199 protein-coding genes, 2 tRNA genes and 3 pseudogenes (1 of these 204 cut by a window edge) are annotated in these 230,686 nt (G+C 54.2%); 67 read left to right on the forward strand and 137 right to left on the reverse strand.

Going from position 1 to position 230,686, the window contains the following annotated elements:
• Positions 1-479 (forward strand): integrase core domain-containing protein (locus AYK82_RS12895; protein WP_156453362.1); only part of this gene is annotated, 479 nt, incomplete at its 5' end.
• A gap of 347 nt (positions 480-826) precedes the next feature.
• Here the strand turns inward: AYK82_RS12895 and AYK82_RS12900 are convergent.
• Genes AYK82_RS12900 through AYK82_RS12910 form a run of 3 tightly spaced genes read right to left on the reverse strand, consistent with a single transcriptional unit; the run spans position 827 to position 3,101 of the window.
• A complete protein-coding gene (locus AYK82_RS12900; RefSeq protein ID WP_156453363.1) occupies positions 827-1,405 on the reverse strand; it encodes a hypothetical protein in 579 nt (192 codons plus the stop codon).
• Between the two features lie 23 nt (positions 1,406-1,428).
• Positions 1,429-2,034: a hypothetical protein gene (locus AYK82_RS12905; protein ID WP_156453364.1), complete on the reverse strand. Its 606-nt coding sequence runs from the start codon at positions 2,032-2,034 to the stop codon at positions 1,429-1,431.
• Between the two features lie 59 nt (positions 2,035-2,093).
• A complete protein-coding gene (locus tag AYK82_RS12910) occupies positions 2,094-3,101 on the reverse strand; it encodes a helix-turn-helix domain-containing protein (RefSeq protein ID WP_068316505.1) in 1,008 nt (335 codons plus the stop codon).
• Between the two features lie 422 nt (positions 3,102-3,523).
• Between AYK82_RS12910 and AYK82_RS18020 the strand changes: the two genes are divergently transcribed.
• The 8 genes from AYK82_RS18020 to AYK82_RS12960 all read left to right on the forward strand — a co-directional run bounded on the left by AYK82_RS18020 (position 3,524) and on the right by AYK82_RS12960 (position 7,766).
• Positions 3,524-4,018, forward strand: coding sequence for a helix-turn-helix transcriptional regulator (locus tag AYK82_RS18020; protein ID WP_156453365.1), 495 nt, complete (start codon positions 3,524-3,526; stop codon positions 4,016-4,018).
• A gap of 279 nt (positions 4,019-4,297) precedes the next feature.
• Positions 4,298-4,519: a hypothetical protein gene (locus tag AYK82_RS12930; RefSeq protein ID WP_068316520.1), complete on the forward strand. Its 222-nt coding sequence runs from the start codon at positions 4,298-4,300 to the stop codon at positions 4,517-4,519.
• A 13-nt stretch (positions 4,520-4,532) separates the two neighbouring features.
• Positions 4,533-4,790 carry a hypothetical protein gene (locus tag AYK82_RS12935; protein WP_068316522.1) on the forward strand — a complete coding sequence of 86 codons (258 nt, stop codon included), beginning with the start codon at positions 4,533-4,535 and terminating at the stop codon, positions 4,788-4,790.
• Positions 4,787-5,233 (forward strand): GapR family DNA-binding domain-containing protein, encoded by a 447-nt coding sequence (locus tag AYK82_RS18540; protein ID WP_082733922.1) that lies wholly within the window; start codon positions 4,787-4,789, stop codon positions 5,231-5,233. Before AYK82_RS12935 ends, AYK82_RS18540 begins: the two co-directional genes overlap by 4 nt.
• A 155-nt stretch (positions 5,234-5,388) precedes the next feature.
• Entirely contained in the window at positions 5,389-5,640 is a 252-nt protein-coding gene (locus tag AYK82_RS12945; RefSeq protein WP_068316525.1) for a hypothetical protein, read from the forward strand.
• Entirely contained in the window at positions 5,624-6,694 is a 1,071-nt protein-coding gene (locus tag AYK82_RS12950; protein ID WP_068316526.1) for a tyrosine-type recombinase/integrase, read from the forward strand. Before AYK82_RS12945 ends, AYK82_RS12950 begins: the two co-directional genes overlap by 17 nt.
• A gap of 128 nt (positions 6,695-6,822) precedes the next feature.
• Positions 6,823-6,896: transfer RNA gene (locus tag AYK82_RS12955), tRNA-Gln, on the forward strand.
• 141 nt (positions 6,897-7,037) lie between these two features.
• Positions 7,038-7,766 (forward strand): HAD family hydrolase, encoded by a 729-nt coding sequence (locus tag AYK82_RS12960; protein ID WP_068316527.1) that lies wholly within the window; start codon positions 7,038-7,040, stop codon positions 7,764-7,766.
• 75 nt (positions 7,767-7,841) lie between these two features.
• Here the strand turns inward: AYK82_RS12960 and AYK82_RS12965 are convergent, their stop codons facing one another.
• The 5 genes and pseudogenes from AYK82_RS12965 to puuE all read right to left on the reverse strand — a co-directional run.
• Entirely contained in the window at positions 7,842-8,183 is a 342-nt protein-coding gene (locus AYK82_RS12965) for a hypothetical protein (protein WP_208976495.1), read from the reverse strand.
• Between the two features lie 246 nt (positions 8,184-8,429).
• The gene (locus tag AYK82_RS12970; protein ID WP_082733923.1) at positions 8,430-11,636 is read right to left on the reverse strand and encodes an efflux RND transporter permease subunit; all 3,207 of its coding nucleotides are present in this window, start codon (positions 11,634-11,636) and stop codon (positions 8,430-8,432) included.
• Between the two features lie 12 nt (positions 11,637-11,648).
• Positions 11,649-12,824 (reverse strand): efflux RND transporter periplasmic adaptor subunit, encoded by a 1,176-nt coding sequence (locus tag AYK82_RS12975; protein ID WP_068316528.1) that lies wholly within the window; start codon positions 12,822-12,824, stop codon positions 11,649-11,651.
• A gap of 246 nt (positions 12,825-13,070) precedes the next feature.
• Complete coding sequence (locus AYK82_RS12980; RefSeq protein WP_068316531.1) at positions 13,071-13,799, reverse strand: L,D-transpeptidase; 729 nt, start codon at positions 13,797-13,799, stop codon at positions 13,071-13,073.
• 452 nt (positions 13,800-14,251) lie between these two features.
• Positions 14,252-15,133, reverse strand: a pseudogene (puuE, locus tag AYK82_RS12990) (allantoinase PuuE); the annotation flags it as partial.
• A 525-nt stretch (positions 15,134-15,658) separates the two neighbouring features.
• Here puuE and AYK82_RS12995 point away from each other — a divergent pair.
• The 3 genes from AYK82_RS12995 to AYK82_RS13005 are packed head-to-tail and all read left to right on the forward strand — an operon-like array spanning position 15,659 to position 20,782.
• Complete coding sequence (locus tag AYK82_RS12995) at positions 15,659-16,219, forward strand: PadR family transcriptional regulator (RefSeq protein ID WP_208976496.1); 561 nt, start codon at positions 15,659-15,661, stop codon at positions 16,217-16,219.
• Positions 16,220-16,232: 13 nt separating this feature from the next.
• Positions 16,233-17,336: an efflux RND transporter periplasmic adaptor subunit gene (locus tag AYK82_RS13000; RefSeq protein WP_068316539.1), complete on the forward strand. Its 1,104-nt coding sequence runs from the start codon at positions 16,233-16,235 to the stop codon at positions 17,334-17,336.
• The gene (locus tag AYK82_RS13005; protein WP_068316540.1) at positions 17,333-20,782 is read left to right on the forward strand and encodes an efflux RND transporter permease subunit; all 3,450 of its coding nucleotides are present in this window, start codon (positions 17,333-17,335) and stop codon (positions 20,780-20,782) included. Before AYK82_RS13000 ends, AYK82_RS13005 begins: the two co-directional genes overlap by 4 nt.
• A 338-nt stretch (positions 20,783-21,120) precedes the next feature.
• On the opposite strand, the gene pssA is transcribed toward AYK82_RS13005, so the two are convergent.
• The 5 genes from pssA to AYK82_RS13030 all read right to left on the reverse strand — a co-directional run bounded on the left by pssA (position 21,121) and on the right by AYK82_RS13030 (position 26,808).
• Entirely contained in the window at positions 21,121-22,038 is a 918-nt protein-coding gene (pssA, locus tag AYK82_RS13010) for a CDP-diacylglycerol--serine O-phosphatidyltransferase (protein ID WP_082733926.1), read from the reverse strand.
• Between the two features lie 42 nt (positions 22,039-22,080).
• Positions 22,081-22,782, reverse strand: coding sequence for a phosphatidylserine decarboxylase (locus AYK82_RS13015; protein WP_068316542.1), 702 nt, complete (start codon positions 22,780-22,782; stop codon positions 22,081-22,083).
• A gap of 146 nt (positions 22,783-22,928) precedes the next feature.
• Positions 22,929-24,824 (reverse strand): ABCB family ABC transporter ATP-binding protein/permease, encoded by a 1,896-nt coding sequence (locus AYK82_RS13020; RefSeq protein ID WP_068316543.1) that lies wholly within the window; start codon positions 24,822-24,824, stop codon positions 22,929-22,931.
• A gap of 72 nt (positions 24,825-24,896) precedes the next feature.
• Positions 24,897-25,274: an ArsR/SmtB family transcription factor gene (locus AYK82_RS13025; protein ID WP_068316545.1), complete on the reverse strand. Its 378-nt coding sequence runs from the start codon at positions 25,272-25,274 to the stop codon at positions 24,897-24,899.
• Between the two features lie 244 nt (positions 25,275-25,518).
• Complete coding sequence (locus AYK82_RS13030) at positions 25,519-26,808, reverse strand: Ig-like domain-containing protein (RefSeq protein WP_068316548.1); 1,290 nt, start codon at positions 26,806-26,808, stop codon at positions 25,519-25,521.
• A gap of 284 nt (positions 26,809-27,092) precedes the next feature.
• On the opposite strand from AYK82_RS13030, the gene AYK82_RS13035 reads away from it, so the two are divergent.
• On the forward strand, positions 27,093-27,668 hold the full coding sequence (locus AYK82_RS13035) for an LOG family protein (RefSeq protein ID WP_068316551.1): 576 nt from the start codon (positions 27,093-27,095) through the stop codon (positions 27,666-27,668).
• An 80-nt stretch (positions 27,669-27,748) separates the two neighbouring features.
• Here AYK82_RS13035 and rarD read toward each other — a convergent pair whose 3' ends face one another.
• From rarD to cysS, 3 genes are all read right to left on the reverse strand, one after another.
• Entirely contained in the window at positions 27,749-28,684 is a 936-nt protein-coding gene (gene rarD / locus AYK82_RS13040; protein ID WP_068316555.1) for an EamA family transporter RarD, read from the reverse strand.
• A 244-nt stretch (positions 28,685-28,928) separates the two neighbouring features.
• Positions 28,929-30,524 carry a citramalate synthase gene (cimA, locus tag AYK82_RS13045; protein WP_068316558.1) on the reverse strand — a complete coding sequence of 532 codons (1,596 nt, stop codon included), beginning with the start codon at positions 30,522-30,524 and terminating at the stop codon, positions 28,929-28,931.
• Positions 30,525-30,641: 117 nt separating this feature from the next.
• Positions 30,642-32,096 carry a cysteine--tRNA ligase gene (cysS, locus tag AYK82_RS13050; protein ID WP_068316560.1) on the reverse strand — a complete coding sequence of 485 codons (1,455 nt, stop codon included), beginning with the start codon at positions 32,094-32,096 and terminating at the stop codon, positions 30,642-30,644.
• Positions 32,097-32,362: 266 nt separating this feature from the next.
• Here cysS and AYK82_RS13055 point away from each other — a divergent pair, with 266 nt between their 5' ends.
• Entirely contained in the window at positions 32,363-34,558 is a 2,196-nt protein-coding gene (locus AYK82_RS13055) for a L,D-transpeptidase family protein (RefSeq protein ID WP_208976497.1), read from the forward strand.
• 576 nt (positions 34,559-35,134) lie between these two features.
• Here the strand turns inward: AYK82_RS13055 and AYK82_RS13060 are convergent.
• The 3 genes from AYK82_RS13060 to AYK82_RS13070 all read right to left on the reverse strand — a co-directional run bounded on the left by AYK82_RS13060 (position 35,135) and on the right by AYK82_RS13070 (position 37,823).
• Positions 35,135-35,671: a CreA family protein gene (locus tag AYK82_RS13060; protein ID WP_068316566.1), complete on the reverse strand. Its 537-nt coding sequence runs from the start codon at positions 35,669-35,671 to the stop codon at positions 35,135-35,137.
• Positions 35,672-35,860: 189 nt separating this feature from the next.
• Complete coding sequence (locus AYK82_RS13065) at positions 35,861-37,063, reverse strand: MFS transporter (protein WP_068316573.1); 1,203 nt, start codon at positions 37,061-37,063, stop codon at positions 35,861-35,863.
• The gene (locus AYK82_RS13070) at positions 37,056-37,823 is read right to left on the reverse strand and encodes a DeoR/GlpR family DNA-binding transcription regulator (protein WP_068316578.1); all 768 of its coding nucleotides are present in this window, start codon (positions 37,821-37,823) and stop codon (positions 37,056-37,058) included. The genes AYK82_RS13065 and AYK82_RS13070 overlap by 8 nt, the downstream gene beginning before the upstream one ends.
• 282 nt (positions 37,824-38,105) lie before the next feature.
• On the opposite strand from AYK82_RS13070, the gene AYK82_RS13075 reads away from it, so the two are divergent.
• Positions 38,106-39,329, forward strand: coding sequence for a DUF2865 domain-containing protein (locus tag AYK82_RS13075; protein WP_156453366.1), 1,224 nt, complete (start codon positions 38,106-38,108; stop codon positions 39,327-39,329).
• Here the strand turns inward: AYK82_RS13075 and gltX are convergent.
• The 9 genes from gltX to rpiA form a co-directional block, all read right to left on the reverse strand.
• Complete coding sequence (gene gltX, locus AYK82_RS13080; protein ID WP_068316588.1) at positions 39,292-40,656, reverse strand: glutamate--tRNA ligase; 1,365 nt, start codon at positions 40,654-40,656, stop codon at positions 39,292-39,294. The two genes, AYK82_RS13075 and gltX, sit on opposite strands and share 38 nt — an antisense overlap.
• A 90-nt stretch (positions 40,657-40,746) precedes the next feature.
• Positions 40,747-42,012 carry an MFS transporter gene (locus AYK82_RS13085; RefSeq protein WP_068316592.1) on the reverse strand — a complete coding sequence of 422 codons (1,266 nt, stop codon included), beginning with the start codon at positions 42,010-42,012 and terminating at the stop codon, positions 40,747-40,749.
• 407 nt (positions 42,013-42,419) lie between these two features.
• The gene (locus tag AYK82_RS13090) at positions 42,420-44,123 is read right to left on the reverse strand and encodes an NAD+ synthase (protein ID WP_068316605.1); all 1,704 of its coding nucleotides are present in this window, start codon (positions 44,121-44,123) and stop codon (positions 42,420-42,422) included.
• Between the two features lie 182 nt (positions 44,124-44,305).
• Positions 44,306-44,887 carry a response regulator gene (locus tag AYK82_RS13095; protein WP_208976498.1) on the reverse strand — a complete coding sequence of 194 codons (582 nt, stop codon included), beginning with the start codon at positions 44,885-44,887 and terminating at the stop codon, positions 44,306-44,308.
• A gap of 177 nt (positions 44,888-45,064) precedes the next feature.
• Positions 45,065-46,426, reverse strand: a complete 1,362-nt coding sequence (locus tag AYK82_RS13100; protein ID WP_068316608.1) for a class II 3-deoxy-7-phosphoheptulonate synthase — start codon at positions 46,424-46,426, stop codon at positions 45,065-45,067.
• 253 nt (positions 46,427-46,679) lie between these two features.
• On the reverse strand, positions 46,680-47,333 hold the full coding sequence (locus tag AYK82_RS13105) for a gamma-glutamylcyclotransferase family protein (RefSeq protein ID WP_068316611.1): 654 nt from the start codon (positions 47,331-47,333) through the stop codon (positions 46,680-46,682).
• Positions 47,334-47,521: 188 nt separating this feature from the next.
• Positions 47,522-48,901 (reverse strand): glutathione-disulfide reductase, encoded by a 1,380-nt coding sequence (gene gor, locus AYK82_RS13110; protein WP_068316619.1) that lies wholly within the window; start codon positions 48,899-48,901, stop codon positions 47,522-47,524.
• Between the two features lie 196 nt (positions 48,902-49,097).
• Positions 49,098-49,607: a DUF2059 domain-containing protein gene (locus AYK82_RS13115; protein ID WP_068316622.1), complete on the reverse strand. Its 510-nt coding sequence runs from the start codon at positions 49,605-49,607 to the stop codon at positions 49,098-49,100.
• Positions 49,608-49,678: 71 nt separating this feature from the next.
• Positions 49,679-50,368 (reverse strand): ribose-5-phosphate isomerase RpiA, encoded by a 690-nt coding sequence (rpiA, locus tag AYK82_RS13120; RefSeq protein WP_068316626.1) that lies wholly within the window; start codon positions 50,366-50,368, stop codon positions 49,679-49,681.
• A 196-nt stretch (positions 50,369-50,564) separates the two neighbouring features.
• On the opposite strand from rpiA, the gene AYK82_RS13125 reads away from it, so the two are divergent.
• The 3 genes from AYK82_RS13125 to AYK82_RS13135 all read left to right on the forward strand — a co-directional run bounded on the left by AYK82_RS13125 (position 50,565) and on the right by AYK82_RS13135 (position 52,425).
• Positions 50,565-51,242, forward strand: coding sequence for an HAD family hydrolase (locus AYK82_RS13125; protein ID WP_068316634.1), 678 nt, complete (start codon positions 50,565-50,567; stop codon positions 51,240-51,242).
• Positions 51,243-51,325: 83 nt separating this feature from the next.
• Complete coding sequence (locus tag AYK82_RS13130) at positions 51,326-52,018, forward strand: formylglycine-generating enzyme family protein (RefSeq protein WP_068316637.1); 693 nt, start codon at positions 51,326-51,328, stop codon at positions 52,016-52,018.
• A 332-nt stretch (positions 52,019-52,350) separates the two neighbouring features.
• Positions 52,351-52,425 (forward strand) — tRNA-Val (locus AYK82_RS13135).
• 79 nt (positions 52,426-52,504) lie between these two features.
• Here AYK82_RS13135 and trpB read toward each other — a convergent pair.
• The 8 genes from trpB to AYK82_RS13175 form a co-directional block, all read right to left on the reverse strand.
• A complete protein-coding gene (gene trpB, locus AYK82_RS13140; protein WP_068316640.1) occupies positions 52,505-53,755 on the reverse strand; it encodes a tryptophan synthase subunit beta in 1,251 nt (416 codons plus the stop codon).
• Between the two features lie 170 nt (positions 53,756-53,925).
• The gene (locus AYK82_RS13145; RefSeq protein WP_068317308.1) at positions 53,926-55,509 is read right to left on the reverse strand and encodes an ABC transporter substrate-binding protein; all 1,584 of its coding nucleotides are present in this window, start codon (positions 55,507-55,509) and stop codon (positions 53,926-53,928) included.
• Between the two features lie 552 nt (positions 55,510-56,061).
• Positions 56,062-56,892 carry a dipeptide ABC transporter ATP-binding protein gene (locus tag AYK82_RS13150; RefSeq protein ID WP_068316642.1) on the reverse strand — a complete coding sequence of 277 codons (831 nt, stop codon included), beginning with the start codon at positions 56,890-56,892 and terminating at the stop codon, positions 56,062-56,064.
• Positions 56,892-57,734, reverse strand: coding sequence for an ABC transporter ATP-binding protein (locus AYK82_RS13155; RefSeq protein WP_068316644.1), 843 nt, complete (start codon positions 57,732-57,734; stop codon positions 56,892-56,894). Before AYK82_RS13155 ends, AYK82_RS13150 begins: the two co-directional genes overlap by 1 nt.
• 3 nt (positions 57,735-57,737) lie before the next feature.
• Positions 57,738-58,637, reverse strand: a complete 900-nt coding sequence (locus tag AYK82_RS13160) for an ABC transporter permease subunit (RefSeq protein ID WP_068316646.1) — start codon at positions 58,635-58,637, stop codon at positions 57,738-57,740.
• Between the two features lie 3 nt (positions 58,638-58,640).
• Complete coding sequence (locus AYK82_RS13165; RefSeq protein ID WP_068316648.1) at positions 58,641-59,654, reverse strand: ABC transporter permease subunit; 1,014 nt, start codon at positions 59,652-59,654, stop codon at positions 58,641-58,643.
• A 124-nt stretch (positions 59,655-59,778) separates the two neighbouring features.
• Positions 59,779-61,371 (reverse strand): ABC transporter substrate-binding protein, encoded by a 1,593-nt coding sequence (locus AYK82_RS13170; RefSeq protein ID WP_068316651.1) that lies wholly within the window; start codon positions 61,369-61,371, stop codon positions 59,779-59,781.
• Positions 61,372-62,001: 630 nt separating this feature from the next.
• Positions 62,002-62,478, reverse strand: coding sequence for a MerR family transcriptional regulator (locus AYK82_RS13175; RefSeq protein WP_068316653.1), 477 nt, complete (start codon positions 62,476-62,478; stop codon positions 62,002-62,004).
• Positions 62,479-62,777: 299 nt separating this feature from the next.
• On the opposite strand from AYK82_RS13175, the gene AYK82_RS13180 reads away from it, so the two are divergent.
• The 3 genes from AYK82_RS13180 (at position 62,778) to AYK82_RS13190 (ending at position 65,187) form a co-directional block, all read left to right on the forward strand.
• Positions 62,778-62,990, forward strand: a complete 213-nt coding sequence (locus tag AYK82_RS13180; protein WP_068316655.1) for a SlyX family protein — start codon at positions 62,778-62,780, stop codon at positions 62,988-62,990.
• 99 nt (positions 62,991-63,089) lie between these two features.
• A complete protein-coding gene (locus AYK82_RS13185) occupies positions 63,090-64,160 on the forward strand; it encodes a succinylglutamate desuccinylase/aspartoacylase family protein (protein ID WP_068316658.1) in 1,071 nt (356 codons plus the stop codon).
• Positions 64,161-64,518: 358 nt separating this feature from the next.
• Positions 64,519-65,187, forward strand: a complete 669-nt coding sequence (locus AYK82_RS13190; protein ID WP_068316663.1) for a GntR family transcriptional regulator — start codon at positions 64,519-64,521, stop codon at positions 65,185-65,187.
• A 119-nt stretch (positions 65,188-65,306) separates the two neighbouring features.
• Here the strand turns inward: AYK82_RS13190 and AYK82_RS13195 are convergent, their stop codons facing one another.
• The 42 genes and pseudogenes from AYK82_RS13195 to motA form a co-directional block, all read right to left on the reverse strand.
• Positions 65,307-65,624, reverse strand: coding sequence for a hypothetical protein (locus tag AYK82_RS13195; RefSeq protein ID WP_068316665.1), 318 nt, complete (start codon positions 65,622-65,624; stop codon positions 65,307-65,309).
• 90 nt (positions 65,625-65,714) lie between these two features.
• Entirely contained in the window at positions 65,715-66,248 is a 534-nt protein-coding gene (locus tag AYK82_RS13200) for a hypothetical protein (RefSeq protein WP_068316668.1), read from the reverse strand.
• Between the two features lie 6 nt (positions 66,249-66,254).
• Positions 66,255-66,752: a hypothetical protein gene (locus AYK82_RS13205; RefSeq protein WP_068316674.1), complete on the reverse strand. Its 498-nt coding sequence runs from the start codon at positions 66,750-66,752 to the stop codon at positions 66,255-66,257.
• Complete coding sequence (locus tag AYK82_RS13210) at positions 66,753-67,313, reverse strand: rod-binding protein (RefSeq protein WP_068316677.1); 561 nt, start codon at positions 67,311-67,313, stop codon at positions 66,753-66,755.
• A gap of 148 nt (positions 67,314-67,461) precedes the next feature.
• Positions 67,462-67,860, reverse strand: a complete 399-nt coding sequence (locus tag AYK82_RS13215; protein WP_068316680.1) for a hypothetical protein — start codon at positions 67,858-67,860, stop codon at positions 67,462-67,464.
• An 11-nt stretch (positions 67,861-67,871) separates the two neighbouring features.
• The gene (locus tag AYK82_RS13220) at positions 67,872-68,642 is read right to left on the reverse strand and encodes a flagellar biosynthetic protein FliR (protein ID WP_208976499.1); all 771 of its coding nucleotides are present in this window, start codon (positions 68,640-68,642) and stop codon (positions 67,872-67,874) included.
• The gene (flhA, locus tag AYK82_RS13225; RefSeq protein ID WP_068316683.1) at positions 68,639-70,720 is read right to left on the reverse strand and encodes a flagellar biosynthesis protein FlhA; all 2,082 of its coding nucleotides are present in this window, start codon (positions 70,718-70,720) and stop codon (positions 68,639-68,641) included. The genes AYK82_RS13220 and flhA overlap by 4 nt, the downstream gene beginning before the upstream one ends.
• A gap of 181 nt (positions 70,721-70,901) precedes the next feature.
• Positions 70,902-71,168, reverse strand: coding sequence for a flagellar biosynthesis protein FliQ (gene fliQ / locus AYK82_RS13230; RefSeq protein ID WP_068316686.1), 267 nt, complete (start codon positions 71,166-71,168; stop codon positions 70,902-70,904).
• 96 nt (positions 71,169-71,264) lie between these two features.
• The gene (flgD, locus tag AYK82_RS13235) at positions 71,265-71,747 is read right to left on the reverse strand and encodes a flagellar hook assembly protein FlgD (protein ID WP_082733927.1); all 483 of its coding nucleotides are present in this window, start codon (positions 71,745-71,747) and stop codon (positions 71,265-71,267) included.
• 21 nt (positions 71,748-71,768) lie between these two features.
• Positions 71,769-72,206: a flagellar biosynthesis repressor FlbT gene (gene flbT, locus AYK82_RS13240; protein ID WP_082733928.1), complete on the reverse strand. Its 438-nt coding sequence runs from the start codon at positions 72,204-72,206 to the stop codon at positions 71,769-71,771.
• Between the two features lie 13 nt (positions 72,207-72,219).
• Positions 72,220-72,567 (reverse strand): flagellar biosynthesis regulator FlaF, encoded by a 348-nt coding sequence (flaF, locus tag AYK82_RS13245; protein ID WP_068316689.1) that lies wholly within the window; start codon positions 72,565-72,567, stop codon positions 72,220-72,222.
• A gap of 27 nt (positions 72,568-72,594) precedes the next feature.
• Positions 72,595-73,644, reverse strand: coding sequence for a flagellar hook-associated family protein (locus AYK82_RS13250; protein ID WP_082733929.1), 1,050 nt, complete (start codon positions 73,642-73,644; stop codon positions 72,595-72,597).
• Between the two features lie 3 nt (positions 73,645-73,647).
• Entirely contained in the window at positions 73,648-75,099 is a 1,452-nt protein-coding gene (gene flgK / locus AYK82_RS13255; RefSeq protein WP_068316695.1) for a flagellar hook-associated protein FlgK, read from the reverse strand.
• Positions 75,100-75,113: 14 nt separating this feature from the next.
• The gene (locus AYK82_RS13260) at positions 75,114-76,301 is read right to left on the reverse strand and encodes a flagellar hook protein FlgE (protein ID WP_068316704.1); all 1,188 of its coding nucleotides are present in this window, start codon (positions 76,299-76,301) and stop codon (positions 75,114-75,116) included.
• 116 nt (positions 76,302-76,417) lie between these two features.
• Positions 76,418-77,002 (reverse strand): transglycosylase SLT domain-containing protein, encoded by a 585-nt coding sequence (locus AYK82_RS13265; protein ID WP_068316711.1) that lies wholly within the window; start codon positions 77,000-77,002, stop codon positions 76,418-76,420.
• Between the two features lie 9 nt (positions 77,003-77,011).
• A complete protein-coding gene (locus AYK82_RS13270; RefSeq protein WP_068316717.1) occupies positions 77,012-78,583 on the reverse strand; it encodes a flagellar hook-length control protein FliK in 1,572 nt (523 codons plus the stop codon).
• Positions 78,580-79,797 carry a hypothetical protein gene (locus AYK82_RS13275; RefSeq protein WP_068316720.1) on the reverse strand — a complete coding sequence of 406 codons (1,218 nt, stop codon included), beginning with the start codon at positions 79,795-79,797 and terminating at the stop codon, positions 78,580-78,582. Before AYK82_RS13275 ends, AYK82_RS13270 begins: the two co-directional genes overlap by 4 nt.
• Positions 79,797-81,953, reverse strand: a complete 2,157-nt coding sequence (locus AYK82_RS18545) for a flagellar motor protein MotB (RefSeq protein ID WP_068316723.1) — start codon at positions 81,951-81,953, stop codon at positions 79,797-79,799. The genes AYK82_RS13275 and AYK82_RS18545 overlap by 1 nt, the downstream gene beginning before the upstream one ends.
• The gene (locus tag AYK82_RS13285; protein ID WP_068316725.1) at positions 81,953-82,591 is read right to left on the reverse strand and encodes a hypothetical protein; all 639 of its coding nucleotides are present in this window, start codon (positions 82,589-82,591) and stop codon (positions 81,953-81,955) included. The genes AYK82_RS18545 and AYK82_RS13285 overlap by 1 nt, the downstream gene beginning before the upstream one ends.
• A complete protein-coding gene (fliF, locus tag AYK82_RS13290) occupies positions 82,591-84,321 on the reverse strand; it encodes a flagellar basal-body MS-ring/collar protein FliF (RefSeq protein ID WP_068316728.1) in 1,731 nt (576 codons plus the stop codon). Before fliF ends, AYK82_RS13285 begins: the two co-directional genes overlap by 1 nt.
• Positions 84,322-84,506: 185 nt before the next feature.
• Complete coding sequence (locus AYK82_RS13295) at positions 84,507-85,370, reverse strand: hypothetical protein (RefSeq protein WP_156453368.1); 864 nt, start codon at positions 85,368-85,370, stop codon at positions 84,507-84,509.
• 196 nt (positions 85,371-85,566) lie between these two features.
• Positions 85,567-86,757, reverse strand: a complete 1,191-nt coding sequence (locus AYK82_RS18505; protein WP_068316736.1) for a flagellin N-terminal helical domain-containing protein — start codon at positions 86,755-86,757, stop codon at positions 85,567-85,569.
• 211 nt (positions 86,758-86,968) lie between these two features.
• On the reverse strand, positions 86,969-88,105 hold the full coding sequence (locus AYK82_RS13305) for a flagellin N-terminal helical domain-containing protein (protein ID WP_068316741.1): 1,137 nt from the start codon (positions 88,103-88,105) through the stop codon (positions 86,969-86,971).
• Between the two features lie 223 nt (positions 88,106-88,328).
• Positions 88,329-89,351, reverse strand: a pseudogene (locus AYK82_RS18675) (flagellin N-terminal helical domain-containing protein).
• Positions 89,352-89,568: 217 nt separating this feature from the next.
• Positions 89,569-90,606 carry a flagellin N-terminal helical domain-containing protein gene (locus AYK82_RS13320; RefSeq protein ID WP_068316758.1) on the reverse strand — a complete coding sequence of 346 codons (1,038 nt, stop codon included), beginning with the start codon at positions 90,604-90,606 and terminating at the stop codon, positions 89,569-89,571.
• Between the two features lie 360 nt (positions 90,607-90,966).
• Entirely contained in the window at positions 90,967-91,713 is a 747-nt protein-coding gene (fliP, locus tag AYK82_RS13325; RefSeq protein ID WP_068316761.1) for a flagellar type III secretion system pore protein FliP, read from the reverse strand.
• On the reverse strand, positions 91,713-92,198 hold the full coding sequence (locus AYK82_RS13330) for a flagellar basal body-associated FliL family protein (protein ID WP_068316764.1): 486 nt from the start codon (positions 92,196-92,198) through the stop codon (positions 91,713-91,715). Before AYK82_RS13330 ends, fliP begins: the two co-directional genes overlap by 1 nt.
• Before the next feature lie 9 nt (positions 92,199-92,207).
• Positions 92,208-92,918 carry a flagellar basal body L-ring protein FlgH gene (flgH, locus tag AYK82_RS13335; RefSeq protein WP_156453369.1) on the reverse strand — a complete coding sequence of 237 codons (711 nt, stop codon included), beginning with the start codon at positions 92,916-92,918 and terminating at the stop codon, positions 92,208-92,210.
• The gene (locus AYK82_RS13340; protein WP_068316767.1) at positions 92,915-93,466 is read right to left on the reverse strand and encodes a MotE family protein; all 552 of its coding nucleotides are present in this window, start codon (positions 93,464-93,466) and stop codon (positions 92,915-92,917) included. Before AYK82_RS13340 ends, flgH begins: the two co-directional genes overlap by 4 nt.
• A gap of 92 nt (positions 93,467-93,558) precedes the next feature.
• Complete coding sequence (locus tag AYK82_RS13345) at positions 93,559-94,698, reverse strand: flagellar basal body P-ring protein FlgI (RefSeq protein WP_068316775.1); 1,140 nt, start codon at positions 94,696-94,698, stop codon at positions 93,559-93,561.
• A gap of 3 nt (positions 94,699-94,701) precedes the next feature.
• On the reverse strand, positions 94,702-95,178 hold the full coding sequence (flgA, locus tag AYK82_RS13350) for a flagellar basal body P-ring formation chaperone FlgA (protein ID WP_068316785.1): 477 nt from the start codon (positions 95,176-95,178) through the stop codon (positions 94,702-94,704).
• A 23-nt stretch (positions 95,179-95,201) separates the two neighbouring features.
• Positions 95,202-95,990 (reverse strand): flagellar basal-body rod protein FlgG, encoded by a 789-nt coding sequence (flgG, locus tag AYK82_RS13355; RefSeq protein WP_068316788.1) that lies wholly within the window; start codon positions 95,988-95,990, stop codon positions 95,202-95,204.
• A 13-nt stretch (positions 95,991-96,003) separates the two neighbouring features.
• On the reverse strand, positions 96,004-96,345 hold the full coding sequence (gene fliE, locus AYK82_RS13360; protein WP_082733931.1) for a flagellar hook-basal body complex protein FliE: 342 nt from the start codon (positions 96,343-96,345) through the stop codon (positions 96,004-96,006).
• Positions 96,345-96,764 (reverse strand): flagellar basal body rod protein FlgC, encoded by a 420-nt coding sequence (gene flgC, locus AYK82_RS13365; protein WP_068316790.1) that lies wholly within the window; start codon positions 96,762-96,764, stop codon positions 96,345-96,347. Before flgC ends, fliE begins: the two co-directional genes overlap by 1 nt.
• A 61-nt stretch (positions 96,765-96,825) precedes the next feature.
• Positions 96,826-97,209 carry a flagellar basal body rod protein FlgB gene (gene flgB, locus AYK82_RS13370; RefSeq protein WP_156453370.1) on the reverse strand — a complete coding sequence of 128 codons (384 nt, stop codon included), beginning with the start codon at positions 97,207-97,209 and terminating at the stop codon, positions 96,826-96,828.
• 121 nt (positions 97,210-97,330) lie between these two features.
• Positions 97,331-97,765: a hypothetical protein gene (locus tag AYK82_RS13375; protein WP_068316798.1), complete on the reverse strand. Its 435-nt coding sequence runs from the start codon at positions 97,763-97,765 to the stop codon at positions 97,331-97,333.
• A gap of 27 nt (positions 97,766-97,792) precedes the next feature.
• Positions 97,793-98,857: a flagellar biosynthesis protein FlhB gene (flhB, locus tag AYK82_RS13380; protein ID WP_068316801.1), complete on the reverse strand. Its 1,065-nt coding sequence runs from the start codon at positions 98,855-98,857 to the stop codon at positions 97,793-97,795.
• Between the two features lie 94 nt (positions 98,858-98,951).
• Positions 98,952-99,983 carry a flagellar motor switch protein FliG gene (locus AYK82_RS13385; RefSeq protein ID WP_068316803.1) on the reverse strand — a complete coding sequence of 344 codons (1,032 nt, stop codon included), beginning with the start codon at positions 99,981-99,983 and terminating at the stop codon, positions 98,952-98,954.
• A gap of 22 nt (positions 99,984-100,005) precedes the next feature.
• The gene (fliN, locus tag AYK82_RS13390) at positions 100,006-100,431 is read right to left on the reverse strand and encodes a flagellar motor switch protein FliN (protein WP_068316806.1); all 426 of its coding nucleotides are present in this window, start codon (positions 100,429-100,431) and stop codon (positions 100,006-100,008) included.
• Positions 100,432-100,465: 34 nt separating this feature from the next.
• Complete coding sequence (locus AYK82_RS13395) at positions 100,466-101,122, reverse strand: hypothetical protein (RefSeq protein ID WP_068316808.1); 657 nt, start codon at positions 101,120-101,122, stop codon at positions 100,466-100,468.
• A complete protein-coding gene (locus AYK82_RS13400) occupies positions 101,103-102,068 on the reverse strand; it encodes a flagellar motor switch protein FliM (protein WP_156453371.1) in 966 nt (321 codons plus the stop codon). Before AYK82_RS13400 ends, AYK82_RS13395 begins: the two co-directional genes overlap by 20 nt.
• On the reverse strand, positions 102,068-102,934 hold the full coding sequence (gene motA / locus AYK82_RS13405; RefSeq protein WP_068317319.1) for a flagellar motor stator protein MotA: 867 nt from the start codon (positions 102,932-102,934) through the stop codon (positions 102,068-102,070). Before motA ends, AYK82_RS13400 begins: the two co-directional genes overlap by 1 nt.
• A gap of 461 nt (positions 102,935-103,395) precedes the next feature.
• Here motA and AYK82_RS13415 point away from each other — a divergent pair, with 461 nt between their 5' ends.
• Genes AYK82_RS13415 through fliI form a run of 4 tightly spaced genes read left to right on the forward strand, consistent with a single transcriptional unit; the run spans position 103,396 to position 107,800 of the window.
• The gene (locus AYK82_RS13415; protein WP_068316814.1) at positions 103,396-104,583 is read left to right on the forward strand and encodes a DUF1217 domain-containing protein; all 1,188 of its coding nucleotides are present in this window, start codon (positions 103,396-103,398) and stop codon (positions 104,581-104,583) included.
• 4 nt (positions 104,584-104,587) lie between these two features.
• Positions 104,588-105,310, forward strand: a complete 723-nt coding sequence (gene flgF / locus AYK82_RS13420) for a flagellar basal-body rod protein FlgF (RefSeq protein ID WP_068316816.1) — start codon at positions 104,588-104,590, stop codon at positions 105,308-105,310.
• Positions 105,310-106,494: a hypothetical protein gene (locus AYK82_RS18225; RefSeq protein ID WP_068316819.1), complete on the forward strand. Its 1,185-nt coding sequence runs from the start codon at positions 105,310-105,312 to the stop codon at positions 106,492-106,494. Before flgF ends, AYK82_RS18225 begins: the two co-directional genes overlap by 1 nt.
• Positions 106,481-107,800 carry a flagellar protein export ATPase FliI gene (gene fliI, locus AYK82_RS13430; protein ID WP_068316821.1) on the forward strand — a complete coding sequence of 440 codons (1,320 nt, stop codon included), beginning with the start codon at positions 106,481-106,483 and terminating at the stop codon, positions 107,798-107,800. Before AYK82_RS18225 ends, fliI begins: the two co-directional genes overlap by 14 nt.
• Positions 107,801-107,946: 146 nt before the next feature.
• Here fliI and AYK82_RS13435 read toward each other — a convergent pair whose 3' ends face one another.
• A complete protein-coding gene (locus AYK82_RS13435; RefSeq protein WP_068317322.1) occupies positions 107,947-108,621 on the reverse strand; it encodes a response regulator transcription factor in 675 nt (224 codons plus the stop codon).
• 806 nt (positions 108,622-109,427) lie between these two features.
• Entirely contained in the window at positions 109,428-111,659 is a 2,232-nt protein-coding gene (locus AYK82_RS13440; RefSeq protein ID WP_068316824.1) for an esterase-like activity of phytase family protein, read from the reverse strand.
• 407 nt (positions 111,660-112,066) lie between these two features.
• Between AYK82_RS13440 and AYK82_RS13445 the strand changes: the two genes are divergently transcribed.
• Positions 112,067-113,386, forward strand: a complete 1,320-nt coding sequence (locus AYK82_RS13445) for a UDP-glucose dehydrogenase family protein (protein WP_068316827.1) — start codon at positions 112,067-112,069, stop codon at positions 113,384-113,386.
• Between the two features lie 86 nt (positions 113,387-113,472).
• On the opposite strand, the gene AYK82_RS13450 is transcribed toward AYK82_RS13445, so the two are convergent.
• From AYK82_RS13450 to AYK82_RS13465, 4 genes are all read right to left on the reverse strand, one after another.
• Positions 113,473-114,627 carry a YeiH family protein gene (locus tag AYK82_RS13450; RefSeq protein WP_244265763.1) on the reverse strand — a complete coding sequence of 385 codons (1,155 nt, stop codon included), beginning with the start codon at positions 114,625-114,627 and terminating at the stop codon, positions 113,473-113,475.
• Between the two features lie 126 nt (positions 114,628-114,753).
• Entirely contained in the window at positions 114,754-115,995 is a 1,242-nt protein-coding gene (locus tag AYK82_RS13455) for an insulinase family protein (RefSeq protein ID WP_068316829.1), read from the reverse strand.
• 45 nt (positions 115,996-116,040) lie between these two features.
• Complete coding sequence (locus AYK82_RS13460) at positions 116,041-116,223, reverse strand: hypothetical protein (RefSeq protein WP_208976500.1); 183 nt, start codon at positions 116,221-116,223, stop codon at positions 116,041-116,043.
• Positions 116,224-116,244: 21 nt separating this feature from the next.
• Complete coding sequence (locus AYK82_RS13465; RefSeq protein ID WP_068316835.1) at positions 116,245-117,498, reverse strand: peptidase M16 family protein; 1,254 nt, start codon at positions 117,496-117,498, stop codon at positions 116,245-116,247.
• Positions 117,499-117,796: 298 nt separating this feature from the next.
• Here AYK82_RS13465 and AYK82_RS13470 point away from each other — a divergent pair, with 298 nt between their 5' ends.
• From AYK82_RS13470 to AYK82_RS13500, 7 genes are all read left to right on the forward strand, one after another.
• A complete protein-coding gene (locus AYK82_RS13470) occupies positions 117,797-118,300 on the forward strand; it encodes a GNAT family N-acetyltransferase (protein WP_208976501.1) in 504 nt (167 codons plus the stop codon).
• A 67-nt stretch (positions 118,301-118,367) separates the two neighbouring features.
• Positions 118,368-118,874 carry a class I SAM-dependent methyltransferase gene (locus tag AYK82_RS13475; RefSeq protein ID WP_068316841.1) on the forward strand — a complete coding sequence of 169 codons (507 nt, stop codon included), beginning with the start codon at positions 118,368-118,370 and terminating at the stop codon, positions 118,872-118,874.
• 381 nt (positions 118,875-119,255) lie between these two features.
• Positions 119,256-119,831: a YceI family protein gene (locus AYK82_RS13480; protein WP_068316844.1), complete on the forward strand. Its 576-nt coding sequence runs from the start codon at positions 119,256-119,258 to the stop codon at positions 119,829-119,831.
• Between the two features lie 91 nt (positions 119,832-119,922).
• The gene (locus AYK82_RS13485; RefSeq protein WP_068317327.1) at positions 119,923-120,492 is read left to right on the forward strand and encodes a cytochrome b; all 570 of its coding nucleotides are present in this window, start codon (positions 119,923-119,925) and stop codon (positions 120,490-120,492) included.
• Positions 120,493-120,533: 41 nt separating this feature from the next.
• A complete protein-coding gene (locus tag AYK82_RS13490; RefSeq protein WP_068316851.1) occupies positions 120,534-121,100 on the forward strand; it encodes a YceI family protein in 567 nt (188 codons plus the stop codon).
• 220 nt (positions 121,101-121,320) lie between these two features.
• Positions 121,321-122,955, forward strand: a complete 1,635-nt coding sequence (locus AYK82_RS13495; RefSeq protein ID WP_068316858.1) for a fumarate hydratase — start codon at positions 121,321-121,323, stop codon at positions 122,953-122,955.
• 295 nt (positions 122,956-123,250) lie between these two features.
• Positions 123,251-123,844 (forward strand): L,D-transpeptidase, encoded by a 594-nt coding sequence (locus AYK82_RS13500; protein ID WP_068316865.1) that lies wholly within the window; start codon positions 123,251-123,253, stop codon positions 123,842-123,844.
• An 82-nt stretch (positions 123,845-123,926) separates the two neighbouring features.
• On the opposite strand, the gene AYK82_RS13505 is transcribed toward AYK82_RS13500, so the two are convergent.
• Positions 123,927-124,289 (reverse strand): gamma-butyrobetaine hydroxylase family protein, encoded by a 363-nt coding sequence (locus AYK82_RS13505; RefSeq protein ID WP_068316869.1) that lies wholly within the window; start codon positions 124,287-124,289, stop codon positions 123,927-123,929.
• Between the two features lie 300 nt (positions 124,290-124,589).
• On the opposite strand from AYK82_RS13505, the gene moaA reads away from it, so the two are divergent.
• Positions 124,590-125,627, forward strand: a complete 1,038-nt coding sequence (gene moaA, locus AYK82_RS13510) for a GTP 3',8-cyclase MoaA (RefSeq protein WP_082733952.1) — start codon at positions 124,590-124,592, stop codon at positions 125,625-125,627.
• An 89-nt stretch (positions 125,628-125,716) separates the two neighbouring features.
• On the opposite strand, the pseudogene tnpA reads toward moaA, so the two are convergent.
• From tnpA to AYK82_RS13540, 7 genes and pseudogenes are all read right to left on the reverse strand, one after another.
• Positions 125,717-126,150 (reverse strand): annotated as a pseudogene (gene tnpA / locus AYK82_RS18630) (IS200/IS605 family transposase).
• 170 nt (positions 126,151-126,320) lie between these two features.
• Positions 126,321-126,512, reverse strand: a complete 192-nt coding sequence (locus AYK82_RS13520) for a Flp family type IVb pilin (RefSeq protein WP_068316877.1) — start codon at positions 126,510-126,512, stop codon at positions 126,321-126,323.
• Between the two features lie 342 nt (positions 126,513-126,854).
• A complete protein-coding gene (locus AYK82_RS18510; protein WP_279626431.1) occupies positions 126,855-126,989 on the reverse strand; it encodes a hypothetical protein in 135 nt (44 codons plus the stop codon).
• Between the two features lie 49 nt (positions 126,990-127,038).
• Positions 127,039-127,983 carry a DMT family transporter gene (locus AYK82_RS13525; protein WP_068316880.1) on the reverse strand — a complete coding sequence of 315 codons (945 nt, stop codon included), beginning with the start codon at positions 127,981-127,983 and terminating at the stop codon, positions 127,039-127,041.
• Between the two features lie 225 nt (positions 127,984-128,208).
• Complete coding sequence (locus AYK82_RS13530; protein ID WP_068316883.1) at positions 128,209-129,384, reverse strand: Mrp/NBP35 family ATP-binding protein; 1,176 nt, start codon at positions 129,382-129,384, stop codon at positions 128,209-128,211.
• Positions 129,385-129,572: 188 nt separating this feature from the next.
• Positions 129,573-130,292: a hypothetical protein gene (locus AYK82_RS13535; protein ID WP_068316886.1), complete on the reverse strand. Its 720-nt coding sequence runs from the start codon at positions 130,290-130,292 to the stop codon at positions 129,573-129,575.
• A gap of 136 nt (positions 130,293-130,428) precedes the next feature.
• Positions 130,429-130,986: a hypothetical protein gene (locus AYK82_RS13540; RefSeq protein WP_068316888.1), complete on the reverse strand. Its 558-nt coding sequence runs from the start codon at positions 130,984-130,986 to the stop codon at positions 130,429-130,431.
• Positions 130,987-131,481: 495 nt separating this feature from the next.
• Here AYK82_RS13540 and AYK82_RS13545 point away from each other — a divergent pair, with 495 nt between their 5' ends.
• The 10 genes from AYK82_RS13545 to AYK82_RS13590 all read left to right on the forward strand — a co-directional run bounded on the left by AYK82_RS13545 (position 131,482) and on the right by AYK82_RS13590 (position 141,409).
• Entirely contained in the window at positions 131,482-133,458 is a 1,977-nt protein-coding gene (locus AYK82_RS13545) for a bifunctional 2',3'-cyclic-nucleotide 2'-phosphodiesterase/3'-nucleotidase (protein ID WP_068316891.1), read from the forward strand.
• 261 nt (positions 133,459-133,719) lie between these two features.
• A complete protein-coding gene (locus tag AYK82_RS13550) occupies positions 133,720-134,178 on the forward strand; it encodes a BLUF domain-containing protein (RefSeq protein WP_068316894.1) in 459 nt (152 codons plus the stop codon).
• A 155-nt stretch (positions 134,179-134,333) separates the two neighbouring features.
• A complete protein-coding gene (mobA, locus tag AYK82_RS13555; protein WP_068316897.1) occupies positions 134,334-135,026 on the forward strand; it encodes a molybdenum cofactor guanylyltransferase MobA in 693 nt (230 codons plus the stop codon).
• Complete coding sequence (locus AYK82_RS13560; RefSeq protein ID WP_082733935.1) at positions 135,023-136,252, forward strand: molybdopterin molybdotransferase MoeA; 1,230 nt, start codon at positions 135,023-135,025, stop codon at positions 136,250-136,252. The genes mobA and AYK82_RS13560 overlap by 4 nt, the downstream gene beginning before the upstream one ends.
• Before the next feature lie 42 nt (positions 136,253-136,294).
• Positions 136,295-136,534: a hypothetical protein gene (locus AYK82_RS13565; RefSeq protein WP_068316900.1), complete on the forward strand. Its 240-nt coding sequence runs from the start codon at positions 136,295-136,297 to the stop codon at positions 136,532-136,534.
• Positions 136,535-136,723: 189 nt separating this feature from the next.
• The gene (locus tag AYK82_RS13570; RefSeq protein ID WP_068317336.1) at positions 136,724-137,500 is read left to right on the forward strand and encodes a transporter substrate-binding domain-containing protein; all 777 of its coding nucleotides are present in this window, start codon (positions 136,724-136,726) and stop codon (positions 137,498-137,500) included.
• Between the two features lie 364 nt (positions 137,501-137,864).
• Positions 137,865-138,647: an ABC transporter substrate-binding protein gene (locus AYK82_RS13575; RefSeq protein WP_068316907.1), complete on the forward strand. Its 783-nt coding sequence runs from the start codon at positions 137,865-137,867 to the stop codon at positions 138,645-138,647.
• Between the two features lie 91 nt (positions 138,648-138,738).
• On the forward strand, positions 138,739-139,449 hold the full coding sequence (locus AYK82_RS13580) for an ABC transporter permease (protein WP_068316914.1): 711 nt from the start codon (positions 138,739-138,741) through the stop codon (positions 139,447-139,449).
• Positions 139,446-140,375, forward strand: coding sequence for an ABC transporter permease (locus tag AYK82_RS13585; RefSeq protein ID WP_244265765.1), 930 nt, complete (start codon positions 139,446-139,448; stop codon positions 140,373-140,375). Before AYK82_RS13580 ends, AYK82_RS13585 begins: the two co-directional genes overlap by 4 nt.
• A 152-nt stretch (positions 140,376-140,527) precedes the next feature.
• On the forward strand, positions 140,528-141,409 hold the full coding sequence (locus AYK82_RS13590) for an NAD(P)-dependent oxidoreductase (RefSeq protein WP_068316920.1): 882 nt from the start codon (positions 140,528-140,530) through the stop codon (positions 141,407-141,409).
• Between the two features lie 135 nt (positions 141,410-141,544).
• Here AYK82_RS13590 and AYK82_RS13595 read toward each other — a convergent pair whose 3' ends face one another.
• Both AYK82_RS13595 and AYK82_RS13600 read right to left on the reverse strand, forming a co-directional pair.
• Positions 141,545-142,033, reverse strand: a complete 489-nt coding sequence (locus tag AYK82_RS13595) for an Lrp/AsnC family transcriptional regulator (protein ID WP_068316929.1) — start codon at positions 142,031-142,033, stop codon at positions 141,545-141,547.
• Positions 142,034-142,238: 205 nt separating this feature from the next.
• Positions 142,239-142,907 (reverse strand): glutathione S-transferase family protein, encoded by a 669-nt coding sequence (locus AYK82_RS13600; RefSeq protein ID WP_082733936.1) that lies wholly within the window; start codon positions 142,905-142,907, stop codon positions 142,239-142,241.
• 203 nt (positions 142,908-143,110) lie between these two features.
• On the opposite strand from AYK82_RS13600, the gene AYK82_RS13605 reads away from it, so the two are divergent.
• Positions 143,111-144,667, forward strand: coding sequence for a sensor histidine kinase (locus AYK82_RS13605; RefSeq protein WP_082733937.1), 1,557 nt, complete (start codon positions 143,111-143,113; stop codon positions 144,665-144,667).
• A 128-nt stretch (positions 144,668-144,795) separates the two neighbouring features.
• Here AYK82_RS13605 and cobT read toward each other — a convergent pair whose 3' ends face one another.
• Positions 144,796-145,830, reverse strand: coding sequence for a nicotinate-nucleotide--dimethylbenzimidazole phosphoribosyltransferase (gene cobT, locus AYK82_RS13610; RefSeq protein ID WP_068316935.1), 1,035 nt, complete (start codon positions 145,828-145,830; stop codon positions 144,796-144,798).
• A 158-nt stretch (positions 145,831-145,988) separates the two neighbouring features.
• Between cobT and AYK82_RS13615 the strand changes: the two genes are divergently transcribed.
• From AYK82_RS13615 to AYK82_RS13625, 3 genes are all read left to right on the forward strand, one after another.
• On the forward strand, positions 145,989-146,867 hold the full coding sequence (locus AYK82_RS13615) for an adenosylcobinamide-GDP ribazoletransferase (RefSeq protein ID WP_244265766.1): 879 nt from the start codon (positions 145,989-145,991) through the stop codon (positions 146,865-146,867).
• Positions 146,868-146,879: 12 nt separating this feature from the next.
• The gene (locus tag AYK82_RS18230; protein WP_068316939.1) at positions 146,880-147,077 is read left to right on the forward strand and encodes a DUF1289 domain-containing protein; all 198 of its coding nucleotides are present in this window, start codon (positions 146,880-146,882) and stop codon (positions 147,075-147,077) included.
• Positions 147,078-147,194: 117 nt separating this feature from the next.
• A complete protein-coding gene (locus AYK82_RS13625) occupies positions 147,195-147,905 on the forward strand; it encodes a retropepsin-like aspartic protease family protein (RefSeq protein ID WP_068316942.1) in 711 nt (236 codons plus the stop codon).
• Positions 147,906-147,917: 12 nt separating this feature from the next.
• Here AYK82_RS13625 and AYK82_RS13630 read toward each other — a convergent pair whose 3' ends face one another.
• On the reverse strand, positions 147,918-148,742 hold the full coding sequence (locus tag AYK82_RS13630; protein WP_068316945.1) for a sulfite exporter TauE/SafE family protein: 825 nt from the start codon (positions 148,740-148,742) through the stop codon (positions 147,918-147,920).
• Positions 148,743-148,880: 138 nt separating this feature from the next.
• Complete coding sequence (locus tag AYK82_RS13635) at positions 148,881-149,333, reverse strand: MarR family winged helix-turn-helix transcriptional regulator (protein WP_068316952.1); 453 nt, start codon at positions 149,331-149,333, stop codon at positions 148,881-148,883.
• Positions 149,334-149,554: 221 nt separating this feature from the next.
• On the opposite strand from AYK82_RS13635, the gene AYK82_RS13640 reads away from it, so the two are divergent.
• Positions 149,555-150,781, forward strand: a complete 1,227-nt coding sequence (locus AYK82_RS13640) for an alpha/beta fold hydrolase (RefSeq protein WP_172795241.1) — start codon at positions 149,555-149,557, stop codon at positions 150,779-150,781.
• Positions 150,782-150,907: 126 nt separating this feature from the next.
• Here AYK82_RS13640 and dusA read toward each other — a convergent pair whose 3' ends face one another.
• Together dusA and AYK82_RS13650 are read right to left on the reverse strand one after the other, a co-directional pair.
• Positions 150,908-151,954, reverse strand: a complete 1,047-nt coding sequence (dusA, locus tag AYK82_RS13645) for a tRNA dihydrouridine(20/20a) synthase DusA (RefSeq protein ID WP_068316964.1) — start codon at positions 151,952-151,954, stop codon at positions 150,908-150,910.
• Positions 151,955-152,278: 324 nt separating this feature from the next.
• Positions 152,279-153,541 carry a zinc ABC transporter substrate-binding protein gene (locus AYK82_RS13650; RefSeq protein ID WP_068316973.1) on the reverse strand — a complete coding sequence of 421 codons (1,263 nt, stop codon included), beginning with the start codon at positions 153,539-153,541 and terminating at the stop codon, positions 152,279-152,281.
• A gap of 212 nt (positions 153,542-153,753) precedes the next feature.
• Here AYK82_RS13650 and AYK82_RS13655 point away from each other — a divergent pair, with 212 nt between their 5' ends.
• Both AYK82_RS13655 and AYK82_RS13660 read left to right on the forward strand, forming a co-directional pair.
• Positions 153,754-154,218, forward strand: coding sequence for an Lrp/AsnC family transcriptional regulator (locus AYK82_RS13655; RefSeq protein WP_068316979.1), 465 nt, complete (start codon positions 153,754-153,756; stop codon positions 154,216-154,218).
• 193 nt (positions 154,219-154,411) lie between these two features.
• Positions 154,412-155,524 carry a saccharopine dehydrogenase family protein gene (locus AYK82_RS13660; RefSeq protein WP_068316982.1) on the forward strand — a complete coding sequence of 371 codons (1,113 nt, stop codon included), beginning with the start codon at positions 154,412-154,414 and terminating at the stop codon, positions 155,522-155,524.
• A gap of 150 nt (positions 155,525-155,674) precedes the next feature.
• On the opposite strand, the gene cydC is transcribed toward AYK82_RS13660, so the two are convergent.
• The 3 genes from cydC to AYK82_RS13675 all read right to left on the reverse strand — a co-directional run bounded on the left by cydC (position 155,675) and on the right by AYK82_RS13675 (position 161,097).
• Positions 155,675-157,411 (reverse strand): thiol reductant ABC exporter subunit CydC, encoded by a 1,737-nt coding sequence (gene cydC / locus AYK82_RS13665; RefSeq protein WP_068316991.1) that lies wholly within the window; start codon positions 157,409-157,411, stop codon positions 155,675-155,677.
• Positions 157,408-159,264: a thiol reductant ABC exporter subunit CydD gene (cydD, locus tag AYK82_RS13670; RefSeq protein ID WP_068316994.1), complete on the reverse strand. Its 1,857-nt coding sequence runs from the start codon at positions 159,262-159,264 to the stop codon at positions 157,408-157,410. The genes cydC and cydD overlap by 4 nt, the downstream gene beginning before the upstream one ends.
• 336 nt (positions 159,265-159,600) lie before the next feature.
• Positions 159,601-161,097 (reverse strand): CoA-acylating methylmalonate-semialdehyde dehydrogenase, encoded by a 1,497-nt coding sequence (locus AYK82_RS13675; protein ID WP_068316998.1) that lies wholly within the window; start codon positions 161,095-161,097, stop codon positions 159,601-159,603.
• Between the two features lie 135 nt (positions 161,098-161,232).
• Here AYK82_RS13675 and AYK82_RS13680 point away from each other — a divergent pair, with 135 nt between their 5' ends.
• Positions 161,233-162,111 carry a LysR family transcriptional regulator gene (locus AYK82_RS13680; protein WP_068317003.1) on the forward strand — a complete coding sequence of 293 codons (879 nt, stop codon included), beginning with the start codon at positions 161,233-161,235 and terminating at the stop codon, positions 162,109-162,111.
• A gap of 21 nt (positions 162,112-162,132) precedes the next feature.
• On the opposite strand, the gene AYK82_RS13685 is transcribed toward AYK82_RS13680, so the two are convergent.
• Positions 162,133-162,711: an NUDIX domain-containing protein gene (locus AYK82_RS13685; RefSeq protein ID WP_068317009.1), complete on the reverse strand. Its 579-nt coding sequence runs from the start codon at positions 162,709-162,711 to the stop codon at positions 162,133-162,135.
• Positions 162,712-162,815: 104 nt separating this feature from the next.
• Between AYK82_RS13685 and AYK82_RS18030 the strand changes: the two genes are divergently transcribed.
• Complete coding sequence (locus tag AYK82_RS18030; protein ID WP_156453372.1) at positions 162,816-163,004, forward strand: hypothetical protein; 189 nt, start codon at positions 162,816-162,818, stop codon at positions 163,002-163,004.
• Between the two features lie 18 nt (positions 163,005-163,022).
• Here AYK82_RS18030 and AYK82_RS13690 read toward each other — a convergent pair whose 3' ends face one another.
• A complete protein-coding gene (locus AYK82_RS13690) occupies positions 163,023-164,540 on the reverse strand; it encodes a phosphomannomutase/phosphoglucomutase (RefSeq protein ID WP_068317012.1) in 1,518 nt (505 codons plus the stop codon).
• A 132-nt stretch (positions 164,541-164,672) separates the two neighbouring features.
• Positions 164,673-166,127: a mannose-1-phosphate guanylyltransferase/mannose-6-phosphate isomerase gene (locus AYK82_RS13695; protein ID WP_068317014.1), complete on the reverse strand. Its 1,455-nt coding sequence runs from the start codon at positions 166,125-166,127 to the stop codon at positions 164,673-164,675.
• Between the two features lie 329 nt (positions 166,128-166,456).
• Here AYK82_RS13695 and AYK82_RS13700 point away from each other — a divergent pair, with 329 nt between their 5' ends.
• The 7 genes from AYK82_RS13700 to AYK82_RS13735 all read left to right on the forward strand — a co-directional run bounded on the left by AYK82_RS13700 (position 166,457) and on the right by AYK82_RS13735 (position 176,535).
• On the forward strand, positions 166,457-167,962 hold the full coding sequence (locus AYK82_RS13700) for an ABC transporter substrate-binding protein (RefSeq protein WP_068317016.1): 1,506 nt from the start codon (positions 166,457-166,459) through the stop codon (positions 167,960-167,962).
• 280 nt (positions 167,963-168,242) lie between these two features.
• Positions 168,243-169,193, forward strand: a complete 951-nt coding sequence (locus tag AYK82_RS13705) for an ABC transporter permease (RefSeq protein WP_068317019.1) — start codon at positions 168,243-168,245, stop codon at positions 169,191-169,193.
• Positions 169,190-170,050, forward strand: coding sequence for an ABC transporter permease (locus AYK82_RS13710; RefSeq protein ID WP_068317023.1), 861 nt, complete (start codon positions 169,190-169,192; stop codon positions 170,048-170,050). Before AYK82_RS13705 ends, AYK82_RS13710 begins: the two co-directional genes overlap by 4 nt.
• On the forward strand, positions 170,050-171,672 hold the full coding sequence (locus AYK82_RS13715) for an ABC transporter ATP-binding protein (protein WP_068317026.1): 1,623 nt from the start codon (positions 170,050-170,052) through the stop codon (positions 171,670-171,672). Before AYK82_RS13710 ends, AYK82_RS13715 begins: the two co-directional genes overlap by 1 nt.
• A gap of 224 nt (positions 171,673-171,896) precedes the next feature.
• On the forward strand, positions 171,897-172,793 hold the full coding sequence (locus AYK82_RS13720) for an ROK family protein (RefSeq protein ID WP_068317029.1): 897 nt from the start codon (positions 171,897-171,899) through the stop codon (positions 172,791-172,793).
• 105 nt (positions 172,794-172,898) lie between these two features.
• A complete protein-coding gene (gene argE, locus AYK82_RS13725) occupies positions 172,899-174,059 on the forward strand; it encodes an acetylornithine deacetylase (RefSeq protein ID WP_068317032.1) in 1,161 nt (386 codons plus the stop codon).
• Positions 174,060-174,381: 322 nt separating this feature from the next.
• Positions 174,382-176,535, forward strand: coding sequence for an anthranilate synthase (locus tag AYK82_RS13735; RefSeq protein WP_068317037.1), 2,154 nt, complete (start codon positions 174,382-174,384; stop codon positions 176,533-176,535).
• 394 nt (positions 176,536-176,929) lie between these two features.
• Here AYK82_RS13735 and AYK82_RS13740 read toward each other — a convergent pair whose 3' ends face one another.
• From AYK82_RS13740 to AYK82_RS13780, 9 genes are all read right to left on the reverse strand, one after another.
• A complete protein-coding gene (locus AYK82_RS13740; protein WP_068317039.1) occupies positions 176,930-177,664 on the reverse strand; it encodes a hypothetical protein in 735 nt (244 codons plus the stop codon).
• 37 nt (positions 177,665-177,701) lie between these two features.
• Positions 177,702-177,902: a hypothetical protein gene (locus AYK82_RS13745; RefSeq protein ID WP_068317041.1), complete on the reverse strand. Its 201-nt coding sequence runs from the start codon at positions 177,900-177,902 to the stop codon at positions 177,702-177,704.
• 238 nt (positions 177,903-178,140) lie between these two features.
• Complete coding sequence (gene ilvD, locus AYK82_RS13750; protein ID WP_068317044.1) at positions 178,141-179,988, reverse strand: dihydroxy-acid dehydratase; 1,848 nt, start codon at positions 179,986-179,988, stop codon at positions 178,141-178,143.
• Positions 179,989-180,289: 301 nt separating this feature from the next.
• Positions 180,290-181,030 carry an SDR family oxidoreductase gene (locus tag AYK82_RS13755; protein WP_068317046.1) on the reverse strand — a complete coding sequence of 247 codons (741 nt, stop codon included), beginning with the start codon at positions 181,028-181,030 and terminating at the stop codon, positions 180,290-180,292.
• A gap of 211 nt (positions 181,031-181,241) precedes the next feature.
• Positions 181,242-182,009, reverse strand: a complete 768-nt coding sequence (locus AYK82_RS13760; RefSeq protein WP_068317049.1) for an SDR family NAD(P)-dependent oxidoreductase — start codon at positions 182,007-182,009, stop codon at positions 181,242-181,244.
• A gap of 61 nt (positions 182,010-182,070) precedes the next feature.
• Positions 182,071-183,522, reverse strand: a complete 1,452-nt coding sequence (locus AYK82_RS13765; RefSeq protein ID WP_156453373.1) for an adenylate/guanylate cyclase domain-containing protein — start codon at positions 183,520-183,522, stop codon at positions 182,071-182,073.
• A 168-nt stretch (positions 183,523-183,690) separates the two neighbouring features.
• Positions 183,691-184,512, reverse strand: a complete 822-nt coding sequence (locus AYK82_RS13770; protein ID WP_068317052.1) for an MBL fold metallo-hydrolase — start codon at positions 184,510-184,512, stop codon at positions 183,691-183,693.
• 61 nt (positions 184,513-184,573) lie between these two features.
• Positions 184,574-185,032 (reverse strand): cyclic nucleotide-binding domain-containing protein, encoded by a 459-nt coding sequence (locus AYK82_RS13775; RefSeq protein ID WP_068317053.1) that lies wholly within the window; start codon positions 185,030-185,032, stop codon positions 184,574-184,576.
• Positions 185,029-187,668 carry an ABC transporter ATP-binding protein/permease gene (locus tag AYK82_RS13780; protein ID WP_068317056.1) on the reverse strand — a complete coding sequence of 880 codons (2,640 nt, stop codon included), beginning with the start codon at positions 187,666-187,668 and terminating at the stop codon, positions 185,029-185,031. Before AYK82_RS13780 ends, AYK82_RS13775 begins: the two co-directional genes overlap by 4 nt.
• 203 nt (positions 187,669-187,871) lie before the next feature.
• On the opposite strand from AYK82_RS13780, the gene AYK82_RS13785 reads away from it, so the two are divergent.
• The 5 genes from AYK82_RS13785 to AYK82_RS13805 are packed head-to-tail and all read left to right on the forward strand — an operon-like array spanning position 187,872 to position 193,590.
• Positions 187,872-189,155: a glycosyltransferase family protein gene (locus tag AYK82_RS13785; RefSeq protein ID WP_244265767.1), complete on the forward strand. Its 1,284-nt coding sequence runs from the start codon at positions 187,872-187,874 to the stop codon at positions 189,153-189,155.
• Positions 189,139-190,479: a glycosyltransferase family 4 protein gene (locus AYK82_RS13790; RefSeq protein WP_244265768.1), complete on the forward strand. Its 1,341-nt coding sequence runs from the start codon at positions 189,139-189,141 to the stop codon at positions 190,477-190,479. Before AYK82_RS13785 ends, AYK82_RS13790 begins: the two co-directional genes overlap by 17 nt.
• Entirely contained in the window at positions 190,464-191,624 is a 1,161-nt protein-coding gene (locus AYK82_RS13795) for a glycosyltransferase family 4 protein (protein WP_068317062.1), read from the forward strand. Before AYK82_RS13790 ends, AYK82_RS13795 begins: the two co-directional genes overlap by 16 nt.
• Positions 191,621-192,790: a glycosyltransferase family protein gene (locus tag AYK82_RS13800; protein ID WP_068317065.1), complete on the forward strand. Its 1,170-nt coding sequence runs from the start codon at positions 191,621-191,623 to the stop codon at positions 192,788-192,790. The genes AYK82_RS13795 and AYK82_RS13800 overlap by 4 nt, the downstream gene beginning before the upstream one ends.
• The gene (locus AYK82_RS13805) at positions 192,787-193,590 is read left to right on the forward strand and encodes a polysaccharide deacetylase family protein (protein WP_068317069.1); all 804 of its coding nucleotides are present in this window, start codon (positions 192,787-192,789) and stop codon (positions 193,588-193,590) included. Before AYK82_RS13800 ends, AYK82_RS13805 begins: the two co-directional genes overlap by 4 nt.
• A 36-nt stretch (positions 193,591-193,626) precedes the next feature.
• On the opposite strand, the gene AYK82_RS13810 is transcribed toward AYK82_RS13805, so the two are convergent.
• The 6 genes from AYK82_RS13810 to AYK82_RS13835 form a co-directional block, all read right to left on the reverse strand.
• Positions 193,627-194,778 (reverse strand): ABC transporter permease, encoded by a 1,152-nt coding sequence (locus tag AYK82_RS13810; protein ID WP_068317072.1) that lies wholly within the window; start codon positions 194,776-194,778, stop codon positions 193,627-193,629.
• On the reverse strand, positions 194,775-195,800 hold the full coding sequence (locus AYK82_RS13815) for an ABC transporter permease (RefSeq protein ID WP_068317074.1): 1,026 nt from the start codon (positions 195,798-195,800) through the stop codon (positions 194,775-194,777). Before AYK82_RS13815 ends, AYK82_RS13810 begins: the two co-directional genes overlap by 4 nt.
• A gap of 109 nt (positions 195,801-195,909) precedes the next feature.
• Complete coding sequence (locus AYK82_RS13820) at positions 195,910-197,892, reverse strand: ABC transporter substrate-binding protein (RefSeq protein WP_068317078.1); 1,983 nt, start codon at positions 197,890-197,892, stop codon at positions 195,910-195,912.
• Positions 197,892-199,895, reverse strand: coding sequence for a dipeptide ABC transporter ATP-binding protein (locus AYK82_RS13825; protein WP_082733941.1), 2,004 nt, complete (start codon positions 199,893-199,895; stop codon positions 197,892-197,894). Before AYK82_RS13825 ends, AYK82_RS13820 begins: the two co-directional genes overlap by 1 nt.
• Before the next feature lie 70 nt (positions 199,896-199,965).
• Entirely contained in the window at positions 199,966-201,927 is a 1,962-nt protein-coding gene (locus AYK82_RS13830) for an adenylate/guanylate cyclase domain-containing protein (protein ID WP_068317083.1), read from the reverse strand.
• 77 nt (positions 201,928-202,004) lie between these two features.
• Positions 202,005-203,174 carry a CaiB/BaiF CoA transferase family protein gene (locus AYK82_RS13835; RefSeq protein WP_068317088.1) on the reverse strand — a complete coding sequence of 390 codons (1,170 nt, stop codon included), beginning with the start codon at positions 203,172-203,174 and terminating at the stop codon, positions 202,005-202,007.
• Positions 203,175-203,480: 306 nt separating this feature from the next.
• On the opposite strand from AYK82_RS13835, the gene pepN reads away from it, so the two are divergent.
• Both pepN and AYK82_RS13845 read left to right on the forward strand, forming a co-directional pair.
• Entirely contained in the window at positions 203,481-206,111 is a 2,631-nt protein-coding gene (pepN, locus tag AYK82_RS13840) for an aminopeptidase N (RefSeq protein WP_068317091.1), read from the forward strand.
• A gap of 174 nt (positions 206,112-206,285) precedes the next feature.
• Positions 206,286-208,652, forward strand: a complete 2,367-nt coding sequence (locus AYK82_RS13845) for a sensor histidine kinase (protein ID WP_068317094.1) — start codon at positions 206,286-206,288, stop codon at positions 208,650-208,652.
• Here the strand turns inward: AYK82_RS13845 and AYK82_RS13850 are convergent.
• The 17 genes from AYK82_RS13850 to AYK82_RS13930 form a co-directional block, all read right to left on the reverse strand.
• Positions 208,602-209,165 (reverse strand): hypothetical protein, encoded by a 564-nt coding sequence (locus tag AYK82_RS13850; protein ID WP_068317097.1) that lies wholly within the window; start codon positions 209,163-209,165, stop codon positions 208,602-208,604. The two genes, AYK82_RS13845 and AYK82_RS13850, sit on opposite strands and share 51 nt — an antisense overlap.
• 63 nt (positions 209,166-209,228) lie before the next feature.
• Positions 209,229-212,204, reverse strand: coding sequence for a bifunctional [glutamine synthetase] adenylyltransferase/[glutamine synthetase]-adenylyl-L-tyrosine phosphorylase (locus AYK82_RS13855; protein ID WP_068317100.1), 2,976 nt, complete (start codon positions 212,202-212,204; stop codon positions 209,229-209,231).
• 30 nt (positions 212,205-212,234) lie between these two features.
• The gene (locus AYK82_RS13860) at positions 212,235-213,659 is read right to left on the reverse strand and encodes a sensor histidine kinase (protein ID WP_068317101.1); all 1,425 of its coding nucleotides are present in this window, start codon (positions 213,657-213,659) and stop codon (positions 212,235-212,237) included.
• Positions 213,643-214,323 carry a response regulator transcription factor gene (locus tag AYK82_RS13865; RefSeq protein ID WP_068317104.1) on the reverse strand — a complete coding sequence of 227 codons (681 nt, stop codon included), beginning with the start codon at positions 214,321-214,323 and terminating at the stop codon, positions 213,643-213,645. Before AYK82_RS13865 ends, AYK82_RS13860 begins: the two co-directional genes overlap by 17 nt.
• 176 nt (positions 214,324-214,499) lie before the next feature.
• The gene (locus tag AYK82_RS13870; protein ID WP_068317106.1) at positions 214,500-216,029 is read right to left on the reverse strand and encodes a Do family serine endopeptidase; all 1,530 of its coding nucleotides are present in this window, start codon (positions 216,027-216,029) and stop codon (positions 214,500-214,502) included.
• Positions 216,030-216,190: 161 nt separating this feature from the next.
• Positions 216,191-216,688: a cytochrome c-type biogenesis protein gene (locus AYK82_RS13875; RefSeq protein ID WP_156453375.1), complete on the reverse strand. Its 498-nt coding sequence runs from the start codon at positions 216,686-216,688 to the stop codon at positions 216,191-216,193.
• Between the two features lie 35 nt (positions 216,689-216,723).
• A complete protein-coding gene (locus tag AYK82_RS13880) occupies positions 216,724-218,730 on the reverse strand; it encodes a heme lyase CcmF/NrfE family subunit (protein ID WP_068317109.1) in 2,007 nt (668 codons plus the stop codon).
• 75 nt (positions 218,731-218,805) lie between these two features.
• Entirely contained in the window at positions 218,806-219,261 is a 456-nt protein-coding gene (gene ccmE / locus AYK82_RS13885) for a cytochrome c maturation protein CcmE (protein ID WP_068317361.1), read from the reverse strand.
• A gap of 88 nt (positions 219,262-219,349) precedes the next feature.
• A complete protein-coding gene (gene ccmI / locus AYK82_RS13890; RefSeq protein WP_068317112.1) occupies positions 219,350-220,555 on the reverse strand; it encodes a c-type cytochrome biogenesis protein CcmI in 1,206 nt (401 codons plus the stop codon).
• Positions 220,556-220,775: 220 nt separating this feature from the next.
• On the reverse strand, positions 220,776-222,341 hold the full coding sequence (locus AYK82_RS13895) for a hypothetical protein (RefSeq protein ID WP_156453376.1): 1,566 nt from the start codon (positions 222,339-222,341) through the stop codon (positions 220,776-220,778).
• A 333-nt stretch (positions 222,342-222,674) separates the two neighbouring features.
• Positions 222,675-223,151 (reverse strand): RT0821/Lpp0805 family surface protein, encoded by a 477-nt coding sequence (locus AYK82_RS13900; protein ID WP_068317119.1) that lies wholly within the window; start codon positions 223,149-223,151, stop codon positions 222,675-222,677.
• A 233-nt stretch (positions 223,152-223,384) separates the two neighbouring features.
• Positions 223,385-224,812: a sensor histidine kinase gene (locus tag AYK82_RS13905; RefSeq protein ID WP_068317122.1), complete on the reverse strand. Its 1,428-nt coding sequence runs from the start codon at positions 224,810-224,812 to the stop codon at positions 223,385-223,387.
• A 5-nt stretch (positions 224,813-224,817) separates the two neighbouring features.
• Positions 224,818-225,495, reverse strand: coding sequence for a response regulator transcription factor (locus AYK82_RS13910; RefSeq protein WP_068317125.1), 678 nt, complete (start codon positions 225,493-225,495; stop codon positions 224,818-224,820).
• A 10-nt stretch (positions 225,496-225,505) separates the two neighbouring features.
• Positions 225,506-225,787 (reverse strand): PepSY domain-containing protein, encoded by a 282-nt coding sequence (locus tag AYK82_RS13915; protein WP_208976502.1) that lies wholly within the window; start codon positions 225,785-225,787, stop codon positions 225,506-225,508.
• 364 nt (positions 225,788-226,151) lie between these two features.
• On the reverse strand, positions 226,152-230,108 hold the full coding sequence (locus tag AYK82_RS13920) for a baseplate multidomain protein megatron (RefSeq protein WP_068317132.1): 3,957 nt from the start codon (positions 230,106-230,108) through the stop codon (positions 226,152-226,154).
• Between the two features lie 82 nt (positions 230,109-230,190).
• Entirely contained in the window at positions 230,191-230,628 is a 438-nt protein-coding gene (locus AYK82_RS13925; protein WP_068317137.1) for a C40 family peptidase, read from the reverse strand.
• Between the two features lie 36 nt (positions 230,629-230,664).
• On the reverse strand, positions 230,665-230,686 hold the final stretch of the coding sequence (locus AYK82_RS13930) for a DUF2163 domain-containing protein (RefSeq protein WP_068317142.1). The gene runs 872 nt beyond the window's last position; the window shows 22 of its 894 coding nt (coding positions 873-894); the start codon falls outside the window, past its right edge; it ends in the stop codon at positions 230,665-230,667.

Below are 230,686 nucleotides of genomic sequence, written 5' to 3' on the forward strand. Positions count from 1 at the left end.
GGGCCAATCAAGTTTGGTCGATGGATTTCATGTCAGATCAACTGGAGGATGGCAGGCGGTTCAGAACGCTTAACATACTTGATGATTTCAACCGCGAGGGGCTAGCTATTGAAGTGGATTTCTCTCTTCCCGCTCTTCGGGTTGTGCGTGCTTTGCAGCAAGTAATTGAATGGCGCGGCAAACCTGAGACAATTCGGGTTGATAATGGCCCGGAAAATATAAGTGAAACGCTGCTCTCATGGGCACGAAAGCAAGGCATTAAGATCTTGCATATCCAGCCGGGCAAGCCCGCTCAAAATGCTTATGTGGAGCGCTACAACAGAACAGTTCGGCAAGAATGGCTGGATCAGAATTGCTTTGAAACAATCGAGCAAGTCCAGGCGCAAGCAACAAGGTGGCTCTGGACATACAACAACAACCGGCCAAACATGGCCATCGGCGGCATCACACCTGCCGACAAACTGAAACTGGCAGCGTAACTCTACGCCAAAACTCCTCCAAAAATGGGGGGAATACCATCATATTACCACCTCGCTTAAAATAGTACATCATTGACAGCTAACTAACATCATTAGTATTCTACTGATATTGTTATGTCAATAACTTCACACACCTACACTAAAGCGACTTAAAACTAGAGATATTACTTCTTCATATTGAGGAGTTGTTTTACAAAGAAATCTCGGTTTGGCGATGCGCAGATGGTATCTGCCCTAATTTTGAAAGGCGCTTGGCTATAAAGGTACGCCGTCAATTTTGGTTTTGCGGCGGGCGTTATGCCGCCCTATCACTCTCTACCCACTGCTACCCGCCCGCCATCGCCCCCTCACCACTCCATGGCGAAGATGCGCTTGTGGGTGGGGCCTGCCTCCACCGCCAAGCCCAGCTCAAAGGCCGCGTGGGCAAGCCCGTCGCGCATCAGCCGCCCCACATAGTCCCGTGTTGCCCGCGAGGGCTTGCCCGCCGCCCGCTTGGCGTCATCCTCCTCAAAAGCCAGCGCCGTTTCCTGCACGCTGATCCCCCGCCCCGCAATGGCAAACACCGCATAAGCCTGATCCGGCCCCAGCCGCGCCCCGATGCGCTGCAACACCTCGCGCGCCTCGCACGTGCCCAGCATCAGCCAGTCCCGCGCCCGCACCGAGCAATCCACCCGCGCCGCGCCTAGATCCACCGATCCGGTCTGCCCCTCCACCTGCGCGCACAGCCCGCGGATCTTGCAGGCCGCCGCATATTGCCCCTGATTGATCCGCTTGGCGTTGTAAAGCCACTCCAGCGAATGCCCCCGCTGCAACGCCGCCCGTTGCCGCGCCAGCGCCTGCCGCGCCTTGGGCTTTGCCGCCAGCCGCAACGGATCCGCATGCTCACGGCACGCCAAACCACCCGAAACACCCGAACCACCCGCCATTTTCCTCGCCCCGCTTCTGCCCATCACATCATCTCCTCTTGCTCTGCCAACAGCTGCGCCAGCTGCGTGCGGATCCGCTCCCGCCGCGTGGCAATCGCCTGTGCCATCACCGCCACCGGATGTTGTGGCGGCAGATCCTCTGCGGTGCCGCCCACCCGTTCAAACAGCTTGAGCGTTGCAGCCACCATCGCCGCGCGCCGCCATTCCCCCTCCAAGTGCTGCAGATAAACCGCCTCCGCCTGCGCCAGATCCGGCACCTGCCGCCGCTGCTTGACAAAATCGAGCAGCGCCACATGCCAGTCATCCGCCTGCGCGTTCACCGCCATGGCCGGGGCTTGGTCCACCAGAATGCGCAGGGCCACACGGTCCGGCAGGTCATAGCGCGGCGCTTGTGCTGCCTGCTTGGCCGCTTCCTGCTCTTGCGCCACCTGCCCCGCCGCGCTCTGGCAAGCCGCTTTGGCATGGGCGGGCAAGGGCCACGTGCTGGAGGTCGCCTCCGCCAGCAGCTTCTTGGCGGCCGCGCGCAAGGTCTGCGCCGGAAAGCCCTGCAATATCTGCTCAAGGGCGGAGAAATACGCCTGCTTGTCCTTGCCCGGCGTGCGCGAGAACACCCCCGTGAGCGGCGTCACGAACTCCCGCACCACGGCGCTTTCCGGCGCTTTCTCGGCCACCCTTTCCGCCGTCGCATTCATCGCCGAGCTCCTGCGCCAACTCCCGCACCAGCCTCACGCGCCGCCCCCTCCAGCGCATCCTCGCCAAACACCGCGCGAATGGCATCAAGGCAGCTTTCATGCTCGCGCTGCAAAGCCCGTCCCCGCCGCGCCGCCGCCTCCACCCCGCTTTGCAAATAGCGCGGATCCATGCCGTTTTTCGCCTGTTCCTCACGGGCGCGCTTGGCGCTCATAATCGCGCGAGAGAAATAGTTTAATGAGGAAATCTCCGTCTTTGCGCGCAGCATAAGCTTACAAATACTTGGCTTTACGTCCCGCTCCAGATCGGCACCGGCCATGTACCAACCCCACGCCGGTTCCAGCCCGCCGATCATCTGCGCCGTGTGCAGGCCAATGCGTGCGCTGTTGAGCAAGGCCGCGCACGCCGCCACAAACCGCGCTCCCGCTCCCTCTGATCGCGCTCCCGCTCCCTCTGATGATGCGCCCTCAGCCACACCCACCGCCGCTGGTGGCTTTGGCACAGCACTTGCACCATTCGCCCTACTCGCAGCCGCTTTTCCGTCATCATCAATTGTTTTAGATATTCTGTTCTTATAGGTGCCAGCTGCAGCTGGCAGCCCCTGCCTGTTTTTATAGTCTTGATGCCGGTTCTCCAGCTCCTCAGCCTGCGCCTCCACCTGCGCCGTTTGCACCAGATCATCGCCCTCCTCTTCTCCTTCCCCCTCCGGCGCATCCAAAACGCGATAGGTGTGCGAGCAGCACGCCCCGTCCGAGCGCACCCCGCGCCGCGCAATCATCACCCAGCCGCGCGCGATCAGCCGTTTGAGCGCCAGCTGCACGGTGGAGCGCCGCACCCGCAGCTGCGCCGCCATCTTCACTTGGCTGCGATAGACAAGGCCGGTCTGCCGGTTTTTCGAGACGCAGAGCAGCGTCAATACCTGCAAATCACGGGGGCTTAAATCAGGGTCAAGCACAGCCGCGCTCGGCACCATGGCAAAACGCGGGGCATTCTCGGCAAGAGGCATAGGAGCCCTCCAAGTTAAATCGGGTTTTGAATTGACAAGTCCGGCACAGCAAAAAAGCAGAGAACAGAAGGTGCGCGGCCACCGCTTGGGAGGATCCGCCAGCCGCGCACCCCGCTTGCACCCCACGAGCTGAACAAGGTGCTGCTGCCCCCACCTGCGCCAGCCTCGCAAGGTCCGCCGCATTCACGCAAAGCCTTGCAAACAGAAATTCCGGATATTCCAAGCACAAGCCCCGCATCATCAGGGGCACAATCTCAGGGGCCAAATCAGAGGGGCCAAATCAGGCGGATTGCCACCGCCCCGCCCAGCTGAAAAACTGCCTAATGCTTTTGCTCGGGCGAGCGACGCGTTTGACAGCTTCGCCAAGTGAACAGGGCCCGCGGCAACTCCACATCGGCCGCCGCGGCCAAGAGCTCCATTTCATGAAACCATGCAGCTGGAAACCTGCCTGTAGAGGCAGCGTTACAAATTGCCGGCGCTCCCACGCCCAAGCGCTGGGAGAGCGTCTTCACCTTAAGCGTTTTGACTATATCTCTCGCGTTCATCATGGCACCACTAATTCACTTTTTGTGATTTACGTCAACATGAACAAAATAGAAATACTCATTATTAATGAATTATGCGACAGTAGGCCCATGACAAACTCAGATGAATTTAGCCACGAAAGCGTGGCCAACAGATTGATTTGGCTTCGCAAATTCCTTGAACTTAATCAAAAGGAATTTGCCCACAGCATTGGCGTACTCCCGACCCAACAAAACAATTGGGAAACTGCCAAGCAACGCCTGTCCCTACAGGGCGCCATCAAAATCAACGCGACCTACGGCACCTCTCTGGATTTCCTCTTTCTGGGAAGAGTAGACACGTTGCCGCAGAATATGCGCAAAGCCTGGATATCCAGACCAGCCGACAAATAGACAATAAAATCCAACGATAATCCAGACATTTGAGCAGCTCTGGCCAACATCTCCAAGCGCTGTTCCTCCATAGAATTACCTCCTTAAAAAAACAATTTTCAAGCCAAATTCATTGCATATTCCCAATCTAAATAAATCACAGACCCACTCAGAAAAGCGAGCCCGCACAAAAGAGCATATCAGATCCATAAATACACTTTAAGTGAATTTGTAGATTGACAACTCACTTTTTATGAATTCATATCTTGCCCACAGGTTAGCAAACCGGAGGACAACGATATGCGCATTCCTAGGAATACCCCGCAAAGCCACGCGGGAAATACCCAGCATACTCTCACCAGTTACTATGCCCTGTTGCAGCCGGAGATTTACTCGCTGGAGCGCCTTATCGCCTGCGCCCCGCTGCCTGTGCTGGATCGCGGCGAGCTTGCCCAGTTGATCGCCCTGCGTCTATCCACCGGCAGCAGCACGCGCAACCGCCACCACCATCTGCAAGCGTAACCCCGAGGATCCCATGCAACACACACCGGAAAGCTATTTCAGCCTGATCCTGCCGCTTGTCGAGCAGCTGGAGCGGGCCATCATCAAAGCGCCGCTGTCTACCGACGATCGCGCCTGTCTCGCCTCGCTCGCCACCCAGCGCAGCGCCCATTTCTCTACCCGCATGGTCCGCTTTGCCGCCGAGCTCAGCTATCCCCAGCACAGCACCCGCCAGATCGAACAGGCCATTCTCGCCCGCCTGCAAGAGAAAGTCAGCGAGGTGCTGCAATGAACTCCTCTCGCAAAGCACAAGCAGAAGATGAGCGCTCCAACACCGGCACCGTAGCGAAAGAAGTGCTGCGCAGCTTTGTCGAGCGCATCGAACGGCTGGAAGCGGACAAACAAGCGCTACAGGCCGATATCAAGGCGGTGTTTGCCGAGGCCAAGGGCAACGGCTTTGACGTGCCCACCCTGCGCACCTGCATCAAGCTGCGCAAGCAAACGCCCTCCAAACGTGAAGAACAGCAAAGCCTGCTGGATCTGTACATGCATGCCCTTGGGCTCGGCGGTGCCATAGATGATGCCCAGCAATCCGGCATCGATGCAGCCAACGCAGGCGCTGCCATTATCGACAATCCGTTTATCTCCGATGATCCACGCTTCAAACGCTGGGAACATGGCTGGCAGGCCCAAACCGGCCTCCTCGCCGCTCAGGATGAAAAGCAACAAATGTGAGGTAAATGATGACAATGACACACGCGAAATTCAGCCAACAAGCCGATCATAAGATAGAAGCGCGGACTGCTGGCGGAAGCGGGACTGATCCGGCTCAACCCGCGCCCCTGACTTCTACTAGATGAACAACCCACAAAAATCACAGAGGATCATCAATGCGCCATTACGCTCCTGATTTTTGCTCAGCCAACGATATGGCCTACCTGATTGGCATGAAACCAACTCAATTCAAAAGCGCTGTGCAGAACGGGTTTCTGCCACACCCGATTAAAAACCCGTTTACGGGGCTAGACATTTGGGATCGCGAGGAAGTGATCACCCTGATGCGATCGCACGCACAACTCATCGGTAGCAACCAGATTGAGGATGACGATATTTTGAGGGCAGCTCGTGGCGAGAAAACGTAAAAGCGGCGTGGAGCTGCCGCCCTTTGTTCATCAGGTTAAATCAAAGGGCCGGACCTACTACTATTTCCAGCCGCATCGGGGTACGGTAAAAACGGGTGATCGGGTGCGCATCCCACACCAGCCACAAAGCCCCGCGTTTTGGTCGTTTCTGCAAAAACTGCAAAAAGGGCAAACACCCTCTGCAAAGACTGCGAAACGTTCCGCGAAAAACTCAGTGACTGCCCTCATCAAGGCCTATCGAAAGCATGTCAGTTTTACGCGCCTCAGCGCCAACAGCCGCCGCGATTACGAGCGTTATCTGGATCTGTTGGAGCGACGGCTTGGCGAGTTTCCAGCATCCACCATTAACACCCGCGTTATGGTTGAAATTCAAGACAGCCTTTCCGACCGCCCCAGCACCGCTAATCACGCTATGAGTGTTTACCGGACGCTATTCAAATGGGGTCTATTGCGCGGGTTTAACGCCAGCAACCCGGCAGAAAACATCGAAAAAATAAAGCACGAAACGCAAAAAGCGCGGCCTTGGCCTGACTGGGCGATCCAGCTCGCCGCAGATCACGCGCGTTGGGAAATCCGGACGTTTGTATATTTGGGGCTTTATACTGGCCAACGCACAAGCGATATTCTCGGAATGCGGCTGGCTGATATCAAAAATGATCGCATTCGCGTCATTCAGGACAAAACGCGCAAAGAGCTCTGGATCCCGATCCATAACAGCCTGCAGCCAACAATTCGTGACTGCCGAGAACGCGGGCATATCTACCTCATAACTAGGCATAACGGCGCTCCGCTGGACCCCGGCGGATTTCGCGCGATGTTTACCCGCGAAATGGGCAAACCCCTAACCTCCCGGATCCGCTCAGAGGGTTTCAAACCACATGGCCTGCGCGCGAGTGCGGCCAGCAGGCTGAAGCAAATCGGCTGCTCGAATGGTCAAATTTCGTCGATTACAGGAATGAGCAACGCTATGGTGGAGCGCTACACCCAACAATATGAGCAGCTCAAAACCGCTGAAACTGCAATTGCATTGTGGGAAAATGCAGAAAAATCCTAAATCGGCAAACATTTACGACATGGACTATTGACCGACCAACCGTGGACAGATATAGAACCGCTCACCAGAGAGATTGTAAAACTCTCAAGGCGAAATTGTAAAACTCTCGCCTAACCTATTGGTTCTACTGGGGATTAGTTTAATGGTAGAACAGCGGACTCTGACTCCGTCAGTCCTGGTTCGAGTCCAGGATCCCCAGCCATATCGTTTCTCAAATATCTCTTGTTGTTTACATTGCACTAGCCTGCGCTGTTTGGTAGCGCGCTGTGTGCGTCACTCAGTGTAATTTTCCTGTTATATTGCATAGCTATAGCCACCCGATCCATAGCTTTAACAGGTTCTTATGCAGCTCCCCCTTGCCAAAAAACTTAGCCATATTCGCGTCATTGCCTTTGATAAGGATGGCACCTTGTTCGACTTTGACCAGACATGGATCAACTTTTCACAAGCCATGCTGCACGCGTTGGCACCAGATGACACTTCTCTTAAACAGCGTCTTGGGGACATTGCCGGTTTCGACGTAGAAACGCATAAATTCGTCCCCGGGGCTTTGGTGGTTGCTGGTTCTACGCAAGAGTTATGCGAGGCGTGGTTGCCTCTACTGCCAGCTTACGATTTAGATCGCTTGATGCAGTTGGCAGAACACGTCACGCTATCGACAAGGGCAGTTCCGGTCTGTGATCTGCCGCTCCTGCTTAGCGGATTAAAGCGCCACAAGATTCAACTCGCGGTGATCACCAATGATCTGGAAGCCTCAGCAAGGCAACAAACGCGAGATGCCGGCGTGGAAGACGAGTTTGCTATGATCCTTGGATTTGACAGTGGAGGCCAGCCAAAACCTGCGGGCGATATGCTGCTTCGGGTTTGTGATAAATGCAATATCGTTCCGCATGAACTGATGATGGTTGGCGATAGTCTGCATGATTTCACTGCGGCGCGGGCAGCAGGGGCTGGTGTCACGCTTGGTGTACTTACCGGTCCGGCCACACGGGAAGATCTGGCTGGATCTTGCGATTTTGTCGCACAAAGCATCGCCGAAATCCCTGCCCTATTGGGGCTTGCCACCTGCTAAAGACGGCATGTACTTGAGCTTGGCAGATGCAATATTTGCTGGGCGCCTGACGGACCTTAATGCGGTGATTTCGCTCTAGTTGCGCGGCATGTGGCGGGCACCGCCCAGTTGCCAACTGCTGCCAAAACTGTCTTTTGCTACGCAGCTTGATGTCTCGGCCAAGCCAAAAATCAGGCAATGCACGGTTACCGCGCTCACCAACTGCTTCCGCAGATGCTCTGCGCTCTTTGCAGGCCGCATCAGGCCGACAGAGAGGATGCCGTGGGCATGGTACAGATTCATGCGGGCAGCATCGACAACTTCGGCGCGGCCGCTAATGGCTTGTAGCTGCTGGATTTGCAGAGAACCTTTAGTGGGTTCTGCCTTGGCTGCACCGGTTGCCAGCAGCAGAAGCGCCAGCGCAGCATAAGCGTACATCTTCAAATTCCTTCCTCCATCCTATTGATAACGCAGGGTTAGAATTTGAATATATCACGATTTTGCTGCACTTTGTGCGCTTTGTTTCATTTTGGTGACAAACAAGTCAGCTTAGTTGCCATATGATTAAGCGCTTTTACGGAGAGACCTTTCCGCCTCACCCTCATATCGCATTAAGAATATTTACACGCATTGGCAGTCGATTGCTCACGCAGGTGTGATCGAGCGGGCGCAATCTATGAGTTTTTATAGATTGCGCGTTGCGCTTATTTCCCGGGTTAACTGCTCCTCTCGGTGGCTACGTGGTTTGCTTAGCCCCGCGAGCAAGCGATAGGCGACCGGGATCAAATACATGGTCGCCAATGTGGCAAAACCAAGTCCACCGACGATCACCCAACCGAGCTGCACGCGCGCCTCGGCTCCTGCGCCAAAGGCCAAGACCAGCGGCACCGCCCCAAGTACAGTGGAGGCCACTGTCATCACAATGGGTCGCAGGCGCAGCTGACACGCATTTTGAATCGCATCGGCAACAGATTGCCCGCGTTCGCGCAGTTGATTGGCAAATTCGACAATGAGAATGCCATTTTTCGCCATCAAGCCAACAAGGAGGATGATGCCGATCTGGCTATACACATTGAGCGAAGCGCCTGCCAAATCCATTGCGATAAAGGCAGCTGCAACGCCGAAAGGAACCGACAACAGTATTATTAGCGCGCAAACAAAGCTCTCAAATTGCGCAGAAAGCACCAAAAAGACAACCAGCACGGCAAAGGCAAAGGTGAGCAGCATATTGGCGCTGTTCCCCTCCAGCAGCGCCGCTTCTGACAGCAGGGTCAAGCTGGTACCTGCGGGCAGAACTTCTGCCGCAGTTGCCTGCAAGTCTTTGACAGCGCTGGCTAAATCATAGCCCCCTGCCAATGATAGGGAGACAGGCACAGCGCGTTGCTGCGCCTCACGGGTAAGCGAGGGGGCAACGGCCTCTTCTTCTATGGTGATGATCGACGACAGGGGCAGCATGGTGCCATCGCTGGTTTTAACAAAAATGTTCTCAAGGTCTTTGGTTGAGGCAAGCGGATCACCGCCCGCTTCCATAATAAGTGGCACGCCGTCATCGCCAATGAACAACTCGGCCACTTGCGAGCCATCCAGCAGCATCCGCAGGTTGGCAGATATGCCCTCGGCACTGAGCCCCAGATCTTCTGCGCGCTCGCGATCAACATGGATGAGCAACTGCGGCTGGGTCGTATCGTAGGACAAGCGGGCCCGCAACACCTTGCCGGGGAAGCGATCTTGCATAGCATCGCTTAAACTCTGCGCAGCGGCGGCGATCGCATCGTAATTGCTGCCGGTGACCGCAAAGCTCAGCCCCTGCCCCGCACCGCGCACCCCAAGCGTGTTGGGCTGGAAGATAAAGACGTTGATACCGGTAATCCCTGATAATTTTTTACGAAGCTGCGCGATGATCTGCGCCTGGCTGCGGCTGCGCTCTTGCCAATCGCTAAGCGGCACAACGATGAAGCCGCTATTTAGCGAGCCGGTACCAGCAATGACAAGCGGAGATTTGGCCTCGCCGGGGCGGGTGGTCTCGCGGATAATCGTCTCGATTTGCGAGAGTTTATCGCGGGTGTATTCAAGCGACACCCCTTGCGGCGCCACAGCACGCATGAGAATTACCGCCCGGTCTTCTTGCGGAGTGAGCTCTTGGGGTAAGTGCTTGTAGCTGGCAAAACCGATAAGACAAAACAGGGCTGCCATTGCCAATGGGATCAGCGGGCGCGACAAGGAAGCCTGTAAGCTGCGCAGATACACATTGGCAAATCGCTGCCCAATTTGCTTGATTACCCGCCCGAGAGCCGATGCCTGCTGCTCAGATGAAACATCACGCTGTTTTAGCAGGTTTGCCGCAAGCATGGGCGCCAGCGTGAGTGCAACGAATGAGGAAAGCCCGACACAAATCGCGAGTACAAAGCCGAATTCCGAGAACAACTTGCCAATACTACCGGGCAGGAAGGATATGGGGATGAACACGGCGGCGAGCGTCGCTGTGGTGGTGATGACGGCAAAGAACACCTCACGCGTGCCAAAAATGGCGGCAACGGCGGGTGTTTCGCCGCGCGCGATACGCTTGGTGATGTTTTCCAATACCACGATGGCATCATCAACAACCATGCCGGTGGCGAGCAACAGAGCAAGCAAGGTAAGCACATTGATGGAGAACCCGGCCATCCAGATGGCGCTCAGAGCACCGATCAGGGCGACGGGTACAGTGAGGGCCGGAATGAGCGTTATGCGAAAGCGCCCGAGGAACAACCAGATAATCGCAATGACAATACCGGTAGCATAGAATATTGACAGGAAAGCCTCGTTCAATGCACCTGAGATGAAACGTGCATCGTCGGAAGATATAAAAATATCGGTTCCAGCGGGTAAATCTTGCTTGATGATTGCGACTTCGCGTTTAACCGCATTTGAAATCTCGATGGTGTTGGAATCTGCCGAGCGAATTACGCCGAGTGACAGTGCCCTTGCGCCTTCAAAATACGCACCGGAGCTGGCCCGGCTTGGGCCATAGGTGACAAGGGCAACATCTGCAATGCGGGTATCGGGGTTGATGCGTACATTGGCAATATCTTCCGCGCTTTGCACATCGGCATTGGCGCGCACGAACAGGTCTTGCGTGTTGGTGCGCAGGGAACCGGCGGAAGTGTCTTGCGCCAGCTCTGTTAGCACGGCGCGCACTTGCGACAGTGTCAGCCCTCTAGAGGCCAGAGCGCGCAGATCCACCGCGATTTTGAAGACCGGATCACGGGCCCCATAAACGGAGACAGAGGCGACACCATCAATGGCGGCGAGGCGATCTGTGACCACATCCTCGACATATTTGGTCAGTTGCGCGATTGGTAGAGTGCTCGATGAGACCACCAGTCGCATAACAGGGGAGGCATCGGCATCAGCTTTCACCACGACAGGGCTTTCTGCATCATCAGGCAGGCGACGGGTAACCGAAGAAACCGCATCGCGCACATCGTTAACCGCTTCGCTCAAATCGATCTGCGGCAAAAACTCAATGGTGATGCGGCTGCGTCCGTAGCGTGAGCTGGAGGAGATTGAGGCAATGCCGGAGGTGCGTGCTACCGCCTTTTCGATCATACTGGTCACTTCAGCATCCACCACTTCCGGCGTGGCGCCGCTATAAGTGGTGGTCACGGTGACCACCGGGCGGTCGATATTCGGCATCTCACGCAGTTCGATACCAAAGAAAGCAGCGATGCCAGCTGTCACCAGCAATAGGTTGAGGACGATAGCCAGCACCGGGCGGCGCACGCAAAGCGCATAAATGCCTTTAAGGGCGGCAGAGCTGTTGCCAGTCTCGTTTGATGCTGTGGCGGACGGGTTTTGTGCGCTTGCAGCTTCTGGCGCGTTGTCGGCAGAAGGCGTGTTTTGGTTTTGCATGCTCGTCTCCTGCTAACTAGCCGAGCTTGGCTCTTGCGGGGCACTGCCGGAGTTTTGCAGTTTAACACTCATGCCTTGGCGCAGGGTGCGGGCGGTCTCGGTGACAACCTCCTCGCCTTTTTTGAGCGGCGCGTCGATCAGGATTGCAAAGGCGCCACGATCTATGATCGTGATGTCAACGCGGCTAACCTTGTCACCTGAGATTTTCCAAAGATATGGACCGATTTTGTCCCAATGCACCGCCATAGGCGGCACGGCTAAGTGAGCCGTGCCTTGCAAGGGCACCTCGACATCAAATGTCAGGCCGGACTGCAAGATTTCCTGCGGATTGGCAGAGGTGGCGCGCACTGTCAGCGTGCGGGAGAGCGGATCTATGCGCCCGGCAAGTTCGGAGATTGTTCCGCTCAGGGTTTTACCGGGCAGCACTGGCGTACTTAGTTTCACCGCTTGACCAAGCTCCAGCTGGGCGGAGAACCGCTCGGGCACGACAAATTCCACCTGAATTTTTGAACGATCGTCAAGGCCAACAATTCGGCTGGACTGGTTGATAAAATCACCGCGCACCACATCGTAGATGCCAAGTGTTCCGGCAAATGGTGCTTTGACCTGACGACGCTCCAGATCAAGCTGCGCTTTTTCAACATCAAGCTGAGCGCGCGACAGGGTAAGGCGCGCCGTTTGTAGCTGCACTGAAGAAATGGTCTGGCTGGTGATCAACTTTTCATAGCGTGCAAGCTGGTCTTCTGTATCGGCCAGGGCGAGTTGCGCTTGTTGCAAGGCAAGTCGTTCGGCACGATCATCGAGCTGGAGGATCACCTCCCCCTTTGCCACTCGATCTCCGGAGGATTTGGGCAGCTCAACAATGCGGCCCGTGCTTTCTGCATAAAGATCGGTTTTGCGCAGGGCACGCCCTGTACCGATTGCCCGAACAAAGCTGTCCGTGGTTGCTGTAGATACAGGCTGTGTGCGTACAAGCACAGCGCGCCCTGTGCCCCGTGCGCCTGCGCGCGCTTTAGATGCACCGTTTTGCTTCGCCGCGGCTTGTTGCGGCCAAAGCTGCAAGCCGATTGCAGCAAACGCAGGCTGCGGAGTGTCAAACAACGCCGGTTTACTGACAAATAGAAGAGCATAGGTGGCTACAAAAATAACAGCTACCGAGCCGAGAGGTTTTTTTATTCTGGTTAACATTGTGTGCTTGCTGTCCGCTTCTAGCGCTTGCCCTAGGCAAAGATAGACCCTTTAAATTAGGTTATAAGGCATCTTTTGAAAAAGTGCAGAGCGCAGAACGGTCAAATACATTTGATTACACTTTTGCGCGGGATTGCGACAAGCCGCGCGACTTTTTGCAACAAGGTGACGTGATGCGTGTCACAAACGCAAAAGGCGGATTAGTTAACCCCGCCATTTGCGTAAGCTCTCTTGATTCAGACCGGCTTAAGCGCTGGCGGATGGCGGCTGTGTTGAGGCGGTCGGAGTTGTTGGCGTTGGAGCACCACGGACAATAACACGGGTATGATTTGGTACCCGGTTGTAGAGGTCGACCACATCTTGATTGAGCAAGCGGATACAGCCGGAGGAGACGTTGCGGCCAATCGACCATACCTCAGCTGTGCCGTGCAGGCGATATAGCGTATCCTTACCACCAGAGAACAGATAGAGCGCACGGGCGCCAAGCGGGTTGTCGAGCCCCGGCGCCATGCCATTGCGATATTTCTCCAGCTCAGGTTGGCGGGCGATCATCTCTGCGGGCGGAGTCCATTTGGGCCACTTGCGCTTGTATTGCACCAAGGCATCTCCTGCCCAGCCAAAGCCAGCGCGGCCAACACCCACACCATAGCGCATGGCCGTGCCGTCATTGTTCACCAGATAAAGAAACTTCTCAAAGGGATCGACCACCAGCGTGCCTGCCGGTTCTGGTCCGGTAAACTCTACCGTTTGGCGCAGATAGCGCTGATTGGCGATCTGCTTCAAATCGATTGCGGGCAGCGGAAACTGTTCAGAGGGCTGCGCGACGTAAAGGCCGATATAGTAGGGATCAGTTCGCAAGTCGCGTGGGCGCGTGGATGAGGAATAGACCAGCGCGCTGCGCGGCGTGGTGCTGCACCCCGCTAAAAGCGCGGCAGAGCCGGTGAGCAGAAAGGTTCGACGGGAGAGGCTTTTCATGAAGTCTTTCTTCTTATCGTCTTACTTGATGAGAGGCGGTGCGGGACACCGATATGCGGCATTTGCGCCAAAAGCACATGCAATTGCGGCGATTTTGGCGAGTTTGGCCGCACACCCGCTAAAAAACTGGGAAAAAACCTCTGATAATTTTCACTAGTTTGTGATGACGGGGGTAAACGCCTGCCGCAGCCTCGTCAATCACAGTGTCTTTTCCAGCGCAGAAACTGGAACCACACTGGTTTTTGTTGCCAAGCGCGCAGCAACAATGCCGCCAAGTGTTACTCAATTGAACACAAATAAAAGCGGAGCTGTTAGCGCGATTGGCGATCCACTTACAAGACCGATCAAAAACAGTATGAAAAGTGATAGGTTTACAGCAAAGGCACCTAGATTAGATTTGCAGCGTATACGGAGCTTTTAGTTTTGCCCCAAAATGTCACGTGCCCCTATTTCGGCGGATGATTTTCGTGCCAGTGGCGAGCGATTTGCTCACGGGTAGCGACCCAGATATCAGGATAGCCAGCGATGTAATCCAAGAAGCGATTTAGGGCTGCCATGCGTCCCGGACGGCCCACAAGGCGGCAATGCAGACCTACCGACATCATCTTGGGAGCGCCTTGTTGTCCCTCTGCATAAAGACTATCAAATGTGTCGCGTAAATAGGCGTAGAACTGGTCGCCGCTATTAAAGCCCTGCACGGTAGCAAAGCGCATATCGTTGCAATCCAGAGTATAGGGGACCACCAGATGTGGGCCGTTGTCGCCCGTTACCCAGTATGGAAGATCATCGGCGTAACTGTCTGCATCATAGAGAAAGCCGCCGTCTTGCATCACAATTTCGCGAGTATTGGCGGAACAGCGGCCAAGGTACCAACCTGTCGGGCGGGCGCCAGTGGCCTCTTGATGTAGGCGGATAGCTTCTTGCAAGTGATACCGCTCTTCATCGAACGAAAAGTCTTTGTACTCGATCCATTTCAAGCCGTGGGAGGCGATTTCCCAGTCGGCACTTTTCATGGCAGCCACAGCCTGCGGATTGCGTGCAAGAGCCGTAGCTACGGCAAACACGGTTACCGGCAGCTTGCGTGCCGTGAAGGCGCGATGTAGACGCCAGAAGCCCGCGCGGGCGCCATACTCGTAAATGCTCTCCATATTCATATGGCGCATGTTGGGCCATGGCTGTGCTCCAACAATCTCAGAGAGGAAGGCCTCGGAGGCCGGGTCACCATGCAGCACGCAATTCTCGCCGCCCTCCTCGTAGTTCACAACAAATTGAACAGCGAGCTTCGCGCCACCTGGCCAGTGCGGATCCGGCGTCTCCGCGCCATAACCCACCAAATCTCGCGGGTATTGCGCTTCAGCGTCGCCGTAGTCGGGCCGGGCTGACGCCCGCTCATTTGTTTGGCGCGCAGCGGCGCCCGAATGAAGGGACTTAGGGGCTGTTTGGTTCCGTCGCGCGGATTTGAAAACGAGTTTTTTCATAGATCACCTTAAGTCGTCTGTTGCTGCAAGAAGACCGCAGAACTACCCATGGGCCAGAGATCAGCCCCTTCGCAGGCCTTTTACGTGGTCCTCATAGATTATGTAGAAACAAAGGGTTTTGCGAGACTGGTTTAGAATGCACATGGCGTTTTTTAGAATTAATCGCCATTTTTTTGCCATAGAGCCTTGAAAGGGAGCATTGTAATACCACCTTAACCGTAAATATCGAATTGCCACTAAAGAACGGGTTGCCAAGCCTTTTCTCGGGGTTCGATTTACAGGCTCTGTATATTGACATATATCGAATTGATAGACTAAGAGTATATCGCATTGATACATACTAAGTGGTTTGCCATGTGGCGGCTACAGAGGTTTCAGGCGATGTCGACACGACGATTTTGCCTTGCGGTGCTCTCTATGGGAGAGGCCACAGGGTACGAGATCAGGAATGCGGCGCGAGAAGGGCAATTCAATGTTTTTGTGAATGCCAGTTTCGGGTCAATTTACCCCTGTTTGAAATCCATGAAGGACGAGGGTCTCGTCGCCCTTCGGGAAGAAAACGAAAATAACCGACCGGCGCGGAAGGTCTACTCCCTGACCGAACATGGACGCCGGGCATTCATTGATGAATTGCGCAAATCTCCTGTCGAGGATGTGTTTCGCTCTTCCTTTTTGTTGGCAGCTTTGTTTGCCAAACTTTTGGGCGAGGAAGAGATCGCACGGCAGCTTGATCAGCGTGAAGCCTATATTCGGCGCTTGCTTGCCGAACTGGAAGAAGAGTTGCGTACCACTGCTTGCCATGCGGCCCGTTGGACGATGAGTTACGGGGTGCATACGTACAAGGCAAGCCTAACCTATATTGTAGAAAACAGAGATACATTGCTGGCGCTGGCCAAGACTGCCCCAGGCCTTCCTCAGCAGCTCTCGCAACCGCAAGACTAGCGGAGAAAATTCAATGGGAATTCGTTTTTCACATTTGCTAGCCCTAGGCATAGCCGGAAGTGCCGCGTTGTGGATGGCCTCTGGCACTGTTGTGCAAAGTGGTCAGGGCGAAAACGAGGGATCGACCCCTCCCCCCGCACAGCGTAACGCAGAACAGGCAGCCAAGCCGTTTTCTGTACGTGTAACAGAGTTCAAGGCCATCGAACGCCAGCCGGTTCTGGAGATGCGTGGCCGCACCGAGGCGGACGCCAAGGTGGAAGTGCGCGCAGAGACCAGCGGCATTGTTGCCAAGCGTCCGGCCTTTGAGGGTGCCCGGGTGAAACCTGGCGAACTGCTGTGTGTGCTTGATCGCGGCGCGCGCGAGGCGCGGGTGTTGCAGGCCAATGCCAAACTGGCTCAGGCCGAGCTTAACTATGAAGCTTCGACGAAGCTAAGCGGCAAGGGCTACGCCGCCAAGAACAAGCTGGCAGCGGAAAAAGCCTCGCGAGATGCGGCAAAAGCTGCTTTGCAGGAAGCGGAGATCGAGCTGGCACGGACGGAAATTCGCTCACCAATCGCTGGTATTGTTGAAGCGCCACTGGTTGAAGAGGGTGCAATGCTGACCATTGGTCAGACCTGTGCCAAGGTGGTCAATCCCGATCCTATGCTGGTGGTGGGTGCTGTCTCGGAGGGCGATGTCAAAAAGGTCGCGCTTGGTCAAAAAGCCATCATCAATCTGGTAGGCAATGAGCAGGTGCTTGGCGATGTTCGCTATGTGGCGCAATCCTCTGATCCGGACACTCGCACATTCCGCATTGAACTTGCGGTAGACAACAGCGAGCGCAAGCTGCGCGACGGGATGACCGCTGTGGCTATGCTGCAATTGCCACAGGAGCACGCCCACTACATTTCCCCTGGGATCCTGACCCTTGATGATCAGGGCCGGGTTGGCGTGCGCGCTGTGAACAGCGACAATCTCGTGGTGTTTTACGAGGTGCAGTTGATCGGCGGGGATACCAAAGGTGTTTGGGTGAATGGCTTGCCGGATTCTGTCAATATCATCACTGTCGGGCAAGACTACGTGGGTGAAGGGCAAAAGGTAACCCCTGTTCCCTATGCGGCGGAGAGTAACTCATGATCTCTTTGCTGGAAACAATTCTGCAACGCCCCAAGACCGTTTTTTCGCTCATGGTGGCTTTACTTATCGGCGGGATTGTCTCTTATGTGACAATCCCCAAGGAAGCTGATCCCAATATTGACGTGCCTTTCTATTATGTTTCCATCGGCCAGCAGGGTATTTCACCTGAGGATGGCGAGCGGCTCATCGGCCGGCCCATGGAAGCAGAGCTGCGTGGCATTGAGGGGCTGAAGGAGCTTTCCACGATCTCCAGTGAGGGGCACGTGGGGGTTCTGCTTGAGTTCAACATCGATGTGCCGAAGGACGAGGCGATCTCCAATGTTCGCGAAAAGGTAGACCTTGCCAAAGCCAAGCTGCCTGCTGATGCGAATGAACCGACGATCAACTCCTTCAATATGGCGCTCAAGCCAACGATCTCAATTGCCCTTTCTGGCAATGTGCCTGAACGGACGCTTTATCGCGAAGCGCGACGGCTGAAGGATGTGATCGAGGCAATTTCGTCGGTCAAGGAAGCCGAGCTTTCCGGTCACCGCGAGGAGCTGCTTGAAGTAGTCATCGATACGATGAAGATGGAGAGTTACAAGGTCACGCAGGCCGAGCTGCTCTCTGCGGTTTCGCGCAACAACCAGCTGATCCCGGCGGGTGTGCTGGAAGGGGCAGGCGGGCGCTTTAACATTAAAGTTCCCGGCCTTGTAGAAACCGCAAGCGATGTTTACGCCCTGCCGCTGAAGCAACAGGGTGAAGCTGTGGTAACGCTTGGCGATATTGCCACGATCAAGCGGACTTTCAAGGACCCAAGCAGCTATGCGCTGGTGAATGGCGAACAAGCCATTCGGCTGGATGTGGTGAAACGTATCGGGCAGAACATTCTTGAGAACAATGCAGCGGTGCGCAAGGCCGTTGCAGAAGCGACCAAGGATATGCCTGAAACGGTGAAAGTCAGCTATATGCTGGATGAATCCGATGTGATCCACAAAATGCTGAGCTCGTTGCAAGGCTCGATCATGACAGCTGTGATGCTGGTTATGGTTGTGGTGGTTGCTTCCTTGGGGCTGAAATCCGCATTGTTGGTGGGCTTGGCTATTCCAACAAGCTTTATGGTCGGCTTCCTGATCCTTTCCGGCTCTGGCATGACATTGAACACCATGGTGATGTTTGGTCTTGTGCTGACAGTTGGTTTGCTGGTTGATAGCGCCATTGTGATGGTGGAATATTCAGACAGGAAAATTGCCGAGGGTATGGAAGTGCGTGCTGCCTATATCCGGGCGGCAAAGCTGATGTTCTGGCCAATCTTCTCGTCCACCGCAACGACGCTTGCCGCCTTCCTGCCGATGCTGCTTTGGCCCGGTGTTTCGGGCAAGTTTATGAGCTATTTGCCGATCATGGTGATCATCGTGCTGTCGGCATCGCTGCTTACAGCTGTGGTGTTCCTGCCAGTTACCGGCGGCATCCTGTCCAAAGTGTTCGCGTTTGTTGGCCGGCATGGCGAACGCATTTGCGCGGTTGCCCTCGGGGCTGTGGTTGGCTTGTTTGTCGGTGGTTTGCCGGTATTTGCCCAGTTTGGGGTGGCCGCGCTTATTGTTGGCATGATTATCGGCGTTATCGCGCTTTACGTCCCGTTGGTGCGTATGTTTACGCCGCTGATCGCGTATTCGCGGCGGCGCGCGGAAGAGCGTCACGAGAAAGAGCTGGAGGCAGCTAAAGTCTTTGAAGGGCGCCGCTTTGACCCTAAAAAGGTCAAGGGTGTCACCGGGGTTTATGTGCGTATGCTTGCGCGTATCGCAGGAACACGCCTTGGTTCTGTCATCGCGATTGTTAGCGTTATTGCCTTGTGTGCCGGTATCTTCATGACGTTTGCCAGCAACAACAACGGCGTTGACTTCTTCGTTGATGACGAGGCAAGCCAAGCACAGGTGTTTATCTCTGCAAGGGGTAATATGTCTGCGGATGAAGCGCTCAAACTTGTGCGCGAAGTGGACAGCATTGTGCTGGGCGTTAAGGGCGTGAAGAACGTGGTCACAACCGCTTATCCAAGTGGTGCTCGCGGATCGAACAATCAGGATCGCCCTGCCGACACCATTGGCCAGTTGTCTGTGGAGTTTACCGATTTTTGCTGTCGTCGCCCTGCGGTGCAAATCTTTGCGGAAATCCGCGAGAAAACCAGCAGTATTCCCGGCTTGAAAGTGGAAACCCGCGCCATGGAGGGCGGTCCACCTCAGGGGAAGGATGTGCAGATTCAGGTCACCTCAGACAACTATCAGGCGATGGTTGCGGCTGTGGGGCGGGTGCGCGAAAAGCTGGATGCCACTGAAGGGCTGATGAACCAAGAGGACAGTCGTCCCCTCCCCGGTATCGAATGGCTGCTCACGATCGATCGTGAAGCCGCGGCGCGATATCAGGCCGATATTGCATCTGTCGGTGCTATGGTGCAGCTGGTGACAAACGGAGTAAAAATCGGCGACTATCGCCCTGGCGACAGTGAAGATGAAGTGGACATTCGTGTTCGTTTGCCAGAGGGCGAACGTACCATGGCCCGCTTTGAACAGCTGCGCCTGCGCACACCGCTTGGTCTTGTTCCCCTGTCAAACTTTGTCAAGCAAAGTGCGCAGCAAAAGGTATCGTTCATTACCCGGCGCGATGGTTACTACGCCATGGACGTCAAAGCGAGCATTGATCCTGCTGGCGAGCTGCGCAAGGACCAGCACATCGCCAACCTGCATGCGTGGGTTGACGGGGAAACATGGCCTGAGAACGTGACGCTAAAGTTCCGTGGCGGTGATGAGGAGCAAGCCAGTTCACAAGCTTTCTTGATGAAGGCGATGATTGGATCTCTGTTCCTGATGTTGATCATTCTGCTGACGCAGTTCAACAGCTTCTACCAGACGTTCTTGACACTGACGACCGTCGTGCTCAGCGTGTTCGGGGTGTTGCTTGGCATGTTGGTCACCGGGCAAAAGTTCTCGGTTATCATGACCGGAACGGGCATTCTGGCGCTGGCCGGAATTGTGGTGAACAACTCGATTGTTCTCATCGATACCTATAACCGCTTCCGCCATGACGGGATGGTGCCGCTTGACGCGATCTTGAAGACCGCAACCCAGCGGATCAGACCAATCCTGCTTACCACGACAACAACCATTGCCGGTTTGCTACCAATGGCAACACAGTTGAGCTTCAACTTTGTTGAGCGCGTCACCAGCTATGTGACAATCACGTCAGCATGGTGGGTGCAGTTGTCGACCGCTGTGATCTTCGGTCTAGGATTTTCGACCTTGCTTACTTTGGTGGTGATCCCGACTTTGATTGCAGCTCCCAGTGTGTGGGTGCGTGGCTTCCGACGCGGGCGGCGCAGGCGGACAGGCAAAGCAGATCTACACCAACGGCTGCTTGAAGATGACAGTGCTCTGGAAGAGCCGAAGCGCGCCGCTCCAGTGGCCGCGGAATAGAAAATACAGTGTGTGGCGGTTCCGCCGCACACCATTCAAGAAACATGTAAAAAAGGGCTAGGGCGTATGCCTTGGCCCTTTTTTGCCGCTTGGCTGCCAGCAGGCTCTACAGATTTCACCTAGCTTTTTGTTGTGCTCAGTTATGCGCATTCTGCGGCATTCGCTTTATGGCTCTTTCTTTGTTGGAATTGGCTTTCCTCCTAGTTCCGTTCCTCTAACTTGTACGTTGCTTGGTTGAATCCCACTTGTGCATATACCCGCAGCGACAATTGAAAAGGCCAGCGCTTCATGCGCTGGCCTTTTCAATTGGATAAACAAATAGCGGAGAGAGCGCCTAGCTACAGCGTTTCTTCATCAAGGTTTTTGGCAAGGCTGTCATCTGCGTTTGACCATTGTCCCTTGTCGCCAGCTTTGCGATGTGCCCTGTATGAACGCCAAGCTAAAGGCATGATGGCCAAGTAGGAAAGTGTGATTACGCTAAGTAGCTCATAAGGATAGCTGAGCAGCAGGCCAACAAAGGCGATAATAATCACGATGATCGGCAATACGAATTCACGGCGTACTCGGGTACCAAGCTGTTTACCGGAAAATGTTGGCAATTGGCTCACCATCAGCAAGCCAACGCCTACCGTGTACAGCGCCACCAGCGGAGCCAAGCCTTCCCAGTGGGGCAGGCCCAGCTTTTCCAGATACACCGGCAACAAGACCCCCACCGCGCCTGCAGGGGCCGGCACCCCAGTGAAGAATTTGCCAGCCCAATCCGGCTTGTTCGGATCATCCAACGCCACGTTGAAGCGCGCAAGGCGCAAGGCACCGCAAATGGCATAGAGAAGCGCAGCAATCCAGCCGATGGAATCGAAGGATTGCAGCATCCACGCGTAAAGCAGGATGGCAGGAGCCACACCGAAATTGACAAAGTCGGCAAGCGAATCCAGTTCCGCCCCAAAACGCGAGGTGCCCTTTAACATGCGGGCCACACGGCCATCCAGCCCATCGAGCACAGCCGCCAGAATAATTGCGCCCACGGCGATATCCCAGCGAGCTTCCAGAGCCATACGAATGGAGGTAAGTCCGGCACACAAGCCTAACAGGGTGACAATATTGGGCACGATCATGCGCAGCGGCACGCCCCGGATTTGCTTCTGCTGCTTCGCCTCTTCAGCGGTGGATGCGGAGACGCTGCCTTCCTGCTGTGTATCTTGCGAGGATGGCTGTGCCCGCCCTTCCGTATCATTGGTATGCTGCTGACTTGTCATGTCTTCCTGTCACCCTAAATTGTATTATTTGTTTACGTCCGACTAGGAAACGCGGGTGACAGGGTCGCTGGCGTCTGTTGCCTTTAAGTCTGCCAGAATGCTTTCGCCGGCAATCATGGTTTGGCCAAGCGCCACCGCAGGTTTGGTACCAAGGGGCATGTATACATCCAGACGGGAACCAAAGCGGATCAGGCCGAAACGATCACCGGCGGAGATGGTTTCCCCTTCCTTAACGAAGCAGACAATACGGCGCGCCACTAGTCCGGCGATTTGCACAACGCCGATGCGGGTTTCGTCGTTTTCGATGATGATGCCATTGCGCTCATTGTGCTCGGAGGCTTTGTCCAGCTCGGCATTCAGAAATTTGCCTGCCTTGTAGGCAACGCGGGTGACGCGACCTTTCATCGGGGCGCGGTTCACGTGGCAGTTAAAGACGTTCATAAATATACAGACGCGCATCATCTGCTCTTCGCCCATGTCGAGCTCTTTTGGCGGAACAGCAGGGCCGATCAGGCAGACTGTGCCATCTGCTGGAGAGACGATGAGGCCGTCTTTCACCGGTGTGACGCGGGCGGGGTCGCGGAAGAAGTAACAAACCCACGCGGTGAGGATCAGGCCAATCCAGAAGAGTGGATCAAAGAAGTAGCCTAGAATAAGGGTAGAAACCGCCGCTATGGCGATGAAAGGATACCCTTCGCGATGGATAGGGGTAAGAGTTTTGGAAATGGTATCGGCGAGCGACATACTATCACCTGTGTTTAACAAAAGTGGAAGAGCGTGGCTTTGCCTTGCGCCGATGCAGCGGCACGAGAGGCAAAGCCAACTCTATTTCTCGAAGTATGCTCTTACTCTTCTAAAGGAGAGGTTGCAATCTCGCTTTACCACTTCGGTTATTTTCGTGTGATAAAGCCCTCGTCTTCGGCCCGAATTTCTTCCAGTTTGGCTTCGGCCTCATCCACTTCGCGCTGGCGTGCCCACATGGAAGCATAGAGGCCGTCTAGCGCCATCAGTTCCGCATGCGTGCCCTGCTCTACCGCTTCGCCTTCCCTCAGCACGAGAATGAGGTCGGCGCTCACAACGGTAGAAAGGCGGTGGGCAATGACCAAGGTTGTGCGATCTTTTGCCACCAGATCCAGTGCAGACTGGATCTCCCGCTCGGTATGGGTATCAAGCGCGGACGTCGCTTCATCGAGAATCAGAATTGGCGGGCTTTTCAAGATTGTTCGCGCGATAGCGACCCGCTGTTTTTCGCCGCCCGAAAGCTTGAGACCACGTTCGCCTACTTCGCTGTCAAAGCCTTGCGGTAGTTTCTCGATAAACTGATCGATCTGCGCCAGTTTGGCGGCCTCACGCAATTCTGCATCCGTGGCATCGGGGCGGCCATAGCGCAAGTTGTAGGCGATGGTGTCGTTGAACAGCACCGTATCTTGTGGAACCATACCGATATTGGCGCGCAGGGATTTCTGCGTCACCTCGGTTATGTCTTTGCCATCAACGGTAATCTTGCCGCTAGTGGCCTCATAGAAGCGGAAGAGCAAGCGCGAGATCGTTGATTTACCTGCCCCTGATGGCCCAACGATGGCAATTGTTTTGCCAGCAGGCACTTCAAAGCTGATCCCCTTCAGGATCGGCCGGTCCGCATCGTAATGGAAGTGGACATCGTCAAAGCGAATGGTGCCACGTGCGATGGCGAGTTCTTGCGCGCCGGGTTTGTCCTGTATTTCCGGCTCCACGGCTAAAACAGCGAACATGGCCTCCAGATCTGCAATGCCCTGACGGATTTCACGGTAGATGAAGCCGATGAAATTTAAAGGGAACGAAAGCTGCAGGAGCAAGGCATTAATGAGCACGAAATCACCAATGGTTTGCTCGCCAGCCTCGATTGCCATGGCGGACATGACCATACAAAGCGCCATGCCAATGCCAAGGATCATCGTCTGACCGAAGTTAAGCCAAGCAAGTGACGTCCATGTTTTGGTCGCTGCGCTTTCATAACCAGACATGGCCCTATCGAAGCGGCCAAGCTCCATTTCCTCGTTGCCAAAGTATTTAACTGTCTCGAAATTCAGCAGGCTGTCCACGGCCTTGGTGTTGGCGTCATTGTCTGCCTCGTTCATGGCGCGGCGGATTTTGATGCGGTTATTCGAGGCAGCAACTGTGTAATAGGTGTAGGCAACCACTGTTGTTGCCACAACCACAACATACCAGAAGCCGAACTGGTACCAGATGACAATTGCCATGAAGGCGAATTCGATCAGGGTCGGCAGGCCATTCAAAATGGTGAAGCGAACAATACCCTCGATACCTTTTACGGCGCGATCGATCACGCGGGTCAGTCCACCAGTGCGGCGGGCCAAATGGTAGCGCAGAGAAAGCGCGTGCAAATGCTCAAAGGTTATTGCAGCCAGTTCGCGCACCGCGTGCAGGCCGACACTGGCAAAGATCGCATCTCGTACCTGATTAAGCGCAACGGCTAGAACACGCGCGGCATTGTAGGCCAGCACAAGCATGACCGGCGCAAGCAGCACGGGCGGCAGCCAGTCTGGCAGTGCATTTTGCTCGCTCAATGCATCTGTTGCCCAGCCGAAAAAGTAGGGCGAGAGCACGGTGACGAATTTGGCGACAAGCATGGCCAACATGGCCCAGACCACCCGCCGCTTGAGATCGGGTCGATCACTGGGCCACATATAGGTCCATAGAATGGAAAGAGATCGCCAGATGCTGGCATCATCGGCGTTGAGCGCTTGCGGGCGCAAGCGCGGTTTGGGTGCGGTTGGTTGTGTCATTCTTTTGTGGCTCACGGCTTACCGCGCGCGCTTGATAAGCGGCGCTTGCGGCGTTTGTGGTTGGCTAATTTGTTATGCGTCGTCTTCAGGCAGTTTTTGAGCCGTCGGGCTGTTTTCCAGCATTTTTAAGAAGCATGACATGCTTTCTCGAGATGCTGCTATGCTGTCGGCATTTAATCGGATGCAGGTGGTGCGCCCTTTGGTGGTCATGGCAATGAGTTCTGCCTCGGCCAGTACCTTAAGGTGCTGAGAAACTGTGGACTGAGCCAAAGGCAACCAAGAGACCAAGTCAGCACAACATGCTTGTTCGCAATTTGAAAGACTACGAAGGATTTCGAGGCGTACCGGATGGGCCAAAGCCTTGGTCAGCGCTGCCAATTGCCGGTTTTGCGGGGTATCGGCGTCAAAGGTGCAGTTTTTTTTGCGCGCGCTTTTGTTGCTTAGGCTCATGAATAATCCTGATCTACGGCTTTTTTGGGTGCGAGATGCCCGCTAAGCTCTTGTGCGCATGTTTGCGCGATGTAAATTCATCGTCAAAAAACGATATTATAGTCTTTAGACGATTGCAAGGAAGGAATATGAATTTGTTTAGAGAGCGTTCAATGCGCAACGTCCTGCAGGAAGGCAAACAACAAAAAGGCCGCCGAAGCGTTTCGGCAGCCTGATGCATTATCCTTAGGAGCTAGGTGCGGATCTATTCGCTTTGGGCGCCATCCAGCTCCAGCTGCTGTTCTGTCCAGTTTTCATCACGTGTGGGCAGAACGAACACTTGCCCGGGGTAGATCAGATCCGGATTACGGATCTGGCTATCATTGGCACGGTAGATGGTGGTGTAGCGATAACCGGAGCCGTAGAGACGGCGAGAAATAGTCCAGAGATTGTCACCGCGGCGGATGATAACGTTCGGCAGCTCGCCCAAGTTAACATTGGCGCTTGCACCATTGGCAGTGGAGCCGGTGCCAGTCGCGGCTAGTTTGACCGGCTGCAAGATGACCTGATCCTTGGCTTTGTTGAAGGTGACTTCAGCGCGGGCTTCCACTTGCCCCTCGTTTGAGGCCACCTGATCGGCGCGCACATCCACCTCACCGTCCTTAACGCTTTTGTCCGCCTCAACCAGCCAGCGACCGTCTTTTTCTGTCTTGGTTTCGCCAACCAGTTCGTCATCCACATAGACGCGGACTTTTGAGCCGGGTGTGCCATCACCAGCCACATAGACCTTGCCCTGCTCCGCTTCAACAGCTTTGACGCGGACATCTGCCTGTGCTTGCCCGGTCTTGACAGGGGCATCATTGGTTGGCGCCGTTTCCGCTGCCACTTGTGGCTCTGGCTTGGCCTCTTGTGGCGCCGCTGGCTGCGCAACGGTGGTTTCAGGCTCCTGCAGAATGGTTGATGCGGTTTCAGGTTCGTTTAAAACAACCAGAACTTCCTCAGATTGTTTTTGCGGCACAGACACAGCGATATGCTGTTCTGAGGCCAGTTCCTCGCCGTTTTCGCTGGTTGCCGACAGGGAGACATCGTGCTCACCGGGTGCCAAGGGTTGATCCAAAATGATGGCAAACTCGCCATTTTCGTTGGCGACCGCCTTACCGATCACCTCGCCATTGGATAGCAGCGCGACGATGGCCCCAGCTTCGGAACGGCCCGCAATCACCGCATCGCCTGAGGGTTCGACACGTACAACATCAAAAGACGGGGTTTCGGAAGATTGCTGCGCGGTGTCGGCGGCGCTCGCGGCGCTATCTGCTGAAGCGGTGGTCGAGGATGCTGCTTTATCAGAGGCCGCTTCTTTTGAAGCTTGTGAGCCAGCGGGTGCATTTGCGCCGGTGGTGGCCTTGCCGTTCACTTTTGCCTGCGTCGAAGATGTCTGCGGTTGATCCAGTGGGCCTTCATCGACGACTTGCATGGTGTTTATTGCAGCGTAGGTTGCCCCTACGGCCACCAAGAGACCGGCGGCAATCGCCCAGTTTCTTCCAGATTTCGACATGGCTCTTCCCAGCTCCTTAACGCTTCATCGGCCGATTGCGTGGGTTTTACCACATCTGGCCGCAGATACCACTTAGCTGTTTGCCTGTGATCTACAAGATAAATGACTTGCGCTAAAAATGCAGCGGTGCCTTTATTTCTCTTGCGCTGGCAATAGTCGCCTTATGGTTGCAGTTTGTCTTGTTGTTATACATCTTTGCAATGCTAGGCAAGTGGAGATGAATTGTTGCCCAGCGCGGCACTATGACAGATCACAAAGTATGTGAGCAAAGAATTGGACCATAGATGAAAAAACTAGAAAGCATTTGCGTTTATTGCGGTTCGTCTCGTGGGCGCGGCGAGGTCTACGAGGCGACGGCAAGCCGATTGGGCGCGGAAATGGCGCAGGCTGGAATTCGGCTTGTCTATGGTGGCGGCTCTGTCGGCTTGATGGGAGTGGTGGCACGCTCGGTGCTGGATCATGGCGGCGAAGTTACCGGCATTATTCCCGAGTTTCTAAAGGATCAGGAAAAAATGCTGGAGCGGGCGCACGAATTGATCGTCACCCAAGACATGCATGAACGCAAACAGCTCATGTTTAGCCGTGCAGATGCGTTTATTGCCCTGCCCGGCGGCGTTGGCACGCTGGAAGAGCTGGTGGAGATGCTCACTTGGGCGCAGCTGGGGCGGCACAACAAGCCGGTGCTGCTGGCCGATGTGGATGGGTTCTGGAAGCCGTTCAAGACCCTGCTTGACCATATGGGCGAAGAAGGCTTTATCCGCAGCGGGTTGGAGGTACATTTTGATATGTGCGCCAATATTGAAGAGGCGGTGCCACGCTTGCAGGCAGCCTATGCGGCGCAGCAAGGCGAAGCTGATTAAACAACACGCGGCACTTGAACCATGCAAAAGGCGAATGTCTCGACCAGCTCGCCTTTTTTAATTTGAATACCTGTGACAATCTAGGCGTTGGTTTTACGCCTATGCGATCTAACACCATCATAGCTAAAGAGCGCGAGTGATAGCCAGATCAAGGTGAAGCTGGCAAGGCGGGCGGTATCCATAGGCTCGCCAAACACCCAAACGGCCATGACAAACTGAATGGACGGGGCGATGTATTGCATAAAGCCCACGTGTGACAGCGGCAGGCGGCGGGCGCCGAAGGCAAACAGGATCAAAGGCAACGCTGTGACAATGCCCGTCCCCAGCAAGGCTGCAAGCAGCCAAGGTTGCTGCAACGGGAAAGCATCTAGCCCCTGATAAGCAAAATAGAACAACCCGATCAGTGCCAGCGGAAACAACACAAGCACCTCAACCATTTGCCCTGCAACCGCTCCGACAGCCGTTTGCTTGCGCACGAGGCCATATAGAGCGAACGTAATGGCAAGGGAGAGAGACACCCACGGCACGGCCCCGACCAACAGGGTTTGGTAAAGCACAGCGAGGCATGACAATGCGATGGCGGCAACTTGTAGTTTCGACAGGCGCTCGGACAGGACGAAGACGCCAAGTGCCACGCTCACCAGCGGATTAATAAAATATCCAAGGCTGGCATCAAGCACGCGCCCAACTTCAACGGCCCAGATGAAAATAGTCCAATTGATCGCTGCCAGTGACGCGGACAGGGTTAACAGCAACGTCAAGCGGCGGTTCTTAAAAATCTCCAGCACCTGACCAAGACGGCGCTGCAGCGCCAGCACCAGCCCAACAACCAGTACAGAACCGATGATGCGGTAACAGATCACCATAACCGCGGGCACTTCGTCAGTGAGTTTATAATAGGCCGCGGCAACACCCCAGATCAGGAAGGCGCACAGCGCGGCAATAAAACCGGCGCGATAATCCGCAGCAGCAGTTTGGTCCGGCCCGCTGGCGGGCTGACTGACGGTGGTGCTCATTCAAGATATCCTTGGTTAGTCGAAGTGCGCGGCGCGCGCGTACTAACAGATGTTGGAGGTGTCCCGGCCATGTCTTGCTTTGCTTAAGCTGAATTGGTCGCGCTATGCTGGGCTGGCCAAGGCAAGCCAACATGGGCGATGTGAGCGGCAGCTGTCAAGACATGAAGCGCCCGCTCCTCTTGCAAAAACAGGCAGCGCTGACACTACCTGCTTACAAGATCGCACATAGCGCGAACCGTGGCTGTTAGGACGTGCTTGTCTTCAAGATCAGGTAGCGCACCGAATCTGTCAGTGCCTGGAAGGAGGCATCAACGATGTTCTCCGAAACACCAACGGTGAACCAACGCTTGCCGGTGGCTTTGTTCTGGCTCTCGATGAGAACACGCGTAATCGCGCTGGTGCCCCCGTTCAAGATGCGCACCTTATAGTCGATCAACTCAAGGTCAGCAATCAGTGTCTGATACTTGCCAAGGTCCTTGCGCAGGGCCAGATCTAGCGCGTTTACGGGGCCATTCCCCTCAGCGACTGACATGTAGATTTCGCCTTCCACATCGATTTTCACCACAGCTTCGGTGACGGTGATGCTTTCGCCGATGGCATTAAAGCGGCGTTCTACGCCGGTGCGATAGGAGATGACGTCGAAGAAGTCGGGCACGGTGAACAAGCGGCGACGGGCCAACAGCTCAAACGAGGCATCCGCTGCTTCATAGGAAAAGCCTTGGGCCTCTTTTTCCTTCACCTCTGCCAGCAGACTATCAAGGCGCGGATCGACCTTGTCTACTTTGATGCCAAGGCGGCTTAGCTCGCCCAGCAGGTTGGATTTTCCCGCTTGATCAGAAACGAGAACCCGGCGCTGATTGCCCACAATATGGGGCGGGACATGTTCGTAAGTTTCCGGCTCTTTTAGCAAGGCAGAGGCGTGAATACCCGCTTTGGTGGCGAATGCGCTTGCCCCGACATATGGCGCATGGATGTTGGAGGTACGGTTTATGATCTCGTCAAAGCTGCGCGAGAGGCTGGTTAACTCGCTAAGTGCCTCTGTGGTGATGCCAAGCTCCACGGTATCCTTAAAAGGTGCTTTGAGTATCAAGGTGGGGATCAGACTCATGAGGTTGGCGTTGCCGCAGCGTTCGCCAATGCCATTCAACGTGCCTTGGATTTGCCGCACGCCAGCTTTAACAGCGGCAAGCGAATTGGCCACAGCGTGGGCGGTGTCGTCATGAGCATGAATGCCAAGGTGGCTACCGGGTACATGCGCTTGAAGCGCCGTGATTATGCTGGTGATTTCATCTGGCAGCGTGCCGCCATTGGTATCGCATAGCACAACCCACCGAGCCCCTGCGGCATATGCGGTTTTGGCGCAAGCAAGGGCGTAATTCGGATTGGCCTTGTAACCATCGAAGAAGTGTTCGCAATCGACCATGGCTTGCTTGCCCGCCTGCACCGCGGCGCGAACGCTGTCCTCAATGCTTTGCAGGTTCTCCTCATTGGTGCAACCAAGGGCAACCCGCACATGGTAATCCCAGCTTTTGGCCACAAAGCACAAGGCATCGGCCTTTGAGGCGAGGAGCAATTGCAAGCCGGGGTCATTGGCGGCAGAGCGCCCGGCACGTTTGGTCATGCCAAAGGCGGTGAAGGTGGCGCTCTGTGTGCGTTTTTCTTTGAAGAACTCGGTGTCGGTGGGATTGGCGCCGGGGTAGCCGCCTTCCACATAGTCAACGCCAAGCCGCTCGAGCAGCTCTGCCACAGCGATTTTTTCCTCCAGCGAGAAATCAATGCCCGAGGTTTGCGCGCCATCACGCAAGGTTGTGTCGAAAAGATAGAGCTTTTCGCGCGCCATTGGTCCACTCCCCGCAGCGGCATTTGCAGGTTGTCCTGCTTGTTGGCGCCACTGCCTATCTGTTTGGTGATTGTCACCGGCGAGGTGCAGTGCCCCCGCCGATAAGTGGTGTTTTGGTTACTTCAAGGACCAGCTGGTCTCGATCTCGCCGGTATCTGGATTTTTGCTGTCTTTGAGCACAACGCCCTTTTGTGCCAAGGCATCGCGGATTTCATCGGACTTGGCGAAATCCTTGTCCTTACGCGCTTGCAGGCGCGCAGCAATGGCACTTTCGATCTCGGCCTTCAGCTCAGGCGCCACGTCGTCCTGTTGCGGCACGGCTTGCGCCTGCTCCTTGGCGAAGGCAGCAAGATCGAAACCAAGGAAAGCAAGCGTATCAACTAATTGCTGCACGGCTTCGCTGTCGCCGCTGCGGCCTTTTCTGGCCAGCTGATGCAGTGCTGCAAAGGCGCGCGGGGTGTTGAGATCATCCAGCAGGCCGGCCAAGGTATCGGCTGCTGGTTTTGGCTGCGTGCTTGGGGAGATGCTGTGCTTTTTGGCAAGCTCTGCCCAGCGGCCCAGCTGCTTTTCCGCCTCACCCAGCGCCTTGAAGGTAAAGTCAATCGGCTGACGGTAGTGGGTTTGCAGCAGGGTGTAACGGATGCCCTGCCCTGACCAGTTGCGGCCGCCGCGCTCTTCGGTTTCCAACAGTTCATGCACGGTAAAGAAGTTGCCCAGAGACTTGGACATTTTCTCCCCCTCAACCTGCAGGAAGCCATTATGCAACCAGACATTGGCCATAACCTCGGTGCCGTGCGCACAGCGGGATTGGGCAATCTCGTTCTCGTGGTGCGGGAAAGTGAGATCAATGCCACCGCCGTGAATATCAAAGGTGGTCCCCAAGTGTTTGGCGGACATGGCCGAGCATTCGATATGCCAACCGGGGCGGCCTTTGACTTTGATACCTGCCGGGCTCTCCCAGCCCGGCTCCCCCTCTTTGGAGGGTTTCCAAAGGACGAAGTCCATCGGGCTTTTTTTGTAGTCAGCAACTTCGACACGCGCACCGGCGATCATCTCGTCCATGGAGCGGCGGGAAAGCTGGCCGTAATCGGGCATGGATGGCACATGGAACAGGACATGGTCATCGGTTGCGTAGGCGAAGCCTTTGGCGACCAGATCCTCGATGATCTGCTTCATTTCCTCGATGTGCTCGGTGGCGCGTGGCTCGATATCCGGCGCCTCGGCGCCGAGCGCCGCCATATCCGCGTTAAACTGCTGGGCCGTGGTTTCTGTTAGCTCGCGGATGGGGATGTTTTCGGCGGCAGCGCGGGCGTTGATTTTGTCGTCAACGTCGGTGATGTTGCGCACGTAAGTGACGTGCTCTTTGCCATACAAATGCCGTAGGAGGCGGGCAAGTACGTCAAAGACCACCACAGGGCGGGCGTTACCGATGTGCGCGTAGTCGTAGACGGTCGGACCGCAGACATACATGCGCACATTGCTCGCATCGATGGGCACGAAGGCCTCTTTGTTGCGGGTAAGTGTGTTGGTGAGCTTTAGCCCCTCACCTGTTGCTGTTGCTTCAGCGCTCATGAACATCCCTTTATGGCCGGCTGGCCGGGCGTTCATCTGCTGCAACAATTTGGGCAGGGGGGAACGGCCACAGCCAGCGATTTCGCTAGCTGCAAATAATGGTGGTTGCGGAAATGATGATTCTCGCCGTTCTCATGCTTGGTGTTTTGGCTGATCAGAGCTGGAAAATCAAGCCTAATACGGCAGGTGTTCCCGAACTGTTAAATTTTTGCGGTTAAATGATGAGTCGGCGTCTACCAATAATCCGCAATCCTTTGGAGAATGAAGTGCTGTTTACGCGTTTGCTTATTGCTGTGTCCACCTCTGCCTTGATGTTGTCTTATGCCTGCGCCGGTGAAGTGGACGGGCAAGGAAGTGTGCCAAGTGCACTGGTAGATCCGCTCGATTTTGGTGCTGGAAAGCGCAGTAAACTCGCAGATGGTAAAGGGGCCATGCCGCAAGGCAGCAACCGCATTGAAACGCTGGCGCGCCCATCTGCCTTAAAGAAGTTGCAAAGCAGTGTGCCTGCGGCGCTACCGGTCTTGGAACGTCCGGTAACTGACGCATCGACAACGCCAGAAAATGCAAACCCGCGTGTTGCTGGTGACCCTGCATTTACGCAAGAGAACGCCGATCACTTGGAAGGTGAACCAAACTCACCAGAAACACCGCAGGAAGCCGAGCCGGAAACACGCGAAGCGCATAGGGAAGCGCTCCCCGTGCACGGCGAACAGCCTGTGGCTGCAAAAGGTGTTCCCGAGATAGTGGTTCCAGAGACAGATGTACCTGCTGCTATGATATCAGCGCCCGCGACGCAAGCGCCGGTTGCACCATCCCCCATAATAGAGATCGCAGCGCCCACCACATCACTAGAAGCGGTCAAACGAACACCCGATGCCGTGCAGCTTCCCGAAGCGGCGCAGTACGACGAGAGTGATGTAAAAGATCCGCGCAATGAAGCCATAGCGGCGGCGCTCGCCCCTGCCCGCCCACAAGCCCTTGCGCGGCTGACAAGTGAGCGAGACAGCAAGAAACTGCGCGGAGCGCTCAAGTCTTTTTATAATGCTCAGGATTACACCTCGCTTTGGTTTGGTTCCAAGGCAGCTGCGGCGAAGCGCGCAGAGGCACTGGCCTTTATCGGCGGCGCACCCGCGCACGGCTTGCTTGTTGCTGATTATTTGCCAGAGACATTGCCAGCGGACGAAACGCAAGCGGAACTTGTGCTAAGCGCGGCGCTTGTGAAGTATTCCCAGCATCTGGTGCGGGGCAAGCTGGTGCCCTCAAAAGTGCAAAATGAAGTTCACCTGAAACCCAAAGGGCTAGATCCGCTTGCCCTGCTGCAGGTCGTGCGCAGCGGCGGCTCGATTAGCGATTATGTGCTGGATCAGGCGGCACTGCCGCGCCGCTATGCGGCATTAATGGCTGAGTTGGCACGGTTGCGGACCCTAGATGTAGAAGATGATGTGCCCATGGTTACCGAGGGCCCAAGCCTTAAGCCGGGGGCAAGCGGTGAACGCCTTTCCCAGTTGCAGGCACGGCTATTCGCGCTTGGATATCTTGCTGAAAATGAGCTGCAAGAAACGCCGCACTATGACAGCAGCATCGAGGCGGCGGTGCGCCGGTTCCAGCAGGACAACGCCTTGCTGGATGACGGTATTGCCGGACACAATACTATAACCAGCCTCAATCGCTCACAGCGGGATAAAGAAGCGCTGCTCATTGCCAATCTGGAGCGCCTGCGCTGGGAGAATGGCAAACGCGAAGCACGTTATGTGGAAGTAAATATCGCCGAACAAGTGGCACGCATTTTTGAAGGTGGTCACGCGATCTATGAAACCCGCAGTGTGGTGGGCAAGCCCAAGCATCAGACGCCGGTGTTTTCCGACGAGATTACCTATGCGGAAGTCAACCCGTATTGGCACGTCCCCTACTCCATTGCTGTTAATGAGTATCTGCCACAGCTCAAGGCAGATCCCAACGCGCTGGCCGGAACCGGCATCCGCGTGTTTTACAAGGGACAAGAGATCGAACCGACACGGATTATCTGGAGCACCTTGCCAAAGCGCTACTTCAGCTTTGATCTGAAACAGGATCCGGGCCACGGCAATGCGCTGGGTGCGGTCAAGTTTATGTTCCCGAACAAGCACAACATCTATCTGCATGACACCCCGTCAAAGCGGCTGTTTGCACGCTCTTCTCGCGCTTTTTCGCATGGCTGTATCCGCCTGCAAGATCCTTTTGTGTTTGGTGAAGTGCTGTTTGGTGATGGTAAGATGACACAGGCTCGCTTTGAAACTCTTCAGTTTGAGGGGGAAAACCGTCGTTATGACCTACCCCAAGGTGTTCCGGTTCACCTTCGGTACTTTACGGCTTTTGCAAGTGAGAGTGGGCGCGTGATTTATCGACCAGACATCTACAAACAAGATGCAGCCTTGCTTGATGCCCTGCGCAAAGCATGGGTAGAAAACGGCGAGACCTCGTAAGACCTTGAGCGACATCACCTAAACACCCTCAGGAACGCCAGAGGTATCCGCTTGCATTTGCGCGATGCGGGTACCAGAAACACAGCCAATCTGTATTTCAGCTGGCGTCGATCTGCTGAGAGAAGTCGGAGGCACGCGGCACAGGTGTGTTGGCACGCTTGCCGCATTGCCAAATTTCGAAAAGTGTTATCCTATTATTTACTTGTTTATGAGAGTTTGACTAAACAAATAAATAGGACAGATTTTACTGTCATTTAGGCGAAGTTGCAAAGCAAAAGTCGGCTCAAGGCAAGGTAAAGTTGAGACAATAGCAAGAGTTCCAGCTGCTTCAGATTGTCTCAGATACAGCTGCCTGATTCAGAGCTAATATCTTACTAGAAAGGTGGGAAAAATGCGCCGCGTTGATCATTTTTGCCCCAGAACCGCCTTGTCGGTGCTTCTGGTGAGCCTGTTTATTGCCAGCCCCATTATTGCACTTTGCGCCCTGCGCCTGATGATTGGGCACTAACGCCTCCTTTGCGTTGCAAAGATAAGACGTGCCGCAGCATAACCGCGGCACGGGCGTTATAGCGCATGCTAGTCTTCCAGATTATCTGCGCATCTTGGAGCGGTTTTGTCGCCCCATGGCATAATAGGCACAGTGGAGGTGGAGTTTTTCGGGCTACCTTCAACCAGCTTGTCAGAATAGACGATATAGACCAGTACGTTGCGTTTTACATCGCAACCGCGCACGATACGCATTTTCTTGAAAAAGATTGAGCGACTTTTGCGATACATCTCATCGCCTTGCTCGAACTTGTCTTTAAACGCAACTGGCGCAACCTGACGGCAGGCAAGTGAAATGTCGGAAACTTCTTCCGCCAGCCCGAACATGCCCGAGAAACCACCTTTTTCCGGCACTGTGAAGTGACAGGCAACGCCCTCCACCACTGGGTCATCGATGGCGTAGGTTGCCAGTTTGTGATCGGGGCTTAGCATCTTCCAAACGGTTGACTTTTTGAAAATCAAATCCGGCTCTTGCGCTGTTGATGCGTTGGTGGCCACTAAAAAGGCACTGGTGGCAAGAATGGCGGCAAAGCCGATCTTACGTAGCGCGGGGAATATTGCTTTCATAAATCCTCTCCCAAAGCGGGGTGTGCTCCGCTTTCATATAAGGGCTCTTGCCACTATTGCGAGAGGTGCTAGGATAATTCACTGAAACTGACCAGAAAAGACAAGAAAAGGGCACCCCGCCAAACCTTGTCGCGCGCCAAGGATCTATCGGGAAGCAAGAGGGAGACTTGCGCGGCGGGGTGCCAAGTTTTATTCTGCGGCGGGCATATCTTGCAGCTCGCTTGCCTCCTCCTGCGGCTTCACCCGCAAGACCGGCGCTAATACGAAAATCAGCGCAGCAAGCACTGTGACGAACAAAAAGCCCATACGCAGGTTAGACACCTCCGCAATCGCGCCGATTACAACGGGGCCCAGCAATATGCCGCCGTAGCCAAGGGTCGCCACTGCAGCAATCGCGACCCCGCTTGGGGTATGCGGGTCGTTGGCAGCGCGGCTCATGGCCTGCGGAAACACCGTGGCATAGCCCATGCCCATGAAGGCGAAGCCAAGAATGGACAACCAAATGGTGTAACCGGATATGACCAACAAGCCACCGAAGGTTGCTGCGATGCCCGAAGCCTGCACAACACGCACCGGCCCAAAGCGGGCAACGAACGCATCGCCCATCAACCGTACGACAACCATGGCGACGGCAAACGCGGCGTAGCCGTATACAGCGGTGGATTCCAATGAACCTGTTTCCTCAATGAGATATAGCGCGCTCCAATCGGTGATGGAGCCTTCACCTAGCGCGGTGCATCCTGCCAAGAGGCCTGCAAACAGGAGCGGGCCTTTGGGCAGCGCCAAGGCGGGAGCCTGCTCCCCATGCGTGGTTTTCTGTGGTTTTTCCGGGGCATCCCATGGCAACATGCAGAACCAAATGGTGGGCACGGCAATGCAGGCAGCAAAAAGGATAAAGTGCACCGTAACCGACATATCAACGCTGATTGCCAGCACGCCGGATAACGCCCCAAGGCCGCCTCCTAGGGAGAACATGGCGTGAAACGCGGTCATAAAAGGCTTTTGCGCTTGGCGCTCCACTTCAGCCCCCCAGCCATTCATGGCGACTTCCATCGCACCGAGGGTGATGCCGAACAAAATCAAGGCAATGGCCAGCACGGTCACATTCGGCGCAAGCGCAATCAACGCGATCGCCGGACCATAGGCCGATACGCTCCAACGGGTGGCCGCGAGCGTGCCATACTTATCGGTGAGCCGACCGGCTATCGGGAACGCTGTTATTGCACCGGCTGCCATGAGCAGCAGCAAAATGCCGAGCGTGCCGCTGGAAAGCTGCATATTCTCCTTGATGGCGGGAATACGTGATGCCCAGACACCTATGAGGCTACCATTAAACAAAAACGCTATGGAGACAGCCCTGCGCGGACTGCGAATAGAATTGGGGTTAAACATACTCCAAATGAACTCCCTGATTTAGAAATGGAGTGCAGGTGCTTGGCGCTGCGTCTGTTACCAGTGCCGTAATTTTATCCAAGGGGGCAACTGCATGGCGGGCACGGGTACCCAACTTGTCTTTTTGGGCAAGAACAATGGTGCGTGTGGAGACGGCAAACATCTGGCGACGCATGCTTGCCTCATCATAGTCATCGGAGCTGGCGCCGCATTCCACATCCAGCGCGCATGTGCCCATGATGCAAAGATCTGTCGCGACATTTTGTAGTTCACGCTCCGCCGCCGCGCCTACAGAAATCGCCCCTTTGTCGCTGAGCCGCCCGCCGATAAGCAGCGTTTCGATGCCTCTTTCAAGGCCAAGCAGGGCAATTGCGGGCGCGGGCGTGATGATCATCAAGCCCGGCAAGGCGGGCATTGCACGCATGAACTCCAAAACCGCACGGCCGCCATCTGCCAGGATTACATTGTTTGCCGAGAGAAATGGGGCCCAAATCTGTTGCACGGCGAAGGCATGGGGCGTCGCCCCGCGGCTGCGCTGCGCGTATGAGGGCGATGGCGGGCGCACAGCAATGGCACCGCCGCGCACGCGCTCGATTTTTCCCTGCTCTTCCAAGGCGGCAAGATCACGGCGGATGGTGGCGATGGAAACGCCGAGCTCCTCGCAAAGCTTGGCGGTTACCAGCACTTCACCTGTTTGCACATGCTCCAGCAAAATGCCCTGCCGTACCTGCGGGTTGTTAAGATCAAGGTCTGTGCCCATGGAAACCAACCAGTTGCTGCGTGTTGTTGGGTGTGAGTGCGACTAGGAATAATTAGAAAACATCATATGAGATCAAAATAAATCATTTTCGATCACAATCAATCACTAGCACTCAGTCGTGATTTGGTCAAACTTTTCGTAGATATTCTGCCAAAATGTCGCGATGTCCCCGCATTTGGTTTTCGCTTGATTTTTGGCCCTGCATTGGCCACAGAAAGACATGGTCACGGGTTTGCACCCTCTGTGCAAAATCAAGGGCAGATAGCGGGCGGGCAGCAAAAAATGGATCAGGTTTTGCCAAACACAAGTAATTGCAGAAAAAACCCATGGGCGCAGCGGGCGGCGCTGGTTGGTCTTGCGGTCAGCGCATTGATCATAAGCCTTGAGAGCAGCTTCGCGCGGCCGCTGGCATGCAACCGGCTGGAAGAAGAGTTTATCGATCTTAGCGCGCGGGTCTCACTGGATCCGGTGGCTGATTCCTATCAAAGCGCTATTTATGATCAACAAGACGCGATTGCGCAGGTCGAGGCAGAGCGACAAGCCAACCGCTGCGGCAGTTTTGATGCCAATATGGCGGTGTGTGAGGGCTATGGTGCGACCCTCGCGCAGATGCGCAATAACCTGTCTATCCTGAAGAACCAGCTGCAAGAGCTTGTCTCACGTGAGCCAATGGCCAAACGCCTGTTTGATGTGAAGCAGTCGCTTGTGGAGCTTAAGTGCAGCCAGCGTTCTGCTGCCACTCCTCCTGCCGGGGCACAGCCTGTTGCTGTGGTGCCGGGGCAGCCTGTGCCGTTGACAAACCAAAGCTGGCAAGCCTCATCTGACCAAGTCGGTGCAACGTCTTCTGCAAACATCACCAGTGGCAACCTTCGTCCGCTGGACGGAGCCGTGAGCGTGCCATTGCCTGGGCAAACGCTAGCTCCAGCGCAGTCTGGCGGGCAGGCAAAAGCTGGCGGATACCGCACTATGTGTGTGCGTCGCTGCGATGGGCTTTATTTCCCCGTGAATGACAGCGCCAGCCCAGCCGACTTTGCCGAGGACCAAAACCTGTGTGCCTCCATGTGTCCGGCGGCGCAGACAGAGCTTTATGTCTATCGCAATGGCAGCGAGAGCGAGCAGGATATGCGCAGCCTTACGGGCGTGCCTTACGGCAACCACCCGCAGGCCTATCGCTTTCAAACGGGCGATGCCCCCTCTTGCTCTTGTGAAGGCAATGGCCAACCCGCCCTACAGGCCTCTACAATAGATCCCGCAGGCGCGCAGGCTGCCTTACAAAGTGGAAACTTGCGCGGCTCGACCACGCTGCCAAGCGCGCACTCTGAACAGCAGACGGGACAGCAGGCTGGCGCTTTTGCCGATACGACAGGTTCGATCATTGTCAGTGATGGCCTGAGCGCGCGAGAGTTTCAGGCATTAAAAAACCCAGCGCCGCAAAAGCCGCGCTGGGTTGAGCCGAAGACCGGTCCGATTAGGAAAGTCGGTCCAAAGTATTTTGATGACCAATAAGCGGTAGCAGCTTTTTCAGGTCTGGGCCATGGTCCAGACCTGTCACCACCTTACGCAGTGGCATGAACAACCCCTTGCCTTTGCGGCCTGTGGCTTCTTTCACAGCCTTCGTCCACGTGCCCCAAGAGGTTTCATCGAACGGCCCTTCGGGCAGCAAGCCTTTGGCGGTTGCCACAAATTCTGTATCTTCCTCTGCAACCACAGGCGTGACCGGGCCGGTTACAACCCCGGCCCAAAGGGCAATGTCTGCAATGGTGCTGCAATTTTCCTGAACCGCGTCCCACAGGGTTTCGTCCAACGCAATTTCAAGCGCCGCTGCGCGTTGCTTCGCCTCAGCAAAGCTGAGTGCATGCACGATTTTTGCAGTGAGCTGGCCAACTTCGGTCGGATCGAACTTGGCTGCCGATTTGGAAATGCCTGAGAAATCCAGCTTACCTGCAAGCTCCAGCAGGTTTTGTGCAGGCTCCACAGCTTGGCTGGTGCCGGTGAGGACGGCGAGCGAACACACCGCCATTGGCTCATAACCGCTGTCGCGCAGGGACGCGATGGACAGTGCGCCAGAGCGCTTGGACAGCCCCTCCCCATCAATGGTCGTCAGCAGGTTATGGTGCCCAAACTCAGGCGCTTTTGCACCCAGCGCCTCAAAAATAGCGATCTGAACGCCCGTATTGGCCACATGGTCCTCGCCGCGGATAACATGGGTAATGCCCATATCCGCATCATCAACGATGGATGGCAATGTGTAAAGATAGCTGCCATCGGCGCGGATCAATACCGGATCGGACATGGACGCCAAATCAACGGTTTGGCGGCCACGAATAACATCGTCCCAGTGCACTTCGGTGCGCTGGAAGGAAAACGGATCGCCTTGCGCGTGATTGGGCAACTTAAAACGCCAGTGAGCGGTGCGGCCCTCGGATTTAAACTGCGCGAGTTGGTCCTCGGTGTATCTCAGGCCTGCGCGATCATAAACCGGTGGTTTGCCCAGCGCGCGGGCACGGTTGCGGCGGCGCTCCAGCTCTTCAGCGGTTTCATAGCAGGCGTAGAGCAGACCAGCATCTTTCAGCTTCTGGGCGGCAGCATCATAAAGAGCGAAGCGCTCGGACTGGCGGTGGATGCTGTCAGGCTTTATACCCAGCCATGCCAGATCTGTCTCGATGCTATCGGCAAATTCTTTGGTGGAGCGGGCCTGATCGGTATCATCAAAACGCAGCACAAAGTGGCCGTTATTTTGCATGGCGAACAGGTAGTTAAACAAGGCTGGCCGCACATTACCGATGTGGATGTTCCCTGTGGGCGAGGGTGCAAAACGGACTGTCACGCTCATGGTGATCGTCCCTCCTTTACGCTTGGACTTGGCAAGAGATGCGCCAAGATAATAGTGTTGCCCTTTGGCTAGCTGTTCCCGCCAGCGCGGTCAACTGTTTCGCGCCTTTGAAGGGGAATGAGAGCCCGCACCGTCCACATGCTTGCGCGCCGCTTTGCGATTAAACACCAAGGCGACAGCAATGGTGAGTGCAACTGAAAGGGCGCACAGAACATATGAAATCTGGCTAACTGGTGCCTGCCAGTCAATCAACAGGCCCGTCACCCCCGGCGACAAAGCCGAAACGACCACATAGGCCGAAAAGAACAGGCCACGAATATCCCCGAGATGGCGCGTGCCATAGGTTTCGCTTAGAGCCGCGGGCGCCAGCGCTGTTTCGGTGCCGATGGCAAGCCCGGCAAGGAACATGGTCACAGCGGCGGATAATTGACTCTCGCCAATGCCCAGCACGAACATGGCAGCTGCAACTGGCAAAAGCGCAGGCGCCAGCAGGCGGCGCGCGGTAAAACGATCGGTCAACACCCCGCAGAGCATGGCAGCTGCCACTGATCCTGCGCCAAACAAGGGCATGGCTTGCGGGATTGTCACTGGATCCCAACCCTTTTCCAGCATCACTGCGCTTTGGTGGAACAGTACGAAAGCGATCGCAAACGGCGCCATTAACAGGGAGAGACTAAGCAGGTAAAACGCTGGCTCCCGCAGCACTTGGGCTTTGGTGGCCTGAGTTTGCGTGTGGGAGGTTTGCTCCTCCTCACCGTCACTAAGCGGCGCATGTGTATTTGGCGTGCGTTCCTGTCGGTAGCAATACAGCGTGATTGGCAGGGCGATAACGACCACACAAGCGGCACTTACCAGCCAGAACTGTCGCCACCCCAGCTGGGCCAAAGACAGGAATACCAGCAGTGGCACCAGCGCTTCTGAAAGAAGAATACCAAGATTGACGATGGACAGGGCTTTGCCGCGATTATTGCTAAACCACTTGCTTGTTGCCGTGGTCGGCAAGTGCGTGAGCATACCTTGCCCGAAGAAGCGCAGTAAATAGAGGGCAAAAAACAAGCTGACAGGTCCGCGGACAAAGGCCGTAACACACGCGGCGACGGCAAGCGCCAGCAGGCTAACAGCAGCCGTTATTCTGGCAGGATATTGGTCTGCCAGCTTGCCAAAGCGGGACAAAGTGAGCGCACTTAGCAGCGTTGCCCCCATGTAAATCATGCCGAATTCGCCGAAACCGAGATCGAACGCGGCGCGCCACTCCTGCGAAAACTGTGCAAGAATAGTGGTAAGCCCTAAGCCAGCCACAAACATAAGAGTGAAGCCGCCGCAGAGCCAGCGTGCATTTTGCAATAGATACAACATTAAAAGGGCTTTCAAAGAGCTAAAGCGGCGCGAGGGAAAACGGCTAAATGGAACCGCTTGATGCTAGCGGCACTTGGTTTGTTTGCAAGCAAAGTCTTACATAGACAAGTCTGCTGGCATAAAAAGGATCGTCTCAAGTAAGGGGGTGAGCGGAGCATATGCAAAGCTGGTCTTGGGGCAAGTGGTTCGGCCAGTTTAGAGCTGCTAGCGGGTGTCGTTGTTTGTCTCCTCGCGCTTGATTTGTTGTTTCCTGTGCTCCCAGCTCTCCCTGTGCAGTTAAGGCCACTTTATGTGGCCAATCCCGTCCAAGTGCTTCCCTTTTTGGGGAAGCCGCAGGACAAGACCTAAGAAAAACCCCGGGGCACAGCACCGGGGTTTTGCCGTTTTCAAGTCATTACGCAGGTTCGCTATGAGCTTGCCACTGGCTCTGTGTGCAGCTTTGGCACTTGCTGGGTATCACGAAAGCAGTTGGTAATCGGGTAGCGTCGGTCACGGCCAAAGTTTTTCTGTGTCAGCTTAACGCCCGGCGCGGCCTGACGGCGTTTATACTCGGCTATGTAAAGCAGGTGCTCGACGCGTTTTACGGTTGCCTCATCATGCCCGCGTGCGAGGATGTCGCGCACTGCCATCTCGTCTTCCACCAAGCAGGTAAGAATATCATCAAGCACGTCATAATCGGGCAAGCTGTCCTGATCGGTCTGGTTTTCCCGCAATTCTGCCGTCGGGGCTTTGGTGATAATGTTTTGCGGGATGACCTCGCCAGCCGGGCCAAGCAAATCACTCAGCTGGTGCTGATTGCGCCACGCTGCCATGGCGTAGACCTTGGTTTTATAAATGTCTTTGATGGGGTTAAAGCCACCGTTCATATCGCCATAAAGCGTGGCGTAACCAACTGACATTTCAGATTTATTGCCCGTGGTGACCACCATGGCGCCAAACTTGTTGGAGATGGCCATCAAAATGACACCGCGGCTGCGGGATTGCAGGTTCTCCTCGGTAATCCCTTCCTGCGTGCCGGCGAATACTGGTTGCAGCGCGCTGGCAAAGCCCTCAACCGGTTCAGAAATGGGCACGGTGTCATAGCGCACGCCCAAGGCATCGGCGCATTTTTGCGCGTCATCAAGACTTTCGCCTGATGTGTAGCGGTAGGGCAGCATAACGCAGTGCACGCGTTCGGGGCCGAGGGCATCAACCGCCATAGCGGCGCAAATTGCGCTATCAATTCCCCCTGACAGGCCTAGCACCACCCCCGGGAAGCCGTTTTTATTGACATAATCGCCAAGGCCCATCACGCAGGCGCGCCAATCGGCTTCGAACACATCGGGTACACTGCTAATCTCCGATGGTTTTGCAATCCAGTTGCCAGCGGCATCTTCATGCCAGTCGATCAGGCCCATAGCCTCTTGTAGTTGCGGCAGCTGCATAATGAGCGAACGATCCGCATTCAGGGCGAACGAGCCGCCATCAAACACCAGCTCATCCTGTCCGCCCAGCTGGTTGGCATAGACCAGCGGCAAACCTGTCTCGACAACACGTTGCACCATGATTTGCATGCGCTCATCAAATTTTCCGCTGTGGTAGGGCGAGCCATTGGGCACGAGCAGAAGCTGGGCGCCGGTTTCTTCCAAGCACTCACAGACTTCGCTCTGCCATGTGTCTTCACAAATGGGCACACCGATGCGAATGCCGCGAAAATTCATGGGCCCGGGATTTGGACCGGCATCAAAGACCCGTTTTTCGTCAAACACGCCGTAGTTTGGCAGATCGACCTTAAACCGCAAGTCGGCAACCTTGCCCTCATCCAGAAGTGCGACGGCGTTGAACAATTTGCCATCTTGCGCCCAAGGGGTGCCGATGAGCATGGCCGGACCGTCTTTGGTGAGCACGGCGAGCTCTTCTACTTTTTGCATGCACTGACGCACAAAGGCCGGTTTCAGCACCAAATCTTCTGGTGGATAGCCACAGATAAACAGTTCTGAATACAACAGTAGATCGGCACCGGCCTGCGTCGCTTTTTCATGATAGCTGCGTGCCAGTTCTGCATTGGCCTTCAAATCGCCAAGGCGGGGGTTGGCCTGAATGACGGCCAAGCGAAACGTGCGGTCTTGCATCAAGATGTCTTTTCAAAGATTAGGTGCGCTAAGCATGTTACGTTAAGCAGGTCAGCCTGAGGAAAAAGGGGCAAACTCTGCCGAAATTCGGTTATGCTCATCCTGACCATATTTTACCGCAAGCTGTCAAACCTAGAATTCTCTACAGCGGCATTTGTCACAGCTGGCGGCGAGATTATGCCTTATAGCTCGGTGCGCTCTGACAAGATCGGGTTGACCAGCTTTTCCAGAGCATCGCGATGGGGTTCCTGAATTTTGCCGGATTCTTTGGCAGCCTCCAGCTTCTTCAAGTGCCGTTCCAAGCGCTCTGAAATATTTGACTTTTCGCGACGGCGCATGGTGGGCAAGCTATTTGGCTCGCGAATGGTTGCCACCATTCTTTCGTAGAGGCGCGCGGGAGATAGCGGCTTGGCGATAAAGTGATTTACGCCTGCATGCATTGCCGCAATGACAACGGACTGGCGAGAATCGGCGCTGATGACGATCACTGGTGTGCGCGATAGCGCCGGGTCATTATCGCGCCGCAACAGGCGCACAAAATCGCGACCGTCTACCGGGCTCATAATCCAATCGCAAAGAATGATGTCTGGGCGCCTATCAATGGCAATGGCGATGGCGTCGGCCCCATCGGCCGCTTCAAAGATACGACGCACCCCAAAGCCGGTAATCATGGCACGCAACAGCGAGCGCATATAGTTGTTGTCCTCTGCAATCAGGACAGAGTACTGCGAGAAATCTACTTCCTCTTGATGCGGTTGCTGCACCTTGGTGCCTCTCGTTTGCCAGCCCTCGTTTACTGGAGCTGTGCAGGAATCATTTTGGCATCATCAGCTGTTGCTGAAAGTCTGTCAAAATAAAAGCAAAGTTTCTAAATATTTCACTAAGTAAAGGAAAGGGCCGCCGATGGCGACCCTTTCAAATGTTTCAAAGCAAAAAGGCTGCTAGCCTTTACGGCTTTCTGCTTCTTTGCGCAGGTTCTCTGCGATTGTGAAGGCAAGCTCCAGCGCTTGGTCAGCGTTGAGGCGTGGATCGCAATGGGTGTGGTAACGATCACCCAGATCTTCGGGTGATACTTCTTTGGCGCCGCCTGTGCACTCGGTTACGTTGCGCCCGGTCATTTCTACGTGCACACCACCTGCGTGGGTACCTTCGGCGCGGTGAACTGCGAAGAAGCTCTCCACTTCACCCAGCACGCGCTCAAACGGACGGGTCTTGTAGCCATTTGCAGTGATGGTGTTGCCATGCATCGGGTCGCAAGACCAAACAACCTTACGGCCCTCACGCTCCACAGCGCGGATCAGGGCTGGCAGGTGCTCTTCAACCTTATCATAGCCAAAGCGGGTGATCAGGGTCAAACGGCCCGCTTCATTGTTCGGGTTGAGGATATCGATCAGCTCCAGAAGGCCATCCGGGCTTAGCGATGGGCCACATTTCAGGCCAATCGGGTTTTGCACACCGCGGAAGAACTCAAGGTGCGCGTGATCTGCCTGACGAGTGCGGTCGCCAATCCACAGCATGTGGCCAGAGGTTGCATACCATTCACCAGTGGTGGAATCGATGCGGGTGAGCGCCTCTTCGTAACCCAGCAACAGTGCTTCGTGGCTGGTGAAGAAATCGGTCGAACGCAGCTGCGGTGTGCTATCAGCCTCAACACCGCAGGCACGCATGAAGGAAAGCGCGCTGGTGATGCTGTCGGCCAACTCTTTGTAACGGTTGCTCTGCGGGCTGTCCTTGACAAAGTCAAGCATCCACTGATGCACGTGTTCCAGATTTGCAAAACCGCCTTGCGCAAAAGCGCGCAGCAGGTTCAGCGTCGCTGCCGACTGGCGGTAGGCCATCAGCTGACGTTTGGGATCAGGAATACGGCTTTCCGGGGTAAAGGCGATATCATTGACAATGTCACCGCGGTAGCTTGGCAGCTCCACATCACCTTTTTTCTCAATGTCGGATGAGCGCGGCTTGGCGAACTGCCCCGCAATACGGCCAACTTTGACAACCGGCTGCTGCGCACCGTAGGTGAGCGCTACGGACATTTGCAGGAACGCGCGGAAGAAATCGCGGATATGGTCGGCGTGGTGCTCGGCAAAGCTCTCGGCGCAGTCGCCGCCTTGCAGCAGGAAGCCGCGGCCTTCTGCAACTTCGGCTAGGCTTGCTTTCAGTTTGCGCGCTTCACCTGCAAAGACCAAAGGCGGATAAGATGCGAGGCGACGCTCGACGTCTGCCAGTGCCTCTTGGTCTGGATAGGCCGGGACCTGCACGATTGGTTTTGATCGCCAGGAATCCGGGGTCCAATTCTCCGCCATGTCTTTTACTCCACTTTACCTCAATGGGGCTGATTGGTAGCCCTCATTTGCAGCTCTGCTTTAAACAGGCCGCTTTGAAAACGATTGTGCTGAAACCTACGTATATTGAAGGCAGCCCGCCGCTTATACACGGGCTGAGCGCGCAGGGCTAGATCGCACCTGGGAGAATGGAGGGAAAAAACTTGAAGTTTTCTCCCTTCAAGGTTTGCTCTACCAAATAGTTTCCCGGCTCATAAATCGCGAGATGGGGCGATTACAGCTCGATTTTGTGCATGGCAAGTGGAGCAAGCTTTGCATCTATCAACGCCGCAAGATCCACTGGTAGGTGCTGCGCCCGTGGATAAAACGGAGCGCCGCGATCCATTAGCATGGGCACGCGGTCCCAGCCGCGGGTGGTGTTTATGAAGTGGTCGATGCCAGCTTCCCCCCAAAAATCATGGAAGCCTTGTAAGACGCAATCCACATAACTTTGCAGCATGGGGCTTTCCACGGTTCCCCAGTGGTAGTTTTCCTCGCTCGCCTGATAGAGAAAACAGCCCTCAGGGATGTGCGCTGCTTCGTCTGCCTGAAAGCTTGTAGGTTCCAGCGTCTGGCGGAAGTAGCGGCTTTCTCTTGCATCAAGCGCGGCTAGATTGCTGCGATGATCACGCATCATCCCGCCATAGATTTTTGTTCCGGCGCTCGGGATCACCGTTAGCGCGCACACGCCGCGACACGTTCCTGCAACCAGCTTGTCCCAAGGGGAATAGAGCCGCCATTCACGTAGCCAGCCGCTCAACACACCTGGAATGACCTGCGCCTCCTTGGGCAATGTGCGGGCGTTGACCAGTGACCCGTAGCCGAAATAGCAGATTTCATCGCTGGCGTTTGCAAGCGGTGCGACGGGTGCGGTGGCGGACTGAGGCATTGGCGTATCCCTGCTTATTCCTAGTTAAAATGATCGGTAGTGCCTGCTAGCTACTACGCAAAGCAAAGGGGAAGGCGGTGCCCTCCCCATATTGAACCTTGTGCGATTTGCACGGGCACTTGCTGTTAGCGGTTAACTACAAAAAAGCGCGCCTTACAACCAGCAGCTTTTTCTCAACTAATGACGCATTATTTGCGGATCTTTTGGGTTGGCACCTTCATCGTCACCAGTTCTTCTGCGGCAGTGGGGTGCACGGCGATGGTGCGATCATAATCGGCTTTGGTGGCGCCCATTTGTAAGGTTACCCCGATCATCTGGATGAGTTCACCAGCTTCCGGCCCCAGAATGTGCACGCCAAGGATTTTGTCGGTATCCGCATCGACAATCAGCTTCATCATGACTTTGTCGTCAGTGCCACACAGGATGGTTTTCATCCCGCGGAAACTGGCGGTGTAGATATCCAGATTGTCGAAGCGGGCCTCGGCCTCGGCCTGCGTGAAGCCGGCAGTGCCGATTTCCGGCTGCGAAAAGACCGCCGTCGGGATCAGATCATGATTGACGTGCCAAGGGTTGCCGCCAAAAACCGTATCGGCGAAGGCATGGCCTTCACGAATGGCGACGGGCGTTAGGTTGGCGCGGCCAGTCACATCCCCAACAGCATAAATGCTTGGGACCGAGCTTTGCGAATCCGGAGAAACCTTAATGGCGCCGGAGGCATCCATTTCCACCCCTGCAGTTTCCAAACCCAGTCCGGCTGTGTTGGGGCGACGCCCAATTGCCATCATGACTTTGTCAACGCTCAGTTCACGGCCAGCTTTGGTGGTTACCAGATAGTTGCCTGCCGCTTGGGGGGCGATGGAGGCGATGTTGTCCTGTGTGACGACGTCAATGCCCTTGCGGACCATGTCTTCATGCAGGGTTTTGCGAATATCATCATCGAAACCGCGCAGGATTTCCTCGCCGCGATAGACGAGCGTGGTTTTGGCGCCCATTCCCGCGAAGATGCCTGCAAACTCAACGGCGATGTAGCCACCGCCTACAACAACGATGCTCTCCGGCAAGTTTTCCATATGGAAGGCTTCGTTGGAGGTGATGATGTGTTCCCCCCCTTCGATGGTGGCATCGACATTCGGGGTGGCGCCCACCGCGATGAGTATGTACTTGGCGGTAATGACAGTGTCACTGGCAAGCAAGCGGACTTGGTTTGGGCCTTCAACCACGGCGCGGCTGTCAAAAAGCTCCACACCGGCTTTGTCCAGATTTGTGCGGTAGATCTTTTCGAGGCGCGCGATTTCGCGATCTTTGTTTGCAACGAGACGGGCAAAATCGAAGGTGGGGGTGCCGTTCAGATCCCAGCCATAAGCATGCGCATGGGAGAATTCCTCAGAGAACTTGGCAGAGTTTACGAATAGTTTTTTAGGGACGCAGCCGCGGATTACGCAGGTGCCGCCGTAGCGGTATTCTTCGGCGATTGCCACCTTCGCACCATGGGTTGCCGCGATCCGCGCCGCACGAACACCACCAGAACCAGCGCCAATCACAAACAGGTCATAATCATAATCGGACATCGTGCCTCACTTATTCCTTTTGGCATACTTCCGGCGATAATTGCCGCCGCATACAAATACTAGGGTAACCATGCAAAAAGACCGTTACCCGCGCTTGGCGTGTAACGGCCCAATGCAGCCTCGCATTACATCGTTCTTTTACGATGAAAATACAAGGGGGAAAGCGGTACTATCGCTCACAGCTTTGTGAACTGCACTAATTTGCCGGATTTTGCAGGCGTGCACGCACTTGCTTGACCATTTCTACAGAAAGCTGATCGCTCCACTGTTTCGCAGCACCAATGGCCAGTGCGCTGAGCTGCGGATTGACTGTGGCGAGTTTCTTACCTGTTTCAGAATTGTAAAAGTCAGCAATCTGCTGCAATTCAGCTTCGGAAAAGCGGCGCGCCCACACCTCATAGATAACGCGATCCAGTTGCGGGCGGCTGGCTGCCATTTTCAGTGCAACTTCGTTCACTGCGGTATCGATTTCGGCAAGCAGTGATGGCTCGGAGCGCTGGAACAATGCGCGGGTTCGCTCGGCAACGTCTGGCAGGATGTTGTCAAATGCAATGGTTGTGCGGGTTGCTGTTACTGCGGCGCGTGCGGCAGCCAAGTGGCTTTCTGAAAACGTGTCTTGTGCCATGACAGGAGTGGTCAGGACAGAAGCAGCAAGCAATGCTGCGGCAGAGCCAGCAATGACTTTGGTTTTAAGAGCGGTTAGCATGTCGGGTTCCCCCAAAGTGTTTGTTAGTGAAGATTGGTTTTAACGGTTCGCGCGTAAGCTGCAAGGGGGCACTAGGCCTCCATTTTAAGGATATCCCCCTCTTGCGCGACATAAGCAGTGCTCGCGAGGCCGATAAACAGACCATGCTCGACCACACCGGGGATGTCATTCAGGCCACAGGCCAATGCTGGCGGGTTCAGGATTTTATCCAAGTGGGCATCCAGAATGTAGTTGCCATTATCGGTGATGAAGGGCGCATCTGCTGCGCCGCGCAGCACAAGCTCACCAGCAACGCCGTTTTTGGCAAAGTGGTCTTGCAGCGCAACTTTTGTAGCATTCAGGCCGAATTGTTGAACTTCAATAGGCAAGGGAAACTTGCCCAAGTGCTCAACAACTTTCGAGCCATCGGCGATGACAACCATTTTTTTTGAGGCAGCTGCGACCAGCTTTTCACGCAGCAATGCACCGCCGCCACCTTTTACGAGGCTCAGCTGCGCATCCAGCTCGTCAGCGCCATCGATGGTCAGGTCCAGTTGCGGGGTTTCCTCTAGCGTGGTGAGTGGAACACCAAGCTCACGACAAAGGGCCTCGCTTGCCTTTGAGGTAGGCACCCCGATAACCTCAAATCCGGCCTCGACCTTTTTGGCCAAGAGGCGGATCATTTCATTGGCCGTCGAGCCGGTACCGATCCCCAATTTTGCGCCGTTTTGCACTTCTTCCAGTGCCGCGGCTGCGGCTTTTACTTTTAGAGACTGGCTCATGGTTCGTGGAGTTCCTCAAATCTGCTTGTAGAGCGCACGAATGCCTTGGCATTTTCGTTTGCTGATGCTTAGCACGGGTCATTGAGCTGCGGAAGGGCGGGAATGGGCTGCGCCGAAGTTTCGCACTACCGGAGTTTGACAGCGAGCGACTTTTGTCTAGTGTGTGGCAAAAGTTTGCAACAATACGGGCCATACAATGACCAAACCTGTCGCGGTGTTCGATCTGGACGGCACCCTTGCCGAAACTATGGGTGACCTGACCGCCTCGTTGAATCACGCTCTAGAATACGAGGGATTCGAGCGGATCGAACCTGAAAAAGTGCGCAAGATGGTTGGCGCAGGGGTACGTGTGCTGGTGCAGCGCGGGCTGGAGTTCAACAAAGTTACACCAAGTGATGACAAGGTTGATCCCATGGTAGAGCGCTTGGTGCGCTACTATGAAGCCCATATTTGCGACCACACGCATCTGTTTGAGGGTGTGCGCCCGGCCCTGAACACTCTCAAGGCCAAGGGTTGGAAGCTGGCAGTGTGCACTAACAAGATCGAAAGCCTTGCCAAGGCACTGCTACGGGCGCTTGAAGCAGATGATCTGTTTGATGCGGTTGTAGGTGGTGACACATTTTCAAAAAACAAGCCGGATGCCATGCCGGTGCTGGGGGCTATCGACATGGCGGGCGGCACCCGGGCAGGCTCGGTGTTTATCGGCGATTCCCGCGCAGATGTAGAGGCGGCGCGCAATGCGCAATTGCCGGTAATTGCAGTTGATTTTGGCTATACCGATGTTCCGGTGCGCGAACTGAACCCTGATGTGGTGATTTCGCATTATGACGAGCTACTTGACGCTTTTGAACGGGTTTTAGAAGCAGAGCGCTAGGTCTGCATTCCGTTTTAGCGATTAACATGCAACACTAAGGGCGCCAGCAATTTGGGCGCCCTTTTTATTTTAAGAGTTGTTAAATGAGTACAGTTTTTGGCCCAATTGGGCTTCGCCTGCAAACAATACCGGCAGGCAGTATCGTGCTGCGTGATAATCGCAAGAAGAGCATCTCCAGCGAGCGAGTATGCAGCTTTTTGTTATCCGCCACCCCTGTTACCGAGGCACAGTTCTCGCAGCTTTGCCAAGGTAATGAGCGCAGTGGCCATAACCTGACCCATCCGGCGGTTCATGTCTCTTGGCTGGAGGCCGCTGCTTTTTGCAACAGGCTATCTGCGCAAGAGGGACTGCCGCCAGCCTATGCCTTTGCTCCCAATGGGAGCGATGCGGCACTTCTTGAGCAAAGCTGCGGCTATCGCCTGCCGACAGAGGCGGAATGGGAGTTTGCCTGTCGTGCCGGCTCGAACGCAAGCAGATATGGCGCTCTTGATGATATCGCTTGGTTTGCAGATAACTCAGGAGGACGCACGCAACCTGTTGGATTGAAGCAACCAAATGCTTGGGGGCTATTTGACATGCTGGGAAATGTCTGGGAATGGTGCGATGACATCTACGATCCAGAGGTTTACGGCACCTACAGGGTGTTTCGCGGCGGTGGATGGGCCGATAACGAGCGCGGGTGTCTTGCAAGTAATCGGCGGCGCAGCCACCCAACCTATGCGATTGATGACCTTGGGTTTCGCGTGGCACGGTCACAACCTGAGCACACAGAGTAAACGCATGCAGTTGCTGCTTGCGACGCGTATCACCCTGCCAGACAGATCACCCACACGGGCGCCTTTACTGATTAGCAAGCGCCGCATTGACAATATTGGAGGGGCAGATTCTAATGTAAGCGTACGACTCAGCGCCCTGCCCCAGATACCGACGTTTTGAGCAACGGCACCGCACTCTTCAAGTTCTTGTATAGATTCATGTTTTGGTGATAGTGCGTTGATTTTGAATCATTTTCCATCTCAAGTGGTGCTTTAGCTTGTTAAAGTGTGCGATGCGTTCTTAAGAAACTGATTCAACTTATTTTTCCGGTTCGCGTGCGGCCCCTGCATTGGGGCGATTAGCTTGGTTGGTTGAGCGCTTCGTTTACACCGAAGATCTCGGGAGTTCGGGCTCTCATCGCCCGCCATTCCCTTCCTCTTCAGCACAACAGAAAAGACCGCAAAAATAAATCTGCGGCCCAATAAGAACTAAGTGTTATTGCGATACTATGCGAATTCCGGCTCTGCTGATTGCAACATTTTCATGAGGTCCAGCTCTTCGCCATAGCCGAAATTGTCTGCGACATAATCCAGATCCTTGTCACCTCGACCGGATAGATTTACGAGGATGTTTTCGCCTGGACTACGCTTTGCCAATTTGAGCGCATAAGCGATCGCATGCGAGCTTTCCAATGCGGGGATAATGCCTTCGTGGCGGGATAGCGCCCAAAACGCACTCAGGGTTTCCTGATCGGTTGCTGCGCCATATGAAACGCGGCCGATATCATGCAAATAGGAATGCTCTGGCCCAACCCCCGGATAATCCAGACCAGATGCAATAGAATGAACAGGAGCAGGCTCGCCGTTCTCATCAGTTAACACGATACACTTGAAACCATGTATTTGACCTGGCTTGCCATAGGTCATTGTGGCCGCATGCTCACCCAGCTTGGTGCCGCGTCCCAAAGGCTCCACCCCATGCAGGGCAACAGCTTCATCCTCTATAAAGCCTGCAAACAAACCCATGGCGTTAGAACCGCCACCAACACAAGCCACAGCATGATCTGGCAAGTGACCTGTCATCTCGACAATTTGCTCTCTTGCCTCTTCACCAACAATTTGCTGGAATGCCCGCACCATTTTCGGGAACGGATGTGGCCCTACGACCGAACCGATGGCGTAAATCGCATCGTCGCCTTGCTCAAGATACGACATAAAGGCGCTGTCTACGGCCTCTTTGAGAGTTTTTCCGCCAAATCCTACTGGCACCACCTCAGCCCCTAGCAGCTTCATTCGCACCACGTTCGGGTGCTCTTTGGCGATGTCCACTTCTCCCATGTGGATTTCACATTGCATATCAAAATAGGCTGCGGCCGTGGCAAGCGCCACCCCATGTTGGCCCGCTCCTGTCTCGGCAATCAGCTTTTTCTTGCCCATATGTTTTGCAAGTAAAGCTTCGCCCATGCAGTGGTTCAGTTTATGCGCACCAGAGTGGTTCAGGTCTTCTCGCTTGAGATAGATGTTGCCACCGCCGATTAGCCGCGAAAGATTCCGCGCATGAGAAATTGGGGTTGGACGCCCTTGAAAGTGCTTACGAATGTAACGCAGCTCATTAATGTAGCTCGCGTCTCCGGCGATACGGTCATATGCTTCAGCAATTTCCAAAAAATGCGGCTCAAGTTGCGGCGGAATAAATGCACCGCCATATTCACCAAAGTATCCATCCTTGTTTGGAAACTGCTTTAGATAGTTTTTCATTGTGACCTCGCCGATTTTATCGAGGTCTAACCTGCACCAATCCCCCGTGTTTGCCCATTGGACAATAGAGGCAGAAAAGCAGATTGCGCAGGAGATTTTATACCTAACAATGTAAAAAGACCCGGCGCATAGCACCGGGCCTCTCTCGTTTTTCCTAGTTTAGGAAAAACTTATTTCAGGTCTACACCGTAGAACTCATGACCACCGAACGGGTTGATTTTGTAATCAACTACGTTGACTGCAACTGGCTCGGAAACGATGGAGTGCGCGATGGTTGCCCATGGAGCTTTTTCTTTGAAGACCACCTGCGCCTGTTCATAGAGCTTTGTACGCTCTGCAGGGTCGGAGGTTACTTTCGCTTTCTGGATCAGCTCTTCAAACTCTGCATCACAGAACTGGGCGCGGTTGGAACCGCCAACACCGTCACAGCCCAGCAGCACTGCGAGGAAGTTGTCTGGGTCACCATTGTCACCGGTCCAACCAAGCAGAACAGCACCGTCGCGATCTTTTTCTTTCGAACGCTTGAGGTACTCACCCCACTCGTAGGAAACAATCTCAACGTCTACACCGATGTTTTTGAAGTCAGACTGGATGACTTCAGCCATGCGGCGTGCATTCGGGTTGTAAGGACGCTGTACAGGCATTGCCCAGATCTTCATTTTAAGATCTTTTACACCTTCGGCTTCCAGCATCTTTTTCGCGGCGACCGGATCAAACGCATCGTCCTGAACGGCATCGTTGTAAGACCAGATGGTTGGCGGCAGCGGGTTTTTCGCTACTTTACCAGCGCCCTGGAATACAGCGTCAATGATGGCGTTTTTGTTGATGCCCATGTTGAGGGCCTTACGCACTTTGACATTGTCGAACGGTGCAACCTGAGTGTTGTAAGCAAGGTAGCCAACGTTGAGGCCTTCCTGCTGCATCAGGTTGATGTTCTCGTCCGCTTTCATCGCTTCGATGTCAGCCGGGTTCGGGTATGGCATCACATGACACTCACCGGCTTTCAGTTTCTGATAGCGAACGGAGGCATCTGGGGTGATTGCAAAAACCAGCTTGTCGATTGGTGCTTTACCCATCCAGTAATCTGGGTTGGCTTTATAGCGGATGACAGCATCTTTTTGGTAGTTGACCATCTGGAACGGGCCGGTACCGACTGGGTTTTGGTCAAACGCGTCTTTGTTGTCGCTCATCTTGTCCGCATATTCAGCGGAATGGATGGAAGCGAATGCCATTGCAAGGTTTGCAATCATTGGCGCTTCTGGACGGGTAAGAACGAACTTGACGGTGTAATCGTCAACCTTGACGATTTCCTTGATCAGGTCCGGCATGGACATAGCAGCGAAGTACTCGTAGGTACCGCCGGAAACACCATGGTATGGGTGTTCTTTGTCGCCCTGACGATTGAAGGAAAACAGCACGTCGTCAGCGTTGAAATCACGCGACGGTGTGAAGTTTTTAGTGGTGTGGAATTTCACGCCCTTGCGTAGGTGGAAGGTGTATTCCTTACCATCTTCGGAAACGTCCCAGCTCTCGGCAAGGCCCGGGATGATTTTGGTGGTGCCGCGCTCGAACTCAACCAAGCGGTTGAAGACATTGCGTGCGCTGGCGTCAAAGGTGGTGCCGGAAGTGTAGAGCGCCGGGGTGAAACCTTCAGGTGAACCTTCAGAACAGTACACCAGAGTTTTCGCCATAGATGGCGCCGCAAAAGCAACGGCAGCTGCAAATGCAGTACCAAGAAGCAAAGATTTTTTCACTTTTTGTCCCCCAAAGACTTTGGTGATTGTACGAGCAGTTTTTGCTCCCCCGCCGCAAGACAATTGCGCCTTGCAGAAGGGTTTATTTTTGATCAAGGCGCTCACAAGCCTGCCGCCGACAGGATGAACAAAATTTCCAACTAATGGAATTATTAGATATCAAGCCCCTTAACCTTGGCGTGTAGACTAGCGTTGATTCTCGGAAAAATCTCCCCCCATAAAGCGAGATGTCCCCGAAATTATCTAGAGAATAGTACCTATTTCGGTAATTTCATTCCGCATTAACGAACATATGCCTCATAATTGTTCATTGTGCCGAAATGTTTTGCAACAAGTGCAAGCGCAACGCCATTCTCCCTTTCCCGCAAATAATGAAAACCATTTGCAGCTGGCAGTAGGCTACTGATATACCTGAAAAGCGCTATAGTGCGATTGTCGAGGTTGACCGGTTAAGCAGTCACTTTTTTAGTTTTTTATCATGGAGATGCGCATAAAAAAGCCGACCACAAGGGCCGGCTTTTTGGTTTTAAAGTTGTTCGGGCTTACACGCAGCTAGCTATGTGCTGCTGCAAGACGCGCTTTGATGTGCTCCACATCTGCGCGCGGTGTCGCGTTGAACAGGGTCTTGGTGTAATCGTGTTGCGGATTTTCAAAGACCGCATCACGCGTGCCATATTCCACCACTTCACCGAAGTACATGACCATGACCTTGTCAGCAATATAGCGCACCACCGATAGATCGTGGGAGATGAACAGGTAGGTGAGGTTAAACTCTTCCTGCAGATCTGCCAGCAAATTCAGAATTTGCGCCTGAACCGACAAGTCGAGTGCAGAGACAGGCTCGTCCAAGATGAGCAGTTTCGGCTTTAGCACCAATGCGCGGGCAATGGCGATACGCTGGCGCTGGCCACCGGAGAACATATGCGGATAGCGGTTATAGTGCTCTGGGCCAAGGCCCACTTTCACCAGCATGTCCATGGCAAAGTCGCGGCGCTGCTGCTCATTCATATCTGTGTTGAGCTTGAGCGGTTCGGTGAGCACATCCCCCACCTTCTGGCGCGGGTTGAGCGAGCCATAAGGGTTCTGGAAGACGATCTGTACTTTGCGGCGCAGCTCCCGGGTGAGCCGATCCTTGCGGATATCGATTGGCTCGCCTTCAATGAGCAGCTCCCCTTCCGTTGCAGGGTCAATCAGCGTTAGAATGCGAGCGAGGGTTGACTTACCGCAGCCGCTTTCCCCGACAACAGCGAGGGTTTTGCCCCGCTCCAGCGAGAAACTGATGCCTTTAAGCGCGCGGGTGACAACAGGCTTGCCGAACATGCCCTCTTTGGTGTGGTACTCGCGCACCAGATTGCGGGCTTCAAGAATGGTATCGCCAGACATTAGGCCGCCCCTCCCTCTTCAAGGTGGAAATCGGAAACCGTTGGCAAACGATCACCCGTTGCGTTTTCCGGCAGAGCAGAAAGCAGCGCCTTGGTGTAAGGATTTTTCGGGTTCTCAAAGAGCTCCAGCACCCCTGCCTCTTCCATCTTGTTGCCTTTATATTGCACAACCACGCGGTCGGCGGTTTCAGCAACAACACCCATATCGTGGGTGATCATGATGAGGCCCATGTTGCTGTCATGTTGAAGATCCAGCAGCAGATCAAGAATCTGCTTTTGAATAGTCACATCAAGCGCGGTGGTTGGCTCATCAGCGATTAGCAGCTTAGGACGGCAAGCGATCGCCATGGCAATCATCACACGTTGGCACTGCCCCCCGGACATTTGGTGGGGGAATTTTTTCAGGGCCTTGGCTGGCTCTGGCAGGCCAACGGATTCTAGCAGTTCCAGAGCGCGAACCTGCCGCTGTTTGCGGTTAAGCTCGGTGTGCTCTTTCAAGGTCTCGCCAATCTGGAACCCCACTGTAAAGCAGGGGTTAAGGCTGGCAATCGGCTCTTGAAAGATCATGGAGATGTCTTTGCCGATGACCTTGCGGCGCTGACGCGCTGACATGGTCAGCAGGTCTTGCCCCTCAAACATCAGCTTATCGGCCCATACGTGCGAATTGTTGGCAAGTAGGCCCATAACAGCTAGCATTGCCACGGATTTGCCCGAGCCACTCTCGCCAACGATGGCAAGCACTTCGCCTGCGTTGATGGAGTAACTGACGCCGTCCAGCGCACGGAAGCGGCCATTGACGGTGTCAAACTCGACCGTGAGGTTTTCAATCTCAAGAAGCGCCATGGGTTAGCTCCTTTTCAATTTTGGATCGAGCGCATCGCGCAGGCCGTCGCCGATCAGGTTGATAGCAACAACGGTGATGAGGATGGCAAAGCCGGGGAATGCCATGATCCACGGTGCGTTTAGGATGAATTCACGGGATTCAGCCAGCATGGTGCCCCATTCCGGGGTTGGAGGCTGCGCACCAACACCCAAGAAGCCAAGCGCTGCGGCATCCAGAATCGCAGTCGAAAACGACAGGGCAGCCTGCACGATGAGTGGTGCCATACAGTTTGGCAGCACTGTTTTGAACATCAAGCGCGGGGTGCGCACGCCGGACACGCGGGCGGCCATAACGTATTCACGGCTCATCTCGGAGATAACCGAGGCGCGGGTCAGGCGCACATAGTATGGCTGCTGCACGATCGCGATGGCGATCATTGCGTTGACGAGTGTAGGGCCGAGGATTGCCACAAGCACAAGCGCAAGCAACAAAGACGGGAACGCCAGAATGACATCCATAATGCGCATGATGATGGTATCGACCCAGCCGCGGAATGTTCCGGCAAGCAGGCCGAGGAAAATACCAACACTCAGCGCGATTGAAACAACGACCACGCCAACAAAGAGCGAGTAACGAGAGCCGAAAATTATGCGAGAGAGAATATCGCGGCCAACGGCATCCGTGCCCAGAATGAATTTCCAGCTGCCGCCTTCCATCCATACTGGCGGCGCTTTAAACGCATCGCGGTATTGCTCGATCGGGCTATGCGGCGCGATGAGTGGCGCGAAGACTGCGACCAGGATCAAGCCGATGAAGAAGTAGAGGCCGATAACGGCGCCCTTGTTGGTGCGGAAGTGTTTCCAGAAATTCACCAGAAGATCCAGTCTGGTTTCCGCCTTTACGTCAATAGAAGCGTCTGACATGGGTTACTCCGTATGGCGGATTTTCGGGTTAACAAGACCGTAGGTCAGGTCAACAATAAGGTTCACAACCATGATGATTGCCGCGATCATAAGCAGGCCGCCCTGCACCACCGGATAATCCCGGCGGAAGATGCTGTCGACCATCCATTTGCCGATGCCCGGCCAGGAGAACACTGTCTCTGTCAAAATCGCGCCTGCGAACAGCACGCCGATTTGCAAGCCAATCACGGTTACCACCGGGATCAAGGCATTGCGCAGCGCATGGATGCCGATGATACGGAAGGAGGACAGACCTTTGGCGCGCGCGGTGCGCACATAATCCTCGTCCAGCACTTCCAGCATGGCAGAGCGGGTTTGACGCGCGATAACCGCAAGCGGGATGGTGCCCAGCACGATTGTTGGCAGGATCAAGTGCATCACTGCGGACATGAAGGCCCCCGGTTCATCTGAGTAGAACAGGGTATCGATCAGCATGAAGCCGGTGGTGCTCTCGATCCAGAACATGTTGGAGATACGGCCAGAAACCGGTGTCCAGCCCAAGAAGCCGGAGAAAATGATGATAAGCGCCGGGCCCCACCAGAAAATTGGCATGGAGTAGCCGACCAGCGCGGTTGTCATTACGGTGTGGTCTACGGTCTTGCCACGGCGGATTGCTGCAAAGATACCGGCGGGTAGACCAAAAAGGACCGCAAAGACAATCGCGCAGACCGCCAACTCAACAGTGGCGGGAAACAGCGTAAAAAATTCTTGCACTACGGGCTGCTTTGTCGAGAAGGAGACGCCGAGATCGCCTTGAAACAGCTTGGCCAAGAAATCGAGGTACTGCATAAAAATGGGCTGGTCGTAGCCGAATTTCGCTTGCAGCTCTGCGTAGCGCTCAGGGCTTACGCCGCGTTCGCCAGCCAGAAGTAGAATGGGGTCACCCGGTAGTAACCGGATGAAGAAGAACGAGGTCAAGGTCACGCCGATAAATGTCGGGATGAGCAGCCCCAGTTTTTTCAATATGAGACGAAGCATTCTTCAGTCACACTATTCTTTACGGGTTGATCAAACAGCGACCTTGGCCACTGGTGCGGGTTTAAACACGAATGTATCCCGGCGAATACTCGCCGGGATACCTGATGTCCAGCGGAAATTTAGTTTACTTAAGGTCTACACCGTAGAAATTATGCCCACCAAACGGATCAATCATGTAGTTATCTACCCGTACACTAATTGGCTCAGAAACGATAGAGTGCGCGATGGTGTTCCAAGGTGCTTCACGCTTGAAGACCACCTGCGCTTCTTCGTAGAGGCGCGTACGTTCGGCGAGATCAGAGGTTGTTTTTGCCTTTTGAATCAAAGACTCAAACTCTTCGTTACACCACTGAGCGCGGTTGGAGCCGCCGATGCCATCACAAGAAAGAAGCACGCCCAAAAAGTTGTCAGGATCACCGTTATCACCGGTCCAGCCAAGAAGTGCCGCACCGTCACGATCCTTGTCTGAGGAACGCTTCAGATACTCGCCCCACTCGTAGGAAACGATTTCCACATCCACACCAACTTTTGCATAATCTGCCTGAATCAACTCAGCCATGCGGCGTGCATTTGGGTTGTATGGACGCTGCACAGGCATCGCCCAGACCTTCATTTGCAGATCTTTTACGCCAGCCTCTTCGAGCAGCTTTTTCGCAGCTTCCGGATCGTATTTGTCATCTTCAACAGCGTTGTTGTAGGACCACATGGTTGGCGGGATCGGGTTTTTCGCGATTTTGCCCGAGCCTTGGAATACAGCGTCGATAATGGCCTGTTTGTTGACGGCCATGTTGAGGGCTTTGCGTACCCGCACATCGTTAAATGGAGGCTGCTGGGTGTTGTAGGCCATGTAACCGATGTTCAAGCCTTCTTGGCGTAGAACTTTGATGTTGCTGTCTTTTTCCATGTCCGCGACGTCCGCAGGATTTGGATAAGGCATGACATGACATTCACCTGCCTTCAGCTTTTGATAGCGCACAGAAGCATCAGGGGTGATGGCAAAGACCAGATTATCAAGCGGTGCTTTGCCGCGCCAGTAATCCGGATTTGCCTTGAAGCGTACGATGGCGTCTTTGCGGTAGCCAACAAGCTGGAACGGACCGGTGCCCACTGGCTGTTGATCAAACAGTTCTTTGTTGTCCAGCATCTTGTCGGCGTATTCCGCAGACTGGATGGAGGCAAAATCCATAGCCAAGTTGGCGATCATTGGAGCTTCAGGGCGGCTTAGAACGAATTTGACGGTGTAATCGTCAATCTTCTGAATGTCTTTGATGAGGCTTGGCATGCCCATGCCCTCAAAGTACTCGTAGGTGCCGCCAGAAACAGCGTGGTACGGGTGATCTTTCAGGCGCTGACGGTTGAAAGAGAACAGCACATCATCGGCGTTGAAGTCACGGGAAGGGGTGAACCACTTGGTTGTGTGGAACTTTACGCCCTTGCGCAGGTTGAAAGTGTACTCTTTGCCATCTGCGGAGACTTCCCAGCTTTCTGCAAGGCCCGGTTCGATCTCGGTGGAGCCGCGCTTAAACTCGACGAGCTTGTTGTAGACTTGGCGGGAGGAGGCGTCGAAGGTGGTGCCAGAGGTATAAAGCGCCGGAGTGAAGCCTTCTGGAGAGCCTTCGGAACAATAGACCAAGGTTTTTGCTGCAAAGGCAGAGTTAGCGGCAAGCATTGCAGCGGCGAGGCTGACACCGGCCAGCAGTTTTCTGGAAGTTCTCATTTTATTCCTCATAGCTTGGAGCTTATCGCTCTTTATGCTCCGGGTTCTTGAACCGGTCATCGCTGTACATATTCTAGGCGGTCCTATTGAGAGACCCATGGTCCCTCTCCTCCCGACCTGACGAGAGGCAAGCGCCAGACAAAAAGCCAAGGCTGCGGCAGCTCTACGTCGCCAATCCCGCTAGGTAAGTAACATTGACCTTGCGAAGATTGCGGAAAGCATGCCACGTAAGCCTGTCTATTTAATTGCGCAGCAACCTCGATAAACTAGTAAAAATTTCAGGAAATGAAACATACCTCGTAGTGTTTCTTACGTGTTATTATCAGTGAGGCATAAGCTGTATGTATAACCTTTATTATAGGGTATTTTTTTCAATTGTACCGCCTATCAATGAGCATTGATTCCAATTTACCCTCGGTTAATTGAAATTTACTCACCGCATTCAGCGATTATGTACTGGAATATTTCGCGAAGGTATCGCCTTTAGGTTGTGGGAAGACCCTTTAAGGCATGCACTAGCGGGGGAGTTTGGTCATGCGGGGCGCGCCAGTAAACGGCGCTAAACATGTGTGCGCAGTTGGTGGCCAGAACTGCAGGCCGAGCAAACGGAAGCTTCTAATTAGCAAACAGCTAGCCTTCTGGGCGCAGCACGGCCAAGCGCTCGTTACAGTCTTGCTGCATTTGTTCCATATCTTTTATCACTTGCTGCAACTGCTCTTGACGCTCATAGAGCTCTTGCAGAGCCTGCGTTGTGCGGCCGAGCACGTATTCCAGCTGGCTAACTTCGCCCTCGCCGCGCTCACCATACAGGGCAAGAAACTCTTTGATGTCGGAGAGAGAGGAGCCGATCGCCTTGCCGCGCAAGATGAGCTTGAGGCGGGCGCGATCTTTGCGCGTATAAGCGCGATTGCCATTGCGCCGCTGGGGCTCAAGTAAACTCTTAGACTCGTAGAACCGAATGGTGCGTGTGGTCACATTAAATTCTTGTGCCAGCTCACCGATTGTGAAGAGCGCCTCCTGTTCTTTAAGCAGCGCTGGCGCGACGTGGTCTGACAGCTGGCTTTGTGTGTTAGTGTTTGCTTTCTGTTGTTGGTCTTGTTTTTGCATGCACGCCCCACTTCGCATCCCTTGCCCATTCATAGGCCGATCTGTCGACAAATTCGTCGTGCTGACCCACCGGGATTGATTTGCCAGCTTATACCTACATTTCGTTTACGTAAAGGTTATAGTAATGCAACTAGGTTTTCCCATGGGCTGTGTATGAGGGTGGCACGGCGGGTATGGCGACATATGAGGGCGCTATACAGCGCCGCGAATTGATGGCATCTTTAGGCTTTAACGAATGTATGTGCTCGCCAGTGGCAGTTTGCGCGGCGACCCCAGAGGAAACTTAAGAGCAAGCCAAGATGAGCAGTGAGCTAGAAAGCAGGGTTGATGACCTTGAGATACATGTGGCACACCAAGCCGATACTGTGGAAGCGTTGAATTCCGTTGTGGTGCAGCAGCAAAAGACCATCGATAGTCTGGTCTCCGCTGTGAGCAAATTGCGCGAGGAGTTGCTTGGTCTACATGACCTGCTGGAGGATATGCCAGCGAACGAAAAACCACCTCATTACTAGACAGTGTCGTCTGCAGGCAAACATGGGGGTGCAAAGACATAGCCCTTGTTTGTCCTTTGCTGGCGCCATGATACTGATTGCCCCGCGAGGATACAGATAATGAAAAAGAACATAGAAATGATCGCTGGCGATACCAGCGGCGTCAACTACGCGTTTCCATGGTTTAGCTTTGACGGTCAGGAAGGCGGCGGTGCACCGGCGGCCTATCTACAAGGGGCGCTGCACGCGGATGAGTTGCCCGGCCCCGCTGCCTTGCACTTCTTACTACCGCTGTTGCAACAGGCCGAGGCGGAGGGGCGTATTCGCGGCAAGATCACCGTGATCCCACAGGCCAACCCGATTGGCACTGCCCAGTGGGTGAACCTGAAGATGTCTGGGCGCTTTGCACTGCCAACCCGCGAAAACTTCAACCGCAATCATCCTGTTATCGCCAAACCCGATCCAAATCTGGCACGGGAAGACGAAACATTTATGAGCATTGACCAGCGGCTCAAACAACGCTTGGCGCGCCTATCTCTCGGGCATCAAATCATTCTTGATCTGCACTGCGACGACGAAGGATTGAACTACGTTTACATTGCCAAGGAGCTCTGGCCGCAGACGCAGGATCTTGCCACTTGCCTTGAGGCGGATGCTGTGCTGCTTTGGCAAGGTGATGCGGACATGCCGTTTGAGGCGGCGGCCCTGCATCCTTACCTTGCTCCGGAGCAAAATGATGCGCTTGCGAACGATGTGGTGGTGTCGACGCTGGAGCTGCGCGGGCAAGCGGATGTGGACCCGCAAACAGCCAAGGCAGATGCCGAACGGCTGCTGCACTTCCTTGAGGTGCGCGGTGTGATCGCTCCTGCCCAAGGAAACAGTGCCGAAGCTCCTACCCCGTATCAGGGGCTGGCTGTCCCACTGGAACATATCGAAATGCTGCAAGCCCCCTGCCCCGGTGTTGTGCTCTATCATGTGAAGCCGGGCGATCAAGTGCAGCAAGGAGATTTGCTGGTGCAGGTGGTTCGCACACCGGGAGTGCCTGAGGATGATGTGCTGCTGCATGCGCCACAAGCAGGTACGATCCTAACACGCCGAGGACACCGCTACACACGCGCCGGAGATGATCTTTTGAAGCTGCTTGGCAGCAAGCGCTCTGCGAGTGCCCGCGAGGGTATTTTGGAAGCGTAGCGCGGCTGGCGCTGTCTTTACGGCATCCCAGCGAATCTTTTGGGGCCTAGTTGCCCGGTGAGAACTAGAAGAGAGGGCAGGTTTTGGCTTGCCTTTTCAAATTATGCCGATAAATAGAAGTATATCTCGCGCTGAAACGCAGACCTAACCGTTTTCACGTAGCCTCCATCAACAGCCGCAGACGAGAAACAGACTGTCCCTGTGACATTCACGCGCATGCGCCGACTTAAGGATTTGCACTTCTTTGCGCATATCCTCTAGTATAAAACTAAAGCGCAATATATCTGTGATGTTACCCCCCTGTGTTTTGTCGGCTGTCGCTGCGGAAACGCGGAATTCGAGTAGAAAGAAAATACAAATGGCAATCGAAGATATTCTGCCTAGTCACAGCAAGGAAAGCCTTGCCGATAAATCTTATCGGCTGATTGAAGAGCTGATTGTTAATCTCGACCTAACCCCCGGAATGGCTTTGACCGAAGGGGATTTGTGCGAGCGTACACAGATTGGCCGCACCCCGGTGCGTGAAGCTATCAAACGCTTGTCCACTGAAGGTCTTATTGTTATCCGCCCACGCAAAGGCCTGTTTGTTTCTGAAATCACTGCAAACGAATACGTGTTGGTGCTGGAAACACGCAGCCCGCTAGAAGAGCTGCTGGTTGCCTCCGTTGTTGAGCGGGCCACTGATGAACAACGCGCGGCACTTGTCGCGTGCGGCGAGAATATGGTCGAGCAGGCACAAGCAGGCGATGTCAAAGGCTACCTGCGCGGTGACAAAGTCTATGACGAGATTCTGGCACTTGCATCGGGCAACCCGTTTACTTCCCGCGCAATTTTGCCACTGCAAACCATGAGCCGGTGGGCGTGGAGCGTGTTCCGCCGCGATCAAAAACTGGAAGATTCAGCTGTTGCGCATTTGAATCTGGCAAGGGCCATAGCAGCCAATGACCCAGAAACAGCTGTTGAGGCCACGAAGGCGATGATGGAACACCTGACAGCCTTCGCCAAGCAAAACGCCGCTGACGCATAAGCGACGCTGGCTATTGATGCTAAAACTATTAAACGGCTTGGGAGATCTCCCCAGCCGTTTTTTTGCGCCGGCTTCACGTCGTTGCTGACTGTGACAGCCACCTAACTGTTGCTTCCCCTTTAGGTGCAATTGTCTATTCGCGCTGTTGTACCTGATGCCCCCATTAACAGGACATAGCTTTTGTAAGGCTCTATTTTCGGCACCCGTCCGCCGAAAAGACCGGTAAGGCGCAGATGGATTTCTCCGTGTGGCGTTTGCGCAGAATAGATACCTGTCGCAACTTCATTCAGTTCCAGAGGCGCATACATGATCTCGGCACGTGCGGGTGCGCGTGTGGGTCGGCGAACAACCATCGCATTGGCGCGAATGTCGTGGCCTTCTGCATTTGGGTCGATCCGACCAACGGCGTGATGAACAATCGAGTACTTACAGGTCATCCGTATCGCTCATGGCAGTATTGCAATATTTTCCTACAAAAATCCCCGCGCAGAACACTGCGCAGGGAGAAAAACAAATTGGCGTCTTACTTATAGATCTGTCAAAGGCTGTTCTTTACTCAGATTTTCCTGCATGACTTTTTTCTGTGCCGCCTCTTCTTCTTTGGCTTGCTCGGCACGGATTTCCTTCGGCACATGGAAGGTAAACTCCTGCACCAAGAGATCCTGAATAAGCTCGACACCGAAACGCTCGTTGACTTGCCCTCTTATCTGCTCGGTCAATTCATGGAGATCCGACTTGCCGAGTTGGGCAAAACGCTTGTCAGCCTTTGAATAAATGAGGCGGAAGGCTTCATCAACCACAAAAGCCTCGGGCGGGACAGCCAGTTTATCCAGTGTCACCGCGTCAACAGTGTAAACAAACTGGGCGATGATATAGCCGTGTACCTTACCATCTTCGAGAACTGGCACGGAGAAACTGTCGGTCTTTTTGTAATCCAGACCTTCCAGGTGCGCTTCTTTTTTGACCATTGGGTCGTTGCCGGTTTTGTACATGGCAGTGCCATAACTGGCAGCAAGCGTAACGGCACAAATCCAAAGACCGACGATAACAATTCTTAGCATAAGGTTTTACCAGTGTCCGTAGGGTGCGGCATAGGTGCCGTCAGAATCCAGATCGCGCATGGTTTGCGATAATTTTTCAGTTATATCTTTTACAGCGTTCAGCTGTGTTGCCAGCAGGCGCATATTGAGATCAATCAGCTCGCGAAGCTCTGCCATTCGTTTTTGCGTGTGGGCAGGCACGGCCCCACCACCAATGGCGATTTTCTCGGCACGCTCCAAATCCAGCAGGGCTTTGCCTTTTAAAAACGACGAGTGATCAAGATCAAAATCTTCATTGTGCAGGAGCTTTTCATTCTCCTCTTCCAGCAATGTTTCAAGGCGATCAATGACCGCATAAAGCGCCAACAGCTCTTCAGGCGGCTCGGGCAACTCATGAACATCACTTAGCAAAGCAAGGTCTTGATCTTGATGTTCTGATGCTTGCAATGTTGGCTGAACTGCATTGCTCTCGCTCACCACTGGCAAAGCGGCATCTTGCCCTAGATCGGAGGTTTGCTCTTGCATTTATGCCTCTTTGTTTTCAGCTGGGTTGCGCAGATTTTCCGGGATCAACACTTCGGCAAGGCCGAGGCTTCCCGATTTTGCCAATTGTCCGGCAAGTTGCTCCGCCATCATCGACTTCCACATTTCACCAGCTGTGCCACCGCCATAAACAGTTTCCAAAGACTTGGGCAACATGCTTTGCACGAAGGTTTGCATGATAGCAGCCTCCAGCTTCTCACCCAGCTTGTGCTGGCTTTCAACGCGCGCTGTCACGCTTTTCATGGCTGTGAGGGTATCACCAGCATTTCCGGCAAGTGGCAGACCGCCAGCGGCTACCGAGGAGAGTGGCGGACGCTGCTCTGCTTCTTCTGCTTTACGCGCCTCGCCTGCGGCTTCTGCTTCACCAAGTATTGCGGTAAAATCCTGCTGAAGAGGCTGATGTGCGCCATTGCTGGCGACAAGCGGCAAATCGGCAGACACTTTTGCCGGCCGAGACAATGCGGTGGTTGCTGTCCGGCTGGCCAGCGGGTCGGCTTGACGCAGAACATCGAGAACCAGATCTGAAACAGGCTGAATTGCCATGATAGAACTCCGAGGGGTTCAAAACAGTGTCAGTCGAAGGCTCGTTGACACTCAAAAATCTATGGTTGTAACAAAACCTAGCGGCCAAGACTTATGCGTACCTGACCGGTACGGACCTGAGGTATTGCTGTGAAGAATCGGCACGGCTCTAGCCCTTGCGGTGGTTGGCAAGGTGTAGTTCGGCGATATCCATAAGAGCGACACGTTCTTGCTTGCGCGAATGGGCTACCTTGACTTTGTCGCGTTGACGTTCTGCCACGGTCGTTTGGCGGTTAGTATCATGCAATTGTTCCAAGAGCTCGTCCTTGTGCGTGGTGCGCAGGGCGCGATCACGCTTGCAAGACTTCAGGCGACGGTCGATGGTTTGGTTCATCAATTCGCGCATGCGGCCTTCCTGACCGTTCCAAAGGCCTAAATACTCCTGCTCGCGTTCCTCGATCTGGTTAATTTCTGCATCCAGTACCGCGATTTCGTAACGCAGCGCGTTTTCCTTTTGCTGTTGCACTTTCAGCAAGCGTTGTAAGCGTTGCAGGCGTCGCTTTTCCATGTGCCCTCCCCCTAGACCAGTTGCAACCAGGCACCAAGGCCTGCGAAAAACTGCGATATGATTTCGGTGATGGTCATCCAGAGCATAAACAGCCCGCCCGTGAGCACAAATGGCATGCCGATGAAGTAGACCGGCATCTGCGGCATCAGACGGTTGGTGATCCCGAGAGCCAAGTTGATGATAAGACCGTAGACTATAAAGGGCGAGACGATACGCAAGGCCAGATAGGTCCCCTCTGCCAGTTTGCCTGCGTATTGGTCCATCGCAGCTGCGGCAACAAACTCGCCGCCCAATGGCACCAGTTTGTAGGATTCCAGCAGGGCCGAGAAAACCTGAGCGTGAGCACCTGAGATGAACAGCATACAAGTTGCGGTCAAGGTCACGGCCTCGGCAAGAGGCGGAGCCTGATTCATCTCCTCGATCATCGGCATGGGCATGTTGAAACTGCTCATCTGTGCCGCCGCAGCCATCATCATTTGCAGTGCGCCAAAGAAAGCGCGACCAAACAGGCCAATGAGTGTGCCGATGAGGATTTCGGTGCAGATCATCAGAAAGAGGGCTGCAAAGTCTGCCCGCTCGACGACCGGGGTCATTTGCGGCAGGAGCATGGGGGCGATGGCAAACGAGCACCCGAGCGCCAAGAATATGCGCAGGTTCAGCGAGACACGCGGCGAAGAAAAGCCCGGCATCGCCATAAGGCAACTGCCAAGGCGGCAGAAAACCATAAAAAGAGCCAGCAGAACCGGCTCCAAATTGGCGAGTGGCAGGGCCAGTAGCTTCACGATACGGTACCCAGCGCTTCAACTTCAACACCGCGGGCGATTTCCATGTGCGAAAGCACAGGCAAGGCCGGGAACATGCGCTCCGTTATCATGCGCACATATTGGCGTGCTTCTGGCGCGACGACCAAGGCGAAGCGATGGCCTGCGTTAATGTTGCGGCGGATTGCCTCTGCACTTTCCTTGGCAAATTCTTCCACCTGCCCCGGCTCCATATCAAACTCCAGCACCTCGCCAGATTGGTCGCGGCGCAAAGACTGGTGGAAGGCCAAATCCCAACGGTTGCCGAGACGTAGCACTTTCAACACCCCTTCATCGGCAATGTCACCACAAATCTGCGTACCCATGCGCACGCGTACGTGATCGGCGATTTGCTCAGGACGGCGGGCATGGGGGGCGATTTCAGCAATCGCTTCCAAAATCAGCGCCAAATTGCGCACAGAGATGCGTTCTGCAAGCAGGAGTTTCAACACAGCTTGTAATCCCGAGAAGGAAATATACTGCGGGCAAACATCTTCCAATAGGCGTTTGTAGGCAGGGTCCAAACGATCAAGCAAAGCGCGCATATCCTTATAGGAGAGCAGCATTGGCAAGTTGTTGCGGATGACCTCGGACAAGTGGGTCAGAACAACCGAGAGGTTGTCAACAACCGTATAACCACCGCGCTTAACCTCATGCTCAAAGGCCGACTGCACCCACATTGCTTTCATGCCAAAGGCTGGTTCGCGGGTCTCGGTGCCCGGCAAAGCAGGCAGATCTTTTTTGCCACCAATGACCAGCAGATCACCCACATTAATAGACTGCGAGGCGACCAGCGTGCCATGGATACGAAACTCGTAGCTTTTTGGTGTAAGATCGATGTTGTCGGAAAGTTTGATCTCGGGAACAACAAAACCGTACTGTTCGGCGAATTTCTTGCGCATCTTGTTTATGCGGTTGCCGATTTCCGGTTTCGCAGCCAGTAGACGTGCGGTTAATTGTTTGCCAAGGCGCACTTCGATTTCCGGCAGCTCCAAACTGTCCTTCACGCTTTCCTTCTTGGCTTCTTGTTCCAGCGCCAGCGCCTCTTCAGCTTTGCGGGCTTCTTCGGCTTCAGCTTCTGCAACACGGCGCGGAATGATGTAGGCACCAAAGCCGAACAGCGCCGACAATCCAATGAACGGCAAAAACGGCAACCCGGGCATAAACGCCATGATAAATAGCATCATGGAGGAAACAGCGAGCGCGCGCGGATATGCCGCCAGCTGCCCCATCACAGCACTTTCGGCCGTGCCGCGTGTGCCGCCTTTGGACACAAGCAGACCGGCAGCAAGCGATACGATCAGTGCGGGAATTTGCGAGACAAGGCCATCACCCACGGATAATTTGGTGAACACATCCGCAGCTTCACTTAGCTCCATATCATAGCGGGTCACACCGATAATGATTCCGCCGAGGATGTTGACCGCTGTGATAATGAGGCCAGCAACTGCATCGCCGCGCACGAACTTGGAGGCACCATCCATAGCACCGAAGAAAGAGCTCTCCTCTTCCAGTTCAGAGCGGCGGGCCTGCGCCTGCTTTTCATCAATCATCCCCGCGGACAGGTCCGCATCAATGGCCATCTGTTTGCCGGGGATCGCATCAAGGGTAAAACGAGCACCGACCTCGGCGATACGTGTCGCGCCTTTTGTGATGACGAGAAAGTTCACCGTGACCAGAATTGCAAAGACGATCAGACCAATTACGAAGTCACCACTCATCACAAACTTCGAGAATCCATTGATCACGTAACCGGCGGCCAATGGACCCTCGTGGCCATTGGCCAGAATAGCTCGGGTGGTGGCAATGTTGAGCGAGAGCCGCAACATGGTGGCGATCAGCAGAATCGTTGGAAAGGAGGAAAATTCAAGAGGTCGCTGGATCCACAAGGACACCATCAGGATCAGCACCGACATGGCTACCGACAACGTCAGTCCGAAGTCGATCATGAAGGTGGGCATGGGCAAAAACAGCACAGACAGAATGAAAACAATACCAACGGCAAAGCCGATATCGCGTCGATTGGTGGCGCTTGGATTAGCTGTCTGGGTGGCGATCATGGAATCTCTCAGGCATCAGCTGCGCTTGATGCGCAGGGGATTAGCAAATTATGCGAGAGAGTGCCTTTTGAAACTTGTGTGAGCGTAACTTGCAGGGAGGTGCGCACAATGCGCTAAACCGACCGGTACGCCTAGGGGATATTCAGAGATATCTGGCCAGAGGAATAATAGTGAGCAAACGCTAGAAGCCGTGCTCTATGCGGCCGTACAATTCTTCTGTCAACGCATAGATTTGCGAGCCCATATAAGGACCGGTTACAGCAACCATGATAAGAATCGCGACGATCTTGGGAATGAAGGTCAGTGTCATTTCCTGGATCTGGGTCAACGCTTGAAACAAAGCGATGATCAGACCAATGAACATGGCCACAGCAATGGATGGCCCGGCAGCGGCGACCACTGTCCACACCGCGTTGCGGACAATGTCTAGTGCATCGGCTTCGTTCATCTTGAACACTCGTCGTTTTCTGTGGTTTTGATTGCCAAAGGCAAAGCGATAAAAGGCGGACCATTGGCCCGCCCTTCCAAAAGGGATGGGCGCTGGTTAGGCGTCTTTGGTTGGGGCCTCTGCAGGCGTGTCGCTTGTTGCGTCATCAGTTGCCTTTGCCGGGGCAGCGGCGCTGGAAATTGTTACGCCTGGGCCAACAATCACCTTGGTGCCATCTTCCAATACGGCCACGTTACCGTCTGAGAAAATCTGGATAGATTTGATGGTTCCGGTAACACCATCTGCGGTTGTCAGTGTTTTACCGATAAGACTCGCTGCCTGATCAACCGAATTCTGCTGCAACAACGCTGCCAACTTTGTATTCGTTTGTACTGCTTGTTCCACATTAGAAAACTGTGCAAGCTGGCCCATATACTCGGCTGTATCCATCGGCTTGGTCGGATCCTGATTTTTCAAGGATGCCATAAACAGTTTCAAGAAGGCCTGATAGTCAAGGAATGATTTGTCACGGGCAGCTTGGCTTTTGGGCGCGGCCTGTGAACTGGCGGTGTTGGTTGGCGCAACAGCACTAACAGTCATCGCTGTGGTTTCCTTTCGGTCTTACGCCGCGACGCTGTCGGCGCTGTATTGCGGCAGCACGTCTAGTGCATGGCTATCAAATTCGTTTAGAATGTCTTGTTCAACTACAAAAAGCTTGCGCAGTGCTTTCAACGCATCGAAATAGCGGCCCTGCTCGACTTTAGACGCAACCAGATCCAAACCTTCATGCAGATCGATGTTGGATGACACACGGCGAATTGCGTTTAGTAGGGTTTGGTACTGCACCAACGCGGCGCGGTCACCTTGCGGGTTGATCAGGGCATCCTGAACAGCGAAATAAAGCTGACGAAGCGGCGTGGTCGTTTCTTCCAACTGCATAACGTAGGAGCCAAGCAAGAAGCGGGCATCGTTCAGCAAATTCAAAGTGGTTTTCTGGTCAAAGGAAAGCACAGCACCGTTGATGAACACTTTCTCTCCGGCCTTCAAATGAATGCGCATGTTTGCCCTCTCCTTAGTTCAAGCCGTCACGAATGGATTCGTTAATCTCGATCAAACCTTCAAAGTCCTCGCTCTCCCCCGCGCGGATTTTGTCAGCTTGCTTGATGCACCAAAGACCGATGGAAATGAGGTCCGCCCTTACGCTTTCTGGCAGCGCATTTTCAGTGGACCCCAGATCCTCGATCAGGAATGACCAAAGCCGGGAGATTGTAGTGAGTGCCTGAACAGCCTCTTCAGAGGTTGGGCCACTGTCCCGCGCCTCGCGCAGTTGCATGATCGCCAAAGTGAACACCTCTTTTTCCTGACCACGACGGTCGTAGGAGGAATCCTCGAGGGTCTCTGCATAGGACATTTGATACATTGGATTACCTATCGTACCGAATAAAAATTAGCGCAAGTAGTTGAGAATGCTCAGTTTACTGATGCGTGACGTAATCTGGTAGTTCGCTTGCAGCTGGGTCTGCACATCATTCAGCTCTAGAGCGATCTGCGCCATATCAACATTTTCCATCTTGTTGATGCGCTTGTTGACCACACCCATCTTTGCATCGATGTCACTTACTGCCGCTTTTACACGGTTGATGTAGGCACCGTTTTGCGCTTCAGCCTCGATAATTTTTGTGTGGCCAGCTTGGATTTTGGCCATGGCCGATTCAATAAGCTGCTTTGTTGCATCTTTGCCCAAACCGCTTTCACCAAACATCGTCAGCATAGTGTAGCCTGCTGCCAGATCGCGGAAACCCTGCTGGTTGGCAGATGCGCTGCTGTCAATGGTCACACCGTCGCTCAGCGTTGCCGTCATTTTCTGATCAGTTGCGCTGGACCATTTGGCTGCCCAATTTGTGCCATTGAACTCCGCTGAGAACTGATTGTCGATAAAGTCTTTCAGATCTGCAGGGGTGATATTGGCAATACTTGTCTTATCGGTGACCGGAAAGCCAAACTTCGCTTGAAAAGCGGTCTCGATATCGCCCTTTGCGGTGTTGGCAGGGTCGTTCAGCTTACGAACAACGCCAGGATCTGTGTTCTGCCCACCAAACACTGAAACACCGCCCACGGTGGTGTTCAACTGTGAAATGAGCGAATCCAGCTCAGTTTCCGCCAACTGGGACAGGGAAGTGATCGCAGTCTTCTGATCCCGAAGACCAACCAGATTTGCATTAAAGTTTTTTGCCGATTTCTGCACCGCTTCATAGGATGTGTTGAGAACATCAAGACGCATGGCTGTTTGGCTATTGGAGGTTTTTAGAGCCTCCATGTAGGTATACTCACGGTGCAAGGATACGTTAGTGCCCATGTGGGCGCCGAGTTCCAGCCCCATATCCGCGTGTTTTTGCGAGCCTGTTTCGGTGATCAGATTATCGAGCTTTTGCTTGTTTTTCTCGATATAATCGATCATCCGGGTGTTCATAGTCAAGGATGAGACATTATAGGTCATGGCTTACCTCGCCGCTTGCAGCAATGTCTTGAACATGCCGTCTACTGTAGTCATCAAACGCGCGGACGCGGAATAGGCGTTTTCAATATTAAGCAACAGCTGCATCTGGGTATCCAGCGAAACGCCGGTGGCGCCAGACAGGGTGCCATTTGCTTTTTTGTAGGCCGCTGCATCAAGCGCTGCAACTTCGGTTGCGCGTTGTCGCTCGGTAGAAATCCAGCTCGCTGCGTTGGAAGTGAACTCCCGCAGATCCGAATTGGTATTTACACCGGCCTTTGCATCGAATGTGCGGCCAACAGTCATTGCCTCAACTTGCTTATTGAGGTGCTCTGAGAAGCCTTCGACAGATAGCGTATTAAAGCTGTAGGTGTGGCCATCACGCACGGCGGTCAAATTTCCGCCCTGCGCCGGATCAAAATTCGCGTTGAGGCGAATTTTGGCAGACAATCCAGCTTTTTCGGCAACCGTCGGGAGTGCTGCGCCGTCCCATGTGAGAAGACCCGCGGCAGGTGCCCCCACAGCTGTTGGGTCGACTTCTTTAAACGTATCAATGAGCGCGAAAGACAACTCATCCAACTGGGTCTGTAACGTTTCCGCAGTTTGATCGCGCATTTTTGCGTAACCAGCGAGTGCGCCGCCTTTCAGCGGGTCGCGCGCGCCCTCACCTGCCACAGAAACGCCGTCAACGAATACCTGATTGCCGGAAACGGTGGCGTCAAAAACGCCTTTCGCTGCAAAGGTCACATCGCGCGGCGATGTTTCGAACAAAGTAACACCGCTATCAGTGTAAACCGCGACATCATTGTTATCGCGGTAAATAACATCAATGCCGATTTCCTCGGAGAGCTTCTGCAAGAGATGATCACGCTTGTCCATCTCGCTGTTGACGTCCTCACGGGCGGCGGTGCCTTTGACGACTTCGTCGTTTACCTTCTTCAGATCCTTGAGGATATTATTAATATTCTCGACAGAAAGCGCCATGGACTGGTCCGCATCCTGTCGGACCTTTTGCACGCCAATGGAAGCGTTGTTCAACGAGGTGGCAAGCGTGCTCGCGCCATTTAGGACACTCTGCGCCAAGACCATATTCGAAGGTTCGTTTGAGTAGGCGCGCATTGCGCCTTGCAACACCCCTACTTCCCGCGAAATGCCGCCGCCAAACGGATTGCCTATGAGCTGATCGATCTGGCCGAGCAGGGTCCCGTAGGACCCTGTAGCTGTTGCTGTCGCTTTGGACTGCATCACCGATGTCAACGCCGCCTGATTGGCAGCGCGCTTGGCATTGGACACAAGAATACCCATACCACCATCGGTCACCACCGTGTGCAGATTTGCGGTCTGGCGGTGATAGGTTGCGTTTTTCACATTGGCAATATTTTGCGATGTGATGGCAACCTCTGCGCTGCGCGCCCGAATGGACGACTGCGCGGTCATCATTGCTGAAGTCAAAGACATCGGTCAGGCTATCCTTAGCGCAGGTTCACAAGTTCCTGAAGAATTTCAGAGGAGGCCGTAAAGGCCTTGGCGTTTGCACTGTAGGAGCGCTGCGACTGGATCATGCTGGTGAGTTCGGAGGCAAGATCAACGTTGGAGCCCTCCAAAGCACCCGAGCGCATGGTACCAAAGCCAGCGGTACCTGCGGTGCCAATACGCAGAGCGCCTGCATCATTGTTTACCGCATAAACGTTGCCGGAGCGCAGGGTGAGCTTGTCCGGGCTAACAACATTGCCCAATGGCACCTTAAAGACCGAGCGCTCGGCACCATTGCCATAGATTGCAAAGAGCGTGCCGGTTTCGTCCATACGAACCTTTTCAACGGAGGATGGGGCAGACCCATCTACCACCACTTCCTGCGGCGAGAAACCAGCAGCCAAGTTGGTTGAGGACGTCATGTCGACCGAGATCTTCTTACCAGCCACTGTGATATCAAAGGTGCCGCCAGTTTTCACTTCACCTGTCGCCCCATCGAATTTAAGCTGCGGAGTACCAGTAACATCTGCACCAGTAACCGTCACATCCCACGAGGTCGCAGTAGCAGCAGTACCTGGAGAAACAGGTGGGGCACCCTTAGCTGATTTGGTGAACTCAAAGGTGATTTTATGTTCATTTCCAAGCCCATCATACATAGTGACAGAAGTTTGCTTCACATCATTTAGAGGCGTACCATCAGGAAAGTTCATATTCACGCGTGCACTTGTGGTTGCCTGCGCTTCCATCTGCATGTTGGAGACGTTGACGCCTTGCAGAGTGGTGCCGGTTGCCCCCGCAGTAATCGGGTAGCCCTGTAGGGTGAAGCCGCCGGAATTCACCAGATCGCCTTGCGCGTTTTGCACAAAGTCACCGGCGCGGGTGAGGTACTGACCACCTTGCGGGCTCGCCACAATAAAGAAACCCTGACCGTTCACCGCCAGATCTGTTCCAGAGGTTGTGAACTGCATCGGGCCTTTTTTGGAAACACTCTGGGAAATTGCGGTACGCACACTACCGGAATCATAGCTGGACCCGCCAGAATTAATCACCATAGACGAAAATGACGTTGAGACAGACTTGTACCCTGTGGTGTTTACGTTGGCGATGTTGTCGGCAACAGTAGATAGCTTATTAGCCTGTGCGTTCATACCAGACACGCTGGTATTCATAATACCGTAGATACCCATCGAAAGCTCCTCATGGCCCTATGGCCGCAATAGTTCTTAACTTGCAGTAAACCCTTGCAAACTTGTCTGAGCCTGTACGCATTCAAGACGCAGACAAGAGGGGGTACTTTGTTGAATTACTGACAAAATTTCCGGCTATTTGCCGTCCACTTGCCAAAGCCGCTTGCCACCATATTGGCAATAACCCGGCAGACATATCGCTTTTGCGCCGGGTTATTGTTCGGCCCGGCATGGTAGCGTGCCACGGCCATAGTCCAAGTGCCTTCCCGCGCTTTGAGCTCTTTCAAAAAGCGAGCGGCGTAGGCGACATTGGCCGCCGGTTGCAGCATATGCTCCAAAGACTGGAACTGGCTGCGGTGGTAATGGATGTTGATCTGCATACAACCAACATCAATAAGCTTCATACCGCGCTTTTGTGCAGCGCGGACCTTGGCGAGCGCCTCATGTTGCGAACGAGCAAAGAAGGGCTTGCCGTGCAGATTGAGTGCAAACGGATGCAGCGAATTGCGGCGCCCTGTTTCGGTTAGGCCGACGGCGTACAAGATACCAAGCGGCACTCCATGCATCCGCGCAGCGGCTTCCATTTGCGTCTCGCAAGGGCGCACCATCTGCTTGGTCTTTGTGGAGGCAGCCGCCCCCTGCCCGGCCCAACCCGAGCCAGCGGCACACAACCCCAAGAATAAGATCAGCATACGCCGCATTGCACTCACCTACAGATAGATGCCTTCTCTCAAGTCACGTTGCTGCAAAGCACCGGATGCAGGAGCTTCGGCGTTGGTGATGGTTTGACTAGACGCCCCCTGCTCTTTGCCCTGTTCTCCGCGCGCTTGATCGCGTCCACCCTGCGCGCCTTCTCCGCCGCGTCCGGATTGCGCGCTCTGACCATCTTGCTGGCCGCCAGTTGCACCGCGGAATTGCTCGCCTGCGTCATCCCGGAACTGGATAGTCAGGTTGGTTGCATCAGCCTTGTAGCCAGCTTGCGTTAGGACGCGATGCAGCACCTGCTTATCAGCCTTAAGCATTTCTGCCGCCTCACGGGTGCTGGCCATCATGGAGATTTCCAGCTCGTTGCCTCTAAGCTGCATATGAACGCGAACGGTACCCATATTGTCCGGACGCAGTTGGATTTGCAGGGCGCGCATAGGCTGGCCCTTGCGCAAATCTGCAAGAGACTGATTGATTTCGTCAATCACCTGCGCTGCGTTGGCGGCGCTTGTGCGCGGTCCGGTCATCGCCTCTGCCACTTGTCGACTCGGACCTTTGAGTTCACCAAGCGGGGCAAAGTGCGTTTCAACCTTTAGGACTTTCACTTCGCCAAGAGCATCACCGGAAAGCTTTGCGCCTTCAGCTGCCTTCGACGAACCCGCTTCACTAAGCAAAGCCTTTAGATCCGCCTTAGAACTCTCTTGCCCATTAGCAAGGGAAATGTCAGGCGTTTTGCTGTTTGGCAACACAGCGTCCTGCAGCTTGCCTTCAATCTGGACCGCCGTTTTACTGCCTTTGGCAAGCGTCCCAAGCAGCGCGGTTTTGGAGCTATCCTTGACGAGATTCTCTGCAGCGGCCTCCGTTTTTTGAGGGGCTGCTGCTGCGATTGCACTGGCCGCTTGCTTTGTAGCCAACTGAGCTGCGCTTGACGCCGGATCAGCAAGATCAGCAGCTACCAAAGCGGCATCTTGCAGTCCCGCCGAGCGCTCACCACCTTCACCAATCGGCGTTTCAGGTGTGCTTTGCTCAAGTTGAGCTGGTGCAACTTCGGACTGTGTCTTGTTACTATCAATTTTTGCAAGCATCGCTTGCAAGTTTGCAGATGTTTGAAGAGGCTCCGAACCGCTCATTGCGCGGACGTCTGCAGTCGGCGCAACACTTGATGGCGCGACCTCGCTGGCCGTTACCGTCCGCAGTAACTCAACGACCGACTGCTTATGCTGCTTATCCCCCTCGCCTTTCACCTCATGTTTTTGAGTGGCGGGAGTTGAGGCTTCCGTGCCGGCTTTTGCCACATCACCGTCAGATGTATTTTGCGATAATGCCTTATCGTCAGTTTTTTTAGCAGGCACTTGCGTTTTAGCAGCGCGTTCGCGCGCAGGCGCAGCGTCATCCTTGTCACGGGCACGACGTTCACGCGCCTGCTCTGCCTGATCTTTTGCGAGGTTGCGCTGTGCTTCTACATACTTCTTGAACTCAGCACCGTTGTCCGGCTCCTGATTGGCAGCCGCGGAGCTTGTTCGTTCGCGGGCTGGCTCCACCTTTTGCGCGGGGACGAGATTGGCTGGAAAGGTCAAAATTCAGATTCCTCCAAGGCACTGTCTGCATCGGCCAGAGACGCTTCAAATTTCACAAAGGTTTGCGGTTCAAGAAGAAGTTCCTGCAAACCACTGGCGGGAACGTAAGCTATATACTCTGAAGCTGGCTTCGAGCTGGGGCTTGGCCAATTGCGGATCATGTTGGCTTTGGTAATCGCGGCGCGGAGCAGCACCCTGTCCTCGGGAGCGATATACTTTTCCTTGACGCCCAGAATTTCGTCCAACCCGCCACGCCAATCCTCACCCGCCGCACGCGCGGCCCCGCGATAGAGGCTAATGGCATTCAACTGATCAAGCGCCTTATCCGGCAGCTCAAGAAACGCATCGCCTGCCAGCATGGCGAACTCGGTGTTTCCTGCAACAACGGCGGCGCGGGCGAGTTTAACGAGTACGATTTTTCGCGATTCCACATCAAAGTCGGAAAGCAGCTGCATGACCTGCTCCCAGTCTTTTTCGCCCGAAAGGTAGTCTTGGGTAGAAATTGTTCGCGCGAGTTGATCGCGAAACTGCGACGCAAAAACCGACTTTTGATATTGAAACAAGTAGCGCCGCGACAAGCGCTCATATTTTTCATGGTCGCCAGCGGCGGCCACTATGGGCGCTTCGCGCCGTAGGGCACTTTCTTCGACCAACGTGCCCGGCATTAACAGACGTGCCAAATCAAAATACTCGATCGATTCAACCGGCTCGTCACGTGAAAGGAGAATTGCCTGTGCCAGTGCAACCTGCCCGGCAATCGCGGTTGGCAGGTCTTTGGCATTAACCTTGAGCAGCAGGTTTTTGGCGGCGGTTCGGTTTCCTTGGGAATAGGCCAAAGCACCAGCGAAGAGATTTGCATCTACGTTAAAATGCACTTCCTGCTGCGCCAGCGCCTGAAACACGCTGCCCGAACCGCCGGAAAGCATGAATGCGACAGCTGCATAGGCATTGCGCCGGTCTTTCCAGACAGAGTGATCCAGTCGCAAAAAACGTCGCCCGATAACAATCAGCGAGGGCTGCAACAGGCGATATGCATCACGGTTGCCCATCACGATTTCGTCCTGCATGATTTGCAGCTCGAGCATCATCAAATCCGGATTTCCAGCCGGGCTTACCTGCGCCTGCACCGGGCTTGACACCGGCACACTTGCGAGTGGCAGAGCAAGTGCCAAAGCACTGGAGAAGAGCAGGGCCTTTGCAGCGACGCGCAGCATCAAGTTTCCTCCTTCAACAGCACAATTTCAATGCGGCGGTTTTCAGGAGCGTATGGGTCGCCATCATTTTTCAGGCGACGATCAGCATAGCCTTCGATGCCGACAATGCGTTTCTTATCGAGACCACCGCGCACAAGCATGTAGTAGGCCATGTGAGCACGGGACATGGACAAGCGCCAGTTGTCATTGGTAGCGGAGCGGAACGGACGGCCATCTGTATGCCCACGAATGACGATTTCGCCTTCTTGCTCGTTCAGCACCTTGGCAATTTCTTCCATTGCTTTGACTACGGACCCTTTGGGCTCGGCAGAACCAATGGCAAACATACCAAACTTGTCGTTGTCCATCAGGCGGATAAGTACACCGTCTGAGTTCTGTGTCAGCTCGACACTGGCCCCGGCTCCATAGCCATTGAGTGCTTCGCCCACCTTCTGGGAGATTTTCTCGAAGCGTTGCTCATTGGCATTGGCAAGACGCACATTGGCATCGTTTTGGGCCAGCACTTCACCATCGGACGGCTTTTGCTTTTGTGGCTGGGCTGTCAGATCCAGCGGTAGAGAGGCCATTTCAGGTTGACGCTGCGCGGTTCCAAGCGAGGGCTCTAGCTGCTTCACTCCAGTGCCATCGCCATCAATGCTGATAACAGCCTTTACGTTGGCATCTTCCCCTTTACCTGCTGCGGTACGCACCAGATTCTTAGTATTACCCTTCGCTGGACGTGCCGCAGCGGCGGATTCCAACACCGGATCCATGAGGTTCATCGGGCTTGGCGGCGTATTTGTGGTTCCTTCCTCAAACGAGGTCGCAACATCTACGCCATCATATTTCCCAAGCCCAAATTTGGGACCAGTACCGGCAAATGCGCTTGTGCCTTCAAGTGTGTTCACACCTTGCTCTTCCGAGTTACCGGTGACGATCTTATCGCCAACGCTCAGTACATCTTGGAATGGCTTATCACTGTCGCCGACTTGCTTAATCGCTGCCAGCTTTTCTGTGTCACTAGAGGTATCCGGCTTTTCCAATGCAGCCATAGCCTTGTCAGCCAGATCTTGTGTGTCATCTGCCTCAGGTGCGACCACCGGCTCGGTCACGGCGCCCAACATGGATAGCTCTTGCGCCTCTTCGCGCGCCTGCTTCTGAGCCTCTGTGATCGCAAGCACCATGGCGAGCTCTTGCATTTCCTCGCTCATCGGCTCCAGTTCATTAGAACCGGCCTCTTGACCTGCGGCATCCATGGCTTTGGAGCGGATCATCATCAGCGCTGTACGCAGCTTGCTGTCACCGGTGAGCTCAACACCCGGGATTTTCTTGCCTTCTCGCGAAAGACGCACTGCCTCTTGCAACACTTTGATTTGTTCGGGGGTCAGATCACGGGCAGCGATACCTTCTTCATCCCGCTCCAGAAGCGGGATGTTGGCAAGCAGCGGCGCATTGCCCGGCAACGGCTCCTCCTGCCAGCCGGAAGGATCAAACGGATCACGGAAACTGGTGCCATCGGCAAGACCTTCCCCATCCGGATCCCGGTTCGGTTGAGCAAACAACACTGGCGTTTTCGCCATTTGTAAGGACCCTTGACCACCGGTCCCCGGCGAGCCATCAGTTTGCATTATCGCCTCGGCCTCAGACGCGAGAGCCGCCAGAATCGCGTAAGGATTTTCGAAGAGTTCACGGTCAGAATACCGGGCAGCCTCAGCGTCTCTAGCGCCGGTAATCGAGCGTTTCTCACCTTCAGATACTTTGGCGGCATCGCCAGCGCCCGTTGGTGCGTCAACAGGATTTACTTCCGTTCGCGGCGCGACCTTTTCTTCACCGCCGCCGGTTTCAGGCCCTTGTAATTCTAAACCACCCTCGCCAGCGGGCCGTCCGGCGTCTACACCGGTGTCCGAAGTAGACGGCAAAGCATTGTCCTCAGGGTCTTTCAGGCCCTTGGGCTTATCAGCACTGTCCACCAATCGGATCGGGTTGAAATAGGAAACCATGGCGGCACGGGTCGCCTCATCAGAGGCGGTCACCAACCACATTACGAGAAAGAACGCCATCATCGCTGTCATGAAATCAGCGTAGGCAATCTTCCAAACACCCCCATGATGCTCATCAAGCATCGCGTCGCGACGACGACGGACAATAATCAGCTCGTTTGGTTCTGAATTTGCCATTAGTCTTGTCCCTCAAGCGCCGTTGCCAAGTTGGCTGAAAACTCATTTAATCCCGTAGATAGGTGCATTTCCCCGACCTCTACATGCAGGTCTGCGTCATCGGTTTCGATAAAATCTATACGCGCGCCATTTGCAGCGCCTTTTTCCTTAAACATGCCAAACAGCTCCGCAGGTCCCCTCACCGTGATCAGTGGATGCTCCGCTGCAGAGAGGTGGCGACGCAAAATCGTTGCCAATGCCTGCACGGCGCGCGCTCTGGCTTGCTCATGCATAAAGGGCGCTAGAATTGCGGCAACATCTGCCGCCACCTTGGCCTCGATCTGGGCGATCGCACTGGCCAACTCCATTTCGAGTTGCTGACCTTCACCCGCCTTAAAGGCTGAGCGCTCAGTTGCCAGCGTTTCCTGCAGCTCCTGCTGCATTTTTTCTATCTTGCCGTCAGCGGCCTCTTGAACCTCTTTCTTACCATCGGAGACCCCATCTTCGTAGGCCTCGAACACCCGGTTAATCCAGTCATCGCCATCACCGTAGCTTTTTGGCAAGCGCGAGACGATTTCCTTCAACTCTTGCGCTTCATTGACTGGCAGCGGATTGTCGTTTGTAAAATCCGCCAAGGCAGCGGTGAGCGGGGAAACCATTATGCGCGATCCTGATTATACATCCACTGCTTGAGAATGATGGCCGCTTGCATGTCGTCAATTTCGACCGCACGCTCCAGCTTCTTCAGGGCAGACCGGTTCATCAAGGTGTCATCGATGCCATCTACGGCAAACTGCGCATCGCCATCAACAGCGTCGGGCGATGGCAACTCACCCACAGCAGCTGTTCCTGCTGCGATAGCAGCCAGCTGCTCTTGTGACATGCCTGCGCCAGATTCATTGGCAGCCTGTTCAACAACCGGATCCGGACGCGGGATGAGGAAGTTTACAGCTGGACGCAAACCAAACCAGATGATCATCAATGTAACAACGAGGATCGCCGCAGCATTAACCAAGGTACCTAGGTTGCGATTAAGCATCTCAGTCAGGGTCGGCTCTGGAATTTCTACTAGCTGGTTGCTCGGGGTGAGGAAGTTCACCGCCGTGACCGTTATTTCATCTCCGCGCTTTGCATCAATGCCTGCTGCGGCTGCGATAATTCCTTCAACCTCAGCGATCTTGTCAGTCAGATCCACCGGGATTTCCCGGGCAACGGCCTGCTCTCCTTCAGCAGTTGCATCCCCTTTTGCAAGACTGGTCTGGCCGCTGGAAGACAGTTCCTCCACCAAGCGCTCGCGATTTACAAGCACTGCAATAGAGAGCTTCTCAACACGGTAATCATCAAAGATAGTTTCAACGGTACGACTGGAGATTTCGTAGTTTGTCAACTCTTCGCGACGCTCGTTCTGCGCACTGGAACGTTCACCAGACTGAGCATCCACCTCTTCCTCTGGCAAGTTCTGCTCAACCGTAGTCGGTGTTTCCAAAGAAGCGTTCTGGGAGCTTTCATTTTCACGAACAACTTTGAAGGAGCGCTCCACGCGAGATTCAGGATCATAGCTGGTTTCCGAAATTCGCTGATTATCGGTGTTTACCGAAGCTGCGACAGAAACTTCAAAGTTTGACACACCGAGATAAGGTGTCAAAGCCCGTCGAATAGAATCCTGTACGCGGGTTGAAATCCCCTCTTCCAGCATAGCCTTGCGGCCAGTTGACGCGCTCTTTGGATCCTCACCGGTTGCGAGCAAGCGCCCCTCAGTATCCAACACAGTAACAGATTCCGCTGTCAAACCAGGAACAGCTGCGGCTACCATGTACCGCACAGACTGCGCCATATTGGTTTCAGTGGTCGAATCTGCCCGCAGAAGAACGGAGGCGGTCGGCTTCATTTTCTCCGCACGGAAAGACGCCTTTTCCGGGAGAACCAAATGTACGCGCGCTGCCTTCACGCCCTGTAGCTGCTGAATTGAGCGAGCAATCTCACCCTCCAGGGCGCGCACTTTGGTGATTGACTGCATGAATGAAGTCAATCCGAGAGATCCCATCTGATCAAAGAGCTCATAACCTGCACCTGAACCACGCGGCAAACCCTTTTCCGCCAGCAACATACGCGCCTTGGCCGTACTCCCAACATTCACCGATACAACCGCGCCATCAGCGCTTACATCAAAGGGAATCCCCGCTGTTTGCAGCGCTGCACCAATTTGCGTCACATCATCGCGCTCTAGATTGGCGTAGAGCACTTCTTGCTCGGGGCGAGACAACAAATATGCAGCCGCACCAATTGCGGCAAAAGTAAAGACAGCAATAAATGCCAGAGCAGCAAGCCGGCGTGTGCCAAGCTCCGCAAGGTTTGCGTAAATTTTTTCTGCGTTATCACGGGCAGCCATAGGAACCTCTAAGGTATCTCAGTTGGCCCCACCCTCTCTCAACAACCTTGTGCGAACTTGAAGCAGAGTGTTTTACACACCAGCCACAAAGCGTCCCTATTACTATTGAGGCGCGACGATAATAGCACAAAGGGCCAGCCTCCTTCAGAAGCCAGCCCTCGCAACGCATTCATGTTGGAACTACTTTATACCGTCAGCTGCTGGATAGAAAACAATCCCTTTTCACAGATCGGGGAGCGCATGGGGCGCAAGGCAGCCACTGCACGTGAGCAAATCGCTCGTGCCTCGTGATAACTCTCGGGCTGATAGACTGCCTGCGCCAAAGCACTTTTGCTGTAAATTGCCTGATCATACAGACGCATTTGCGCGCGGGAGATACACTCTTTGATTTCACCCAGATGCTCGCGCCGGTTGCCGAGCAGGTCCCCTAGTGACGCGACCGCCGAGCTCAAGCTTTCAAGCTGAAGCGCACTGGCTTTTCCAGCGACGTCTGCAAGCTCTGCTGATAAGACGCTCAGCTCCTTGCCCGTACGCCTGCTGCGCACCAACGCCTTATTGAGCGCGGAGTGGTCACTCTCAAGGTTGAAATGCCGTTCATCTATCGCAACCCAACCTAGCGCAAGCAGCTCCGAGTTCTGGCGCTCAAAATCCGCCAGAATCAAATGCACCCGTTTCAAGGTAACCGCGGTTTCCCTGCCATCGGGAATACGCGCAAGCACTGGTTGAATGCGCTGCTGAAGCTGGCTAATCTTGCGTTGAATCGCGGGGCGGTCCGCCCCCTTAGCACTTGCTGCAAGCAAGCATTCACGCAACCGCAACAGAAACAACATCACCTTGTCGTACTCTGTCGTCGGCACATTAGGGACAGCCTCGCGCCTCGCGACACTGCTAACCTTAGGACGACGTCTTGGCACAGCGGCAACTTGCTTGTGCCAGTGATCCTCATGGGTGAACTCTTCCAGTACAGCACTAGTCGAGCCGACCGGCAAGACTTGACTCTGAGAGGGGGATCTGGATTGAACTTGTTTAACTTGACGATTACTTGGCATATTGACCACCAGTCATTCAGTCCCGTTTAACGGGAGGTTTAGCCACATAATAAAAATGGCTGGCTTGCGCCTGTCTGACTTTGCCGTAATTTTAGCGGATTTTTATCTATATTTTTTTATTAAAACAGGCTTGTATGAAACGCGAAAGAAGGGACTAGCGCCCCTTCCCTCATTTTTAAGCTACTAAACCAGTCGCTTAGCGGAAGAGGCTCAGAATGTTCTGTGCACCGGCGTTAGCGATGGACAGAGCCTGAATACCGAGCTGCTGCTGGGTTTGCAGAGCTTTAAGGCGGGTGGATTCTGCGTTCATGTCCGCATCAACCAGCTGACCAACACCACGGGTGATGGAGTCGGACAGGTTGGTCACGAACTCTTTCTGCATGGTGATACGCTTTTTAGCGGAACCGAGGTTGGTTGCAGCGGTGGTCATTTCCGACAGCTGCTCGTCAACTGCATTGATAGCAACACGCAAAACGGCTTGATCAGAAGCGGTTTTTCCAAGTGTGGAAATATCCATATCCAAGACAGAAAACTTACCGAGCTTATCGACAGATTTCTTTACGTCCACCAAGTACGCTTTTGCTTTTGCCTCATCAAAATCCGCATACTCGCTATCGCTAAGACCATCGATCTTGTCTTGCAGCGCTAGGCGGTAAGCTTTTACTTCAATTCCTTCAGCTTTATCTGCTGGCACGGCAATATCAAAGCTTGGAGCCACACCTGGCACAGCAGCCACAGAAGGAGGCCCGGCAGAAGCAGCAACAGCATTTGTACCAGCAGTATAGGTTAACCAACCAGCATCCCAGTCACCCTTCAGGCTCTTGGAAAGGATACCGGAATCGCTAGCATCGGTTGCTTGGGTATCGACAAGAACGACAGTTGAGGTATCAACGTCGATATTCTTGATTTCTGTCGCACCGGACGCATCACGGGTGAAAGAACCAGTGATTTTCTTGGCAAGGTTGTCTTTTTCCATGTCCTGCTGCAGCCAGTTCTCACCAGAGAAGTTAGCAGAAGCAGCAATGGTTCTCAGCTGACCTTGAAGTTCTTTGATGTCCGACTGGATCTTGTTCTTGTCAACAGTACCATCGGTTGCAGCGGTCAGCTTGGCTTTGATGTCGTCAACAACCTTAACCGCTTTATCCATAGCGGTGAAAGCAACGTCAACAGTCGCAGCACCCAGACCCAGAGCATCCTGCACAGCAGAAAGCGCTTTATTGTCGGATTTCATGGTGGTCGCGATGGACCAGTAAGCCGCGTTGTCAGAAGCATCAGCAACACGCAGACCGGTAGAAATACGGTTCTGGGTGGTGCCCATGCTTTCGTTAATACCACGCAGGGTATTAAGAGCAACCATTGCGGCGGAGTTAGTCAAAAGACTAGACATAGTAATCGTCCCTTAAAAAAAGAGTGGGACATTCCGGCGCTAAACACCGGTGGCAGCGCTATTTTGCATCATGCAACCTAAAATAAAGGTGCGCTACTAAATATAACCTTAGATTGATTTTACTTGCGCGAAGCTGAAGGCGCTTTCAACCTAAAGCACTTGCCGGTGAAACACCGGCAAGTTTTTTTTTAAAAAACCAAACTCAACCGGATTAACGGAAGAGGCTCAGAATGTTCTGTGCACCGGCGTTAGCGATGGACAGAGCCTGAATACCGAGCTGCTGCTGGGTTTGCAGAGCTTTAAGGCGGGTGGATTCTGCGTTCATGTCCGCATCAACCAGCTGACCAACACCACGGGTGATGGAGTCGGACAGGTTGGTCACGAACTCTTTCTGCATGGTGATACGCTTTTTAGCGGAACCAAGGTTGGTTGCAGCGGTGGTCATTTCCGACAGCTGCTTGTCAACAACGTTGATTACAGCTTTCAAAAGCGCCTGATCTCCTACAGTTTTACCCAAGCCGGAGATATCGATATCAAGTACAGAATTCCCTAGCTTTGCAAATGATTTATCAACTTCGTCTGTGATCGCTTTTGCTTCTGCTGTGTCAAAAGCCTCTTTGTCGGCTGTTTCTAATGCTGAGAACGCTGAATCGATGGCGCTCTTATAAGCGGCTCTTTTCAAGCCATCAACATCACCTGCCGCATTCACTTCCACAACATAAGTGGACTCGGTACCAACGGACCCTTTAGTAACAGTGACTTTAGCTGTTCCGACGAGGTCTTTGGACAGGATACCAGCGTTGTTGGTGTCATCCGCCTGTGTATCAACAAGAACGACGGTCGAGGTATCAACGTCGATATTCTTGATTTCAGTCGCACCGGACGCATCACGGGTGAAAGAACCAGTGATTTTCTTGGCAAGGTTGTCTGTAGACATATCCTGCTGCAGCCAGTTCTCGCCAGAGAAGTTAGCAGAAGCGGCAATGGTTTGCAGCTGACCTTGAAGTTCTTTGATGTCCGACTGGATCTTGTTCTTGTCAACAGTACCATCGGTTGCAGCGGTCAACTTCGCTTTGATGTCGTCAACAACCTTAACCGCTTTATCCATAGCGGTGAAAGCAACGTCAACAGTCGCAGCACCCAGACCCAGAGCATCCTGCACAGCAGAAAGCGCTTTATTGTCGGATTTCATGGTGGTCGCGATGGACCAGTAAGCCGCGTTGTCGGAAGCATCAGCAACACGCAGACCGGTAGAAATACGGTTCTGGGTGGTGCCCATGCTTTCGTTAATACCACGCAGGGTATTAAGAGCAACCATTGCGGCGGAATTCGTCAAAAGGCTAGACATAATAATCGTCCCTTAAAAAAGAATGGGACATTCCGGCGCCAAACACCGGTGGCAGCGCTGTTTCGCTTCATGCAACTACCGGTCGGTAGTGCGCTGCTAAATCTAGTTATGATTGTATTTTCTTGTGCGAAGCTTGCGAAGTGCGAACAGTTTTATTTGAATTGACGCGCAAATCTCACAAACCTACACAGAAATAGAACCCGCAACAAATGTGCAGGTGTATCTACCTAAATAGACTGAGGATACTTTGGGCCCCAGCATTGGCGATGGACAGAGCCTGAATGCCGAGTTGTTGGGTTTGCAGAGCTTTAAGGCGCGTCGATTCAGCATTCATGTCCGCATCAACGAGCTGCCCAACGCCGCGGATAATTGCGTCTGAGAGATCTTTGACAAATTCTGTTTGCAGGGTAATACGCTTTTTTACAGAGCCGAGCTGAGTGGCAGCATCCGCCATGCGAGATAAAGTAAAATCAATTTCTCCAATGGTCTTTTCGAGAACCCGCTTATCATTTCCCGAAGTCGTCAAACTTGAAACATCTAAAGTCAATGTCGAAAAGGAGTCAAAATCAACACCCGTATCACTGGCCCCAACCCATCGAAACCGATCGTTTAAAATTGCCGATCGGACAGGTAACATTATAGGTATTCCGTGTCCTGATCCAACACCGAAGCCCCCGCCCCATTCCCATATGGACCAACTCCATTGCAAGCGGGTTTGTCGAGCTATTGATTAAAACAACACTCTTGGTATCGACCTCCAGCTGCTAAAGGTCAAAGTTCGGGCCATCCCTTCGCACTGCACCAACGATTTTCTTGCTGAGGCTTGCGGTGTCAACATTTTGTTGCAAGCAGTTTTCACCTGACAAGTTGGCCGTGGCAGCAATCGTTTTAAGCTGCCCCTGCAATCTGTAATATCAGATTGGATCTTACGTTTATCGACAGTATCATCTGTTGCGGCCGCCAGCTTGGCCTTGATCTGGTTAACGATCTTGATTGATTTGTCCATCGCGGTGAGTGCCACATCAATTGTCGCCGCCCCCAAGCCCCAAGCATCCTGCACAGCGGACAGCGCTTTATTGTCGGATTTCATAGTGGTCGCGATGGACCAGTAAGCCGCGTTGTCGGACGCATCAGCAACACGCAGGCTCGTAGAAATACGGTTCTGGATGGTGCCCATGGACTTATTTATAGCGCGCAACGTATTCAGCGCCACCATCGCGGTGGAGTTGGTTCGTAAACTAGACATGCAGCACCGTAATGTTTCAGAAGGACATGCTGGAAACCCAATTCCAGCGTGGCTGCAATAGTGCATCATGCCAACATTAACGCGCTGCAGCACAAGCTAAAGTTGCACTTAGAGCCTTTAACCAAACTAACCAGTTCATTCGATATGCATAATAATAAAAAGGCCGCTCTGAATATTCAGAGCGACCCATTATCTTCAAAAAGGCTTTGCTAGATGCTTAGCGGAACAGGCTCAGAATGTTCTGTGCACCGGCGTTTGCGATGGACAGAGCCTGAATGCCGAGCTGCTGCTGGGTTTGCAGAGCTTTAAGGCGTGTGGATTCTGAGTTCATGTCCGCATCAACCAGCTGACCAACACCACGGGTGATGGAGTCGGACAGGTTGGTCACGAACTCTTTCTGCATGGTGATACGCTTTTTAGCGGAACCGAGGTTGGTTGCAGCGGTGGTCATTGCAGACAGCTGCTCATCAACGACACTGATCAAACCCTTAAGAGCATACTGCTCCTCTACAGTCTTACCAAGAGTTGAGATATCAAGATTCAGAATGCTAATGTGATCAGCAGTACCCGTTTTCTTAATAGCGGCATCAAGTAGAGTAGGATCAATTGTGGCACCATCAGCTGCAACTGCACCTTCTGCAAAACCAAACACGGTCTTAGCGCCATCGCCAGTTACACCAATCAGGTTCTTGTTCAAGATACCTGTAGCTGCAGTTGCATCAGCGCGTGTATCAACCAGAACAACAGTGTTCGTGTCCACATCAATGTTTTTGATGGAAGTCGCGCCAGAAGCATCACGGGTGAAAGAACCGGTGATCTTTTTGGCAAGGTTGTCGTTTTCTGTGTCCTGCTGCAGCCAGTTCTCACCAGAGAAGTTGGCAGAAGCAGCAATGGTTCTCAGCTGACCTTGAAGTTCTTTGATGTCCGACTGGATCTTGTTCTTGTCAACAGTACCATCGGTTGCAGCGGTCAGCTTCGCTTTGATGTCATCAACAACCTTAACCGCTTTATCCATAGCGGTGAAAGCAACGTCAACAGTCGCAGCACCCAGACCCAGAGCATCCTGTACAGCAGAAAGCGCTTTATTGTCGGATTTCATGGTGGTCGCGATGGACCAGTAAGCCGCGTTGTCGGAAGCATCAGCAACACGCAGACCGGTAGAAATACGGTTCTGGGTGGTGCCCATGCTTTCGTTAATACCACGCAGGGTATTAAGAGCAACCATTGCGGCGGAGTTAGTCAAAAGGCTAGACATAGTTTTGTCCCTATCAAAATACACTGGGACATATCGGATTGTATTACCGATGAAACGAGAATGGCTTGATACCAACGCTTGTCGTTTTATTGTTAGCGCCTCGTTACAGATCGATATTTTTCTGAGTCCACTTGCGCAAGGCTGACCATTTTTACTTACTTTTAGTTGTATTGTCCTAATAATTTTTTATAGGTTGTATTTTACAACTTATACTTACTTCTGCAGCAACATAATCAATTTAAAGTTGTATTGCATTGTCTCATTTGGCAAACAATCCACATGTCTCTCATGTAGATAAAAAAAATGGGGAGCCGAGGCTCCCCATTTCAAAATCCTAGATTTTAGTAATTGAGCTTTGCGCTAGACAAAGGATCGGATTAGCCCCGCTGTTAGCAAATGCCAACCATCGACCAAAACAAAAAACAATACCTTGAAGGGTAGCGAGATCACAGTAGGTGGCAACATCATCATGCCCATAGACATGGTAAGGGTGGCCACGATCATATCGATCACCACAAATGGCAGAGCGATCAGAAAACCAATTTCAAAGCCGCGACGAAGTTCAGACACCATAAAGGCGGGAATGAGAACGCGCAGATCGATTTCTTCTACAGGGGCTTCCCTGTCGTAGCCAAAGCTGTCAATTGCCAAATCATCAAACAGTGCCAAATCTTTTTCGCGCACATTGTCGAGCATAAAACTGCGGAATGGGGCAGTCATTGCCTTATACGCTTCTGGCTCGCTGATTTCATTATTGATCAAGGGTTGCAAACCATCACGCCAAGCGCGATCAAAAGTCGGCGCCATAACATAAAAGGTCATGAACAATGCCAGCGACACCAGAATGATATTTGCAGGTGTTGTTTGCAAACCCATACCGGAGCGGAGAAACGACAAGGCAACAGCAAATCGTGTGAAGCTGGTGACCATGATCAGAATGCCCGGCGCCAATGACAAGACTGTCAGGATCAGCGCATACTGAATGATACGGCCAGACGCCCCCGCCTCCCCTGCTGGTAACACCGAAGACAAGTCAAATGACTGCGCCGCTGCGGCACCGCTCATGGAGAGCAACAGGAGCAAAAACAGGGAAATGCGACGTAGCATTACTGGATCACCACTGATTCTAGTACGAGTTCGCGCACGACACGACCGCCACGCATTTTGGCGCGTTCGTTAAGATCATCGCGCAGACGCAGCAATCCGCGCGTGCCCTGCAACTGGCGCGGTCCTAGCGTCCGAGCATAGAGAAGGAAGTCCTGTTCGATTTCCTTGGCGAGCACCGCGTGATCTTCTTCACTCATATCTGTCTTTTTCAGAACAACCGAGCTTTCGATACGGATCCAGTTCTCCGAGGACGACAACAGGTTGGTCACAATCGGCTTGAGAGCGACGATTTCGCTGTCCGATGCATAGACCGGATTAATCATACCAGGCGCTTCTGCTTTACGCTCTTCAATCAACTGCGTGTGCACGCGATCGACAAGAGCGGCGCCAAGAAGACCACCGGCAAGGATCGCCAAGGCAGTTACGCCAGCAAATGCCAGTGCACTTGGTGTCTGGGGCATATCGCCCGCTAGTTTTTTTAGCATGGCCGGCTCCTAGAACGGGGTAATCTTGTCCAGCACCTGCTGGCCAAGGCTTGGCTGCTGCAATTCTGTTACCCGGCCACGACCGCCATAGGAGACGCGAGCCTCGGCGATCTTGTCATAGGCAATGGTGTTGCGGCCCGTGATGTCTTGCGGACGTACAATACCGGCAACAGATAGGACGCGAACCTCGTAGTTCACGCGCACCTCTTGCTGACCGGAAATGATCAGGTTACCGTTTGGAAGCACCCTGGTAACAACCGCCGCTATGGAGAGGTTAATCTTCTCGGAGCGATCAATTTTGCCCGTGCCTTTGGAGGTGGAATTCCCTGCCCCATTTAAAGAGGCCTTTGCCTCGCCCGTGGAGCTGGTGCCCCATGAGAAGCTGCCGCCAATGGAGTTGGTGAGCTTGGAATCGCGCGAACGGGTGGATTCATTGTCCAATGTGGCCTTGTCATCGATCGAGATAGCAACGGTCACCACATCTCCAACGCTAGATGCGCGGGAGTCTTTAAAAAACGCCTGATCGCCCTGCGCCCACAATCCATGGAACGAGCGCTTCTTGTGGCTGCCCTGATTGGGCACCGCAATGGTTGAGTTGGCAACTTTCGGGCTCAGACCATGACCAAGCGGCGTGAGGCTTGGCTCCTGACCGATTTCGCGGATCATGCTTGTACAGCTGGCAAGTGAGAGCGCCAGCACTAGCGTGGCAAGTGGTTTCACGAGTTGCCCTCTTTTCTTTTACGTTCGGTGAGAAGCGCCATAGAATCTGTCAGGTACGCGGCGCGGTCCGAGGTCATTTCTGCCAAAATCGCTCCGGCTTGGCGCGGCTTCATCTGTAGCAGGATAGATACCGCTGTCTTATCATCGAGTGTCAACAATTGCTCGGCGGCGGCTTCGGCACGCATGTTGGCATAGATCTGCACCACATGACCTTCCGAGCGCTTCAGGATATCGTCCCGCATTTCGACCCACTTGCGCAGCTCCTCGATTTTTTCATCCAGCTCGACGATCTTTTCCTGCATCCGGGTTTCAACATTGAAAAGCGCGCGCATTTGCCACGCAAGGCGCGCATCGGATGCTTCTGCGGCGGTGTTGCGGCAGTAGCTCTGCGCTGCCGCAATTGCTTCTTTTTGCAGCTCAACGCTCAGCTCGTCCACCGGGCCGTCATCTGGGGCATTGGCAGCCACCGCTGCGCCAGAGGCAAAGCTTGCGGTAAAGAGCATCGCAGCAGCGCTAACGCGCGTAACTAGAGAAAGTGAACTCAACATGGCTCCAACCGAGTTTCAAAAGACGTAATTATTGGGAGAGAGTGTTGCGCAAATAGCTTGCACGGGCCTGATTGGCCCGTGCACAGTCTCTGTTACTTCACAACCAGTGTCGCTTGCAGTGCGCCCGCCTGCTTGATTGATTGCAGGATCGCGATGATACCTGTTGGTTTCAGGCCGATGCGATTGAGGCCACGAACCAGAGTTTGCAAGTCAGTGCCCTCAACAATTTGCAGTTGACCATCATCTTGCTGCACTTCGATTTCGGTGCGCGGGACAACCTTGGTTTCGCCGACCTCGGCAAATGGATTTGGTTGGGACACCTCTGGCTTTTCTGAGACCTTAACCGTCAGGTTGCCGTGGGTAACTGCGACTGTGGTGATACGTACATTATTGCCGATAACGACCGTGCCTGTACGTTCGTCGACCACGACGCGGGCTGGCGAATCCGGTTGCACCAGCAAGCCCTCAATCTGAGAAACAAACCGAACCGCGCTCATGGTTGTCGGACGCATCACTTCAACCGAGCGATAATCCAACTCCCGCGCAACCTTGACACCATAACGGTTCAAGGTGAAGGCATTGATCGCGTCCGCAACACGAACAGACGTTTTAAAATCTGGATTGCGCAGCTCGTAAATCAGAGCAGGCAACTGCTCAAACTGGTCAGGTAGCGTGCGCTCGATCAGTGCACCATTTGGCACGACACCGGCTGTAGGGACACCCTGCGTGATACTCGCAGCATCACCAGATGCGGAAAAACCGGAGACCGACACAGACCCTTGCGCAACTGCGTAGACATTGCCATCCGCGCCCATGAGCGGGGTGACAATCAACGTACCACCCTGCAGGGACTTCGCATCCCCCAAAGAGCCGACATTGACATCAATACGTGAACCGTGACCTGCAAAAGGCGGTAGCTCTGCTGTTACGACCACGGCGGCAACGTTCGCCGAACCCAACGAGGTCTCCCGTACGTTGACCCCGAGGCGCTCCATCATACTTTGCAAAGATTGCTCGGTAAACGGCGCATTTCGCATGGAATCGCCGGTGCCGTTAAGGCCGATCACCAGACCATACCCTACCAGCTGGTTGTCACGCATGCCGCGCAGTTTGGCAATATCCTTGATGCGCACCATGGCCGAGGCAGAAGTGCCCAACACTGCGCCTGTGACCGTCAGGGTAACGAGCGCAGCGGCAACGGCGCGCGCCAATCGTTTAAAGCCCCAATTCATGTGTTAACCTCCCGTTGCGAGGAGCGAGCCATCCGGCTGCACCCGGCCGGTCACGTTCAGACCGGTATCAAGATTTTTTGCTTTAATGACATCACCAACGGAACCAGATTCCAGCGGCTCGACGACGGCGCGGATTTCCAGCCCATCCTCGCGAAAAACGAGAGTGGCAGCTGAGCCACGTTTGATGATGATAGGTTCTCTAATGGCGCTTTTTGGGATTGGTTGCCCCACCAACAAGGTGCGGCGCGCCTCTTTGCCGATCAACTGATCTGGCGAGCGCATCACGGACAAAGCGCCTATGGAGCGGCGCGAGAAGTTTTTCTCCCGCAGCATGCCAATGGTGATCTGGTCACCAGGATAGATAACAACACCTGCCACGGGCAGCGTGACGATTTTGCTGGCGGCGTGCGCGCCGGTTAGCGATGATGCCAACCAGAGCGCTGCCAATGCAGCGCCCAACTTTGTTCTACTCAGCTTCATCTTAACTCACCGGAGCGCTTGGATTAGCGGATGCCTTTGGAGACGGTGCCCGCCATATCATCAGCGGCCTGAATCACCTTGGAATTCATCTCGTAGGCGCGCTGTGCGCTAATGAGCTCGGTGATCTCTTTTACTGGATCCACATTGGCAGATTCCAGATAGCCTTGACGGATGGTGCCATAAGCGCCCTGCCCTGCCACACCTTGAATAGCAACGCCGGAAGCTTCCGTTTCTTGAAACAGATTACCGCCCATGGCGCGCAAACCTGCATCATTGACGAACATGCTCATGGTAAGCTGCCCGATGTTTTGCGGCGCTTGCCCGTCGTTGAAGGTGGCAAAAACCTGACCACTTTCGTTAATGGTAACCTTCGCGGCATCCTCTGGAATGGTAATGTCTGGCTGAACGCGGTAGCCATCGAGGGTTACCAACTGACCGTTGGCGTTTTTATTGAAAGAGCCTGCGCGTGTGTAAAGTGCGACTCCATCAGGACCTTGCACCTGAAACCAGCCCTGCCCGTCAATTGCCACATCAAGCGAATTGGAGGTTTGCATGAGCGGACCTTGATTGTGGACCTTACGCACTGCTGCGGTGCGCACACCCAAGCCCTGCTGAACGCCCTCTGGGATCGCCCCTTCACCGCCCCGATTGGCAACGCCGGCGGCACGGTCCACTTGATAAAGCAGGTCCGTAAACTCAGCACGAGAGCCTTTGTAAGCGGTTGTGTTCATGTTGGCGATGTTGTTGGAGATAACCTCCAGATTGGTCTGCTGGGCAGACATGCCGGTTGCGGCAATCGCTAGAGCTTTCATGGGTTTGTTATCCCTAAATGGTCATCCGAGAGAATTCTTGATAGGCGCTGACGACTTTGTCGCGAATGGCAAGTGCGGTTTTCAGCGACATTTCCGCCTCCATCACTGCCTCTACAACCTGCTGCGCTGAAGCTTCACCGCGCACTGCGGAAATAGATGCCGCTTCCGCGCTTTTCAGATCTGCAGCAGTATCTGTCAAAACATCCGCCATAGTCTGAGCAAAGCTTGTTTCCTCAACGCCACTTGCGGCGTTGGCACCACCAGCGACATGGCGAGTTTCATTGGCGCCGGAGGCAAAAGATGTCGCGGCCGGACCGGTATAAATGGTGCGAACGCTAGAGACGAAACCAACCATTACCGGCTCCTCAGAAGATCGATTGTGCGATTAATCATAGTGCGCGATTGCTTCATCACCTGCAGACCTGCTTCGTAGGAGCGGGAGGTTTCACGCATATCTGCCAGCTCGATAAGCGGGCTTACATTTGGATACTTCACGTTGCCATTTTCATCAGCAGCCGGGTGGGAAGGATCATGCTCGATTCGGAAGTCCGCCTTATCGGTCCCGATTGCTTTCACCTTTACCAGATCGGCACCAAGGGCCCGATCCATTTCGGCAGTAAATGTGATGGTCTTACGTGTAAAGGGTGTGGCGCCGGGTGTATTACCGGTAGAATTGGCGTTTGCCAAGTTTTCCGAGACAACGCGCATCCGCTGGGATTGGGCGTGAAGGCCTGCTCCAGTGATGCGTAGGGACGCTGAAAGGGGATCGATCATTGAACTTTCCTAGTGGCTGTCATGTCGAGTCGCAAAGACGTGTCGGGCTTAGAATTACCGCCTAGCCTTTTCCGAGGCTGGTCAACATGAAGCCATGAAACTTGCTTGTTATTGAGGTGTTGAGATTGTGGGCCCGATTAATCTGGCCAGCCTTAATCATTTCCTGCTCAAGGGAGACAGAGTTTTTTGAGACCGACACCTGCCAGCTCTCGCCCTTATCCACCTCGGCTTTGCCATTACCCACGCCTGCCGGCATCATATGCCCAGACGAAGTTGCCGCCATTGTAAGTTGTGTTTTATCAAAGACATCACGAAACGGCTCGACATCCTTGGCGGCAAAACCCGGCGTGTCAGCATTTGCAACGTTTTCTGCAACGGTCGCCTGACGAACGGACAACCATGAGGCTTGCCGTGATGTGAGGGTAAACAAATAAACAGGATCCAAGGGACTTACTCCACCCATTCGAAACTAATGGCAGAAGTAACAAGAGAATCTTGCGCCTAGCTGGCGGAGGGTAAACTAATAGGGAAATGCCGGTTAGTGCTTGTGCAACACCTTGGTGACGCTACAGCTTAAGCTGCGCATCCGTGAGTGCCTGTTGCAAAACTACCGTGTTTTCCTCTGCATCATCAGAGGGTGTATCAAACGCGATGTACTTCACCTCGACGGCGGAGTTGAGCGGCAGCAGAATGAGTTGAAACAGGATAATCACACCATTATGGGCGAAGCGTAAATGCAGATTGACGCTGGTTTCGCCTGACCAATTGAGCTCGATGGTCGATGTGCTGGCGTATGTCAGCGTGTCCGGCTTGAAAAACAGCTCCACCGAGGAGGCGATCAGGTCGTCCATATTTGCCGTTTCATTGGCAAGTATGTGACGGGCAAGTGATGTCAGGTCAACCATGCGCAACTCTGCAGCAACAGGGCGAATGGCCTCGGCAATGATCGCCTCGCGGCGCATTTGCTGGGTGCTGGCCGAGACATACTTGTTTTTTTGCATGGAGTTATCCCATTACTCGCTAAAATGTCAGCGTTTCTTCGTATACACGTAGGAGATGATTTCCGCAACGGCGCGGTAGTATTGCGGTGGGATAAATTGGTCAACCTCTACGGCGGCATAGAGACCGCGGGCGAGCGGCTTGTCTTCGATCACCGTCACATCATGCAGGTAGGCCAGCTCCTTGATACGCAGGGCGATAAGGTCCTGGCCTTTCGCCACGACTTTTGGCGCACTTTCGGCGGTGCGGTCATACTGCAATGCAACAGCAAAGTGCGTAGGGTTGGCGATGACAACCGTAGCGTCTTGGACGTTGCCCAACATACTGCGGCGGGCACGATCTCGGGCGATCGAACGCTGACGCGCTTTGACCATCGGATCGCCTTCGGACTGCTTGAATTCGTCCTTGATATCCTGCTTGGTCATACGCAGTTTTTTACGCCACTGGAAGCGGGCAAGCACAAGATCGAACCCAACAAGCGCAATTGTTGCAACGCAAATGCCGGAGAGCAGTTTCATTGATATGGCCACGATGGTGGCAGGCAGGAGGGCAGGATCAGTGTACATAGTTGTCAACGCTGCCGCTTGTTGAGAGCGGATAATCAATAGAGCAACCACAGTAACTGTGGTCAACTTGAAAAGAGATTTGATGAATTCCATAAATGTGTTCATCGAGAACAGGCGCTTCACCCCTTTTTGCAACGAGATCTTTTCCAGCTTCGGTTGAATACGGGTCAGAACCATGCGCGGCGTATTTTGTAAAAATGAAGATGCCAAACCAAACGCAATCAGCAGCCCCACCATGGGAAGAAGAAACTTAGAAAGCTCTAGCCCCACAACGAACATCAACTGCGATAGGTCCGAGGAGGTATTCAAAGAGATTTCGGCAGGATTATCCAGAAACCACGTGAGAAACTGCACGATCGAGCTGGTTCGGCTCATGGACATAAAGCTGAGAATAAGCAGTATGGCGACCAGAGCAGCCAAGACCGACGCCTCTTTCGAGACCGGCACATCCCCTTTTTCGACGGCATCACGGATTTTTTTCTCCGTGGGCTCCTCGGTTTTACTTTCCGGGTCCTGATCTTCAGCCATACGCCCGCTTTATTCCTGTTAGGAAAGTGGGAGGCGTTGCCCCCTCCCCTCGCCTATGGTGAGCACCTGCCGGCTTACGCCGCCCATGTTTTGCTTAGACGAATACTTCGTCCGAGCGGCCGATCTCCAGATCGATCTCGCCACTGTTGGCTTTTTCCAGCGCAAGATCTGTGATCTCGCGACGGGCTTCGAGCACTTCGCGCTGAGCAACAGGTTCGGCTGCCGCCAGATCGTTTTCTACGATACGGCGTGCACGGGAGGACATCGCCTCCAAAATTGCATCCCGGAAACCGGGCTCGGTCCCCTTGAGCGCTGTGGTGATCTGATCGGACGTGACATCGTCGAAGATAGCCATACGTGTACGAATATCCAGATGCTGGATGTCTTCGAAGGTAAACAGCAGGCCTGCGAGCTGTTCTGCAGACTTTGGCAAGACTTCGCGCAGATTGGACAGGGTGTCCTCCAGATCGTCCCGCTCCATTTTGTTGAGGATATCAGCCATGCGCGAGTGGGAATCTGTCCCAACCGTGCGCGCAAAGTTGACCATGAAGTCCTCGTGGAGGGTTTTTTGCACCTCGTCGATCACATCCTCAACAATCGGCTTCAAGGTCAGCATCCGGCGAACGATCTGGTTACGGCGGCGACGCGGGATCTGCGATATCACTTTGGCCGCTGCGTTTGGCGTGATTTTTGACAGGATCACCGCAGCTGTTTGCGGGTGTTCTTTTTGCAGATACGTCGAGAGGACGTGCTCGGAAATCTGGGAAACCTTGTCCCAGATGGAGCGCTTGGAATAGCCCATGACATCGGACATGATGTCGGCAACCTGATCTTCAGGCAACAAGCCACGCAGCAAGTTCTCGGCGCCTTCAGCGGTACCAAACAGGTTTACACCACCAGAGAATTGGCCGATGAACTCTTCGATGAGCTCATCAAGTTCATTGGCAGGCACGGTACCCAGCTCTGAAGCGGCGCGGATGATCATCCGCATTTCGTCATTGTCGAAGTGCTTTAGAACTTTTGTGGCTTTTTCACTGCCCATGGCCAACAGAAGCGCGGCTGCTTTTTGCGTACCAGGCTTGCTAGGCAGCAGCGGGTCTGTGGTCGCCTGAAGCGCGTTTTTCATGTCCGATGTATCCTATCCAGCCTTAAGCGTAGCTGCCTTTGGCACCTACAATTTCAGTGAGGGAAACGCCAAAGCGAGAGTTATCATCCTCTACGACGACGATCTCACCACGGGCGACGGTACGGCCATTGACGACAAGATTCACTGGCTCACCAACGCGGTGATCAAGCGGAATTACCGCGCCGCGACCAAGCTTCAAAAGAGAAGCCACCGGCATTGTTGCAGAGCCTAGCACCACCTGCATGTCAACAGGGATGCCAAGGACGGCGTCCAGATTACGATCGACGTTTTCTTCGCTCACTCCGTCACCGATGGTGCGGTTACTGGCGGTGCTGGCTGGCGAGCTGGCAATTGCCGGCGCTTCGTCCATTTCCATTTCACCTTCAGCAGCTGCGGCTTCCCACTGCAGGGCCAATGCCTCGTCGCTCAGTTCGTTTGGATTGCTCATCTGTGCTGTTCCTTAATTGTAAAACTATTGAACCTTAGGAGTTATCTTTGTCTGCTTCAGAATTTTCCGCTGGCGCTTCTACAGCCTGATCGCTTGCGGCCACATGGCGGAATGCAGACCCTTCTCCGAAGGAGACCTTGCGGACTTTTTTGGGCGCCTGTTTCTCCTCGGAGCTGGCAACGGTCTGTTTTGCGGCGACCACCTTGCCGCCGGTCAAGAGCATTGCTGCCGAGTTATTCGAAGACCCTGCCGGTTTGGGACGGGCGCGCCCTGCGGTGCGCTGGCGCGCAGCTGTGGCCTCGCGACCACCCGAGCGGCGCCCGGGATCACGAGGCATTGCAGAAAGATCGAGGTTTACATCATTCACACCTTTGCGAAGCCAATCGATATGCTCTTGCAGCGTGCGCATTTCGGTTTGCGCTTGCAGTACTACAGAACTGATATCAACCGTCGCCTCCCGAGCGTCATCAATGCGCTCCCCGAGCGCCTTGAGGATTTCCTCGCCACGTACGCGGATTTCTTGCAGAGACAAGCCAACGGCGTCCATCGCTTCACTGGATTGCTCAAAGGCTCTGGTGTACTCTTGCTGGTAAGCTGCCAAATCTTTGAGCTTGCGATACATGACGGTGACCCGCCAAGTGGTGATCATAAGCGCCAGAAAGAGAACGCCATCAATTAGATAGGATGTCATCAAGTAACTCCCCCTCCTGCTGGATGAGTTCATCAACACGTACGGTGTAGTTTCCGGAAACCTGACCAAGGCGACAGTTAAACAGCGGCTGGCTGTTACATTCCAGCTTCACTGGAGTTTTCGGCGTCGCATTAAGCTCAAGCACGGTGCCGACTTCCAGCTGCGCGATCTGATCAAGAGTAAGCTGCTGCTCCTCCAGAACCGCCGTAAGCTTGACTTCGGTGCGCTGGATCTCCTGCTGGAACTGCTTGGTCCAGCGGGTATCACGGCCAGCCACTTCGCCGCTGAGCACTTGGGTGAGGTTCTGACGCAGTGGGTTGAGAACCGACTGCGGAATGACAACGAAGATTTCGCCTTCGCGGCCGATTACTTCAGAGGTCAGGTTCGCAATAACACAAGGGTTGGAGCGCCGCCCGGTTTGCGCAAACTCCATGCGAGTTTCCAGACGCTCTACCTTCAGAGATGTATCGGCGATTGCCTCAAACGCGGTCTCCAGCGCCTGCGCCGCCTCGGAAAACATCCGATAGGCAAGGCGCTGCTCGACGTTTGTCAGGCCGCGGTTTTCCTCTTCAGCCTGCTCCTCACCATCGCCGCCAAGAAGGACTTCCACCATTGAGAAGATAAAGGCACGATCAAAGCCCAAGAGGATGCGCGCATCCCATTCCTGCGCGTGCAATACAGCAACGATTGCATTGTCATCGTAACGATCAAGCACATCACCAATTCGCTCGTTTTCCACCGAGCGCACAGCAATGTAAGGCGCAGTGGCTGCCATCTGGCGCAGCGTATCAATGAACTGACGAGCCATGCGGTCAAAGACCACGTTGAGCATCGGCAGACGATCAACCCCTAGACCAGCCGCATCCAACAGGCGGGAGGGCAGATCCAGCTTACCCGCCATATCCTCAGCACCGGCCTGCATTTCTTCCATAGCTAGCTCTTCCATTATGCCGCTCCTGCCCCAGCATTCATGGTTTCTTCCTCAACCTCGTCAATGGTTGGGCGATCTTCAGAGGCGATGGTTTTACGACCATGCTCCAAAGCAATCTGTGGAGCGGCACCATTCATAAATGCCAGCATGGTTTGCTTTACTTCCACATAAAGACGGAACCGCCGCTCGCGTACGGATTTAATTTTGTTCGAGATCGGCGAGACAACCCCATAAGAAACAAAGATACCGAGGAATGTCCCTACCAGCGCCGCACCGATGAGGCCACCGAGCACTTCCGGCTCCTGATCAATTGCCCCCATCGCCTTGATCACACCAAGCACCGCAGCAACAATACCCAGCGCCGGCAGCGCCTCCGAAACCGTATTCAGCGCATGGACCGGTCGCAGCTCTTCTCGGGAGAGCGTGTGCAGCTCTTCATCCATCAGCGCTTCGATTTCGTGTGGACGAACATTTCCGATAACAATGAGACGGAAATAGTCACAGATGAAACTCGTCAGGCTCTCGTTGCGCAGAACTTTCGGGAACGTTTGAAATAATTCGGATTCGCTCGGATTGTCGATAATCGCCTCAACATCATTGCGCCCCTTGGCACGCATGGTGCGCATCAGGCCATACAAGATTGAGAGCGTATCGAGATGATCGCGCTTTTTGGGACTATCGTTGCCAATAGCCTCCTTGATACCCCGCGCGGTGTCTTTCAAGGTCCGCATGGAGTTGGCCACGACAAATGTCCCGAAGGCTGCGCCGCAGATAATCAGGAACTCGAAGGGCTGATAAAGGACGCGCAAGTAGCCGCCCATGGCGACGTAGCCGCCCAAGATCGACCCGAATACGATGATAAGACCTAGGATGATATTCAAAACTTGCTCCACGCGTTTGGATGGATCGCTACATTCTTGGGAGTAAGTGCTAGGGCTGGTTTCTTGTCTGAAACTGGCGGATTTGGCGCTGATTTCGCGCAAGCACCCTCAGACCACCTGCGGCAAGCTGCAAAAATACCGACCGGTCAGTACTCAAGCCACTAAGATAGACGCAGAACCCCGCCGTTTTTCCCGCATCCACCTGCTCACTTTCGCGCAACTCACAGGCAACGCATTTTTTGTTTGCGGGCGCCATCTTGAGATCCACTCCAAGACCCTCAACATAAAAACGCCTGTTATTTCTTGGCGATGACGCAAGAATCGCAACCGGTGCAAATCGATCCGCCGTTAGTTCAACAATTTGCTTCGCTTGAAAGGCGTGCGCTGCGTGCGAATGACAGCTTCAGACAAGGCATATCCCGCATGATCGAGCCCAATATATTCTTTGGAGGAATTGCGCCATGATGGACACGGCACTTCGATACAGGCTTATCAATCGCGATATGGCAAAGACACTGGAGACAACCTCCAAGGATCCGCAGGTCAAACGTGAAAGCGAACATTTTTTAACGCGCATTAAAGAAATCAAGAGCGTTGACGAATTCGTCGATGATTTTCGTGTGTTTAATTATGCAATGCGCGCAATGGGCCTTGAGGATATGGCCTATGCAAAAGCATTTATGAAAAAAGCCCTTAATGAGGGGGTAAAGGACCCTAACTCCTTCGCCAATAAGCTGACTGACAAACGTTTTAAAAAGTTTGTCGAAGCGTTTAGCTTTGTCAGTTCGGGTGGCATTAAGGGGCAAGCAGCAGCAGCGACCACCGCTACGCATACAAAAGAGCAGGTTGAGGCGCAAAAGAACAAGGACAATTACTTCTACGCCGTAATGAAGATGGTGATCCCGAACAGCTATACCAAGGGGTATACGACCATGGATTACAACAAGCGACAGAAGGTATGGGACGAGATTTTGGCGGATCCTGTCCTGAAAAAGAACGTGCAAGACATAGCACGTATGCCCACAGAGCTGCGAGAACAAAGCGCTTGGAAGCAGCGCGACTACCTTGATAAAAAGCTGAAGCTTGACGATTTGCGCAAGACCTTCAAACTTCAGGATATGCTTGCGGATGTGCGCAAAGAGCAAACCGCTGAGATCCAAGGCAAGTTGATTAAGGATCAACAAAAGATCGTCGACAGCTATCTGAAGCAAACCCTTGAACTAACTGAGGGCGCCAGCAGCGAAGGTGTGCGACTGGCATTGTATTTCAAGCGTAAGATCGGTGACATTTTGCCATCACAAAAACTGCTTGATGATCCTAAAGTTTCTCAGAAGGCCAAGGATAACTGGGTCTATGAAATTCTCGCGGATCCGGCGCTTTACAAATTTGTCCGCTCGACGATCAATATGCCGGACCAGATGGTTGGCGGCAACGTGGACAAGCAGGCAACCTTCATTTTGTCGAAAATGAAGGTGAGTGAGCTCAACACACCAGAGGCTCTGGACAAGACCATTTCGAAATTCACAAGCCTTTACGACATCAACAACAATGTTGGTTTTGCACCAACTGTTTCGCTTTTCACCAACGCCGGGATGGGCATCAACGCCAATACCCTCGCACAGTTTAACGCGATTAAATTCGGAGGCTAATTCAGTGGAATCATCACTTTACGTTTCCCTTTCCGGCCAAGTCTCCATGGAGCGCCGGCTGAACACCATCGCCCGCAATGTGGCGAACATGAACACAGCCGGTTACCGGGCGGATGAGGTGAAATTCGATAGCCTTGTAACCTCGCCTGGCCGCGACAAGATCGCTTTTGCATCAGAAGGCGCGACTTACATTTCCAGGCAGGCGGGAGCTATTGAGCAGACCGGCAATGCTCTGGATGTGGCAATTTCGGGTGAAGGCTGGTTGGCAATGCGTACCGGCAATGGTGTCGCCTATACCCGCGACGGGCGCATGCAACTTGGTGTTGATGGTGTGCTACGTTCGGTAACAGGCAATGCGATCCTTGATGCCGGAGAGGCTGAAATCGCCCTCGATCCGCTTGGGGGTCGGCCAACGATCGGCAAAGATGGTACGATTATGCAAGGTAATCGGCGTGTTGGTGTGATCGGGCTGTTTAGCATTGATCCACAAGCGAAGCTTTCGCGAGTTGGCAATTCGGGCGTCGTCCCGGACCGTCCTGCAGAACCAATTCTGGACTTCGTCAATAATGGTATTGAACAAGGGTATGTTGAAGGCTCTAACGTCAATCCTATTATGGAAATCAGCAAGCTGATTGAAGTGACAAGGACGTTTGATAGCACCAACTCCGCCGTTCAGGGGGCTGAAGATGTTCGCCGCCGGGCCATTCGCGAACTAGGAGGCGGATAATGGCTGTTAATCCAGTTGGGCCGGTTGCTGCTGGCGATGAACAAGGGACTTCACAGGCAGCCACCAGTTTGCGCAGGTCAGCAAGTGACGTGCAACAAGCTGCCAAATCGAAGGATTTCACGTGGGATGAAATCCTTGATGTGATTAACCCTTTGCAGCACATTCCAGGGATCAACACGCTTTACCGGGAAATCACCGGAGATGAAGCGACTGTGCGTTCACGCATTGCTGGTAGTGGTGTTTGGGGCATGCTGGCTGGCGGGCCACTGGGCATGGCTGGCTTGATGGCGGGCAATGTTGGAGAAATGGCCGCCACCGGACAGATTGATCTGAAGGATGCCTACAATACAGTCACTGCCGGATCTGATAGTAAACCGAGCACCCAGGCAAGTGCTGCGACCCGGAAAAGCGGACCGCAGGCTGCTGCCAGGGCAGTTGCTGGTGCGCAGGTGCCGTTTGCTGGTGCGACCACGCCGCCAATGGGAGAGACTGGCTGGCAAAGCGCACAAATGAATCTGTTGCCGCAGATTCAAGAGGCCGGTAGGCAAGTCGGGGAAGCCGTCGTCTACACAGGAAAAGCGGTTGGTGAGGCGGCTGTTGTGGTTGGCACCGGTGCGGCGCGAGCTGCGGAGCAGGGCTACTCCAATATCTCCAACAAAACCCGCAATACATTGGACCAAATTCCCAACCACCCCTCTCAGCTGAACATTCCAGATGGTTCTGGCCTTGCGCTGCCTGACGTTGAAAAGCTGCGTAAAGCAGCGGGTGTTCCCGATTGGGGGGATGTGTCCAATACGTTTGCTACCCTGCCCGATCCGGTTGATATGGTGACCGGCGAAAGCGCAAGGGTCTCGCGCGAAAACGGAGCGGATCTGCTGCAGCAAAAACTCTGGGCGGCCGGGGCAAACAATTTTGAAAGCGTAACACCCCGCAGCAGCGGCTTTGGTGGCTCTGCCAGCGGCCCGATGAATCTGGGTCACATGGTGCAAGAGGCGCCTGCGAGCCAGCTACGGGCACAGCAAGGAGCGCAGTTTAACACTGCTGGCACAGTGGATCCTGTCTTGCCGCAAGTGAATGCGCTGGCGCGTGATCCACGCAACCAATTGCCGCCTGAATTGCTGCAAGATCTGCAAAGCCTGCATCAGCAGCGCATGAAGCAGGGCGATTCTAATGACGGCTCTTGATCAGCTGAAAGTGCTTACCAGCCATGTTCCATCCCATGGCTGGGAACTGGATATCAGCGGTGTAGTGAGTGAAGTCGCTCCCGGCTATTTGCGGGTGAAGGGGCTTAGCAGCGCTGTAAAGCTCGGCGATCAGGTTCGTTATCAGCGCGGCGAACGCTTCGAGTTTGGCGAAGTTATTCGCGTGGACGCGGATAGCGTTATGGTGAAGCCTTATTCCACACAAAGCGATTTGGGCCTCGGAACACCTGTTAAACGGGTAGGCAAGCTTAGCTTGATGCCGGATCCAAGTTGGTGTGGACGCGTGGTCAATGCGCTTGGGCACCCGGTAGATAACAAAGGCCCCCTGCGCCAAGGCAAGGTAGAGGCTCCATTTGATCGCGAGCCGCCACGTGCTGTTGAACGTAAACGCGTCAGCGAACCAGCTGTGACCGGCGTGCGCGCCATTGATATTTTCACGCCGATCTGTCAGGGGCAGCGTATTGGCATCTTTGCCGGCTCAGGAGTTGGTAAATCCACTAGCCTCTCGATGATCACGCGCAGTAATTCTTTTGACAGTGTGGTCATTGGTCTGGTCGGCGAACGCGGCAGAGAGGTGCGCGAGTTTCTAGAAGACACGCTCGGCGAACAGCTCAGCAAGGCTGTGGTGGTGGTCGCGACAGGTGATGAAAGCCCGATGATGCGGCGCTTGGCCCCAAAAACCGCTGTTACGATTGCTGAGAGCTTTCGCGATCAAGGACAGTCCGTACTGTTGGTACTGGATAGCGTGACCCGCTACGCCCATGCGGCGCGCGACGTGGCGCTGGCGGCCGGAGAACCTGCTGTTTCGCGCGGTTACCCGCCATCGGTGTTTACCGCGCTTCCTGAGCTGCTGGAGCGCACGGGACCTGGCGTTGAGGCCAGTGGCGGTATGATTACCGCTGTTATTTCTGTGTTGGTTGACGGGGATGATCACAACGATCCGATTGCCGACAACATTCGCGGGCTGCTGGATGGCCATATCGTTCTGGACAGACATATTGCGGAGGAAGGACGCTATCCTGCCCTAAATCCGCTGGCGTCCGTCTCTCGACTTGCGCAGAACTGCTGGAGCGAGCAGGAGCGCGAGCTGGTGTTAAAACTGAGAGCGATGATCTCGAAGTACGAAGACACCAAGGATTTACGCATGATGGGTGGCTACAAAGAGGGCGTTGATCCTTTCCTTGATCAAGCGGTGACGATTGTTCCCAAGCTTTACGAAGCGCTTAAGCAGTCCTTGGATGCCCCCTCCTCCCAAAGCGCGTTTAGCGAGCTTGCGCAGATGCTTTAGGGCGTTTTGCAAAACCGTTTATCGGATTTTAAAGGGCGGCCGCTTGGTCGCCCTTATTATTTGGCGCGGCGGCATCGCATTGGTCCTCGCAAAAGAAAAGCCCCCTACAGAGTAGAGGGCCTTTTCTTTGGGAGAATTCTCGGCGATCAGCTAGGATTGATGATGTAGCCGAGATAGCGCTTTGAATCGATTGGATCAAAGCCGAGGTTTGATCGCAGTTTCTTACGTAACTTTGAAATGTGGCTCTCGATGACGTTCTCGTCTACGTCACTTTCAAAGATGCCATAAACGTAGTTGTAGATCTGTGTCTTGGTCAGACGGCGGCCATTATTCTGCGCCAAGTATTCCAGAATGCGACGCTCGCGGCGCGGCAACGGCAAGATATCGCCATTTACTTCTGGATCACGGCCATCAAAGAACACAGTCAGATTGCCAAGGCGCACTTCGCTGGCCTGCTTGACGGTCCGGCGCTTGATCGCACCAACGCGAGCCAGAATTTCTTGCGGATGGATCGGCTTGCGAACAACATCATCGACGCCAGCTGCAAACAATTTCAAGGTCTGCTCAAGCGCATTGGCATTGTTTAAAACGATAAGCGGTTTCTGCGCGCAGCGGCGACGAATAATAGGTGCAATAACCTCGCGCTCTTTACAGTCACCAAGAAGGATTGCTTCTACCGCTTCAAAGTCTTCATCCGGTGCGGTTTCTAGCCAGTCTTTAAATTCATCCGGCTTAAAGCCACTGGTTGAAATTCCTTCGCGCCCAAAACCTGAAGCATATCCTTCAGTCACTAATTCCTGTTCATCTATAATTAGGTACATAACCCAGCCCCGAAAAATCATATTCCCCAAATCTGCGTTGAGTAAAACTAATCACTCATTAATTGTCAAATGTAGTTTCTACAACGAAATGCGCAGATAAGAGTTTATTTTTAAAGGCTTTTATTCCAATTATATTTTAAATACATACTAGTTTTATATCAAATTTTATTGAACTTTTATCCTCTCTGTAGAGGGTTGATTTGGCACATTTTTTTTAAAGTCACTAAAATTTGAAATGCATTTCAACCATTTGATAAATCTGGTATTTTTTAAATACAGATAAAATTATCTCTGTTTCCGCTGCGTTTTGTGGAATCTTCAGATCAAATTTTCTTTTTCTTCGATCGAAAACGAACGCAAGGGCTGTGCAAAAAATCTCATTTTTTGCAGAATCAATCTCCCTTGCGGCGACTCTTCAGAGTTTGACAGCGGATAAACTGACGTTGCTGTATCCGTATTTGCACTGTGACAAATGTATACAATATAGGTGAACGCCTATAAGACTGTGAGGTCGCACAGAATACCGCAAGCACTCGCTTTCGCTTATAAGCATTTATTCATAGCTAAACGCAGCATTCCACCTGCGCATTTGATTCTTGTAGTTTGCTAAATCATGGCACAGCGTAATCTACGTAGTTTTACCATTAAATTGGTTGTAGCCCGCAAAAAACACTATTCGTAACGACTAGGCAAAGCTGAGTAAATTTGGTGCAATTTTGAGCCAGTTTTCTACCAATACGCATGAAAAAGCCCGCCGGGTAAGCCGGCGGGTCGCGATTTTTGATCTGCTGCGCAACTGTATCGTCTTAGTTAACGTCCAGACTACTTCTGGTACCGATATCAAAGAAGAGGCTCTCGCCGTTTGCGTCGTCCACGCCATCATTATCGGTGGAGACGAGAACGCGGCCATCAGCAGTGATCGCCAACCCTTCTACCTTGTCTGGGGTCCAGCCGTTACCTGCTGCCATAGTTGGGAGTAGATCAAGTGCCAATACTTTTTCCAGCACTGGTAATGTTGCACCATGCGGTTTTGGCATAATACCCGCTAGGTCAACGACTGTGACCTGCTTGATGGCTGCATCTTCACCGCCTTTATTATCGCGCTCGATAATCGCAAGACGGCTGTCGCCGAGGCTGGTCACCTCGGAAAGGCCAACCCAACCGCCAGCAGGACTTGCCGGTGCATAAAGAGGATAAAGAGCAAAAGTCCATTCTTTCGTGGCAGGATTGTAGAAGCCAAGTTTGGTCTGGCCCTTGGTATCATCTTTCCATTCGCGCTGGAAAGCCACGATCACCTGCGGTGCGCCATTAATATTTGCAGTGGTCACACCTTCCAAAGAGAAGCGCTGCGCCTGCTCCACCAAGGAAGCTGGCAATTCGATCTCTTCTTGCACAACGCCTTGTGCTGATGTTTTGATGAGAAGATGCTTCAAGCCTTTCTTGGGGTGGCCTTCGGAAGAGAGCCAGAAACCGCCATCAGCAGCAAGGGCGATCCCTTCCAGATCGTAGCGCTTCTGCGCTCCGCCCGACAAATCGACCTTAGAGGTGATGCGTGCCGGATTTGCAGAGACATCAATCTGGAAGATGCGGGCAGCATCATAGAAACTATCGCTGACAGCGTAGATCTTGTTGGCATCAAGGCTGTCGCCAACCATGCCAGAGATCGCCCCCCAGCCAATTGGCGCCTCTGTTGCCGGGTCGATCTCAGAGATCAGCTGCGGATAGGCGCTTGCCGCTGCTCCAAAACGATAGACGCCCACATGTGCACGAACGCCCTCTTCAGCCTCGTCCTTTTCATTGGCAACAACAAAGAGGCCGCGCTTAGGCAAGGCAAGCAGACCTTCCGGCGCGATATGAGTTGGCAGGAACTGGCGGAACTGCGGCGCCGCGCCGGTATCTTTAAAGACGGCGACAAAGTTACCACGCTCAGAGTTCACGAAAATAAGCTTCTCGCCGTCAAAGGAACCGGTTGCGACCCCTTCGGGCTCGGTGCCTTTTTTATGTGCGCGTTTTGAAGGGTAGTGACCATGAGACATGCCCAAGTGTTCCATCAGCGCGCCGCTGTCATAGGAAACGCTACCATCCTTGTTCCAGATAGTGAAACCGCGGGAGCCGCCTTTATAGTCGCCTTCGTTCGCCGTTACAAAGCGCTCATTGTCGATCCACGCCACAGCATCGGGCTCACGGCGCACATCCTTCAGATCACCAGAGGCGTCGGACATGCGCGCTTTTTTTGCAGGCACTGCTGCCAGAGACGCAGTGCCCGCAGAGAAATGCTTAATGACTTTGGAAGTGGCAAGGTCAACAAGCGCGATGTGATTGTTTTCCTGCAAGGTGACCACAGCAATATTGTCATCATTGATGGCGACAAATTCCGGCTCGGGATCGGACGGGGCAATCTCGGCAAGTCCTGTCATGGGGACGGTGGTGGCGCTGTCACAGTTGACCGGCTTGCCGTCGCTGTCCAGCTGGAACACGGAGAGATGACCGGCAGGTGCTTGCGGGATAACGCCGTCGTTCAGGTCTTCGTCGCGCTCATTTTCAATGGCAACTGCGAGGAACTGCCCATCAGGGGAGATCGCGACTGCGTCGGGCTGACCGCCCACATCACACTTGGCGGCAACAGCTTTGCTGTCCAAATCAATGACAGCCACATAGCCGGATGGCTCAACAAAGCTCTTCGAGGTGTTAACACCCGCCAAGGCATAATTGCTAGCGACGGTGACAGAGGTTGGTTCGCCGCCCACGTCGACGCGCGCCATCGGCTTCAGCTTGGCAGGATTGGTAGCGTTGACGAAGACGATAGAATCTGCGGGACTATCCGTAAAAACGAGGGTACGGCCATCCTGAGTTGCGCTGATGATTTCGGCAACCGTTTCTGTTGCCTTGTCCGCATTGGCAGGTAGCGTTTTATAGACAGGGAACGTGGCGATGCGTTCAAAAAAATGTGGCTGAGCTGCGGCATGAGTTGAAGCCAGCAGCGTAGTTGCAGTAGCAATTGCCACACCCTGAGCCAGGCGGGATCGCAATATATTCATGGAAGGATTCCTCGAACTATACTAAAAGTTACAGAGGACCAAGACCTAATACACTAACATAGAACTTTTTTTACGGTATAATTACAATTTTATGACTTATAATTACTATAAGTTATACAGCAACAATTGCGGAGGAGCATAGCAAATTTTCTTGATTGTTTACTGTGAGCAAACTAGCAAGAAAGCTGTTCATTTATTTCGGGCCAATTATTTTCTTAGGGCATAGTGCTGTGCCATCACCGCCTTCTTTTTCAGATACATTGGAACCCTTTCAACCACGATATGTGGTGCTCTTGCGTCAATTTCATACTGGGCAAGTCGCCCCAAGCAGTTTCTTTGTGGGGTGCAAAAGAGTATTACAGAGGCAAACACAGAGGAATCCTAGCTGAGGGATTACAGGAGTATCTATGATTATTTCAGTTATCGGCAGCGGCTATGTGGGGCTGGTTTCCGGCGCCTGCTTCGCAGATTTTGGCCATGAGGTTATTTGCGTCGACAAAGCAACGGATAAAATCGCCAAGCTGCAAGCTGGTGAGATCCCGATCTATGAGCCGGGTCTTGATGCACTGGTTGAGAGTAATTGTGCTGCCGGTCGCCTCAGCTTCACCACAGATCTGCAAGAGGCCGTTGCCAAAGCCGATGTGGTGTTTATTGCCGTTGGCACGCCTTCGCGGCGCGGTGATGGCCATGCGGATCTTAGTTATGTTTACGCCGCTTCCAAGGAAATCGCTGCTGCCATGAACGGCTATACTGTGGTGGTGACAAAATCGACAGTGCCTGTAGGTACGGGCGACGAGGTGGAGCGCATTATTGCCGAGACCAACCCGGAGGCCGCGTTTGATGTGGTGTCCAACCCTGAGTTCTTGCGAGAAGGTGCAGCGATTGACGATTTCAAGCGGCCTGACCGGATCGTAGTTGGAACTGATGTAGCGCGGGCGCGCGATGTGATGAGCGAGGTGTACCGCCCGCTATATCTCAACCAGTCGCCACTGGTCTTCACTTCGCGGCGCACGTCCGAACTTATCAAGTATGCGGCCAATGCGTTTCTGGCGATGAAGATCACCTTTATCAATGAAATCGCCGATCTAAGTGAAGCAGTTGGCGCAAACGTACAGGATGTTGCGCGCGGTATCGGCCTCGATAACCGGATTGGCTCCAAGTTTCTGCATGCGGGCCCGGGCTATGGTGGCTCCTGCTTCCCCAAGGATACGCTTGCCCTTGTGAAAACGGCGCAGGACAACTCCTCGCCGGTGCGTCTGATCGAGACCACTTGCTCAATCAATGACCAACGCAAGCGCTCCATGGCGAAAAAGGTGGTGGCGGCGCTATCGGGCGACGTACGCGCCAAGAAGATTGCCGTTTTGGGGCTGACGTTCAAGCCGAACACCGATGATATGCGCGACAGCCCTGCCCTTTCTATTGTGCAAGCGCTGCAAGACCATGGGGCGCAGGTGCATGCTTATGATCCGGAGGGGATGGAAAGCGCAGCGGAGCTGATGGAGAACGTCCACTTTGGTGCCGACGCCTACAGCGTTTGCGAGGGAGCGTCTGCGGTGGTGATTGTCACAGAATGGAACGCCTTCCGGGCGCTCGATTTTGGCCGTTTGAAGGAGAGCTTGGCTGCGCCAATCATGGTGGACTTGCGCAATATCTACCGCAGGGAAGAGCTGGAGAAGCACGGCTTCCAATACCACTGTGTCGGGCGTCCGGACCAAGAGATCCGTTAGGCACATCGCCTTACATTGTAGAGAGACGAAAAAGCCGCTGACGGGACACCGCCAGCGGCTTTTTCTATACGCGTTTCTAAACTGGCTTACAAAAAGGCCACCAGCAGGGAAGTCGCAAGCGCAAACAAGAACACTGTTTCCCCGATAATAACGCCAAGATGGCGCAGACCAAGCGATGCCATGGCCTTCAAGGAGGTTTTGGTACCCAGTGCGGAAATAGCCATAACAAGGGCAAAGCGGGAGGTATCATCCATGACGATGCGCAGGTCTTCTGGGATAGCACCCATGGAGTTGATCACCAAGATGACAGCGAAAGCAACAGCGAACCAAGGGAACGAAGAGGCGGCGCTTTCTTGTCCGCCACGCTTCCCGGCATAGGCAACAACAAACAACAGGACAACGATGGGCAATAGCGCCACGCGCAGCAGTTTGACATAGGTGGCTATGTCGCCGGTTTCCTCAGAGATCGCATAGCCCGCACCAACCACCTGCGCCACATCATGAATGGTCGCACCTAGCAGAATGCCGATTTGTGTATTTTCCAGCCCGAGCAACTGAAAGATAATCGGGTAGGAGATCATCGCCAAAGTAGAAAGCGTTGTCACAGCAATAACAGTAAAGAGGGTGTCGCGTTCGGCCTCTTTAGTTTGCGGCAGGGCAGAGGACACAGCCAGCGCCGCGGAGGCGCCGCAAATGGCAACAGCGGAACCGGTGAGCAAGCCGAACTCTCTGGAGCGCCCGCTGAGACGCGCAATAAACCAGCCAAACAGGATCGTGGCGGCAACGCACACGATGATAAGCAGCAGCGGCTCCAAACCAAGACTCTGGATTTGTTGCAAAGTAACGCGGACGCCGAGTAGCGCGACGCCGATACGCAGCAGACGCTTGGCACAAAACGTAATGCCCGTAATGCAAGGCCCTTCTTGCGACAAGAAATGAAAGGCCATGCCAAGCAAGAGCGCAAACAGCATTGTCGGTCCGCCGTAGTGCTCGGATAGGAACATTGCCGCAATGGCGACGGTGGCACATAGCAAAGTGCCCGGTGCGATTTTTCGCAGGGAGGTAAGGTAGCCGGTGAGGCGGTTGGCAAGCATTATTATTATTCCCGTAGAGCTGCCTTCAATATGCGAGGTCAACTGCAACAAACCAGAGGCCGTTGTTTGATGGTGATACTGCTTTGGCACAGCCATGCAGACAGTTGCATGTGATTGGTTGGTCTTCGCATCGTCGATAACAACCAACGCTGCTCTGCGGTTATTGCCAAAGCCCTGCGCTAAGTCCAGAGTTTTTTAGTGCCTTTATGAAATTGGCCTGTTGCACTTTCTCTATGTTAAGGCTCCACTCCCGCGAAGTCGCGCCTGAGCGGTTTACAGCAATGGCTTGTTTCCCTGCCGCCTTGGTTTTCCCTGTTGCTGTTCTTCGACATAACAGGACGCGACCTGCTCGACCCTTTCGATCACACAGGCATCAGGAAACAGCTGTGGCCGCGGTGTGGCGATGACAAACTGCAATTGCCCTGTGCTGGGAAAGTTTTGTTGCATGTGGCGGTGAATATCGACAGAAGAAACTGCGTCCATCTGGGGCACGAGCTCCACAAAAGTGAAAGGCGGCTTGCCGCGCAACTTGTCCTTTGCAACTTGGTGCGCCATGGTGTCGAGCCTATGCAATTGCGCTGTGATCGTGGCTATTGATGCTGTTTTGACCTTGTCAAACCAACCTAAGTCGGGTTCGTTTAAGAACTGCTTGTAGGCTTCGGAAAAGCGTTGCAAAGCGTGTGGTGCTGCCTCTGGCGGGCTTAAGAAACTGAAAGACAGTAGGCTCTGATTAGCTGTGTAACGCAGCTCTAACGCTTCAACAGCGTAGCTATATGCTGCGTCATGACGAAGGGCTTTTATCAGCGCGCCGCTGTGTTGATTATTCAAGTGCTCTATGACTGCACTGGTTTTGAAGCTATCGACCTCGCTTTGCTCATTGACCTCGCCGAGTGCATAAATGCGCGCTACGTTTTCTTTTGGCGTATGAAGCACTATCTGGCCTTTGGGCTGTAGTGGCTGCAATGTTTTGGCGGGCTGATTGCAAGAAGGTGATTTTGCCAGTAGCGCTGACGGGGGAGGCCCCAAGACTAAATCAACCAATTGCGCCGCTCGCTCTTCACCAACCGGACCGGCAACGGCTACAATCAGTGGTTTGCAAGCCAACAACAAGCGCCTCCAGGCAAGAATCTGCGTGACACTCACTTCCTGAAGCGCGTTTTGACGATGACTTGCCGAAGTGTCGCTGCTGCCGCCGACAAGAAACCACTGCATTCGCGGCTCACGCAAAGCCGCGCGAAATGCCACATCGACGACAAGAGTGTCCCGGTTTTGTTGCCTCTCTTTCAAACCGCCAAGGGAGGCTTCTTTTATGCGCCTAAGCCATTTTGGGTTGATCGTCTCACTATGAAGTAATTGCTGAACAAGCGGCGCGATTGTTTCTATTTCTTGTGGTGGCAGATGCAAAACCCCGCTCACTGTCATTGGCGCAGCTTTGAGGCGCGCATAGGCCTGTGCTGTCCCAAAGGCTTGTTGAACCTGCCGCTCGTCTAGCACCGACGTGCGCCCAGTCCGCATTAGCTCCATATTGACCAGCGAGACGCTGGCCGGAAACCCTAGCGGTTAGGGCCAGACAATCTTCATGGAAACTAATTCCGCAGTCCCCTCGGGAACTGAAACCAAGTGGTAGACATTGCCCTGTGGCGAAGTGCGGATCATACTATCCGCTGTGGGCTGCGTACAGGCAACGAGGACTACGCCTAAACCAAGCATGACCAGTAAATGGGTGAAAAGTGTTAATCGCATACTCGCAAATACCTTAAGCATTTATTCTGCCCTGATAAAAACAGTTGCTCGCCGAGAGCTCGTCACCATTTGGGAAAAAAGATTACGCAAGTCGTCTTGGGTGAGTGCCTCAATCGCAGCGAGGATCTGATCTGTATCGGGGACTGGCAGGCGCCCCACTAATGCTTTAAAGACATAATCTGCACTATTTAACTTATCTGATCCATTGCGCAGCCTTGCAAGCAGCTGTCCTTTGATCCGTGCAAATTCCGGCTCCGGCATGTCTAAAAACTGCAAGTTATCAAGAAATTGCAATACCGTGCGCTTGGCATCCCCAAGGCTTGTTTCGCTTGACGTTTTTGCGTTTAGGGTGAGCAGCAGATCAGATGCGCTGATCATTTCAAGGTTTAAATCAAGAGTATTAATCTGGTAATCGTCATAGTAGAGCGCTCCGACCATGCCATAGGCAGAGCGGTCCTGCAAAAAGTCAGAGGCAAGAAGAATAAGCGCTTCGAATTTATTCACGTCGACATCGCTATTCACGCGGGTCCGTTGGCTCAGGTAAAATCTCGATGTGGCGATCGTTGGTACCGTAATTTCCTGATGCAGCTGGCCATTGGTGAAGGGAAGCGTAAATTGTTGAGGGGGAGACCAAGGTTGCTGAGACATATCGTGCTGCTGCGTGGAGGCGCGGGCCCATGCTGTATTCACCAACTCCCGAGCCCTTGCCCAGCGTTCGGGCGTTAACAAAATCAAGTGCCCTTTGCGCAATTGATGCGTTTTTCGATGGCTGAGGATGGCCATAGGGGGCTTGAAAGCGGCAATTGATTGCGGCGTACCTAAAGGGTCGCGCCGCATGCGTTCATCTTGAAAGATAAATGCCCCGGTATTGGTCCAAATGTCTCTAGCTTGTTCATCGCGGACCCGGAATTCATACTCTCGCTTGACAATTTCCCGTTCGGCGATGATCTCATCATAGTGTAGCTTGAGCGCTTGCGTGTGGCGCAGAACATTGGCCAAGGCCTCCTCAGGAATGGTAGAGCTGCTGCTGTAATAGGTTGCCAAGCGCGTTGTCCACGCGCCATCATGAGGAGCGATGGCTTTGGATCTGTGCTTGTTTGCATTGCGTACTGCCAAGTGCTCGACAAAATGCGGCAGGCCATGCACTTTGTCATTATCATATTCACCGTGTTGGAAAATAAGAGTGGCACGGGTTTCTTGCAAGTCAGGCACATAAACATACCACAAGCTGGCAAACGGGCTGCCAGAAATCGATGTAATTGTGTTTGGAGACATTTGCTGTTCGCAGCCAATAAACAACAGTAAGCATAGTGATATTGTTAGCCTTTTGGCAAAACAAAAGCATGAGCCCAAAAAATCACTCAGCAGGATACAATTATACATATTAAAGGAGCCAACATTATTAAACTGACTTGTACAACATCTTTTGAAACAATAGTATTATACCTAAAATGTACAATAGTATTTTCGTTGAGACAAATTAGTCATGGGCACAAATATTGACAGACAATTCGCTATATTTGATGTAGGTGCCACCGAGGCTCCGCGCCAATACACCATAAGCAGCGCCAGATTGCAACTCAGAGCGCCAAAGCTAACGGATTGCGCAGCCTCGCAAGCGCTGTGGTCGGATCCGCTGGTGTATCGCTATATTCGCGAAGTGCCACAAACCTACGCCAAAGCGCATGCCCGGCTGATGACATATGCTGGCCTGTGGGCGTTGCATGGTTATGGCTATTTTTGCGTTGAAGAACGTGACAGCGGCAAGTTCGTTGGTGAAGCCGGCTTTGGCAGTTTTGACCGCGGGCTCGGGACGCATTTTGATGATGCCCCAGAGGCGGGCTGGGTGATGTGTTCACAAATTCATGGCAACGGTTATGGGCGGGAGCTGCTGCAAATGCTTTGCTATTTTGCTGATGAGGTGGCGAAATTTCCGCGAAGTGTTGCAATGATCGATCCACATAATGCAGCGTCGCTGGCAGTAGCGCGCCGTGCCGGTTTCAAGGCCTATGACAAAGCCTCATTTGAGGATAGTGAAGTGTTGCTGTTTGAAAGGCTACGCGGGGCGCGGGCCTAAGGTTGTGTTTGCCCCTGCCCTCCTATAGGGATTGGCATAGGGTCGATAACAGCTGCGAAGCCAGAGCATGAAAAAGTACGACAAGATTTACCAGAAGGATCCGGATTATTTCGGGCACACTTCCAAGCAATTTACCACCACTATCAACGCGTTTGACTTTAAAGAGGGGCTTGTGTTGGATATTGGTGCCGGACAGGGGCGGGACGCGCTCTATTTGGCCGCCAAGGGACACAAGGTAATTGCCGTTGATAGCTGCGCGACGGGCCTTGAACAATTGCGGGAGCGGGCTGAGGAGAAGAATTTCCCGATCGAAATCGTACATCGGGATGCGCTTGGCTATACACCGCCCAAAGATCTTGACGCGATTGTTCTGGACCAGTTTTTCCATGAAGTGCCGAACAATGCCAAGGTTCCATTTCTTAAACGTATGATGGCGCATCTACGCCCGGACGGCTATTTGCTCATTGCCGACGAGAAAAGCGTCCTGCCCATGCTTCGCAGTGCATTGAAAGAAGCGAAGTGGGATTTCATTCGCGACAAGAACGGCGTGCTGTTTGCGTTAAAACCGGTGTAACACCGTACAAACAAACCAATCCGTATACATTAGTGCCTGTGAGCTTTATCGGTTTATGCGATGTTTTCTCAACAGGCACCTTCACAACTAAGTGAGGGGATGTGAAGGGCGTCGCTCGCAGCCTCCGACATTTGTGAAACGGCACAGCTTCGAAATACTGATTCAATAACATATTTCAGCATGCAATTACCCATTGCAATCAATAGGATACCTAGGGCTACGCTACAATTTCCTACAAGATCCAATTGTGGCAAAAATTAAGTGAAATTGTTCCCCGTAACTGAACAGTGCGTTTCAACTGTTTCCTCTAGAAGTTTTAGTCGAAGGCTGCGACATTCTGTGCAACCCAGACACATTAATCTGATCTAAGAGGAATACACGATGAAACACTTGCAAGCTTTGACCTTCGCCGCTGCGACACTTGTTGCAACTACAGCCTTTGCTGCGCCGGTTGAATATGCTTTTGACAAAAGCCACTCCAATATTGCCTTTTCCTACAACCACCTTGGCTATTCCATCACCGATGGCCGCTTTAAAGAGTGGGATGGCACGCTGATTATCGACGAAGACGCACCAGAAAACTCATCTGTCGAAGTCACAATTGACATGAATAGCCTGGACACTTTTTGGGAGAAACGCGACGCACATATCAAGTCTGGTGATTTTCTTGATGTGGCGAATTTCCCAGAGGCAACCTTCAAGAGCACCAAGGTAGAAAAGGTAAGTGACGATGCACTTGCTGTGACAGGTGATCTGACCATTCATGGCGTGACCAAGCCAGTCGTACTGGATGTGAAAGTGCACAAGATTGCTGAGCACCCGATGGCCAAGAAGCGGGCTGCGGGCTTTGCAGCGACGACTTCTATTCTACGCTCTGAATTTGGCGTAAGTGCGTTTATTCCAAATGTTGGCGATGAGATCACCATCTCTATTCAAGCTGAGACTTTGAAGAAGTAACTGACCCAACTTAGAGCCATGCGTCACGAGTAGGTGCATGGCTCTGTTTTTGGTTCAAAAACCACTAGGTTTTCTTTTTGAGCGTACTGCGATGCTAAAAAATACAAAAAAAAGTTATGGCTGGATTGCCATTGCCCTCCACTGGTCGATCGCCCTCATCATTATCGGAATGCTTGCCTTTGGCTTTTATATGAGCAGCCTCAACCCGTTTGACCCGGGGGTGTTTGAGCTGTTTCAGCTGCACAAGTCCATCGGCTTCACTTTGCTTGCGCTTGTGCTCGTGCGATTGGTTAATCGGTTTTGCATGACAACGCCGCGCTTGCCAGAGAGTATGCGCCCGATCGAGCGCGCCTTGGCGCATTTGGGTCACCTTGGTCTTTATGGCTTGATGTTGCTTATGCCTATCACTGGGTGGATGATGGTTTCCGCCTCCCCATTTAACATTCCGACGATTTGGTTCGGTCTGTTTGAGGTACCGCACCTACCGGTTCCTGCGGTGCTTGGTGATAAAGAGGCAGCATCAGAACTAATGAAGACTTTCCATGCGTTGGGAGCCTTTGCCTTTATCGCGGTTATCCTAGGGCATGTACTGGCCGCACTTAAGCATCACCTTATTAACAAAGATGGTGTGCTCTTACGCATGTTACGCCCACAACAATAGAGTATCCGGGCCCTGACCACCACTTTCTAAGGAAAGAAATCATGGAAGTTCGTAGGTTGTTTGGAATTCTGGTCGCTGGTCTTTGTGTACTTGGCAGCACTGCGCTAGCGTCGGCAAGTGAATGGCAAGTTGATCAGGCAAGCAGTTCAATTGCGTTTACCGCATCGCAAGGCGGAAACGAAATCAAGGGAAGCTTTGACAGTTGGTCTGCTGAGATTCGCTTTGATCCTGATGCATTGAGCGAAGCGCAGATCTCGGCCTCAGTCGAGCTTGGTTCGGTAAAGACCGGCACATCGCAAATCGAAAGCGCATTAGCCTCGGCTGAGTGGTTTAATGCATCTGCCTTCCCGCAAGCAGTGTTTACGAGCACAAGTGTGAAACCGGGCCCTGATGGTGGCTATGTACTGAACGGAGAGCTGTCGCTGAAAGGCATTGTGCTGCCTGTTACGCTGCCCTTTTCCCTGGAAATTGACGGAGACAAGGCGGTTGCCGAAGGGACAGTGGAGTTGATGCGCGATGCCTTTAAAATTGGCGAAGGCACTTCTGCTGGACAAGTTGCGCTGCCGGTCAATGTGCAATTGCACATCGAGGCGACACGGGTGCCGTAACCACGCCTTCCTTCCTGTTGGAACAACAAAGAAGCCCGCACTGTCGCGGGCTTTTTTGTTTGGGCGTCCGTTTTCCACTAATTGCCAATGGCCTCATGGCGATAATCCGGCGATAAGCACAAAAACTTAGCGCGGCGCTTTGCCCGCAGGCAATTTGCCGTTACAACCACAGCTGAGAATTGCCTAGAGAACACTCTTTGCCAAAAAAAGAGAACAGCTTATGCCAGAGACCACCGCACCTGACTACGTTCACTCCTCATTATTTCCGCTCAACGAGGACAAGACCAAGTACCGCAAACTTACCAGCGATCACGTGAGCGAGATCGCTTTTGATGGCACCTCATTGCTAAAGGTTGAAGACGAGGGCCTCCGCCTGTTGGCCGAGGAGGCATTTGCCGATATCAACCACTTCCTGCGAGCGGAACATCTGGAGCAATTGCGCAAAATTCTTGATGATCCAGAAGCAACGGAGAACGACAAGTTCGTTGCCTATGACCTGCTGAAAAACGCCAATATCTCCTCAGCGGGCGTGTTGCCAATGTGTCAGGATACCGGCACTGCTATTGTGATGGGCAAGCGTGGTCGACGCGTGTGGACCAGTGGCAATGACGAAGCCGCCCTTGGGGAGGGCGCGCGCGATGCTTACTTCAAAAAGAACCTGCGCTATTCGCAATTAGCGCCGATTTCCATGTTTGAAGAGAAAAACACGCGCAACAATATGCCGGCGCAGATCGAGCTTTATAGCGAGGGCGAGGACGCCTACAAATTCCTGTTTATGGCGAAGGGCGGCGGCTCTGCGAACAAGACCTTCCTGTTTCAGGGCACTCCAAGCCTGCTGACACCCGAGCGCCTGATGGAATTCATCAAGGAAAAAATCCTTACCCTTGGCACTTCCGCCTGCCCGCCCTACCACCTTGCTGTGGTGATTGGGGGGACTTCGGCAGAGCTAAACCTGAAGAGCGTGAAACTCGCCTCTGCCCGTTATCTGGATGAGTTGCCGGAGCAAGGCTCGGAGCTGGGGCATGCCTTCCGTGATAAAGAGATGGAAGCGCAGATCCACAAACTGACGCAGGCAACCGGCGTGGGTGCGCAATTTGGCGGTAAATACTTCTGCCACGATGTGCGGGTGATCCGCCTGCCACGGCACGGAGCATCGCTGCCAATTGGCATTGGGGTTTCTTGCTCTGCTGACCGTCAGGCAAAGGGAAAGATCACCAAGGACGGTATCTTTCTGGAGGATCTTGAGCGGCATCCGGAAAAGTATCTGCCGGAAATCAACGAGGATGCCTTGTCTGACAAAGTGGTCAAGGTTGATTTGACGCGGCCAATGCCGGAAATTTTGGCAGAGCTTTCCAAGCATCCGATCAAGACGCGGTTGTCGCTAACCGGACCGCTGATTGTGGCACGTGATCTGGCCCATTCCAAATTGCGTGACCGGCTGGAGGCTGGCGAACCGTTGCCGGATTACATCAAGAACCACCCTGTGTATTACGCCGGTCCGGCTAAGACACCTGAGGGCATGCCATCCGGCTCCTTCGGGCCAACCACTGCGGGGCGCATGGATGCTTATGTGGATCAGTTCCAAGCGGCAGGTGGTTCCATGGTGATGCTGGCCAAGGGCAACCGCTCTGCGCAGGTTCGGCGCGCCTGTCAGGCGCATGGCGGCTTCTACCTTGGCTCCATTGGCGGACCAGCGGCGCGTCTTGCGCAGGATTGCATCAAAAAGGTTGAGGTAGTCGAGTTTGAAGAGCTTGGTATGGAAGCTGTCTGGCGCATCGAGGTTGAAGACTTCCCGGCCTTTATCGTTGTTGATGACAAGGGTAATGACTTTTTCAAGGAACTGCACCTGAGCTAGCGTCAGACGCAGTGCATCTACAACATCTACGCTTTAAAGGGGAGGCTAAACGGCCTTCCCTTTTTCGTTCACCTGTGCGTTTTTACTGCGGATGTCCTGAGTTTGGTTCAATTTTATTCTTATTGAAATGTGCCTTGCAGGAGGATGTTTAGGACAGGAGAACAAAGGTGCACTGGTCGTGCTTTTTTGCTGCCGCGAGGTGGGCAGGCTTAACGGCTGCATAGCGTTTCTATGAAAATCCTTGGCTTATGCGGGGCATTTACTCCCGCCACCCATAAGAAACCAAGGAATTACTATGCACGTATTAAAAAAAATGGCCTTGCTCGGCGCAGCGTTGTTGCTAGCGGCAAGCAGTGCGCAAGCAGCATCCAACTACTTCTTCGACCCGATAACAAAGAAACGGGTTACTTATGGCGCGGCCCATCACGGCAAATCACCGATCAAGCGCAAGCTGGTGCGATATCCAAGCGCCCTACCCTCTGGCACCATTCTTGTGAAAACGAACGAGCGCCGCCTCTACCATATTCGCGGGAACGGTACTGCGATGGTTTACGGGGTTGGCGTCGGCCGTGATGGCTTTCAGTGGGCCGGCACGCACCGTATCACCCGCAAGGCGGAGTGGCCGAGCTGGTCGCCACCGGCGGTAATGATTGCGCGCGAGCGGCGTAAAGGGCGGATCCTGCCGAGCTATATGGAAGGCGGGCCCAATAACCCCCTAGGCGCGCGGGCAATGTATATCGGCAGCACCATCTATCGCATCCATGGGTCAAACGAGCCTTGGACCATTGGCACCGCAGTCTCCTCGGGTTGTATCCGCATGGCAAATGAGGATGTGATCCACCTTTACGAGAACGTATCTGTTGGTGCCCGAGTTATTGTACAGCACTAACTATCGCTAGCATAAACTGCGAAACAGAGAGCAGGACGCGGTATGCGCCTGCCCTTTGCCTCAGCTGGCGATATTTGTTGCGCTAGTGCTCTCGGCTTGCACCAGCTGAGGCGAGCTCCTCTATATACACTTGCCAGTTGGCCGCAAAATTTATCGCTAGCTCCTGAAGATAGGTCCAGCTGTAAATGCCAGTGTTGTGCATATCATCAAAGACAAGGCGGACCGCGTAGTTTCCCTGGGGCAGGACCTCCAGTATTTTTACATCAGCTTTGCCCGATACAAGTTTTTTTTGATCTGCTGCGTGCCCTTGCACTTCGGCAGATGGGGAGTGCGTACGCAGGTACTCGGCAGAAAGCTTGATACTTGTATTATCATCAAATTCAATCAGTAGATGCTGCCGGTCTTTCTGCAGACGAATTTCAACCGGCCAAATATATGTTTTCATTAGCACTTCTCGCTTGTTACGCAATGTCATTTGGTGTCGCTCAGAACCGATAGTATGTGTTATAATCGCTGGATTATTTAAATTTATTAATGCTTCCGAGGGGTAAATTGAGTTTTGACAAATTCTGGCCTCAGGTTTTATGCTAATGGTTTGCATCTGCCATCCCGCTTTAAAGTGGTCACGCAACGTTGCATTGCAAATGCAGAAAATGAACTTTTCTGTGACAACGCATTTTTGGAGAGACGAATAGTGACACGGCAAACAGTTTCCTCTCACGAGCCCGCGAATTTTGCAGGCAAAATTCAAGTTGGACAGGATGCAAAAGCTGCACCAACCGAGGCGCCGCTGATTGACCCGTTTGGCCGCCATGTGAGCTATTTACGTGTGTCTGTGACAGATCGTTGTGACTTGCGCTGTGTGTATTGCATGGCGGAGAATATGAGCTTTTTGCCCAAAAAGGAAGTATTGTCGCTGGAGGAACTGGACCGGCTGTGCTCGGCCTTTGTTCGGCGGGGTGTAAAGCGGCTGCGCCTGACCGGTGGTGAACCTTTGGTACGCAAAAACATAATATCGTTTATCCGCGCTATGGGGCGGCACTTGGACAGCGGCGCTCTACAGGAACTCACGCTAACCACGAATGGCACCCAGCTGCATCGTTTTGCCCATGAGCTTTATGATTGCGGGGTGAGGCGGATCAACGTTTCGCTTGATACGCTAGACGCAGAAAAATTCCATGAAGTGACGCGGTGGGGCAACCTGCAAAAGGTGCTGGATGGCATCAAAGTTGCCAAGGATGCAGGCCTCAAGATCAAGATCAACTGTGTGGCGCTGAAAGGCTTCAATGACGACGAACTGCTTGATCTGGTGGCGTGGTCACACGGGGATGGGCACGATATCACATTTATCGAGACCATGCCGATGGGCGAGATTGATGGGGATCGAAACGAGCAATTTCTTTCGCTTGCGCAGGTGCGTGAGCGCATTGCCTCTCGCTACAGTCTTTCGGCCAGCAGCCATGTTACCGGAGGGCCGGCGCGCTATGAACGGATTGCCGAGACTGGCGGGCGCGTTGGGTTTATCACGCCGATGTCGCATAATTTCTGTGAAAGTTGTAACCGCGTGCGGGTGACTTGCACAGGCCAGCTTTATCTATGTCTTGGGCAAGATGACCGGGCTGATTTGCGGGCGGCGCTGCGGGCATCTGAAGCAGATGATGTGCTGGAAGCGGCAATTGAAGCGGCTGTGGCGCGCAAGCCCATGGGGCATGATTTTGTCATTGAACGGGGGGTAAACACGCCCGGGTCGGTCAGCAGGCACATGAGTGTCACGGGCGGGTAAGGGAATGGCGGCCTCAAAGACATGATCTCCACCAGAGGTTGAAGCTTGTAACACTTCGCTTGGACCACTAGAAGTGGTTTTGTTGGTCGTTAACAACTAACCTTGAACAAATCGTTGTAGTCACAGGACTTTTCCTTTTCTTCTGATTTTGGATGTATCGCCTAACGACCTGCTCTTGTTAACCCGTCGTTGATACAACGTATCCCCGTGCCCCAAAATGATATCCTCTATAGCGCCGTTTCCTTGCATACTTGTTAGCAACAGAAAGTGACGTTTTACCTTTCAAAAATACAACGATATGCTCCACTGAGTACTTAGGTGGGATAGAGACATGCATTTGCACAAGGTCAAGCAAAAGCTCGCCTTCTTCAATGCGGCGTCATTTTTCCAGCGCCAATCTGATGAACTGACCCTTCAGCTCTCTACGCAACTCACCGTAAAGCCGCTTTGTGCGATATTTACTGCTAAAAGCAATATGATACTTACAGTCGTAACTACTGTGCTTAAGGTGGTCTACATCCATAATAAACCTCCCTGCTTGATTAAGTGGGTCTCTAAACAGCGGACCAAGCAGAAAGGTCTCTCAACCAAAATGTAAAACTCTTCCAGTCCTCCACCGGAGGTAGAGGTTTATTTTGCCTACAAAAAAGGAGCGAAGTATCGCTCCTTTTCCTTTAAGCCCTATTTGGCGCGTTAGGTTCCATCGCTTTCGGTAGAAGCCGTATTCGCTGTATCTAGCGCAGCGTTGAGCTTACCAAAAACGCCTTTTAAATCACCACCAACTGCCGTAACGGTTGCAATAATCACTACGGAAATCAAACCAGCAATCAGGCCGTATTCAATGGCGGTGGCGCCAGACTCGTCTTTCAAAAATTTTGCAAACATGATGTTTCTCCAACTGAACCCAAATAATCCGCGTTTTGCGGAGTTGTGGCCTACTTTTGTAGGTCTCATTGCGAATATGGGCAAAATTAGGCACTAATTACAAGTTGTTTTTTTAGCTCTTTCCCCTGCCTATAAGGCTCCCATATTCACAAATGCGACATGCATAATATAAAATTTTTGCAAGTCATTGAAAAATTTAACTAATTTTGATGATTAACCAAGGCAACTTTGGGTTAGTTTTTATTAACCTCAGTTAAAACAGTGACTTACGGCACAGGCCCGCACAAGCTCCAAAGCTTGCACGGGCCTTGATAAACGCTATTTGATTCGAAAACTAACAGATTAGCGGCGCTTGAACCTGAGCATGCTACCAAAAAACTCTCTGGCTGCGCGAGAGCGCTCGCAGCGTGCTCTAAGCAGCAGCCGATCCATTTCTACATCCTTAGATCCATTCAGATGATCATTACCAAAGGTCATGGTTGTCCTCCTTTATCGCGCGTTCACTGGGGGAATTTTTTTGGGGGGGTTAAGGGCCGACCAGCTCCAGATCGGGCTTGTGTGGCGGATGTTTGCGCCCGTGCGGCGCTGCCGGAATGTTGTCGCCTTGTTGCTTGCGCTTGTATTCTCGCAGCGCCATGTAAAGCCCTGATGTCACCACAACCACCATGCCAAGTGCGGTAAGTTCATCAGGCCTTGTGCCCCAGATCACGATGCCAAGGACAGTCGCCCAAATTAGTCCAGTGTAACGCATGGGGGTGACCGCACTCATCTCGCCGCACCTTGTGGCAACAATAGCAAAGAAGTAGGCGCCAATCAGAAAGGCCGAGACCGCTGCGATAGGCAACGCATGGGCGCTGTCAAGCGAAACCCATTGTTCCTGCAGTCCTAGCCCTGCGCCCATAAAGGTGACTGCGACGCAAACAATGAAGCAAACTCCGCTGGAAGGTAGGCCCTGTGGCATAGAGCGGGTGACCAAATCACGGCTGGCCATGAATGCCACAGCTCCAAGTGCGAGTAGCGCCCATGCGTCAAAGCCTTCCATACCCGGCCGGATGATCAGCATCACCCCAACGAACCCGAGGAGGATGGCGCTCCAGCGCCGCCAACCGACCTGCTCGCCATAAAAAACGGCCGCGCCTGCGGTTACCATCAGCGGCATGGCCTGCAGCATTGCGGTAGCGTTGGCGATGGGCATGTTGGTCAGAGCAGTCAGGTACATAAGCGAGCCGACAACCTCAAGCGCCGTGCGCGCCAGCACAACTGGGTGCAGAAGGCGGGTTCCAAGCTTGAATACGCCTAGATACCAACAAACCGCCCCCATAATCAGCGTGGTTACGACGCCCCGCAGGAAAATGACCTGGCCCAGTGGCATAGACTGGGCGGTGTATTTCAAGGTTGCATCATTGAACATAAAGAAGGCGGTTGACAGCAACATGGCAACGATTGCGCGGCCATTGTCTTTCGCGTGCATGGCAATCACTTGTGGGGTTTTGGCCCCTGCTCCTATATCCAGCGCATATGCGGTGCAGGCTATATTTTGAGCCTTCGGGGGGAGGCACCTACCGACAGCGGCTGGGATAAGGGCAAGCTACGCGGTGGCCCACCAAAAAGCGAGGTGACAAACTGCCACCCCGCTACTGCAACCCTATGAAATATCACAATAATCTACAGTGGTTTTCTAAGGACTGAAACCATTTCAGCTTTCGATAATAATGCGCGGTGCGGGCCGTGCCAGCTGTGCGCGCGACAGCTTAAGAGAGGGGAGCAATTGCTCCGCAATAGATCTGTAGGCCTTTGCCGGTGCGCTGTCTGGCTCACTTATCACTTGCGGTGTTCCTGCGTCAGAGGCTTGGCGGAGCGCAAGCGAAAGTGGCACTTCCCCAAGGAAGGGGACCGCAAGCTTATCAGCCTCGCTGCGCGTGCCACCATTGCCGAATATTTCGTGGCGCTCGCCGCAAGTGTTACAGACAAAATGGCTCATATTCTCAATCAGGCCGAGCATGGGGATGCCGGTTTTGTCAAACATCGAGATCGCACGGCGGGCATCGATCAAAGCCAAATCCTGCGGAGTAGACACAACGATTGCGCCGCTAAGTGGAACTTTTTGTGCCAATGTCAGCTGTACATCCCCAGTGCCGGGGGGAAGGTCCAGTATAAGAACATCCAGCTCGCCCCACTGCACATCCCGCAGCATCTGGTTCAGCGCCGAAGCAACCATTGGGCCACGCCAGATGAGCGCCGCATCGGCATCCACCATCAACCCCATGGAAATAAACTTGATCCCGTGCGCGGTTTTGGGCCGCATTTGTTTGTTTGCAGTGGCTTCCGGCTTGCCGCTCTCGCCGAGCAACGTGGGTATAGAGGGGCCATAGATATCAGCATCAAGCACGCCCACCTTGAGCCCATTAGAAGCCAAAGCGAGAGCAAGATTGACAGTTGTCGTTGACTTGCCAACACCGCCTTTGCCTGAGGCTACGGCGACAATATGGCGTACACCGGCAATATCCTGCCCGGCGGGCTTTGCCGATTGTAGCCTTTTCGCTGGGGTTGCACCTGTTGGCGATGGCATCGCAGTAGGAGCTGCCGGTTTGGCGCCTGCTACACGCTGCGCGGTAAGCGCGACGAGCACCTTGTCGGCGCCGGGCAACACGGAGACGATTTTTTCTGCGCCGGCGCGCATCCCTTCAAGTTTTGGTGCAAGATCCTCTGGAACCTCAATAGAAAAGACGACCCGCCCGCCAGAGACACTTAGATCCTTTACCAAGCCCAGATCGACGATGTTTCCCGTTTTCTGCGGGCCTTTGACCTGTCGCAGGACTTCCAGAATTCGGTCTTCATCCAAGATTTCTTCGTTTCTTGATGGGGGTTTCATCCAAGACAATAGCTTTTTCACGCCCTGCCCTTTTTTGCTTCGCGAACTGCAATTACCGACCTTTTGCAACTAAGCAATTAGCCGCTTGCTGTTGCTAGCACAAAAAAGTCCGAGACACAGTAGAAAGCGCGCCATAAGGAAAAGGGCGACACGAAGGCCGCCCCTGATTTTCCGTGTATTGCCAAATCTTAAGCCTCATTGGCAAGCGGTTCGGAGCTTTCTTGATGTTCTGAGGCCAGCTGCCAAACAGCTTGCATAGCAGCGTAAGAAGCGGCAGCCCCAATAAGACCCAGTAGAAGAGCAATCACATAGCCGCCCGAGATCCTAAAGGCATAAAAGCCAAGCAGGCCGTTTATTGAGAAAAACACTAGGGTAAACAAGGCGTACACCCAAAGATGCTTGCGTATTGGGCGTGTAAAGGCCCAAGCCTGTTTAATTCCGCCCGAACCGCTACGGGCCAAGAAAGCATAGGCTGGCACCATCCGCCCCATACACCACAACACGAGAAACAGGTAGGTTAGGCCGGCTACCCCTACTATCACAAAGGGCACGGATACAAAGAACTCAACGTTTAGCAAATAGACCGCAACAACAGGCGCAACACACAGCACAAAGAAGGCAACAATTTTTATAGAGAGCCATGTATAAGACACATAGCGCGCCAACACTTGGCTGCCGGGAGATTGCAAACCGTTCATCTCTTCGAGCCAATAGCCGATGGTATAGAACATAAGCAAATAATAGGCAATTTGCGCGGGCCAATAACCCCACTTTGGCAATAGATCAGGATTCAACGGATATTGCGCAACCAGTAAACTGGCAAGCTGCATCAAAAAGAGCAGCGCCCATGCGGAAGAGCTTCGCCCGCGCAAATTGCTAAATATTAATCCAAGAAATCTACCAAGCATGTTTTAATCCTTACTAAAATAAAGAACGCGTCAATACAACCATAAAGCGCATTGAAGCAATGTGCAATTTTTTGCATAGTAAACTCATACAATAAAACAAGACCCGTACTAATCTTTAGTTGTAGGAGAATTTCTGTTAGTCCGCGACTGGAGCAGGCCTAATGCGCGCATCTATTTGTTCGATTGAAATCGTGTATTGCTTGCATTCATTCCATGCCGCTTGAACAATACAAAGGAGTGATGAGTGCAAGAAGCTTTCGACCAACAATCTGACAAGAGAGCTCAGGTGCTGGTCGGCGATGGATTCATACAGAGGCCTAAACGCGATTCCTAGTAATTCAACCAATAGAAGCGGCAGCCATAAGGCGAAAGCAAGTTTGCGGGTTATCACCCAGCTTTCAATTATACTGGCAGACCCTCGCTCAACGAACATCGGCAGGACGACGCATATTCTTATAAAAGACCAAAAAAAGAGGAGCAGAGTTGTATATATAAGGAATTTACTGATCGGCTTGTATTCTGGACTGTTTATGTCCAAACCAAATTGCCAACTGGTAATAAAAATGACTGCAAGATAACCAGAGGTTAGTAATATCATCAAGCACACTGCGCTGAATCCCAGTTTTAAAAGAAACAGCAGTAGCTTTTTTGCTCCTGTGAGAAACTGGGCGTTTGAATACTCTACTGCATTCATTGTTAGCAACCAGTACAGCAAAGCGAACACGCAAAATATTATCGAGAAAGCAACTAATGTTAATCCGACAACACTTTGAAGCGTGTTGCTAAATGGGGTACATTTCCAATGCGGCAACAAGCGGAACGCGAAAAGCAATCAGCAAAAGCCAGAGAAACAACGTTTGCGAGCGAAAAACTTTTTAGAATTTCCTTTGGGAAGCCAAGTAGTGCCGACATTATAAATATCCAAAACATCTAATAAATATTTATGGAGTTTAGAGCAATAACGCTCAGAGACTACTGAAAATGGCTAATTAATCACTTAAAAGCACCCACTGAAATGTGAGCAATCGTTGACCCGTTAAGGTCGCCGCCAATACAACCGCACGCGCGGTATCATACTGCTGCAATATTGACGTGTATTTTTTCACTTATTGATGGATTTTTTCGAATCTTCCAGTCATGCTGATATTTCTTCGTCATTTTGACGAGGGCTTAGATTTAGGAGAGACACATGTCTTCGCAGTTTTCGCTCACCCGTCGCGGCGTTTTGGGAGGCCTTGCAGCTGCTGGTGCCTCCAGCCTGTTGCACCCCTACTCCGCCTTTGCATCCGGTAACACTGCCCATCTGCGTTTGATGGAAACCACCGATTTGCATGTTCATGTCATGCCCTATGATTATTATTCGGATCGGCCGGTGGACACAGCGGGCTTGGCGCGTACTGCGAGCATAATCAATCGCATTCGCTCTGCGGCAACCAATACCATGCTGGTTGATAATGGTGACTTCCTGCAGGGTAACCCTATGGGCGATTACATTGCCTACGAGCGCGGGATGCATGATGGGGATGTGCATCCGGTTATCAAGGGCATGAATGTGCTGGGTTATGACGCTGCCACCCTTGGCAACCACGAGTTCAACTACGGTTTGGACTTCATGACCAAGGTGCTGAACGGCGCTAACTTCCCATTTGTCTGCGCCAACCTTGTGAAGGGCCAACTGGGCAGCAATGGACGTAAAGATAGCCTGTTTTTAAAGCCTTATGTCATCGTTGAGAAGATGATTACAGATGGCAACGGCCAGAGCCATCCGATCAAAGTCGGCTTTATCGGCTTTGTACCACCGCAAATCATGAACTGGGACGCCCGCCATCTGGTTGGCAAGGCCAACGCGCGTGACATTGTTGACGCTGCCAAGGCTTGGGTGCCGGTGATGAAAGAGGAAGGCGCTGATATTATTGTGGCGCTTTCACACTCTGGTATTACGGGTGGACGTTACATGGAGGGGCAAGAGAACGCCTCGCTGCACCTTGCAGGCGTTGATGGCATTGATGCGCTGTTTACCGGTCACCAGCACCTTGTCTTCCCCGGTCCTGCATTTGAAGGCATTGAGGGCGTTGATGTTGCCGCTGGCACCTTGATGGGCAAACCTGCGGCGATGGGTGGTTTCTGGGGCTCCAACCTTGGTGTTATCGATCTGATGGTTGAGCGCGATGGCAACAATGGCTGGAAGATTGCCAAATTCACCACAGAAGTACCAAGCATCTACAAGAAAGATGGCCGCAAGCGCATTCCGCTAGTTGAGAGCGATCCGAAAGTGGAAGCAGCTGTGGCTGAAGATCACAAAGCCACTCTTGCTTACGTGCGCCGAGCCGTTGGCGAGACATCCGCGCCGCTTTACTCCTACTTCGCGCTCGTTGCCGATGATCCGTCGGTACAGATCGTCTCGCAGGCGCAAACCTGGTACACCAAGCAGATGCTGAAAGATGGCCCATATGCTGCCCTGCCAGTGCTTTCGGCTGCAGCGCCGTTTAAGGCCGGTGGCCGTGGTGGCCCTGAATATTACACCGATGTCGCAGCCGGTGCGGTGGCGATCAAGAACGTCGCCGATCTGTACCTCTATCCAAATACCACGCGTGCGGTGAAGATTAAAGGTAGCGACGTTAAAGAGTGGCTGGAACGCTCTGCCGGTATCTTCAATCAAGTCGTGCCGGGCAAGACCGATCAGCCACTGATTAACCCTAGCTTCCCGAGCTACAATTTCGATGTGATTGATGGGGTGAGCTACCAGATCGATCTATCGCAGCCTTCCAAATACGGACCGAAAGGTGAGCTGGAAAATGCCGATGCAAACCGCATCGTCGATCTGATGTTCGAAGGTAAGCCAATTGACCCTGAGCAGGAGTTCATTGTGGCGACCAACAACTACCGCGCCGGTGGCGGGGGTAACTTCCCGGGCATCAACGATGAAGTTGTTGTGTTTGTTGGACCAGATACCAACCGCGACGTGATTGTGCGCTACATTGTCGATCAAGGCGTTATCAATCCATCTGCGGATGCTAACTGGGTGTTCAAGCCGCTAGACAACACCAGTGTGCTGTTTGAAACCGGCCCGGCTGGTAAAAAATACATGGGCGATGTGAAGGGTGTACAGATTGAAGAAGCGGGCGATGGCAAGGACGGTTTTGCCGCCTACCGCATCACACTCTAGTAGCATTTTACTATTTGCCAAAAAGGGGCAGCCAGCTTGGCTGCCCCTTTTGCGTTCTGCCTCCTGTGATGATCACGGACCCTCTTTGATTGGTAGGCTTTTATTGCACGTATGTATGCACAGGCAGTTATCCGCAGTTTTACCCCGAGTAATTTCGAGTTAATTTGCAATAGGTTAGTGCGTTTCCCTTTACCTTTCACTCATAGTTTTGGCGGCAGGATAGGACAAACAGACCCCTCCAGTTGTACGGAGCTGCCCTCGATGCAAGACGTTCAGTTGTTTTTTAAAAGTAAGATCCATTGGCCCGCGCTTGGTTATAAGCTTGAGCCACATCTGGAAAGTACGCTGACGCGCCTGCGTAGGTTTAATACAAAGCACGAACTGAGCGGTGCACTCATTCTAGGGGAGAACCATTTGTTTTTCACGGTTGAGGGCAACGAGAAGGCCGTGAACCACTACTTCGCCGCTGCACTAGAGGATCGGCGCCACTCAGGGGTGAAGGCACTTGCCTTTGAACACGCGGGATTTCGGCTGTTTGCAGGTTGCCCTTTGCAGCTTTGCGATTTACGCGTCGCGAGCCCTAACGATATAGCACCTAGCTTCGACACATTGTTACGCTATCCCGATCACGTGGACGGGGATGATTTGAAGGAGGCGTTTACGCTGATTTCGCTGCGACTGGAGCAAAGCCGATTTACCCAGCAGTTTGCCTTGATGTAAGCGAGGCTATCTGCACGTCAGGGGTGGTGCAGGCTAAAACCTGCGATTAATTATGGCAGGTGATTGCATTTGGTGAAAGTTCGGCTAGCTTGTGAGACATAAGCGCGATGCATTCGTAAGTGCGGGCGTAGAATGTCTAAACAGGTTTTGCGCTCATGGCCCAGCCCTCCCCTGCTGCCCCCTCTGCACGTCCCGATAAAGCACGGGAGAAAACCCTCGGCTGCGTGCTCTCTGGCGGGTTATCCCGGCGCATGCTAGGAGCCGATAAGGGGGCACAGTTGCTTGAGGGTAGACCACTGGTGGCGCATGTGGCTACGCGCTTGAGCGCTCAAGTGGACGCGCTGGTTATCTCCAGCAATGCGCCAACAACAGCGCATGTGGAACTCAATTTGCCAATCCTGCCCGACATCATGCCCGGCCACTTGGGACCTCTCAGTGGCATCTTGACCGCACTTGACTATGCAACGCAGAATGGGTTTTCGCAGGTGTTGGTTGGGGCGACGGACACGCCGTTTTTTCCCACGCACCTGCTGGAGAAACTGGCAACGCAAGCCGATCAGCAGACGGCCAAAGTCTGCGTCGCGGCGAGTGGTGCGCGCCTTCATCCAACCTTTTCGCTGTGGGCTACCTGCCTGCGCACTCCGCTATCTAGTTATTTGCAAGCAGGTGAGCGTCGTCTTATGGGCTTTATCAATGCACAGGCACACGCGATATGCCACTTCCCTTTAATGGAAGCAGAGGGACGGCAGCTGGATCCCTTTTTTAACATTAACAGTCCGGAGGATCTTGCTGGTGCCAGCGAAGACGCGGCGCTCTGGGCGGCATTAGACGACGAGGCCAACGCATGACAGCAACCCACGAAAGCCTGAGTCACAACCAAGCAATTGCCCTGCTGCAAGACATGGCGCAGCCGCTGAACAGGCGTGAGACACAGCCTTTGGCGGCGTGTTATGGCAGGATCCTTGCTGAAGATCTGGTGGCGCAACGGGATGTGCCCGCCTTTGACAATTCCGCCATGGACGGCTTTGCCCTTGGGCCGGCTTCCTGCGAAAATCCATTGATCTATCAGGTGGTCGGCACCACCTTTGCAGGAGATAACAGTGGCCCCACATTAATGGCCGGAGAGGCACGCAGGATATTTACCGGCGCTCCGGTTCCGGGAGGCTGCGTTGGGGTTGTGCCGCAGGAAGACTGTCAGTTTAACGAGGAGAGTGTCACCTTGAGCGCCGCTGTGCACGCGGGGGCAAATATCCGGCAGCGGGGTGAGGATGTGCGGGCGGGTGCTACGGTGCTTGCACGCGGCACGGTGCTGCGCGCGCCGGAAGTGGCGCAGTTTGCAGCGGAAGGACGGGTAGAAATTGAAGTCTATGCGCCTGTCAAAGTCGGGGTATTTTCCACTGGCAATGAGCTGGTGCAGCCGGGGGCGCAAGCTGAAGCGGGGCAGATCTACGATGCCAATCGCTACCTGTTGTTTGGTGCCTTAAACAAACTGCCGGTGGAACTGGTTGATCTTGGTATTCTGCCCGATGATGGCGCGGCAGTGCGCAGCGCATTGCATGAGGCCGCGTCGAGCTTTGATGTGCTGCTGACCTCTGGCGGGGCCGGACAAGGCAAGGCAGATTATGTCAGCGCCGCGATTGCTGAGCTTGGCGAACTCAATCTATGGCATTTAGCCATTAAGCCGGGGCGACCGTTTATGGCCGGTCAGATTGGTGCGTGCTTACTGCTTGGCCTGCCGGGAAATCCGGTGGCGGCGCTGGTGAGCTTTCTCACCTATGCACGCCCTGTTTTGCTAGCGCTGGCCGGTGCTGGCTTTATACAGGCTGAGCCGCTGCTGGTGCCCGCCGGGTTTCAAATTGGCAACCGCAAAACAGGCAGACGCGAGTTCTTACGGGCCCGACTGCTGCGAAATGCCGAGGGGCAACAAGTGGCCGAGAAATATGCGCGAGATGGCTCGGCGCTGCTTTCGTCCCTAAGCTTTGCCGAGGGCCTGATCATTATAGAAGAAGAAATCGCGGAGGTTCGCGCTGGCGATCTGCTGCCCTTTGTCAGCTTCGCTGCACTGGGCTTGTAGTTTTCCACTGCAATCAACACATGGCCTGCGCGAGAGCAAGCGGTGCAGGCTTGGCGCTATGCAAATCTACTCGGCGAAAGAGAAATTTTACAGTCACTCAAAGAGATCAAGCGCATTACCACCGGGGATTGGCGATCCGCTGGATTAGACAGCGCAAGGCAAGCAGATTACCGGCGGCTGGCGCTGGCAGACCTACAAATTGCCTGGGGCAAGTTACAGCCTAAGATTGTCAGCAATAAACCAAACAACCCAATAGTGATATTTTACCCAAAAGCCGCTTAAGGCTAGGATATTTTTTCCGCATTTCACCACTATCAGCTCAAGTGATCTCAAATTGACAGCACTTGAGAACTCACGGATAAGGCAAAGATCCGCATGTTGCGGTGGCAAAGTTGGCTCGCTTATGGGCAGGCAGAAATGGTTGGCTCCGACTGTCTGCATGGGCTTGAGCCTTTGAAAATAGGGACTGACATGAATCTGGTTGGTATCGCTGCGCTTGGCGTGGCTGTGGTTGCTGGTGCCTTTGGTGCACACGCAAAAGAGTGGACTTCCATTAAGATTGGAACCGAGGCGTCATACCCTCCTTTTGCCTTTGTAGATGCCTCTGGTGAGCTCGCCGGCTTTGATATTGAAATCGGCAACGCCCTTTGCGAGCAGATGGAAGTGAAATGCGAGTGGATTTCGCTGGATTGGGATGGGCTCATTCCCGGTTTGATTGCGGGCAAACATGACGCGATCCTCGCCTCAATGTCGATCACAGACGAGCGCAAACAAGTCATCGGTTTTTCCAAAAAGTATTACCAGACCCCCTCGGGTATCGCCGTATCTAAGGACAGCCCTTTGACTGAGGCAACACCGGAGGCGCTGGAAGACATGATTGTCGGGGCGCAGGGCTCGACCACGCACTCTGTCTTTGCCGAAGAAACCTTCGCCAACTCCGACATCAAACTGTATGGCACAGCGGAAGAATACAAGTTGGAGCTGGAGAGCGGACGCATTGATGCGGCAATAGACGATATCATGATCCTCAGCGAGTGGGTGAAAAGCGAAGATGGCGCCTGCTGTAAGGTGCTGCAGGGCTTCAAGAGCGTGCCCGCGATTCACGGCGAAGGCGCTGGTATCGGCGTGCGCAAGGAAGACATGGACTTGGCCGACAAGTTCTCCAAGGCGGTCGCAGAGCTTCGCGCCAACGGCACGTATAAGGCGATCAACGACAAGTACTTTGATTTTGACGTCTACGGCGACTAAGTCGCTGCGTAAAAACAAGAAGATCCAAAAGCAGCTCTGAGCCATAGAGCTGCTTTTTTGTTGTTCGCGCCGACTTTGCTTCTATATGCACTATTTATTCCCAGCAAGAACCAGCAGCGTAAGCAGAAGCTTGCCGAAGGCGTAGTGTTTTCCCCAATTTGGGATAAATTCGTGCCAATCTCAGCGAAATATTGCAGTATTTTCCCTAAAAATCGGCAATCTGGCTAGGTTTCACCCGCAAACTGGGTAATTTTGGGGTGCCAAAACCAGATTTTGCCGTTAAATAGGTGGAAGACCGGCACTTTTTACGAGGATCGGGAAAAGCTGACACATAAGTCTGCATTTAAATTCCAGGGGATTAAACATGAAGTTTTTAAAAATTACCGCCGCTGCTGCTGCTCTTGCTGCCGTTGCCTTTGCTGGCGCTGCTCAGGCAAAAGAGTGGACCAAAGTTCGCATGGGCACTGAAGGCGCCTACCCTCCGTTCAACTACATCGATTCTGATGGCAATCTGGGCGGTTTTGACGTTGAGATCGGCAATGCACTTTGTGAAGAGCTGAAGATCGAGTGTGTCTGGGTCACCCAAGACTGGGATGGCATCATTCCGGGTCTGGTTGCCGGCAAATTTGACACGATCATTGCTTCCATGTCGATCACACCAGAGCGCCAGAAGAAAATCAGCTTCTCCGAGAAGTACTACAACACCCCGCCAGCGCTTGCTGTACCTAAAGACAGCGACCTGAAAGGTGTAACCTTGGAAGACCTGAAAGGCCGTATTATCGGCGCCCAGAGCTCGACCACGCACTCCACCTATGCCGAACAGACTTTCACTGAGTCTGATGTGCGTCTCTACCCAACCGCTGAAGACTACAAGCTTGATCTGGAAAGCGGCCGTATCGACGGCGCTGTAGATGATGTGATGGTGCTGTCCCAGTGGATTGACGAGGAAGGCGGCGATTGCTGTAAGATCCTTGGCACCTTCAAATCCGTGCCTGAAATCCACGGTGAAGGCGCTGGCATTGGCGTTCGCAAAGGCGACGAAGATCTGGCAGCGATGTTCTCCAAAGCGATCAAAGCTATCCGCGCCAACGGCAAGTACAAAGAAATCAACGACAAGTACTTCAAGTTCGACGTTTACGGCGAATAATCGTTTCGGCTATACGAACAAAACTACAACGACGGTGGGGGGCTGCGCTCTCCACCGTTTGCTATAAAACGCCACAGGGAATACCCCCATTATGGACGAGATATTGGTGATGCTCTCTTACGGCCCATTGGGCTGGGGAGACGAGATCCTAAAAGGGACAATGATGACCGTTGGGCTGGCACTGGCCAGTTTGCCCATTGGTTTTGCACTGGGGCTGTTGCTTGCCCTTGCCAAGCGATCCAGCGAGCCAAATTTGCGCTCTGCCGCCAATATCTACACCACCCTGTTTCGCGGGCTGCCAGAGCTTCTCACCTTGTTCCTTGTCTATTATGGCGGGCAAATGCTGGTGCAGAGAGTTGTGGGCCTGTTTGGCGTTGAGCACTTTGAGGTGAATGCGTTTTTTGCCGGAATGATTGCATTATCGCTGGTGTTCTCCTCTTATGCCTCCGAAGCTTTTCTCTCGGCCTTTAAAGGTATTCCGCGCGGCCAATATGAAGGGGCTTATGCGCTGGGGATCAGCCGGGTAAAAACTTTCTTTTTGGTTATCCTGCCGCAATTGATCCGCTTGGCATTGCCTGCACTGGGCAATCTTTGGCTGATTTTGCTGAAGGAGACTTCGCTGGTGTCGATTATCGGGCTGGCAGATTTGATCCGTTATTCCAACACTGCTGCACGTGTGACCAAAGAGCCATTCCTGTTTTTCTCAGTCGCCTGTGCGATTTATCTGGTATTGGCTGTCGTCTCCTCCTACGGACTGAGCCACGTTGAGGGCTGGGCGAAGCGCGGGGAGCGGTCAAAATGAGCGGGGACAACACGATGAATTCGACCAGCGAAAGCGCCTCTGGCCAGCAGGCCGTCCTGCCACCGATGATGAGCGACAGCCGTGGCTGGACCGCGGAGCGCATTATCGGCACGACCTGGTTGTTCCTGTGGGCACTGGGGGGCCTCGGGATCCTTTGGTTCCTTTTGGACAGCAACAATGTGGCTCTCTCGGTGACTTGGGCTGAGCAGTTCCCTTATTTTGCAGATGTTCGGCTGACGGCTGACGCCTCGTTTCTTGAGAAATTTGGCGGCAAACTGCTTGACGGCTTTATTGTCACATTACAGCTGGTTGCGGCGTCATTGGTGCTTGGCGCTTTGATTTCCATACCGACAGCTGCCATGCGCATGACGACAATCAAACTGCTGCGCTGGATTGCCTATGCATATGTGTATTTTTTTCGTGGCACGCCCCTGCTCGCGCAAACCTTCTTGATCTACTATGGATCCGGCTCATTTCAGGCTGTGCTGAAGGACGTTGGCATGTGGTGGTTCTTCCGCGATGCATGGAACTGCGCGCTGTTGGCGTTCTCGCTCAACACCGGTGCCTATCAGGCAGAAATTCTGCGCGGCTCGATACAGAATGTGCCTAAAGGCCAGTGGGAGGCAGCAGATGCTCTTGGCCTGTCTCGGTTGGTGACCTTCTGGAAGATCATTCTGCCACAAGCGCTGATTGTTTCCCTACGCCCCTACGGCAATGAAATCATATTGATGATCAAAGGCTCGGCCATCGCATCGATTATCACCATCTTCGATTTGATGGGTGAGACCCGGCGGGCGTTCTCGCGAACCTTTGATTTTCAAGCCTACATTTGGGCTGCACTTGCCTACTTGATCATGGTGGAGACTTTACGGCGGTTGTGGGATGTGTTCGAGCGGCGGCTTACCCGGCATATCGGTCATCACTAAACGCGCAAGTAACCAAACTTACATATCTGATGGTTGCAATCACTTTAAAAGCCGGGGCCGACGCTCCGGCTCTTTTTGTTTTCATCGACGGCTGTTGCTGCGTAAGATCCATGCGAGTAATGGGATTCGCAGGAAACGGAGAGTGAGACACTATGGCAAAAGTTGCGTTTATTGGCCTTGGCGTGATGGGCTATCCGATGGCAAAACACCTGTCGCAGCGAGGTGATCATGAAGTGTGCGTATACAATCGCACCTACCGAAAGGCCGAGGACTGGGCAAGTGAAACCGGCGGGCGCCTTGCCGCCACTCCGGCGAAAGCAGCAGATGGAGCCGATTTTGTTTTCACATGCGTTGGCAATGATGATGATCTGCGCGGCGTAACTCTTGGTGAAGATGGCGCCTTGGCGCGGATGCAGGCAGGAGCCACCTTGATTGATTGCACCACAACATCTGTCGAGGTTGCGCGCGAACTCTATGGCTATGCCCGCGAAAAGCAGGTGGGTTTTCTTGATGCCCCGGTATCCGGCGGGCAAGCCGGTGCAGAAAACGGCGTTCTTACGGTGATGGTCGGTGGGGATGAGCCGGTTTATGCGGCAGCGGAGCCAGTGATCGCCTGCTTCGCGAAGTTTGTTGGCCTGATGGGCGGCAATGGCGCCGGGCAGCAGGCAAAGATGGTCAATCAGATTTGCATTGCCGGGCTGGTACAGGGCCTATCCGAAGGCATGCACTTTGCGCAGAAGGCCGGGCTTGATATTGAAAAAGTGATTGCCGCAATTTCCGGCGGTGCTGCACAATCTTGGCAAATGGAAAACCGCTGGAAGACTATGGCGGATGGTGCATATTCCCATGGCTTTGCTGTGGATTGGATGCGCAAGGACTTGGCGTTTTGCCTAAAGGCGGCGGAAGAAGTGGGCGCCTGCTTGCCCGTTACCGCGCTGGTGGATCAGTTTTACAAGGATGTTCAGGCGATCGGCGGTGGGCGCTGGGATACTTCTGCGCTATTGGCGCGGCTTAATCACATGAGCGGGGATTGACGTTCCTCGCCTTAAAAAAACAGGCGTAGGCGCGCAAGCGCCTATCGCAAGGGACACAGAAAAACCCCGCAAGGGCTGAAAAGCCATTGCAGGGTTTTGCCGCTTAACCTGCTAAGCTGTCGTACCAGCGCAGTTTTATGCGTTCGCTTTTGGTTTTTCCGCAGGCACATAGGATAGGGGCAGCTCGGTGGTGTACTTGATCTGCTCCATCGCGAAAGTTGTCGAAACATCGCCAATGTCTATCTTGGCGATCAAACGCTTGTAGAACGCATCATAGGCATCAATATCCGGGACAGAGACACGCAGCAAATAATCCACCTGCCCTGCCATGCGATAGAACTCGACAACCTCCGGAAACTCACTAATGACATCGGCAAATTTTCGCAGCCAATCATCCGTGTGTTGGCTGGTGGTTACCGCGACAAAGGCGGTCACTTTGGTGTTCACCTTTTTAGGATCGAGCAACGCGACCCGTCTGGTGATTACACCATCTTCCTCCAGCTTTTGAATGCGGCGCCAGCAAGGGGTGGTTGAAAGACCGACACGGCGACCGATTTCGGCCACAGGCACGGTGCAATCCTCTTGCAGTATTGCCAGAATGCGGCGGTCAATACGATCTATCATGGCGGTCTCCGGACTTATTGAATCAGCTTGTTATTTAGTGACAAGCCTAACGCTCGCGCATTGGTTGCGCAGCAAATAGGGTCCCTCTATACCGCAAAAACCTAGAATAGTTTTCTAAATCACAAATAGGTTGGAAAATTTTGGACGCATATAGGCCATTTATGCCATTCCTCTGGCATATTTTTTTAAGGTAATCTTGTAGTTCTCACGCTGTTTGTGCCTGCTGCAATGCTGCCTCGTCCTCCCATTGCAACAATTTCAGCTTTTCGCTAAATGAACGGCGTTGTTGTACCCTCTGCCAATAGGCATGGAGATTTTCATAGTTTGCCGGGATTTCCACGCGGGCCAGCTTAGAAAACTCGAGCGCGCATCCCAGTGTAATATCGCAGATCGTCAAGCGGTCACCGGCCAGAAACGTGTTTTCCTGCAATTGCCTGTCGAAAATAGGGAGAGCTTGGCTAAGTTTTTGCCGGCACGCTTCCGCCCAATGGGGCACCTGGGGCACTTCAAGCTGTTCCATTGCCGGGTGCAGATGGCGGAATACCTGCGCGACCATATTAAAAACATGCAGCTCCGCGCGCCTTTGCCACATCTCCACATGCGCTCGCTCGCGCGCAGTTTGGCCAAAGAGCGGCTTGATCGGATGCATTTCTTCAAAATACCTGCAAATGGCAACACTTTCCGTGATGACACTGCCATCGTCAAAAAGCAGAACCGGAACTTGATGAAATGGATTCATGTTATCAAAGTTTTTTGTCAGCGCTGCGCCTTGCATTATATCAACATGGTAAGCATCAAGCGCAATTCCCTTTTCGAGAAGGTAAATACTCACCCGTCTTGCATTAGGCGCTATGCTGTGTCCAAGTAATTTCATCTGTAAGACCCACACTTTCTAATAGATGAAAATAACAGCACACCCCCATTATTGCCAGAGTGGCACACTTCTTAATAAATGAAAATTTGGCATTAATACCTTAGTAACCATAGTCTTGAGAGCAATCTTAATTTTCTGTGTTCATTCTAGCCAAAACACTTTGCTTTCTATCAAGGTAACCCTTGGTGAGATTGGACAGGTTAATGCGTTTAGACAGGGTCGATATTCCACTTGATACAGCGGCGCAGGGGGTAAATCCGCGCGCGCAAATCGACGGCAAGCGGGCGCTCCGCCGCCGAAAACTCCTCAAGAAACTGTGGCTCTGGCGGCAGGGGCAGGCGCGGCGCCAGTTTGGCACTCAGGAACACCAAGCCCAACTGCTTGGTATTTTTGCCCGCAACAGGCAAGCAACACGGTTTGCGATTCCTTTGCTTGCGTTTGTGGCCGGTGGGCTTTCGCTGCTTTGGTTGCCTATGATGTGGGTCGGAATGTGGGGTTGCGTCGCTTCCTTAGGCTTCGTTTTCGTAGCTCTCAGCACACGCAGAGTGCTTCTAGACTTGAAAAAGAAACGCCGCGTTTTTAGCAAGCAACGCAGACTGTTGTTCTCTGGCAGTGCGGCATTGGCACTGGTTTGGTCCAGCTTCTTTCTGCTCGGTTATGTGGGCGAGGGAGCTGCCGGGCTTGGCAGCTTGCAATTCGCCACCTTGCTTGTCTATCTGGCCGTGACAACTATGCTTGCCACGCCCCTTCCTGCTGCCCAGCTGATTGCCACTGTCCCGGCGACAGTTGCGCTCGTACTTAGTCTTGCCAATACAGATCAGCCGGTTAGTTTGGTGCTTTGCGCTCTGGCGCTGGCGGCACAGGCGTTCTTTCATATGCTTACGCGCCAGCTGCACAAGAATGCTGTTGCGATGCTGGCGCATCGCAATGAAAAGGATGCGCTCCTGCGCGAGATGAAGCAAGTACACGCCATATCCCTTGATAGTTTGCGCCGCGCCGAGGAGGCCAATCTGGCGAAATCGCGTTTTTTGGCGACCATGAGCCATGAACTACGCACCCCTTTGAACGCTATCCTTGGATTTTCAGAGGTTATGAAGGATGAAGTGCTGGGCAAGATGGAGAACCCAACCTATCTGGATTATGCGCAGGACATTCACAGTTCTGGCGAACACCTTCTCAATCTGATCAACGAGATTCTGGATTTGTCGCGGGTGGAGGCCGGGCGTTACGAACTTCACGAAGAAGCGCTGGATCTGGCAGCGGTTGTTAGCGCTTGCCGCCATCTGGTGCAGATGCGTGCCAGTGGTAAAGCGATCCGCATTCACGAGCATTACGAGGAGACCCTGCCTCTGCTTTGGGCGGACGAGCGCTCCATACGGCAGATGGTGCTCAATTTATTGTCAAACGCAGTGAAGTTTACGCAGGAGGGCGGCGAGATTTGCCTGCGCGTTGGCAAGCGCAGTACGGGCGAGCAATATGTCTGCATCCGTGACAATGGCCCGGGCATCCCGGAGGACGAATTGCCCGTGGTGATGGAGGCATTTGGACAGGGGCAACAGGCGATTGAGAGCGCTGAACAGGGAACCGGGCTAGGTTTATCGATTGTGCAAGTCTTTGCCGAACTGCACGGTGGTTCATTCTCCCTACGTTCCAAGACAAATGTTGGCACAGAAGCGGAGATCGTCTTTCCGGCATCGCGAGCGGCCAGTGCACTAAGCCCACATCAAACGATTGGTGCAGGATTGAAAAATCAGGCATAATTGCTGGTTTACGCAGCAACCTGTTGTCGAAGCCCAGCCGCAGGCGGCGCCGGCAACAGCTAAAAAGCAAGGGCGCCTTAGCGCCCTTTCCGCTTGTCTTATACAAATTGGCCCTTGCGCTGCGCGCCTCAAGACGCGGCGCTTGGGGCCACCGCAGCTTGCTCAAAAGTGGCCATGCCAGCGTGGGTCTGTGCTGCCGCCTTGATTATACCGGCGGCTACGGCGGCGCCAGAGCCTTCGCCAAGGCGCATGCCCAGATCCAGCAGAGCTGTCTTATTCATCGCCTGCAAAACGCGCTGGTGGGAAGGCTCGGCAGAGGCGTGGGAGAATAAACAGTGATCGATCGCGGTCGGGTCCATGGCATAAAGCACGGCAGCGGCGGCTGTGGTCACATAGCCATCGACCACGACGGGCACTTGCTGCATACGCGCTGCGATAATAACGCCAACCATGGCCGCAATTTCGCGTCCCCCAAGGCGGCGCAGAATCTCAAGTGGTTCATGGCTTTTCGGTCCGCCGATGCGGGTCACGGCCTGTTCTACCACGTTGATCTTGTTCTGCAGCGCCTCGCCGCTGACACCGGTACCGGGGCCGACCCAATCCGCCGCGGAGCCGCCAAACAGCGCGTAGTAAAGCGCTGCGGCGACCGTGGTGTTCGCAATGCCCATTTCGCCAAGGCAGATTAGGTCCGTGCCGCCAGCCAGCGCTTCCATGCCAAAGGCCATGGTGGCTGCGCAATCGTTCTCGGCAAATGCGTCGTCTTCGGAAATATCTGCTGTGGGGTATTCCAGTGCCAGCTCAAAGACCTTCAAACCAAGATCATAGGCGATACACAGCTGGTTGACTGCTGCACCACCAGCGGCAAAATTTGCCACCATCTGCTGAGTGACCTCGGGTGGAAACGCGGAAACCCCCTTTTGTGCCACTCCGTGGTTGGCAGCAAAGACTGCCACAAGCGGGCGTGTTACTTTGGGCTTTGGCTGGCCTTGCCAAGCAGCAAGCCACTCGACAATTTCTTCCAGCTTGCCAAGCGAACCTGCTGGCTTGGTCAGTTGTGCATCGCGGGCACGTACGGCCGCTACGGCTTCTGTGTCCGCCTCGGGCATGGCATTGATCAGGTTTTTAAAATCATCAAATGGCAGGGCAGAACTGGCCGTCGACATGCTGGCTTCTCCGGTAAAAACAGCGCAATGAAGAGATTCACAATGGTGTTCTATAAGGGGCTGTGGCAAAACACAAATGCCCGGGCGGCGGAGAGCCGTTTTTTTATTGCGCCTGCCAATTTATTGCAGCTTTGCAGAGAGATAGAGGAGTTCTCGCGGTGGAAGACTCAGAACACAAAGAGACGAATGATGCAGGTGCGCGCCAAGGCGAAACGCAAATTAGCACGGCGGCACAATGGCTTGGCGATGTAGCACAGATGCTGCGTTTTTTCTCGCGGCTGCCTTTGCCAAAACTGGGGCATTTTGACAGGGTGGATGTGCCTGTTGACTTTGCCCGCAGTGGCTGGGCAATCCCGTTAGCCGGTAGTGTTATTGCTTTGCCAGCGGCATTTGTGTTGCTGATCGGGGGGGCAAGTCCCCTGCCCTATCTTGCTGTTGCGACGCTTTGCGTTGCGGTTTCGGCTGCTGTGACTGGCGCTTTGCATGAAGATGGCTTTGGCGATGTTTGCGATGGCTTTTTTGGCGGACATAACAAAGAGCGGCGACTGGAGATTATGAAGGACAGCCGCGTGGGGGCGTTTGCCGCGGTTGGGCTTACCCTTGCTATTTTGTTGCGGGTGGTGCTGATTGGCGCAAGTCTGGAACGTGGCGGGCCGGTGTTTGCGGCGGCCGTATTTTTGGCGGCAGAAGCTGTTTCGCGCTCCGGCTTATTATGGGCGTGGTTTTACCTGCCAAGTGCCTATTCAGGTGGCTTGAGCGACAAGTTTGGCCGCCCCAAACAGGATAGTTGCCTCTATGGTAGTGCCAGCGCGGGGCTCCTGTTGGTGTTGATGATTGGCGCCAGCGTAACCGCTGGTATCGCCGCCCACACGCTGGGTATCGCGCTACTGCTGGCGGTGGTTGCAAGCGGCGGGGCGGTATACGGGCTGGCACGGGTGGCGCAAGCCAAAATCGGCGGCATCACCGGTGATGTACTGGGTGCTATGCAGCAAGTGGGGCTGATCGGATTTTATCTTGGCCTATTGCTTGTGATTTAGGAGGGTTTTCATTTGAAGCAACTTAGTCACAAGGCGAAAGCCGAGAGCCCCTGCACTGGCGATTGTGAGATAGACAAGGCGCGCGGGATGTGTCGCGGCTGTTTGCGTACACTTACAGAGATTGGCGCATGGCGCGATATGTCTCAGGCTGCGCAGCTTGCCCTTTTGCAAAAACTGGCCACGCGGCGGCGCGCATTAGCACAAGAGTAATCTGATTTTGCCCACCCCTAATTTTTCAGTAGCCCCTTAAAATTTCTGCATATGTACTTTAACCGACTGGGCCAAGGCCCCATTTGTTTATCACTATAGTTTATTGGAAAAGCGATCATGCGTGTCATCGGTTACTTCATTATTGCTTTGGGTCTGAGTGGCTTGGCGTACTTTGTGCTAACCAGCGGCACCTACCAGATTGACGATGTACTGCGCGATCGCGGCCCACGGCTGGTTGCCTTGGTGGCTATCCTGCTGGTGCTGCTTGGCGGGTTTATTGCCAAGCCGCCGAAATTGCGCGAGGCTCTTCCTGCTGCGCTGACATGGGGCGGATTGTTTGTGCTGCTTATCGGCGTTTACGCATTTCGCTTTGAACTGCTGCATGTGAAAGACCGCATGCTGGGGGCGTTGTTGCCCGGACAGAGCTATGAAACCGCTGGGTTAGATGGCCGAGGCTCGGCACTTGTCATGACCCGCGGGCCGGGTGGACACTTTGAAACGCGCGCCCGTGTCAATGGGGCGCAGCTGGCGTTTCTGGTGGATACGGGCGCCAGCACCGTGACGCTACGTGCTGAAGATGCGCAGCGTGCGGGCATTGATGTGGATGCTTTGGCATTTAACCAGATGGTTTCCACCGCCAACGGCACAGCATTTGTGGCGCGAGTGCTGTTGCAGGATTTTCAGCTCGGGCCACTGCATTTTGACAATCTGCCTGCCAATGTGACCAAGCCGGGTATGCTGGGGCAGTCTTTGCTGGGTATGAATGCGCTTAACCAGCTGCACTCGTGGCAGGTGGAGGGCAACCGGTTGATCATTCCGCTGCCCTGAAGCGTGGCCAGTTTAGCCCAAGAGGCTAAACGCGAAGCGCAAGCACACCAACAGCAAGAAGACGCCAAAGCCAATTTCCATTTTGCGTTTGGGCAAGGCGTGCGCAAGGCGGGCACCAATGGGCGCAAGCCAGAGCGACATGGGAATGATGATTGCAACAGCAAGCAGGTTCACATAGCCAAGCGAGAACGGTGGGAGATCCGGTGTACCCCAGCCCGCCCAGACCATGCCAAGGGCGCCGGGAATAGAAATCAGCACTCCAACACCAGAAGAGGTTGCCACCGCTTGGTGGATAGGGCGGGCGTAGAGGGTCATGAAGGTGTTGTTCATAACACCGCCGCCAATGCCCATGAGCGTGGAGAAGAAACCAATCAGCACCCCGATGCCAGCGCGCAGTGGGCCAGCGGGAATATCAGCGCCCAGTGTGCGGGTGCTTTTGCCAAGGATCATACGTAGGGCCACGCAGAAGGCGATGGCAATAAAGATGCCCTTGAGCCCATCACCGGAAATTTGCGCGGCAACGAGCGAAGCCAGCAGCACCCCTGCCGGGATCGGCAGGATCCAGCTTTTCAGCAAGGCGAGATCCACCGCCCCCTTTGCTTTGTGGGCCGAGAACGAGCGCAAAGAAGTGGGCACGATGACACCCAGAGACGTGGCCACGGAAACATGCATCAGGTGCTCGGGCGCGACACCGGCAAAGCCAAGCACGCCAATGAGAACCGGGACAAGGACAGCGCCGCCGCCGATGCCGAAGAGACCGGCTAGAAATCCGGCAAGGGCCCCTGCCACAAGCAGCGCCAAGACGAGGCTTGCAACCTCAATAGAGAAAATGTCCATTATGCTTCCCAGCTGTGATGTTGCTCGCGGGCGCGCCAATGGTCTTAGCCTACGCGCCAGCGTTGTTTTCTTCGTTTTATGCGGAATACGAAAATTTGCCTAGCCCTGCTTGGGGCTAAGGTTGTAGCAGTGCTCGCTTTATGGAAACGGCGTGGCCTCTATGAGCGCCTTGAGCAAGTGGCGCAGTTCATCTGTTTGCTTTTCCCCCAAAGCGGCGTGCACATGTTTTTCGATGGATGCGGCAATGCCAAGGCCCTGCGCCCGCGCGTTTTGGCCCTTTTGCGTAATCCTTGCGATTTTGTCACGTTTTGAGCCTTCGACGTACTCAAAACTCACCAGCTCCATTTCTATAAGCCGCTGCAGAGATTTGTGCGCCGCTTGACGGGTGATACCAAGAACCTGCGCAAGTTCGCTTAGGGAGCGCGGCCGGCGTGAGATCATCATAAAGGTTTTGGCGTCAGAGGGTCTGGAGCCTGCAAAATCGGTTTGTTCGCGCAGCACATTTGCCCGCGCATCAAGGCGTTCTGAGAGGTCTTGCACTAGACCGCGAATGCTATCAGGGCCGATGGGAGTTTTTTTTTCGCTATTCATGATTGACAAGTTACGGGGTCTTACCCATATGTCAATTATCAACCATGGTTGACAATTATCTGTTTGTTGGATTGCCCTCTATTGCACCCCAACCCTTCGAGAGCGGAGGCCGTCCGTGTGCAGCAGAAATTGCCCGCTTTTGGAAGATGAATGACCGGTTTGCCACGATGTGCGGCGCCCGCAGCGTGGTGAACCGGCCACTTAATAAATTAGGAGCCGAAATGCGAAATACATTATTTGCGGCCACTGCCGCTTTGACCCTGTTGGCGCCACAGATTGCCCCGGCGCAGACGATGAAAGATGACAGTTTCCGTAGTGAAGACGAGGGCGAGTGGTATCACTCAGTCGAGTTTGATATGTGGGAAGGCGTCGGCGGTAACCGGCAGGTTCTTGAAACCATTATTGAAAAAATTGAGAGCACAGAAGGCGCTCGTCGTTATGCCGATGCTCCTGACACGTTGATTGCCTATGGCCCGGGGAACTGGACCTATGAGTTTTCCAAGGCCGGGGACGCTGCCATTGCAGCCGCGCAAACGACAGACGATCTGACAATAAAGCAAGAGGCCTACAACGAGGCCATCGTTTATTATCACCTTGCCTCATCACCCCACACCCCTGCTCCGGAGCATGTGGCTGCACTGACCAAGGCGCATGACGCCTATGCTGCCAGCGCACAGATGTTACCGGGGCGTTTCTCCCGCCCACAAATCCCGTTTGAGGGCAAATCCTTTGGCGCGTTCCTGCATATCCCAGAGGGGAATGGCCCCTTCCCTGTGGTTGTGGTTTCGCAAGGCTCTGACGTTTCCAAGGTTGTCGCGCTGCCCTATTACCGCGAGCATCTGGCCGCGCGCGGCATAGCTATGCTGTCTATCGACGTGCCGGGTATGGGCGAATCCAGTGCCTACACTGTGCGGGACGGGCGCACTGACAAATTACACGCTGCGGCTGTGGACTGGGTGCGCGCGCAGGATTTCACCGATGACAAAAATGTCTTTGTTCAGGGCGTTAGCTTTGGCGGCACCTCTGCGGCGCGAATTTTCCTTGCCCGCCCAGAGCTTGACCTTGCCGGTGTCATCTTTATGTGCGGACCGATCAATGCACCATTCTTGGCAGGCCCGGACGCCTTGCAACACCTGCCACCTTTAACACTGGACGGCGTGAAGTCTCGCATGGGTATGCCGCTGGACACGGAACTGGCCGAGTTTGCCAAGGCAATCGAAGTACTCGCACTTGGCAAGCAAGGGTTGTTTGAGGGGGAAAAGATCTCCACACCGCTGCTGGCGATCAATACAACAGCCGACCCGGTGTCGCCGCTGTTTGATATGGAGAAAATGCTTGCACGGGCGGAAAACGGCGACAAAGTGCTGATTGATATTCTGGGGCACTGCCCACCGCGGAGCCAGCGCCAACCCATTATTGCCAACTGGATCGACGGGAAGCTGCGCTAAAGTTCAATCGATCCCAGCAACTTGCGGAGAGCGGCGGCAGCCTCTCTCCGTCTTTTTGTTTAGACCTGTGGAGTGAAAAGAAGGGGCACAAGCTTCACTCGCTAACAATCTTCGCAAGATCTGAGGCTATTCGCCAGCAGATGAGCCAAAGTCCTCGCCCGCCAACTCGGCTTGCCTTTGGGCATGTGGGTTGGCAATAGCTGCAAGCGCCGCCTCAATCACCTCAATGCCAGCGCCTTGTTTGATCGCCTCGGTGGTTAGAATGCGGCGGAAATTGCGTGCGCCCGGCACACCTTGAAACGTTCCCAGCATATGCCGGGTGATGGAGGCAAGGCGCGTCCCCCCTTCCAGCTCGTTTGCAATATAGGGGAGGTAAGCGCGAATGGCCGCCTCGGCCGCGATGGGCACTTTATCCTCGCCATAAATTTCGTTATCGGCGCTGGCCAGCAGCATCGGATTTTGATAGGCGGCGCGGCCAATCATGACGCCGTTGACATGCACCAGATGTACCTTAGCCGCTTCCAGCGTTGCAATACCTCCATTAATGCCGATGAACACGTCTGGCAGGCTTTGCTTGAGCTGGTAGACCAGCGGATAGTTCAATGGCGGCACATCGCGGTTTTCCTTCGGGCTGAGGCCTTGCAGCCACGCTTTGCGCGCATGGACCCAGATCGCGTCAGTACCAGCCTTTACGACTGCTTCCGCCAACGCAAACAACGCCCGTTCCTCATCCTGATCATCAACACCGATGCGGCATTTGGTTGTCACAGGGATAGACACCGCCGCTTTCATAGCGGCGATGCATTCTGCCACCAGCTGCGGTTCCTGCATCAGGCAAGCGCCAAAACGGCCTGACTGCACCCTGTCTGAGGGGCAACCAACGTTGAGGTTTACCTCATCGTAGCCCCATTCTTCGACGAGTTTGGCGCACTGTGCCAATGTTTCTGGATCCGAGCCGCCGAGCTGCAGCGCAACGGGTTGCTCTGCTTTGGAAAAGCGCAGGTGTCGCTCTGCATCCCCATGAATGAGCGCGCCAGTTGTCACCATCTCCGTATAAAGTAAAGTGTTTTTGCTTAGGATGCGGTGATAATTGCGGCAAAAACGATCCGTCCAGTCGAGCATCGGTGCGACTGCGAGGACAGGTTTGCTCAGATCATATAGGTTTTGCGTCATTTCCAGATCGATTGCTTGTTGCGATTTGCCTATCGGCCTGCTCGTCAGCAGGGCTTATGTTGTCACCCTGCAAGCGTTTATGCCATGGAACCATCAACGGCCTAGGCAATGCGGACAAGGTGATTTCATGGCGACTTTTATAGGCAATGCGAGGCAATCACAAGCCATAGGCGGCGTGGGTTTATGCGCCGGAAGAAATCAAGGGAGTATGTCGCAGGCGCTTAACGCAAAAGCACCCGTCACCGCATGAGCGACGGGTGCCTTGAAGCGCAGAGGCTGTGTTAAAGGAACTGCGCCTTGTTCTTTAGCTGCTGTGCGCCAAGCTTACTTCTTGGCACAATCCACGACAGAACGGGCAAGCGCGCGCATGAATTGCGGATAGAACTCGCGCGATGCGGCAATATCGGCACCAAGCGGATCAATCTGCACCAATGGCACCCCCACTTCCCCCGCCATCAGTTTAGGCAGCTTATGATTGAACTGAGGTTCGGAGAAGATGCAGCTCACTTGATTGGTTTTCACCAGCTCCGCTGTAGCCTTGATGGAACGGGCACCAGGCTTGACTTCCGGGTTGATTGTCAGGGCATCGACAGCCTTAATCCCGTAGTCTTTTTCAAAGTACTGCAAGCTATCATGATAGACGAGTGCGCGTAGGCCCTTATAAGGCTCTAGGGTTGTTGCGAGTTCTTCTTCTAACTCGTGCAACTCATGCAGCGCGGCTTTCTCGTTGCTTTCGATTTTCGCGGCGTGCTCTGGCCATTTTTCTTTCGCCTCATGAGCTATGACCTGCACAATTGCCTCGGCATTATGGACCGAGAGCCAGATGTGTGAATCAACTGCACCATGATCGTCATGGTCATGGCCTTCATGAGCGACCTCATCCTGCGCGTGCTTGTCATGATCGTGATCATCATGCGCAAGCTTGTCATGGTCGTGTTCATCATGGCCGTGTTCGTCATGCGCGGACTTGTCATGATCATGTTCATCATGGCCATGTTCGTCATGCGCGGACTTGTCATGATCGTGTTCATCGTGGCCATGTTCGTCATGCGCGGACTTGTCATGATCGTGTTCATCGTGGCCATGTTCGTCTTGCGCGGACTTGTCATGATCGTGTTCATCGTGGCCATGTTCGTCTTGCGCGGACTTGTCATGATCGTGTTCATCATGGCCGTGTTCGTCTTGCGCCTGCTCATCTTCATCACCATGGAAATGATGGTGCTCCCGCGCGGGCAAAATGTTTAGAGGCTTTTCATCTATCAGCGTTACAATTTTCGCGTTTTTCCCAAGCGACTTTAATGGCTTTTGCAAAAATGTTTCCAAATGCGGCCCAACCCATACAATCATGTCGGCAGCTTGCAAAGACTGCGCTTGTGACGGGCTAAGAGCCGCCCCGTGCGGTGATTTTTTACCCTTAACCAAGACTTGCGGCTCGGCAATCCCTTTCAGCACCATAGCGGTCAATGAATGAAGCGGCTTGATAGAGGTAACCACCTCAGCTTCATGGGCATGTGTGAACGTGGGCAAAGTCAAAGCAGTTGCGGCGCTCAGGGCGAATGCAGATAGGCGGTGTTTCATCGCAATCATGGAGGGCACTTTCATAGATTTACGCGGTCAGCATAATGATTTTGTGATGTTGTAACATCTCGAGATCATTTGGCAAGTGTCTGCGTCCTCTTTGCCCTACGCACTGTCAGGTTTTGCACATTCGCAAGTACACAGCCTCGCTGTGTGCAGTCTGGCAAAAACACCTGACAATAAGGGGACGTGCTGCTAAAACGCTGGAAACAGGAGCCAAAATGCCGGAATTTAAAGACGATTTAGATCGAAAACTGGTCGCCATCCTACAAAGCAACGCACGCGAGCCAATTTCGTCGATTGCGCGCAAGCTGGATGTCGCTCGCTCGACCGTACAAGAACGCATCGCGAGGCTGGAGCGCACCGGCATAATTTCCGGCTATACTGCCATTATGGGTGAGACTGATAGCGGCAGGAAAGTACAAGCACTGGTGATGCTTTCAGTGGCGCAGCAACAATCCCGAGAACTGGTAAAGCAATTAGAATCGTTCCCAGAAATTCGCAGTTGCCTCACAATTTCCGGTGAGTTTGATGTGTTTCTGGTGGTAGAGCCTGACCGCCTGGAAGATTTGGATGACCTCCTAGACGATATCGCCGAAATTCCCGGGGTATTACGTTCCCGTTCTTCCATCGTGCTGTCGAAACGTTTCGAGCGTCAGCAGCCATTTTTACCTCGGCGCAGTTAGAAACGCACAGACCAGACCTTATATTTAACGAATGCCCTCGGCGCATTGCCACTTTAACTAGTCATTTTCACGTATTTTTCGTGAATTTGACGGCTATTTGCTTCGTTTTTTCAAGTTTGGCGGCTTCCCTCCGGCAGAACTGGGCCTCAAGCTTGGCTTTATTCCAGTTCCAATTGCTTTAGGAGGGATTGCTATGTGGAACGTTGCAGTTATCGGGGCGGGTAAAATCGGCGGTGCGATTTGCAAACTGCTGCTTGGCAGTGGTAATTACCACGTGACAGTATTTGATCAGCAAAAGTCAGCGCTTGATCGCTTGGAACTCGCAGCGCTTGGAAAGCGCGTTATTGATGTGGGAGATGAAAACGCACTTAAAGGCGCTTTGAACGGCGTCGATGCGGTGATCTCGGCTGCCCCATTTTACTTGACTGAAACGATTGCCAGTGCGGCCAAAGCGGCTGGAGCGCATTACTTCGATTTGACAGAGGATGTGGCCTCGACACGAGCGGTCAGCGCCTTGGCTGAATACGCAGACAGCGCCTTTGCGCCGCAATGCGGACTGGCACCTGGGTTTGTTTCCATCGCCGGATATGCGCTTGCCAAACAGTTTGACGCGTTGGACACCCTCTCGCTGCGGGTTGGAGCGCTGCCACGCTATCCAACCAATCGGTTAAAATACAACCTGACATGGTCGACCGACGGGCTGATTAATGAGTATTGCAATCCATGTATTGCCGTGGACCAAGGGCGAACGCACGAGGTCGCACCACTTGAAGGCTACGAGACCTTTTCGCTGGAGGGCGCAGACTACGAGGCGTTTAACACCTCTGGTGGATTGGGCTCCTTAGCACAGACACTTGAAGGCAAGGTGCAGTCGCTGCGCTATGCGTCCATCCGCTATCCCGGTCACCGCGAGATCATGCGTTTGCTGCTGGGTGATCTGGGCCTGCGCAACCGCCGAGATCTGTTGAAAGAAGTGATGGAGGAGGCCATACCCGCCACTCGGCAGGACAGAGTTCTGGTGTTTATTACGGCCACGGGTGAGATCGACGGGCAGTTTGAAGAGCGCTCCTATTTGAAGAATATCAACGCACGAGAGATCGATGGGGAGCTCTGGAGCGCCATCCAGATTACCACAGCGGCAGGTATCTGCGCGGTGGTTGATCTGGTGAAGGAGGGACGATTGCCATCACGTGGACTAATCCGCCAAGAGGATATCGATCTGGATCACTTTCTCGCCAATCGATTTGGCGCGCTTTATCTAGGCGGACCATTGCAATTTGGGGAAGCCCGCGCAGCTGCGGCGTAGGCTAGACAGCGGCAATCAAAACACTGATGCCCCGGCAAGCAAAGCTTGCAGGGCTTACAGGCGGGCGGCAGCGCCCCCGCCGAGCAACAAAGAAAAGGCAGGCGTCGCGCCTGCCTTTGCCGTTTGCCTATTGGTCAGCTTCTGCAAGCCTTAGTCGGGCCGCAGGCGCGCTAAATGCGCAGCGCCAAGCGGTAGTGGCAACTCGTCAAGCGAACCGTTTTTCAGCTCCAGAACTTTGCTAACACGCGCCACCTCAAGGGCGCGGTGCGAAATCAGCAAGGCCCCGGCATCGGCACTCATGGTCAAAAAGCTCTGCAGCACCTGCTTTGCCGTTGTTGCATCCAAGCCCTCGGTTAACTCGTCGGCAATCCAGAGGCGGGGTTTACGCAAATAGGCGCGCGCCAGCGCCAAGCGCCGCCCTTCTCCACCAGACAGGCCAAGCCCAGATTCACCCAATACTGTTTCCAGCCCCATTGCCTCTCTACGAATGCGGTCATCCAGCCCGGCAAGGGCGAGTGCCTGCCACAATTCATCCTCACTGGCTTCAGGCTTTGCCAGTCTCAAGTTTGCGGCAACCGTGTCATGGAAAATCTGAGTTCGCTGGCCGACAACCACAAGATTCTGACGCAAATCCTCTTCACACAGCATGGCAAGATCCGCACCGGCAAGTTTGATGGTACCCGAACCAGGAGTAAGCAAGCGCGCCAGCAAAGCTGTGAGGGTCGATTTACCGGCGCCACTGGGGCCGACAATGGCGATCTGCTCGCCTTGGTTGAGTGAAAAACTCACACCGGCAAGCGGGGCATGGCCTGTGCTTGGGTAGGCGTAGGTGAGGTCATTAACCTGCAGCACAGGCTCTGCATTCTGCCTCCCTACTATTTTCAGGGTTTGCTGCGCTGCAACCGCATCGCGTTCCTCGCCCGCTTTGAGCAGGGCTGTCACCCGCTGCGCCGCGCCAGCCATGCGCGCCCAGCTGCCAGCGCCATTGGCGGCAGAGACCAGCAGTTCTGGCAATGCCAGCGCGACAAAGGCAAACAGCGCCATATGGCGCAGCTCCAGCTGCCCCTGTTGCATCGCCCAAGCGGTGAGCGCGAATGTGATCGCCAGCAGGCTCTGAGACAGCGCACTGATAAACGTTGTGGACTGGGTGTCTTCTTGCTCAGCACGGCAGGTTTCCACCTCCAGACGGCTGGCAGCGCGCATAATTTTAGCTTGCTGGCGGTCCAAGCCGCCATAAACGCTGAGGTCGCGGCGGCCCCGCACCATATCTGCGGTTCTCACACGTAGAGAATCCTTGGCGCTGTTGTATTTTTGCGCGTGCTCGCGTGCCTCCTGCCCTGCTGTTTTGGCGAGTATAGAGATCCCGAGGATTTGCACGGCAGCAATGGCCAGTGCTGCCGGCGGGGCGTATTGAAACAGGATTATCACTGACATGCCAGTAATCACTATTGTGACGAACAGCGGCAGGGCCAAGCGCAGATAAAGGCCATCCAGCTGATCCACATCAGAGACCACACGCGACAACAGCGAGGCCGTGCGAGAGCCCTCCGCGTCCTTGCGCGTTTGCGCCACCACACCGCGAAACACATCACGGCGTAAGTTACTTAAAAAACGGAAGGTGGCGTCATGGGTGACAAGGCGCTCGGCATAGCGGCCGAAAATGCGCAGGGCAGCATAGAAGCGCACACGAAATGACAGAGTGCTTACTGTCACGAGCGCAGTTCCCCCCAAAGCGGCACTCATGGCAGCAGAGGTGATTAACCAGCCTGAAACCGCCAGCAATGCAATGCCGGCAGCAGCGGGCAGCAGCGCCAGCAGCGCGCCAGACCAAAAGGCGATAGGGTGCTGCTGCTGCAAGCGCAGGAGAATAGCAAGGGCAGCTCTCATGATGGCTCTCCTTTAGCTTGCGCTGGTGTGTTTTCTAGCCCCTGAGGCGCGGGTGGGCGCGCTTGCAACCTGCCATCTAACAGATCCAGTATCATATCGGCAGCGCTTTGCACTGCTGTGTCATGGGTGGCGGCGACCACCAAGTGGTGCTGAGAGAGTTGTTTTAATGCAGCGGTGACTTTTGCTGCGGTCACGCCATCAAGGTCAGCGGTTGGTTCATCCGCCAGAACGAGCGGCGCGTCTTTGCGCAGCGCAGCGCGGGCAATGGCAAAGCGGCGCATTTCACCCATGGAAAGCCCGGCCCCTTCCTCGCCAATTGGACCAGCAAGCCCCCCTGGCAGTTTCGCAAGGATTTCATCTGCACCAGAGAGTTTTAGCGCGGCAAGCAGCTCTTCATCGCTGGCAGAAGGAGCGGCTCTGTGGAGGTTGCTACGTACGGTACCATGGAAGAGCTGGGGCTGTTGGCTAATACTGGCGATGCTTTGTTGCCAGTCCTTTACGTTTTCCGCACTTAACGGTTTGCCATCCACGGTGATCGCACCACTATCAGGCAGCAGAAAGCCCACTAACGAATCCAGCAGAGTTGTTTTGCCCATGCCAGAGGCGCCGGAAAGCACGACGAGGCCGCTGCGTGGGAAGGTGAAAGACTGCTCCTGCAATACAGTTTTGCCACCACGGGAGATACTGACATTTTCCAGTGCCAGTGTTCCGCTAAATAATTGCACAGTTGCCGAGGGTACGCTGTTAACCGGGTGCGCTGGTTTTGCCTGTTGCAGCTCCTCTTCGGCTTTGCAAAGCAACTCGGCAGCTGAAGCAGCAGACACCTTGTCATGATAAGCAAGCGCAAACAGGCGCAGCGGGCCAAAGAATTCGGGCACGAGCACAAGGATGAACAGGCCTGACCCCAGAGTGATGGGATCGCCGTAGCTGCCGAAGTTCCAATGTCCCAATAAGGAAAAGCCTACATAAATTGCTGTTATGGCAATGCCGGCAGCGGCAAAAAGCTCGAGCGATGTGGAGGATAAGAATGCAATGCGCAACACGCGCATGGTGGCACGGCGAAAGGCATTGCCGTGTTCATCCAGCGTTGTTTCCGTGGCTTTCAGCGCACCAAACAGGCGTAGGGTTTCCAACCCGCGCAGCCGGTCTAGCAGCAGTGCGCTCATGTCTGCCAGCAAGCCGTGCTGGTCATCGCTTGCCTTCTTGGCGCGAATGCCCACAAGGGCCATAAACAGCGGCACCAGTGGCCCAATGAGCAGCAGCATAAGAGCTGCGAACCAGCTGACACAGGCTATGGCCGCTAAAATACCCAATGGCACAATGGCCAGACGCGGCTGTAATGGCAGATAGCGCGAAATATAAGGCCCCACAGCGTGCACATGATCCACGATCAGCGCGGCCATCTTACCGCTGGCAGGAACCGGCAGGGCGGGGGATGCGGTCACCAGCGCCTTGGCCAAACGGGCATGCAGACGGGTGCGCACATTCGAGGCGCTTTCTTGCGCCAGCTTATTAGCGCTGTGACGCAGAGCAGCGCGCAGACCAGTGAGGGCGAGCAAGCAAGCCGCATAAATCAGCGCTTCACGGTAGGCCCAGCTCGCAGAGGAGACCAGCGTAAACCCCATGGCTAGAATGGCGGCCTGCGCAATCCACAACAACTCGCTAAGGCCGTGCAAACGCGCTGCCCATGCAAGGCGCGTCTTTTCCGGTGCGATTTGGGCCGCCAGCCATATTTGTGCTGGGGTGCGCTGGCGTTTTCTGCGGCCTTGCTTTGCTTGTGGCTGGTTAACACCTGCCCTTGTGTTATCAACTGCGGTGTCCTGCGGATTATCTGGTTCTGCCTTACGCTGCATACTCTGCTTTATCCGATTGTTCTTACTTGCAAAACAGCTCCAGAACGACGCATGAGACAACCGAGCCTCCTCCCCGGTTCCGCCTTGCATCCTTTCTTGCGACTTTGCAATCTCCGTCCTGTCAGTTTAGCCCTAGAATAATGAAAGGACTCCTGACCCCCAATGCACTTAGGGGTATTTGCAGCAGTATCGCAAGTTTTGGGCGTAACTTACCTCGGTTTTTTTGTGGGACAAATCAACGCAGATCACATCAGCTATTACTGATATTCGAGATAAAAAACCGCGCTTTGAGCCCATGTCAAAGCGCGTTTTTTGTATTGTGAGGCAAGCTTCCGTTTAGTCCATGGTCGGAATCGACATTTCCGGCCCTTCTTTGATGCCAGATGGCCAGCGGGCGGTGACAGTTTTAGTCCGCGTGTAGAATTTAAAGCCGTCGGGGCCGTGTTGGTTGAGATCGCCAAAGCCGGAACGTTTCCAGCCACCGAAGGTGTGATAGGCGAGCGGCACAGGAATCGGCACATTCACCCCAACCATGCCGATGTTGATACGAGAGACGAAATCTCGCGCTGTATCACCGTCACGGGTGAAGATGGCTGTGCCGTTGCCATATTCGTGGCTCATGGGCAGATCGATGGCCTCTTCATAGGTTTTGGCGCGCACAACCGACAGAACAGGGCCGAAGATTTCTTCCTTGTAGATCTGCATATCCTTGGTGACATTGTCGAACAGACAGCCGCCCATGAAGTTGCCATTTTCATAGCCTTGCAGAACGAAATCGCGGCCATCAACAACCAGATTGGCGCCCTCTTCCACACCGCTGGTTACAAGCCCTTTGATGCGCGCCAGTGCCTCCTTGGTGATAACCGGGCCAAAATCGACATCATCGCCTGCGGTGTAAGGCGCTACTTTGAGAGCCTCAACACGCGGTGCCAGTTTTTCAATGAGGCGATTGGCGGTGTCCTCACCAACGGGAACAGCAACGGACACCGCCATGCAGCGCTCACCTGCGGCGCCGTAGCCCGCACCGACGAGCGCATTTACAGCCTGATCCAAATCCGCATCCGGCATGATGATCATGTGGTTCTTGGCGCCGCCAAAGCATTGAACACGCTTGCCGCTTGCACTGCCGCGGCTATAGACATATTGCGCGATTGGCGTTGAGCCGACAAAGCCGACGGCCTGAATGGTTTCATCATCCAGAATTGTATCGACAGCAAGTTTATCGCCGTTGATTACGTTCAAGACCCCTTTTGGCAGGCCTGCCTCTATCATCAACTCAGCAAGCATGATCGGCACACTTGGGTTGCGCTCGGACGGCTTAAGGACAAAGCTGTTGCCTGCGGCGATGGCGGTGCAGAATTTCCACATGGGGATCATGGCCGGGAAATTGAACGGGGTGATACCTGCGACGACGCCAAGCGGCTGGCGCAGTGAGTACATATCAATGCCCGGGCCTGCCCCTTCCGTATACTCCCCCTTGAGCAAGTGTGGTGCGCCGATGCAAAACTCGGCGACTTCCAACCCGCGGATTACGTCGCCCTTGGCGTCGGGAATAGTTTTGCCATGCTCGCGGGAGAGCGCTTCGGCCAACTTGTCCATATCGCGGTTCAGCAAGTCCACGAAGCGCATCATCACCCGGGCACGACGCTGCGGATTGGTGGCGCCCCAAGCAGGCTGCGCGGCGGCTGCGCTGGCGATGGCGGCTTTAACCTCAGTTTCACTGGCGAGCGCAACCGTGCCGATTACTTCCCCGGTTGCCGGGTTGTAAACATCGCCAAGCTTACCAGATGAGCCAGCGACCCGCTTACCATCGATGAAATGTCCCAGTTGCATTAGTGGTCTCCCCTTATCATCACCTTAAAAATTGTTATTGGCAATCAAACACATAAATTTGTAGCATTCAACGCGAGTTATCTCGCATCCATTGTGCAAATATTATAGTCTCTCTTTGACCTGAAGGAGAGTGGGATGAACTGGGATGACACGCGCATCTTCTTGGCTGTGGCACGCAGCGGGCAAATCTTGGCGGCTGCGGGGCGTTTGCAGCTTAATCATGCGACTGTGGCGCGGCGTGTTTCTGCGCTGGAGGACGCTTTAGGGGTGAAGCTGCTGGTGCGTCAACCAAGTGGCAGCCAGCTTACTGATGCGGGTCAACGGTTTTTCGAGGCGGCGGAGCGCATGGAGGCTGAGATGGCTGCGGCTCAGGCAAGTATCGGCACCAGCGATATGGAGCTCGCAGGGACTGTGCGTATTGGGGCGCCAGACGGGTTTGCCGTCGCTTTTCTTGCCAAGCATTTAGGGGCGCTGCGCGCAGAACATAGTGCCCTGAACCTGCAACTCGTGCCGATGCACCGCAGTTTTTCACTCTCCAAACGCGAGGCGGACATTGCGGTGATGGTTGGCCCGCCAGAGCAAGGCAGGCTGATTTCGCGGCGGTTGGTGGATTATCGCCTCGGGCTTTACGCAGCGCAATGCTATCTCAGCGGGCGGCCCAAACCAGAGACCGCGCAGGATCTGAGCCTACATAATCTGGTGGGTTATGTTGAAGATCTGGTCTACTCCCCTGCCCTAGATTACGCCGGAGAGTTTTGGCGCGGTTGGCGTTCATCGCTGGAGTTTGCAAGTGCGCTAGCGCAATATGAAGCGGTTGCCGCCGGAGCCGGTATCGGCATCCTGCACAGGTTTATTGCCATAAATGATAGGAGCCTAGTTCCAGTTCTGCCGCAAATTCAGGTTAATCGCAGTTATCACCTTGTCTATCATGAGAGCAATCGCAACCAGCGGCGCATTCGCCTTGTCTGTGACTTCATTGAGGATGCTGTGCAACAACACAAGCAAATCTTTTAGATATGCCTTGCGGAACTGATACTAGCCCTTGTGCATGGTTTCGGGATACTTCAAAAACAAAGCCTGAGCCAACATGAGTAGGCGCGGGCATCTCATTTTCCCTTGTTGCAGCTCCTGATATAGCTGAGTGAACGACAGCGGCAACACTTCGATGTTTTCAACTTCATCCTGCTGCTGCACTGTGGCCGCCATGCCTAGCGCTGTAAACGGCGCAAGAAACAGATGTGCCCGCTCGCACAAACGTGCGGGATTGATGTAGACTTCGCCAACTTTCTCAAGTGCGGCCAGAGTGCACCCCAGCTCTTCTCTTGCTTCACGCCGCACCGCTGTCTCGATGGATGTGTCTGTCGGCTCGATCGCACCGGCGCAAGCTTCCCGAATGCTTTCACCGGCTCGGATGAAAGGCGCGGCCCTGATCTGGCGAAGCGTTAAAACGCATCTCCTTTGTGCGCCATAGGGCAACACGGCTACCGAGTCGCCGTAGGACCAAATGATATCGGTTGTTATCAGCTGTGTACCATCTGCCCGTTCGCTTGCAATGCTTACGCTTTCCAGCTCCCCCTTGGCCTTGGCTAAAATTTTTCGCTCGGTAATCTTCATGTGCTGCACCGCTTTGGTGCCAAGCGCGTCTCTTTATCCGAGCCGCAGCCTGATAATTTCCTATTATTAAAACGCGCTAAGACGAGGATCTTTGATTGCTTCTAATGCCGTGCTTATCAGTAGAACGGTCAAATCAATCCCCTATCACCACATGGGCCCCGCTGACTGAGGTTACGCGTTGGTGCTGCAACCAGAAAGCCAATGTACCGCCGCAGGAGTACTCTGCGGCAGCTGACTGGATGGTTGCTATTGCCAAAAACGATCCGAAATACAATGTACCGGAGCTGCAATAAGTGAAGCGTTTTTCGACACTATGCCAATTCTTTTAGGGTCTGATTGTAATCGCCAACTTCAGGGTTTTCGCGCAAAACCGCATCAACCGCTCTAAACATGTCGTGCAGCCTTTGTTCTGATACCGGGCTTTCAACCACCACAACAAGCTCAGGTTTGTTCGAGGATGCCCGAACAAGGCCCCATGTGCCGTCTTGCGCGACAACACGCACCCCATTTACAGTAATTAGTTCGTGAATTTCCTGCCCGGCGATTTTTTCACCATCACGTTGCATTTGTTGAAAGCGGGCCACCACCTTTTCAACGACACCATATTTTTCTTCATCGGCGCAATGAGGCGCCATGGTAGGCGAGCCCCATGTGACTGGCAGGGCGCGGCGCAGTTCCGCCATTGTTTTTTGAGGGTTACGCTCCAGCATGTCCAATACGGCAATTGCGGATATTAGGCCGTCATCATACCCCCGCCCTAGCGGCGTGTTGAAGAAATAATGCCCCGATTTTTCAAAGCCTGCCAACGCATTTAGCTCGGTTACACGGCGTTTGATATAGGAGTGCCCAGTTTTAAAGTAGTCCGTCTTGGCAGAATTTGCCTGCAACACCGGGTCGCTGTGATAAAGCCCGGTGGACTTTACATCGACAACGAACTGAGCATTTTCATGAATTGCAGAAAGGTCGCGGGCGAGCATTACCCCAACTTTATCGGCAAAAATTTCTTCACCCTCATTGTCAACGATGCCGCACCGATCCCCATCCCCGTCGAAACCAAGTCCAACATCTGCGCCTGTCTCCCGCACTTTTTGGGTCATAGCGTGAAGCATTTTCATGTCTTCTGGGTTGGGATTATAGTTGGGGAACGTGTGATCCAACTCGCAATCAAGCTCCACCACATCTACCCCCAAATCACGAAGAATTTGTGGTGCAAATGCGCCAGCGGTGCCATTTCCGCAAGCGACAACCGCCTTGATCGGACGAGAATATGCCGGTCGATCTGTTAAGTCCCTATGGTAGCTCATTGCGATTTCGCCATGATACTCGTAGGCGCCACCGCCACGTAGCTCATATTTTGCCCCTAGCACCAGCTCTTTTAGGCGGCTCATCTCGTCTGGGCCAAATGTCAATGGGCGATTGGCACCCATTTTGACACCGGTCCACCCGTTGTCATTGTGCGAGGCAGTTACCATGGCAACACAGGGAACATCCAGCGCAAACTGGGCGTAATAAGCCATGGGCGACATGGCAAGTCCAATATCGTGGACCTTGACACCGCTTGCCATCAAACCATTGACCAGCGCCATTTTGATCGATGCAGAGTACTCGCGAAAATCGTGGCCAGTTATCAATGCAGGCGTAACACCGAGTTCGTGAATGAGCGTCCCCAACCCCATGCCCAGCGCCTGTATCCCTTGTAGATTTATTTCCTTGCCAAAGAGCCAGCGCGCATCATATTCACGAAAGCCCGTTGGCTTCACCAGCGGAGTTGTTTCAAATGCGAGGGTATTGGGCTGTAATGAAGCGACCGGCTTGCTGAAAACACTCATTCTTACTTATTCCTCGTAGGCACCACTGACAGGATCTTGCTAGCAGCAAGAGGTGACGATTTTTCGACAGGACGCAACTGTGCTTTTCCTATGGTTTGTGCGAAGTGGTGGAAAACTTCCCTATCGTTACAACTACCCAGCGCCGGTTACTTTGCTACGCATGTTTTCCAAGACATCCGTCCGCAGGATGTCATCCTCGCTGATATGGCTTCCGGATTGTATTTCTATCATTTGTACAGGAATTTGTCCCGGGTTTTTTAGTTTATGATTTGCTCCTAACGGAACATATACGGATTGATTTTCACTGACCAAGGCTGTCCGATCATCTATTGTGATTTCTAAGGTGCCCCCAACCACTACCCAATGCTCGGCCCGGTGCATATGCCTTTGCAAAGATTGATGTTCTCCAGGTTTGATCATCATTGATTGGACGCGAAATCGATCACCGCTTGCGATTTCTTCTGTCCACCCCCAAGGCCGATAGGCTCGCACATGGTGGACTGTTTCCTTGCGCCTTTCCGCGTCTAGCCTGCTTACAATTTTTTTTACGTCCTGCGCTTTATCGCGAGACGTAACTAAAACGGCATCTTTTGTATTCACCACCAGCACATCAGAAAGTCCAACAACGGAAACAAGACCCTCTTGCGAATATACAAGACAGTTTTCTGCTGCTTCATATAGAGCCTCACCAAGAGACGAGTTCCCGTTTTCATCCTTTGCCATACTTTCCCACAAGGCGGACCAAGACCCTAAATCACTCCATCTTGGGTCCATTGGCACACATGCAATGTTTTGTGCATGTTCCATGATCGCATAGTCGAATGAAATCGCCTCAGTTTTGGAAAACTCTGCCGGATCCAAGCGCAAGAAATCCAGATCCGCCCTCGCTGAAGACAGAGAGGCAGCAACTGTTTGCCAGATCTGCGCTGCATGTTGTGCGAATGCTTCTTGCATCGCTCTGGCCGAAAACAAGAAGATTCCCGCATTCCAAAGGTAGCCTCCCTCTTTTAAGAACCCCCTTGCGGTGTCAAGGTCTGGCTTTTCAACAAATCGTGCAACTTTGCTTGCCCGTGGTCCACGCTCTCCGTTTTGCAGCTGTATGTACCCATAGCCAGTGTGTGGCTCTGAGGGTTTGATACCAAAAGTCACGATGGTACCGCTTTTTGCGGCAGGTATTGCCGCTTGCAAGGCTGCGTCAAAAGCGGCTTCGTCAGCTATCAGATGATCTGACGGGGCGAGCAAAATCAGAGTGTCTGGCGAAGTCCTCATTGCGATTTGCGCAGCTAACGCTGCCGGCGCCGCAGTGTTTTTCCCTTCCGGTTCAAGGACAATCGCTTGAGGCGTCACGCCTATTTCCGACAGTTGCTCGCCAATCAAAAAACGGTGGTCCTGATTGGAAATTACAAGCGGAGGCAAATAGTGTGGGCCGATCGTGCGCTTGCATGTTTTTTGAAAAAGACTTTCGCCTTCAAAAATCGGAAGAAACTGCTTGGGTCGCTGACGACGGGAAAGCGGCCAAAGACGAGAACCAAAGCCGCCGGATAAAATGGCAGGTAGGATTGTTGTGTTGTTCTTATCTCGCTCCATACTCTCCGCCCATTTTGATATTTGCCACCCTACAACGACGACTTGAACGCTGAACAAAGCCATTCGTTCTTTGTTTGTTTGACAAAAAAAACTACCGCTGACAATAAGCGAGTTTTCGCCTACCCTTTTTAAGGGAGAATACTGCGTTGATTTGAAGAGAAAACGCAGATGCGAGCGCCCAGCAATAGAATTGCACGGTCTTATCTAAAGACTCAGTACATTGAAAAAACTGTTGATGTTGCTGCCACGATACTTCAAAAAAGCGCCAAGTACTATCAAAGGGCATCTTGCAGACTACACAGTTTAAGTGCCCTCATTTGGAGCTGTTAATGCGATTGAATTCTCTTACCAAACTCCTCAAGCGCGTTGCTTTACCCTGCCTGCTCAGTGTTGCGTGTCTTGCCGGTAATTCCCATGCTTCAGATCATGCATCACTAAATATCGGCATGCAGCTAGAGCCGCCGCATTTGGACCCTACAGCAGGGGCTGCCGGGGCGATAGATGCGGTAACCTATGCCAATATATTTGAAGGTTTGACCCGAATTGGTGCCCATGGTGAAGTGCTGCCTGCGCTGGCCAGAAGCTGGAAGGTATCACCGGATGGACTAAGCTACACATTCTATTTGGCAAAGGGTGTGCAGTTTCACGATGGCAGCCCGTTTAGCGCAGATGACGTAAAGTTTTCGTTAGATCGTGCGAGAGGCGATGGGTCAACAAATGCACAAAAACCTCTGTTTTCCGCAATCAAGGAGGTTGTTGCAGTTGCTCCAAATGAAGTGCGTGTTGATCTCCTTCGGCAAGAAGGGAGCTTGCTGTTTAACTTAGGATGGGGTGACGCCGTAATTGTTTCTCGACAAAGTGCAAAAGGGAATCGTAAGCATCCGATAGGAACAGGGCCGTTTCAGTTTTCCCGCTGGGTGAAAGGGCAAGAAATACAGCTGCAGCGGTTTGATCATTATTGGGGTAGCCCCGCGAAGCTCGATACAGTTCGCTTTAAGGTGATTGCAGATCCGAATGCGGCCATAGCTGCGGTGATGGCAGGGGACGTTGACGCTTATCCCGGCTTTCCAGCTCCGGAAGCGCTGGGGCATCTCGAAGCTGATCCACGATTTAAAGTTTTTGCAGGATCAAGTGAAGGCGAAACCATTTTGGCCATGAACAATAAGGCTGGGCCACTTGCGGATGTTCGTGTTCGCCGAGCAGTTTCGATGGCGATTGACAAACAAGCGCTTGTTGAAGGTGCAATGTATGGATACGGCACGCCAATCACTTCTCACTTTGCTCCGCACCATCCTGCGGCACTCGACTTAGCGGCAGAAACCCCGTTCGATGTTAGGGAAGCGAAACACCTATTGAAACAAGCGGGCTATGAAGATGGCTTTACGGCAACACTCAAACTGCCACCGCCAAGCTATGCAAGGCGGGGGGGGGAATTGATCGCCTCAGATCTTTCCAAAATTGGCATAAAGCTGAAGATTGTTCCTGTTGAATGGGCGCAATGGCTTGCCGATGTTTTCAAGGGTAAAAACTACGAGTTTACAATCGTTTCTCACACTGAGCCGATGGATATCGGCATCTATGCGCGCAAGGACTACTACTTTAACTACGATAGCGCTGAATTTGATGGTGTCGTGAAGCAGTTGAATGCGGCGAGCGACACCCAGGCGCGCTACAGTCTTCTTGGCGAAGCACAACGCATAATTGCACGTGATGCTGTGAATGCGTACCTTTTCCAGCTTGCCAATGTGAGCGTGTGGAATGCAAAACTTGAAGGCATGTGGAAAGACGCCCCTATACAGGCGATTGATGTGACACATGTGCATTGGCAGGATTAATTTTTCATCTGCTTTAAGAACGTGTGCAAGCATGAAAACTTGGGAAGGCTCTGTTGGCAGCAGAGCCTTTTTCCTACCCGATTGTTTAATGACAATATGCCCTCCTGCCTTTCTGCGTTAAACACTCATTCGATCGCATCTGTGCAAGGATCCGCGCTACGGTTGCCAAGCTGGAGCGGAGCGAGTACAGCAAGAACCAGCCAATATGAACTGGCGGAACTAACGCTTGCTATGGGATGGAAGACCTAAGGATACCTTGGGTAGCACGAGGCGAACGGAGATGTTGCAATTTGCACTTTGGCGCATTGCCGGCCTTTGGTGGACATTGTTCGCCGCAAGCCTTGTTATTTTCATTGTGATTGAGGTTTTGCCGGGCGACCCGGCGCAGGTCATGTTGGGCATGTCAGGCGATGCACAAAGCCTTGGCGCACTGCGTGAGCAACTAGGTCTCAATGCACCGGTTGCGCAGCGATATCTGACTTGGGCCACCGGCATGCTCCACGGGGATTTTGGGGTTAGCTATACTTACTCTGTACCGGTGGCAGACTTGCTGCGCGAGCGGCTAACGGTTTCTCTACCGTTGGCGGCGATTGCGCTAGCGCTTGCTACAGTCCTTGGTTTGCCTCTGGGGGTGCTTGCAGCGCGCTTTCGTGGCAGGTTAAGTGAAGCCGGTCTGATGGCCGGATTACAAGTTGGAGTTGCTCTCCCTAACTTCTGGCTTGCTCTGCTGCTCATCTATGTTTTTTCCATTTCCTTGCGTTGGTTGCCTGCGGGCGGGTTTGCTGGCTGGGAAAAGGGCCTTTGGGCTGGGCTTTCGTCATTGCTATTGCCAGCTGTGGCATTAGCATTGCCACAAGCGGCCATACTCGCAAGAATCATGCGTTCTGCATTACTTGACGTGATGCATGAAGACTATATCCGCACGGCACGGGCAAAAGGCCTGTCGCGTCAAGCCACGCTGTGGCGCCATGGGGTGCGCAATGCGATGATCCCGGTGTTGACTGTGCTTGGGCTCCAGTTTTCCTTTCTCATTGCTGGAGCAGTTATCATTGAGAGCGTCTTCTATTTGCCCGGACTTGGGCGGCTCGTGTTCCAAGCAATTAGCCAGCGCGATTTGATCACAGTAAAAAGCACCGTGATGTTGCTGGTAACGGCAACTGTACTTGTTGCATTTTTCGTTGATTTAGCCTACGCGGCAATAGACCCGCGCCTGAGAAAGGCGCCGAGATGATGAAAAACGTTCCATCTGAAAAAGCTAGCTTTTTTAATAGTCGGTACAGTGCCTCCCTTTTGCTTGGTACGGTGATAACTATTGTTGTAGTTGGCACTGGTGTGCTTTCTTTTTTTTGGCTGCCCTTTAATGTCAGCTCGCTCAATGTTGCACAACGCTTGCAACCTGCCAGCGCGCAGCATTGGCTTGGAACAGACCAATATGGACGTGACCTGCTGTCCATGTTGATGATAGGGGCTCAAACTTCGTTAGGAGTGGGGCTGTTCGCCGTTGGCTTTGGCATGTTGCTTGGTGTGCCGCTCGGGCTGCTTGCGGCGGCACGGCGAGGCTTTGTTGATCAGCTGTTGATGCGCTTTAACGATCTGGTGTTTGCGTTTCCAGCGGTTTTAAGCGCAATCCTGATCACCGCCAGCCTTGGGCCCGGCGCTCTGAACTCCATTATCGCTATTGGTATTTTTAACGTACCCGTTTTTGCCAGGGTGGCGCGCGGGGGTGCCCTATCTTTGGCGGGGCGCGAGTTTTTGCTGGCAGCGCGCTTAGCCGGCAAAGGCGCTTTGCGGATTACCTTTGAACATGTGCTGCCCAATATCGCGAGCCTACTTATCGTCCAAGCGACTATTCAATTATCTATGGGTATTTTGGCTGAGGCTGGGCTTTCCTACCTCGGGCTTGGTCCGCAACCGCCGCTGGTCAGCTGGGGGCGTATGCTGAATGAAGCGCAGACGCTCGTGAGTTTTGCGCCGCAACTGGCGCTTATCCCCGGCGCAACTATTGTGGTTGCGGTGCTCGGGTTTAACCTGCTTGGGGATGGACTGCGGGACTTGCTCGACCCGAAACTGCGGGGAGGCCCGCGCTGATGGCGATTTTGCGCTTTGAAAACCTCAGTATTTTTAATGGGACTACAGCGCTGGTTCGCGATCTTTCGCTTTCGCTTGTGCGCGGCGAAACTCTTGGCCTTGTTGGTGAAAGTGGCTCTGGTAAATCGTTGAGCGCGCTTGCAGCCCTGCAACTTCTGCCAGAGGGGTTTGCGCAGAGTGGCAGCTTACGCTACCGCGGTCAGGAGCTGTCGCAGGCTGACGATAGGATCATGAACCGCTTGCGCGGGCGGCACATCTCCATGATTTTTCAAGAACCGATGAGCGCGCTAAACCCCATTAAGAGCATTGGCGACCAGATCCTTGAGACGCTGCATTGGCATTTTAAACTCACGAAGAAAGAAGGGCGTGCGCGTGCCTTAAAACTGTTGGCGCGCGTTGGCTTAACACCCACCGCAGAGTATATGGGCCGTTTTGCGCATCAGCTTTCAGGGGGGCAACGGCAACGTGTGGTGATCGCGCTGGCGATTGCCTGCAAACCGCGGGTGCTCATTGCTGATGAGCCGACAACCGCGCTTGATGTCACGGTGCAGGCGCAAATTCTTGCGCTACTAAAGGAAATCGTGAAGCGCGAGCGCATGGCCCTGTTGTTTATCAGCCACGATCTTGCGGTGATCGCGCAGATGGCGGACCGCGTCGCTGTGATGAAAGACGGTGAAATCGTAGAGCAAGGTCCAACGCTGCAACTTTTTGACACGATGCAACACGCTTATTCCAAGCAGTTGCTAGCAGCCTCCAAACACATGCCACCCAAGCGGACCAAGCCCTTGGTTATCGGCGATACCCCCCTGTTGCAATTGCATAAATTGCAACGCAGCTACGCACTACCCAAGCAGAAATTCTGGCAGCAAGCGCCGCAAAAAATTGCCGTCAATCAGGTGAGCCTGCGCATTGCCGCACAGCAATCCGTTGGCCTCGTGGGTGAAAGCGGCTGCGGCAAGTCTACGCTGGCACGTACAGTGCTCGGCTTAGAAACACCGCAAGCGGGGCGGATCAGCTTTTTGCAGCAGGACCCATTTTCGCTGCGCGGGCAGCGACGGCGGCAACTGCAACGAGGCATACAGGCGGTGTTTCAAGACCCTTACGGAAGCTTCAACCCCCGCCATACCGTGGGCCGCACTGTGGCGGAGCCGCTTTACCTGCTCGCAGGGCAGATCAATGGCGCGGAGCGGCGGCGACGTGTGCTGGAAGCTTTGACCTCGGTTGGCTTGCCAGAAACGGCAGCACAGCACTACCCCCACGAATTTTCTGGCGGGCAGCGGCAACGGATCGCAATTGCGCGGGCGCTGGTGACACAACCGCAGCTCATCGTCGCGGATGAACCGGTTTCGGCGCTTGATGTATCCGTCCGCGCGCAAATCCTTGACCTGCTTGCGGATCTAAGAGATCGTCTTGGCGTTGCCTTCCTGTTTATCAGCCACGATTTGTCTGTGGTGCGCGCCATTACCGATTATGTTTGTGTGATGAATGCCGGACGGATTGTTGAAGAAGGACCGACACAGGATGTCTTTAGCGCTCCACGCCATCCCTATACGCGGCTGCTGCTCTCTGCTGTTCCTGACTTGGAGGAGACCCTTGCAGCACGGCGCAAGGTTGGGCATTGAGACCTTATAGTCGTTTATGCAAACCAAAACCCACTTTTTGAAATCCAAAATGTGCATTTTTGCGAAATGTGTATACCAATTTGCCGCAGATACATGACAAAGCGGTTGCCCTACCCCTAAGAATGGCTAGGATGGGCGCGCTGAAATCAAAGAAGACAGCAGTATAGGTGTTTTTTGCAGCTTGGATTTTTACTATGTTCCAAGTGGCTTAATGGAGGAAGACAATGCGGCTTGGCATTGACTGGGGCGGAACCAAAATGGAAATCATCGCGCTGAGCGATGAGGGCAGCGAACTTTTCCGCCACCGGGTCCCGACCCCGCGTGATGATTATGCGGGTTGTATTCAGGCGGTGGTTGATCTGGTAAACGCAGCCGAGGCGGCAACCGGAAAAACCGGCACCCTAGGCATTGGTATTCCCGGCTCGATCTCCCCCTCTTCCGGGCTTGTAAAGAATGCTAATTCCACATGGATGAACGGCATGCCGCTGGACAAGGACATCGAGGCAGCGCTTGGGCGCGCGGTGCGCATTCAGAACGACGCCAACTGTCTTGCGGTTTCCGAGGCAACAGACGGCGCCGGGGCAGGCTATGACTTTGTACATGCCATTATTCTTGGCACCGGCTGCGGCTCGGGCATTGCGATCCATGGCAAGCCGCTGCGGGGCCGCAATGGCATTGGCGGCGAATGGGGCAGCACGACACTGCCATGGATGAGTGATGATGAGTTTCCCGGGCCATTAAACTGGACAGGCCACCGCGGCACCATTGATCTTTTATGCTCCGGCACCGGTTTTCAATGGGATTATGAGCATACGACGGGCCAGAAGCTGAGTGGCAAGGAAATTGTTGAGCGCAAGCGCGCAGGCGAAGTGGCAGCAAACGCGACCTACACACGATATGTGTCGCGCGTGGCGCGGGCCTTGGCCATGTCTGCCAATCTGCTGGACCCGGATTGCTTTGTGCTGGGCGGCGGCATGTCCAATCTGGACGAGCTTTACACCGATTTGCCAGAGGCGATGCGCCCCTACATCTTCTCCGATGGCTATGATGTGCCGCTTGTGAAGGCCAAACACGGCGACAGCTCTGGCGTGCGCGGGGCGGCTTGGCTTTGGAATGATTGATATTTGATCAGTTATGCAAATGAGAGCTCTGTGCTAAAGACATAGGCGCGCCAGCGGCCAACCCCGTGCAGCTGGTGCGCTTTTTATGAGTAATGGAGCGATTTGATGCAGGGCGATGTAACCGAAATCCTTGAAAATCTGGTGAGCTTTAACACGGTCTCGCACCGCTCCAACCTGCCACTACTCGATTATGTTGAGGAATTTCTGCTGGATCATGGTTTCACTTGTGAGCGCGTATATGACGCCACGGGCGAAAAAGCCAATATGCTCGCGCGGATCGGGCCGGAGGGGCCAAATGGCTTCATCTTATCCGGTCATACGGATGTTGTACCGGTTGAGGGGCAAGAGTGGAGCCGAGATCCGTTTCAACTTTGCGAAGAAGACGGCAAGCTTTATGGCCGTGGTTCCTGCGACATGAAGGGGTTTTTAGCCTGCTGCCTTGCCAAGGCCGGTGCTATGGCGCAAGCGCCGCTGATCCGCCCGCTCTATCTGGCGTTTTCCTATGATGAAGAGATCGGCTGTGTCGGCGTGCGCGGCCTGCTGGATGATTTGGCGGCGAAGAATTTCGCTGCGGAGGCTTGCTTCGTCGGGGAACCCACCAATATGCAAGTGGTGTTGGCGCATAAATCCAAGGCATCTTACCGGGTGCATTTCACCGGATTTTCCTGTCACTCCTCCCTTGCCCCGCAAGGGGTAAATGCGGTGAGTTATGCTGCAAAACTGGTGGCAAAACTGGATGAAATGGCGGCCGCCTTGGCCAATGGCCCAAGCGATGCTCTGTTTGATCTGCCCTATTCCACCGCGCATGTGGGTGTATTTCAAGGGGGCACTGCGCTTAACATTGTCCCGGATTCTGCCGAGGTTATCTTTGAGTTCCGGGTGCTGCCAACTGAAGATCTGGAGGCTTGTATTGCCGAGGTGAAAGACTTCGCCTTTCAGGACCTCTTACCGCAAATGCAATCGGTGTACCCGCAAGCGGACATCACCTTTGAAACCTACTCGGAAATTGATGGGCTGAATACCAGCGCGGAGGCGCCAGTTAGCGCACTGGCCAAGCGCTTGGCGGGGCGGAATGACCACGCCAAGGTGGCGTATGGGACAGAAGCCGGGCTCTTCCAGAATGTTCTGGCAGTACCAACGGTTGTGGTTGGCCCCGGCTCCATTGAGCAAGCGCATAAGCCCGATGAATTCATCGAGCGCGCAGAGCTGGACAAGTGCCTTAGCTTTTTAGACCGATTGATCTCGCAGGCGTGTCAGCCAGTTTAGTATGTGTTTGGGCGTTGGAAACGCATAAATTGCGATTTGCTCAATCTAAGGGACAAAAAGGGCGTTGCCAGCGGCGCAGGCTTGCGCTATCGATAGAGCCATGAAGATCCTTGGTACAAACAACATGCTCTGGTGGTGGCCAGCCTAACGGCGGCGCGACTACGCATGTCTTTTTTGCATGAGGACACGGGTTGAAACGAGCCGCCGCGATCACCGCAGGCGGCTTTGTTGTATGTGCGTTTGTGGTGGGGCAGCCTAAAGCCTTGAAAGCCAGCTGTGTTTTGTTGGGCTGCTGCGGCGCAAATGAACTGGAGGAACACATATGCCGATTACGGCTGATCGCACCTATCAGACCAAAGGTGGCCTGACCATAACCCGCCAAGCGGTGGAAACAGACTATGAGACCGGCACCAGCGATTATATGGCGCGGCTGGATTATGAGCGCGGTGCCGTGCTTTCCTCCTCCTATGAGTACCCCGGGCGTTACACCCGCTGGGATATGGCGCTGGCCAATCCGCCGTTGATGCTGGAGGCAAATGACCGCGCGCTAACCATTGAAGCGCTGAACGAACGCGGCGATATCCTGTTACCTGCTGTTGAGGCTGCGCTTAAGGGCCATAGCGATATTGCGGATATGCAGCGCAGCGGCCGGAAACTGGCGATTACCATTGCCAAACCCTCCCGCCCGTTTAGCGAGGAAGAGCGCTCGCGCCAGCCATCCTCCTTCTCTGTGGTGCGGGCTTTGGTGGCGCTGTTTGCCTGTGAGGATGACCAGCTGGGGCTTTACGGTGCGTTTGGTTATGATCTTGCGTTCCAGTTTGAACCAATCGAGCAAAAGATGCAGCGGCCGGATGATCAACGCGATTTGGTGTTGTATCTGCCTGACGAAATTCTGATTGTCGATCACTACGGGCGCAAGGCGCATTTTCTGCGTTACGAGTTCATTGTTGAGGGTGTGAGCACACAAGGACTGGCGCGCAGTGGTGCGCGAGCGGGATATGTGGCGGGTGAGGCGCCCAACAGCCGCGGAGATCATGACAAGGGGGAATATGCACAGCTGGTACGTAAAGCCAGCGATTACTTCAAGCGCGGCGATCTTTTCGAGGTGGTGCCTGGTCAGGTCTTCCATGAGCCATGTGCCAATCCACCTTCAGCGGTTTCGCGCCGCTTGCAGCAGATCAACCCCTCACCTTACTCCTTCTTTATCAATCTGGGTAATCAGGAGTATCTGGTTGGGGCCTCCCCTGAAATGTATGTGCGGGTGACGGGCGGCAAGCGTGTAGAGACTTGCCCTATTTCCGGTACCATTCAGCGCGGACGCAATGCGATCGAGGATGAGGCACAGATCCGCAAATTGCTTAACTCTGCCAAGGACGAATCCGAACTGACCATGTGCTCCGATGTGGACCGCAACGATAAAAGCCGTGTGTGCGAGCCGGGCTCTGTGCGGGTCATTGGCAGGCGGCAAGTGGAGATGTATTCCCGCTTGATCCACACCGTTGACCATATCGAAGGAACGCTGCTGGACGGCAAGGATGCGCTTGATGCTTTCCTCTCCCACACATGGGCGGTGACTGTAACCGGTGCGCCAAAGCGTTGGGCCATGGAGTTTATCGAGGAAAACGAGAAGAGCCCGAGGGCCTGGTATGGTGGTGCGATTGGCGCTGTGCTGTTTAACGGCGATATGAACACCGGCCTTACCTTGCGTACAGTGCGGATCAAGGATGGGGTGGCGCAAATTCGCGCTGGGGCGACGCTGCTTTATGATAGTGATCCGGATGCAGAAGAAGCCGAGACCGAGCTGAAAGCCTCAGCGATGATTGCTGCGGTGCGCGATGCGGGCCGGGCGCTTGAAGATAATTCCCAGGCAGCGAAGGAGCGGCCGGCTGCTGGCAAAACAGTGCTGCTGGTGGATCATGAAGACAGTTTTGTGCACACTTTGGCAAACTATTTCCGCCAGACAGGGGCCAAAGTGGTCACCTACCGGACGCCGGTGCTGGATGCGGTGTTTGATGAAGTCAAACCGGATCTGGTGGTGTTATCACCCGGCCCGGGCTCTCCGCAGGATTTTGACTGCGCGGCGACGATTGGGCGGGCGCGGGCGCGCGGTCTACCGCTGTTTGGTGTTTGCCTTGGTTTGCAAGCAATTGGCGAAAGTTTTGGTGGCAAACTGAATCAGCTGGATGTACCCGTGCACGGCAAGCCCTCGGCAATTGATTGCGAAGAAGGGTCGCTCGTTTTTGCCGAGCTTTCCTCGCCAGTCACGGTGGGGCGCTATCACTCCTTGCACATTGCCGCGAGCAGCTTACCGGCCGAGTTTCGCGTCACCGCCCGGACCGAGGATGGCATCGTGATGGGCATTGAGCATAAGAGCGAGCCGATCGCGGCGGTGCAGTTCCACCCAGAATCAATTATGTCACTTGATCAGGATGCTGGCCACAAAATGATCCTTAACGTGATGACACGACTGCTTTGAGCGGTAAAACTTAACCCAATGTAGCGGTTTAATAGAACGGGCGCTTAGGCGCCCGTTTCTTTTTGGGGATCGCAAGCGCTTACATATGACAGGATCAATAAAATTTTATTGAGCTTTCCTTACTATTTGCTAGGCTTAGTTTGTCTATAGCGAAGTGCAGAGCGCTGATAAAATACGCAAATCGCCAAAGTTGACTCTGAAATGGGTAATTTTTCTTCATCAATAGTGTGGCGCAAATCTAAAAGGTAAATGGAATGACCGGTCTGCTTGTGGGGGCATCTGTTGGGTTTTTGACAGGCAATATTGTCTTTGCCCTAGATCCTGCAACAACTTTGTTTTGCTGCGCAGCTATGGCTCTGCTCGGTGACTTGGTTTCTCCCAAAAAACACAGTGGTTAGGCGTCCTCCGCGATTTGGAAGGTTAAGTACTGCATATTAATGGTTGTTATGTCGCTGTATTTTATTATGAGGCGATCACCTTTGATTTCATAGAACCGTGCAGAGTTGCTGCCCACACCCGCATCAGCCCTTTCGGCTGGATCTGCTGAAAGCAGCCTGCGCACTGCTTGCAAGAGTACAATTCGATCAAGATCTCCCTTGGGGCAGAGATAGAAGTCTCCTAAAAAACCGGAGTAGATATAAGTTTCGCCGGCAGATTGAACTGTGCAAGATACCTTAATAATATCAGCATTTTGAAGGTTGGAGAGCTGGCCACGCAATTCATAATACCATGGCAGGGAATAGGCAAACCGGCTTTCTTTATAGGGGTTGGTTTTAAAGCGAATGGCTTGGGCAGCTTTACCAAGGACAAAGCCAAGTCCAGCTATGGAAGCGTGGTATGTAGCCTGACCTTTAATATTTACAGAAAGCACCTGCAGATCAGTAGAGTCCAGCTTGTTTCCGGTTAGCACTTTTAAAAAACCATCAAAATCCGGTAGTTCACCAACAATACTTAGCAAAGACATCGCGGTTAAGTGCAGTAATGCGGCGATAATAAGCGCCTGCGCCGAGAATACATCAAATGGCTTACTAGAAAGATTAGTTTGTTCTTTACGTTCAAATGCAGAAAGAAACAGGTAACCGGGCGCTATGAGAATAATCAAAAGGAATGCAGGAAGAGCAATATTCATTCAACTTCCTTGTACAGCTCAATTAATACTCTTCAAGCTATTTATCGGCACCAAGCTTTTGCGCAATTCCATCCTCGCCCACTGCGATTGCCCTGCTGGGCGCCACTTGTAACCTTTGGCCATCTGACAAAGTTATCACCGCGCTATCACTATTGCTCACCATAAACTTGCGCAACTGCTTACGACCAAACGGGTCGTTCAAGACACGCTCTGCGGTGTTTGATCTCAATGCACGCATGCTGTTTCGCCTTTCAGGTTTTCATCGCCGGTTTCATGCCAGACGCTACGTAATATAAGGTAGTTTATCAAAACCGCTATTACAAGTCTGACTGGATTAGTCAGGCTGACTTGTTTTTGAACTCTACAATAGAGAACATAATAAAAACGCGGAGTGAAGTCACCCCGCGTTTTTCCTAGGAAAATTAGTATCTTGAAAACCCAACCAGAAAAACCCGAGGATTTTCAATCTTATCTGGTTAGTCTAGCTTTCTTACCGCACCCATTGAGGCACTGGTTGTAAGCTTTGCATAGGCCTTGAGCGCGGTGGAGACTTTGCGTTTTCTAATTTCCTGCGGCTGCCAAGCCTCTGCGCCTTTGGCGTCCATTGCTTTGCGCCGCTGTGCTAACTCTTCATCACTAACCGCAATGTCAATTTTGCGGTTGGGAATATCGATGTTGATGATGTCACCTTCCTCGACGAGGCCGATGTTCCCTCCTTCGGCTGCCTCGGGTGAAACGTGCCCAATCGAGAGACCGGAGGAGCCTCCCGAGAAACGGCCATCAGTAATCAAAGCGCAGGCCTTGCCGAGGCCTTTGGATTTTAAGTAACTGGTTGGATAGAGCATTTCCTGCATACCAGGTCCGCCACGAGGACCTTCGTAGCGGATAAGGACGATGTCACCCTCTTTGATCTTGCCTGTTAGAATGCCATTCACGGCGCTATCTTGAGATTCAAAGATACGCGCAGGGCCTGAGAACTTGAGAATGCTGTCGTCAACACCAGCAGTTTTTACAATACAGCCGTCTTGCGCCAGATTACCGAACAGTACCGCAAGGCCACCGTCCTGTGAGAAAGCGTGCTCCTTGCTTCGGATTACGCCGCCTTCGCGATCGGTGTCCACTCCCTCCGCATAGCGGGAGGATTGTGAGAACGCTGTCTGGGTTGGAACCCCTCCGGGGGCAGCAGAAAAGAAGGTATGTACCGCTTCATCTTGCGTGCGGACAACATCCCACTGCTCAAGCGCTTCAGCCATTGTTGGGGCATGAACGGTGCAAGTGGACGTGTTGACAAGACCAGCGCGATCAAGTTCACCAAGAATTCCCATGATGCCCCCGGCCCGGTGCACATCTTCCATATGAACGGTGGAAAGGCTCGGTGCGACTTTACAAAGCACAGGTACATTACGCGAAAGGCGGTCAATATCGGCAATGGTGAAGTCGATATGGCCTTCCTGTGCGGCCGCCAAAAGATGGAGGACTGTGTTTGTTGATCCACCCATTGCGATGTCCATTGTCATCGCGTTGCAGAAAGCATCCCGATTGGCGATGGAGCGTGGCAGAACGCTTGTGTCTTCTTGCTCATAGTAGCGGCGGCACAGATCGACAACGCGGCGCCCCGCTTCAAGGAACAGCTTTTCGCGGTCGGAATGCGTGGCGAGCGTTGAACCGTTGCCCGGCAGAGACAGGCCGAGTGCTTCGGTCAAGCAGTTCATTGAATTGGCGGTGAACATGCCTGAACAAGAGCCACATGTAGGACAGGCGCTGCGCTCGATGGTCTGCACATCTTCATCAGAGACGCTATCGTCTGCCGCCGCGACCATGGCATCGACAAGGTCGAGCTTACGCGCCTGACCGTTTGCGAGCACTGCCTTGCCCGCTTCCATTGGTCCGCCGGAGACAAAAACAGCAGGAATATTAAGCCGCAATGCCGCCATTAACATGCCCGGCGTGATCTTATCGCAGTTAGATATGCAAACCAAGGCATCGGCACAATGCGCGTTTGCCATATACTCGACGCTATCGGCAATCAGCTCGCGGGAGGGCAGCGAGTACAGCATGCCATCATGCCCCATCGCGATGCCATCATCCACGGCTATGGTATTGAATTCCTTCGCGATGCCGCCCGCTTTCTCAATCTCGCGAGCAACCAACTGGCCAAGATCCTTGAGGTGAACGTGCCCCGGCACAAATTGGGTAAACGAGTTTACAACCGCAATAATCGGCTTGCCAAAGTCATCATCTTTCACACCAGTAGCGCGCCAGAGGCCGCGTGCACCGGCCATATTGCGGCCATGGGTGGAAGTACGCGAACGGTAATTAGGCATTGTCGTCCTCTAAATCTTGGCGATATTCGATTTGTTTGCCTTCCTGTCACTAAAAGCGTACCGACGGGTACGGCAAAACAGTGCAAAAAGGCATTTGCAAGATTATTACCCGATCGCGGCTTCCTACGCAACGAAATACGCATGGCAATTCACCGTTTGCCATGCGCGCAATCCTATTGGACCGTTCTTTACTGCTATCAGAACACTTTTGCGAACGAACGCGTTGGCTGCTCCCGGTTTGCAAGCAACTCCCATAGGATGGCGTGATCCTACACAGCTTATCCTATGGGAGTTACAGACTTTACGGCTGCTGCATTGTCGGTGCGATAACAACTTCACGGATGCAGACATTTTCCGGCTGGGCGAACACAAAATGTGCTGTGTTCGCTATGTCCTCGGCCCGAATAGCGCCGCCGATCTCGTCCTTCCAGCTCTCGTACCCCTCTATAATTTCACGCGAGGTGGTGTGTGAAATGAGTTCACTTTCTGTTGCTCCGGGGCAAATACTAATCACGCGCACATTATGCGGGGCCATTTCCTCACGCAAATTCTCGCTCATGGCGGATACAGCGAATTTGGTGCCGCAGTATGCGCCGTGATTTGGCAAGGCCTTGCGACCTGCTACCGAGCTGATGTTGATAATGGTGCCGCTGCGGTGCTGTTTCATACCGCCAACCACGGCTTGTGTGCAGCCAAGCAGGGCGAGCACGTTGGTATTGAACATTTGCTGCCATTCTTGTGGGTCTTGTGTCTGGATGGAACCGAGCAACATCAGCCCCGCGTTGTTTATCAAGCATTGAACAGGACCATACGCAGCCTCAGCTTCACCGAGCGCTGCGATAAACGCCTTGGTGTCGTTCACATCCAGTTTTTTGCAAAGGCAATTTGGCAAGCCAAGCGCTTGCAGTTTTTCAACACGTCTTGCCAACAGGAGCAGCGCATGCCCTTCCGCACTGAACTTTCGCGCAAGAGCTGCACCAATGCCGGAACTGGCACCGGTAATCACAATAAGGGATTTGGGAAAGGACCTAGAGACTGTCACAAGCGAACTCCGTATTACGAACAATTACAACTATTAGCAAATGAGGCTTATGAACTATAGTTAGGTTATGGCGTGGCCAGCGGCTATTGCGGGTAAAGACCATCAGGCAAACTCGGTAGATCCCCAAGCTAATTGGATTGCCAAGGCAAGTCGCGGCGCGCGCAAGCGCCGCCACTGCTTTTTCGTCGCCCAGAGACCCTTGCCTCCTGTTTTAACGCGGGGACATGCGAATAGCGCCATCCAACCGGATAACATCGCCGTTGAGCATTTCGTTTTCGCATATTGCGGCGACCAGCTGGGCGTAATCGCTGCCGCGACCAAGGCGAGAGGGGAACGGCACTTGCGCGGCAAGGCTGTCTTGCACCTCCTGCGGCATGCCGCCAAGCATGGGAGTTTCAAAAATGCCCGGAGCGATGGTCATAACGCGAATGCCGCTGCGGGCGAGATCGCGCGCGATGGGCAGTGTCATCCCAACAATGCCCCCTTTGGAGGCAGCGTAGGCCGCCTGCCCCACCTGCCCCTCGAATGCTGCCACCGAGGCGGTGTTGATGATCACACCGCGCTCCCCTTCTGCGGTGATGGGCTCTAGCGCGCTCATTTGCGTGGCGAGTAGGGCGATGCTGCGAAATGTGCCGATGAGATTGACATCAATAACCTTGGCAAATTGCCCAAGAGGATGAGGCTCGCCGCGGCTGGTGGTTTTGGCAGCGGGCGCAATGCCTGCACAATTGACAAGAATGCGGGCGGGCCCATTAGCCGCTGTTGCGGTCTCTATGCTGCGTTTTATGGAGTTTTCATCCGTGACATCGACCTTGGCGAAAGTTGCGCCCAGTTCGGCGGCGAGCGCTTCGCCTGCCTCGGCATTTTGATCAAGCAATGTGGTTTTTACGCCCTTGGCGACAAGGTGGCGAGCGGTGGCGGCCCCAAGGCCGGAAGCCCCGCCGGTGACGATGGCCGCCACTTGCGAATTCAATTGCATATTTACATTCCTATCTGGCTGCCGCCCGAACCAGCCGATCGGACGGTAAATTAATCAGCCGCTAGGAACGCGAGGGCCCCGGCGGCATTGGAATTGCCACAGGGTCTACATTGCCTTCGATTCCTGCAATATGACGAAGGTTTGAGTTTTGCAGTTTTGCCCCTAGCCCTTGGGAGCAGGCGCGCGCGTATGTGGCCTTGTCGGTGAGCGCGTGGGTGTTTGCCTGCTTGGTGGCGGCCTCCAGTTTTGCGGCGCGGTTCACGGCATCGCCGATAACGGTGAATTCGCGGCGGGTGTCAACGCCTATCACGCCAAGGTTCACGCGCCCGCAGGCGACACCAATGCCGATCTGGAACGCCCCCTCCCAGCCAATGCAGGTGAAGTGCGGTTGCATATCGCCGATCTTGCTCAGCAGCGCTTGGGCGGCGCGGATGGCGTCGGCGCTGTCTGTAGAGCTGTGGGTGAGTGCGCCGAAGGTGACCATGATGCCGTCACCAAGGAACTTGTCGATCTCGCCATTGTGCTGCTTTATTGCGCGGATGGCCAGCTGTTGATAGCAGGAGAGCACGCGCATGGTCTTGGCGGCGCCGATGCGTTCCGAGGCCTTGGTGAAGCCGCGAATATCTATAAACATGATGGTGGCTTGCCGGCAGGTGGCGTCAAATGTCTTCAACTCATCGCCTGCCTCTACAATAGAGCTGGCAACGCCCTGCGGGAAATAGCGGGAGAGATCTTCCACCGCCACCTGCTCCTTTATGGCGCTGAGTAACACACGGCGGGAGCGCTGTAGGGCTAGGGCGAGAATAAGCGTCACGGCCGTGATAATGATGAACTTGTCCATCTCCGCGCCGACCAACATGGTGTTGGCGGTGAGGTACTCCACATAATTGCGAGTAATGCGGGCCATGCCGTCATCCTGCAACAGGGCATAGAACACCAGCAGCAACCAGCCGCTGGCAGCAACGGCGCCGGTGAGCAGCACCAAGCGGGGATCAAAACGCAAGGCACGCAACGCGATAAACACAAACACATAGGCAAGCGTTGGGGATTTCAGATAGAAAGTTGCGTGTTGATCGTATTGCAGGTGAAAAGAAAACAGCAGCCCCATCACCAGCGCCACGTCGACAAAAATGGAAAGCACCACCAACCACAATGGCGGCTTGCCACGCAGGCAGACTGCAAGGCGAAACACGGTAAAACCCGCATAGGCGGCAAGGGCATAGGGAACATAGTTAAAGCCGCCTGAGCCTTCAGCGCGCGGCGCGATTATGTAAAGCGCTGCAAAAAAACTGATCACCGCCAGCTGCACCAGCGAAATCAGTCGCTCGGCAGTTTCCTCTTCTTTACGTAGCTGCGCGGCGAGGCGTGCAGGCAGAGGTGTTCTCTTAAATGCCTTTTCAAGCCATAGCTGCCAGCGGGCTTGTTTGGCAGATTCGCCGTCCTTATCAGGCGCGGTAGCTGCCAACAACGAGGTGGATGCACTGCGAGCATGGGGGATATCTGATTTTGCCACGTGTTGCCCCGGTTGTTTTTATTGTTTGCGGGCGGCTGCATGTCGCAGCTAGGGCAAGTGTAACCAGACAGGCTTAACAGCTGGTTGGAACAAGGCAGAACGTGTGATGCAATCGCTTCACTTTTGAGTGACGAGCTGTGTCCAGCTCTGGGTGCTTTGCACCGGGCTTCAGGCAGAAAGGTACATACCATCCCGTGCAACCAACGCCGTTTTTAGTTGCTGCTGGGCCTCGACCTCGATCTGACGGAGCTCAGCGTCGGTGCGATCTGGCTCATGGTGAAAAATCACAGGGGTTTTTACGTTGGCACGCTTGGCGAGGGCGATAACATATTGCCATGTGGAGTGGCCATAGCCGCGAAAATGCGTGTACTCAGCATCGGTGTACATCGCATCATGGATGAGAATATCGCAGCCGTTTATGGTTTTTTCGATCTGCGCATCAATGCTGGCATTGCCGCTTTCATGATCTGTGATGATGGCGATAGACTTGCCGCCAACATCGAAGCGATAGCCACAAGCGCCGCCGGGGTGGTTTAGCGCAATGGGGGTAACTTTCAACCCCTCCCCCACCTGCCATGCAAGATCCATGGGCCGCACAACAAAGCTGGACGTGTGCAGGGAATTGATATTCACCGGAAAGACAGGAGGAGACATGATACGGCAAATCGCCTCTCGCAGTTTAACCTCGCTTTTGAGATGACAGGCGGTCAGCGTGAGGTGAAAATCACTCCGATAAGCAGGGGCGAAGAACGGCAGCCCGTTGATATGATCCAGATGAACGTGTGTGAAGAGAATATCGAATTTACGCTGCTCTCCGGCAAGCAGCAGCTTGCCAAGCGGGCGCGCGCCTGAGCCGCAATCAACGATGAGCGAATGGGTGCCCGCGCAAATTTGCAGGCACGTGGTTTCGCCGCCAAAGTGCAGGGCTTGGGGCCCACTTACCGGGGTGGAGCCGCGAGACCCCCAGATTTTCACGCCCAATTCTGGCACTGCCTCTTTGTCCTTTGCTTTAGCTTCAGCTTGGGCTTTGGTTCCCGATACCAGCGGCCTGTCATTCCGGTTGCCCTTCGTTTTGAAGGGATTTGCGCGCTTGTGCCAACTCTCGTGATGTGGCCTCCAGCCGTGCGGCGAGTTCTTTTGTCATGGCCACAGCGATCTGCGGGAATTCCTCAAGCAGCTCAAGCAGGTTGTCTTTGCTAATGCGCAGCACCTCGGCATCGTCACTGGCCAGCAGAGTGGCCGTGCGGGGAACATCGCATAAAACCGCAATTTCCCCCAGTACCGAACCGGGCCCCATATGCGCAACGGTAACGTGGTTTACCTCCACAGCAATTTCGCCGGACAGGACAATGTATGCTTCACTGCCATCTTCGCCCTGTTCGCACAGGGGCTCACCGGCGAGATAAAGCGAGCGCTCGGAGATAAACGCCAGTAAGCGGAGCTTGCGATCATCCAGCACCGAGAACAACGGCACTTGGCGTAGTGCTTCCAGTTCAGCATCTATGCTCATGTGGGGGCCTCCTCTTGGCTGTTGCCACTGCCGGTGGCCAGCTGGTGAATGGTGTTAGCCTCCAGTTGCCAGCTCTCATCAAACTCGGCGGCGATTTCCGGGTTGGTGGTGCCAACCACCAAGATGCTCTGCTTGACATACGCGCGCAGTTGCTGGCGGCGTTCTTTGGCGGCTGTGTCTGTTCCGCTCAAGATATCATCAATGACAATCATAGTGTTTTGGCGCAGCAATGCTGTGACCAAGGCCACCAATTGTTTTTGTCGTAAGTTCAATTGCGCGCCGGAGCTGCCCACATGGAAATCAAGACCGGCGGTTTCCAAAGCGCGGGTCATATCCAGCTCCATGATGATATCGCGCAGGCGGGTTTCTATGCGTTCCTCTGCATCCTTCCTATCCAGCCGAGCCTTGCCGAAAACGATGTTATCCTGCACGCTCATATTGTCCATGTAGCGCGTTTGATCGAAAAATTCGAAACGCTCGGAACCCACGCCTTCACGCTCTAAAAACGCGACGCGCATTTCCAGCAGTTTCTCCTTGATCTGCGGGGTAACAATGCCAAGGCGATGCTTGGTGGGGATGATGCGCAGAGCGATTTCCATCAGGCGGGCTTTTTCCTCATCATTGGGGCTGCGGTTTTTCATATTGCTGCCACACAGGCGCACCAAGCGTTGGAAATAGGGCAAATCCTCCTGCGAAATGAAAGAATAGGTGGCAAACAGGGGGCTGCCGGTGGAAACATCGCCAAACAAATCGAGCATCATTTCGACGGTCTGGTAACCCATCGAAATCAGCTGGTCATAAAAATCGTAGGCCTTCAGAAAAGCTGCGACACGGCGGGAGCGCACCAATTGGGATAGGTTGAGCTCGCCGCGCCTCGGGTTGGCGAAGAACAAGTTTTCGATCACGGTGGCGGAGGAGTTGTAGCTATCCATTTGCCACAGTTCCAAGCGGTTGGAGAGCTTTGGATCCTCGCGCACACGCTGCGCGAAAATACGGCGGGCCTCCAAGACTTTCTCCCGAACGTGGTGATGCTCGCCTGCACTGAGTGTGGAGCGCAAGCCCATGCGGTAAAGATCGTTGCCAAGGCCGGTCAGGTGGCACAGATCAACCGCTTTGTCTTCCAATTGCTGCGCCGTGTTGACCCCGGCTGCCTGCAACTCGTCCCACCCTGCATAGATAGAGTAATTTGGATTGGCCGTCATGGCCGCTTCGTGGGTGCGGCGGCGCAGGTGATCGGGGGTGATGCGCTCGCCATTGTCTGTCTCCATCCCTTCTTTGGGGTCGGTTTGCGGGCGGTGGCGCAAGGAATAATAGATATTGTCGCGCATGGTGCCCGTCCAGATGTGCGGGGAGCGGCCCACATAAGCGATTTGCCTACCCAATGTGGCTTCATTTTGCATGCCAAGGTCATTGTCTCCCAGCGCTACATGGCCAGAGACCGGGGGCAGCAGGCCCGCTATGGTTTGCATGAGTTCGCCGCGGCCGTTGCCATCTGACCCGTTGATTGCAAGTGAACTACCGGTTTGCTGCGTGAGTGTTAGCGCGGGGCTGCTGCGATTGCTGGAGTAGTTCTGCGCAGTTACCCCCTCCAGCTTCAGGGGGCCATGCAGCTTGGTGACCTCGTCGCTCACCAGATGGGTGGTGGGGTAGATCTCTTTATGATCGAAGTTTTCGATCACAGTTTGGTATTTAACGGTGACATCTGCGGTGCGCTGATAGAAGGCGAGCAACTCTTTCCACGGGCCTGCCAGATCTTTATAGGCGGCGATCACAGCCAGCAGCGCGCCGATGGAAAGATCTCCCTCGATCACCAGATATCCGCCGATCAGATAAAAGAAAAACGGCGTAAGCTGGTTCATGAAGTTGTTTAGAAACTTGATGAGAAACTTGCGATTGTAGATATCAAAGCGAATTTTGAAGTTTCGATAGAGGCGCTCGGACAGGTCGGCGCTGTGATAGGCGCTGGTGTCATTGGCGTGAATCTCGTTGATACCCGCGACCGTTTCACCCAGCTTCTCTGCGATAACACGCACGTTTTTCACCCGCTCGCGGGAAAGGCGGATCACCTTTTTTTGCAGTTTGGGAATGATGTAGCCCTGCACCGGATAAAGGCTGATGGCTGCGAGGCCGAGATAAACGTTTTGCATAAAAATAAAGCCGATTTGCACCAGCAACATACCGCCCTGATAGGCAGGCAGGGCAATGCTTTCACCGATGTAGCCGCCCACGTCCTCCACTTCTGCGGTGATCATGGGAATAAGCTGGGCGGAAGAGACTTTGCGAAAATGTGGCAGCTTAAAGCGCAAGATACGCTGATAAAGCTCAAAGCGCAGACGGCGTAACATGCGCTCGCCCAAGCGCCCCTTGTAGACATTCAAGAAAAGTTTGAAGCCGTTGGACACAACGACCAGAAACAAAAAACTTAAGGATAGAAACAGCAGGTACTGTAGCTGGCTAAATTCAAAGCCCAAGAATTGCACCGGAAAGCCGGAACCTTGAATGGCACCGTTTGTAATGTGCTTTGGTAGATCAAGCAGAATGTAACTCACCGGATAGGAGGCAATGGTGACGAGCAGAATTACAAACTGATAGCGTGAGGAATACTGCCAAATAAACTTGAAAAGCGACTTCTGCATGTCAACTCCCGACAATTTACCAGAGGCAATTATCTTTATGGAAACTAAGGGGAACCTCCGAATATTGCGTGGGGACACGGTAAGGCGTCAGGTATTAAAAAGTTGGCGGTAGGACAAGTTGCCGCGCGCAAAGCGGTACAACTTTAGCTGTGATGGTTGGCAAGTGGTAAATGCATGCTCGCCCGCAGCCGCTAGGAGGTGTGGTGGCGATAGCCGCAAGACAGAATAAGGCACGCCCGGCACGGGTGCTGATCTACAGCCACGATACGTTTGGGCTGGGACACTTGCGCCGCTGCCGGGCCATCGCCCACGCGCTGGTTGATTGTTTTGATGATATGTCGGTGATGATCCTTTCCGGTTCACCTATCATCGGACGCTACGAATTTCGCAATCGGGTGGATTTCGTGCGCATCCCCGGCGTGATCAAACTGCGTGATGGTGATTATGTCTCGCTGTCACTGCCGCTTGCCATTGAGGAGACGGTAGCCATTCGCTCGTCGATTATCGAGCATACCTGCGCTGTGTTCGCGCCGGATTTGTTTATCGTCGACAAGGAACCCTTGGGCCTGCGCGGCGAGGTTCTGCCAGTGTTGCAACAGCTAGAAGACACGGCAACGCAAGTGGTGCTCGGCCTGCGTGATGTGATGGATAGCCCAGAGCAGTTAGCAGCCGAATGGCAACGCAAAGGGGTTTACCCTGCACTGGAGCAACTCTACGATCAGATTTGGGTGTATGGCCCCTCTTATCTCAACAATCCGCTTGACGGGATTACGCTACCAAGAGCGGTTCATGATAAGCTGCGCTTTACAGGCTATTTGCGACGCGATGAGGACAGCGACGCGCAGCCGCTGGCCGAGGTACCGTTTGGCGGCTCGCCGTTTTTGCTGGTGACACCGGGGGGGGGCGGTGACGGCGTGGAGCTGGTGGACTGGATTTTGCGGGCCTACGAAGCGCAAGCGCGGCCGTTGTTTCCCTCTTTGATTGTCGCGGGCCCGTTTATGCCGAGCGCCGCCTTGCAGGAGTTTGGCGCAAGAGCAGATCGCTTGCGCGATGTGGCACTGCTGCGTTTCACATCACACATGGAACAGTATATGCGCGCGGCCACCGCTGTGGTGGCTATGGGCGGCTACAACACATTTTGCGAGTTGTTATCGTTTGACAAGCCTGCCTTGCTGGTGCCACGGGTTCAGCCCCGCAGGGAGCAAGCAATCCGCGCAGAAAAGGCGGCCACCCGTGGCTTGGTGCAGATGCTGGCTATTGATGAATATCCGCGAATTGAACCTATGGTAAATGCATTGGCAGCTTTGCCTTCTTTGCCGCCGCCTTCACGATTTGGTGCGGGGCAGATGCTTGGCGGACTAACGCAGGTGTGCCGGTTGGCGCGAACGCTTTTGCCCCCCATTGAGGCCAGAGGATCAGCTGCCTTTACTGGTAAGCGGCGCGCCACCGAGCCTGAAAAAGGAGGGCAAGATGCCGATGCAAACTGACCTTCTATCCCCGGAAGAGTGCGAGCTTGCCGTACTTGTCAAAGGCTACCCGAGGCTTTCTGAGACTTTCATTGCCCAAGAGATTTACGGGCTTCAGCAGCGTGGGCTCAAGCAGCTAATCGTCGCCCTGCGCCGTCCCCATGATCCGGCGAGGCATCCGGTACATCAGCTGATTACCTCTCCTGTTTTGTATTTGCCAGAGTATGTAAGCGATGATCGCGCCAGAGTGCGGCGTGCGCAAAGATGGTCCCGCAATCAGCCAGGCTATAAGGCAGCACAAGCGCTGTTTTTGCAAGACGCCCAGCGGCTTGACGGCGGCAGAGCGAGTACAGACCGGCAACGGCGGTGGGCGCAGGCCTGTGTCTTGGCCTATGAATTGCCAGAGAGCGTGCGTTGGATCCATTGCCATTACCTGCATACCCCGGCCAGCGTGGTGCGCTATGGTGCTGCTTTACGCGGGTGTGGATGGTCATTCTCCGCGCATGCCAAGGATATCTGGATTTCTGATGTGGAGGATCTTGCAGGAAAAATTGAAAATGCCGCTTGGGGGGTGACCTGCACAGCCACCAACCTCGCCTACTTGCAACATGTGGCATGCAATGCAGCTGCACGGGCAAAGCTGCAACTATTGTATCACGGGCTCAACTTTTCCTTGTTGGAAGCACCCGTGCGCGAGAAACGTGATCAGGCGACTACAACCTTTCGTATAGTCTCTGTTGGCCGGTTGGTGGCGAAGAAAGGTTATGATGTGTTGCTGGAGGCGTTAGCTCAGTTGCCCGCGAGCCTGAACTGGCGATTTGAGCACATTGGCGGCGGCGAGCTTCAAGAAGAGTTGGTGGCGCGAAGTGCGGCACTTGGGCTTTGCAAGCGGATAACTTGGCATGGGGCACAACCGCGCAACGAAGTTATGCAATTGCTCACGCATGCGGATGTATTTGTGTTGGCCAGCCGCATCGCGGCAAATGGAGACAGGGACGGCCTGCCGAACGTGCTTATGGAAGCTCAGGCAGCCGGGGTTTGCTGTGTAGCAAGCCACGTGAGCGCAATTCCAGAGCTTATCCGGCACGGCGAAAGTGGCATTCTTGTGCCGCCGGATGACAGCGGTGCATTGAGCAGAGCATTGGCGCGGCTTGCGTCGGCCCCTGACCAACGTGCGGCCTTGGCAAGAGCTGGCAGGGCACGAGTTCGAAACGAATTTGATGCAGCGAAAGGGCTCGATTGGCTTGCACAACGGCTTCGAATTAGCGGTCAGGCTGCACGAGGCGATCAGAACCACGCACCTGTGGCGGGCTCTTTACGGGAGGGGCTATGCGGATTGCCCTGACAACTCCAATGAAGCCACCTGATAGCCCTACTCCTTCGGGCGACCGGCAAATGGCGCGCGCGGTGCTGGCGGCGTTGGAGGCAACTGGGGCGCGTGTGCGTTTACCTAGCCGGTTCACCTGTTGGCGGGCTGAACCAGACACTACTCTGACCCAAGCAGCTGTTGTGGAACTCTCAGAAATCATCGCGGACCCAAAACGCCATGGTACGCCGCAGGCCGTGGTTTGCTATCACCTTTATCACAAGGCGCCTGATTACATTGGTTACGGAATCGCGCAGCATTTTGATATTCCCTATGTGGTGGTGGAGGCCTCGCGCGCGCCAAAACAGGCCGGTGGCAAGTGGGCTGCCGGCTATAAAGCGACTGAGCGAATGTTAGCCCGGGCTGATCAAATTGGGGCCCTCACGCGCGCAGACAAACAGTGCTTGGCAACAGTTATAGCGCCCGATCGGCTCTATCAGATGCGCCCGTTCGCCGATTTGACCTCGTTCCTATCTTGTAAGCGGCAACGATCTCATGACGGAGGTGCTCCAACCCGCTTACTTTGTGTGGCGATGATGCGCGAGGGGGCAAAACTGGCCTCCTACAACGTGCTGATGCGAGCGCTTTCCTTGTTACCGGAAGAGGCCGCTGAGCGCTTTACGCTAAGCATTGTAGGCGATGGGCCGGCGCGTGCTGTCGTTGAGGCGATGGTCCCGGAGGGCTTGACGGCACACACCCGTTTTTTTGGCGAGGTGTTGGCTGCGGACATGCCAGCGATTTATGCTGCCCATGATTTACTGGTTTGGCCAGCGGTGAAAGAGGCATTTGGGCTGTGTTTTTTGGAGGCTCAAGCCAGCGGCCTGGCGGTGATTGGCGGCGCGTCATTCGGAGTGCCTGATGTGGTTTACAACGGGCAAAGCGGGCTGTTGTGCCCGCAAGAGGATGCGGCAGCTTTGGCGCAGGCGCTTTTGCAGCTGCTGAATGATCCGCAGAGGCGCCAGAGCATGGGCGACAAAGCAAGGGAGCTGATGCTAGCACACCATAATCTGGTAGCGGGCGGCCAGCAGCTTAAAGAGATGTTGTCAAAAGCAGTGCTCTTCCATACGCGCAAAGGGCACCGAAATGACCTGCCGCATAGCGTACACCATGGGGGGCACACGTGAAGGTCCTTATTCATCTGCAACACTTGCTGGGCAGTGGACATGCCGTGCGTGCAGTTGCGTTGGCGCAGGCTCTACAGCAGCAAGGGGATGCGGTGGTGCTGGCAACGGGGAACAGGTTGGCAAAGGTGCTTTCGTGCGAAAGCATTGAGGTGGTGCATCTACCACTTGCCCGAGCAGCCGATAGCAGCTTTGAGCATCTGGTTGATGCTGCGGAGCGGCCGCTTGATGAAGACTGGTGGCGCGTACGGATGCAAGCCACCCACGAGCTGTTGCAGCGTTCCTTTGATGTCATTGTCACAGAGACCTTTCCTTTCGGGCGGCGGGCTTTTGCGCGAGAGCTGCTCTATCTGTGCCGCGTAGGCAAGGCGTCAAATGCGCTATTGGTCTCTTCCGTGCGTGATATTCTGGTGCGCAAACCCACTTTACAGCAGGAGAAATGGATGGCGGCACACGCAAGAGATTTTTACGATCTTGTATTGGTGCATAGTGATCCTGCTTTTGTTAAATTTGAAGACAGCTTCCCCTATGCGCGTGAAATTGCTGATCTTTTCGCCTACACCGGTTACATCGGGGGCAAGCCCAGCGATTTTAAGGAGGGGGATGATGGCAGGGGAGAAATTATTGTCTCGTGCGGCGGCGGCGCTGTGGGCGCCAGATTGCTGCAGGTGGCCGCAGATGTTGCCACAATGGCGCAAAGCACATTGCCAGAAGTACTACGCAACAAGACATGGAGGCTGCTCATGGGAGCGCGTCTTCCCCAAGAGACGGTCGCTCAGCTAACGAAAAAGCAGAACGCCCGCCTGATTGCCGAGCCGGCGCGGGCAGATTTCTCCAGCATGCTTGGGCGCGCCTCACTGTCGATTTCGCAAGCAGGTTACAACAGCGTTTTGGATGTGCTGTGCGCTCAGGTGCCAGCTGTATTCGTTCCTTTTGAAACGGCAAGTGAAAGTGAACAGCGGCAGCGGGCAAGCACCCTCGCGGCGCGGGGACGGGCCGAGTTACTGCCCTCTGCGGATTTAACGTGCCTCTCGCTCATATCAGCATGCGTCAATGCACTCTCCCGGCCAGTCCCCAAGCTTCGCGTGACAATGGACGGCGCGCAGCGCAGTGCCGCTTGCATAGCAGCGGCGTTGGCCACCAAACGGCGTGTCGGAGCGGTATTGTGAGCCAAGCAAGGCCAGAGATCGGAGCTGCAGCATTTGCGCGCGCACTTACTGAAGAGCTGGATTGGTTTGCAGCACGGGGCGTGCGCGCTAAATTTTGGTGGCGCGATGATGATGCGGTTGCCAACTCCCCTGCCCTGCAAACCTTGGTCATGACAGCAAAAAACCATAGCCTACCGCTTACACTTGCAGTTATTCCCCTGTTGTACCGTCGAGACTTGATTGCCGCCCTAAATGATGCTGCAACCGAAGTGCGTATAGCGATGCATGGGCTGATGCACAAAGATGCGCGGCAGGTGGGATCCAAGCGCCTCGCTCCCAAGAAAAACGAGGTGGGCGCGCAGAGCGAGGTTGCACCTAAAGATCCTGCCTTTGCAGCAGCGCTCAAGCGGCTTGAATCCGGGTTTGGCACGCGCGTTGTGCCGTTGTTCGTTCCCCCATGGAACCGGATTGCACCGCGCTTTCTGCCCGCTTTGGCAGGCGTGGGGTTTTCAGCCCTGTCCACCTACGGTTTCATTAACAGGTTGCGCTTTGCGCAAGTGCAATGCCACCTTGACCCAGTTGACTGGCGCGCCAACCGCGGTTTTATCGGCTATGGGCGAGCACTGCACCGTTTACGTCTGGAGCTTCGACGGCGGCGGTGCAATCATCAGGAGCCGATTGGCCTGCTCACGCACCATTTAGTGCATGATGAAGAGCTTGGTGCATTTTTACAGGTGTTTTTTGAGGTTACGCGTAAGCATGAGGGCGCGTGCTGGCCACCAATTGACAGCATGATTAAAGACGCGCAATTAACCTGTTAGCCTAGATGTCCTCAGATTGTGTCACAAAGCGGTCCGCTAATTTCGGTTCGGGTCTGCCGCATCGCGCAGGCCATCGCCAACAAAGTTAAAAGCCAGCACCACCAGAATAATAGGTACCATTGGTGCCATCAGCCAAGGGTATATTATTACCACAGAAATGTTTTGGGCCTCATTTAGCAGCACGCCCCAAGACACCGCAGGGCGGCGGAGCCCCAGGTTCAAAAAGGACAGCGCGGTCTCTCCAAGGATCATTGCGGGTATGGCCAAGCTAGCAGATGCGATAAGGTGACTGGAAAAGCCGGGTAACAAGTGGCGAAAGACGATGCGCTGTCTACTTGCGCCCATGAGTAAGGCAGCACGGGCATAGTCCTCTTCGCGTAGTGACAGTATTTTGGAGCGCACCGCACGGGCAAGCCCGGGCCAATCCAGCAGGCCAAGAATAATTGTCAAGCCAAAATAGATCCACAAAGGTGGCCATGTTACCGGCAGCGCGGCTGAAAGTGCCATCCATAGGGGCAATTCAGGCAAGGAACGGATAATTTCAATGAGCCGCTGCACAGCGCTGTCCACCAATCCCCCCAGATAACCCGCCAAACCGCCAAGGATGATGCCCAATAGCATGGAGATACTGACCCCGAGTAGTCCGATGGTAAGCGAGAGGCGCGCTCCATAGATGAGGCTGGAAAGCTGGTCTCGGCCCAGTCGATCTGTCCCCAGCAGAAACACAGGTGCATTGCCCTGCCCACAAAAGAGGTGGAGATCACTGTCAATGAAACCAAACAGTTGATACTCGCCAGCACGGCAAAGAAAGCGTAGCGGCACCGGGCGGTCAGTATCCTGCGTGTATTCCCAAGTAAGGCGTTCCAAATTGACCTTAGCCGATTGAGGATAGACGAAAGGGCCGATTAGCTTGCCTTGGTGAAACAAATGCAGCGGCTGCGGCGGTGCATAAAGATACTCAGCGTTGCGCAGCTGCGGATTGTAAGGGCTTAAGAATTCGGCGAAGGGAACGCTTAGGTAAAACAGTGCCAGAACCCACAGACAAATGACAGCCACGCGGTGGCGGGAGAAGCGACGCCAGAAATTGGCAGTGGCAGATCGCTCCCCCAGTTTTGCAAGGCGCTCCGCTTCGCGCGGGTCTTTGGGCGGGGGGAAAGGGGCCTTGTTCACATAGTGGGCTTGGGTCATCGCCGCGCCTCCGCGCCCAAGCGAATACGTGGATCCACAAAGGCCAGCAAAACATCGGAGAGCAACATCCCAAGCAAGGTGAGTGCAGAGACAAACATCAGTACGAATGCTGCTAGGAACTGATCTTGTGCCGCTAAGGCGCTCAATAACACGGGCCCGACGGTAGGTAGATTGAGCACCACAGAGACGATTACCGAGCCAGAAACTAAAGCAGGCATGAGGTTGCCGATATCTGCAATAAAGGGGTTGATGGCCACACGCAGCGGGTACTTCCAGATGAGCTGTCGTTCGGACAAGCCCTTGGCTCTTGCGGTAATGACGTATTGCTGCCCCAGCTCATCCAGCATATTGGCACGCAGGCGGCGGATCATGGCGGCGGTTCCGGCGGTGCCAATAACAATTATTGGCGTAATCAGATGCAGGGCAACGCTGATCGCCTTTTCAATTGATAGCGGCGCGCCGATGTATTCCGGTACCATGAGCCCACCCACGGAAATATCAAACCAGACATTGCCCAGATACATAAGAATAAGCGCCAGCAGAAAATTTGGTGTGGCAAGACCGAGGTAACCAAGTAATGTAAACAGGTAATCTGCCAGCGTGTATTGGCGGGTGGCAACAAAAACGCCAATGGGAAATGATATTAGATAGACAAATAGGATGGTGGCGCCGTTCAACAGCATTGTAAGCGGCAAAGTTGGTGCAACTACATGCCAGACGGGCTGCTGATACTCGAAGGACCAGCCAAAGTTGCCCTGAAGCAGGCCATCAAAACCGCTGGGTCCGGGCCACGCGCCCAGCCAGATGAGATAGCGCAGCAGAAATGGCTGATCGAGAGCGAACTCTTTGCGCAAAAACTCGAGTTTGGCGATGGCCTCTTCTTCGCCTATGGCACGCAATTGCGCGATTTGGTTGCTGATATAGTCGCCCTGCGGGAGCTCAATAATCAGAAAAACCAGGAGAGAAATAACCAAGAGTGTCGGCAGGATAATGGCACTACGCCGTGCCAAGTAGCGCCACATAACTGCAAAGCTCCGGATGTTGGCGTGGGCAACTGGATTAGCTTAGGCGCATTTTTCTAAAAGAGCAGTGAGTTGCTCGCCTCTAGTTACATTCAGGGTTAATCCTTTGTCATTTGCTGTGTTGTTTAAGATCGCGCGGGATTTGCGGCTTGAAGAACAGGTCCATTCGGTGAATTCCAAATTGGGCACCTGGTTCCCAGCCATAAAGCGCGGTTGTTGGCACGTTGCGCAAGCCTTTGACGACAACCGGCTGACGAACCCCCGTGACGAGGCCTATATGAAAGGTTTGCGCCGCGTGAATGGTAAGCATCCGCCGCCATATCTGCGCCCGCCGGTTTTTGCTCACAGCGCTCAACCATTGCTCGTAAAGACGTAACAGTTCATTTGCTTCCGGTAAGGATGGCTTGCTGCCCGCCCTGCCGTCGCTCTCGTAGTAGGCGCCCCAGGAGGCCCAACTGAGAAAGTCCGAGCGCGTAGGAGCGTAATCAACCGGAGGCATATCTGCGGTTGGGACGCCGTTTTCAAAGCCACTCCAAACAGACATCTGCAAGAGCCCGGCGCGAGCTCTAGCGCGGATTACATCGCGTTGGCTCGGCTTGATAAACAGATCAACACCAATTTCGCGCCACATCTCGCGCACCAACTCTAATGCATCGATTTCCTCGGCGTTTTCTCCAGCAGTTTCAACGATAATTTGCAAAGGACGCCCATCTGGCAGCAAGCGAATGCCATCAACGCGGCGCTGGGTTAGGCCAAGCTCGTCAAGTAAGCCATTGGCAAACCTTGGGGAGTAGCTGGCCCAAGCATGACGATAGGCAGAGCGGTAGAGCGGAGAGGCTCCCAGCACCGTGTCGTTACCGGCAATGGCAAGGCCGAAATACAGCACCTTGTTAATCAGCCTACGGTCTATTGCCAAGGAAAGGGCGTGGCGAAACCTCCTTGATCGCATAAGCGGGCCCAACACCGGATCTTGCAGGTTCAAATTTGGCAATAAAGAGATTTGTGCGCCCTTGGAAATCTCCCAAAGGTTGGTTTGGTAGCTCTCTCGTTCTTCGGCCTGTTTCAGCACGGCAATATCGGAAAACCGGAGGCCACGGGCTTGAAGATCACTTTCTCCAGCTTGTGTCTTGGTGGCAATCAGTTTGCTGTCGACAACTGTCAGGCGGATGCGGTCAATGTATGGCAGTTGCCTGCCTTGGCTGTCGATGCGGTGAAAAAACGGGTTGCGGATGAACAAGGCGCTGCGACTGCCTGCACCGGTAAGCGGGCGCCATGGCTGCAAGGAGGGCAGATCTGGGTTGGAGGCCCCGTACATATCATCAAGCCGGTTAAATAGCGGTGCCCAGCCCCGCACTTTGTTGGCTTGGATTTGTGGTTGCAGCTGCGCTGGTGATACATAATCGGCATGGAACTTGCGCAGGTAGTGGGCAGGGCGATAGATGAAGGGCGGGCGGGCCTTAGCAAGCTCTGGCAAGAACAGCGGATTAGGCACCGGCCAATCAAATGTTACAGTATGGGAACTATGCAAGATAAGCCGGGGCAATTGACCTTGCGGGCGCATAAAAGCAGGTGGACCGCCGGGGCGCAGGCTTTTGTTCAGCGCGATGTCCTGCCACCAGAAGCGCACATCCTCTGTAGTGAAGGGCGCGCCATCGGACCAGCGGTGTCCACGGCGCAAATGCAAGGTAAACCGCCGCTCGCCGAAGACTTCCAGCTTTAGCAAGATGTCCGGTTCCAACTGTAACTGATCATTGTAGCCAACAAGGCGTGCATAGCCCCACGCGTTAACTAAGCGGGCGTCTTTTGCCCGGCCTATAAGCGTGCGCAGTGTGCCCCCGTGCTCGCCCGGCTCACGACCGGTAGCGGCCACATCGGTGATATGGGGTGTCAAAGGTATGCGGAGCTCAATGGGGGGTAAATCCTTGCCCACTCGAGGGCGAAGCATGGGGGTTTCTTGTAGCGAGATTTTTTGGCCACCGGGAAACGTTAATATTGATTGGTCACCGGTAATCAACCCTTGCGCAATCGCGGGCGATACAAGAAATACAAGACAAAAAGCCGCAGCTATAAGGGCTCGGTTTGTCTTTGCCATTAAATTCCCTCCCCCTGCGCAAGAAGGGTGCCCCCAGCATGGCGCGGCGAGAGCAGGACTTGATGTGCGGGGGCAACCTGAATAAGGGTGCCTGCCTCCTCGCTTTGTAAGGTATAAGGCGATGCCCAAGCCGAAGGATCACTGGCACCTTGCTCGGCCAGATGCACAAAATCAAGGGGATGATCCGGGTTTGGTTCCGGTACGGCCTTGATCAAGGCTTGCGTGTAGGGATGCACTGGTGCGGTGATGACATCGCAGGCGGGACCAATTTCAACAATGCGCCCACAACACATCACGGCAATCCGGTCGCAGAGTTGGCGAATGACGGCTAGATTATGACTGACAAACAGATAGGTGAGGCCAAGACGACGTTTCAGCTGCATCAGTAGAGCAAGCACCTGCGCTTGTACTGAAACATCGAGTGCCGACGTTGGTTCATCGCAAATCAGGATTTGCGGGCCCAAAGCAAGGGCGCGGGCAATGCCGATACGTTGTCGCTCGCCTCCGGAAAACGCCGAAGGGTAGAGCGACAGGCTTTTGTGCTCCAAACCGACCAGTTTCATAAGTGCAACTGGCAGGATGCGGCGCAGGCGCGGCGTATCAAGCCCGTGGATCACAAGGGGCTCCAGTAAGGTAGCGCCTATGGTCATCCGTGGATTAAGAGCTGAAAACGGGTCTTGGAAGACCATTTGTGCCGTGCGGCGAAATGCTTTCAGCTGGGCTGCTGTTAGCGATGCAAGGTCATGGTTTAAATGGGGAGCAGTGTTCTGATCACGCCAGAGAACACGGCCAGAGCTGAGCGTGTGCACGCGCAGCATTGCCAGAGCCAGTGTGGTTTTCCCCGAGCCGGATTCACCAACGATCCCTAGACACTCTCCCGCTTTTAGCTCAAGGGAGATATTGCGCAGTATTGGCTTGCGTTTTTGCTGTTGCCTGCGCGGTCGGCCAAGGGGCGCAAGCGATAAGCTGGCCTTTTCCACCTTGATTAACGGCGTGCCCGCAGCTGGCACCTGCCGGTTCTCCAAATTCGGCAATGGAGGCAAGGGGGCCAACGCTGTCTCGCTGACTTTGTCCGCTTGACGGGCGCTTTGCCAAAATTGAGGCGCAGCACTTGGATGCAAAGTGGGCACAGCCCCAAGAAGTTGACGCAGATAGGGGTGGCGGGGATTGGTGAACAGCGTGGGAGCGTCGCCTTGCTCCATAATCTCGCCGTGGTAGAGCACCGTTATGTCATCGGCCATGTTGGCCACCACCCCGAAATCGTGGGTGATGAGCAGCAAGGCCATTTGCAACTCTTGCTGCATCTGACGCAAGAGCGCAAGAATGCCAGCCTGAATGGTTACATCCAAAGCGGTGGTGGGCTCATCAGCGATAAGCACTGAAGGGCCTGCCAGCAAGGCCATAGCAATCACCGCCCGCTGACGCAGGCCGCCGGACAACTGGAAGGGGTAAGCATCCAGCGCGGTTTCGGCCTGTGGAAAGTTGACCATATCGAGCATTTTGGCGGTGAGCTTGCGGGCATGCGCTTTGCTGGCGCCAAGGTGCAGCCTTGCTACTTCGCTGAGCTGATCGCCGATGGTGTGTAGGGGCGAAAGCGTGGTCATGGGTTCTTGAAAAACAAAAGAGATTCCATCACCACGAAGCAGGCGCAGCGCCTTTGACGCGACAGGAAGTGCCGCCAGATCAATTGGACCCTCTGTTGCCAATCGGCTAAGTCCGCCCCGCCCTTTACTGGCTAGCTGGGCTTGCGCTGGCGGGGGGGAAAACCATATGTGTCCGCTTGTGATGCTGGCGGTGGGCGGTAACAACCGCATTATCGCCTTGGCAAGCATGGTTTTGCCCGAACCGGATTCGCCGACAAGGGCCATGCAACGGTTTTGCGAGAGCGAAAACGACACGTCGCGCAGCAACGAACGTGTGTACCCCTCGCTGGTGAGCGAAACACAGAGGTTTTGCACATTTAGTAAAGGTATGGTTGGACTTGGCGAGAGAGCCTTGTGCATGCATTCGGACGCGGATTGTTTTTGTTTACCAGCTATCCTTACAGAAAAGGCTTGAGAAAAGGTTGGTGCCCTAGATATTGACCCTGTGCTTGGAGTAGCGCCGCGATCGCGAGTGTTCCTGCCTGGTCAAAGCAGTTGCTGGGCGCACCTCTAGCCAGATTTCTACCGGAGCCAGACGGCCACGGATGTTATGGACGCCCGCGGACTTTAAACCTGCATGGCAAGGAAGTTGAGCCGCTGTCGCCTCGCTTGCCACGATGACAACCTCGGCCTCAGGCGCGAGCTGCTTGCCCATTAACTGCAAACGATTGCTTACGTTCACAGCATCGCCTACCACAGTGTAGTTTTTCTGGGTTCTACCGCCAACATTGCCAACAATGACCTTACCCGTATGCAGGCCAATGCGCAAACGCAGCGGGGGCACTGTTCCGCTGGCATTTTTCTTTTGCAATGCGTCAGCGATTTTCCGAGCCGCGCGCAATGCTGCGGCGGCGTGATCTTCGCGCGCATCCGGCGCATTCCAGAAGGCAAGCACTCCATCGCCCATGAACTTGTCGAGGGTGCCACCTTCGCTTTCGACCGCTTCCATTATCATGGCAAAATGGTCATTGAGCAGCTTGGCAAGATCACGGGTCTCCAGCTCTTCTGAAAGGCTGGTGAAAGACACGATATCTGTAAACAGCATGGTCAAGTGTTGTTGGCTTGGCGCGACTGCGCTGGTGTAATCCATGGCGACAAGCTTGCTCATGAGCCCGCGCGGCACGTAGCACGCCAGTCGCTCCAATCCGCCTATGGAGGTGTTTATGGTTTGCGCCACATGATCCAGCTCACGAATGCGGCTGTTACTCATGGGCGCAATTTCATCGAACTTCAGTTCTCCAACCAGTGCAGCGCGGCGAGAAACCTCTTGAAGTGGAGCTGCCAGACGTCTTGCCAAAGCAACCGCAACAGCTATGGCGACAAACATAACCGCCAAACCAGCGAACAGCGACAGGATCATGCGATTATACTCATCGAAGGCGGTTTCGGCCGGCAAATATATTCCGGCCATGAGATTGCCGCGTCCCGCGTTATCGAGTGTTTTCAATAGGAGCAGATGCTCTTTGCCATTTTCTTGTAGGATCGCCATTTTCAAGCGACCTTCCTCGCCAAGAAACGCCTTTTCTCCCACTAGGTAGGGGCGCATTTGTGCCAGTACGGGATCACCGTAGGCTTCAATTGTGCTCAGCAGAGGCTTTTCTGTTACTTCCGGTAGTGCCCCATTAGAGTAGGCGATCACCCGTCCGTTGCCTCCCATAAGAAACAGCGTGCGGTGGGATCCAATGCTGATTTGGTCCAAGAAATCCGAGAGGCGCTCTAGTGACACAGAGGCAATCAAGGTGCCACGCAAGGAATGCTCACCATGGATGCGCGCGGCCACAACGGCGTAGTTGGCATGGGGTGTCTGAATTAGCCGTGCCCACGCGGTAATGTCCGTTTTGCTGGGCCAGGACCCGTGGGGGAAACGGAGTTTGCTCACTGGAAAGGGCGCATCATCATCGCCGTAAAACAACTGCTGCTGTGCGCCACTTACACGCTTGGTACCCCAGATTTTCCCGGTTTGATCAATCATGGCCGCCATTTCGATGTGGCGATCCGCAAGCAGCAGCCCTTTTAAGGTTGCCATGACCTCGGCTTTATCATCAAGGTAAAAACCTTCGCTCTCGATGTAATCATGGGCATCAAGAATGGCTTCTTCAACGGGGTTAAAAAAATTGCGAAAGGCCGTGTCTACCGCATTGATGGAAAAATGTGCATTTTCCCAGCCTAGCTGGCGGGTGTTTTCAAAACTGGCCTGTACCGAAAAGTAAAGCACCAACCCGGTTGCAACGGCGACGAGCCCACCAAAGGCAAGGCTCACGGCCCAGCTGAGCGATATTTTAAAACGATACAACGATTTCCCGAGGAACCGCAGGCGGCACCACACCTTTTGAAAAAGGTATGCAAGACTGCTATTGGCCATGTAAGTGGACGCCCCTGCCAGTAATGCCATCACAGATCTTGATGGGGCCTACCTACAGATGCCCCTCAAAAGGTGACGCACGTCATTGCAGTCGTGGATAGCTTTTGCTAGCTGTCTTGCCAAGAAACCCCAGATAGCAGAGTATCACCTCCCCCACCCAAGATTGGTGCTGTGCGCATGTAATCCAAAGGATGTTCACGATATGTGATAGGCGTGCGCAGATACTCGGGCGCCCCATCTTTTTCCGCAGGATCATTTTTAAGCCGCATAGTCCTATGGATAATCTGCGGGTCCTCCAGAGCTTCAGCGACGGAGTTAATCGGCCCGGCTGGTACGCCCGCTCTCTCGAGTTGCGCAAACAGATCACCACGCCGCCACTGCCTTAACTTGTCCTCTAGCATGGGGATAAGCGCGGCGCGATTTGCCACGCGTGCAGCATTGCTTGCAAAACGCTCGTCTTGCGCCCACTGCCCTTCGCCGAGAATGTCGCAGAGTTTTGTAAACTGGCTGTCATTGCCAACGGCGATAACCATGTGCCCATCTGCAAGCTGAAAAACCTGATAGGGCACGATGTTGGGGTGTGCATTGCCCATGCGTTGCGGAGAATTTCCGGTGGCCAGATAATTCATCGCCTGATTGGCTAATACGCCGACCTGCGCATCCATTAGCGCCATGTCAATCCATTCACCTTGCCCGGTTTGTGCTTTGCGCAGAAGCGCCGCTTGCACGGCGATGACCCCGTAAAGCCCGGTAAAAATATCGGCATAGGCGACGCCGGCTTTTTGCGGGGTGCCTTCCGGCTCGCCGGTGAGATCCATAGCGCCGCTCATGGCCTGAATGATAAAGTCATATCCGGCGCGGTGGGCATAGGGTCCGTCTTGGCCGAAGCCAGTCACCGAACAGTAGATCAGCGAGGGGTTAAGGGCCTTTAGGTTTGCGTAATCAAGACCGAACTTGACAAGGCCGCCGACCTTGAAGTTTTCCAGAACCACATCGGCACTGGCAGCAAGGCGGCGCACATGTTCCAGATCTTCTTGCTTGGAAAAATCAGCGATAACAGAGCGTTTTCCCCGGTTGCAGGCATGGAAGTAGGCGGCGTCCTTACTGCCATCGGCGTTTTCGATAAAGGGCGGCCCCCATCTGCGTGTGTCGTCTCCAGCCGGGCTCTCCACCTTGATCACTTCGGCACCCAGATCGGCGAGGGTTTGTCCGATCCACGGCCCTGCAAGGATGCGTGCCAATTCTAGAACTCGAACGCCTTTTAAAGGTGCACTCACGAAACTAGCCTCATTTCATTCAGGTGGACCGCGTGGCCGCAGCGGGTCTTTCACGCCAGAGCTACCGCTTTTTTGCGCTATTGTCGCGGGAGCATTGCTCATGATTTTACGACAGATGGTGAGGTGGGCGGCTTTGCGTAAAAACTCTCCCATTTGCCGGGTTAATAGAGCGCAATCATGCGCATAACCTGTGCCGAAGGGTTTTCTTTGCCTGCCTGCGCCCCTAATCTTAACGGCAAATGAACCCGGTGCCGCACAATGGGTGTCTTGGCCGGTGCTGTTATCTTGAGTTGAATGGAGAACCCCATGCGAAGCGAAGATGCTGGAATGATCTACTTGCGCGACTATCAACCGACCCCGTACGCGGTGGAGACGGTGCACCTGACATTCAAGTTAGCGCCAACCGCGACGCAGGTAATCTCCAAGTTGAAGTTGTCGCCACGCGCTGGGATCGCCGCTGGCGCGCCGCTGGAGCTTGATGGAGACGAGCTAGAATTTGTTAGCGCAAAGCTGAATGGCACCCCGCTTGCCGCTGATGCCTATGAGGTGAGTGCCGAGCGTTTTTGCCTGCTGGCGCCGCCTGCAGACCCGTTTGAGCTGGAAATCGAGACACGTCTAAACCCGCAGGACAACACCAAGTTAATGGGACTGTACCTTTCCAGCGGCAACTATTGCACCCAGTGTGAGGCGGAAGGTTTCCGCCGGATCACCTATTATTACGACCGGCCGGATGTGCTGGCCGTTTACACCACGCGCATTGAAGCGGATACAGCGCAGAAGTATTTGCTTGGCAACGGCAATCCGGTGGCTGAGGGCGCACTGGAAGATGGCCGCCATTATGCTGAGTGGCATGATCCGCATCCAAAACCAGCCTATCTGTTTGCCCTTGTTGCCGGTGATCTGGAAGTGGTGAGTAAGCCTTTTACCACCGCCTCTGGCCGGGATGTGGCCCTGAACATCTACGTAGAGAAAGGCAATGGCAGCAAGGCAGATTATGCCATGGATTGCCTGATCCGCTCTATGGTGTGGGATGAGAAGGTCTTTGGCCGCGAATATGATCTGGATGTGTTTAACATCGTCGCGGTTTCCGACTTCAATATGGGGGCGATGGAGAACAAAGGCCTCAATATCTTCAACGACAAGTATGTGCTGGCCGATCCGAGTGTTGCGACCGATGCCGATTATGCAGGTATTGAAACAGTGATTGCGCATGAATATTTTCATAATTGGACAGGCAATCGCATCACCTGCCGCGACTGGTTCCAGCTCTGTCTAAAAGAAGGGCTGACCGTTTACCGAGATCAGGAATTCTCTTCGGACGAGCGTTCGCGCGGGGTGAAACGGATTGAGGATGTGCGCTCGCTGATGGCGCGGCAGTTCCCCGAGGATGGCGGCCCGCTGGCACATCCCGTGCGCCCGGAGCAGTACAAGGAAATCGACAATTTCTATACGGCGACTGTCTATCAAAAAGGCGCGGAGCTGGTGGGGATGATCCGCACGCTGCTTGGCCTTGAGGGCTTTCGCAAAGGGATGGACCTTTATTTTGATCGCCATGACGGCGATGCGGCGACCATTGAAGATTTCATTGCCTGTTTTGAAGAGGCTGGCGGGGTAGATTTGTCACAGTTTGCGCTGTGGTATAGCCAGTCCGGTACACCGGTAGTGCATTCCAAACGCACACAGGATGGCGCGGCGGGCACGCTGACTTTGCATTTTGAGCAAGAGCTGCCAGCAACTCCGGGGCAATCTGCCAAGAAGCCCATGCTGATTCCGATCCGCTTTGGCCTTATTGGGGCGAGTGGCGCTGAGCTCGTCCCAAGCAAGGTGGATGGCGCCAAGGTGGATGGCGATGTCATCTGGCTCAGCGAGACCCAGCAGGATGTAACCTTCCATGGCATTGAGGAAGAGGTTGTCACCTCGTTGTTGCGCGGTTTCTCCGCTCCTGTGATATTGAAAAGCGATCTGTGCGAGTTTGAAAAACTATTCTTGATGCAGCATGACAGCGACCACTTCAACCGCTGGCAGGCGGCGCAAGAGCAGGGTACTGATATTGTGCTGGCACTTGCGGCCGGAGAAGAGCTGGAGATCACCGAACCATTTATCAAAGCACTTGGTGTGGTGTTTGCCGATGAGACGCTGGAAGAGGCGTTCCGCGCCTTGATGCTGACCCTACCAAGTTATGGTGATCTACAACGTGCCAAAGGTACCGATGTTGATCCAGAGGCAATCTACCAAGCTCGAAAAGCCCTCAGCAGCCGCATTGGCGCGCATCTGCAAGAGGAGTTGCGTGGCTATCACCAATTGCCACTGGCAGAGGCGGCGTTTGACGCCAGTGCCGCGGCGGCTGGCAAGCGAGCTCTCAACAATCAAGCACTGCACTATCTGGCCGCTTGCGAAGTGGGCGGCGGCGCGGCACTGGCGAAACAGCAATTTGATCTGGCACGCAATATGAGCGACCAAATTGCTGCGCTGCGGGCGCTGGTTCATGATGATTTGCCCGGTGCTGCCGAAGCGCTGGCCTCCTACCGAGCCCAGCATAAGGACACGGCTCTTGCCATGGACAAGTGGTTTGTCGTGCAGGCCACAGCACCAGAGGGTAATCTGCTACAGGTGCTCGATACGCTTACCAAGGATGAGGCATTCTCGTGGCGCAATCCCAACCGCGTCCGAGCTGTTGTAGACGCTTTTGCCTCTGGTAATCCCCGCCAGTTTAATGCCGAGGATGGCAGTGGCTATGCCTATCTTGCAAAAGTTGTGCTGGAGGTGGATGGCAGTAACCCGCAGCTAGCGGCACGCCTGCTCAACGCTTTCCGTTCTTGGAAGGTTTTAGAAGCAGATCGACGAGAGAAAGCCGAGTTAGCGCTTCGAAGCATCCTCGACGCAAAACAAGCCACTTCCATCAATATCCGCGACATCGCCGAACGCTGCCTACAGTAGCTTGTCAAGACCTAAAAACCCAAGGGATTCAATGGCGAATAATGATTCGCCATTGAACACATATTTTACCTTTGGCACTGGACAAACTGATTCGTATCGATTCAAATGTAGGTGATTCGAGGCACAGTCTTCGATGGATTTGCGGCGGAATTCTTTACATTTCAGGGGGCACACATGGCACGAGCCTTTGCGGGGGGCGCGTCCACGGGGCGATTCTCGAACCTAACCAGAGCAGCCAGTGAAAAGCTGGGTCAAAGCGAGGCTTTGACCGGCCATATCAAGCTGCTTGCCGAGCCGACCTACCGTCGGCTGGTTCGCAATGAGCCCTTCCTACGAAAACTCATCCCAACCCTGTGCCTCGTTTTCATCGCATTTTTAGCGATTTATCGCAGCGCGGAACTTAGCTTTGGCTATGACAGAGTTGTCCGCAAAGCGCATGATGATTTGTCTTTGATAGCGGCCACCTTGAATGCCCGTTTGAGCACAGGTGCGCATGAAAGCAGCGCTGCACTAAATGCCGAGCTGCAAAGCGCATTATCGGAGGCCCTGCCGCCGCGGGCAACCAGTGAGGGCCGACAAATCTACCTCACCAACCGCCAAGGCACTATTGTGTCGAGTGTCCCCGCTGCACCACAGGTTGAAGGTTTGCCAGTCACTTCCTTGGTTGGTAGCACCCAGCCAATGACTTTCTTTGGCGCGCGCGCTGGTGTTCTCACCGTAAACGCGGGCAGCGACAAAGAAACCTATGCTACCGTCCATCATCTGGCGGACAAGCGTGGCATGGTTGTGGTAATGCAAAGTGCGTCGGACGCGCTTAGCAGCTGGCGCACGCAGCTTTCAGTCAATGTGACGATTTTCATCGGTACGCTGCTCATAATGCTGGTGCTGGTCTATTCCTTTTTTGCCCAAGCAACCCGTGCCCAACAGGCAGATAGGATTTATGCGGCAACACGTCACCGGATTGATGCTGCACTGAACCGCGGGCGCTGCGGGTTGTTTGACTGGGACTTGGCGCGGGGGCGCATTTTCTGGTCTGCCTCGCTCTATGAAATGCTTGGGCTTGAGGCACGCAACGAAATTCTCGGGTTCTCTGAGTTCTCGGCGCTCACCAACCCGGAAGACATCGACCTGTTCCGTCTGGCAGAACAGCTGCTGTCTTCTGATGACAAGATCGTCGACAAGCAGTTTCGCATGCGCCATGTGCAAGGGCACTGGGTGTGGCTGCGCATTCGCGGTGAGCTGCAATATGATGCCGGAACCCATGAAGCGCATCTGATCGGGATCGGCATTGATGTAAGCGAGCAAAAGCAAATGGCCGAACGCTCGCGCACTGCCGACTTGCGCCTGCGTGACGCGATCGAGACCATATCCGAAGCATTTGTATTGTGGGATGCAGAAAACCGTCTCGTGCTGTGTAATTCCAACTACCGGGATCTTCATGCCCTGCCCGATCATGTAACCAAGTCCGGCACGCCGTACACCACGGTGATGGCAGCGGCACGTAAGCCGATTGTTACCACCGAACCGACGATACGGGGCGAAGGCGAGACTTGGGACAGCTGCTACGAGGCGGAGCTGCAAGGCGGGCGCTGGATGCAGGTCTCTGAACGGCGCACCAAAGACGGTGGTTTTGTATCCGTTGGTACCGACATTACCGACCTAAAGCGGCAAGAAGAGAAATTGCTGGATTCTGAAGCGCAATTGACCGCAACAGTGCTTGACCTGCGCCAATCCCGGCAAAAGCTGGAGCGCCAGGCGCAACAGCTTGTTGAACTTGCCGAAAAACACGCATCGGAGAAGAACCGCGCCGAAGACGCCAACAAGGCAAAGTCAGAGTTCCTCGCCAATATCTCGCACGAGCTGCGCACGCCGCTGAATGCCATCATCGGGTTCTCGGAGATTATGAACGAGGGCATGTTCGGGGATCTTGGCTGTGACAAATACCGCGAGTATTGCCGCGATATTCACGTGAGCGGAACTTACCTGCTTAATGTGATCAATGATATTCTCGATATGTCGAAGATCGAAGCGGGACGCATGGAGTTGGCGATCGAGAATGTACGGCTTGATGATGTGATTAGCGATGCCACCCGCGTTGTTGCCAATGCAGCGGAGGAAAAAGGGATTCAGATCTCTTGCGATGATGTGAGTGCGGTGGAAGTGCAGGCGGATAAGCGGGCCTTGAAACAGATCATGCTCAACCTGCTTTCCAATGCTGTGAAGTTTACTCCTGAAAACGGGCGGGTGTGGATTCAGTCCCGGCAAACACTTGCGCATCAGGAGCTCTCGATCTGCGACAATGGCATCGGGATTTCGCGTGAGGATATTGACCGCTTAGCCAAGCCGTTTGTGCAGGTGGAGAACCAGTTCACCAAGACGCATGAAGGCTCGGGGCTTGGGCTTGCCATTGCCCGCTCACTGGTGGAATTGCACGGCGGATCGATGTCGCTGGCGTCTAAACCGGGCAACGGCACAACGGTGACCATTCGTTTACCACGGGAGCCAGAAATTCGCTTTGTTGATAGTGATGAGTTGGCGTAGCCCGAACGACTTGTAAAGAGATTTTGAAGCCTCGGTTGCACTGTCTGCGGGGCTTTCTTCACAGCTGGTTAGGTCCATAAGGGCATCGCTTGTCTTCTGACGGAAACTCTCCGGCATTTTAGAGAACTGCGAGACTTCCTGAACAACCTCGTCAACAACCTCTGCGCTGTGGGCTGCGACCTCGCAAGAATACTGTTGAGGCGTTCCTTCCGGGTGCTGCTCTTGCCATTTGGCAAAGTCTCGATGTTCAAAATAGCCTATAGCTGCGATGCCCACAAACGGAATTGCCGCCACGACGCGGCGCAAACGCGCTTTGGCCTTGGTTTTGGCGACAGCTTTGGCAATTGCTTTACGCTTGGCAAGGGTGGCGGAGGCTGCGCTTGCTGTCATGGTGGTGACCTGCGCGCTGAGCATAACGGTTTTAACCGCAAGACCTGCGGTGGTCACTGCCAAGGAGCTACAGAGCAGCAGCAAGAAAGTTGTTGTTCTTAAAAAGGCAAATATGCGTCTCATTAAATGTTTCCCAAAATCTATTGATCCCACTCGCACTGACGCGCCGGGATAAATGTCGTTCAGCTATTTCGTCGGTGCTGCTTCCTTGTCAGGAACCACCTGCCCGATGAGGCGCTCAAACACCTGCCGCACCGCCTGCTGGTGCTCGCCAAGCAAGCTCGTCAAGCGATCGAACTGCGGCTCATTGCCAGCAACTTTAAGCAGCTCCAGTAGCCCTTTTGGCGCTTCCTCGGGGTTAAATGAACCGTCAACAGTCAATTTCAGCACTTGCACCAGATCACCATAAAGGTTCAGAGCCGGTATCAGTATATCTGCATCTGCCGCGCTGAGAACGCCAGCCTGCGCCGCTTTGCTGAGGGCATCATGGGTGCGCTGCGCCAACAGCTCGGGGGTTTTACCCGCATGGGCCAGCTGCAGGTACTGGGCGATAAACTCGATATCTACGAGACCGCCGGGGCTTTGCTTGATTTGCCATGGGGACGTGGTGGGCTTTTCCTTCTGGATGCGGCCACGCATATCGGCCACATCGGCGCGCAGCTTCTCTTGTTCACGTGATTTGCATAGGGCGTCACACAGCACAGCGTTGATGCGCTGGGTGAATTGCGGCGAGCTGCTTGCAAGCACGCGGGCACGGGTGAGCGCCATATGCTCCCATGTCCACGCTTCACTTTCCTGATAATCCGCAAAAGCGGCAAGGCGCGTGGCCAGAGGGCCGGAATTTCCCGATGGGCGCAGGCGCAAGTCGACCTCATATAAGATGCCTTCAGCGGTTGGCGCAGTAAGCGCGGTAACAAGGCGCTGGGTCAGGCGCGCATAATACTGGCTTGGAGCTAATGGGCGGCGTCCATCTGAGGCGCTGACGTCCTCGGGGAAGTCATAGAGCAGGATGATATCCAGATCGGATGAGCAAGTGATTTCCCGCCCACCGAGCTTGCCCATGGCAAGAATGGCCAGTTCGCCGCCGGGCACCACCCCGTGGGCTTCACTGAGCTGGGCAGAGACTTGCGGCAGCAGTTCTTGCAACACCGCTTCAGCCAGCACGGCGAGGCTTTCACCCATCTGGCGGGCACTGATTACCCCGGTTAGCAAACGCAGGCCGAGCAGGAATTGCTGTTCCTGCACAAAGGCGCGGGCGCGGTCCAGAGCTTCCTCGTAGTAGGTTGCCTCGCCCAGTGTGACTTGTAGCGCGCCCACCAGCTGCTCGTTGCTTGGCACATCCCCAAAGAAGGCCGGATCCAGCACCGCATCGAGCACATGCACACGCTTGCTCACGATCTTCGCCATCCGCGGCGCGGCGCCCATGACTGTGGCTAACAAATTCAGCAGGTGCGGATTGTTACGCAAGAGGCCAAACAGCTGTACCCCGGCAGGCAGGTTTGACAGGAACCTGTCAAAGGCAAACAGTGCGGCATCGGCATTTTCGGTTTTGGCGAGGGCAGCGAGCAGATCCGGCGTCATCTCGGTGAGCAGCTCGCGGGATTTCGTGGTGTGGCAAGCAGGATAACGCCCATAGTGCCAACCACGAATGATCTTAATGGTATCAGAGGGACGCTGGAAGCCAAGACTACTTAAGGTCTCCAGTGTTTCGGGGTGGTCGTCATCGCCGGTAAACACCAGTGAGCCTAAATCGTTACCAAGTTCCGGTTCTTTTTCGAAGAGGCTGGCATAATGTCGTTGCACCGTCTCCAGTCGCTCTCGCAGATCTTGGGCAAAGTTTTCACGATCGGCGTAGCCCATAAGGTGGTAGACACGCGCTAGCGCCTCCTCATCCTCTGGCAGTATATGGGTTTGTTCATCGTGCACCATTTGGATGCGGTGCTCAACATTGCGCAGGAAGATGTAGGCTTCCGTCAACTCATCACAAGCGGATTGGCTAATCCATTTGAATTCGACCAATGCCGCTAATGTCGGTAAGGTTTCGCGCAGGCGTAATTCGGGGTTACGCCCGCCTGCGATCAGCTGTTGGGTTTGAGTAAAAAACTCGACCTCGCGGATACCGCCGCGCCCGAGTTTGACATTGTGTCCGGCGACGCGGATCTTGCCAAAGCCTTTGTGGGCATGAATCTGCCGCTTGATAGAGTGCACATCGGAGATTGCTGCAAAATCAAGATATTTGCGCCATATGAACGGGCGGATTTCCTTTAAGAACTGTTCGCCAGCCTCAATATCTCCAGCACATGTGCGCGCCTTGATTAAGGCAGCGCGCTCCCAGTTTTGGCCCAAGCTCTCGTAATAGACCAACGCGGCAGGCACCGAGATCGCCAAGGGCGTGGCTCCGGGATCCGGGCGCAAGCGCAAATCGGTGCGGAACACATAGCCATCGCCAGTGCGGTCACTCATCATCTTGATCAGGCGACGGGTCATGCGGACATATTCGACAGGCGCTTCCATTGGGTCTTTTAGGAGGCAGCGCTCTGGGTCATACAGCACGATCAGATCGATATCCGAGGAATAGTTCAATTCGCCCGCGCCATGCTTGCCCATGGCGAGAATGAAGAAGCCGCTGGCTTTTTCCGGTTCCTCTTCATCAAGCGGCGTGAATTTTCCCCGTCGTTGCAGATCGCGCAGGCAAAAGCGAATACAGGCATTTAGCGAGACATCGGCCAGCCTTGCCAGCGTTTCGGTGACCTGCAGGAGCGGGCTGGCTCCGGCGATATCCGCAAGCGCTGCTGCAAGCGCAATTTGCTGTTTGGCGCGGCGTAGCTCGCTTAGCAGTTCGGCCTCGGTTTGCGGGCGTAACTGCGCCACATGGGTCAGCACCTGATCGAAATAGGTTTGCGGTGTGCTGCCAAGGGCAGCTAGCAGATCCTGCGGGCAGCGGCGGGCAATTTGGCGCAAGAACGGCGCATTGGACATGACCCCGGCGAGGAAATCCGGTAAGGCAGGATTTTGGGCGCAGAGCGCATCGTATTGCTCTTGCAAATCCATATCACTTAGGCGCTCATGCAGCGCTGCCAGCGCCTCCTTGGCATCAAGCGGGCTTGATGGTGCTGGAATAACCTTCAAGGCGGTGACGAGGGGCTGCAACACGGCGTCCATGGGGCTTCCTAACTGATATATCGAGCGTAATCACTTACCTTTGTTTGGATAGCCGGATTCCCTTGTAAAGCACAAGCGGACTTTAAGCCCCGGCTGGGCATCGGACAGTTCCAGCGAGCCGCCGTGCAGCTGCATGACCGCATGCACAAGCGCGAGACCCAGACCCGATCCGGGTTTTGAGCGCGCGCTATCAAGGCGAACAAAACGCTCGCAGGCTCTTACCCTGTCGCTCGCTTGAATGCCTAGGCCATTATCGCTTACCGTCAGACATGCGCCCGTGGCCTGCTCTTTGACCGCAACCACGATATTCAATGGCGTATCACCCTGTTGCGGGCGGCCATACTTCATCGCGTTTTCAATGAGGTTGGCCAGTGCCTGTGACACCAATTGGCGATCAACATAGGCCGGGCACGGGCTTTGTGCGTCAAATGAGAAGGTAATGCTGTCATCCTCCTCGGCCAAGGGTTCGTACAGCTCCAGCACATCGGCGGCGAGAAGCGCCAGATCCTGCGCATCGGCATGCAGTGCCGTTCCGCCTGCCTCCATGCGGGCGATACGCAGCAAGGCGTTGAATGTGCAGATGATGCTATCCGTTTCGCTCAAGGTTTCTTCCAGCGCGGCGCGCGCATCGGCGGCGCTTAAATCGCGGGAGAGCTCGGCCTCCACGCGGTTGTGCAAGCGGGTGAGCGGGGTTTTCAGATCATGGGCGATGTTATCGGAAACCTCTTTGAGGCCAAGCATCAACGCCTCAATGCGGTTCAACATGGTGTTCAGGTTTTCTGCCAAGCGGTCAAACTCATCGCCGGTGCCGGTCACATCGAGACGGCCGGACAAATCACCACTCATCAAGGTGGCGCTGGATTTGGTGAGGTTGTCGATACGACGCAAGACACGGCGATTTACAAAAACATAGGTGACAAGGGCGATGGCAAGCATGGCAAGCAGCCATAAGCTGAGCGCTTGGCCGAGCAGCCCGCGCAAGCTGGATTGCTCGGACATATCGCGGCCCACCAGCAGTCGAAACTCGCCAGGAAGGGAGAAAATTCGCACAGCGGCTTCATAGGCATGCCCCTGCTCTGGCGTATCACCGGGGCGGGCATATTGAATGAACTTGATCTCACCATCGGACTGGGCCAACACGCTTTCTGGCACTTCGCGGATGTTGCCCGCCAGTTCATTGCCTGTGTAATCCACCAGTAGGTAGAGGTTGGCGTTTGGGCGGTTGCTGCGCTGGCGAATGCCGCTGGCAAGGCCATTGATGCCAGAATAGGCGTAGCGCTCGGCCAGCCCCTCCAGATCGGTATCGATGGTCTGCACCATTTGCGCGCGCATCAGCGAGTTGGTGCCTTGCATAATGAAGAAGAACAGCGAGACAGACAGCAAGGAAAAGGCACCGATATAGATCAATGCCAATTTGAAGGCGGTGGTGCGGAAAAGCCTAGGCAGCGCGGTCATGGATCGAATACCCCGCGCCGCGGATAGTGTGGAGGAGTGGCTTGTCAAAGCCCTTGTCGATTTTACCGCGCAGGCGCGAGATATGCACATCAATGACATTGGTCTGCGGGTCAAAGTGGTAATCCCAGACGTTTTCCAGCAGCATGGTGCGGGTTACCACTTGGCCAGCGTGGCGCATCAGATATTCAAGCAGGCGGAATTCGCGTGGCTGTAGCGGGATCGCTTGTCCAGCGCGCTCAACGGTGTGGGAGAGGCGATCCAGACGCAAATCCGCCACCTGCATTTGCGTATCCGCCGGGGCGGCCTTGACCCGCTTGGCCAGCACCTCCACCCGGGCAAGGAGCTCGGAAAAGGCATAGGGTTTTGGCAGATAGTCATCACCGCCGGCGCGCAGGCCCGTGACACGGTCATCCACCTGCGAAAGCGCGGAGAGGATAAGAACCGGGGTTTCGTCCCCTTCTGCGCGCAGGGCCGAAATCAGGGCAAGGCCATCAAGGCGGGGCAACATGCGATCTACCACCAGCACATCCCAATGCTCTGTGCGGGCAAGTGATAGGCCGCTTTCGCCATCCTGCGCCAATTCGGCGGTGTGGCCCGCTTCTTTTAGGGCTTTGATCAGGTAGCTGGCGGCTTGCTTGTCGTCCTCGACAACCAGAAGTCTCATGGGGCACTCGTTTTTAGCAGAATTGCGCAGGTGGGCGGATGATGATGACTAAAGTAAAGACCGGGCGCTTGATGACAAGGCCCGGCCCTTTAGTTTTCCTGTGGGCAAACACGGCAGGCACGCGGGACAGGGGTTAAGGTCAGCCAACCGCCTGCCCGGTACACGTGTTGAGTTCCCTATTTCTTCAGCGGAATGGCGACGAACTGGGTACCGCGGCCATTGTCAATGCGCAGGAGGACGGCTTTGCGGCCATTCTCGCTGGCCTCTTCCACCAGCTCGGCAACCTCTGCAGCGCTGTTCACCGCCTTTCCGGCTACTTCAACAATAATGAAGCCGGAGCGCAGACCTTTTTCAGCTGCAGGGCTGTCCGGATCCACATCAGTGACGACGACACCTTCGTCCCCTGCCCCTTCAGCTTTAGCAGAAGCAACCTCGATGCCGAGGCTTTCCACCAGAGCGGCGACGCTGTCTTCCTCTTGCGCTTTGGACTTGGCGCCAGCCTTAGCAACGCTGTCTGGCGTGGTGCCAAGCTTGACTTTCTTGGTGAGGATTTCCCCATCGCGCCAGAACTCGATCTTCACCTTGCTATCAGGGGCATAGCCAGCAATTACCTTTGCCAGTTCGCGCGGCCCGTTTACTTCTTTGCCATCCACCTTCAGGATGATGTCGCCAGCCTTGAACTTGGCTTTCTCCGCCGGAGTACCTTTCTGGATTTCAGCAACCAGCGTGCCCTTATCACTTTCAAGACCAAGAGATTCAGCGATGTCTTCGGTGACCGGCTGGATCTGGACACCAAGCCAACCACGGGTGACGATGCCATCATCCTTTAGATCGGCAATGATGGTTTTGGCAGTTGCAGCGGGAATGGCAAAGGCGATGCCGACGTTGCCGCCGCTTGGGCTGATAATCGCAGAGTTAACACCAACCACTTGGCCCGAGAGGTTAAACGCCGGGCCACCGGAATTCCCCCGGTTGACCGAAGCATCAATCTGCAGGAAGTCATCGTAAAGACCGGCGCCGATATCACGACCACGTGCGGATACGATCCCAGCGGTGACCGTGCCACCAAGGCCGAACGGGTTGCCGACCGCAATCACCCATTCGCCAACATCAGGGGTACCTTCGGCAAAATCCACATAGGTGAAAGTCTCGTCTGTATCTACTTTAAGCAAAGCAAGATCTGAGCGTTCGTCCGAGCCAACCAGTTTGGCGTCATGCTCGGTGCCGTCCGACATAACGACAGTAAATTCGGTGCCATTGTCAACGACGTGTTCATTGGTTACCACATAGCCATCTTCAGAAATGAAGAAACCGGAGCCCTGCGATTGGCCGTAGCGTTTGCGGGGTTTTTTATCTTTTTTACCGCGTTTGTCGTCTTCACCACCAAATTCTTTGAAAAAGCGCTTGAATGGATGATCCTCTGGCAGGTCCCTGAACATCGGAGGGAAACCGCCACCGCCGCGGGAAAAACTTGACTGTTCGAGTTCTGCCTTCACGCGAACGGACACAACGGCGGGCTGGACTGCTTTGACAACCGGGGAGAAGTTGGCGATCTGCGGAGCCTCTACGCTTACAGGGGCCGCTTGCGAGGCGACAGGTGTAAGAGCAATAGGGGCAACGAGAGAAGCAGCCACCACAAACATACTGGCACTACGCAGTGAGCGCTTTAAGAACGAAGGTTTGGTGCTGGCAATAATCTGCGACATAGAACAGTGTCTCCTTGCATTTCAACTGTTGCCAAGAGCGTTAGGGGTTCGCCCTTGATGTTGAAAAGAAGTATGGCGCGATTAACCTTACAAACACCTATCCGCAGCATTACAAATTGGTAATCTTGTCTGAAAACCACAGGTCAGAATTGCCTGGGCCTCTATTCGTCGCGGAACAACTCTTCCAGTTCCTTGCGCTCGTCAGACGTCAACTCTTCATCCTGCTTTGGCGGCATTCCTTTTTTTCGCCGATAACTCATATAGATAGCGCCTCCGCCGATAAGCAGCACCAAGGGCCCTCCAATCCACAAAAGCAGGGTTTGGGAGGAGAAACGCGGTTTTAGCAGCACAAACTGGCCATAGCGATCAACTAGGAAATCAATGACTTCTTCGTCGCTGTCTCCTGCCTGCAAGCGCTCCCGCACTAACAGGCGCAGATCTTTTGCAAGGCCAGCGTTGGAATCATCAATGGACTGGTTTTGACAGACCACACAGCGGATTTCCTTTGACAGCTCTCTGGCCCGCGCTTCCAGCGCCGGATCGGCGAGCACTTCATCCGGCTCAACGGCCCAAGCAGGGCCACCAAGGCCGATACCAAGAGCAAGAAAAAACGCGAGGGCACGCAGGCCCGCCTTTAGAGCTGTTTGGATGCTATTCATCAATCTCTCGCGTTCCTTCGTTTGTTTGCTGGTGGTTAGCTTTGTGCCGATTGCTGATCGCCGGTGTTGTTGGCCACTTTTCGGTGTGCCTTGGCACTAAGCGGCGCAGCAACACGCAAGCGGCGATCAAACAAGGCGATGGTACCACCGGCCGACATTATCAGACAGCCAATCCAGATAAGCAAGATAAGCGGTTTATGATAGATCCGTGTGACCAGTCCACTTTGTCCCACAGGATCGCCGACTGCCAAGTAGACCTGCGAGAAACCGAAGGTGGCAATGTCGGTCTCGGTCATCGGGCGACCACTGGCCACATACACCCGCTTGGAGGGGTGCATTTTCCGCACGAACTCGCCATCTTTGCTCAGAGAGTAGCTGGTGACCCGCTCTTGATAGTTTGGCCCGGCCAAATCCTCAAAGCCCTCATAGGTCAGTTGATATTCTTGGAAAGAGGTGGTTTCACCTGGGTGCATGACCAGCACTTTTTCGCTTTCAAACTGCGAAACGCAAAGGACACCCAGCGCGGTGACGCCAATGCCTAGGTGTCCAAGTGCTGTTGACCATACGGTTTTTGGTAGGCCGATTAGCCGGTGCCAAGCACGAGCAAACCCGACTTTACGCGGGGCCACACGCTCCACCAGCTCCCAGAAGGAACCGAGGATCGTCCAGAAGGCGAGCGCAAAGCCAATTAGCGCGAAGACCTGTCGTCCCCCCTCTGCCCAGAGCAGCAAGGCAGCGGCAACACAGGCCAGTGCGAATACGAGGCTGAGGCGCTGGGTTACGCCTTTGAGATCGGAACGCTTCCACGTGAGCAGCTGGCCAATGGGCATCAGCAGCAGCACCGGCACCATGATCGGGCCGAAGGTGAGATTAAAGAACGGCTCACCAACGGAGATTTTCTCGCCGGTTGCCGCTTCCAGCAGCAATGGATAGAGCGTACCGAAAAAGACGGCAGCTGTTGCTGTGGTCAGGAACAGGTTGTTCAACACCAAGGCGCCCTCACGCGAGATCGGCGCAAACAGCCCCCCTTGCTTCAAAGCAGGTGCACGCATGGCAAACAGGACAAACGAGCCGACGATAAACACCATCAGGATAGCCAAAATAAACAGGCCGCGTGAAGGGTCTACTGCAAACGCGTGCACCGATGTGAGTACACCTGAACGCACCAGAAATGTGCCGAGCAACGATAAGGAAAAGGTGACGATGGCAAGGAAGATGGTCCACACTTTGAGCGCATCGCGTTTTTCCATCACCAGCGCAGAGTGCAACAGCGCCGAGCCGGTAAGCCATGGCATAAAGGAGGCGTTTTCTACCGGATCCCAGAACCACCAGCCACCCCAGCCGAGCTCGTAATAGGCCCAGTACGAGCCCATGGCGATGCCAAGTGTCAGGAAGATCCACGAAATCAGCACCCATGGGCGCACCCAACGGGCCCAAGCTGCATCAATGCGCCCGATGATAAGCGCGGCAATGGCAAAAGAGAAGACAATGGAAAAGCCAACATAGCCCACATACAGCAGCGGCGGGTGAATAGCGAGGCCGACATCTTGCAGCATCGGATTCAAATCCCGCCCCTGAACGGGGGGATTTGCCAAGCGCAAGAACGGGTTGGAGGCGAGGATAACAAAAAGCAGGAACGCAAATGACACCCAACCTTGCGCTCCGAGGGTCGCCGCTTTTAGGTTCTGCGGCAGCTTGCCGCTAAAGCCCGCGACAAGCGAACCAAAAAGGGCAAGGATCAGAACCCACAGCAGGATCGAGCCTTCGTGATTGCCCCATACTCCGGATATTTTATAGATGAGCGGTTTATCGGAGTGGGAGTTCTCCGCCACATTCAACACGGAGAAATCCGAGGTCAGGTAGGCGTAGGTCAGTGCCACAAATGATAGGAGTACAAACGCAAAGATAATATGCGCCACTGGCGCGGCGGTGCGCATCAAGCGTGTATCACCGTTTACGGCCCCCCACATGGGGAACACGCTCTGATACAGCGACGCGACCAGCGCCAGGATCAGCATAAAATGTCCAAGTTCAACGATCATTGCGTTTGCTCTGTTTTGGCGATGCGTTTTTCGTATCTAGCACAAGTTGGACGCGCGGAGGCGCGGCGCATTGGCTTATTCGTAATTAGCGCTTTGCGCGTCTTCCTGCCAGTGGCCCTGTTCTTTTAGCGCGTCGGCAACTTCTTTTGGCATGTAGTTCTCATCGTGCTTTGCAAGCACCTGATCGGCTACGAATGTGCCTTGAGCATTAACGACACCTTCGGTCACCACACCCTGCCCTTCGCGGAACAGGTCGGGCAGGATGCCTGTATAGGTGACATTAACGCTTGCGTCACCGTCGGTAACCGAAAAAGTAACAGTCTCGTTCTGTCCACGCACCACCGATCCACTTTCAACAAGGCCGCCCAAGCGGATGCGCTGTTCCGGCGCTGGTGCTTTTGCGGCGATGTCGCTCGGGCTCTGAAAAAACACAATCTGGTCGTTCAAGGCAAACAGGATCAAGCCAGTTGCAAAGGCAAGCGCACATCCTGCCATGGCGATTAGCGTTAAACGCCTTTGTTTACGGGTCATTTCGTTCGGCTCATATCTGGTTTTCTGCTGCTTTTTTTGTTTTTGCAGCAATGGGTTTGCTCTTTTATACCTGCTATAATCGGTCGGCTCACGGCGGTGTCAAGCCAAGTTGCGCAGCGGCTTGCTCAAGCGCAAGGTAATCTGCGCTTTTCTCGCCAAGTTGCTCTTTGGCTTTTTGCAAGGCTGCGTGGGCGGCTTCCTTGTTACCGGTGACAGAATAGGAGCGCAGAAGCATCTGCCATTGCTGCAAGGAACCGCCCTCTGCGAAAAGGCGCGCCCGCAAACGGTCCACCATGCCAGAAACCATATCAGCGCGATCTTCTGCAGAGAGTTCGCTGGCCGCGCGCATGTCCTCGGGCGATGGTCCGGCAAGTTCTCCCTCCGGCATGCTGCTATGTTCAGCTGTTTTTTCTGCGTCCGCTGTGCTTCCGGCTGGCGTTTGCGGTTCACTCTTGGCGGGCTTCTCGTTCTTGGACGACAACCGGGCTAGCTGGTTTTTCGCCGCAGGCAACCACGGTGCGTCCGCTGGCGCCTCTGCTATAAGTTGCTGCCACGCAGTGCGCGCCACTTGCGGATCTCCCGACTGGCTCTCGCCGAGCGCTAGATAATACCGGGTTTTGATTGCCTGAGGATCGTCTTGCAACGCCTCCAGTAAAAGGCCTTTGGCGGTTTCATCCACCTGCCCATCGGCGCGGAAGATAAGCGCCTCGGCCAAGTTGGTCAGGGTTTGCACATTGCGTCCACTCAGGCGAGCGATATGACCATAGGCGGTGACGGCCTGATCAAACTCCCCCATGCGCATGAGTATGGGGCCAAGGACTTGCCATCCACGCAAGTCATCGGGGTTTTGGCGCAAATGATCCTGCGTGCGCGCCACCATAACATTCAGATCGACATTCTGACGAGCGTTGGCAAGCCGGGCTTCCAGCGGCTGGTCGGGAACACCGGGCGCACCGAAATGCATATAGAGCCCCAATGCCATGGCTGGCAGCGCAACAATTGCAAAACCGGCGGCGATGCGCGTACCCCAGTGGGCGGGAGATTTTACCGGTGTTTTGCTGGCACGGCTCGCCGCCAGCAAACGCCGCGAAATCTCCACTTCCAGCGCCTTAGCCGCTTCCGGCTCGATGGCGCCGCTGTCCCGGTCTTTGAGCAAAGAGCGCAGCTGATCCTTAAACACAGCGACATCGCCATCTTGTTCAGGCGCGTTCGGCAAGCGGCGCGCCCGAAGTGGCAACAAGATAGCCAGCGCAAGCGCCAGCGTTAACAAGGCTACAAATATCCAGAATGTCATAGTGCCGCCAATAGACTAGTTCTAATGTGGAATCGCAAGAACATATCGCTGCGACCAGCCGTCGCATAGCACGCGCGGCCACTTCGCCCAAGCATCCAGCAGAAGAAAACACTTGGAATTTCAGTGGTTCTTGCAGGTTCAGTCAACTAAGGCGCGGCGCTCACATTTTCGCGAGCGGACCATATCCCCTTGAATTCTATGCGCTCAGGGCTGCTGACCTTCAGCGCCCTGTTGCAGTCAAGGCGTTGCGCATGGCATTTGCTTTGCTTTGGCCCCAATAGTTCTCGAAGAGTGTAATCAACCGTTCAAAGCGTAAATCGAGTTCGGCATGCGAGCTATCCGCGCCAGTTTTCGCTTTGTGACGTCGACGCGCTTGCAGAAGCTTTTCCGATTGACGCAAAGCAAGCTGCTCCAACCTGTCGTCAAGCGCAGAGATCTGCGCCTTCATGTCCAGTAGGTCAGCGAAGGGTGCCGAAACTTTTAGCACACGCAAAGCCCGCAACGCACGTTTGAATGAAGCGCTGGCGATTACATCATCCCGATCCGGTGCGTTTAGCGCTGTCATGATATGCGACAACAGCATGTCAAATTCTTCATTGAGCGACTGCTTCAAAGGTTCAAGGCAAGCGGTCAACTGTGCTTGCGCCGCACTGTCCGGCTGCACCGATAGCAACTGCCCCATGTCATGGATGGAGGAAAGAACCGCTTCCACAGCTTCTGGATAGCCTAGCTCCGCATAGGCGGCATGACGCCACACCTCTGCGCCGCGCAAGTCTGCCATCAACATTTCAAAGGCAAAGGCTTGCCACGCATCTGCGGCTTGGTTCGCGCTCTGCCTTTGCGGCAGGGCAAGCGGCGCAGCATAGCTGCGCAGGTGATTTGCAAGTTCAAGAAGCTGCGTATTGTTGCCGCTCAACCGCTGATGCAGGAGCACAGCTAGCAGTTTTGCCTGATCGGGGTAACTCAAAACATACTCGAATGCGGTCTCCGCCGCCTCGCTTTTCAATTCAAGCTGTGCAGAATGCAGCGACGGCAACGCGGCTAGCAACTCCTGCAGCGGTTTTGCAGCGCCAAGAACCGCAAGCAGTTTGGCAAACTCTGTGGTATTGGCAGTCGCGCCCAACTGTTGGCGCAAGCTTGCAGTTTCCGGCAGTTTTTTTTGCATTTCCTGCAAGAGCGCCGCGCCTTTGCTTTGCAGTTGCTGGCGCAGTTTGGGCGCTATTTCCGCACAGATTTCTTTGACAAGACGCGATTTGTTGGTCGACGCATTTTTTGGCAGTTCACGCAGTATTGCTGCCTCGCCATTGCCCGTTTCCGGGCTTGCTTGCAGCGCTTTTTCCGAAACGGGCGGAGCGGCGGTATTTTGCAAATAAAGTTGCATTTGTTGCAAGTCTTGCGCGAGGCGCTGATGCTCTTCCTGTTGGGCGAGCATATCCGCCGCGTTTAAAGCCGCGAGCAAATCTTTGTCCAGTACGTGCTGGTGGATGAAGGTCCATAGCGCGTCGACTGTGCTCCTTACCAAAAGCACATCACTGCTTTGCGCAGCCTCTTTTGCAACCGTGAACGGCACCAACGGCGCTAACACGTCTTGTTGCAGTTGCTCCAACACCGAATTTGGCCGAATGCGTTTTCTTTGTTCCGGGTTAATTTTGTGGCGCTTGTCACGCGATAGCGACAGGATCATTGCGGCGCTGGGGGTGGCGCTCCCTTGCATTTGCGAGGCCTCCACAGAACGCTCAAGCATACGCAACGCCTTGGGTGACAAGCCAGCGAGCAGCGCGTTCATTTTTTGCTCTTTTAATTGTGCTCGCAGCATAAGTTCCACATCGCCTTTTTTGCCCAGGTGCTCTTGTGCCAAATCAGTTACTTGGCACCCTGTTAAAGTGACAAGCGAAGATTAACTATTTGTTAGCACTGACTAGCATGGCACCTGTTCGCCCCTTAATTCGAAGCAGGCACACCTATGGATAAGCACTTCCCCAAAATCTGTCATGCGTTTGTAGGTGCTATCGACAGTTTTGTTGCTTTTGGGGAAAACCTGCTGCTGGGAAGGCAAAAACTGCCTAGTAACAAGCTATTAGCGACCGATGATCGGCATTGTGGGATTGGAGAAAAGTGGCTACAGCGAGCGCCAAGTTTCATCGTGCAAGCAGGCTGCTCCAGAGACCGTACGTAACTGGTCTTCCACTTCCATTTTGTGGGTAAAATCGCGGCAAGGCCGGTTGTTCACGTAGTAAACGGGGCCGGAGCGCACTTCGCCCTGATTACCAGAGTATATGTTAGTCCAACTGACCGAGCTGGTCACCGCGCTGGCATTTAGCGCATCCGACTGCGCTTCAATAGCCCGGCTCAAATCACTTTCTTTCAATATGCCCTTGAGCGGGCCTTGGACGGCATCCGCAATGGCTGTTTGCGCTTTGCTTTTTTGCTGCTTCGGCTCAAGGGAAAACAACCCAAGGAACGTCTGCGCGGGCTGGGCTTCATGCTGAGCTTCGTTGCCGGTCTCTGCCACATCGCCTGTGATGCTTGCGCATGCGCTGAGCGCAAGAGCCAACCCACTCACGAGAGCAAGACTTTTTAGCTGTGAGCCACGCATCACGTCCCCTTGAAAAAAAATATTCGGTAAGCACTGTAGAAGCGATCCTCTGCGTTCCGCATGGGGAAACAACAGAATTCTCTGATCTCTAATGCAGCCTTCCGGCAAACAACTCACTGACCTTTCAAAACCATGGAGGTATCGGCAGTTTTATCTCGCATGGCAATGATTAAAACAAATTAGCTATTTTTGACTATGTCTCTTCCAACCACCAGCTTCAAGCCCTTCACGAATTAGTGAGCACTGTCGTTGGGCGGCAAGGCAGGGAGTTGAAGCGTGGCACGCAAACCACCCATATTTGCGCGATCCAAGTCCAAACTTCCCCCGTAAACCTCTGTTAAATCTATTAGTATTGACAGACCAAGCCCTGCGCCGGGCAACGTTTCATCCAACCGCGTTCCGCGGTTCAGCGCGGCATGACAAGCACTTTCATCGAGTCCGGGGCCGTCATCCTCGACAATTATCGCGAATTTGGCCGTGTCACTTGCGCTCGAACCTAGACTTTTAATGGTGAGAGCGACTTTTTTATCACAATACTTGGCGGCGTTATCCAATAAATTTCCAAGGATTTCATCCAGATCTTGCGACTCGCCGCGAAAGAACAAGTTGTCATCCAGCCTCCGCGAAAAGTTGATCTGTTTGTCCTGGTAGATTTTTTCCATGGTGCTCAGCATGCGCTTGGCTTGCGGCGTGACCGGAGTTGAGACGCCTATTACCCGGCGCTGCGCAGCCATGCGTGCCTTTTCCAGATAGTGATTGATTTGCTCGTGCATGAGCCTTGACTGCTCGGCGACTTTCCTTGCCAAAGGCGTATCAGCGGTTCCGGTTTCGTTGATGATAACCGACAACGGGGTTTTAAGCGCATGGGCCAGATTGCCCACGTGACGGCGGGCTGTCTCAACCACTTGCCCGTTAGATTGGATCAGCGCATTTAGCTCTTGCGCCAGCGGCTTGAGTTCGCGCGGCAGGTCCGTATTGATGCGAGTGTCTTCGCCGTAACGCACGGCTGTTAGTGAACGTTGTAATGCAGAAAGTGGCCGCAGGCCGACACGCACCTGCAAAAAGATTGCCGTAATTAACACCAGGCCCAATGCGAGCATGGTCAAGATCGCTTGTTTGGCAAAGGCCGAGGTAGAGGCACTCAATTGCGCTTTAGAACCTGCAATGGCAAGTCTGAGCGGAGCTTTGCCCTCAAATGAAATGGTTTGAGACAGTGTGCGCAGACGGGCACCGGCGGGCCCGATCAACTCCCCCCAAACGGGAGAGGAAATCTGCTCTTGCGCGGTGAGCGTGGTCGTTTGCGGGGCAACTGGTAGGCGCAGACGATCGCCAAACAAGGACGGGCTCTCGACGAGGATGCGCCCATGCGCCTTTGCTTCCCTAATGCTCCAATACCAACCGGACAGCGGGATGGCAAAGCGGGGTTCGCCATAGTTTTGACCGGGCAGCGCGGCCAAATCATCACTGCGCGAGATGGCGGAGATTAGCGCGCCCATATGCACCTTTAAACGATCATCAAAGGCACTTTGGGCGGCATTTTGAAACAGGCTGACAAGAATGAGCGTAACACAGGCAAAGCCAATAACCACCCAAAGGGCGGCGACGGCAATAAGGCGAGCAGACAGACTAACAGGCGCGCTTGGCCGTAATGCAAAAAACATGGGCTTTACGCCGCTGCGGTCGGTGTTGGATCGACGAGGCGATAGCCAAGCCCACGTTCTGTTTCGATATAGCCTGGCCCAAGTTTTTTGCGCAAGCGCGCCACGAACACCTCGATCGTATTTGAATCGCGGTCAAAATCTTGATCGTACAGATGCTCGACCAACTCAGTGCGGGAAATCACCTTACCACGATGATGCAGCAGGTAGGATATCATACGAAATTCCAGCGAGGTAAGTTTGATTTGTCGCCCCGCTTTTGACAGGCGCGAGGTGCGCACATCCAGCTGTAGCTCGCCCAGCTCGATAAGATTGGAGGCGTGGCCGGCAGCGCGGCGCACCAGCGCACGCAAGCGGGCGATAACCTCTTCCATATGGAATGGCTTGGCCACGTAGTCATCAGCACCAGCGTCGATCCCGGCGACCTTATCGCTCCAGCGATCGCGCGCGGTGAGCAGCAGCACCGGAAAACTGCGTCCATCAACGCGCCACTGTTCCAGCACGCGGATACCATCCATTTTCGGCAAGCCTATATCCAGTATCACGGCGTCATAGGGTTCGGTATCGCCAAGAAAATGCCCCTCTTCGCCGTCGTAAGCGGCATCGGTGACATATCCCGCCTCTTGCAAGGCTTCACAAAGCTGGCGCGACAAGTCGCGATCATCCTCAACAACCAAGAAACGCATGGCACTCCTCCTAGCCAATCCGCTGGCCGCTGCGGGCATCAACGATAATTTTTGCGACGGATCCGCCGCTTAATACTGATAGAATATAAACCAGACGACCATTTTGCCGACACAGTTTGGCTGAGACGATCTTGCCCGAAACGGCAAGGGAGCCGAGCGGACGGGCCGCACCACTGGAGACGGCTTCGCGTGCACTTTGTGCACCAAGACAAGCAGCAGCTGCAGGACTTGCAGTAAAGGCAAGCAGCAAACAAATGGCAATGGGGCCGAGGTGCTTAGCGAAGGTCATCATCTGTTGGCTTCTTTGGTTCTCTTAGGCTTACAGGCATAGAAAATCATGCCTGAATGGGACATGAATGCCAGCCAGATTACACTGCATTCCACAATATTCGAAGCTTTTATGATATGATCTTGATGTGAGAAATGCGCTCGGCGCAGTATTACCACGCGACATGATGTGCGGAGAACGGACGGTTCCTTAGCGCCGGGGGGGGGCATAAATGGGTTGCCACCATCTCGCGCCTTGCCGGTGCCGCCGCCTCCGGCTAGCAACATTGTCGAGCTTAACTGACAGGAGATTTCCGGTCAACGACCAAGCGGGAACCCCCTTATTTTTCATGGATTCGGAAGGGTGGGAAGGGAGTGCCTGAAACATGTCAGAGCAGCGGGAGCTTTATCTTTTGCCGCAGCTTTTCCCCTGCGCCATAGGGTTCGCCAAGTTGCGCCACTTCTACGGTGAGCTCCTGACCTGATGTAGATACAACCTGTTGCCTCTGCTCTGCGGAAATTTTTAGGTGCGGCCCTGAAACAGAAGCTTTCAGATGTGGCGTGCCGTCAGGCGAGAGAATGCTTACCTGATACCGCTCGGCTTGTTCCTGCAGGGGAATTTCATCCCATTGCCAACTATCTCCCTCGTGCCGCGTCCGCCTGATCCAACGCAGCGTCACCGCCCCATCAGGATGTATGCGGCGGCGCAAATGCACAGGAGCGCGCGGGCGGAGCGCCGCAGCGTTGCAGCTTACCTCCAGTTTAGTGGCAAAGGCGGTGTCGAGCGGCTCATCTACAGCAATGGCCCGATACTTGTGCGCAAGACCGACTTCATCTGCATGATAGGGCAGCGGCAACACAGCTTCATCGAGAAGCAAAAAACGAGAGCCTGCTGGCGCGCCAGCACGTGCTGCCGCTTCCGTCCCGTTTTGTCCGCGAAGCAGGTGGCTGAGGAGGTAGGTATTGGCGGCATGCAATTCTGCTTTGGCGAATTGCAATAGCTCTACAGTGCCATCGGGGTGTATAATGGCCGCGGCCCCTGCCCCCGCTAACACTTGCGCTGCAGGAGAGGCATTCAACGCGCCGCCAGCAAGAGACACACGCAAGATGTTCGCATCATCCCAGCGCCAGAGAGGGCCGGCGGCCAGTGGCGTTGGCAACGTCCCGAGTGTGGCTGGTTCTGGCAGTGTGGCATGGGGGGTGAAGCTGCCATCTGCCCCGGCGCGAAGCAGCATGACACTGCCCGGCCAAGGGCTGGCAAAGCTTGCGACACTCAATCCACCGATCAAGCCCTTTTCGGTGGGATAGAGCGGCAAATTAGCCAAAAGCAACCGAGGTGCAACAGGGCGCGATGGATTGTAAGACGCGCCAGCACTATGGGAAACCGTGATACTAGTGGGCGGCAGCGCCGCATCACTGAGCCGCCGCGCAACAATCGAAAGGGCCGCGCCCCAGTCTATTTCCTCAACGCGGAACAAGCCTGCGGGCGTGTTGGTCGCTATCGAGGCTGATTGGGCGGTGGATTTAGTAGCGGCGAGGGCGTCCGATTGAGAGGTTGTTTCTGTGCGCGTTGGCGCTGGAGGGTCCTTATCAAGGGCGAGGACATCGCCTGGACGCAGATCTGCATGGGCTGTTGGCAAGGCCAGCGCTACGCTTTCATGCTCCTGCCAAATGACTTGTAGAGTTTTCTCGCAGATGGCACGCAGTTCTTCCTCTTCCATGGCAATCGGCAGAGAGATATCCTTTAGAGGCTTTTTGCTTGGGGCAGCGTTTCGTGCAGAGACGACAAGTCTCTCATAGTCTTGCAGCGGGTCAAGCGCATGGAGACGGAGCTCTTGCGGCAGGCTTTCAACCTCACCTCTGGTAATCAACAGTGGCCCCTCTCCTTCGGACGTCGGGGCAATGAGTTGGGGTTGCGTGATTGCGCGCACAGCGCCGCTTTCGTTTGGTATTGCGCCGCGCCAGCGCGGCAAAACCGCAATATAATCGCCCCGATCTGCGGCGACACAACCGAAAACAGGCAATAGGCGTTCTAATGCACTGCGTACACTGAGTGGTGGCTCCAGCATTGCACCATGCATCATCCCTGCGGCACCATCAGCGCGTAACAAGCCAGAGGGGATCTGCATATCTTCGCAAAACGCCTTGATAAACCCGGCAAGCGAGACTTTGCCAAGGCGACCATTGAGCCAGTGGCCCAACTGCCAGTTTTCTGCGTCACTCCAAATATTTGCAAAGCTGGGAAACTGAGGATAGGGCCTTGCATCCCAAGTCCATAAAAACATGTTTTCCGGTGCCAGCATTGGCTGGCTTGTTTGGGGCAGGTACGGATTTTTTTCTGTACCGGCGTTCTCCTGCCAGTATTCCAGAACCGCTTGCAGGAAACGCCGCTGTGCCAGATCATCACGCGCGCCGGTAGAGTGGTGGGGCATGGCATGCTCGGCAGATTTTGGATCAACAAACACATTGGGCTGGTTGGCTGCACCGTCGATGGCCGGAGCGCCGACCTCGGTGTACCAAATCGGCTTAGCTTTTGGCAGATATTCCGTTGGTTCTGGCAACTCGGCACCGTTCAGGCGTTCATAGTGGCGCTCCCCCCAGAACTCGCAGAGCGCCTTGGCGCGAAACACCCATGGTTTGTTATGGGCTCCATCGGTAATGGGGCTGCGCTTCTTGCTAACGCGGTCTGCATTGCTGGCGTAGTACCAGTCGTAGTATTCGCCGCCGCTGATATTGTTTTTGAGCGCAACCAAATCATAGGCCGAGGCTGGATCATCTGCCGCACTGATATCACTTAAAGGAAAATAGGCATCAATGCCGATGAAATCGATGGCCTCATTGGCCCAGAGCGGATCAAGGGGGAAACGTAACTCCCCAGCACGGGGGGAGAAGCCACCATATTCGCTCCAATCGGCGGCATAGGAAAGCTTGGTCGCCGGACCAAGCAATTGTCGGCAGTCTCGCGCGATTTCTTGCAGATTTGCAACAAAAGGTGATTTGCCTGTCTCATCTAACACACGGGTCAGGCCGCGCAATTCCGAGCCGATAAGAAACGCATCAACGCCGCCACATTCTTTGGCGAGCTGGGCGTAGTGGCGGATAAAGCGGCGGTAGCCCTCGCCGTGGGTTGGATCGGTGAACGCGCTGATTTGTGCCAGTGCGGCGGCGCTGCCATCGGGAGATCCGGATCGTCCGGGTGCTGGCGTAACTGTAATGCGCCCGCGCCAAGGATACGCGGGCTGTGCGGCCAATCCATAGGGATTTGGCAGGGTATTTCCCTGCGGAATATCCATCATCAAAAACGGATAGAGCACAACGCGAAGGCCGCGACGTTTTAACTCGCCGATGAGTTGGCGGACGGCATTGTCGCTTGGAGTTCCACCATAGGCCGGGCGCCCTTCTATTTGCGATAGCACCTCCGCCTGTGCGCGGGTTTGTCCGGCCACGCTCCAAGCCAGAGGCGTTGTGGTGCCGCTGGCACGCTCCACCTTGGGGCGAATACGGCACCGATGACAGCGCAAATCATCTGCAAACCAAGAAACCACCAGCGCAATCTGCTTGAGATTTGGACACATGGATTGCAGCTCATCAAGCGAGGCGAGCACATCGGCAGCACTGGTAACCTGATGGCGGTTTGTCGTTTTTCCTTGGCCATCATGGGCCGCCCGAACCTCTGTGGTGGCATAGATGAATTCACCGGCCCCGGGGATCAGCGTCACCGCCTCTATTTGCGTCTCCAGCTTTTCAATGGAGCGGGTAATCTCGAACGAGAGTTGTGGAATACGGTTGCCATAGTCCGCCAGCGGCAAGCGTTCAAACACCACATAGCACACGCCGCGATAGGCTGGTGTCTCCCCTTGATGGGCGCTGATAAGCGGGTCCGGCAGTTGGTTGGCGCTGCCATTGTAGAAGCGCAGGGCGATACCGGATGGATCTAGCGGTTTGCCATCGGCCCAGATACGACGCAGGTGCTGTACTTCTCCTGCACATAGTGCCACTGCAAAGCTGGCGAAGTAGCGGTGGGTGGTTACTCTGGTTTTGGGCTTCGAGGCTTTCCCCCCGTGGTTGGTGTGGGTGGTTTCACGCAGGAAATTAGTGGCCCAGATTATTTCTCCGCTGACACGCATAGACCCATAGACGAAAGGCAGCGGCTTGCCTTCTGCGGACGTTTGCAGGCGTATATTGCCAAGAGGTTTTTGAGTGATCTGCCGGGTTTCAGCAAACAGCTGATTGTCGATCATCGACCCGCCTAAAGCGCCAAGTGCCCTACCGGCGATGGCGCCATAGGGGCCGCCAATCATGCCGCCGACGACACCGCCTACGGTAGAAAGAACCATGGTTGCCATTGTGTTCCCCTCTTGGTTGTGTGTGGGCTTGGCGCGTTGTCGTGCAATGGTTTTATCGTGCGCTTGCGTTCGCTATCGTCCCTTAGAAGAAAAACAGAGCCGTTACTTTGTTACGCCATATGGGGACTAAGGGGCTTTCCACCGTGCCAGCTGGCTCGTAAGCATGAATAAAATGGTCCAGCCCACTTACAATGCCCAGATGCTTGCATGGACAACTGGCCTGCCAACGAAACAACAACACGGCCCCGAGAGGCAGCGGCACGTTTTGCAAGGATGGCAGTTTGCCGGGTGTCAGATGCCGATGGGCCGCATCTTGTAAGGTTTCCTCGTTGCTCTGCTCTGCCCAATCGGGCCTGTAGGCGGGCGGTGCCTCCGGTTCGCTGCCATGGATGGCCCGGTAGATACCTCGGACGAGGCCAAGGCAGTCGCAACCGGCGCCACGACAGGAGGCCTGATGGCGGTATGGTGTGCCGAGCCAGCGGCGCGCCTCGTTAACAACTCTGTCCGATGAAACTGTCATAAGCCCCCTTCCCATAAGGTTCTGAATGCATGAAATCTAGTTCCGCAACTTGCGGCCA

It is taken from the genome of Polycladidibacter hongkongensis (genome assembly GCF_001561995.1).
Classification (GTDB): domain Bacteria; phylum Pseudomonadota; class Alphaproteobacteria; order Rhizobiales; family Stappiaceae; genus Pseudovibrio; species Pseudovibrio hongkongensis.

Excerpts from the sequence above, each read along its gene's own strand:
- AYK82_RS13165 (WP_068316648.1), bottom strand. The coding sequence starts at position 59,654 with ATGCTTCGTCTCATATTGAAAAAACTGGGGCTGCTCATCCCGACATTT.
- AYK82_RS13150 (WP_068316642.1), bottom strand. The coding sequence starts at position 56,892 with ATGTCTGGCGATACCATTCTTGAAGCCCGCAATCTGGTGCGCGAGTAC.
- AYK82_RS13920 (WP_068317132.1), bottom strand. The coding sequence starts at position 230,108 with ATGGCAACCATGGTTCTTTCTACCGTAGGCGGTGTCGTCGGCGGCATG.
- AYK82_RS13655 (WP_068316979.1), top strand. The coding sequence starts at position 153,754 with ATGCCGGAATTTAAAGACGATTTAGATCGAAAACTGGTCGCCATCCTA.
- AYK82_RS13305 (WP_068316741.1), bottom strand. The coding sequence starts at position 88,105 with ATGTCTAGCCTTTTGACGAATTCCGCCGCAATGGTTGCTCTTAATACC.
- AYK82_RS13650 (WP_068316973.1), bottom strand. The coding sequence starts at position 153,541 with ATGATTGCGATGAAACACCGCCTATCTGCATTCGCCCTGAGCGCCGCA.
- AYK82_RS13680 (WP_068317003.1), top strand. The coding sequence starts at position 161,233 with ATGAACTGGGATGACACGCGCATCTTCTTGGCTGTGGCACGCAGCGGG.
- AYK82_RS13635 (WP_068316952.1), bottom strand. The coding sequence starts at position 149,333 with ATGAATAGCGAAAAAAAAACTCCCATCGGCCCTGATAGCATTCGCGGT.
- AYK82_RS18540 (WP_082733922.1), top strand. The coding sequence starts at position 4,787 with ATGAACTCCTCTCGCAAAGCACAAGCAGAAGATGAGCGCTCCAACACC.
- AYK82_RS13340 (WP_068316767.1), bottom strand. The coding sequence starts at position 93,466 with ATGTTGAGTTCACTTTCTCTAGTTACGCGCGTTAGCGCTGCTGCGATG.
- AYK82_RS13020 (WP_068316543.1), bottom strand. The coding sequence starts at position 24,824 with ATGACACAACCAACCGCACCCAAACCGCGCTTGCGCCCGCAAGCGCTC.
- flgK (WP_068316695.1), bottom strand. The coding sequence starts at position 75,099 with ATGTCTTTGACTTCAGCAATGATGACCGCGCAGTCGTCCATTCGGGCG.
- AYK82_RS13590 (WP_068316920.1), top strand. The coding sequence starts at position 140,528 with ATGGCAAAAGTTGCGTTTATTGGCCTTGGCGTGATGGGCTATCCGATG.
- AYK82_RS18225 (WP_068316819.1), top strand. The coding sequence starts at position 105,310 with ATGGCTGTTAATCCAGTTGGGCCGGTTGCTGCTGGCGATGAACAAGGG.
- AYK82_RS13495 (WP_068316858.1), top strand. The coding sequence starts at position 121,321 with ATGCCAGAGACCACCGCACCTGACTACGTTCACTCCTCATTATTTCCG.
- AYK82_RS13395 (WP_068316808.1), bottom strand. The coding sequence starts at position 101,122 with ATGACATCCTATCTAATTGATGGCGTTCTCTTTCTGGCGCTTATGATC.
- AYK82_RS13570 (WP_068317336.1), top strand. The coding sequence starts at position 136,724 with ATGAATCTGGTTGGTATCGCTGCGCTTGGCGTGGCTGTGGTTGCTGGT.
- ccmE (WP_068317361.1), bottom strand. The coding sequence starts at position 219,261 with ATGACCCGTAAACAAAGGCGTTTAACGCTAATCGCCATGGCAGGATGT.
- cydD (WP_068316994.1), bottom strand. The coding sequence starts at position 159,264 with ATGCAGCGTAAGGCAGAACCAGATAATCCGCAGGACACCGCAGTTGAT.
- flgG (WP_068316788.1), bottom strand. The coding sequence starts at position 95,990 with ATGAAAGCTCTAGCGATTGCCGCAACCGGCATGTCTGCCCAGCAGACC.
- AYK82_RS13695 (WP_068317014.1), bottom strand. The coding sequence starts at position 166,127 with ATGGAGCGAGATAAGAACAACACAACAATCCTACCTGCCATTTTATCC.
- AYK82_RS13455 (WP_068316829.1), bottom strand. The coding sequence starts at position 115,995 with ATGCGGACTGGGCGCACGTCGGTGCTAGACGAGCGGCAGGTTCAACAA.
- AYK82_RS13105 (WP_068316611.1), bottom strand. The coding sequence starts at position 47,333 with ATGCCTCAGTCCGCCACCGCACCCGTCGCACCGCTTGCAAACGCCAGC.
- fliE (WP_082733931.1), bottom strand. The coding sequence starts at position 96,345 with ATGGTTGGTTTCGTCTCTAGCGTTCGCACCATTTATACCGGTCCGGCC.
- AYK82_RS13870 (WP_068317106.1), bottom strand. The coding sequence starts at position 216,029 with ATGTCGCAGATTATTGCCAGCACCAAACCTTCGTTCTTAAAGCGCTCA.
- AYK82_RS13690 (WP_068317012.1), bottom strand. The coding sequence starts at position 164,540 with ATGAGTGTTTTCAGCAAGCCGGTCGCTTCATTACAGCCCAATACCCTC.
- AYK82_RS13490 (WP_068316851.1), top strand. The coding sequence starts at position 120,534 with ATGGAAGTTCGTAGGTTGTTTGGAATTCTGGTCGCTGGTCTTTGTGTA.
- AYK82_RS13440 (WP_068316824.1), bottom strand. The coding sequence starts at position 111,659 with ATGAATATATTGCGATCCCGCCTGGCTCAGGGTGTGGCAATTGCTACT.
- AYK82_RS13630 (WP_068316945.1), bottom strand. The coding sequence starts at position 148,742 with ATGGACATTTTCTCTATTGAGGTTGCAAGCCTCGTCTTGGCGCTGCTT.
- AYK82_RS13130 (WP_068316637.1), top strand. The coding sequence starts at position 51,326 with ATGAGTACAGTTTTTGGCCCAATTGGGCTTCGCCTGCAAACAATACCG.
- AYK82_RS13275 (WP_068316720.1), bottom strand. The coding sequence starts at position 79,797 with ATGCTGCGCGTCGCTGCAAAGGCCCTGCTCTTCTCCAGTGCTTTGGCA.
- flhA (WP_068316683.1), bottom strand. The coding sequence starts at position 70,720 with ATGATCGCCACCCAGACAGCTAATCCAAGCGCCACCAATCGACGCGAT.
- AYK82_RS13295 (WP_156453368.1), bottom strand. The coding sequence starts at position 85,370 with ATGCCAAGTAATCGTCAAGTTAAACAAGTTCAATCCAGATCCCCCTCT.
- AYK82_RS13585 (WP_244265765.1), top strand. The coding sequence starts at position 139,446 with ATGAGCGGGGACAACACGATGAATTCGACCAGCGAAAGCGCCTCTGGC.
- AYK82_RS13460 (WP_208976500.1), bottom strand. The coding sequence starts at position 116,223 with ATGCGATTAACACTTTTCACCCATTTACTGGTCATGCTTGGTTTAGGC.
- AYK82_RS13480 (WP_068316844.1), top strand. The coding sequence starts at position 119,256 with ATGAAACACTTGCAAGCTTTGACCTTCGCCGCTGCGACACTTGTTGCA.
- AYK82_RS13520 (WP_068316877.1), bottom strand. The coding sequence starts at position 126,512 with ATGTTTGCAAAATTTTTGAAAGACGAGTCTGGCGCCACCGCCATTGAA.
- AYK82_RS13250 (WP_082733929.1), bottom strand. The coding sequence starts at position 73,644 with ATGACCTATAATGTCTCATCCTTGACTATGAACACCCGGATGATCGAT.
- AYK82_RS12945 (WP_068316525.1), top strand. The coding sequence starts at position 5,389 with ATGCGCCATTACGCTCCTGATTTTTGCTCAGCCAACGATATGGCCTAC.
- AYK82_RS13780 (WP_068317056.1), bottom strand. The coding sequence starts at position 187,668 with ATGCAGAAGTCGCTTTTCAAGTTTATTTGGCAGTATTCCTCACGCTAT.
- fliN (WP_068316806.1), bottom strand. The coding sequence starts at position 100,431 with ATGAGCAATCCAAACGAACTGAGCGACGAGGCATTGGCCCTGCAGTGG.
- AYK82_RS13445 (WP_068316827.1), top strand. The coding sequence starts at position 112,067 with ATGATTATTTCAGTTATCGGCAGCGGCTATGTGGGGCTGGTTTCCGGC.
- AYK82_RS13170 (WP_068316651.1), bottom strand. The coding sequence starts at position 61,371 with ATGAGAACTTCCAGAAAACTGCTGGCCGGTGTCAGCCTCGCCGCTGCA.
- flaF (WP_068316689.1), bottom strand. The coding sequence starts at position 72,567 with ATGTATCAAATGTCCTATGCAGAGACCCTCGAGGATTCCTCCTACGAC.
- AYK82_RS13875 (WP_156453375.1), bottom strand. The coding sequence starts at position 216,688 with ATGAATAGCATCCAAACAGCTCTAAAGGCGGGCCTGCGTGCCCTCGCG.
- AYK82_RS13180 (WP_068316655.1), top strand. The coding sequence starts at position 62,778 with ATGAGCAGTGAGCTAGAAAGCAGGGTTGATGACCTTGAGATACATGTG.
- AYK82_RS13740 (WP_068317039.1), bottom strand. The coding sequence starts at position 177,664 with ATGAATATTGCTCTTCCTGCATTCCTTTTGATTATTCTCATAGCGCCC.
- AYK82_RS12965 (WP_208976495.1), bottom strand. The coding sequence starts at position 8,183 with ATGTACGCTTATGCTGCGCTGGCGCTTCTGCTGCTGGCAACCGGTGCA.
- AYK82_RS13200 (WP_068316668.1), bottom strand. The coding sequence starts at position 66,248 with ATGCTAAGAATTGTTATCGTCGGTCTTTGGATTTGTGCCGTTACGCTT.
- AYK82_RS13745 (WP_068317041.1), bottom strand. The coding sequence starts at position 177,902 with ATGCGTGCATTGAGATCAAACACCGCAGAGCGTGTCTTGAACGACCCG.
- AYK82_RS12910 (WP_068316505.1), bottom strand. The coding sequence starts at position 3,101 with ATGCCTCTTGCCGAGAATGCCCCGCGTTTTGCCATGGTGCCGAGCGCG.
- AYK82_RS18510 (WP_279626431.1), bottom strand. The coding sequence starts at position 126,989 with ATGACCTTTGGTAATGATCATCTGAATGGATCTAAGGATGTAGAAATG.
- AYK82_RS13895 (WP_156453376.1), bottom strand. The coding sequence starts at position 222,341 with ATGAACGCGCTGCTCGCTGGCTTGTCACCCAAGGCGTTGCGTATGCTT.
- AYK82_RS13125 (WP_068316634.1), top strand. The coding sequence starts at position 50,565 with ATGACCAAACCTGTCGCGGTGTTCGATCTGGACGGCACCCTTGCCGAA.
- AYK82_RS13205 (WP_068316674.1), bottom strand. The coding sequence starts at position 66,752 with ATGCAAGAGCAAACCTCCGATCTAGGGCAAGATGCCGCTTTGCCAGTG.
- fliP (WP_068316761.1), bottom strand. The coding sequence starts at position 91,713 with ATGCTACGTCGCATTTCCCTGTTTTTGCTCCTGTTGCTCTCCATGAGC.
- flgD (WP_082733927.1), bottom strand. The coding sequence starts at position 71,747 with ATGACTGTTAGTGCTGTTGCGCCAACCAACACCGCCAGTTCACAGGCC.
- AYK82_RS13595 (WP_068316929.1), bottom strand. The coding sequence starts at position 142,033 with ATGATAGATCGTATTGACCGCCGCATTCTGGCAATACTGCAAGAGGAT.
- AYK82_RS18020 (WP_156453365.1), top strand. The coding sequence starts at position 3,524 with ATGAAACCATGCAGCTGGAAACCTGCCTGTAGAGGCAGCGTTACAAAT.
- AYK82_RS13160 (WP_068316646.1), bottom strand. The coding sequence starts at position 58,637 with ATGTCAGACGCTTCTATTGACGTAAAGGCGGAAACCAGACTGGATCTT.
- cimA (WP_068316558.1), bottom strand. The coding sequence starts at position 30,524 with ATGGCGCGCGAAAAGCTCTATCTTTTCGACACAACCTTGCGTGATGGC.
- AYK82_RS18505 (WP_068316736.1), bottom strand. The coding sequence starts at position 86,757 with ATGTCTAGTCTTTTGACTAACTCCGCCGCAATGGTTGCTCTTAATACC.
- AYK82_RS13605 (WP_082733937.1), top strand. The coding sequence starts at position 143,111 with ATGCGTTTAGACAGGGTCGATATTCCACTTGATACAGCGGCGCAGGGG.
- AYK82_RS13000 (WP_068316539.1), top strand. The coding sequence starts at position 16,233 with ATGGGAATTCGTTTTTCACATTTGCTAGCCCTAGGCATAGCCGGAAGT.
- AYK82_RS13155 (WP_068316644.1), bottom strand. The coding sequence starts at position 57,734 with ATGGCGCTTCTTGAGATTGAAAACCTCACGGTCGAGTTTGACACCGTC.
- AYK82_RS13825 (WP_082733941.1), bottom strand. The coding sequence starts at position 199,895 with ATGCACAAGGCTCTCTCGCCAAGTCCAACCATACCTTTACTAAATGTG.
- AYK82_RS13090 (WP_068316605.1), bottom strand. The coding sequence starts at position 44,123 with ATGCAAGACCGCACGTTTCGCTTGGCCGTCATTCAGGCCAACCCCCGC.
- AYK82_RS13850 (WP_068317097.1), bottom strand. The coding sequence starts at position 209,165 with ATGAGACGCATATTTGCCTTTTTAAGAACAACAACTTTCTTGCTGCTG.
- argE (WP_068317032.1), top strand. The coding sequence starts at position 172,899 with ATGCAGGGCGATGTAACCGAAATCCTTGAAAATCTGGTGAGCTTTAAC.
- fliQ (WP_068316686.1), bottom strand. The coding sequence starts at position 71,168 with ATGAACGAAGCCGATGCACTAGACATTGTCCGCAACGCGGTGTGGACA.
- AYK82_RS12930 (WP_068316520.1), top strand. The coding sequence starts at position 4,298 with ATGCGCATTCCTAGGAATACCCCGCAAAGCCACGCGGGAAATACCCAG.
- AYK82_RS13385 (WP_068316803.1), bottom strand. The coding sequence starts at position 99,983 with ATGAAAAACGCGCTTCAGGCGACCACAGACCCGCTGCTGCCTAGCAAG.
- AYK82_RS13100 (WP_068316608.1), bottom strand. The coding sequence starts at position 46,426 with ATGGCGGAGAATTGGACCCCGGATTCCTGGCGATCAAAACCAATCGTG.
- AYK82_RS13175 (WP_068316653.1), bottom strand. The coding sequence starts at position 62,478 with ATGCAAAAACAAGACCAACAACAGAAAGCAAACACTAACACACAAAGC.
- rpiA (WP_068316626.1), bottom strand. The coding sequence starts at position 50,368 with ATGAGCCAGTCTCTAAAAGTAAAAGCCGCAGCCGCGGCACTGGAAGAA.
- AYK82_RS13015 (WP_068316542.1), bottom strand. The coding sequence starts at position 22,782 with ATGTCGCTCGCCGATACCATTTCCAAAACTCTTACCCCTATCCATCGC.
- trpB (WP_068316640.1), bottom strand. The coding sequence starts at position 53,755 with ATGAAAAACTATCTAAAGCAGTTTCCAAACAAGGATGGATACTTTGGT.
- AYK82_RS12900 (WP_156453363.1), bottom strand. The coding sequence starts at position 1,405 with ATGGCGGGTGGTTCGGGTGTTTCGGGTGGTTTGGCGTGCCGTGAGCAT.
- AYK82_RS13190 (WP_068316663.1), top strand. The coding sequence starts at position 64,519 with ATGGCAATCGAAGATATTCTGCCTAGTCACAGCAAGGAAAGCCTTGCC.
- AYK82_RS13535 (WP_068316886.1), bottom strand. The coding sequence starts at position 130,292 with ATGCTTGGTAGATTTCTTGGATTAATATTTAGCAATTTGCGCGGGCGA.
- AYK82_RS13900 (WP_068317119.1), bottom strand. The coding sequence starts at position 223,151 with ATGCGTGGCTCACAGCTAAAAAGTCTTGCTCTCGTGAGTGGGTTGGCT.
- flgA (WP_068316785.1), bottom strand. The coding sequence starts at position 95,178 with ATGAAGCTGAGTAGAACAAAGTTGGGCGCTGCATTGGCAGCGCTCTGG.
- AYK82_RS13685 (WP_068317009.1), bottom strand. The coding sequence starts at position 162,711 with ATGAAGATTACCGAGCGAAAAATTTTAGCCAAGGCCAAGGGGGAGCTG.
- AYK82_RS13075 (WP_156453366.1), top strand. The coding sequence starts at position 38,106 with ATGGATCAGGTTTTGCCAAACACAAGTAATTGCAGAAAAAACCCATGG.
- AYK82_RS13795 (WP_068317062.1), top strand. The coding sequence starts at position 190,464 with ATGCGGATTGCCCTGACAACTCCAATGAAGCCACCTGATAGCCCTACT.
- AYK82_RS13855 (WP_068317100.1), bottom strand. The coding sequence starts at position 212,204 with ATGGACGCCGTGTTGCAGCCCCTCGTCACCGCCTTGAAGGTTATTCCA.
- AYK82_RS13575 (WP_068316907.1), top strand. The coding sequence starts at position 137,865 with ATGAAGTTTTTAAAAATTACCGCCGCTGCTGCTGCTCTTGCTGCCGTT.
- AYK82_RS13925 (WP_068317137.1), bottom strand. The coding sequence starts at position 230,628 with ATGACAGTTTCATCGGACAGAGTTGTTAACGAGGCGCGCCGCTGGCTC.
- AYK82_RS13580 (WP_068316914.1), top strand. The coding sequence starts at position 138,739 with ATGGACGAGATATTGGTGATGCTCTCTTACGGCCCATTGGGCTGGGGA.
- AYK82_RS13530 (WP_068316883.1), bottom strand. The coding sequence starts at position 129,384 with ATGAAACCCCCATCAAGAAACGAAGAAATCTTGGATGAAGACCGAATT.
- AYK82_RS13435 (WP_068317322.1), bottom strand. The coding sequence starts at position 108,621 with ATGTACCTAATTATAGATGAACAGGAATTAGTGACTGAAGGATATGCT.
- AYK82_RS13880 (WP_068317109.1), bottom strand. The coding sequence starts at position 218,730 with ATGATCGTTGAACTTGGACATTTTATGCTGATCCTGGCGCTGGTCGCG.
- AYK82_RS13815 (WP_068317074.1), bottom strand. The coding sequence starts at position 195,800 with ATGTGGCGCTACTTGGCACGGCGTAGTGCCATTATCCTGCCGACACTC.
- pssA (WP_082733926.1), bottom strand. The coding sequence starts at position 22,038 with ATGACAAGTCAGCAGCATACCAATGATACGGAAGGGCGGGCACAGCCA.
- AYK82_RS13675 (WP_068316998.1), bottom strand. The coding sequence starts at position 161,097 with ATGCAACTGGGACATTTCATCGATGGTAAGCGGGTCGCTGGCTCATCT.
- dusA (WP_068316964.1), bottom strand. The coding sequence starts at position 151,954 with ATGACGCAAAACCTATATGATCTGAGCAAACCTGTCCTCGCAGTCGCA.
- AYK82_RS13030 (WP_068316548.1), bottom strand. The coding sequence starts at position 26,808 with ATGTCGAAATCTGGAAGAAACTGGGCGATTGCCGCCGGTCTCTTGGTG.
- cydC (WP_068316991.1), bottom strand. The coding sequence starts at position 157,411 with ATGAGAGCTGCCCTTGCTATTCTCCTGCGCTTGCAGCAGCAGCACCCT.
- AYK82_RS13905 (WP_068317122.1), bottom strand. The coding sequence starts at position 224,812 with ATGTTTTTTGCATTACGGCCAAGCGCGCCTGTTAGTCTGTCTGCTCGC.
- AYK82_RS13705 (WP_068317019.1), top strand. The coding sequence starts at position 168,243 with ATGTTGCAATTTGCACTTTGGCGCATTGCCGGCCTTTGGTGGACATTG.
- gor (WP_068316619.1), bottom strand. The coding sequence starts at position 48,901 with ATGTCCGATTATGATTATGACCTGTTTGTGATTGGCGCTGGTTCTGGT.
- AYK82_RS13485 (WP_068317327.1), top strand. The coding sequence starts at position 119,923 with ATGCTAAAAAATACAAAAAAAAGTTATGGCTGGATTGCCATTGCCCTC.
- AYK82_RS13215 (WP_068316680.1), bottom strand. The coding sequence starts at position 67,860 with ATGGAAAAGCGACGCCTGCAACGCTTACAACGCTTGCTGAAAGTGCAA.
- AYK82_RS12960 (WP_068316527.1), top strand. The coding sequence starts at position 7,038 with ATGCAGCTCCCCCTTGCCAAAAAACTTAGCCATATTCGCGTCATTGCC.
- AYK82_RS13810 (WP_068317072.1), bottom strand. The coding sequence starts at position 194,778 with ATGACCCAAGCCCACTATGTGAACAAGGCCCCTTTCCCCCCGCCCAAA.
- AYK82_RS13505 (WP_068316869.1), bottom strand. The coding sequence starts at position 124,289 with ATGAAAACATATATTTGGCCGGTTGAAATTCGTCTGCAGAAAGACCGG.
- AYK82_RS13260 (WP_068316704.1), bottom strand. The coding sequence starts at position 76,301 with ATGGGTATCTACGGTATTATGAATACCAGCGTGTCTGGTATGAACGCA.
- AYK82_RS13085 (WP_068316592.1), bottom strand. The coding sequence starts at position 42,012 with ATGTTGTATCTATTGCAAAATGCACGCTGGCTCTGCGGCGGCTTCACT.
- AYK82_RS13560 (WP_082733935.1), top strand. The coding sequence starts at position 135,023 with ATGACAGCAACCCACGAAAGCCTGAGTCACAACCAAGCAATTGCCCTG.
- AYK82_RS13400 (WP_156453371.1), bottom strand. The coding sequence starts at position 102,068 with ATGGAAGAGCTAGCTATGGAAGAAATGCAGGCCGGTGCTGAGGATATG.
- AYK82_RS13265 (WP_068316711.1), bottom strand. The coding sequence starts at position 77,002 with ATGCGGCGTATGCTGATCTTATTCTTGGGGTTGTGTGCCGCTGGCTCG.
- AYK82_RS13465 (WP_068316835.1), bottom strand. The coding sequence starts at position 117,498 with ATGTCTCCAAACACAATTACATCGATTTCTGGCAGCCCGTTTGCCAGC.
- AYK82_RS12935 (WP_068316522.1), top strand. The coding sequence starts at position 4,533 with ATGCAACACACACCGGAAAGCTATTTCAGCCTGATCCTGCCGCTTGTC.
- AYK82_RS13375 (WP_068316798.1), bottom strand. The coding sequence starts at position 97,765 with ATGCAAAAAAACAAGTATGTCTCGGCCAGCACCCAGCAAATGCGCCGC.
- AYK82_RS13700 (WP_068317016.1), top strand. The coding sequence starts at position 166,457 with ATGCGATTGAATTCTCTTACCAAACTCCTCAAGCGCGTTGCTTTACCC.
- fliI (WP_068316821.1), top strand. The coding sequence starts at position 106,481 with ATGACGGCTCTTGATCAGCTGAAAGTGCTTACCAGCCATGTTCCATCC.
- AYK82_RS12975 (WP_068316528.1), bottom strand. The coding sequence starts at position 12,824 with ATGTTAACCAGAATAAAAAAACCTCTCGGCTCGGTAGCTGTTATTTTT.
- AYK82_RS13830 (WP_068317083.1), bottom strand. The coding sequence starts at position 201,927 with ATGGCATTACTGGCAGGGGCGTCCACTTACATGGCCAATAGCAGTCTT.
- AYK82_RS13500 (WP_068316865.1), top strand. The coding sequence starts at position 123,251 with ATGCACGTATTAAAAAAAATGGCCTTGCTCGGCGCAGCGTTGTTGCTA.
- AYK82_RS13345 (WP_068316775.1), bottom strand. The coding sequence starts at position 94,698 with ATGAATTGGGGCTTTAAACGATTGGCGCGCGCCGTTGCCGCTGCGCTC.
- ilvD (WP_068317044.1), bottom strand. The coding sequence starts at position 179,988 with ATGCCTAATTACCGTTCGCGTACTTCCACCCATGGCCGCAATATGGCC.
- ccmI (WP_068317112.1), bottom strand. The coding sequence starts at position 220,555 with ATGACATTCTGGATATTTGTAGCCTTGTTAACGCTGGCGCTTGCGCTG.
- AYK82_RS13760 (WP_068317049.1), bottom strand. The coding sequence starts at position 182,009 with ATGCAATTGAATTCGCAAGTGGCGGCCATCGTCACCGGCGGGGCTTCC.
- AYK82_RS18545 (WP_068316723.1), bottom strand. The coding sequence starts at position 81,953 with ATGGCAAATTCAGAACCAAACGAGCTGATTATTGTCCGTCGTCGTCGC.
- AYK82_RS12970 (WP_082733923.1), bottom strand. The coding sequence starts at position 11,636 with ATGCAAAACCAAAACACGCCTTCTGCCGACAACGCGCCAGAAGCTGCA.
- AYK82_RS13070 (WP_068316578.1), bottom strand. The coding sequence starts at position 37,823 with ATGGGCACAGACCTTGATCTTAACAACCCGCAGGTACGGCAGGGCATT.
- AYK82_RS13865 (WP_068317104.1), bottom strand. The coding sequence starts at position 214,323 with ATGAGACTTCTGGTTGTCGAGGACGACAAGCAAGCCGCCAGCTACCTG.
- AYK82_RS13735 (WP_068317037.1), top strand. The coding sequence starts at position 174,382 with ATGCCGATTACGGCTGATCGCACCTATCAGACCAAAGGTGGCCTGACC.
- AYK82_RS13210 (WP_068316677.1), bottom strand. The coding sequence starts at position 67,313 with ATGGCAATTCAGCCTGTTTCAGATCTGGTTCTCGATGTTCTGCGTCAA.
- flbT (WP_082733928.1), bottom strand. The coding sequence starts at position 72,206 with ATGCGCATTCATTTGAAGGCCGGAGAGAAAGTGTTCATCAACGGTGCT.
- AYK82_RS13640 (WP_172795241.1), top strand. The coding sequence starts at position 149,555 with ATGCGAAATACATTATTTGCGGCCACTGCCGCTTTGACCCTGTTGGCG.
- AYK82_RS13710 (WP_068317023.1), top strand. The coding sequence starts at position 169,190 with ATGATGAAAAACGTTCCATCTGAAAAAGCTAGCTTTTTTAATAGTCGG.
- AYK82_RS13660 (WP_068316982.1), top strand. The coding sequence starts at position 154,412 with ATGTGGAACGTTGCAGTTATCGGGGCGGGTAAAATCGGCGGTGCGATT.
- AYK82_RS13320 (WP_068316758.1), bottom strand. The coding sequence starts at position 90,606 with ATGTCTAGCCTTTTGACTAACTCCGCCGCAATGGTTGCTCTTAATACC.
- mobA (WP_068316897.1), top strand. The coding sequence starts at position 134,334 with ATGGCCCAGCCCTCCCCTGCTGCCCCCTCTGCACGTCCCGATAAAGCA.
- AYK82_RS13720 (WP_068317029.1), top strand. The coding sequence starts at position 171,897 with ATGCGGCTTGGCATTGACTGGGGCGGAACCAAAATGGAAATCATCGCG.
- AYK82_RS13600 (WP_082733936.1), bottom strand. The coding sequence starts at position 142,907 with ATGAAATTACTTGGACACAGCATAGCGCCTAATGCAAGACGGGTGAGT.
- flhB (WP_068316801.1), bottom strand. The coding sequence starts at position 98,857 with ATGGCTGAAGATCAGGACCCGGAAAGTAAAACCGAGGAGCCCACGGAG.
- AYK82_RS13415 (WP_068316814.1), top strand. The coding sequence starts at position 103,396 with ATGATGGACACGGCACTTCGATACAGGCTTATCAATCGCGATATGGCA.
- AYK82_RS13035 (WP_068316551.1), top strand. The coding sequence starts at position 27,093 with ATGAAAAAACTAGAAAGCATTTGCGTTTATTGCGGTTCGTCTCGTGGG.
- AYK82_RS13330 (WP_068316764.1), bottom strand. The coding sequence starts at position 92,198 with ATGCTAAAAAAACTAGCGGGCGATATGCCCCAGACACCAAGTGCACTG.
- AYK82_RS12995 (WP_208976496.1), top strand. The coding sequence starts at position 15,659 with ATGTCGACACGACGATTTTGCCTTGCGGTGCTCTCTATGGGAGAGGCC.
- AYK82_RS12980 (WP_068316531.1), bottom strand. The coding sequence starts at position 13,799 with ATGAAAAGCCTCTCCCGTCGAACCTTTCTGCTCACCGGCTCTGCCGCG.
- cobT (WP_068316935.1), bottom strand. The coding sequence starts at position 145,830 with ATGTCGACGGCCAGTTCTGCCCTGCCATTTGATGATTTTAAAAACCTG.
- AYK82_RS13525 (WP_068316880.1), bottom strand. The coding sequence starts at position 127,983 with ATGCACGCGAAAGACAATGGCCGCGCAATCGTTGCCATGTTGCTGTCA.
- AYK82_RS18030 (WP_156453372.1), top strand. The coding sequence starts at position 162,816 with ATGCCGTGCTTATCAGTAGAACGGTCAAATCAATCCCCTATCACCACA.
- AYK82_RS13540 (WP_068316888.1), bottom strand. The coding sequence starts at position 130,986 with ATGAATGCAGTAGAGTATTCAAACGCCCAGTTTCTCACAGGAGCAAAA.
- AYK82_RS13475 (WP_068316841.1), top strand. The coding sequence starts at position 118,368 with ATGAAAAAGTACGACAAGATTTACCAGAAGGATCCGGATTATTTCGGG.
- AYK82_RS13775 (WP_068317053.1), bottom strand. The coding sequence starts at position 185,032 with ATGAGCATAGATGCTGAACTGGAAGCACTACGCCAAGTGCCGTTGTTC.
- AYK82_RS13285 (WP_068316725.1), bottom strand. The coding sequence starts at position 82,591 with ATGGTTTCCCCGCTCACCGCTGCCTTGGCGGATTTTACAAACGACAAT.
- AYK82_RS13550 (WP_068316894.1), top strand. The coding sequence starts at position 133,720 with ATGCAAGACGTTCAGTTGTTTTTTAAAAGTAAGATCCATTGGCCCGCG.
- AYK82_RS13005 (WP_068316540.1), top strand. The coding sequence starts at position 17,333 with ATGATCTCTTTGCTGGAAACAATTCTGCAACGCCCCAAGACCGTTTTT.
- AYK82_RS13860 (WP_068317101.1), bottom strand. The coding sequence starts at position 213,659 with ATGACCGCGCTGCCTAGGCTTTTCCGCACCACCGCCTTCAAATTGGCA.
- fliF (WP_068316728.1), bottom strand. The coding sequence starts at position 84,321 with ATGGCTGCCCGTGATAACGCAGAAAAAATTTACGCAAACCTTGCGGAG.
- pepN (WP_068317091.1), top strand. The coding sequence starts at position 203,481 with ATGCGAAGCGAAGATGCTGGAATGATCTACTTGCGCGACTATCAACCG.
- flgC (WP_068316790.1), bottom strand. The coding sequence starts at position 96,764 with ATGATCGATCCCCTTTCAGCGTCCCTACGCATCACTGGAGCAGGCCTT.
- cysS (WP_068316560.1), bottom strand. The coding sequence starts at position 32,096 with ATGAGCGCTGAAGCAACAGCAACAGGTGAGGGGCTAAAGCTCACCAAC.
- AYK82_RS13025 (WP_068316545.1), bottom strand. The coding sequence starts at position 25,274 with ATGAGCCTAAGCAACAAAAGCGCGCGCAAAAAAAACTGCACCTTTGAC.
- AYK82_RS13195 (WP_068316665.1), bottom strand. The coding sequence starts at position 65,624 with ATGACCTGTAAGTACTCGATTGTTCATCACGCCGTTGGTCGGATCGAC.
- rarD (WP_068316555.1), bottom strand. The coding sequence starts at position 28,684 with ATGAGCACCACCGTCAGTCAGCCCGCCAGCGGGCCGGACCAAACTGCT.
- AYK82_RS13845 (WP_068317094.1), top strand. The coding sequence starts at position 206,286 with ATGGCACGAGCCTTTGCGGGGGGCGCGTCCACGGGGCGATTCTCGAAC.
- gltX (WP_068316588.1), bottom strand. The coding sequence starts at position 40,656 with ATGAGCGTGACAGTCCGTTTTGCACCCTCGCCCACAGGGAACATCCAC.
- AYK82_RS13185 (WP_068316658.1), top strand. The coding sequence starts at position 63,090 with ATGAAAAAGAACATAGAAATGATCGCTGGCGATACCAGCGGCGTCAAC.
- AYK82_RS13625 (WP_068316942.1), top strand. The coding sequence starts at position 147,195 with ATGCGTGTCATCGGTTACTTCATTATTGCTTTGGGTCTGAGTGGCTTG.
- AYK82_RS13115 (WP_068316622.1), bottom strand. The coding sequence starts at position 49,607 with ATGCTAACCGCTCTTAAAACCAAAGTCATTGCTGGCTCTGCCGCAGCA.
- AYK82_RS13910 (WP_068317125.1), bottom strand. The coding sequence starts at position 225,495 with ATGCGTTTCTTGGTTGTTGAGGATGATCGCGACTTGTCGCGCCAGCTT.
- AYK82_RS13060 (WP_068316566.1), bottom strand. The coding sequence starts at position 35,671 with ATGAAAGCAATATTCCCCGCGCTACGTAAGATCGGCTTTGCCGCCATT.
- AYK82_RS13715 (WP_068317026.1), top strand. The coding sequence starts at position 170,050 with ATGGCGATTTTGCGCTTTGAAAACCTCAGTATTTTTAATGGGACTACA.
- AYK82_RS13820 (WP_068317078.1), bottom strand. The coding sequence starts at position 197,892 with ATGGCAAAGACAAACCGAGCCCTTATAGCTGCGGCTTTTTGTCTTGTA.
- AYK82_RS13790 (WP_244265768.1), top strand. The coding sequence starts at position 189,139 with ATGCCGATGCAAACTGACCTTCTATCCCCGGAAGAGTGCGAGCTTGCC.
- AYK82_RS13915 (WP_208976502.1), bottom strand. The coding sequence starts at position 225,787 with ATGATGACCTTCGCTAAGCACCTCGGCCCCATTGCCATTTGTTTGCTG.
- AYK82_RS13545 (WP_068316891.1), top strand. The coding sequence starts at position 131,482 with ATGTCTTCGCAGTTTTCGCTCACCCGTCGCGGCGTTTTGGGAGGCCTT.
- AYK82_RS13065 (WP_068316573.1), bottom strand. The coding sequence starts at position 37,063 with ATGTTTAACCCCAATTCTATTCGCAGTCCGCGCAGGGCTGTCTCCATA.